This is a genomic window from Algoriphagus sp. NBT04N3 (assembly GCF_019443765.1).
GTDB classification, from domain to species: Bacteria; Bacteroidota; Bacteroidia; order Cytophagales; family Cyclobacteriaceae; genus Algoriphagus; species Algoriphagus ornithinivorans.
Genome location: NZ_CP048415.1, coordinates 2,971,729 through 3,177,500, shown reverse-complemented (window position 1 = coordinate 3,177,500; position 205,772 = coordinate 2,971,729). Strand labels below are relative to the sequence as shown.

The 205,772-nt window shown below is 39.8% G+C and carries 185 protein-coding genes, 2 tRNA genes, 2 rRNA genes and 1 other RNA gene (2 of these 190 only partly in view); 96 read left to right on the top strand and 94 right to left on the bottom strand.

Annotated features, from left to right (window positions below):
• The 7 genes from GYM62_RS13770 to GYM62_RS13740 all read left to right on the top strand — a co-directional run.
• Window positions 1-1,120 (top strand): 23S ribosomal RNA (locus GYM62_RS13770); it begins 1,752 nt to the left of the window's first position.
• Window positions 1,121-1,266: 146 nt separating this feature from the next.
• A 5S ribosomal RNA gene (gene rrf / locus GYM62_RS13765) occupies window positions 1,267-1,378 on the top strand.
• An 854-nt stretch (window positions 1,379-2,232) separates the two neighbouring features.
• Window positions 2,233-3,471, top strand: a complete 1,239-nt coding sequence (locus tag GYM62_RS13760; protein WP_219956851.1) for a dihydroorotase — start codon at window positions 2,233-2,235, stop codon at window positions 3,469-3,471.
• Window positions 3,464-3,976 (top strand): DUF4199 domain-containing protein, encoded by a 513-nt coding sequence (locus tag GYM62_RS13755; RefSeq protein WP_091648515.1) that lies wholly within the window; start codon window positions 3,464-3,466, stop codon window positions 3,974-3,976. The genes GYM62_RS13760 and GYM62_RS13755 overlap by 8 nt, the downstream gene beginning before the upstream one ends.
• Window positions 3,977-3,982: 6 nt before the next feature.
• Window positions 3,983-4,531, top strand: a complete 549-nt coding sequence (locus tag GYM62_RS13750) for a DUF4199 domain-containing protein (protein WP_219956850.1) — start codon at window positions 3,983-3,985, stop codon at window positions 4,529-4,531.
• Between the two features lies 1 nt (window position 4,532).
• Window positions 4,533-5,495 carry a glycosyltransferase family 2 protein gene (locus tag GYM62_RS13745; protein WP_219956849.1) on the top strand — a complete coding sequence of 321 codons (963 nt, stop codon included), beginning with the start codon at window positions 4,533-4,535 and terminating at the stop codon, window positions 5,493-5,495.
• On the top strand, window positions 5,495-6,451 hold the full coding sequence (locus tag GYM62_RS13740) for a glycosyltransferase (RefSeq protein WP_219956848.1): 957 nt from the start codon (window positions 5,495-5,497) through the stop codon (window positions 6,449-6,451). Before GYM62_RS13745 ends, GYM62_RS13740 begins: the two co-directional genes overlap by 1 nt.
• Here the strand turns inward: GYM62_RS13740 and GYM62_RS13735 are convergent.
• Window positions 6,448-7,212 carry a class I SAM-dependent methyltransferase gene (locus GYM62_RS13735; protein WP_219956847.1) on the bottom strand — a complete coding sequence of 255 codons (765 nt, stop codon included), beginning with the start codon at window positions 7,210-7,212 and terminating at the stop codon, window positions 6,448-6,450. The genes GYM62_RS13740 and GYM62_RS13735 overlap by 4 nt on opposite strands.
• A 162-nt stretch (window positions 7,213-7,374) precedes the next feature.
• Here GYM62_RS13735 and GYM62_RS13730 point away from each other — a divergent pair, with 162 nt between their 5' ends.
• On the top strand, window positions 7,375-8,853 hold the full coding sequence (locus tag GYM62_RS13730) for a TolC family protein (protein WP_219956846.1): 1,479 nt from the start codon (window positions 7,375-7,377) through the stop codon (window positions 8,851-8,853).
• A gap of 14 nt (window positions 8,854-8,867) precedes the next feature.
• On the opposite strand, the gene GYM62_RS13725 is transcribed toward GYM62_RS13730, so the two are convergent.
• From GYM62_RS13725 to GYM62_RS13685, 9 genes are all read right to left on the bottom strand, one after another.
• Window positions 8,868-9,239: a hypothetical protein gene (locus tag GYM62_RS13725; RefSeq protein WP_219956845.1), complete on the bottom strand. Its 372-nt coding sequence runs from the start codon at window positions 9,237-9,239 to the stop codon at window positions 8,868-8,870.
• Between the two features lie 77 nt (window positions 9,240-9,316).
• Window positions 9,317-9,475 carry an Arc family DNA-binding protein gene (locus GYM62_RS13720; RefSeq protein WP_091648538.1) on the bottom strand — a complete coding sequence of 53 codons (159 nt, stop codon included), beginning with the start codon at window positions 9,473-9,475 and terminating at the stop codon, window positions 9,317-9,319.
• Between the two features lie 3 nt (window positions 9,476-9,478).
• Window positions 9,479-9,970 carry a hypothetical protein gene (locus GYM62_RS13715; RefSeq protein ID WP_219956844.1) on the bottom strand — a complete coding sequence of 164 codons (492 nt, stop codon included), beginning with the start codon at window positions 9,968-9,970 and terminating at the stop codon, window positions 9,479-9,481.
• Window position 9,971: 1 nt separating this feature from the next.
• Window positions 9,972-10,820 carry an SPFH domain-containing protein gene (locus GYM62_RS13710; protein ID WP_219956843.1) on the bottom strand — a complete coding sequence of 283 codons (849 nt, stop codon included), beginning with the start codon at window positions 10,818-10,820 and terminating at the stop codon, window positions 9,972-9,974.
• A 118-nt stretch (window positions 10,821-10,938) separates the two neighbouring features.
• Window positions 10,939-11,895, bottom strand: coding sequence for a signal recognition particle-docking protein FtsY (ftsY, locus tag GYM62_RS13705; RefSeq protein WP_091648546.1), 957 nt, complete (start codon window positions 11,893-11,895; stop codon window positions 10,939-10,941).
• A 91-nt stretch (window positions 11,896-11,986) separates the two neighbouring features.
• A complete protein-coding gene (locus GYM62_RS13700; RefSeq protein ID WP_091648549.1) occupies window positions 11,987-12,139 on the bottom strand; it encodes a DUF4295 domain-containing protein in 153 nt (50 codons plus the stop codon).
• A gap of 37 nt (window positions 12,140-12,176) precedes the next feature.
• Window positions 12,177-12,359, bottom strand: coding sequence for a 50S ribosomal protein L33 (gene rpmG / locus GYM62_RS13695; protein ID WP_009036148.1), 183 nt, complete (start codon window positions 12,357-12,359; stop codon window positions 12,177-12,179).
• A 32-nt stretch (window positions 12,360-12,391) separates the two neighbouring features.
• The gene (rpmB, locus tag GYM62_RS13690) at window positions 12,392-12,634 is read right to left on the bottom strand and encodes a 50S ribosomal protein L28 (protein WP_091648551.1); all 243 of its coding nucleotides are present in this window, start codon (window positions 12,632-12,634) and stop codon (window positions 12,392-12,394) included.
• A 103-nt stretch (window positions 12,635-12,737) separates the two neighbouring features.
• Window positions 12,738-12,896, bottom strand: coding sequence for a DUF5522 domain-containing protein (locus tag GYM62_RS13685; RefSeq protein ID WP_175557828.1), 159 nt, complete (start codon window positions 12,894-12,896; stop codon window positions 12,738-12,740).
• A 71-nt stretch (window positions 12,897-12,967) separates the two neighbouring features.
• On the opposite strand from GYM62_RS13685, the gene rocD reads away from it, so the two are divergent.
• The 6 genes from rocD to GYM62_RS13655 all read left to right on the top strand — a co-directional run bounded on the left by rocD (window position 12,968) and on the right by GYM62_RS13655 (window position 19,729).
• A complete protein-coding gene (gene rocD / locus GYM62_RS13680) occupies window positions 12,968-14,239 on the top strand; it encodes an ornithine--oxo-acid transaminase (protein ID WP_219956842.1) in 1,272 nt (423 codons plus the stop codon).
• A 66-nt stretch (window positions 14,240-14,305) separates the two neighbouring features.
• Window positions 14,306-14,962 (top strand): HAD family phosphatase, encoded by a 657-nt coding sequence (locus GYM62_RS13675; protein WP_219956841.1) that lies wholly within the window; start codon window positions 14,306-14,308, stop codon window positions 14,960-14,962.
• Window positions 14,963-15,015: 53 nt separating this feature from the next.
• The gene (hemB, locus tag GYM62_RS13670; protein WP_219956840.1) at window positions 15,016-15,984 is read left to right on the top strand and encodes a porphobilinogen synthase; all 969 of its coding nucleotides are present in this window, start codon (window positions 15,016-15,018) and stop codon (window positions 15,982-15,984) included.
• Between the two features lie 518 nt (window positions 15,985-16,502).
• On the top strand, window positions 16,503-17,798 hold the full coding sequence (locus GYM62_RS13665; protein ID WP_144603874.1) for an ammonium transporter: 1,296 nt from the start codon (window positions 16,503-16,505) through the stop codon (window positions 17,796-17,798).
• A 107-nt stretch (window positions 17,799-17,905) separates the two neighbouring features.
• A complete protein-coding gene (locus GYM62_RS13660; RefSeq protein WP_144603873.1) occupies window positions 17,906-19,078 on the top strand; it encodes a porin in 1,173 nt (390 codons plus the stop codon).
• 288 nt (window positions 19,079-19,366) lie between these two features.
• Window positions 19,367-19,729, top strand: coding sequence for a hypothetical protein (locus GYM62_RS13655; RefSeq protein WP_219956839.1), 363 nt, complete (start codon window positions 19,367-19,369; stop codon window positions 19,727-19,729).
• A 37-nt stretch (window positions 19,730-19,766) separates the two neighbouring features.
• Here the strand turns inward: GYM62_RS13655 and GYM62_RS13650 are convergent, their stop codons facing one another.
• Together GYM62_RS13650 and dnaK are read right to left on the bottom strand one after the other, a co-directional pair.
• The gene (locus GYM62_RS13650; RefSeq protein WP_219956838.1) at window positions 19,767-20,141 is read right to left on the bottom strand and encodes a co-chaperone GroES family protein; all 375 of its coding nucleotides are present in this window, start codon (window positions 20,139-20,141) and stop codon (window positions 19,767-19,769) included.
• 115 nt (window positions 20,142-20,256) lie between these two features.
• Window positions 20,257-22,176, bottom strand: a complete 1,920-nt coding sequence (gene dnaK, locus GYM62_RS13645; protein ID WP_219956837.1) for a molecular chaperone DnaK — start codon at window positions 22,174-22,176, stop codon at window positions 20,257-20,259.
• 541 nt (window positions 22,177-22,717) lie between these two features.
• Between dnaK and GYM62_RS13640 the strand changes: the two genes are divergently transcribed.
• Window positions 22,718-23,530 (top strand): MOSC domain-containing protein, encoded by an 813-nt coding sequence (locus GYM62_RS13640; protein WP_255590383.1) that lies wholly within the window; start codon window positions 22,718-22,720, stop codon window positions 23,528-23,530.
• Between the two features lie 162 nt (window positions 23,531-23,692).
• On the opposite strand, the gene GYM62_RS13635 is transcribed toward GYM62_RS13640, so the two are convergent.
• The 7 genes from GYM62_RS13635 to truA form a co-directional block, all read right to left on the bottom strand.
• Entirely contained in the window at window positions 23,693-24,433 is a 741-nt protein-coding gene (locus GYM62_RS13635; protein ID WP_219956836.1) for a DUF6733 family protein, read from the bottom strand.
• 294 nt (window positions 24,434-24,727) lie between these two features.
• Entirely contained in the window at window positions 24,728-25,753 is a 1,026-nt protein-coding gene (gene hemE / locus GYM62_RS13630; protein ID WP_219956835.1) for a uroporphyrinogen decarboxylase, read from the bottom strand.
• A gap of 106 nt (window positions 25,754-25,859) precedes the next feature.
• Window positions 25,860-26,387, bottom strand: a complete 528-nt coding sequence (locus GYM62_RS13625) for a hypothetical protein (protein WP_219956834.1) — start codon at window positions 26,385-26,387, stop codon at window positions 25,860-25,862.
• 169 nt (window positions 26,388-26,556) lie between these two features.
• Window positions 26,557-27,075 carry a hypothetical protein gene (locus GYM62_RS13620; protein WP_219956833.1) on the bottom strand — a complete coding sequence of 173 codons (519 nt, stop codon included), beginning with the start codon at window positions 27,073-27,075 and terminating at the stop codon, window positions 26,557-26,559.
• Between the two features lie 2 nt (window positions 27,076-27,077).
• Window positions 27,078-27,668 carry a hypothetical protein gene (locus GYM62_RS13615; protein WP_219956832.1) on the bottom strand — a complete coding sequence of 197 codons (591 nt, stop codon included), beginning with the start codon at window positions 27,666-27,668 and terminating at the stop codon, window positions 27,078-27,080.
• Window positions 27,669-27,707: 39 nt separating this feature from the next.
• The gene (locus GYM62_RS13610) at window positions 27,708-29,480 is read right to left on the bottom strand and encodes an ABC transporter ATP-binding protein (RefSeq protein WP_219956831.1); all 1,773 of its coding nucleotides are present in this window, start codon (window positions 29,478-29,480) and stop codon (window positions 27,708-27,710) included.
• 6 nt (window positions 29,481-29,486) lie between these two features.
• Window positions 29,487-30,245 carry a tRNA pseudouridine(38-40) synthase TruA gene (gene truA / locus GYM62_RS13605; RefSeq protein WP_219956830.1) on the bottom strand — a complete coding sequence of 253 codons (759 nt, stop codon included), beginning with the start codon at window positions 30,243-30,245 and terminating at the stop codon, window positions 29,487-29,489.
• A 102-nt stretch (window positions 30,246-30,347) separates the two neighbouring features.
• Here truA and GYM62_RS13600 point away from each other — a divergent pair, with 102 nt between their 5' ends.
• Entirely contained in the window at window positions 30,348-30,830 is a 483-nt protein-coding gene (locus GYM62_RS13600; protein WP_219956829.1) for a DUF4293 domain-containing protein, read from the top strand.
• 37 nt (window positions 30,831-30,867) lie between these two features.
• Here the strand turns inward: GYM62_RS13600 and GYM62_RS13595 are convergent, their stop codons facing one another.
• The 3 genes from GYM62_RS13595 to GYM62_RS13585 are packed head-to-tail and all read right to left on the bottom strand — an operon-like array spanning window position 30,868 to window position 32,845.
• Window positions 30,868-31,626 carry a hypothetical protein gene (locus GYM62_RS13595; protein ID WP_219956828.1) on the bottom strand — a complete coding sequence of 253 codons (759 nt, stop codon included), beginning with the start codon at window positions 31,624-31,626 and terminating at the stop codon, window positions 30,868-30,870.
• The gene (locus tag GYM62_RS13590; protein ID WP_219956827.1) at window positions 31,623-32,318 is read right to left on the bottom strand and encodes a hypothetical protein; all 696 of its coding nucleotides are present in this window, start codon (window positions 32,316-32,318) and stop codon (window positions 31,623-31,625) included. Before GYM62_RS13590 ends, GYM62_RS13595 begins: the two co-directional genes overlap by 4 nt.
• Entirely contained in the window at window positions 32,315-32,845 is a 531-nt protein-coding gene (locus GYM62_RS13585; protein WP_219956826.1) for an RNA polymerase sigma factor, read from the bottom strand. The genes GYM62_RS13590 and GYM62_RS13585 overlap by 4 nt, the downstream gene beginning before the upstream one ends.
• A gap of 138 nt (window positions 32,846-32,983) precedes the next feature.
• On the opposite strand from GYM62_RS13585, the gene GYM62_RS13580 reads away from it, so the two are divergent.
• Window positions 32,984-34,090 (top strand): PLP-dependent aspartate aminotransferase family protein, encoded by a 1,107-nt coding sequence (locus GYM62_RS13580; protein WP_219956825.1) that lies wholly within the window; start codon window positions 32,984-32,986, stop codon window positions 34,088-34,090.
• On the opposite strand, the gene GYM62_RS13575 is transcribed toward GYM62_RS13580, so the two are convergent.
• The gene (locus tag GYM62_RS13575) at window positions 34,091-34,498 is read right to left on the bottom strand and encodes a rhodanese-like domain-containing protein (protein ID WP_219956824.1); all 408 of its coding nucleotides are present in this window, start codon (window positions 34,496-34,498) and stop codon (window positions 34,091-34,093) included. It abuts the gene before it with no gap.
• Window positions 34,499-34,634: 136 nt separating this feature from the next.
• Between GYM62_RS13575 and GYM62_RS13570 the strand changes: the two genes are divergently transcribed.
• From GYM62_RS13570 to GYM62_RS13560, 3 genes are all read left to right on the top strand, one after another.
• Entirely contained in the window at window positions 34,635-35,084 is a 450-nt protein-coding gene (locus GYM62_RS13570) for a hypothetical protein (protein WP_219956823.1), read from the top strand.
• A gap of 92 nt (window positions 35,085-35,176) precedes the next feature.
• Window positions 35,177-35,572, top strand: coding sequence for a PAS domain-containing protein (locus GYM62_RS13565; protein WP_219956822.1), 396 nt, complete (start codon window positions 35,177-35,179; stop codon window positions 35,570-35,572).
• Window positions 35,569-36,402 carry an MBL fold metallo-hydrolase gene (locus tag GYM62_RS13560; protein ID WP_219956821.1) on the top strand — a complete coding sequence of 278 codons (834 nt, stop codon included), beginning with the start codon at window positions 35,569-35,571 and terminating at the stop codon, window positions 36,400-36,402. Before GYM62_RS13565 ends, GYM62_RS13560 begins: the two co-directional genes overlap by 4 nt.
• A gap of 21 nt (window positions 36,403-36,423) precedes the next feature.
• Here GYM62_RS13560 and GYM62_RS13555 read toward each other — a convergent pair whose 3' ends face one another.
• On the bottom strand, window positions 36,424-37,164 hold the full coding sequence (locus GYM62_RS13555; RefSeq protein WP_219956820.1) for an MBL fold metallo-hydrolase: 741 nt from the start codon (window positions 37,162-37,164) through the stop codon (window positions 36,424-36,426).
• 110 nt (window positions 37,165-37,274) lie between these two features.
• Here GYM62_RS13555 and GYM62_RS13550 point away from each other — a divergent pair, with 110 nt between their 5' ends.
• Window positions 37,275-38,366, top strand: coding sequence for a 6-phosphofructokinase (locus GYM62_RS13550; protein WP_219956819.1), 1,092 nt, complete (start codon window positions 37,275-37,277; stop codon window positions 38,364-38,366).
• A 3-nt stretch (window positions 38,367-38,369) separates the two neighbouring features.
• Here GYM62_RS13550 and GYM62_RS13545 read toward each other — a convergent pair whose 3' ends face one another.
• The 5 genes from GYM62_RS13545 to GYM62_RS13525 all read right to left on the bottom strand — a co-directional run bounded on the left by GYM62_RS13545 (window position 38,370) and on the right by GYM62_RS13525 (window position 44,558).
• Entirely contained in the window at window positions 38,370-38,807 is a 438-nt protein-coding gene (locus GYM62_RS13545; RefSeq protein WP_219956818.1) for a DUF2214 family protein, read from the bottom strand.
• 171 nt (window positions 38,808-38,978) lie between these two features.
• On the bottom strand, window positions 38,979-40,517 hold the full coding sequence (locus tag GYM62_RS13540; protein ID WP_091648630.1) for a YifB family Mg chelatase-like AAA ATPase: 1,539 nt from the start codon (window positions 40,515-40,517) through the stop codon (window positions 38,979-38,981).
• A gap of 58 nt (window positions 40,518-40,575) precedes the next feature.
• Window positions 40,576-40,944: a hypothetical protein gene (locus GYM62_RS13535; protein ID WP_219956817.1), complete on the bottom strand. Its 369-nt coding sequence runs from the start codon at window positions 40,942-40,944 to the stop codon at window positions 40,576-40,578.
• A 29-nt stretch (window positions 40,945-40,973) separates the two neighbouring features.
• A complete protein-coding gene (locus GYM62_RS13530; protein WP_219956816.1) occupies window positions 40,974-42,806 on the bottom strand; it encodes an ABC transporter ATP-binding protein in 1,833 nt (610 codons plus the stop codon).
• Window positions 42,807-42,857: 51 nt separating this feature from the next.
• Window positions 42,858-44,558, bottom strand: coding sequence for a hypothetical protein (locus tag GYM62_RS13525; protein ID WP_370627631.1), 1,701 nt, complete (start codon window positions 44,556-44,558; stop codon window positions 42,858-42,860).
• Between the two features lie 168 nt (window positions 44,559-44,726).
• On the opposite strand from GYM62_RS13525, the gene GYM62_RS13520 reads away from it, so the two are divergent.
• From GYM62_RS13520 to GYM62_RS13465, 12 genes are all read left to right on the top strand, one after another.
• Complete coding sequence (locus GYM62_RS13520) at window positions 44,727-45,404, top strand: OmpA family protein (RefSeq protein WP_219956815.1); 678 nt, start codon at window positions 44,727-44,729, stop codon at window positions 45,402-45,404.
• Between the two features lie 184 nt (window positions 45,405-45,588).
• On the top strand, window positions 45,589-45,834 hold the full coding sequence (locus GYM62_RS13515) for a type B 50S ribosomal protein L31 (protein WP_026956569.1): 246 nt from the start codon (window positions 45,589-45,591) through the stop codon (window positions 45,832-45,834).
• 69 nt (window positions 45,835-45,903) lie between these two features.
• Complete coding sequence (locus GYM62_RS13510; protein WP_219956814.1) at window positions 45,904-47,100, top strand: GlmU family protein; 1,197 nt, start codon at window positions 45,904-45,906, stop codon at window positions 47,098-47,100.
• A gap of 10 nt (window positions 47,101-47,110) precedes the next feature.
• Window positions 47,111-48,253 (top strand): ATP-binding protein, encoded by a 1,143-nt coding sequence (locus tag GYM62_RS13505; protein WP_219956813.1) that lies wholly within the window; start codon window positions 47,111-47,113, stop codon window positions 48,251-48,253.
• 1 nt (window position 48,254) lies between these two features.
• On the top strand, window positions 48,255-48,692 hold the full coding sequence (locus GYM62_RS13500) for a RimK/LysX family protein (protein ID WP_219956812.1): 438 nt from the start codon (window positions 48,255-48,257) through the stop codon (window positions 48,690-48,692).
• Between the two features lie 2 nt (window positions 48,693-48,694).
• Window positions 48,695-49,606, top strand: a complete 912-nt coding sequence (rimK, locus tag GYM62_RS13495) for a 30S ribosomal protein S6--L-glutamate ligase (RefSeq protein WP_091648646.1) — start codon at window positions 48,695-48,697, stop codon at window positions 49,604-49,606.
• On the top strand, window positions 49,603-50,538 hold the full coding sequence (gene hemC, locus GYM62_RS13490) for a hydroxymethylbilane synthase (RefSeq protein ID WP_219956811.1): 936 nt from the start codon (window positions 49,603-49,605) through the stop codon (window positions 50,536-50,538). Before rimK ends, hemC begins: the two co-directional genes overlap by 4 nt.
• Window positions 50,535-51,380: a peptidylprolyl isomerase gene (locus GYM62_RS13485; RefSeq protein ID WP_219956810.1), complete on the top strand. Its 846-nt coding sequence runs from the start codon at window positions 50,535-50,537 to the stop codon at window positions 51,378-51,380. The genes hemC and GYM62_RS13485 overlap by 4 nt, the downstream gene beginning before the upstream one ends.
• Entirely contained in the window at window positions 51,370-52,287 is a 918-nt protein-coding gene (locus GYM62_RS13480; protein WP_219956809.1) for an SDR family oxidoreductase, read from the top strand. Before GYM62_RS13485 ends, GYM62_RS13480 begins: the two co-directional genes overlap by 11 nt.
• Window positions 52,288-52,327: 40 nt before the next feature.
• Window positions 52,328-53,713 carry a sodium-dependent transporter gene (locus GYM62_RS13475; RefSeq protein WP_091648659.1) on the top strand — a complete coding sequence of 462 codons (1,386 nt, stop codon included), beginning with the start codon at window positions 52,328-52,330 and terminating at the stop codon, window positions 53,711-53,713.
• A gap of 116 nt (window positions 53,714-53,829) precedes the next feature.
• Window positions 53,830-54,201 carry a PleD family two-component system response regulator gene (locus tag GYM62_RS13470; RefSeq protein WP_091648662.1) on the top strand — a complete coding sequence of 124 codons (372 nt, stop codon included), beginning with the start codon at window positions 53,830-53,832 and terminating at the stop codon, window positions 54,199-54,201.
• A 76-nt stretch (window positions 54,202-54,277) separates the two neighbouring features.
• Window positions 54,278-54,874, top strand: coding sequence for a porin family protein (locus tag GYM62_RS13465; protein WP_219956808.1), 597 nt, complete (start codon window positions 54,278-54,280; stop codon window positions 54,872-54,874).
• A 52-nt stretch (window positions 54,875-54,926) separates the two neighbouring features.
• Here the strand turns inward: GYM62_RS13465 and GYM62_RS13460 are convergent, their stop codons facing one another.
• From GYM62_RS13460 to GYM62_RS13435, 6 genes are all read right to left on the bottom strand, one after another.
• Complete coding sequence (locus tag GYM62_RS13460; protein WP_219956807.1) at window positions 54,927-57,428, bottom strand: glycosyl hydrolase; 2,502 nt, start codon at window positions 57,426-57,428, stop codon at window positions 54,927-54,929.
• A 92-nt stretch (window positions 57,429-57,520) separates the two neighbouring features.
• A complete protein-coding gene (locus tag GYM62_RS13455; RefSeq protein ID WP_219956806.1) occupies window positions 57,521-58,687 on the bottom strand; it encodes a DUF4221 family protein in 1,167 nt (388 codons plus the stop codon).
• Window positions 58,684-59,814, bottom strand: a complete 1,131-nt coding sequence (locus tag GYM62_RS13450) for a hypothetical protein (protein WP_219956805.1) — start codon at window positions 59,812-59,814, stop codon at window positions 58,684-58,686. Before GYM62_RS13450 ends, GYM62_RS13455 begins: the two co-directional genes overlap by 4 nt.
• A gap of 326 nt (window positions 59,815-60,140) precedes the next feature.
• Window positions 60,141-61,208 carry a DUF6340 family protein gene (locus GYM62_RS13445; RefSeq protein WP_219956804.1) on the bottom strand — a complete coding sequence of 356 codons (1,068 nt, stop codon included), beginning with the start codon at window positions 61,206-61,208 and terminating at the stop codon, window positions 60,141-60,143.
• A gap of 70 nt (window positions 61,209-61,278) precedes the next feature.
• Window positions 61,279-61,986 (bottom strand): gluconate 2-dehydrogenase subunit 3 family protein, encoded by a 708-nt coding sequence (locus GYM62_RS13440; protein WP_219956803.1) that lies wholly within the window; start codon window positions 61,984-61,986, stop codon window positions 61,279-61,281.
• Window positions 61,987-61,989: 3 nt separating this feature from the next.
• Window positions 61,990-63,732, bottom strand: coding sequence for a GMC family oxidoreductase (locus GYM62_RS13435; RefSeq protein WP_219956802.1), 1,743 nt, complete (start codon window positions 63,730-63,732; stop codon window positions 61,990-61,992).
• 403 nt (window positions 63,733-64,135) lie between these two features.
• Here GYM62_RS13435 and GYM62_RS13430 point away from each other — a divergent pair, with 403 nt between their 5' ends.
• The 3 genes from GYM62_RS13430 to GYM62_RS13420 are packed head-to-tail and all read left to right on the top strand — an operon-like array spanning window position 64,136 to window position 66,547.
• Entirely contained in the window at window positions 64,136-64,999 is an 864-nt protein-coding gene (locus tag GYM62_RS13430) for a 3-keto-5-aminohexanoate cleavage protein (RefSeq protein ID WP_219956801.1), read from the top strand.
• 6 nt (window positions 65,000-65,005) lie between these two features.
• Complete coding sequence (locus tag GYM62_RS13425; RefSeq protein ID WP_219956800.1) at window positions 65,006-65,854, top strand: glycosyltransferase family 2 protein; 849 nt, start codon at window positions 65,006-65,008, stop codon at window positions 65,852-65,854.
• Between the two features lie 33 nt (window positions 65,855-65,887).
• Window positions 65,888-66,547: a hypothetical protein gene (locus GYM62_RS13420; RefSeq protein WP_219956799.1), complete on the top strand. Its 660-nt coding sequence runs from the start codon at window positions 65,888-65,890 to the stop codon at window positions 66,545-66,547.
• 27 nt (window positions 66,548-66,574) lie between these two features.
• On the opposite strand, the gene GYM62_RS13415 is transcribed toward GYM62_RS13420, so the two are convergent.
• Window positions 66,575-67,261 (bottom strand): arylesterase, encoded by a 687-nt coding sequence (locus GYM62_RS13415; protein ID WP_219956798.1) that lies wholly within the window; start codon window positions 67,259-67,261, stop codon window positions 66,575-66,577.
• 254 nt (window positions 67,262-67,515) lie between these two features.
• Between GYM62_RS13415 and GYM62_RS13410 the strand changes: the two genes are divergently transcribed.
• Both GYM62_RS13410 and GYM62_RS13405 read left to right on the top strand, forming a co-directional pair.
• Window positions 67,516-68,193, top strand: a complete 678-nt coding sequence (locus GYM62_RS13410; protein ID WP_091648694.1) for an ABC transporter ATP-binding protein — start codon at window positions 67,516-67,518, stop codon at window positions 68,191-68,193.
• Window positions 68,186-70,711 carry an ABC transporter permease gene (locus GYM62_RS13405; protein WP_219959468.1) on the top strand — a complete coding sequence of 842 codons (2,526 nt, stop codon included), beginning with the start codon at window positions 68,186-68,188 and terminating at the stop codon, window positions 70,709-70,711. Before GYM62_RS13410 ends, GYM62_RS13405 begins: the two co-directional genes overlap by 8 nt.
• Window positions 70,712-70,762: 51 nt before the next feature.
• Here the strand turns inward: GYM62_RS13405 and ssrA are convergent.
• Window positions 70,763-71,165: a transfer-messenger RNA gene (gene ssrA / locus GYM62_RS13400) on the bottom strand.
• Between the two features lie 187 nt (window positions 71,166-71,352).
• On the opposite strand from ssrA, the gene GYM62_RS13395 reads away from it, so the two are divergent.
• From GYM62_RS13395 to GYM62_RS13380, 4 genes are all read left to right on the top strand, one after another.
• A complete protein-coding gene (locus tag GYM62_RS13395; protein ID WP_219956550.1) occupies window positions 71,353-71,739 on the top strand; it encodes a hypothetical protein in 387 nt (128 codons plus the stop codon).
• Window positions 71,736-72,071, top strand: coding sequence for a hypothetical protein (locus GYM62_RS13390; RefSeq protein ID WP_219956797.1), 336 nt, complete (start codon window positions 71,736-71,738; stop codon window positions 72,069-72,071). Before GYM62_RS13395 ends, GYM62_RS13390 begins: the two co-directional genes overlap by 4 nt.
• Window positions 72,068-72,673 (top strand): DDE-type integrase/transposase/recombinase, encoded by a 606-nt coding sequence (locus GYM62_RS13385; protein ID WP_219956796.1) that lies wholly within the window; start codon window positions 72,068-72,070, stop codon window positions 72,671-72,673. The genes GYM62_RS13390 and GYM62_RS13385 overlap by 4 nt, the downstream gene beginning before the upstream one ends.
• A gap of 207 nt (window positions 72,674-72,880) precedes the next feature.
• Window positions 72,881-74,608, top strand: a complete 1,728-nt coding sequence (locus GYM62_RS13380) for a DNA polymerase III subunit gamma/tau (RefSeq protein ID WP_219956795.1) — start codon at window positions 72,881-72,883, stop codon at window positions 74,606-74,608.
• Here GYM62_RS13380 and GYM62_RS13375 read toward each other — a convergent pair.
• From GYM62_RS13375 to GYM62_RS13360, 4 genes are read right to left on the bottom strand one after another with little or no spacing between them, the layout of a single operon-like run.
• A complete protein-coding gene (locus GYM62_RS13375) occupies window positions 74,605-75,597 on the bottom strand; it encodes a DUF3078 domain-containing protein (protein WP_219956794.1) in 993 nt (330 codons plus the stop codon). The genes GYM62_RS13380 and GYM62_RS13375 overlap by 4 nt on opposite strands.
• 14 nt (window positions 75,598-75,611) lie before the next feature.
• A complete protein-coding gene (locus GYM62_RS13370) occupies window positions 75,612-77,222 on the bottom strand; it encodes a LysM peptidoglycan-binding domain-containing protein (protein WP_219956793.1) in 1,611 nt (536 codons plus the stop codon).
• Window positions 77,223-77,281: 59 nt separating this feature from the next.
• Window positions 77,282-77,926, bottom strand: coding sequence for an O-methyltransferase (locus GYM62_RS13365; RefSeq protein WP_219956792.1), 645 nt, complete (start codon window positions 77,924-77,926; stop codon window positions 77,282-77,284).
• 1 nt (window position 77,927) lies between these two features.
• Entirely contained in the window at window positions 77,928-79,154 is a 1,227-nt protein-coding gene (locus GYM62_RS13360) for a pitrilysin family protein (protein WP_219956791.1), read from the bottom strand.
• Window positions 79,155-79,305: 151 nt separating this feature from the next.
• Here GYM62_RS13360 and GYM62_RS13355 point away from each other — a divergent pair, with 151 nt between their 5' ends.
• Entirely contained in the window at window positions 79,306-80,595 is a 1,290-nt protein-coding gene (locus GYM62_RS13355; protein WP_219956790.1) for an aminopeptidase P family protein, read from the top strand.
• A gap of 64 nt (window positions 80,596-80,659) precedes the next feature.
• Here the strand turns inward: GYM62_RS13355 and GYM62_RS13350 are convergent, their stop codons facing one another.
• On the bottom strand, window positions 80,660-81,508 hold the full coding sequence (locus GYM62_RS13350; protein ID WP_219956789.1) for an endonuclease/exonuclease/phosphatase family protein: 849 nt from the start codon (window positions 81,506-81,508) through the stop codon (window positions 80,660-80,662).
• 62 nt (window positions 81,509-81,570) lie between these two features.
• On the opposite strand from GYM62_RS13350, the gene GYM62_RS13345 reads away from it, so the two are divergent.
• Window positions 81,571-82,464 carry a flavin reductase family protein gene (locus GYM62_RS13345; RefSeq protein WP_219956788.1) on the top strand — a complete coding sequence of 298 codons (894 nt, stop codon included), beginning with the start codon at window positions 81,571-81,573 and terminating at the stop codon, window positions 82,462-82,464.
• A 44-nt stretch (window positions 82,465-82,508) separates the two neighbouring features.
• On the opposite strand, the gene sppA is transcribed toward GYM62_RS13345, so the two are convergent.
• Window positions 82,509-84,275, bottom strand: coding sequence for a signal peptide peptidase SppA (gene sppA, locus GYM62_RS13340; RefSeq protein ID WP_219956787.1), 1,767 nt, complete (start codon window positions 84,273-84,275; stop codon window positions 82,509-82,511).
• 69 nt (window positions 84,276-84,344) lie between these two features.
• On the opposite strand from sppA, the gene folK reads away from it, so the two are divergent.
• Window positions 84,345-84,830 carry a 2-amino-4-hydroxy-6-hydroxymethyldihydropteridine diphosphokinase gene (gene folK / locus GYM62_RS13335; RefSeq protein WP_219956786.1) on the top strand — a complete coding sequence of 162 codons (486 nt, stop codon included), beginning with the start codon at window positions 84,345-84,347 and terminating at the stop codon, window positions 84,828-84,830.
• A 36-nt stretch (window positions 84,831-84,866) separates the two neighbouring features.
• Here folK and fabD read toward each other — a convergent pair whose 3' ends face one another.
• Entirely contained in the window at window positions 84,867-85,742 is an 876-nt protein-coding gene (gene fabD / locus GYM62_RS13330; protein WP_144603806.1) for an ACP S-malonyltransferase, read from the bottom strand.
• Window positions 85,743-85,795: 53 nt separating this feature from the next.
• Window positions 85,796-86,725 carry a LysR family transcriptional regulator gene (locus tag GYM62_RS13325; protein WP_219956785.1) on the bottom strand — a complete coding sequence of 310 codons (930 nt, stop codon included), beginning with the start codon at window positions 86,723-86,725 and terminating at the stop codon, window positions 85,796-85,798.
• A gap of 86 nt (window positions 86,726-86,811) precedes the next feature.
• Between GYM62_RS13325 and GYM62_RS13320 the strand changes: the two genes are divergently transcribed.
• The gene (locus GYM62_RS13320) at window positions 86,812-87,771 is read left to right on the top strand and encodes a sodium-dependent bicarbonate transport family permease (protein WP_219956784.1); all 960 of its coding nucleotides are present in this window, start codon (window positions 86,812-86,814) and stop codon (window positions 87,769-87,771) included.
• On the opposite strand, the gene GYM62_RS13315 is transcribed toward GYM62_RS13320, so the two are convergent.
• Window positions 87,768-88,190, bottom strand: a complete 423-nt coding sequence (locus GYM62_RS13315) for a thiol-disulfide oxidoreductase DCC family protein (RefSeq protein ID WP_219956783.1) — start codon at window positions 88,188-88,190, stop codon at window positions 87,768-87,770. The genes GYM62_RS13320 and GYM62_RS13315 overlap by 4 nt on opposite strands.
• Window positions 88,187-90,961: a gliding motility-associated C-terminal domain-containing protein gene (locus GYM62_RS13310; protein ID WP_219956782.1), complete on the bottom strand. Its 2,775-nt coding sequence runs from the start codon at window positions 90,959-90,961 to the stop codon at window positions 88,187-88,189. Before GYM62_RS13310 ends, GYM62_RS13315 begins: the two co-directional genes overlap by 4 nt.
• Before the next feature lie 320 nt (window positions 90,962-91,281).
• On the opposite strand from GYM62_RS13310, the gene GYM62_RS13305 reads away from it, so the two are divergent.
• The 7 genes from GYM62_RS13305 to GYM62_RS13275 all read left to right on the top strand — a co-directional run bounded on the left by GYM62_RS13305 (window position 91,282) and on the right by GYM62_RS13275 (window position 98,474).
• The gene (locus tag GYM62_RS13305; protein WP_219956781.1) at window positions 91,282-91,962 is read left to right on the top strand and encodes a succinate dehydrogenase cytochrome b subunit; all 681 of its coding nucleotides are present in this window, start codon (window positions 91,282-91,284) and stop codon (window positions 91,960-91,962) included.
• Window positions 91,963-91,976: 14 nt separating this feature from the next.
• Window positions 91,977-93,911 carry a fumarate reductase/succinate dehydrogenase flavoprotein subunit gene (locus GYM62_RS13300; protein WP_091648743.1) on the top strand — a complete coding sequence of 645 codons (1,935 nt, stop codon included), beginning with the start codon at window positions 91,977-91,979 and terminating at the stop codon, window positions 93,909-93,911.
• Window positions 93,912-93,934: 23 nt separating this feature from the next.
• Window positions 93,935-94,684 carry a succinate dehydrogenase/fumarate reductase iron-sulfur subunit gene (locus GYM62_RS13295; protein WP_091648745.1) on the top strand — a complete coding sequence of 250 codons (750 nt, stop codon included), beginning with the start codon at window positions 93,935-93,937 and terminating at the stop codon, window positions 94,682-94,684.
• 196 nt (window positions 94,685-94,880) lie between these two features.
• Window positions 94,881-96,311, top strand: a complete 1,431-nt coding sequence (locus GYM62_RS13290) for a sodium:solute symporter (RefSeq protein ID WP_219956780.1) — start codon at window positions 94,881-94,883, stop codon at window positions 96,309-96,311.
• A 1-nt stretch (window position 96,312) separates the two neighbouring features.
• The gene (locus GYM62_RS13285) at window positions 96,313-96,753 is read left to right on the top strand and encodes a GNAT family N-acetyltransferase (RefSeq protein WP_144603797.1); all 441 of its coding nucleotides are present in this window, start codon (window positions 96,313-96,315) and stop codon (window positions 96,751-96,753) included.
• Window position 96,754: 1 nt separating this feature from the next.
• Window positions 96,755-97,825 (top strand): alanine racemase, encoded by a 1,071-nt coding sequence (locus tag GYM62_RS13280; RefSeq protein ID WP_219956779.1) that lies wholly within the window; start codon window positions 96,755-96,757, stop codon window positions 97,823-97,825.
• Window positions 97,826-97,895: 70 nt separating this feature from the next.
• Window positions 97,896-98,474: a porin family protein gene (locus tag GYM62_RS13275; RefSeq protein WP_091648755.1), complete on the top strand. Its 579-nt coding sequence runs from the start codon at window positions 97,896-97,898 to the stop codon at window positions 98,472-98,474.
• 48 nt (window positions 98,475-98,522) lie between these two features.
• Here GYM62_RS13275 and GYM62_RS13270 read toward each other — a convergent pair whose 3' ends face one another.
• The 3 genes from GYM62_RS13270 to GYM62_RS13260 form a co-directional block, all read right to left on the bottom strand.
• The gene (locus tag GYM62_RS13270) at window positions 98,523-99,611 is read right to left on the bottom strand and encodes an SO2930 family diheme c-type cytochrome (protein ID WP_219956778.1); all 1,089 of its coding nucleotides are present in this window, start codon (window positions 99,609-99,611) and stop codon (window positions 98,523-98,525) included.
• A 2-nt stretch (window positions 99,612-99,613) separates the two neighbouring features.
• On the bottom strand, window positions 99,614-100,909 hold the full coding sequence (locus GYM62_RS13265) for a parallel beta-helix domain-containing protein (RefSeq protein WP_219956777.1): 1,296 nt from the start codon (window positions 100,907-100,909) through the stop codon (window positions 99,614-99,616).
• A 72-nt stretch (window positions 100,910-100,981) separates the two neighbouring features.
• Entirely contained in the window at window positions 100,982-101,545 is a 564-nt protein-coding gene (locus GYM62_RS13260) for a Crp/Fnr family transcriptional regulator (protein WP_091648766.1), read from the bottom strand.
• Window positions 101,546-101,629: 84 nt separating this feature from the next.
• Here GYM62_RS13260 and GYM62_RS13255 point away from each other — a divergent pair, with 84 nt between their 5' ends.
• Window positions 101,630-102,190: a porin family protein gene (locus GYM62_RS13255; protein ID WP_219956776.1), complete on the top strand. Its 561-nt coding sequence runs from the start codon at window positions 101,630-101,632 to the stop codon at window positions 102,188-102,190.
• 16 nt (window positions 102,191-102,206) lie between these two features.
• Here the strand turns inward: GYM62_RS13255 and ruvC are convergent, their stop codons facing one another.
• Window positions 102,207-102,782, bottom strand: a complete 576-nt coding sequence (gene ruvC, locus GYM62_RS13250) for a crossover junction endodeoxyribonuclease RuvC (protein WP_219956775.1) — start codon at window positions 102,780-102,782, stop codon at window positions 102,207-102,209.
• Window positions 102,783-102,803: 21 nt separating this feature from the next.
• Between ruvC and GYM62_RS13245 the strand changes: the two genes are divergently transcribed.
• From GYM62_RS13245 to GYM62_RS13195, 11 genes are all read left to right on the top strand, one after another.
• A complete protein-coding gene (locus GYM62_RS13245; protein ID WP_219956774.1) occupies window positions 102,804-103,925 on the top strand; it encodes a glycosyltransferase in 1,122 nt (373 codons plus the stop codon).
• 6 nt (window positions 103,926-103,931) lie between these two features.
• On the top strand, window positions 103,932-104,183 hold the full coding sequence (locus GYM62_RS13240; protein WP_144603790.1) for a hypothetical protein: 252 nt from the start codon (window positions 103,932-103,934) through the stop codon (window positions 104,181-104,183).
• Complete coding sequence (locus GYM62_RS13235) at window positions 104,173-105,396, top strand: PP2C family protein-serine/threonine phosphatase (RefSeq protein ID WP_255590381.1); 1,224 nt, start codon at window positions 104,173-104,175, stop codon at window positions 105,394-105,396. Before GYM62_RS13240 ends, GYM62_RS13235 begins: the two co-directional genes overlap by 11 nt.
• Window positions 105,396-106,019, top strand: a complete 624-nt coding sequence (locus GYM62_RS13230; RefSeq protein ID WP_219956773.1) for a polysaccharide deacetylase family protein — start codon at window positions 105,396-105,398, stop codon at window positions 106,017-106,019. The genes GYM62_RS13235 and GYM62_RS13230 overlap by 1 nt, the downstream gene beginning before the upstream one ends.
• A complete protein-coding gene (locus tag GYM62_RS13225; protein WP_219956772.1) occupies window positions 106,020-107,123 on the top strand; it encodes a glycosyltransferase in 1,104 nt (367 codons plus the stop codon). It abuts the gene before it with no gap.
• Complete coding sequence (locus GYM62_RS13220; protein WP_219959466.1) at window positions 107,120-107,902, top strand: TatD family hydrolase; 783 nt, start codon at window positions 107,120-107,122, stop codon at window positions 107,900-107,902. Before GYM62_RS13225 ends, GYM62_RS13220 begins: the two co-directional genes overlap by 4 nt.
• Window positions 107,892-108,959, top strand: a complete 1,068-nt coding sequence (locus tag GYM62_RS13215; RefSeq protein ID WP_091648789.1) for an asparaginase — start codon at window positions 107,892-107,894, stop codon at window positions 108,957-108,959. The genes GYM62_RS13220 and GYM62_RS13215 overlap by 11 nt, the downstream gene beginning before the upstream one ends.
• Before the next feature lie 95 nt (window positions 108,960-109,054).
• A tRNA-Ser gene (locus GYM62_RS13210) sits at window positions 109,055-109,142 on the top strand.
• Between the two features lie 288 nt (window positions 109,143-109,430).
• Entirely contained in the window at window positions 109,431-109,670 is a 240-nt protein-coding gene (locus tag GYM62_RS13205; RefSeq protein ID WP_219956771.1) for a helix-turn-helix transcriptional regulator, read from the top strand.
• Window positions 109,642-109,956, top strand: coding sequence for a HipA N-terminal domain-containing protein (locus GYM62_RS13200; RefSeq protein WP_219956770.1), 315 nt, complete (start codon window positions 109,642-109,644; stop codon window positions 109,954-109,956). Before GYM62_RS13205 ends, GYM62_RS13200 begins: the two co-directional genes overlap by 29 nt.
• The gene (locus GYM62_RS13195) at window positions 109,953-110,900 is read left to right on the top strand and encodes a HipA domain-containing protein (protein ID WP_219956769.1); all 948 of its coding nucleotides are present in this window, start codon (window positions 109,953-109,955) and stop codon (window positions 110,898-110,900) included. Before GYM62_RS13200 ends, GYM62_RS13195 begins: the two co-directional genes overlap by 4 nt.
• 35 nt (window positions 110,901-110,935) lie before the next feature.
• Here the strand turns inward: GYM62_RS13195 and GYM62_RS13190 are convergent, their stop codons facing one another.
• Window positions 110,936-113,152, bottom strand: a complete 2,217-nt coding sequence (locus GYM62_RS13190) for a carbohydrate binding family 9 domain-containing protein (RefSeq protein ID WP_219956768.1) — start codon at window positions 113,150-113,152, stop codon at window positions 110,936-110,938.
• 303 nt (window positions 113,153-113,455) lie between these two features.
• Here GYM62_RS13190 and GYM62_RS13185 point away from each other — a divergent pair, with 303 nt between their 5' ends.
• On the top strand, window positions 113,456-113,680 hold the full coding sequence (locus GYM62_RS13185) for a DUF3820 family protein (protein ID WP_091648804.1): 225 nt from the start codon (window positions 113,456-113,458) through the stop codon (window positions 113,678-113,680).
• 34 nt (window positions 113,681-113,714) lie between these two features.
• On the opposite strand, the gene GYM62_RS13180 is transcribed toward GYM62_RS13185, so the two are convergent.
• Genes GYM62_RS13180 through GYM62_RS13165 form a run of 4 tightly spaced genes read right to left on the bottom strand, consistent with a single transcriptional unit; the run spans window position 113,715 to window position 120,856 of the window.
• A complete protein-coding gene (locus GYM62_RS13180; RefSeq protein WP_219956767.1) occupies window positions 113,715-115,145 on the bottom strand; it encodes an MFS transporter in 1,431 nt (476 codons plus the stop codon).
• A gap of 47 nt (window positions 115,146-115,192) precedes the next feature.
• Window positions 115,193-116,197, bottom strand: coding sequence for a glycoside hydrolase family 2 TIM barrel-domain containing protein (locus GYM62_RS13175; RefSeq protein ID WP_219956766.1), 1,005 nt, complete (start codon window positions 116,195-116,197; stop codon window positions 115,193-115,195).
• Window positions 116,194-117,453, bottom strand: coding sequence for a glycosyl hydrolase family 17 protein (locus tag GYM62_RS13170; RefSeq protein ID WP_219956765.1), 1,260 nt, complete (start codon window positions 117,451-117,453; stop codon window positions 116,194-116,196). Before GYM62_RS13170 ends, GYM62_RS13175 begins: the two co-directional genes overlap by 4 nt.
• 4 nt (window positions 117,454-117,457) lie before the next feature.
• A complete protein-coding gene (locus GYM62_RS13165; RefSeq protein ID WP_219956764.1) occupies window positions 117,458-120,856 on the bottom strand; it encodes a hypothetical protein in 3,399 nt (1,132 codons plus the stop codon).
• A 640-nt stretch (window positions 120,857-121,496) separates the two neighbouring features.
• Between GYM62_RS13165 and GYM62_RS13160 the strand changes: the two genes are divergently transcribed.
• The 8 genes from GYM62_RS13160 to GYM62_RS13125 all read left to right on the top strand — a co-directional run bounded on the left by GYM62_RS13160 (window position 121,497) and on the right by GYM62_RS13125 (window position 128,880).
• Window positions 121,497-122,303, top strand: coding sequence for a MotA/TolQ/ExbB proton channel family protein (locus tag GYM62_RS13160; protein WP_091648814.1), 807 nt, complete (start codon window positions 121,497-121,499; stop codon window positions 122,301-122,303).
• A 56-nt stretch (window positions 122,304-122,359) separates the two neighbouring features.
• Complete coding sequence (locus GYM62_RS13155; RefSeq protein WP_091648817.1) at window positions 122,360-122,689, top strand: hypothetical protein; 330 nt, start codon at window positions 122,360-122,362, stop codon at window positions 122,687-122,689.
• A gap of 2 nt (window positions 122,690-122,691) precedes the next feature.
• Window positions 122,692-123,321, top strand: a complete 630-nt coding sequence (locus GYM62_RS13150; protein ID WP_091648820.1) for a biopolymer transporter ExbD — start codon at window positions 122,692-122,694, stop codon at window positions 123,319-123,321.
• Window position 123,322: 1 nt separating this feature from the next.
• The gene (locus GYM62_RS13145; RefSeq protein WP_091648824.1) at window positions 123,323-123,787 is read left to right on the top strand and encodes a biopolymer transporter ExbD; all 465 of its coding nucleotides are present in this window, start codon (window positions 123,323-123,325) and stop codon (window positions 123,785-123,787) included.
• A gap of 143 nt (window positions 123,788-123,930) precedes the next feature.
• Window positions 123,931-125,244 carry an MFS transporter gene (locus GYM62_RS13140; protein ID WP_219956763.1) on the top strand — a complete coding sequence of 438 codons (1,314 nt, stop codon included), beginning with the start codon at window positions 123,931-123,933 and terminating at the stop codon, window positions 125,242-125,244.
• 3 nt (window positions 125,245-125,247) lie between these two features.
• Complete coding sequence (locus GYM62_RS13135) at window positions 125,248-126,720, top strand: NAD(P)H-hydrate dehydratase (protein WP_219956762.1); 1,473 nt, start codon at window positions 125,248-125,250, stop codon at window positions 126,718-126,720.
• A 61-nt stretch (window positions 126,721-126,781) separates the two neighbouring features.
• The gene (locus GYM62_RS13130) at window positions 126,782-127,969 is read left to right on the top strand and encodes an MFS transporter (protein WP_219956761.1); all 1,188 of its coding nucleotides are present in this window, start codon (window positions 126,782-126,784) and stop codon (window positions 127,967-127,969) included.
• 68 nt (window positions 127,970-128,037) lie between these two features.
• Window positions 128,038-128,880 (top strand): DUF3667 domain-containing protein, encoded by an 843-nt coding sequence (locus GYM62_RS13125; protein WP_219956760.1) that lies wholly within the window; start codon window positions 128,038-128,040, stop codon window positions 128,878-128,880.
• 66 nt (window positions 128,881-128,946) lie between these two features.
• On the opposite strand, the gene asnS is transcribed toward GYM62_RS13125, so the two are convergent.
• On the bottom strand, window positions 128,947-130,398 hold the full coding sequence (gene asnS / locus GYM62_RS13120) for an asparagine--tRNA ligase (protein WP_219956759.1): 1,452 nt from the start codon (window positions 130,396-130,398) through the stop codon (window positions 128,947-128,949).
• A gap of 175 nt (window positions 130,399-130,573) precedes the next feature.
• On the opposite strand from asnS, the gene rpoN reads away from it, so the two are divergent.
• Entirely contained in the window at window positions 130,574-132,028 is a 1,455-nt protein-coding gene (gene rpoN, locus GYM62_RS13115) for an RNA polymerase factor sigma-54 (RefSeq protein WP_219956758.1), read from the top strand.
• A gap of 71 nt (window positions 132,029-132,099) precedes the next feature.
• Window positions 132,100-132,648: a PA-phosphatase gene (locus tag GYM62_RS13110; protein ID WP_255590377.1), complete on the top strand. Its 549-nt coding sequence runs from the start codon at window positions 132,100-132,102 to the stop codon at window positions 132,646-132,648.
• Between the two features lie 49 nt (window positions 132,649-132,697).
• On the opposite strand, the gene GYM62_RS13105 is transcribed toward GYM62_RS13110, so the two are convergent.
• Entirely contained in the window at window positions 132,698-133,444 is a 747-nt protein-coding gene (locus GYM62_RS13105; RefSeq protein ID WP_219956756.1) for a porin family protein, read from the bottom strand.
• Window positions 133,445-133,715: 271 nt separating this feature from the next.
• On the opposite strand from GYM62_RS13105, the gene GYM62_RS13100 reads away from it, so the two are divergent.
• From GYM62_RS13100 to GYM62_RS13090, 3 genes are all read left to right on the top strand, one after another.
• A tRNA-Arg gene (locus GYM62_RS13100) sits at window positions 133,716-133,789 on the top strand.
• 344 nt (window positions 133,790-134,133) lie between these two features.
• Entirely contained in the window at window positions 134,134-134,391 is a 258-nt protein-coding gene (locus GYM62_RS13095; RefSeq protein WP_219956755.1) for a hypothetical protein, read from the top strand.
• A gap of 86 nt (window positions 134,392-134,477) precedes the next feature.
• The gene (locus GYM62_RS13090) at window positions 134,478-135,710 is read left to right on the top strand and encodes an IS110 family transposase (protein WP_219956754.1); all 1,233 of its coding nucleotides are present in this window, start codon (window positions 134,478-134,480) and stop codon (window positions 135,708-135,710) included.
• A gap of 264 nt (window positions 135,711-135,974) precedes the next feature.
• Here the strand turns inward: GYM62_RS13090 and GYM62_RS13085 are convergent, their stop codons facing one another.
• From GYM62_RS13085 to GYM62_RS13065, 5 genes are all read right to left on the bottom strand, one after another.
• Entirely contained in the window at window positions 135,975-137,207 is a 1,233-nt protein-coding gene (locus GYM62_RS13085) for a sugar MFS transporter (protein WP_219956753.1), read from the bottom strand.
• A gap of 107 nt (window positions 137,208-137,314) precedes the next feature.
• Entirely contained in the window at window positions 137,315-140,062 is a 2,748-nt protein-coding gene (locus GYM62_RS13080) for a hypothetical protein (RefSeq protein WP_219956752.1), read from the bottom strand.
• 179 nt (window positions 140,063-140,241) lie between these two features.
• Window positions 140,242-143,748 (bottom strand): gliding motility-associated C-terminal domain-containing protein, encoded by a 3,507-nt coding sequence (locus tag GYM62_RS13075; protein WP_219956751.1) that lies wholly within the window; start codon window positions 143,746-143,748, stop codon window positions 140,242-140,244.
• Window positions 143,749-143,853: 105 nt separating this feature from the next.
• Window positions 143,854-144,606: a peroxide stress protein YaaA gene (yaaA, locus tag GYM62_RS13070; protein ID WP_219956750.1), complete on the bottom strand. Its 753-nt coding sequence runs from the start codon at window positions 144,604-144,606 to the stop codon at window positions 143,854-143,856.
• On the bottom strand, window positions 144,606-150,125 hold the full coding sequence (locus GYM62_RS13065; protein WP_219956749.1) for a gliding motility-associated C-terminal domain-containing protein: 5,520 nt from the start codon (window positions 150,123-150,125) through the stop codon (window positions 144,606-144,608). Before GYM62_RS13065 ends, yaaA begins: the two co-directional genes overlap by 1 nt.
• A gap of 83 nt (window positions 150,126-150,208) precedes the next feature.
• Here GYM62_RS13065 and GYM62_RS13060 point away from each other — a divergent pair, with 83 nt between their 5' ends.
• The 5 genes from GYM62_RS13060 to GYM62_RS13040 all read left to right on the top strand — a co-directional run bounded on the left by GYM62_RS13060 (window position 150,209) and on the right by GYM62_RS13040 (window position 155,574).
• Entirely contained in the window at window positions 150,209-151,255 is a 1,047-nt protein-coding gene (locus GYM62_RS13060) for a type IX secretion system membrane protein PorP/SprF (protein WP_091648880.1), read from the top strand.
• Between the two features lie 9 nt (window positions 151,256-151,264).
• Window positions 151,265-152,497 (top strand): M48 family metallopeptidase, encoded by a 1,233-nt coding sequence (locus GYM62_RS13055; RefSeq protein ID WP_219956748.1) that lies wholly within the window; start codon window positions 151,265-151,267, stop codon window positions 152,495-152,497.
• A gap of 70 nt (window positions 152,498-152,567) precedes the next feature.
• Entirely contained in the window at window positions 152,568-153,446 is an 879-nt protein-coding gene (locus tag GYM62_RS13050; RefSeq protein WP_219956747.1) for a phytanoyl-CoA dioxygenase family protein, read from the top strand.
• A 251-nt stretch (window positions 153,447-153,697) separates the two neighbouring features.
• Entirely contained in the window at window positions 153,698-154,570 is an 873-nt protein-coding gene (locus tag GYM62_RS13045; protein ID WP_219956746.1) for a DUF808 domain-containing protein, read from the top strand.
• A 5-nt stretch (window positions 154,571-154,575) separates the two neighbouring features.
• Complete coding sequence (locus tag GYM62_RS13040; RefSeq protein WP_219956745.1) at window positions 154,576-155,574, top strand: ThuA domain-containing protein; 999 nt, start codon at window positions 154,576-154,578, stop codon at window positions 155,572-155,574.
• A gap of 38 nt (window positions 155,575-155,612) precedes the next feature.
• On the opposite strand, the gene GYM62_RS13035 is transcribed toward GYM62_RS13040, so the two are convergent.
• The 3 genes from GYM62_RS13035 to GYM62_RS13025 form a co-directional block, all read right to left on the bottom strand.
• The gene (locus GYM62_RS13035; protein WP_219956744.1) at window positions 155,613-156,176 is read right to left on the bottom strand and encodes a YdeI family protein; all 564 of its coding nucleotides are present in this window, start codon (window positions 156,174-156,176) and stop codon (window positions 155,613-155,615) included.
• 526 nt (window positions 156,177-156,702) lie between these two features.
• Entirely contained in the window at window positions 156,703-157,110 is a 408-nt protein-coding gene (locus tag GYM62_RS13030; RefSeq protein WP_219956743.1) for a hypothetical protein, read from the bottom strand.
• Window positions 157,111-157,140: 30 nt separating this feature from the next.
• Window positions 157,141-157,737: a hypothetical protein gene (locus GYM62_RS13025; RefSeq protein WP_219956742.1), complete on the bottom strand. Its 597-nt coding sequence runs from the start codon at window positions 157,735-157,737 to the stop codon at window positions 157,141-157,143.
• Window positions 157,738-158,033: 296 nt separating this feature from the next.
• Here GYM62_RS13025 and GYM62_RS13020 point away from each other — a divergent pair, with 296 nt between their 5' ends.
• A complete protein-coding gene (locus tag GYM62_RS13020; protein ID WP_219956741.1) occupies window positions 158,034-159,551 on the top strand; it encodes a DUF1593 domain-containing protein in 1,518 nt (505 codons plus the stop codon).
• A 152-nt stretch (window positions 159,552-159,703) separates the two neighbouring features.
• On the opposite strand, the gene GYM62_RS13015 is transcribed toward GYM62_RS13020, so the two are convergent.
• From GYM62_RS13015 to GYM62_RS12985, 7 genes are all read right to left on the bottom strand, one after another.
• On the bottom strand, window positions 159,704-160,033 hold the full coding sequence (locus GYM62_RS13015) for a HopJ type III effector protein (protein WP_219956740.1): 330 nt from the start codon (window positions 160,031-160,033) through the stop codon (window positions 159,704-159,706).
• Window positions 160,034-160,197: 164 nt separating this feature from the next.
• A complete protein-coding gene (locus tag GYM62_RS13010) occupies window positions 160,198-162,624 on the bottom strand; it encodes a TonB-dependent receptor (protein WP_219956739.1) in 2,427 nt (808 codons plus the stop codon).
• The gene (locus GYM62_RS13005) at window positions 162,621-163,958 is read right to left on the bottom strand and encodes an HTTM domain-containing protein (RefSeq protein ID WP_255590376.1); all 1,338 of its coding nucleotides are present in this window, start codon (window positions 163,956-163,958) and stop codon (window positions 162,621-162,623) included. The genes GYM62_RS13010 and GYM62_RS13005 overlap by 4 nt, the downstream gene beginning before the upstream one ends.
• The gene (locus GYM62_RS13000) at window positions 163,959-165,092 is read right to left on the bottom strand and encodes an imelysin family protein (protein WP_219956738.1); all 1,134 of its coding nucleotides are present in this window, start codon (window positions 165,090-165,092) and stop codon (window positions 163,959-163,961) included.
• On the bottom strand, window positions 165,082-166,221 hold the full coding sequence (locus GYM62_RS12995) for a DUF4856 domain-containing protein (protein ID WP_219956737.1): 1,140 nt from the start codon (window positions 166,219-166,221) through the stop codon (window positions 165,082-165,084). The genes GYM62_RS13000 and GYM62_RS12995 overlap by 11 nt, the downstream gene beginning before the upstream one ends.
• A gap of 193 nt (window positions 166,222-166,414) precedes the next feature.
• Window positions 166,415-167,140 carry an SDR family NAD(P)-dependent oxidoreductase gene (locus tag GYM62_RS12990; RefSeq protein ID WP_219956736.1) on the bottom strand — a complete coding sequence of 242 codons (726 nt, stop codon included), beginning with the start codon at window positions 167,138-167,140 and terminating at the stop codon, window positions 166,415-166,417.
• Window positions 167,141-167,149: 9 nt separating this feature from the next.
• Window positions 167,150-170,293, bottom strand: coding sequence for a PVC-type heme-binding CxxCH protein (locus GYM62_RS12985; RefSeq protein ID WP_219956735.1), 3,144 nt, complete (start codon window positions 170,291-170,293; stop codon window positions 167,150-167,152).
• A gap of 236 nt (window positions 170,294-170,529) precedes the next feature.
• On the opposite strand from GYM62_RS12985, the gene GYM62_RS12980 reads away from it, so the two are divergent.
• Window positions 170,530-173,208, top strand: coding sequence for a c-type cytochrome (locus tag GYM62_RS12980; protein WP_219956734.1), 2,679 nt, complete (start codon window positions 170,530-170,532; stop codon window positions 173,206-173,208).
• Between the two features lie 33 nt (window positions 173,209-173,241).
• Window positions 173,242-174,249, top strand: coding sequence for a proline iminopeptidase-family hydrolase (locus tag GYM62_RS12975; RefSeq protein ID WP_219956733.1), 1,008 nt, complete (start codon window positions 173,242-173,244; stop codon window positions 174,247-174,249).
• A gap of 8 nt (window positions 174,250-174,257) precedes the next feature.
• Here GYM62_RS12975 and GYM62_RS12970 read toward each other — a convergent pair whose 3' ends face one another.
• The 3 genes from GYM62_RS12970 to GYM62_RS12960 form a co-directional block, all read right to left on the bottom strand.
• Window positions 174,258-174,866 carry a hemolysin III family protein gene (locus GYM62_RS12970; protein WP_219956732.1) on the bottom strand — a complete coding sequence of 203 codons (609 nt, stop codon included), beginning with the start codon at window positions 174,864-174,866 and terminating at the stop codon, window positions 174,258-174,260.
• A 247-nt stretch (window positions 174,867-175,113) separates the two neighbouring features.
• On the bottom strand, window positions 175,114-175,710 hold the full coding sequence (locus tag GYM62_RS12965) for a DUF2911 domain-containing protein (protein WP_144606599.1): 597 nt from the start codon (window positions 175,708-175,710) through the stop codon (window positions 175,114-175,116).
• A 137-nt stretch (window positions 175,711-175,847) separates the two neighbouring features.
• Window positions 175,848-176,402 (bottom strand): GNAT family N-acetyltransferase, encoded by a 555-nt coding sequence (locus tag GYM62_RS12960; protein WP_219956731.1) that lies wholly within the window; start codon window positions 176,400-176,402, stop codon window positions 175,848-175,850.
• Window positions 176,403-176,625: 223 nt separating this feature from the next.
• Here GYM62_RS12960 and GYM62_RS12955 point away from each other — a divergent pair, with 223 nt between their 5' ends.
• Together GYM62_RS12955 and GYM62_RS12950 are read left to right on the top strand one after the other, a co-directional pair.
• Entirely contained in the window at window positions 176,626-176,925 is a 300-nt protein-coding gene (locus tag GYM62_RS12955) for a helix-turn-helix domain-containing protein (RefSeq protein WP_219956730.1), read from the top strand.
• A 10-nt stretch (window positions 176,926-176,935) separates the two neighbouring features.
• The gene (locus GYM62_RS12950; protein WP_219956729.1) at window positions 176,936-177,634 is read left to right on the top strand and encodes an IS30 family transposase; all 699 of its coding nucleotides are present in this window, start codon (window positions 176,936-176,938) and stop codon (window positions 177,632-177,634) included.
• 98 nt (window positions 177,635-177,732) lie between these two features.
• Here the strand turns inward: GYM62_RS12950 and GYM62_RS12945 are convergent, their stop codons facing one another.
• From GYM62_RS12945 to cysS, 6 genes are all read right to left on the bottom strand, one after another.
• A complete protein-coding gene (locus GYM62_RS12945; RefSeq protein WP_219956728.1) occupies window positions 177,733-178,170 on the bottom strand; it encodes a hypothetical protein in 438 nt (145 codons plus the stop codon).
• A gap of 103 nt (window positions 178,171-178,273) precedes the next feature.
• On the bottom strand, window positions 178,274-181,720 hold the full coding sequence (locus GYM62_RS12940) for a ThuA domain-containing protein (RefSeq protein ID WP_219956727.1): 3,447 nt from the start codon (window positions 181,718-181,720) through the stop codon (window positions 178,274-178,276).
• Between the two features lie 171 nt (window positions 181,721-181,891).
• Complete coding sequence (locus GYM62_RS12935; RefSeq protein WP_144606591.1) at window positions 181,892-182,917, bottom strand: LacI family DNA-binding transcriptional regulator; 1,026 nt, start codon at window positions 182,915-182,917, stop codon at window positions 181,892-181,894.
• A gap of 180 nt (window positions 182,918-183,097) precedes the next feature.
• On the bottom strand, window positions 183,098-184,108 hold the full coding sequence (locus GYM62_RS12930) for an IS30 family transposase (RefSeq protein WP_219956726.1): 1,011 nt from the start codon (window positions 184,106-184,108) through the stop codon (window positions 183,098-183,100).
• A gap of 116 nt (window positions 184,109-184,224) precedes the next feature.
• Window positions 184,225-185,205, bottom strand: coding sequence for a M28 family peptidase (locus tag GYM62_RS12925; RefSeq protein ID WP_219956725.1), 981 nt, complete (start codon window positions 185,203-185,205; stop codon window positions 184,225-184,227).
• On the bottom strand, window positions 185,195-186,688 hold the full coding sequence (gene cysS, locus GYM62_RS12920; RefSeq protein WP_219956724.1) for a cysteine--tRNA ligase: 1,494 nt from the start codon (window positions 186,686-186,688) through the stop codon (window positions 185,195-185,197). The genes GYM62_RS12925 and cysS overlap by 11 nt, the downstream gene beginning before the upstream one ends.
• Window positions 186,689-187,526: 838 nt before the next feature.
• On the opposite strand from cysS, the gene GYM62_RS12915 reads away from it, so the two are divergent.
• Entirely contained in the window at window positions 187,527-188,636 is a 1,110-nt protein-coding gene (locus tag GYM62_RS12915; protein ID WP_219956723.1) for a BF3164 family lipoprotein, read from the top strand.
• Between the two features lie 305 nt (window positions 188,637-188,941).
• Here GYM62_RS12915 and GYM62_RS12910 read toward each other — a convergent pair whose 3' ends face one another.
• The 7 genes from GYM62_RS12910 to GYM62_RS12880 all read right to left on the bottom strand — a co-directional run bounded on the left by GYM62_RS12910 (window position 188,942) and on the right by GYM62_RS12880 (window position 194,652).
• Window positions 188,942-189,712, bottom strand: a complete 771-nt coding sequence (locus GYM62_RS12910; protein WP_219956722.1) for a hypothetical protein — start codon at window positions 189,710-189,712, stop codon at window positions 188,942-188,944.
• A 193-nt stretch (window positions 189,713-189,905) separates the two neighbouring features.
• The gene (locus GYM62_RS12905) at window positions 189,906-190,124 is read right to left on the bottom strand and encodes a type II toxin-antitoxin system HicB family antitoxin (protein ID WP_219956721.1); all 219 of its coding nucleotides are present in this window, start codon (window positions 190,122-190,124) and stop codon (window positions 189,906-189,908) included.
• A complete protein-coding gene (locus tag GYM62_RS12900; protein ID WP_219956720.1) occupies window positions 190,114-190,377 on the bottom strand; it encodes a hypothetical protein in 264 nt (87 codons plus the stop codon). The genes GYM62_RS12905 and GYM62_RS12900 overlap by 11 nt, the downstream gene beginning before the upstream one ends.
• Window positions 190,378-190,526: 149 nt before the next feature.
• Window positions 190,527-192,053: a bifunctional phosphoribosylaminoimidazolecarboxamide formyltransferase/IMP cyclohydrolase gene (purH, locus tag GYM62_RS12895; protein WP_219956719.1), complete on the bottom strand. Its 1,527-nt coding sequence runs from the start codon at window positions 192,051-192,053 to the stop codon at window positions 190,527-190,529.
• Between the two features lie 91 nt (window positions 192,054-192,144).
• A complete protein-coding gene (gene purN, locus GYM62_RS12890) occupies window positions 192,145-192,702 on the bottom strand; it encodes a phosphoribosylglycinamide formyltransferase (RefSeq protein WP_219956718.1) in 558 nt (185 codons plus the stop codon).
• 79 nt (window positions 192,703-192,781) lie between these two features.
• A complete protein-coding gene (locus GYM62_RS12885; protein ID WP_219956717.1) occupies window positions 192,782-194,101 on the bottom strand; it encodes a S41 family peptidase in 1,320 nt (439 codons plus the stop codon).
• 158 nt (window positions 194,102-194,259) lie between these two features.
• The gene (locus GYM62_RS12880) at window positions 194,260-194,652 is read right to left on the bottom strand and encodes a Dabb family protein (protein WP_219956716.1); all 393 of its coding nucleotides are present in this window, start codon (window positions 194,650-194,652) and stop codon (window positions 194,260-194,262) included.
• A 200-nt stretch (window positions 194,653-194,852) separates the two neighbouring features.
• On the opposite strand from GYM62_RS12880, the gene GYM62_RS12875 reads away from it, so the two are divergent.
• Complete coding sequence (locus tag GYM62_RS12875) at window positions 194,853-195,833, top strand: aldo/keto reductase (RefSeq protein WP_144606576.1); 981 nt, start codon at window positions 194,853-194,855, stop codon at window positions 195,831-195,833.
• Between the two features lie 57 nt (window positions 195,834-195,890).
• Here the strand turns inward: GYM62_RS12875 and GYM62_RS12870 are convergent, their stop codons facing one another.
• Together GYM62_RS12870 and typA are read right to left on the bottom strand one after the other, a co-directional pair.
• The gene (locus GYM62_RS12870; protein ID WP_219956715.1) at window positions 195,891-196,769 is read right to left on the bottom strand and encodes a hypothetical protein; all 879 of its coding nucleotides are present in this window, start codon (window positions 196,767-196,769) and stop codon (window positions 195,891-195,893) included.
• A gap of 239 nt (window positions 196,770-197,008) precedes the next feature.
• Complete coding sequence (typA, locus tag GYM62_RS12865; RefSeq protein WP_219956714.1) at window positions 197,009-198,814, bottom strand: translational GTPase TypA; 1,806 nt, start codon at window positions 198,812-198,814, stop codon at window positions 197,009-197,011.
• A 313-nt stretch (window positions 198,815-199,127) separates the two neighbouring features.
• Between typA and GYM62_RS12860 the strand changes: the two genes are divergently transcribed.
• Window positions 199,128-200,042, top strand: a complete 915-nt coding sequence (locus GYM62_RS12860; protein WP_219956713.1) for a glutaminase — start codon at window positions 199,128-199,130, stop codon at window positions 200,040-200,042.
• 42 nt (window positions 200,043-200,084) lie between these two features.
• Here the strand turns inward: GYM62_RS12860 and GYM62_RS12855 are convergent, their stop codons facing one another.
• Both GYM62_RS12855 and GYM62_RS12850 read right to left on the bottom strand, forming a co-directional pair.
• The gene (locus GYM62_RS12855) at window positions 200,085-200,537 is read right to left on the bottom strand and encodes a YciI family protein (protein WP_219956712.1); all 453 of its coding nucleotides are present in this window, start codon (window positions 200,535-200,537) and stop codon (window positions 200,085-200,087) included.
• Window positions 200,538-200,549: 12 nt separating this feature from the next.
• Window positions 200,550-201,926, bottom strand: a complete 1,377-nt coding sequence (locus GYM62_RS12850; RefSeq protein WP_219956711.1) for a TIGR00341 family protein — start codon at window positions 201,924-201,926, stop codon at window positions 200,550-200,552.
• Window positions 201,927-202,297: 371 nt separating this feature from the next.
• On the opposite strand from GYM62_RS12850, the gene GYM62_RS12845 reads away from it, so the two are divergent.
• The 4 genes from GYM62_RS12845 to GYM62_RS12830 all read left to right on the top strand — a co-directional run bounded on the left by GYM62_RS12845 (window position 202,298) and on the right by GYM62_RS12830 (window position 205,345).
• Window positions 202,298-202,654: a response regulator gene (locus GYM62_RS12845; RefSeq protein WP_219956710.1), complete on the top strand. Its 357-nt coding sequence runs from the start codon at window positions 202,298-202,300 to the stop codon at window positions 202,652-202,654.
• Window positions 202,655-202,821: 167 nt separating this feature from the next.
• Complete coding sequence (locus tag GYM62_RS12840) at window positions 202,822-203,619, top strand: ABC transporter permease (RefSeq protein WP_091649002.1); 798 nt, start codon at window positions 202,822-202,824, stop codon at window positions 203,617-203,619.
• A 2-nt stretch (window positions 203,620-203,621) separates the two neighbouring features.
• Window positions 203,622-204,374: an ABC transporter ATP-binding protein gene (locus tag GYM62_RS12835; protein ID WP_219956709.1), complete on the top strand. Its 753-nt coding sequence runs from the start codon at window positions 203,622-203,624 to the stop codon at window positions 204,372-204,374.
• Entirely contained in the window at window positions 204,371-205,345 is a 975-nt protein-coding gene (locus GYM62_RS12830; protein ID WP_219956708.1) for an MlaD family protein, read from the top strand. The genes GYM62_RS12835 and GYM62_RS12830 overlap by 4 nt, the downstream gene beginning before the upstream one ends.
• A 163-nt stretch (window positions 205,346-205,508) precedes the next feature.
• On the opposite strand, the gene GYM62_RS12825 is transcribed toward GYM62_RS12830, so the two are convergent.
• On the bottom strand, window positions 205,509-205,772 hold the end of the coding sequence (locus tag GYM62_RS12825) for an endonuclease/exonuclease/phosphatase family protein (protein WP_219956707.1). It continues 777 nt past the right edge of the window; 264 of the gene's 1,041 nt are visible here — the last part of the coding sequence; its start codon lies beyond the right edge, outside the window — the gene reads right to left on this strand; the stop codon is at window positions 205,509-205,511.

The window sequence follows — 205,772 nt, the reverse complement described above, 5'->3', positions numbered from 1 at the left end:
CAGTGAAGAGGCCCAGGCGACTGTTTAACAAAAACACATGGCTTTGCGAAGTTTAAAGACGAAGTATAAGGCCTGACACCTGCCCGGTGCTGGAAGGTTAAGAGGGGATGTTATCGCAAGAGAAGCATTGAATCGAAGCCCCAGTAAACGGCGGCCGTAACTATAACGGTCCTAAGGTAGCGAAATTCCTTGTCGGGTAAGTTCCGACCTGCACGAATGGTGTAACGATCTGGGCGCTGTCTCAGCCATGAGCTCGGTGAAATTGTAGTCACGGTGAAGATGCCGTGTACCCGCAACGGGACGGAAAGACCCCATGCACCTTTACTGCAGCTTAGCATTGGTACTGGACAAATGATGTGTAGGATAGGTGGGAGACTATGAAGCGGGTTCGCCAGGATCTGTGGAGTCACTGTTGAAATACCACCCTTTGTTTGTTTGGTATCTAATCCCGGCTCGGGAGACATTGCTTGGTGGGTAGTTTGACTGGGGTGGTCGCCTCCAAAAGGATAACGGAGGCTTCCAAAGGTTCCCTCAGTACGCTTGGTAACCGTACGAGGAGTGCAATAGCATAAGGGAGCTTGACTGTAAGGCCGACAAGCCGAGCAGGGTGGAAACACGGGTATAGTGATCCGGCGGTTCTGAATGGAAGGGCCGTCGCTCAAAGGATAAAAGGTACGCTGGGGATAACAGGCTGATCTCCCCCAAGAGCTCATATCGACGGGGAGGTTTGGCACCTCGATGTCGGCTCGTCACATCCTGGGGCTGGAGAAGGTCCCAAGGGTTGGGCTGTTCGCCCATTAAAGTGGCACGCGAGCTGGGTTCAGAACGTCGTGAGACAGTTCGGTCCCTATCTGTTGCGGGCGTGGGAAGTTTGCGAGGACCTGACCTTAGTACGAGAGGACCGGGTTGGACTGACCGCTGGTGTACCATTGTGGTGCCAACTGCACTGCCGGGTAGCTACGTCGGGAAGAGATAAGCGCTGAAAGCATCTAAGTGCGAAACTCCCCTCAAGATGAGACTTCCAAATAGGGCCCTCAGAGACGATGAGGTTGATAGGCTGCAGGTGTAAAGGCAGTAATGTCATAGCTGAGCAGTACTAATTGCCCAAAAGCTTATTCTGGCTGTGTTACAGTTTCTACGATATATGTTAAAAAGAGTCAGCAGTCGGAAGACTGAAGACCGAAGAACAAAAAATATTAGATGCAGGGCATCGGATCGGAAAGCAGGAAACTGCCGACTGGAAACTGATCACTGCATACTTACAGATTAGGCGGCCTAGCGCAGGGGTCCCACCTCTTCCCATCCCGAACAGAGAAGTTAAGCCCTGCAGCGCCGATGGTACTGGGGTTACACCCGGGAGAGTAGGTCGCCGCCACATTATTCAAACCTCAGCCTAACCGCTGGGGTTTTTGTGTTTTAGTGCTACAGAGAAGCGAGAGACGAGAGGAAAGGCGGAATTCTCAAGTCAGAAAGCTGAAAGGACGGACGTCTAGTCGCTCTCAAATTGGAAGATTTCGACCAATTAAAAGTCGTTTCTATGCAATAATAGTAGGCAGTGTTGAGTAGGCAGTAGGGAAGTTTGGAGGTTTATCTCGTAAAGGAAGGCTCAAGTGAGAATGCTGAAAGGGCGGAATGGCATTGCAGCGCCGATGGTACTGGTACGCCGCGGCGCACGGGAGAGTAGGTCGCCGCCACATTATTCAAACCTCAGCCTAACCGCTGGGGTTTTTTTGTTTTAGTGCTACAGAGAAGCGAGAGGCTAGAAGCGAGAGACGAGAGGAAAGGCGGAATTCTCAAGTCAGAAAGCTGAAAGGGCGGAATTCTGGTTATTCTTTCCATTGAAGTTTATTCAGTTCAAGTATACTAGGCAGCATTGAGTAGGCTTGAAAAGATGAAAGCTTAAGTTAGAAAGCTGAAAGAACGGACCACTGGTTATTCGTCCCAATGAAGTTTATTCAGTGCAGGAATAGTACGCAGCATTGAGTAGGCAGTAGGCTTGAAACGATGAAGGCTTAAATGAGAAAGCTGAAATTATTAAGGCCTAGCTTTGAATTTTTTCCAAAAACCCGATAACAAATAACTCAATAACCAATAACTCAATCATTAATAACCCAATAACCAATAACCCAATTACTCCTCCTACGAAGGGTAATGAATAGATTTATCCCCTGACACTGAAGTTTATTTTTCATTTTTAGAATATTGTTGCAGTTTTGTAGCAAATCAGAAATAATGGCTGTACTATTCAGAGGTATCACCCTCATTGCTTCAGGAAAATCTACTCAAGGAGATTTTATTTTTGATCAAGGGAATTTCACTCCTTTTTCTCCATCCAAAGAATCACCCAATAATGAAATAAATGCATCAGGCTGGATTGCTAGTCCAGGCTGGACTGATCTTCGCGTTAAAGCCGGAGAACCTGGATTGGAATACAAGGAAACTATTGAAAGTTTATGCGAATCACTTCAAGTAAGTGGTTTTTCAAAGGCTGTTTTAATGCCGAATACAGATCCCGTCGTTCAATCCAAAAATGAGGTTGATTTCATCAAATCCAAGGCTGCTCAGTATTCTCCTAAATTGATTGTACAAGGTGCTGTAACGAAGAACACCGACGGAGAAGATCTGACCGAAATCTTGGATATGCATTACCAATCTGGTGTTAGAATTTTTGGAGAAGGTAATAAGCCCCTTTCTAATAGCGATCGCTATTTAAAAGTTATTCAGTATTTACAGAAGTTCGAGGGTATTCTGTTTGACCATGCATATGACCCTTTATTATCTATTTTCGGACAAATGCACGAAGGAGAGATGTCTACACATTTGGGTATGAAAGGGATGCCATCTTTGGCTGAAGAAGTGGCCATACACCGTAACCTGGAATTGATTCGCTACGCTGGTGGCAGAGTACATTTTCAAACAGTATCTACAGCAAAAGGGGTGGAATTAATTAGACAAGCTAAAAAAATAGGCTTGGCTGTTACTGCTGATGTATCCATCTATCAACTCTTGTTTTCAGACTCTGACTTAAAGGATTTTGATCCCAATTATAAAGTGATTCCACCTTTCAGAGGTGTTCCAGATCGAAAAGCCTTGATTAAAGGCCTCAAAGATGGAACTATAGATGCCTTGGTATCCAACCATCAGCCTCAGGATTTTGACTCCAAATTTATGGAGTTTGACCTCGCCTCTTTTGGGATGTCTGGCCTTCAAACATTTCTTCCTGCTATGGTAAAGCTTGAAAAAGATTTGGGCTGGGATCTTTTGATTGAAAAAATCACGGATGGGCCTACCAAAGTTTTATCCGATAACCAGGATAGTTCTTGGACGATTTTTGATCCAGCTGAAAAGTGGACCTATAACCGTAAATCCAATAAGTCTCTCTCAGCAAATCACCCTTGGTTTGGAACTGAGTTGACCGGTAAAGTGAAGTATGTGTTTCAAAAAGGGCAATTGATAAAAATTGATGAATAAATATTTTGGATCTGCGTATCAATTCGGAACCTTAGGTGGAATCTTAAGTGTCATAGCTTTCGGGATATTAGCTTGGATGGAACCGGATCCTACGAATCTTAATTTGATTTTCGGCTATGTCATCACTCCCATATCCATATTTTTGGCTTTGAAGTTTTTCAAAGATTATTCTAATAACGGCTTTATTTCTTTTGCCGAAGGGATGTCGGTTGGTTTCGTGACCTATTGCTTGATTGCCATTATCTCCGGCTTAGGTATTTGGATTATTTTGCTTTCATTTCCTGAATTATTTGAAGAAATCAAATCTTCCAAACTTGAAGTCTTGGGATCAAGTAAAGACACTATCATATCTCAAGTGGGAGAGGATTCTTATCAGAGTACTTTAAAAAATGTACAATCCATGGTTCCTTTTGACATTGGATTGAATGATGCTATATGGAAAATCATCCCCGGACTGTTTTTTACCATTATTATTTCTATTATTTTGAGGAAAAACCCTAATTGATCACTTATGGAAGAGCAACAAACTCCCTTTAAAGCCGCAGTCCAACCTGGTTTGACAATCGGCCTAGTTTCTTTGGCAATAACTTATATAGCGTATTTCATTGATTCTATTTTACTCGCTTCTGGTTGGTTTGGCTTAGTTGCAATCGTATTATTTTTTGTATTGATAATTTACTTTGGAAGGCAATACAGAGCCGAATTAGGTGGGTTCATGAGTTTTGGGACTGCCTTTAACTTTAGCTTTATAGCTATTATCATCTCAGGAATAATTAGCATTATAGGGCAAATCCTACTATTTCATGTGATAGACCCATCATTACCAGATGTACTCGCAGATGCATCAGTTCAGAATACTCTGGAAATTATGGAGAGTTTTGGTGCTAATCCTGATAATATGAGCACTGAGCAGCTGGATGAGATGAGGGAAGCTACCAGGAATAATTTTACGCTAGGAGGCCAAATCAAAAACTTTGGCTTTGGATTGATAGTATATGCAATCATTGCCTTAATTTTGGGGGCTATCCTTAAAAAAAGAGATAAGTCCCTAGATTATTAAAATGCTTCAAGTCTCAGCTGTAGTTCCAGTATTTAACGAGGAAGAATCTTTACCGGAATTGACCCAATGGATTAGCCGTGTCTGTAATGACCACGGCTTTTCTTATGAAATTATACTGGTCAATGATGGAAGTACCGATCAGTCTTGGGATGTAATCCAGCGCCTCGCCAAAGAAAACGGAAATATAAAAGGACTTAATTTCATTCGAAATTATGGCAAATCTGCAGCTCTCGATGCTGGATTTAAAAAGGCTGAAGGGCAAGTAGTGATTACTTTGGATGCTGATTTGCAAGACAGTCCCGACGAAATTCCGGGACTCTTTAAAATGATAACAGAAGAAGGGTATGATGTAGTGTCTGGCTGGAAAAAAGAACGGCATGACCCTATTTCCAAAACTATTCCTTCCCGATTTTTTAATGCAGTTACCCGATGGATATCAGGAATAAAACTTCATGATTTCAATTGCGGATTGAAAGCCTATAGGTCTAAAGTGGTTAAAAACATTCAAATCTATGGGGAGATGCATCGCTATATCCCCCTTTTGGCAAAATGGAATGGGTTTGCGAAAATCGGTGAAAAAGTCGTTCAGCATCAGGCCAGAAAATACGGATATTCCAAATTTGGGATCGAGCGTTTCCTGAATGGGTTTTTAGACCTGATTTCGGTTTCATTTGTGCATAGATATAAAAAGAAGCCTATGCATTTTTTCGGATTGTGGGGTACTCTTTCCTTCTTTTCAGGATTTATTATTACCTGCTGGCTGATTTTTCAAAAAGTTTATGGGCTAAGCCAGGGAAAACCAGTTCGGGAAATCGTAGACCAACCTTTATTCTTTTTGGCCTTGGTTGCCTTGATTATAGGAGTTCAGTTGTTTGTGACAGGTTTCATTGCAGAATTGATGACATCTAATCAATCTAAGGAAACTGAATACAAAATTGATGAAGAAATCAATTTTCACTTTTGATGAAATTTTCGGTAATCATACCGGTCTATAATCGTCCTCATGAAATTCGAGAACTTTTAGAAAGTCTACAAAATCAGAGCTATTCAGATTTTGAAGTTGTCATTGTTGAGGATGGGTCTTTTATCAAATCTGAAGAAATTGTGGCTTCATTTTCCTCAGACCTAGAGGTCCGGTATTTTTATCAGGAAAATTCAGGTCAGGGCTTTGCCCGAAATTTTGGGATGAAAAATGCTTCTGGTGACTTTTTTGTCATTCTAGACTCGGATGTAATTCTCCCACCAAATTTTCTGCAAGTCTTATCAGAGGAAATTCCGAAAAGGAAATTGGATGCATATGGAGGGCCAGATGCTGCAAAAGAAGAATTTACAGCTCTTCAGAAGGCAATGGATTTTGCCATGACCTCTTTCTGGACAACTGGAGGTATTAGAGGTAAATTAAAAGATCCCTCCAAGTATCAGGCAAGAGGCTTTAATATGGGAGTTTCCAGAGAAGTTTTCGAAAGCACTGGTGGATTTCTGGATCCAAATAGGGGAGAGGATATTGAATGGAGTATCCGAATAAAAAAGGCAGGATTTAAATTGGAGTTAATAGAAGATGCCTTTGTTTATCATAAGCGAAAAAATACACTTTTAAGCTTCACCAAACAGGCATTTTCTTTTGGGAGAAACAGAGTGAATGTGTCAAGGTTTCATCCAGGTGCAATCAAGTTGGTGCATTTGTTTCCTTCCCTTTTTCTCCTATTTCTACTTATTACTTTGATTGGTTGGCATCCTCTTACTATACAGTTTCAACGAGGATCGATCTGTCTATGGGCCTTCTTAATCCTAGTTTCTGCATCTCTTCAAACCAAGTCATTGCTCACAGGATTTTTGGCCTTAGTCTGCTCAGTTATACAACTTTCAGCCTATGGGAAAGGTCTGATTTATGAGTTGGTGGTAAAACTATTTAAAGGCTAATCCCCTTTTTTACAGACAAAAATGATTTCCTGAGAAGGTAAAGCAAAGTGAGATACTTTTTTTTCGGATAATTCCTTCACGAATTGATTTTCTTCAATGCGTAATCCTGAGCGTCTTAATCTTTCTGCGTAATCTTTACCGAATTTTCGAACATGGTCTCTTTGGCCAAAGAGTTTTTCTCTTTCAGCAGGGTCTGTAATGGAGGAGTCTTCCAGAGTTGTTTCTATAGGGTATACTGGAGACTGGAGAATACCCCATCCGCTTGGCTTCAGGACTCTATTAAACTCCTGACAAGCCCTTATATCGTCTTCTACGTGTTCCAAGACATGGTTGCAGAATACTACGTCAAAAGAATTTTCAGGAAAGGGAATATCATGAACGTCCATTTTAACTTTTGCCAAGGGAGACTCAATATCTGCTGTGACATACTCCAAATTTGGAAGGGCTTCAAATCGCTGGATGAAACAATGCTCTGGTGCAACATGCAAAACTCTCAATGGAGCTGTAAAAAAGTTGGTCTTTTCTTTCAGAAAAAGCCACATCAATCTGTGTCTTTCTAAGGAAAGGCAGTTGGGGCAAAGAGCATTTTCCCTTGCTATCCGGCCGTAAGGGAGGAATTTCTTGTATGATTTTTCACAAACGGGGCATTGAACTGCGCTGCCACGATTAGTGATGGCGAAAAATTTCATAGCCAAAGGACTCACTCTTTGTAAAAATGGTCTGGGAATATACCGGATGACAAAACTGATTATCTTCTTCATATCGCTTTTCAGGCTGCAAGATAATCAATCATTTTTGCCTGAAAGAATCATCAAATACATGGGATTTAGGATTTTTTAGGATTTGGGATTCTGCGCTTAATTTGTAATTCGTAGAACTATCATTATTTTAGTTCAAATTACCATTTTATGATTTAAAATCTGATGAAAAAAAGATACTTTATTGGCTTATTATTTTTTGCTCTGACCTATTTTCCAACCAATTTAAAAGCCCAAAATGAAGCTACTTATACGCTTCAGGAAATGGTTCAACGAGCTAAAGATAGATCTCCCGCAGCCCTAAGAGCATTGACCAGAAAGGAAAACAGGTATTGGCAATACAGGCTTTTCAAGTCCAATTACAACCCCCAACTTCGCCTTAATGGGACAATTCCCAGCTACTCTCAGGCTTTTAATAGTATCACTCAGCCAGATGGTAGCATTGAGTTTTTGCAGGTAAGGCAGAATTTCATGGACTTGGAGTTGGGGTTGCAGCAGGTGATTGCTCCTACAGGAGGTATTATTTCGGTGAATACCTCAACCAACCGCTTCGATAACTTTCTAGCTGGACCTAATGAGATTCAAACTCGCTGGTCGGGAGTTCCCGTGAATGTCAGGTTGCAACAGCCGCTTTTTGCTTATAATCAATTCAAATGGGATAAGAAGATTCAGCCTTTACTATTTGAAGAAAGCAAAAGAGAGTATGTACAGGAGATGGAAGAGGTTTCTTTGTTTGTGACTCAATTGTTTTTTGACTACCTGATAGCTCAGGTAAACTTGCAGGTCGCAACTCAAAATCTCGAGAATACAGAGGAGATTTTCTCTATTGAAAAGAAGCGTTACGAATTAGGAACTACTTTTGAAGATAGACTTTTGCAGGTTGAATTACAGGCCTTACAGGCAAGACAGGATTTAGCTCAGGCGAAATTAGATTTAGAGAGTTCGGCGCTTTCAGTCAACTCATTTATTGGATTGGATCCAAGCACCAAAATCAATTTGTTGTCTCCTGAAAACTTGCCTGATTTTGAAGTGAATGTGGAAGAAGCAATTCGATTGGCTTTTCAAAACCGGTCTGAAGCCTTAGGTTTTGATCGCAGGAAATTGGAGGCAGAAGCTCAGGTGGCAGAAGCCAAAGGTCAGAGAATAGGAATGCAACTGAATGCGAGTTACGGTTATAATAATGCAGCTTTTGCTTTTCCTGATATTTTCAACAACCCAAATACTCAAGCTTTGGTGAATTTAGGCGTGTCGGTGCCTATTTTGGATTGGGGAAGAAATAAGGCGAGAATGGCTCAGGCCGAAGCTAATCAGCAGCTCGTAAATTATACTGTGCAGCAGGATGTGATAAATTTTGAACAGGAAATATTTACCAAAGTCAAAAACTTCCTTATGATCAAGGAACGGCTGAATGTGACCAAAACTTCCGATGAAGTGGCTCAAAGAAGATACGAAATTGCTTTGAAACGATACCAGACAGGCAATGTCACGGTGACTGATCTGAATATTGCTCAAAATGAAAAAGACAGCAATAAGAGAGCTTATTTCGATGCATTGAAAGATTTTTGGGTCGCCTATTATGAATTAAGGGCTTTGACCTTGTATGACTTTGAAAAAGAGGAATTATTGTATAAACCTGAGATTTAAATGAAAAAAGACGGCTATATGCCGTCTTCATTTTCTCTAATATACTTCTCGAGTTTTTCAATGTCCTTTTTCAAGCCTTCAATACTTTTCTTTTGCTTGGAAATTTTCTTTGTGATTTTCTCGACATCATTTGGGGAAAGTTTCCCCGCTGCATTGTCTTTTTCAAATTTGGTTTGGGTTTTGACCAGCTTTGCTTCTTCTTTTTGAAGCTTTTCTAATTTTTTCCCCAAATCAATCTTCGCCTTGACTAGCTTTTCGGCCGATTTGATTTCTTTTTTTTCTTCTTTAGACATCTCCGACGTCTGAGCTGAAGCAAGATTTGGAATTGTAATCAATCCAAAAACTGCAATCAGGCTTAAAAGAAGTGTTTTCTTTATCGTGTTCATTTTAAAGTTCGTTTATCTAATTTACTCACTTAATATAAGGAAATGATTCTCTTTGGAGTTCAATTATTAGCCTTTGACTAAGAATTTTTCGGAAGCCTGCCTGCTTTTTTAAGCGCTTCTCTGATCACCCATTCTAATTGACCATTGGTACTACGAAATTCATCTGCAGCCCATTTTTCGATGGCCTTCATGGTTTCTTCATCGATACGAAGTGCAAATGCTTTCTTTTTTGACATAATCTAATCCTCCCTCCAATCATTGATAAAAACTCGTAACTCAGGCCCTTTTTGTGTTCCCAGCATTATCTTTTTAGACTCTCCAGTATCGATTAATAAGCCTTCATCCCCTACTATGCTATAAGCCTTGGTGGACTTGTTTCCTTTCAAACCCCATCCTCCATAATCGGTGATTGGACTGTAATGGATCACTTCTATAGAATTGATTTTTTCTCTTGGAATATGTCTCCATTTGTTGATGAATGGGAAAAACTTATAGGATATACCCTGATCATCAATTCTTGTTTGCAGTTGAATATTCATTATTAACAAGAATGTGCCAATGATGGCGATGGATGCAATAGTAAGGCCCACCAAGTTCTCTGTGACTTCTTTGTCAGAGTTTATCAAAACCACAGAAAGAAGTATGAGTATGGGCAGTTCTGTCATGAGCAAAAGGTACATGACCCAAGTTCCTCTATAGTTTTGATTTTCGTTGAAGACTCTATTAGCCATTTTATTGATGTAAGGTTCCTACATTCAACACCGGGCTAGCACTCTTATCTGAGCAAAGAACTACCATCAAGTTGGAAACCATGGTAGCTTTTTTCTCCTCATCAAACTCGATAATATCTTTCACTTTGAGGTCTTCTAAAGCCATTTCCACCATGCCAACAGCCCCTTCTACAATTTTCTGTCTTGCTGCTACGATTGCAGTGGCTTGCTGTCTTTGAAGCATGGCTGAGGCGATCTCTGAAGCATAGGCTAGGTGGGAAATTCTAGCTTCAATTACTTTAATCCCGGCATGATTAAGTCTTTCTACAATCTCCTCCTCTAAGGAATGATTTACTTCTTCCACACCTGAACGTAGAGTAACCTCGGCCTCTTCATCTTCAAAATTATCGTAAGGATAGGATCCGGCCATTTTTCGAACTGCCGCATCCGATTGAAGATGTACAAAGTTTTCATAATCGTCCACATCAAAAGTAGCCTTGAAAGTGTCTTCCACCTGCCAAACTACGATGGTACCAACCATGACCGGATTACCGATTTTGTCATTCACCTTCAATGGCTTGTTTTCAAAGTTTCTTACCCGAAGTGAAATTTTCTTCTTGGTCATAAAGGGGTTGACCCAGAAAAAACCATTTGCCTTCACTGTTCCCTTGTATTCTCCAAACAAAAGCAATACCATGGCTTTATTGGGTTCTACTATAAAGTAGCCCGGTATAAGTAGGACGAATGCAAGTATAGAGGCTACTCCCAGCACCGCTTGTTCATTTATTAATGAAAAGATGGCTGCTGGAATTAAGGCTAGATTCAATAAAAGAATCACATAGCCTGAGATGGGTTTGGTTATTTTTTCCATTTCAATATGATGTTAAAATGATATCATATTAAATTACGATAGAAAAAATTAAATGTTCAAATTTTTGCAAAAAAAAAGCTCCGGAAATTCCAGAGCTTCTTTGGTTTGTGGCTTTCTATTATTTCTTGGTGAAAAGAGAATCAACGAACTCCTTTCGATTGAAGATTTGTAGATCAGTCATTTTTTCCCCAACCCCTATGTATTTAACCGGGATTTTGAATTGGTCAGAAATACCAATAACTACTCCTCCTTTGGCTGTTCCGTCTAACTTGGTAATGGCCAAGGATGTGATTTCCGTTGCCTTGGTAAACTCTTTTGCTTGAATGAAGGCATTTTGTCCCGTAGAACCATCAAGTACGAGTAATATCTCATGAGGTGCGTCCGGGATAAACTTTTGCATTACCCGCTTGATCTTGCTCAACTCATTCATCAGATTAATTTTCGTATGAAGTCTACCTGCAGTATCTACAATTACAACGTCAGCTTTTTGGTCGACGCCTTGCTTAACCGCGTCAAATGCTACAGAAGCTGGATCAGTATTCATCCCGTGAGAAATTACAGGTACTCCGACACGATCGCCCCAGAGAATCAATTGGTCTACCGCGGCTGCTCTAAAAGTATCAGCAGCTCCTAAAATCACATTTTTACCGGCACTTTTAAAAAGGTTAGCGAGTTTTCCGATAGTAGTTGTTTTGCCAACTCCATTCACCCCAACAACCATTATGACATAAGGCTTTTTGTCTTCAGGTAAATCAAAGTCCAGAAAATCCTGAGAATTATTCTCTTCCAACAAAGCCGCTATTTCCTCTTTTAAGATAACATCCAGCTCCTCAGTATTCAGGTATTTGTCACGAGCTACTCTTTCCTCAATTCTTCGGATGACTTTAATGGTGGTGTCAACACCCACATCAGAGGTGATTAGGATCTCCTCCAGCTCATCCAATACATCTTCGTCTACCTTGGATTTCCCAACTACAGCTTTGCTGAGTTTGGAAAAGATATTGTCGCTGGACTTTTGAAGTCCTTGATCCAGACTTTCTTTTTTATCCTTTGAAAAGAAACCAAAGATTCCCATGATAGTATGATTTAAAAGTGGAATATAATGAAAAAGTCCCTGCTGACCGATGGACAGAGGGACTAGAAATCATTACGATGCTTTCGGCAAATTATTTCTTAAGGGTATCCTGAACCAATGTGGAAGGAACCATTTCTTCTCTGAAGGTGTATGCACCGGTCTTCTCAGACTTCACGGCTCTAATCACTTTGGCGTAAGACACGCCACCTTCTTTTTTTAGGGTTGCTACTACTTTCTTAGCCATATCTTTGTCGTTTTATCGGATTAAATCCGAGCTTAAATTACTTAATTTCTTTATGAACAGTAACTTTCTTAAGAATAGGGTTGAATTTTTTCAACTCCAATCTCTCAGTTGTATTCTTTCTGTTCTTGGTAGTGATGTATCTGGAAGTACCTGGCATGCCAGAGTTCTTGTGCTCTGTGCATTCCATTATCACTTGTACTCTATTTCCTTTCTTAGCCATCTTCTTATTCTTTTATTGCGTCGTGACTTTGATTATCTGATTACAATCATTCCTTTATCCTGAGCTTCTTTCAAAACTGCAGTGATACCTTTTTTGTTGATCGTCTTCAATGCTTTAGAGCACACTTTTAAAGTGATCCATGCATCCTCTTCAGGTACGTAGAATGTCTTCTTATGAAGATTTGGGTAAAATCTACGCTTCGTTTTGTTGTTTGCATGGGACACGTTGTTACCTACTCGAGGTCTTTTTCCGGTAATGTCACAAACTTTTGCCATGATTATGTATCGTAATTTGTATGCGTTTCTGTAATGAGTCTGCAAATATCGGAACTTTTTGGGAATTAACAACAAAGGCTTTTAAAAATATCCAGGAATATTTTCAGCCTTTGGGATAGGGACAGTGTTTGCAGCCACTGCCACAGCAATAACCACGTTTGAGGTGGTACTTTTCTGTGAAGACCATCAGGCCTTGCTCATTCAAATAATAATCTCCCGGCTCCAAGGCAGGTAATTTACCCTGCTTCTTTTCTGATTTCATAGTAGCCCTCTTCTGCATTTGTTATATTTGCATTAGAGGAATTAATTAAGAACTCAAATTTACGAAAAAACATGGAGACTATCACTTCGAGCAAGCAGGCAATCGCCTTGGAAGATAAATATGGAGCACATAATTACCATCCTTTGCCTGTGGTATTAAGCAAGGGTGAGGGGGTGTTCCTATGGGATGTGGAAGGAAAAAAATATTATGATTTCCTATCTGCGTATTCCGCGGTCAATCAAGGACATTGTCATCCTCGTATAAAAGATGCATTAATTGAGCAGGCTGGAACTCTTACTTTGACTTCCAGAGCTTTTTATAATGATGTGCTTGGGCCTTTTGAAAAATATATCACCGAGTATTTCGGCTTTGACAAAGTGCTACCGATGAATACTGGTGCGGAGGGTGTGGAAACTGCCATCAAAATCGCTAGGAAATGGGGTTATGAGAGAAAAGGAGTTGCTGAAAACAAGGCCAAAATCATAGTTGCTGAAAACAACTTCCACGGAAGAACCACTACTATCATTTCATTTTCCAATGATGCCAATGCTAGGAAAAATTTTGGTCCTTATACTGATGGATTCATTCGCATACCTTATAATGATATAACAGCATTAAAGGTCGCTTTGAAACAGGAAGATGTAGTTGCATTTTTGGTGGAGCCTATACAAGGTGAAGCTGGAGTGTATACACCGGCAGATGATTATATCAGACAAGCAAAGGCAGCCTGTCAGGAGCAAAATGTGTTGTTGATTGCTGATGAGATTCAAACAGGAATTGCAAGGACCGGGTCTTTATTGGCAGTTTGCGGCAACTGTACTTGCCAAGGTCATTGTGAAAAGCAGGAGACTTATACAAAACCGGATATGCTGATTTTGGGGAAGGCAATTTCAGGCGGCTTCTATCCGGTTTCTGCAGTTTTGGCAGATAAAGATATCATGGACGTGATCAAGCCAGGTCAGCATGGGTCTACTTTTGGAGGAAACCCTCTGGGGGTAAAAGTAGCTATGACAGCTTTAGAGGTTGTTCGAGATGAAAAATTAGCCCAAAATGCTAGAAAACTTGGACAACTTTTCAGGGATCGCATGCAGAAAATGGTGGACAAATTCCCTATTGCAAAATTGGTTCGTGGCAAAGGGTTGTTGAATGCTGTTGTCATTAATGACTCTGAAGATAGTTCTACAGCATGGGATATTTGTGTTAAACTCGCAGAAAATGGTCTCTTGGCTAAACCAACGCATGGGAATATTATCCGCTTTGCGCCACCTTTGGTGATGACCGAGGAGCAATTGCATGAGTGCTGCGATATTATAGAAAGAGTAATTGCTGAATTCAACCGATAATTTCTTGTCATTTCTATTAGTCGCTTTTCATTTGAATATGGAAAGCGACTCTTTTATTATATAACTATGAGTAAAGCAGTGATTTTTGATATGGACGGAGTGATCTGTCATACCAATCCATTTCATTCGATGGCATTCAAAGAGTTTTTTGCAAAAAGAAACTTATTTCCAACAGAAGAAGAATTTGCGGCCCATATGTATGGGAAAAGTAACTCATATATAATGAGTCATTTCTTTGGGAGAAAAATAGAAGGAGAGGAGCTATTGAGTTTGGAAGATGAAAAAGAAGGCTTGTTTCGTGAAATTTATCAGCACCATGTCAATCCAATTGATGGTTTCTTGGAATTTTTTCACGGTCTGAAAAGAAACAACCTAAAAACCGGAGTAGCGACATCAGCGCCAAAAGCAAATTTGGAATTAATTGCTGGGAAGCTGGATCTATTTCCGCATTTTGAATCCAGCATGGCAAGTGAGGATGTGAATAAACATAAGCCTGACCCGGAAGTTTATCTGAAGTCTGCTTCAAATCTTAAGGTAAAGCCGGAGAATTGTTTGGTGTTTGAGGATTCTTTTTCTGGGGTAACTGCGGGGTTGAATGCAGGGATGAAAGTTGTAGCGGTGTTATCCTCCCATAAAAAAGAAGAATTACCTTCAAGTAATTATTACATTCAGGATTACAGGGAGATAACTCCAGACTTAGTGCTGGAAATTTTAAATTCTTGATTTAGTATTCAAATAAGATAGGAGCATACCTTTGTGATTGAAATTTTCAAAAAATGAATAGAAGACCCAGAAGAAACAGAAAGTCAGAGGCTGTCAGAAACTTGGTAGAAGAGACTTCCTTATCTGTCAAGGATTTGATTTTTCCAATGTTTTTGGTGGAAGGGAGTGGAAAGAGAATTCCTGTAGACTCCATGCCTGGCATTTATAGATATTCTCTTGATACCTTACTAAGCGAGGTTGAATCCTGTATGAAGTTGGGGATTCGGGCAATTGATGTTTTTCCGGCATATCCTGAAAGTCTAAAGGATGCGATGGCTACTGAAAGCTATAATCCGGAGACATTTTATCTAAAAGCCTTGAGGGAAATAAAGAAAAACTTTCCTGAAATCTGTTTGATGTCTGATGTTGCTATGGATCCTTATAGCAGCGATGGTCATGATGGCGTAGTGAAAGGTGGAAAGATTTTGAATGATGAAACCTTGGAAGTATTGGGAAGAATGTCCTTGGCTCAGGCTGATGCCGGGGTTGATATCTTAGGGCCTTCTGATATGATGGATGGAAGAGTGGGCTATATCCGAGAATTATTGGATCAGAATGGGTTTTCGGATACTTCTATCATGTCATATACTGCAAAGTATGCAAGTGCATTTTATGGTCCTTTCCGGGATGCATTGGATTCAGCTCCGAAGTTTGGAGATAAAAAGACCTATCAAATGAACCCTGCAAATTCTCAGGAGGCACTAGTTGAGGCTGATCTGGATATGGAGGAAGGTGCAGATTTTTTAATGGTTAAGCCTGCCTTAGCTTATTTAGATATTATCAAGCTTTTAAAAGATAATTATCCCTTGCCTATTGCTGCTTATAATGTGTCTGGTGAGTATAGTATGCTGAAAGCTTCAGCAGAGAAAGGTTGGCTCGATAATGATCGTGCTATGATAGAAATGCTTACAAGTATCAAGAGATCAGGAGCTAAGATTATCCTAACTTATTTTGCAAAGGAGTTTGCTCTTCTTTCCAGGTAAATAGTTAGATTTATTTAAATCCTAAGGCCCGGTAATTATCGGGTTTTTTTATTTTTGTAGTTAAAAATTAACCCTCTATTTCGGTTAAAACTGATTTTTTTTCGAGGTTTGATTAAAAAAAATACTGATTTTTTAAAATTTATATATTTGATAATCCTGATACTTTAGTATTAAATTTAGTTTTTTTCTGTTTTTCAGAATAATAGTTCGAAAATAGGTTATTTAATTTTTATTTATTCTGATTTCAATTTCCCGCAACCGATTTCAAAAAATAATACTTACCTCTTCAAAATATTATTTTATCAATCAATTGGTCTGTAAAATGATCTATTTTAAATAATTTTTTGAAAAATCGTTAATATTTGGTTCAAAAAAACAATTGAAAATTCAAGTAAGTATGACTTTTTGTAAAAATGTGATTTGTTTTTTAATCAAAAATTAAATTACATTCGTTCAAAGCTTTTGCTTTCAAACCTATAGAAAATTTTGAAATAAGTTCAAATTTTAATCTCAAACCTATGAAGTATTTCGTAACCCTGTTGGCCAATGATGTGGCCGCGATGGATCTCTCTTTGGAGATATCCCAAAACATCCTCACGACAAACAATGTCTGGATGATGCTTTCCACTGCCTTGGTGTTTATTATGCACCTTGGATTTGCTGGAGTGGAAGCTGGATTTGGCCAAGCCAAAAACACGGTGAACATCCTGTTCAAAAACACCGTCACCCCAATTATCGGAATTATCTCCTATGCCGCCATTGGATTTTACCTAATGTACCCTGGTTTTGAAACTCCAGGATGGTTAAGTTTTGATTTTGCCGGTTGGAACATGTTCTGGTTTTCACCTGCCAGTGCTGATGTAAGTTCTGCATATGCAGATGGTGGCTATACCTATTGGACAGATTTCTTGTTCCAAGCCATGTTTGCTGCAACAGCAGCCACCATCGTATCTGGCGCGATAGCTGAGCGTGTGAAACTAGGTGCCTATTTGGTGTTTACTCTCTTCTTTGTTGGAATTGTTTATCCTTTGATAGGCAGCTGGAAATGGGGTGGAGGCGCGTTGGATGCCATGGGATTCTATGACTTTGCAGGAAGTACGCTGGTACACTCTGTAGGTGGATGGGGAGCCTTAGCCGGTGTGATCTTGGTTGGCCCTCGAATCGGTAAGTACGTAAACGGAAAAATTGTAGAAAAGCCTGGTGCTTCTGTGCCTTTGGCCGTAATCGGTGTATTCTTACTTTGGTTAGGCTGGTTTGGATTTAATGGTGGCTCAGTGCTATCTGCTGATCCTGGATTGGTTTCCTTTGTTTTGGTAACCACTTCTCTTGCAGCCTGTGCAGGAGGATTGGGTGGATTCCTTACAGCCTACTTTGCTTTCAAGAGATTAGACTTAGGGATGGTTTTGAACGGTATTCTGGCTGGTCTTGTAGCCATTACAGCTGGAGCCGATGTAATTAACCCAGGTTCCGCAGTGCTGGTTGGTTTAATCGGAGGCGTTTTGGTAGTGCTTTCTGCCATCCTTTTAGATAAATTTCACCTTGACGATGTAGTAGGAGCCGTGTCGGTTCACCTGACCTGTGGGGTTTGGGGAACATTGGCAGTGGGTATTTTTTCCACTAATCCTGAGCATACATTGCTAACTCAACTTATCGGTGTTGCAATCTGTGGCGTTACTGCCTTTACTGCAGCTTTTGTGATCTTCTTTGTTTTGAAGAAGACGGTTGGTATCCGTGTCTCAGAAGAGCACGAGCGTACAGGTCTTGATTCCCACGAACATGGAATCAGAGGTTACACTATCGTTTACGACGAATAGTATCAAAAAAATAAAGAACCCCGCCCGTAGAAAAAAATGCGACTCTCTTTCAAGCGGGCAGGGGTCCTATTGGTCAACTCTATCATTCACCAACACTCAAAATTAAAATGAAAAATACATTACTACTAATCCTATGCATAGTTGTTTCTTCCTTCCATGTATCTTTTGCTCAAGAAGAAACTGAAAAAGCTCCTCCCGCTTTGACACTTTCCGGTTCTGTTGATGCGTATTTCAGAACTAATCTCAATGCACCTAATAAAGGTGAAAACATCATGGCTCCGGCCACTTCTTTCGGAAATCTCCCTGGATTTTCATTGGGTATGGCAAATATTATAGCCACTTATGAGGGCGATAAGATTGGAGCTGTGGTTGATTTAGTATTCGGCCCAAGAGGCGAAGACGCCGTTTTTGGATCTCCACTTTATGCAGGAGGAATGGCTGGAAGCTCCCAGATTATCAATCAGATGTACGTCTATTGGAATGCGAGTGACAAAGTGACTTTCACTTTGGGGAACTTCAACACCTTCTTGGGATACGAAGTGATTTCTCCGACTGGAAATTTTAATTACTCGACTTCCTACATGTTTTCTTATGGACCTTTCTCTCATACAGGCTTGAAGGCTGATATCGCACTTTCTGATAAATTTTCTTTCATGGCCGCTGTGATGAATCCAACAGATATGACGGAGTTTAACCTAAATGGGACCTATACGCTAGGAGCTCAGTTGGGGTATTCAACTGATGCGGGAAGTACATTCTTGAATGTGGTGTACGGAGATCAGGACGGGAAACTAAGCAACGACGGATCATTAATGTCCGGGCAAACTTCCGGAGGAAATACCTTTCAGGTAGATTTGACTACGGGCTTTAATCTAACTGATGCCGTGTATTTAGGTGTAAATACCACCTATAACACCACTTCTTCTGGAGAGTTTTTCAGTGGTTCGGACGTGCAAGACTCCGAAGGTGATGGTTATGGTTTTTATGGATTTGCGGGCTACTTGCAAGCTACAACTTCTGAAAAATTTGCCTTGGGCTTACGAGGTGAGTACTTCAACGTATTCAACTCAGGGTTGGACGGTGTTGTAGGATTAGATAGTTCCGGTGATGGAAATGTATTTGCGGTGACTCTTTCAGGGAATGCAAAAATTGGCAAGAATTTGACCCTAATCCCTGAAATCCGATTGGATACCATGGGAAATGAATTCTTTATGAATAAAGATTTGGCTGCAACCAAAAATCTTTCTTCGTTTTTACTGGCTGCAGTATTTGCATTTTAAGCTAATAAACAGGGTCTATTGTTGTATGAAAGCCGGGGTGATTTTCGCCTCGGTTTTTTTTATTTCATAATTTCTTTAGGATTTTCGGATCAAATGGAATGATGAACCAACAATAATGCTGCGATTTTTCAATAATTAGGATGAAATTAAAACTGAACAGAAAATAAGTTTTTAAACATTTTTTAAAATTTAATTTCTAATGATCGGATTTTTTGAAGAAAAAATACTGAAAAGTGAAACAATTTCTTTTTTCTGCTGTATATCTTTGTACATCCCAAATATACAGATATGAAAAAGTTATTGCTCTTTCTATCAGCCTTTTGCATCCTAGGTTTCGCTCAAGCACAAAGCTTATCCAAAGGACCTAAAGCCAAAAATGCTAAAGTCTGGAAAACCCAAGATAAGTCGCTCAAAGTTGTTTTCCATTCTTCTCCTCAAACTCTAACCGGATCAGAAGCTAAAAATTTTAAGCAGTGGAATTCTGAGTCGGCAAAACTTCAGATTAGAACTAGATCGGAAATAAACAATCCTAAAGGTCTCGAAGCTAAAAACAGAAAGGTCTGGGAGAAAACTCAAAAAATTCAGGTTAATTCAAAGGCATCCTATATTGAGCCTAAATCCATGAGGAAGAAAAAACTCTGGTGGCATTAAAAAAGAAAACTCGGTTTATATACCGAGCTTTTTTTAATTATAGGTCTTGTTCTCTTTCCAGCATCAAGATGGATGCCTGTGAGACTATAAAGTATTTTTCTCCTTCATACATTACTTCGTGAGCCCCAGAAAGAAGGAATATGGCTAAGTCTCCTTCTTTTGCCTGTAGAGGGACATACTTTACTTTTTCTTCATTTTCCATCCAGGGTTCATGATCATCTGTAGGCATAGGAATGGGATATCCCGGGCCTGCCTTTATGATGTAGCCTTGTTGAACTTTTTCTTTTTCCTGAACTCCAGGAGGCAGATAAAGTCCGGTGCTTGTTTTTTCGTTGGGTTTTTTCAGGCGAATCAATACCCTATCCCCCACTACAATTAGCTTTTTCAATTTATTGTCTGCCGTGAGTTGCATAATCGAATGATTATTGATGAAAAAAGCCAAGAGTCGAGATACTATCATCTTGATCCTTGGCTCTTAAAAGGATTAGGCATCCGCCAATGACGGATGCCTAAGTTGGTTTAGTTTATTATTTCTTGTCTTCGTTTACTTCTTCGTAATCTACATCAGAAACTCCGTCACCGGAATTTTCTGCTCCAGATGAAGCTCCTGCATCAGCACCCGGCTGAGCTCCAGCTCCCTGAGTTGCATTGTAGATTTCTTGTGAAGCTGCTTCCCAAGCCTTATTCAAACCTTCCATGGCAGAATCAACTCCAGCCAAATCTTGAGACTGATGAGCGGCTTTCAAAGTGTCAAGTGCTCCTGAAATGGCAGTTTTGTTACCTTCAGAAAGTTTGTCACCATATTCTTTCAACTGCTTTTCAGTTTGGAAGATCAAGCTGTCAGCTTGGTTCAACTTGTCGATTTTTTCTTTCTCAGCTTTATCAGCAGCTGCATTTGCTTCTGCCTCTTTCTTCATTCTGTCGATTTCTTCCTGAGAAAGACCAGAAGAAGCTTCGATTTTAATCTTTTGCTCTTTGCCAGTTCCTTTGTCTTTAGCAGACACATTCAGGATACCATTCGCATCGATATCAAAAGTAACTTCAATTTGAGGTACCCCTCTTGGTGCTGGCGGAATATCCGTTAACTGGAATCTACCAATAGTTCTGTTATCCTTCGCCAATGGTCTCTCACCTTGTAGGACGTGAATATCTACTGCTGGCTGATTGTCAGCCGCTGTAGAGAAAACCTCTGATTTTTTGGTTGGAATAGTCGTATTTGCTTCAATCAATTTGGTCATTACTCCACCCATGGTTTCGATACCAAGAGAAAGAGGAGTTACATCCAATAGCAATACATCTTTCACTTCTCCAGTCAAGACACCACCTTGAATAGCAGCACCGATAGCTACTACCTCATCAGGATTAACGCCCTTAGAAGGTTTCTTGCCGAAGAATTTCTCTACTTCTTCTTGGATTTTTGGTATTCTGGTAGAACCACCTACCAAGATTACTTCATCTATGTCAGATGGAGACATTCCTGCATCTGCCAAAGCCTTTTTACATGGCTCCATAGATCTTTTAACCAAATCCTCAGAAAGTTGCTCGAACTTAGATCTGCTTAAGTTTCTTACCAAGTGCTTAGGGCCTGACTGAGTGGCAGTAATGTAAGGAAGGTTGATTTCTGTAGATGAAGAGCTGGATAATTCAATCTTTGCTTTTTCTGCTGCTTCTTTCAATCTCTGAAGAGCCATTGGATCTTTTCTCAAATCGATTTGCTCTTCAGCCTGGAATTCAGAAGCCAACCAGTTGATGATTACTTGGTCGAAGTCATCACCACCCAAGTGTACGTCACCGTTGGTAGACTTTACTTCAAATACGCCGTCACCCAATTCAAGAATTGAAATATCGAATGTACCACCACCAAGGTCATACACTGCGATTTTCATGTCTTGGTTTTTCTTATCCATACCATAAGCCAATGCAGCTGCAGTAGGCTCGTTGATGATACGCTTTACTTCCAAACCAGCGATTTGACCGGCTTCCTTCGTAGCTTGACGCTCTGCATCATTGAAGTAAGCTGGTACTGTGATTACCGCTTCTGTTACTTCCTGTCCCAAGAAGTCTTCTGCTGTACTCTTCATTTTTTGAAGAATCATCGCAGAAATTTCCTGAGGAGTATATGATCTGTCACCGATTTTTACGGCAACTGTATCGTTTGATCCTTGTTCTACTTTATAAGAAGCGTGTTTTTTCTCTTCTGATACTTCAGAGAACTTCTTACCCATAAATCTCTTTACGGAGGAAATGGTATTGCCCGGGTTGGTAATTGCCTGACGCTTTGCAGGATCACCCACCTTGCGCTCTCCATTTCCATTGTCAAGAAAAGCCACAATTGATGGAGTGGTTCTTCTTCCTTCACTGTTTTGGATGACTACAGGCTCGTTACCCTCCATTACAGCTACGCAGGAGTTGGTGGTACCCAAGTCAATGCCTATAATTTTTCCCATGATTATAAATTTTAATTTAGTTGCTGAATTAATACGTCTCCCTATCTTCAATGCTTATGCCAGCCCATATTTTTCTTTTATTCGTGTCACAATGGCAGAAAATAAGACAATTTTTTAGCTGGATTTTCAGTTTTTGTCAAGACAACTCGGAATTTGGCTGAGATTATGACAGGCAAAAAAAATATTGTGCCATGCAACTTTCATTCGCTACATAGCATCTTAAGATTATGAGAAAAGTAATTTTTAGATCCTTCAAATCGGAAAAAGCTAAGTGGATGTTTGTTTTGCTTCTAGGGTTCTCATTTTGGAGCATTAGGGAGTTGTTCCAGATGTATTTATGTAATTGGGAGACTTGGGAAAGCTGGATTCCTGATTATCATTTTTTAAACTTTAAACGAATATTGTTCACGGTTTTTAGCAAATAGTGCCTTTTTCCAAACACAGGCTGTTTTGATTTCAACTTTCGCTTTTAAAAAATGTAGGCTGGAGAAGAAGATTCTCAGCCAAACCTGTTTTATCTTAAAGGGTTAAAAAAACGTATATGAGTCAGGGTATTTTTCTACAGGATATTTATATATATCCCATCAAATCATTGGGAGGAATTCGAATGGAGGTCTGTCGGGTGGAGGAGAGAGGATTTGAATTTGACAGAAGATGGATGCTGATTGATCCTCAGGGAAGGTTTGTCACTCAGAGAGAATATCCCCGATTGGCCTTGTTGAAAGTACAGTTGGAATCTGATTTTCTGAAAGTATATTCTTCAGAAAGACCTGAGGATTACATTCAAATCCCTTTAATTTTAGAAGGATATGAGTCAGTGGAAGTAGTAGTATGGGATGATACCATGCTCGCCAAAAAATTAGATCCGAATATCGATAGATGGTTTTCCGAAAAATTGGGCATGGGGGTTCATTTGGTCAAAATGCCTGAAACCACACATAGACTTGTGAGTCCTAAGTACGCTGTCAAAAATGAGTCTGTCAGTTTTGCAGATGGCATGCCGTATTTGCTGATAGGACAAGAGTCCTTGGATGATCTCAACACCCGGCTGGAAAGGACGGTGCCGATGGATAGGTTTAGACCTAACTTGGTTTTCAGTGGAGCCAAAGCTTATGAGGAAGATTCTTGGAAGACGCTTAAGGTAGGCGAGGTCGATTTTCAAATAGTGAAACCTTGTGCCCGCTGTGTGATGACTACCATAGATCAGGAAAATGCAACAAAAAGTAAGGAACCTCTTAAAACTCTAGCAAGCTATAGAACTGTCAATAGCAAAGTTCTTTTCGGGCAAAATATGGTGGCATTATCTCATGGTATTCTCAAAATCGGTGATTCAGTTCAGGTAATTTCTTCCTGAGTATGTGGTTCCTTCAATTTTCCGACAAATAGAAAAGCCCCAATCAGTGAAATTGGGGCTTTTTTAAGCTAAGACTGTCTTTTTTGAAGGTTACAGATCCCAAGTGATTTAGGAAATGAAGTACCTAATGGGTTGTATTTCTATTTTCAAAAACTGCTTTTTTTAGAAAGAAAACCCAGTAGTAAGTTTGAAAAATGAATCATTACCTTCTACCAAGTCAGTTCCGAAAGAAAACCTCGCAAAAGGTCCGCCTTTTGGATCTGCAAACTGAATATAGGGACCAAGCCATTGATATACATCGGTAGATTCAGCGACATTGGATCCGCCTGAATTGATTAAGTGCTCGTAATGAGCTCCAAGGGATAGAAAGCTGTTTGCTTTAAAACCATAATTTACCCAGTAATGGATAAAAGACAAAGTGGTTCCATTTGCAAAGGTTTCATCTCTGAGAGGAGCGTAATACCCGAAGTATAATTGACCTTCAGTCTTAGCTTTGTTAAGATTTATAGTAAGGTTAGGTACTATCCCATCTCCAAAAACTGCTGGTCCATCGGCTCCCGAGCTTAATAAATTACCACCAAGAACACCTATTTGAGGGTTGATATTGATCCCCTCTGACACCGTAAAGTTGGCGCCAATGCCAAATTCCGTCCAGTTTCCCCATCCACCTCCAGTACCACCTGACCAAAGGATTCCATAAAAGGTAAAGCTCGCTTTATCCGAAAAACCATAAGAACCAGCGAAGGTTGGATAAAAGCCAAAAAACTGATCTGAGTTTAGGCTGGCACTAAAATTAAATTCTTTTTCTTCTTGAGCCTGAGCTTTGTTAATTCCAGACAGAAGAAGAATTGCTGCCATAGCAAGCCCAGCTATGGCTGACCTTAGAGAAAGTCTTCTTTTCATAAGTTTAAAGGTTTGTTTTAGTAAAAGTTTCAATTTGAACTGAAAATCATAGAAAAAGCAGAATGATTTCTAATTCAGGTTGAATTTAAAACCAAAAAAATAATAAATACAACTTTTTTTAAAAAATATGGTAAAAAAAATAACCATATATTATCAAATAATCATTATTTGTTCGATTTACTGTTTATTTCATAATTCAAAGGAGGATTATTTCAATACAAAATGAATAGATGGGAAAAAAAAGCCCCAAACTCAAGTTGAGTTGGGGCGATTATTCTGACTGAGTATATTTTTTTAAGAAAAACTTTTCACCGTTTGGATAAATACTTTAACCATTTCAGGGTCTATGTCTGGATATACTCCGTGTCCTAAATTTGCAATATGTCTGCCGCCTTTAAATTGCTCCATCATTTGTATAGTGGTGGCTCTTACCTGGTCTGGGTTGCCATATAGAGCAGCAGGATCCAGATTTCCTTGTAAGGTCTTATTTTCTCCAATCATCTTTCTGGATTCAGAAATCCCCATATTCCAATCTAAGCCTATGGTTTCACAGTTTAATTTCCCCATGGCTTCTCTTGCGAAAAAGGCTCCCTTTGCAAAAACTGTTTTAGGAACTTCATTTACTGCATCACAGATTTGTCGGATATATCGAAGGGAAAACTCTTCATATTGTTCTGGTCCTAATATTCCGGCCCAACTATCAAAAATCTGAACCAAGTCTGCACCTGCTTGAATTTGAGCTTTGAGATAGTTGACAGTACTGTCAGTAATCATCTGAAGCAATTGGTGCGATAATTTAGGCTCTGTATAGAGCATCGCTCTAGCTTTGGAGAAAGTTTTGCTGCCACTTCCTTCAACCATATAGGCAAAAATTGTCCACGGTGCTCCTGCAAATCCGATTAGAGGAACTCGTCCATTCAACTCTTTTTTGGTGATTTCTATGGCTTTGATAACATAACTCAAGTCATTTGCTCCATCGGCAACCCGAAGTTTTTGAAGATCAGAAGCCGAGCTCACCGTGTTTGGAAACCAAGGTCCTCTTTTCTCTACCATTTCATAAGGTAATCCCATCGCTTCCGGTATTACCAAAATGTCTGAAAAAATGATTGCTGCATCCACTCCCAAAAGATCAACAGGCTGAATGGTTACCTCAGCCGCTAGCTCTGGAGTTTGCGCTAATTCGATAAAACCGGAAACAGATTCTCTTACGGCTCTGTATTCAGGTAGAATTCTACCTGCCTGGCGCATGAGCCAAACAGGAGTTCTCTCCACTTTTTCACCTTTTGCTGCTCTCAGCAGCAGATCGTTTTGGATTTGCATGGTGCAAAGATAGGAAGCAAATAATATTTGGCAGATAATTCTTACTCATAAAAAAAGACCGGAATCAAGTTCCGGTCCTAATTTTCTTTAAAGTGCACAGTTGTTTTTAATTTCTAGGATAGGTTTTTATAAAATCCTCTTCTTCTATCCCATAATACTCCATAGTAGCTGAGTAATCCGAGTAGTCCATTCTAAAGTTGGCAGGATCTGCAGGAATTACAATTGCCCGGAAAATTTGATTTTGGGTGAAATCTGAACCTAAAGTGGAAGGATCAATTGCGCCATCTAAGAAGCAAATCACATCTCTTCGGGTAAAGTCAAAATTATAAACCAAAATACCATTGTCCAGATAATAAGTTTGAGGCATTAGTCTCCAAATATCTTCACCTTCAAACTCTCCCACTAATAAGTAAACCAAGACCTTATCACTTGCTAAATTGGCAGAAGGAAATGTGAATGAAATTTGGTAATCATTGGCGGATGTAAAATTACCCCCAAATTCAAAGGCTTTCCCTACAATAGTTACTCCATCTAAACCATCCAATCCTGGAGGTCCTGGAGGTCCCATTGGACCTTCACATGCCTGAAAAGCCAATAAGGCTATAAGGCTGAAAATTGCGCTAAGTCTTTTCATGTTTAATTATGGGTTAAGTGATTAAAAGAATTTAAACTAGATCGAAAACTTAGAGACGCAACTCTTGTTCAAAATAGTTTAGTTTATTAAAATATTATTTGGTAATTGATTTAATCTTTAACACGAAATTTTGGGATAGAAAGTTGGTTAAAAATCCTTAAGAGGAGATTTACTCCTTAACTGGAGCGATAACTCTTACCTCACTTTCGGAAATTATCTGGTCAATATATATTCCGGTCAAAGTCAGGTTGGCAGAGTCAGCATAAGTTTTTAATTCCTCCTTCACAGTTTCCGGTCCAGGCATCACCCATTTATTTCCCCTAATCGTAGCAAGTAAATAGCTTGATTCAGTAAAAATCCGGGTTTCATATTTCTCGCCTGTGAGCGATTGATTTAATCCGATGAATACTTTCATCGTGTCTAATTTACCTGCTGGCTCCACTTCATAGATGGTATGAAGGCTAGATCCTGGACGTAAGTTTTTTTGCCCTTCCATTTCCTTAAAGGCTTCTGCAAGCTTCTCATCTTGAGGTATGCCTACAAAATAGATTCCGCTGAGAGGTGGAGGCGTTTTTTGCTCCCAAGTAATTTCAATTGGATTTTTTCCTCCAAGATTTACAAAAACGTAATAGGCTGAAGCCCCTAGAAAAAGAAGAACCAATAGAATTACAAAAACCTTCTTTGCCATAATCAGAATAAGTATCGAACTCCAATCCCGCCTTGACCTTTGATATGGCCCACTCTATCCAACAGCTCCAAAAAGAATCCTACCTCTGCGAAAACTGAAATAGGGGCTTCACTGAAATAATATTCCGCTCCCCCGAATAACTCAGGCCCAAAATCAATATTGCTTCTTTCTTCTGTTCTTGGTACTAATCCGGGACCTCCGACCTGGCCTTGGCTGTAGGAGTAATTTACTCTTGTGGAGCGCAATTGGGCGCCTATCCCTGCATAACTTAAAAGATAGCCTTCAGTGATTTCAAACATATCTGTGATGTCTTCATGCAAAGCTATTCTTCCGTGGATTGATGCTCCTTTTTTGGCACTGTGACCAATATAAAAGGCATTGGATGCAGGAGGATTATTTTCAAAATCTCTCTGATAATAAGAGTTTCCATTGACTCCTCCGCTTCCGACCATCAGTTCCCAGGAAATGTAGTCATCAAAGAAGTCTTTGTAAGTCAAAGAAAATGGTTCTCCTAGGCGAACGCCTGCTCCTCTTTCCTGTGCCATAGCAAAAAAAGGCAACAGAAATAAAAGTGTTACTAATCTGTATTTCACGATAATAGTTGGTTTTTGAACTTCTAAGCAAAATTCGGGCTAAATAGCCATCGTTTTCAATTGCATTTGATGCAATTGGGTATAATAGCCACCTTGGTTCAGTAAAGAATCATGCGTTCCCTGCTCTACTATTTCACCTTTATGCAAGACAATAATTTTATCTGCCTTTTGAATAGTGGAAAGCCTGTGAGCAATGACAATGGAGGTTCTCCCTTTCATCATCCTCTCTATAGACTCCTGAATTAGTTCTTCTGTCTCGGTATCTACAGAAGATGTCGCCTCATCCAAGATGATGATTTCAGGATTATATACCATTGCTCGGACAAAGGATATCAGCTGACGCTGCCCAACTGACAAAGTCGCACCTCTTTCCATTACGTTGTAATCCAAACCTCCTGGAAGGCGCTCAATAAATTTCTTTGCACCAACCATTTCAGCTGCTTCCATTACTTGCTCTTTACTGATATTGGGATTGCCTAAAGTGATGTTGTAGTAAATGGTATTGGAAAAAAGGAACACGTCCTGTAATACAACCCCTATGTGTTTTCTTAAAGTGCTTAATTCAAATTCCCGAATATCTGTTCCGTCGATGGTAATGGAGCCTTTATTGATTTCATAAAAGCGGGAAAGCAAATTGATAATAGAAGATTTCCCAGCCCCTGTAGCTCCGACCAGTGCTACCGTTTGCCCTGGTTTTACTTCGAAATTGATATTTTTCAATACATAATCTTCATCAACATAAGCAAACCAAAGATCTTTGACTTGAATATCTCCTTTGACTTTTTCAGGGCTGAAATTCCCTTCATTAGCAATATGTTCCTTGCTATCCAGCAATTTGAAGATTCTGGAAGAACTCACCACACCCATTTGAAGTGTATTGAATCTATCAGCAATCATCCGAATTGGACGGAAAAAAAGCTGTAAATACATGATAAAGGAAATCAAAACGCCTATTTGGAGTTCCATGCCCAAAACTCCCACAGCTCCATACCATACCACTAATCCAATACCGATAGCTTGGATGATTTCAGCAACCGGAAAATAAATGGAATAGTATAGAACTGATCGAATATGCGCTCTTCTATGCTCGCGATTTATTTCTTTGAATTTTTCAAACTCTCTATCCTCCCGGTTGAAAATCTGTACAATATTCATCCCCGTGATGTGCTCCTGAAGGAATGAGTTGAGGTTAGAAACAGCATTCCTCACATCATTGAAAGTCACCTTAATTTTCTCTTTGAAAATGTAGGTCGAAATGATCATCAATGGCAGTGTACATAAACTGACTAATGTAAGCTTCCAGTCGATATAGAACATCACTCCTAAAATGGTTACTAACTGAAGAAGGTCACCAATAATAGCAGCAAGTCCCTCGCTGAATACATCGGCCAGCGTTTCTATATCGGAGATATTTCTAGTAACTAATCTACCGATAGGAGTATTGTCGAAAAATTTCAATTTTAATTTCAATAAGTGATTGTAGAGTCGAACTCTTAAATCTCGGATGATCACTTGACCGATCCAGCCTGAATAATAGGTGTGTGCCCACTGAACAATAGCCTGTAAAATCATCAGACCCACCAAAATGTAGATCATTCGAATCAGTCCCTGACTATCTCCAATTGCTACATAGTCATCGATGGCGACTTGAATAAAATAGGGTCTTGTTGGGGCCAAAAGGGCTAAAGCAATAGTCAAGAATACCAAAAAATAGAATTGGGCCTTATAAGGCTTTACGTATTGATAAAGCTGCCTCAGTACTTTGGTGTCGACTATTTCGCCGGATGATTCTTTTTCTTTCTGTAAGCTCAAGGTATGCTAATCTAAGTAAATATTTTCCGGATATACGATTTTGCTCAGGAATAGCCCCTTTGCCGGAGCAGCCTTTCCAGCTTTGTTTCGATCTTTGGATTGAATTATTTCATCCATTGATTCCACTGGCTTTTTTCCCAAACCTATATCCACTAAAGTTCCGACAATCGCCCGTACCATGCCACGTAAAAAACGATTAGCGGTTATATGGAATAACAATTCCCCGTCTTTTTGTTCCCAGTGGGCTTGTTTTATTTGACATCTGAAATGATTGACTTCAGTATGGACTTTACTGAAACATTCGAAGTCCTCATAATTCAGTAAAATTAAAGCTGCATCATTCATTTTCTGGAGATCAGGAGTGAAAAAAGAAGTCCACGCAAATTCATCTAAAAATGGGCTTTTTCTGAAAATCATCCTGTAAACATAAGATCTCTCTATCGCGTCGAATCGGGCATGTGCATCATCAGTAACTTTCCTAATCGAATGAATGGCAATTTCCTTAGGAAGAATTCCATTGAGTCCTTTGAGTAATTTTTCCCGGTCAAATCCATGAGGAATATCCACATGACAAACTTGCATGCTGGCATGAACACCGGTGTCAGTTCTTCCGCTTCCCATGATAGTCATGGGTGTTTTAAAATAGGTGCTCAGGGCAGACTCGATGGATTCCTGCACCGTAAAGGCGTTTTGTTGAATCTGCCAACCATGAAAAGGACCTCCATGGTAACTCAATTCCAGAAAATATCGCTGAATCCTGCTCATAAGGCGCAAAGATACAATTCCTGCCTGATTCCGATAGCTTCCATAAGGCTTTCCTTGTGAAAGCGGGGATTTGGGCTTTTCTTTGCCAAAAATTATAGAAAAATGATTCAGCGCGTTCAAACCATATTTCTTTTCTTGGTAGTCATCTGTATGGGAGTGACTATTGGTTCAACTCTTTGGGTACAAAACCAAACTGGCTCAGGTACTGCAGATTCCTGGGAGTTAACTGCCTTTGTGTTGAATAATTTAGACTCTACCGGAGAAGTGATTCAATCCTCTTCCAAGTGGTATATTGCCACATTAGCTTCATTTGCCGGTTTATTAGCTTTGATTTCAATTTTTCAATACAAGAATCGAACCCGTCAGATGATGTTTAACATGATCAATAGTTTGATTATGGTAGGCTTGGTTGTTGCCGTGTTTCTTACAACAAATGGAATCAACTCAGCAATCAATGCAGTAGAATCAGGCAGCTATCAGTTAGGTTTTTGGGTTATTTTGGCTGCAATGGTCTTTAATATGCTAGCCAATCGATTTATTAGAAAAGATGAGGCTCTAGTCAGGTCTGTTGATCGGATTAGATAAAAGAAAGCCCTGAAACTTAAATTTTTCAGGGCTTTTTTTACCAAAATCTGATTCCAAGGGTAGGGTAGAAGGTTTTAAAATTTTCCGTTGCGATCACACCCACCCGGATCGAAATATTGTCATTGAGTTTTCTCTTATAAAAAGCCTGCATCGTCCTGCCTGAAAAAAGCTGGCTAGATTCCTGATTTAGTAAATAACCCACTCCAAAGGTATTTCTTCTTTGTCTTTGTACTTTTCCAAATTCCCAGGAAAATTCTGCATAGGCAAACCAGTTGCCATTTACTCTTACATTCCCATTTTCTCTTTCTGGAAAATAAATGGTGTTGGTAATAGATCCTCCTACCGAAAATTGCCGGAGATTTAAGTGAGACCGAAATCCAACTATGGGAGTAAAATCCCCACCTGTAAAATCGAGGCCTACGGGAAAGGTTAATTCCAGGCTTTCCACGTAAGGGACATAGTTTGCCTCGATTTTATAAATGACTCCACTTACACTGGTTTGGTAGTAGTTTTCAGTAAGCCGATACGTTAGTTTGGTGAATTCTGGAAAATCAGTGGCCTTTTCTAAAAGTGGCTCAAAAGTAAGTTGCAAGGTCTCTTGTTCATACTCCTTGTGATTGTATAAAAGAAGAAGAGTTCCTTCATTGGGTAATTTAAAGGCCAATGTGTCCGTGACTGGATAATTTGCATCTGCCCAGATCAAATCATTTCCATTTAAAGGATTTTCAAATTTTTGTGCCGTTGTTACGTGGAAAAGTAGCAGGCTCAAAAGGAAGGTGAGGGTTAAATTTTTCATTTGATAATAATAGTTAGTGGTTTTTTGTCTGATTTTGTGAGAGACTTTGCAGTGGGAGTGGAGGCTTCGCCCCAATTTTCTCGAGGACCACTGCCTATCCGGATTTTCGGTTTTACTTGAAGACCCCAAGAAATTGCTACGCTGTGATAAGTCTCTTCTGCCGTCTCTGTGGGAGGGATGAACTTTCCACGTTTTTCCAGATCTATTCCCTTGACTGCAATTGAGGTTTTCAAGTCCAATAAGTCCTCTTTGTTGACTTGAGGAATGAATTCTGGAACTCGCTCAATTTTTTTGATTTCTCCCTCCTTTGTTGTTTGATTTGGCGATTCAGCTGTTTGCTTTTTCGGTGAGGTAATTTCAGGTCCTTCTTTCGCCACTAATTCTTGGCTGGAGTTTTCAGCTACCGATTCAATACTATTCTGCTTTATTTCTACATCCCTGTTTCCTTGACGTATTTGATAAATTCCCAATAGAAGCAATCCCGTGATAGATGCTGCAATCAAAAAAGGCTTCCATCCAATTCCAATTTTCTCATTATCAAGCTCTTTTTCGATTCGATTCCATGTCAAATCTGATGGAGAATAAGAGGGTAATTCATTTAGGTTTTTATCCAACTGAGCATCAAAATCTTGCTGCTGCATGATTTTATCCCAGCTATCGCTCTTTGGAGTATGTTGCGGAAGATTTTTCATGCCTGTAGCAAAGTTTGAATTCTGACCTTCAGTAATTTCTTGGCGTAGTTCAATTGAGACTTGGAGGTGCTTTCACTGATTCCCAAAAGTTTTGCAGCCTCTTGATGGGGGTATCCCTCTACAGCCACTAACATAAATACAGCTCTTGATCCAGGCGGAAGACTTCGAATTGCTTGATCCAATAATTCTCCGTCAAACCAAGCTTCAAATTGATCTTCTCCTTGTTCAGGATGAAGATCCAGTTTTTCAAATTTGAACTGTCTTTTTGCTTTTTTGATCGCTTTTCGGGCTGTGATCGTTTTCATCCAGGAGAGTAAAGCCTCCGGATATTTTAGATGACGGATTTGTTGGAAAATCTCTACATAGCTGTCTTGCAATACATCCTGCGCCAATTCCTCATCATCCAACATTCTAAAGGCAAGTGAATAGATCATGCGTTTGGTTAATTCGAAGAGTTGAAATTGAGCTTTTCGATCTTGAGCGATGACTTGCTCTATTAACTGCTGGTCGAGTGGAATTTGATTCATTTTTTCTGATTCTAATATGAAGAGCCGGCAAAAGCCAAAAAGGTTGGAATAGATCACAGAATATTTAAAAAAAGTTTATGTGATACTTCTCCTATTTCATTCCGATTTACTTTCTTAATTTTCCGAAAATGCAAAAAAATGAAATTCGAAACCCTAGCAATACATAAAGGAAATACCAATTCGGATAAAAATAATCCGGTTGTTCAACCTATCACACTGAGTACTACTTTCCATCACGGAGAGGGTGAAATGCTTTATACTAGAGCAAATAATCCCAATAGGCAGTCCTTGGAGCAAGTAATTGCAGTTTTGGAAAGGGGAGAAGATGCAGCTGCTTTTTCCTCAGGGAATGCTGCAGGAACAGCTGTTTTTCAGGCATTGGAACCGGGTTCTCACATTGTAGCTCCTGATGACATGTATCATGGACTTCATAATTCCATGACCATGTTATTCAAGGGAGTTCATGAGGTAAGCTTTGTAGACATGTCCAATCTTGAAGAAGTGAAAAAAGCAATTCGGCCTAACACTAAATTATTTTGGGTTGAGACTCCTTCCAATCCCTTGTTGAAAGTCACAGACATCAGGAAAATCTCCGAGCTTGCAAAAGCCCAAAAAGCGCTATTGGTTTGCGATAATACTTTTGCAACGCCAGTATTTCAAAATCCACTATTGCTTGGCGCAGACATGGTCATGCATAGCAGTACAAAGTATTTTGGAGGGCATAGCGATATCTTAGGTGGAGCCTTGGTTACTAAAAGTAAAAATGATTTTTGGGAGAAAATCAAAACCGTTCAGAAAGTAGGAGGAGCTGTTCCTTCTGCGATGGATTGTTATTGGTTGTGTCGCAGCATAAGGACTCTTGCCTATAGGATGAAAGGTCATGCTGAGCATGCCATGATTCTGGCGGAGTATTTAAGCGTTCACCCAAAAGTAGAAAAAGTACATTATCCAGGATTGAAATCTCATCCGGGACATGAGGTGGCAGCGGGTCAAATGAGCGGGTTTGGAGGAATTGTTTCTTTTCAAATTAAGGGAGATGCCCAAAGGGCAGATCAATTCATCTCTCATCTTCAACTTTTTGCAAATGCAACCAGTCTAGGAGGAGTGGAGAGTTTGATCGAAAGAAGAGCTGCTGTAGAAGGTCCAGAAACTAAAACTCCGCCAAATTTGATTCGAATTTCTGTAGGTTTAGAGCATACCGATGATTTGCTGGAGGATTTGGATCATGCTTTTTCCAAGGTTTAATCATTCAAAAGGGTATCCCTTTCTAATCCAGTTACCTAAACCACCTTCTAAATGGTATATTTTGCTATATCCATTTTTAGCCAAGAACTCAGAAGCTTGCAAGCTCCTGACTCCTGCGCTACAATAAATCAAGATTTCTTGGTCTTTAGGGAGTTTTAGAATTTCATCCTGAAAATCGGCTCGATAAAAATCGATGGAAATAGCACTGGGGATTTTGCCTGAAGCAATCTCCTCGGCTGTCCTAACATCTACCAAAAGTGCTTTTCCGGAGGAAAGCTTTTCAGAAAATTCTTTCTCGTCCAGCGAGACAACCGAATTTTTTACTACTTCAGAGGATTGATTTTCTCCTTTTGGAGTACAGGCCAATACGCTGGTTATGAAGAGAAGTAATAGAGCTAGGTTTTTCATACAGCAAAAAAAAGAAGGTTTCTTCTGATTTTTGGTGATTTTTTTCACATTTCTTCAATAGGATACAAACAAAAGCTGATACAAATCATAGAATTTTTAGAAAATTAGTTTTATACTTAGGGAAGCAAATGGCAAAATGATGAGAATTCCCAAGGCTCAAATATTCGAAGCGTGTAAACTCAAGCAAGAGCAGATTATTTCTGATTTTAAGACAGAAATATCCAATTTAAAAAGTGAAATCTATGATCGGGATGTTATTCCAAGTCAAGGTGACTCAAGCTCTTCAGAGCGTCACCAGGTCTTGCTCAGATATGAGCAGGAGCTTGAACATTTGGAACAGGAGTTAGGTGTTTTGGATTCTATTTCTGAGGGAAAGGTGAGTGAAAAAGTTGAACTTGGAGCGGTAGTAATTACTGATTCTCTCAGTTTTTTTGTTTCGATTTCTGCTGAAGAGTTGAAAGTAAATGGTGGTAAAATCTTCGGTATCTCCGTTCAGGCTCCACTGTATAAGGCCATGAAAGGAAAGAAAAAGGGGGATACTTTTTCTATCAATCAAAAGCAATATGAGATTTTGGATGTGTATTAATTTCCTTACAAATTGATTGTTTTTCAAGAATTTAGAGAATTATATTAGGATTTTTCTTAACTTTTTAGAGGGTTATCCAATAAAACACAACCATGCCAGCACAAGCCTTAGAATTAATCTTAGGTAGACAGTTTGTCGATAGTCTCAGTATGCCAGCGTTTTTGGTAGATACGGAAGGCAATTTATTATTTTACAATGAACCTGCTGAACAAATATTTGGGCTTAGATTTGGTGAGACTGGTGGGATGAGAGTAGAGGAATGGTCTACTATTTTTACACCTACAGATAAAAACGGAAAACCTCTTCCTCCAGAAGGACTACCACTCGTAAAGACCCTGACATCCAAAGAACCGGCGCATGGATCTTTTTATATAGATAATTTGAACGGAGAAAGGATTTTTATCACGGTGACGGCATTTCCAATTATTGGTAGGCCAGATCGGTATCTAGGAGCTATGGCTATGTTTTGGAAAAGCGAAATGCTATGAATATCAAAGTTTGGGGCTGTCGAGGATCCCTTCCTTCTCCAGGACCTGAAAATAATAAATACGGAGGGAATACATCCTGCGTCCAAGTCTACGATAAGGATACCTGTATTATTTTGGATGCTGGCTCTGGTATCCAAAGGCTTGGAAGGTTTTTGAGTCCGGAAATTAAGGAAATTCACATTTTGCTGACTCATCTTCACATAGATCACACTATGGGGCTTGGCTTTTTTATTCCACTTTACAATCCTACGGTGAAGGTGCATTTGTGGGGTCCCTCATCTAGTACAGATCCATTATTGCAAAGACTGAGAAAGTATTTTTCAGCTCCCTTATTTCCAGTAAGACTTGGAGATTTACCCAATCATCCGATCATTCATGAGTTAAGTATGACAGAATTTGAGCTCGGAAAATTCAAAATCAGGTCAGAATATGTTTGCCATCCGGGACCGACTTTAGCTTTCAGAGTTCAATACGGAGATTCAATCTTTGCCTACATTCCCGATCACGAATTAAGAATTGGGTCGGCTGATTTTCCTAATAATCCAGAATGGACAAGTGGCTTTGAAATCGCAAATAATGCCGACTTATTATTTCATGATGGATCATATACGATGAAAGAATATCCCCAAAAAATTGGTTGGGGACATAGCGCAGTAAAGGATGTTATTTCATTTGCCCAAATGTGCAAGGTCAAGAGGCTTGCTGTATTTCACCATGAACCCACCAATACCGATCAGCAACTAGATGAGATTCTTATGAATAATTTGAAGCATCAAGCATTTGATTTTCAAATTGAGATGTGTATGGAGGGAAATACTTATTCTTTTTAAGGCTATTAGAAACGTTGATTGTCAATTTTCCGGATACCAGTTTCTCAATCTAACTTCTATTTCTGGAGTAGATCCATTTACCAAGGTTTTAAATTTCTCTACATCACTCAATCCATTTCCTCCTCGGTAATGATAGGGATAAACTATTCCCGGTTTGAATGCTGACACTGCACTTGCAGCCTGTTCTACATCCATGGTGTAAGGAAGATTCATGCATACAAAAGCAACATCAATATTATTTAAGGATCTCATTTCAGGTATGTCTTCTGTATCTCCTGATAGGTAAAAGTTCTTTTCTCCCAGATTCAAAATATATCCATTCCCACGTCCTTTTGGATGTCTGGAATCAGATGTTTCGGGTAAATTGTACATGGGTATAGCCGAAATTTCTATTCCTAAGAGACTTTTCGTCTCTCCATTCCCCAAAACTTCCACACTCTTGTATGTGTTGGCTGGCAGTTTTTCAGCTACAGCCGAAGGTGCGATGATAATGGTTTGGCTAAGATCTAAGCCATCCAATGTTTCTTGATTATGGTGGTCTCCGTGAATATCAGTGATCAATACTATATCTGCCTTTTTTTGCTTGGAGAATCGCTCTGCACCACCGTAAGGATCGACATAAATTGTTATGTCCTCATATTCCAAAACCACTGTTCCATGCAGGATGGGAGTAACTTTTACAGGGCTTTTTTCGGTAGGAATTATATCTTGTGCAAATCCGATACTGGTAAAGAAGAGGAAAAGAATGGTGAGTTTTTTCATGGTGAATGTATTTGGAGTTTAACAAGAAAAGCCTAAATGCTGTTTGGATATTTGATTTAATATCGGGTATTTATCGATTATATTCTACAATATTTTACAAGATTCACATTATGAAGAAACTTTTAATATCGACTGGCGGAGGTGATTGTCCGGGGTTGAATGCAGTTATTAGGGGCATAACCAAAAGAGCTTTACAGGAAGGAGGATGGGAAGTTTGGGGAAGTTTTGAAGCATTTAATGGATTGATGGAAGAACCTTCCAGATTGATCAAATTAGATGAGAAAAATACGGCAGGAATTCATGTTTTGGGAGGGACTATACTAGGAACTACCAACAAGGGGAATCCTATCAGATTCTCCGAAAAGCAAGCTGATGGAAGCATCAAGATAGTTAACAAGATTCCAGATTTGGTGGCAAAATTAAAAGCTGAAGGCTTTGAAGCAGTAATCAATATTGGGGGTGATGGTTCACAGGAAATATCTCAGGCTATGTATGAAGCAGGATTACCAGTTGTTGGAGTACCTAAAACCATCGATAATGACTTGTCTTCCACTGATTTCACTTTTGGTTTCCAAACTGCCGTTCAGATAGCCACAGATTCATTTGATAGGTTAGTAACAACTGCAGCCAGTCACCATAGGGTGATGATCATGGAAGTGATGGGCAGAAATGCCGGTTGGATTGCGCTTTACACTGCCATTGCAGGAGGAGCTGAAATCTGCCTGATTCCTGAAATTCCCTATGACCTTGATGAAGTGGTCGAAAAAATCGAGTCCAGATATAATAAGGGGAGAGGATTTGTAAACATTGTCATTGCCGAAGGAGCACATGCCAAAGAAGGCTCAATTACTTCCAGCCAGGGAGAAGAAGGAAGAATTTCCGTTCGTCTGGGTGGAGTAGCTTACACTCTCAGTGAACAATTGAAGGCTGCTGGAATTGATGCAGATATCAGAGAGACAGTTCTGGGTCATACCCAGCGAGGAGGAACTCCGATTGCTTTTGATAGAGTGATAGCTTCTGTTTTTGGGGTAAAAGCTTTTGAGTTGGTTTTGGAGAAAAAATTTGGACAATTAATCGTCCTGTTGAATAATGAGTATACTTCAGTACCAATCAAGGAAGCAATTTCCGCATACAATTATGTAGATCCAAAGGGAACCTTGGTAGAGGCAGCGAAAGGATTAGGGATTAGTTTTGGAGACTGAAAGTTATAATATTCTAATTCCCTTGGCCATCAAACCAGCAAGAATTGGAATGATAATTAAAAGGATTAATTCAGTATAAACGGACCACCTGACCAACTTGGGGATATTGACAATTTGGTCGGGAAGTCCTTTCCCTTGTTTGATAAAGAAAACAGTAGGATAGATCGAAATTAGTCCAATTGCGATAAATAAACCTAGTTTCAAGTGAAAGGTAGGATTCTGGCTGTAAAACTCAGTGGGTTTTCCATATCCACCCAACCAGAGGGTTAAGCCGACAGCAAGGAGCGTTAGAGCCGAAATACCGTAAAGTCCATCGATTTTTCCAAGAACTTGAATTTGCTTTCTGTTTAATGATTTTTCTATCAAAAAAAACTCAGCGATTAATGTTCCTGCTAAAGCAAATACGGAAACAAAATGAAGGTAGCGTAACAAAATCTCCATAATAAAAATGATTGAACCTCAGGAAATATCGCTAATTATGAAATGAAATCAAATGGTTATTTATCAGTAATAAGGAGGGATTAGAAAGTCAGAATGACTAGATTATACAAAGGGGATAATTTCTTTTTTGGTGATTTTTCTCATTTCAAATTTTTTATTTCTGACTTTCTTTTACCCTGCCCATCCTTCTCTATCCAGGCTTCGGTATTGTATAGCTTCTGCTAGGTGTTCTACTTTAATATCGGCTGAATCCGCAATATCAGCAATGGTTCTGGCTACTTTCAGGATTCTGTCATAGGCTCTGGCTGATAAGCCAAGCCTTTCCATAGCAGTTTTGAGTAGAGCCTTGCCAGCTTCATTGATTTGGCAAACTTCCTTCACCATATGAGAAGGCATCATGGCATTACAATAGACTTCAGGATTGTTGGAGAAACGCTCTTTTTGCCTATCCCTTCCCTGAATTACACGTTCTCGAATAGCTTTGCTGGATTCACTCTTTCTGGTGGAGGTCATCTCATCAAATTTCACTGGAGTCACTTCCACATGTAAGTCTATTCGGTCTAGAAGAGGACCTGAAACTTTGTTTAGGTAGCGTTGAACTATGCCTGGGCCGCAAACACACTCTTTTTCCGGGTGATTGTAATACCCGCATGGGCAAGGGTTCATACTTGCGATCAGCATAAAATTCGCAGGATAGTCTACTGAAACTTTTGCTCTAGAAATGGTCACTTTCCGCTCTTCCAAAGGTTGTCGCATTACCTCTAGAACTGTTCTTTTGAACTCGGGTAATTCGTCTAAAAAAAGAACTCCATTATGAGCCAGGGAGATTTCTCCAGGTTGGGGATTACCTCCTCCACCGACTAAGGCTACATCTGAAATCGTATGATGGGGACTTCGAAATGGTCTATTGGCCAATAAAGAGGCATTCTTTCCTAATTTTCCCGCAACTGAATGTATTTTTGTAGCTTCCAGAGCTTCCTGTAAGGATAGTGGAGGCAATATCGAAGGCAGTCTTTTAGCCAGCATAGTTTTTCCTGCCCCGGGAGGTCCAATCATAATGACATTGTGTCCTCCAGCAGCAGCGATTTCCATAGCCCTTTTGATATTTTCCTGACCTTGTACATCTGCAAAATCAAACTCTATATCGTCCAGCGAGTGATAGAATATTTCCCTAGTATCAGTAATCAAAGGCTCTATGGCAAGGTCCCCCATCAAAAAATCGGCTGCTTGATTTAAGGTTTCTACTCCGATGATATCCAAACTATTGACGATAGAGGCTTCCTTGGCATTTTCCAAAGGAAGAATAAAGCCTTTAAAGCCTCTTTTTCTAGCTTCAATCGCAATAGGCAGTACTCCTTTGATCGGCCGAAGTTTACCATCTAATGCGAGTTCGCCCATGATGACGTATTTGTCTAGTTCCGGAAACTCTACCTGTTCAGATGCCTGTAAAATTCCCATAGCAATGGGCAGATCATAGGCAGATCCTTCTTTTCTGATATCAGCAGGTGCAAGGTTGATTACTACTTTTTGTCGGGGCATTCTAAACCCAAAATATTTCAAAGCTGACTCCACCCTTTGCTGAGATTCTTTCACAGCAGAATCTGGTAGGCCTACCATGTAAAAACTGGTGCCTTGTCCAACATTGACTTCTATTGTGATAAGATTTGCGTCTACTCCCGAGACTGCGCTTCCAAAAGTTTTTGCGACCATAATGAAAAAAGGAAACCGATTGGTTTCCTTAAATATACTATTAGTTAATAATTATTCCTTAATCCTTAGTGAAATTTTGTCGTGGAGGAAGTGTTCCAGATTCAGATTCAGAACTTTTCGTTGGAGCTGATTTAGGCTTTTCCGGTAAGTCAGGATGCTCAAAATCATAGATTTTAGCTTTCAGTTTATTGATCTCAATTTCCATTTTGTTGATTTTGGAATTTTGAGATGAGGAAACTGCTTTACCTATTCCCCAACTAATCAAGAACAAGACAAAACCAATCAAAAGGATAGTTACCATGGACTGAGAGGTGACTTCCTGCATTCCAAAAAGCTCTCCTAAGGTGTCAAAAGCCATAAAAAACACCAAATAAAGAAGGAAATAGACCAACAGGACAATCTGAAGTACTTGGTGAAACTTTTTCATAATTCTATCAATTAAATTTTTCGAATATACTAAACTGACTGAATACTGGAAAGCTTTTGATATAAGCCATCTCTTTGCATCAGCTCTGTATGTGTGCCTCTTTGAACGATCCTTCCCTTTTCAATCACGAGAATTTCATCTGCATGTTGGATGGTACTTAGCCGATGGGCAATTACCAAAGTGGTTCTATTTTTCATCAATTTGGTAAGGGCTTCCTGGACAAGTAGTTCAGATTCAGAGTCCAGTGCTGAAGTTGCCTCGTCCAAAATCAAAATTGGAGGGTTTTTTAGAACTGCTCTGGCAATACTCAGTCTTTGTCTTTGGCCTCCCGAAAGTAGAGAGCCTCGTTCTCCTATGCTACTTTGGTAGCCATCCTCCATCTTTATGATGAACTCATGAGCATTGGCAATTTTGGCAGCCTCTATTACTTGTTCTTCGATAATGTTTTCAAGGCCAAAAGCTATGTTATTGAAAACAGTGTCATTGAATAAAATGGATTCTTGGGTGACTATTCCCATGAGCCTTCTAAGACCTTCCATGTCAAACTTTCTCAGGTCTTTTCCATCTAACAGGATTTCCCCTTCCGTAGGATCATAAAATCTGGGGACTAAGTCTGCAAGCGTAGATTTCCCTCCCCCTGAAGGACCTACCAGTGCGATTGTCTTCCCTTTTTCCAAAGAAAAATTGATGTTCTGAAGCACCTTTTGATCTTGGTAAGCAAAGCTGACATTTTTGAATTCAATGCTTTGATTGAATCCTTCCGGAAATATGGGCCTTTCAGGATTTTTTATTTTCGAAGGAGTATCGACTACTTCGAAAATACGTTCAGCAGAGGCTATTCCTCTTTGAATACTGCTAACTGCTCTAGAGATTTCTTTGGCTGGATTGAGTACCTGCGTAAAGATGATAATGTAGGTGATAAAGTCTGATGCGCTTAAGTCTGAATTTCCACTTAATACCAAACTGCCACCATATACAAGAATCCCTGCAACTACAGTGACTCCCAAAAACTGGGAAATAGGAGAGGCTAACTCATTTTTACGGGCCATATTCACATTGACGGCTGCATAGTAATCAGTTTCCTGATCAAATTTACCAAACATGAATCGCTCAGCGTTGAAAGCTTTGATTACCCGCATTCCTCCTAAAGTCTCGTCTAGGATATTGACAATTCTACCCAAAGATTGCTGACTTTGAACAGCTCTTTTTTTCAAGCGACGGGTAATCCCTCCTATAATTGCTCCAGAAATAGGAATAATTAAAATGGTGAACAGAGTCAATTTGACAGACATGAAAAACAGCACGGCAAAATAGAGAATGATGGTCGCTGGCTCTCTGAAAACAACTCTCAATGACTGTACAATAGTGTTTTCAACTTCCTGAACATCATTTGTCATTTTTGACATCAGATCACCTTTTCGTTCATTGGAAAAATATCCAATGTGAAACCTAGTCACCTGACCGAATATATCGGAGCGCATATGCTTGATGACAACAGCGCGAACTTTGGCTAATACTACTCCCGAGAGATAGGTGAATAAGTTGGAAAGAAAAACGGAGCAAACAATAATGATACAGACGAATATCAGGGTTCCCACCTTTCCATAATCATCCTGAATATCAAGAAAATAATGATTGAATAAGCCCGTAAAGTATTCAATAGACAGAGAGAATTCAGGTAGAGCTCTGTATTGCTCCAAGGTCTGAGGGTCTACTTGCTCAAATATGACATCAAATAAGGGCTTTAATAAAGTGAAGTTTACTAAGCCGAAAATGATGGAAAAAAGCGTGTAGAGAATATATGTGGGAACGAATCTTCCAAAGGGTCTAGCGTAGGATAGAATTCGTAAATAAGTCTTCATGCAGGTTTATTCGGTAATCAAGGCGGCAAGTTACGCAAAATTGAATTCCGCCTAGAAATTGAAATCAGGACGGATAAAGTTCCATCGAATTCCCAATTGCAAAAACTGGCTATTTTCAGGAGCGTTTAAGTCTTGAGCTGTTCTTCTTCTGAAAGTATGGGAGGCATCAATGAAGAAATTATGTTTCAGCATATAGCTCGCCACCAGGTTAGATTGGACAACAGTATTTTCTATTCCCTGTCCTGTAGTATTTCCGAAAAGGCCGGTAGGACTACCATTTAATCTGTTTTTCAAGACATCACCACCCCAATTGGTATTCTGATCAGGATCGTCTCCATAAAGTTGATACATTCCCAATATGCTGATATTCAATTTTGGAATTGGTTGAAATCGGACTATCCCCAAAAACTCCTTGAAATTAGCACCCAAAGGATGGGTTAGGGGGGTTCTCCAATTAGAGAAGGATTGATAGTCAAACTTTTCCTGAAAGGTATAAGGTCTAGCAGAATTGAATTCCAGCTGCAAATCCAGATTAGAAACTTCGAAGGCATTGATGTATTTGTATCCGGCTTGAACTCCGTATTTGTTTCTTTTAGATCCTTTGCCATCTATGCCAAAAAACTCATTAAACACGAACTCATCTAAGGCAAATTGTCCGTACAATTGCATACCAGGATAAAAATTCCATTTACCATCCATTCCCAGCATGACTTTGTCCGGAGTTCCCAATTGCTGCTCCACCCAACGGAAGAACACAATAGGGTTAAAATAATTGAAGTTGACTTTGTCTGTCATGACTGATTCAAAGAATCCTAGATTCAATTTTTTGCCCACATTGAATCCCAGTCGGTGCATGGAAAAGTATTTTTGCGGATAGCGTCCGTCAGTTGGTCTTCCTCTGTTGTATAGAACGTCCGCAGTCATTTGGGTCCATAGGTTTGTCACCTGAAACTTCCAGACTTTGGTGTTCAATTTGACAAACATGTAGGGATTGGAAAAGTCGGAAAGTAAAAAGGAGCGGTAACCTTCTCCTACAAAATTTCTGTCATGCCCAACCTGCGCTTGAATACTTTTGGTCAAATGGAAATTGACATGTCCTCTTGCTGAAAAATAGCTATATCCATCAGCATTGTACTCTTTCCAGAATCCTTCTCCAGGAACAGCACCATTATATGCTGCGTAATTTTTAACCCAAGAAGGAAAGAAAACCTCAGAAGTAGTCATGTAGGTGAAAAAGCTCACTTTTTTGTCTATAGCGCCTCTAACGACAATCCCTCTGCTCAACTGAGCGGGGTTTTGATCATTATCAGTCTCCATACCACCTGAAATATAAAGTACCGGGCTAAGATGAATGTCAAAATCATCACTGTAATAATGCGCGAAGTCTCCCGGTCTTCTGTAGATCTTTTTGAGAAAAGGGTTTTTGGATTCTGGGGTTTCCTGAGTGACAAACTCCCAATTGTCTTGCGCTAAATACGCTAAGTTAAACCTATCAGAGGAACTCTGAATTACCGGATCGTTCACCAAACTGTCCAAGTATTTTGCTACAATATCCCTTCTGTAGGGTTTGAATCCAGTTTGAAAAAAGGGGTTGTTTTGTCCCTGCAAAATTTCGTAGCGCTCTATACGGTGATAATAATCTCTTTCGTAAGGAATATAGCTTCCTTGCGCAAAGGTTGATGTGTGAGATGTTAGGAACATTAAAAAAATCAAGTTGCCCCAAGCAAGGTAATGGCAGGTAAGTTTTTGCATTATTTAAAACTAGGAAAGAATTGAAAATTCGAAATAATTTTTCTTAAAAAGATATGGTTAAATGAATAATTTCATCTCAAAAAGTTTACGAAATTATGGATAGTGAACAAGAAGTGTGGAAATGAGTTGGAATGGGAATTGCCCATATATCTTTAAATAAATTTCCATATGAAAACTTCAAATCAAATTTTAATTGGCCTTGCATTAGGAGGGATATTACTTGGGACTCCCTCTTGTAAAACTAGTAATGCTGTCAAAGGAGCTGCAATCGGTGGTACCACTGGAGGAGTTTTGGGTGGAATTATTGCGGGTAAAAAAAATACCGCAACAGGTATTATTATTGGCTCGGCAATAGGAGGAACTGCTGGCGCTATCATTGGAAGGCAAATGGATAAGCAGGCAGAAGAGTTGAGAAGAGACCTCAAGGGTGCTAAGGTGGAAAGGGTTGGAGAAGGAATAAAAATCACTTTTGATTCAGGTTTATTGTTTGGTTTTGACCAATCAGCCTTGACTCCAGCTTCTAAATCAAACCTTCAGGATTTAGCTAAAACCCTGAATAAGTACCCAGATACAAACATTCTGATTGAGGGACATACAGATAATGTTGGGGAAGATGGCTACAATTTGACCCTATCTAAGCAACGGGCACAATCAGTGGACGCATTTTTGACAAACCTTGGGGTAAGTTCTCAAAGAATTACAAATAAAGGTTTAGGAGAAAATTATCCTGTAGCCTCCAATGATACTCCATCTGGAAGAGCCCAGAATAGAAGAGTCGAGGTGGCTATTTATGCCAATAAAAAAATGAAAAGGATGGCTAGACGAGGGCAATTAGGTAAACTTTGAAAGTTCAGAGTAGTCTGAATAGGAATGAAAGATTCTGGAGCTTTAAAACTCCTTGTAAATAATCCTTGCTGAGAAAACATTCAGGCAATGAGCTTCAATATTTTCCATAAAGATTTGGTGAGTTTTACGAAAAAGAATAACTTTGTGCCTCATTTGAAAAAGCTACTCCAAAAATACTAGTAATATGAAAGCTGATATTCATCCAAACTACAGAGACGTTGTGTTTTATGACACTTCTTCTGAGTTTAAATTCTTAACTAAATCAACTATCGAAACAGACGAAACTATCGTTTGGGAAGATGGTAAAGAATATCCTGTGTACAAGATCGAAGTGAGCTCTGAGTCTCACCCATTCTACACTGGTAAGAAAATGTTGCTCGATACAGCTGGTCGAGTGGAGAAATTCAACAGAAGATACGCAAAGAAGTAATTCTTATTTGCTTACAGCTAAAAAGTCTTCCGGAGCATGGATTCCGGGAGACTTTTTTATTTTTGCCCCATGGAAAATATACTTTTGTTTGATGACCCCTCCATCAGAGGTTCCTTGCTGCCATTTGCCTTTACAAGACCCATCGCTGACTTTCGGGTTGGCATTTTGAAAATATCTGAAAAATGGGAAAAGCGCAGTGGTAAATCTGTTTCTTTTCTGACTCAAGACTATTTGCAAAAGAAATTTCCCAGAGCAGAGGGGCATTTGTTGGGTATAAACGGTGCTTGGCTTCCGGATGAAAAATCAATTGAGGCTATTAAAAGCTTAAAGGATGATGAGTCTTTATTTTTTGGAAAAATACTTCTGGCGAGTAAAATCCAGCCAGGTGAATCCAATCTTAGTTACGCAGCTGAAAAGAAAGTAATCCAAATTCAAGGCGAGCCTACTTTGATCCAAAAGACTTGGAATATTTTCCAATATAATGGATCGGAGATCAAGAAAGACTTTGAGCTATTGACCAAGGGAAGGAAATCAAAAGAACTTACAGATCCTTTCACAAAAGTTTACAATCCTGAGCAGGTATTCATTGAAGAAGGGGCAATTATCAAAGCTGCAGTTTTGAATGCTGAAGGCGGGCCAATCTACATCGGTAAAAATACAGAGATCCAGGAAGGTTCTTTAATTCGGGGGCCATTTGCACTTTGTGATCATTCAACGGTAAATATGGGGGCCAAACTTAGGGGAGATACTACGGTAGGACCTCATAGTAAAGTTGGTGGAGAAATTTCCAACTCAGTCATTTTTGGCTATTCAAACAAAGGTCATGAAGGCTTTTTGGGCAATTCTGTGTTAGGGGAATGGTGCAATATGGGGGCTGATACCAATACTTCCAATCTGAAAAATAACTATGCACCGGTTAAGCTTTGGGATTATACCCGAGGAGGATTTGCAAATACGGGTCTTCAATTTTGTGGATTGATGATGGGAGACCATTCCAAATGTGGAATCAATACCATGTTTAATACGGGAACGGTAGTCGGTGTAGGGGCAAATATTTTTGGAGATGGATTTCCGAGAAACTTTATTCCTTCTTTTGCTTGGGGTGGAGCTGCAGGATTATCTACCTTTCAATTTCCTAAATTCGAAGAAACAGCCAAGGCAGTCATGGCCAGAAGAAAATTGGAGTGGACTGATACGGAAGCCGAGATCCTTCAAAAAGTTTTCGATTTGTCTAGAAACTATAGAATTTGGGAAAAGAACTCCTGATTAAGAAATCATGCAATTCGCCGATATTCCGGGACTTCCCGAAACCAAAGAACATCTGATCAATGCAGTCAAAAACAACCATTTGGCGCATGCACTTCTTTTTTACGGCCCCGAGGGTTCTGCCAATTTGACTATGCCTTTGGCATTGGCAACTTACTTATATTGCCAAAATCCAAGTGACTCAGACTCTTGCGGAACCTGCTCTTCCTGCCAGCGAATGGCTAAATTAGTCATGCCTGATTTGAACTTTGCCTTTCCGGTCATTTCTTCCAAAAAGGAAGAAAGCGGAGAAGAGGGGCAGGATAAAAAAGTGGATTACTTGGCTAATTGGCGGAAGTTTGTGCAAGAACAACCCTACGGCAATGTCCATGATTACATCTATTTCAATGGCTTTGAAAAGAAGCAACTGAATATTTCTGTAGGCGCAGCTCGACAGATCATCCAGACATTGTCGTTGGTTTCCTTTGAAGGTGGATACAAAATCATGATGATTTGGGGAGTGGAGTTTTTGAATCCACAAGCTGCGAATGCCTTGTTGAAAATTTTGGAAGAGCCTCAGCAGAAAACTATTTTCATGCTTATCACTACCCAGCCTGAGCAGCTTTTGACCACTATCCTTTCCAGAACTCAAAAAGTATCTATTAGAGCATTCAGGGATGAGGAAGTTCATCAATATCTAGTGAATTCCGGTCTATGTGATGATCAAACCGCCACTCAAATTTCCATGATTGCAGATGGAAATTTAAGAGAGGCTATGAGACTGGTCAATCAGGTGGAAGATCAGCAAGTTTCGTGGATCAGAAACTGGTTTAGAATGTGTCACAGTAAAAACTTCAAGGAGGTTTTCGCAATAGCTGATATATTTCACAAATTTGATAAGGAGGCTCAAAAATCCATTATTCAGGCTGGAATGAATGTTTTGAGAGAGATTCTGCTCAAAAATGCTGCAGTAGATTCACTTTTAAGGACTAAAGGTGAGGATAGGGATTTTATCGAAAAGATCAGTGGCAAGGTACTTCAGGAAGAGCATATACCAGGATTATACGAGCACTTCAATAATGCCTATTATCATTTAGAAAGAAATGGCAATGCTAAATTGATTTTTACTGATCTTTCTATGGAGATTGTGCTGCTAATGGCTAAAATAGACTAAGATGGAAAAGAAAATCATTGGCAGGAAAGAGAAAATATCATTGCCAGACTTGGGTTTAAAGCTAGTCTGGGCAAAAGTGGACACCGGGGCTTATACCAGTTCGGTTCATGCTGAAAATATTCGATTAGAAAACAGAGAAGGAAAAGAAGTACTGGTATTTGAAGCATTACTTCCTGGCCACAAAAAATTCACAGGAAAGGAAGTGGTTGTCGAAAATTTCCGTGAAAAGAAAGTGAAAAACTCTTTTGGTCATGCTGAAACCCGGTTTCTAATTATTACAAAAATGATTTTGGCAGGTGAAACCTTTGATGCTGAAGTGACACTTACCGATAGGTCCAGTATGAAAAACGCTATTTTACTGGGAAGAAAAATACTCCGAAACCGATTCTTGGTGGACGTGTCAGGCATGAATCTCGCAAAAGCCTACCGAAAAAAATAATTATGAAAATCGCAATCCTATCAAGGAACCCTAATTTATACTCTACCAAAAGGCTTTATCAGGCTATTCAAGCTGCTGGGCATGAAGCTATGATTGTCAATCACAGTATCTGTGATTTGATTATTGAGCAGGAAGGTCCCTCTATCATTTACAAGGGAGAAAAACTCACCGGCGTGGATGCTATCATCCCTCGAGTGGGAGCTTCTGTGACTTTTTATGGCACTGCAGTAGTTCGTCAATTTGAACTGATGGGTGCATTTTCGGCTGTCAATTCACAGGCAATTGTACGAAGTAGAGATAAACTGAGAAGCTTACAAATTCTTTCGAAAGCAGGCTTGGGCATGCCTAAAACAGCATTTACCAACTTTTCTAAAGGTGGAGAAAAGCAGTTGATAGAACATGTCGGTGGAGCTCCTCTGATCATCAAACTACTGGAAGGAACCCAGGGTCTAGGGGTAGTTTTGGCAGAAACCAAAAAAGCCGGACAATCAGTAATAGAAGCATTTCATGGTCTGAGAGCAAGAATCATTGTTCAGGAATTTATTAAAGAAGCCAAAGGAGCAGATATTCGGGCCTTTGTAGTCAATGGAAAGGTGGTAGGAGCAATGAAAAGGCAAGGGGCAGAAGGAGAGTTTAGATCCAATTTGCACCGGGGAGGAAAAGCTACCGTCATTAAACTGAGCAGAGCTGAAAAGCAGGCAGCATTGGGAGCGGCCAAAGCCTTAGGCCTTGACGTGGCTGGGGTCGATATGCTTCAGTCTGCCAGAGGCCCTTTGATCTTGGAAGTCAACAGTTCTCCTGGTTTGGAAGGAATTGAAAAGGCGACTGGGCTTGATATAGCAGCTGAGATTATCAAGTTTATAGAAGAAAGAGTAAACAAAAAGAATAGCCCAAAGAGGGTCAACGATCAATGAGAAAGATTAAAATCGGAACCAGAGGCAGCAAATTGGCATTGTGGCAGGCTTATCATGTAGAGGATTTGCTGAAAAAATCCGGATTGGAGTCTGAAATAGTGATTATCGATACCAAAGGGGATCAAATTTTAGATGTCTCCATTTCCAAAATTGGCAGTAAAGGAGTTTTTACCCAAGAATTGGAAGATCAACTATTGGATGGCCGAATCGATATAGCTGTGCACTCTGCGAAAGATATGCAGTCCAATCTTCCTGAAGGGTTTGAAATCATTGCTTTTACCGAAAGAGAAAAAGAAAACGATGTGCTGCTTTCTCACAAAAAAGGTATCAATTTGAAAGACGTATCTCAGCCTTTGGTTTTGGGTACTTCTTCCACCAGGAGAGTAGCGACATTAAAGCATTTTTATCCTCATGTGAAAACGGTTGAGGTAAGAGGTAATCTTCAAACCCGAATTCGAAAAATGGAGGAAGGTCTTTGCGATGCCTTATTACTTGCTTTTGCCGGGGTACATAGAATGGGTTACGACGATCAGATAGTTGAAGAGCTATCATTGGAGGAGTTTACGCCGGCAGTTGGGCAGGGTTCTGTAGCCATAGAAGTAGCTACTATTTTGGATTCTGAAATCAAAAATCAACTTATTCAAGCATGTAACCATCAAGAAACCTCACTCAAATTGAGGGCAGAACGTGCATATTTAAGGGTGTTGGAAGGAGGTTGTAGTATTCCGGTTTTTGCTTTGGCCCAGACAGAGCAAGATCGATTGGTTTTAAAGGGAGGGATTGTTAGTCTGGATGGAGCAGAGAGAATTACATTGGAAGTAAAAGGTAGTCTTGAAAATCCGGAGTCGATTGGCCAAGAACTCGCCGAAAAAGTATTTGCTGCCGGAGGCAAGAGAATCTTAGATCAAATCAAATCAACATTGAATTCATGATTAAGTATTGTGCTTTTTGGGGCATTTTAGCCCTAGGTCTTTTGATGTCTTGTGCAGGGCAGAAAGAACAAATTGTCAGAATTGACACCCGCCATGGGGAAATTGTTGCCATCTTATTTGATGATACACCTGCCCATAAAAATAATTTTCTGGACTTGGCCGAGTCAGGCAGATTTGATTCCACCGAGTTTCATAGAGTTTTGCCGGACTTTATGATTCAAGGAGGAGATGTTTTTACCAAAGAAGAAATGCCCGCCGAGGAGTGGCCTACTTTACCGGCAGAGATCTTACCCCATCATTTTCATAAAAAAGGGATGATTGCTGCGGCAAGGCAAGGCAATAATATCAATCCACAAAAGCGGTCAAGTGGTTCTCAGTTTTACATTGTTTTAGGCAAAGTCTACACACAAGACGAGCTCATTACAGACATGGCTAAATTGCAAGCTGCTTTTATGCAATATGTCCAGCTACAGAGTCAGGACAATCTTAGACAGGAATATACACGACTCTATGAGTTACAGGAGTTTGATTCATTGACTAATCTGATGATTTCCAAACGAAAAGAAATCGAACAGTCCTTGAATATGAAGCTTACCAAAGATATGTCTCCTGAAAGAATTGAAGCTTACACCACGGTAGGAGGGACTCCTCATTTGGATGATGAATACACTGTTTTTGGCGAGGTTATTTCAGGGATAGATGTAGCGGAAAAGATTGCTCAAGAACAGCGAGGAGCAAGGGATAAGCCTTTGAATCCGGTCTATTTGAAAATGTCAGTAGAGCCAATGTCTAAAGAAAAAATCACCAAAGAATTCGGCTATCAATTTCCCAATGGCAACTAAAAAGAAAATCCTAATCACAGGTGCTAATGGTCTTTTGGGCCAAAAGTTGGTAAATCAACTGGTTGAAGAGCAACAATTTCAAGTCATTGCTACTGGAAGAGGACCTTGCAGGTTACCCGGGGGAGGTTTTGAATACTTTCAATTGGATCTTGAAATTCAAGAGGAGGTGGCGAAAGTGCTATCAGAAACCCAGCCTGATGTAATTATTCATGGCGCGGCAATGACACAGGTGGACCAGTGTGAATTGAATCAGGAGGCTTGCTACAGGGCCAACGTGTTGGCTACCAAGTACTTGATAGATGAAGCTGAGAAACTGAAAGCCCATTTTATTTTTGTTTCCACTGATTTTATTTTTTCAGGTGAAGAGGGCCCACTTTCTGAGGAAGCGGCTCCTGCTCCTATAAATTATTACGGCGAGACCAAGCTAGAAGGTGAGCGACTAGTACAGGCAATGAAAAGTAAATGGGCAATTGCCAGAACGGTTTTGGTATTTGGTTTAGGACACGATATGAGCCGAAGCAATATCATTCTTTGGGTGAAAGAAAGCTTAGAGGCGGGGAAAGAGATTCAGGTAGTGGACGATCAATTCAGAACTCCTACTTTGGCAGAAGATCTTGCAGCGGGATGTATTCTTATTGCCAATCAGGGTGCAGATGGCATATTTAATATTTCCGGCCCTGACTTTTTAACTCCCTACCAGATGGCAGTTGAGACAGCTGAGTATTTCAAGCTAGATCAGAGTTTGATCAAGCGTACAGACTCAACACAATTTACTCAACCCGCAAAAAGGCCTTTGAAAACAGGCTTTAAAATTGAAAAAGCCCAAAAAGAGCTGGGATTTGAGCCCAAAAGTTTCCGAACGGCAATTGGTATTTTAGCAAAACAAATTATCTTAGCCCGCTCTTGAAAAGCAGTTTATACCCTTTAATTTAACTTTAGCATAATCTATGGCAGTAAGCGCAAATACCGAAGGCAGGGGCCAATGGGGATCTAGTCTCGGTTTTATCATGGCCGCAGCAGGCTCGGCAGTAGGCTTGGGAAATATTTGGAGATTTCCATATTTAACCGGTCAAAATGGAGGTGGTGCATTCGTTTTTGTTTACATCATCTGCGTCTTATTCATCGGAATACCTCTTTTATTTAATGAAATTGCTTTAGGAAGACGTTCCGGTAAAAATCCTATCGGAGCTATTCGTGATACAGGCGGAAATAAGTTCTGGCAACTAGCAGGTGTACTCTGCGTATTGGTCTGCTTTTTTGTGTTCAGTTATTATTCAGTGATCGCCGGCTGGACAGTTGGATATATTTTCACTGAAATTATCAATCTGCCAGTAGATTTTGAGGTGTTTGTTCAGACACCTATGTATGTCATTCCATTGACCTTCTTATTTATATTATTGACAATCCTTATCGTATTGGGAGGTGTCTCTGGAGGTATTGAAAAGGCAGCTAAATTTTTGATGCCGGTATTATTTATCATCATCATTTTTATTGCTGGTAGATCTGTGACTTTAGAAGGGGCAGAAGCAGGTATTCAGTATTACTTGAATCCAGATTTTTCTAAAATCAATGGAACAGTAATTCTGCAGGCCCTTGGTCAGGCTTTCTTCTCTATGTCAGTGGGATGGGGCTTGATGATCACATTCGGCTCATATTTGCCAAAAGAATCCAATATCATCCAATCTTCAGGTTGGATCGCAGGTATGGATACCATGGTCGCTCTATTGGGTGGTTTGATGGTTTTCCCTGCCTTGTTTGCTTTGTTGCCTGGAAAAGATCCAGCGGCAGGTCCTGCATTGGTGTTCGACGTATTGCCAAAAGTATTTGATGCCATGCCAGGCGGTAACATCATTGGCTCTTTGTTCTTCCTATTGCTTATGGTTGCGGCTTTGACCTCTACCATATCCATGTTGGAAGTGCCTGTAGCCTATTTGATTGATGATAGAAAGTGGAATCGTAAGAAAGCAACTTGGATTGTTGGTATTGCAGCGATGATCATGTCTGTTCCGTCTGCTTTGTCATCCATTGAAGGAAACTTCTTTAATACGATTAATTTCAATTTCCTCAGCAATCCTATCCAAGGTTTCTTTGGAGCTATGGACTTCATCTTCGGAACATTTGCGGTGGTTATAATTTGTTTGATGCTTTCACTTTATACCGGGTGGGGCCAGAAAATTGCAGACTATGCTGATGAATTGGCAAGCGGGGCTCCTGGTTTTAAAGGTATTTATAGAAAGGGCTGGATCTTCTTTATCAAATGGGTTTGTCCAGTTGTTATCATACTGCTTATCTTAAATATGATTGGTCTTTTTGGGGCACCTCAAGCTGCTTAACTGAATTATAATTGTAAATGAGGAGGCTATATGCCTCCTTTTTTTTTGAAAATATTTTCATAGAATAACGATTTTATTAAGTATTTGTGTATCTTATGTCAACAAAATTGTATTTCATGAGAGTACTAGTTGTCGACGATGATAATTTACATCTATTGATTCTTCGAAAAATCTTCGAAAAGTCTCAGGATACAGTGGTTGTAGCTCATAATGGTATAGAAGCTATAGAGGAGTTGAGGAAGGATCCTAATTTTAATGTGATACTGACAGATATCATGATGCCTGAAATGGATGGGCTTGAGTTACTGGGTAGGATAAAAGGTGATTTGAAAACCCAAAGTATTCCAGTGATAGGCTTTACGGCAGGAGATGTAGAATATTACAGAAGAAAATCTTTAATCCCATTTGATATTTTGGTTCCGAAGCCTATGGATTTCTGGGATTTACATCAATTAGCCAAGAAAAAGGCTGTCAGCAATTTGAATTGATTTTTTGAGATTTATCCTGCCAGGGAAATCTTTTTTGAAAATTGTCGTTTAAGGAATTAAACCAATTTTCACTACCATGAAAAAAATTTCAGCTCTTTTCACACTCTTTCTTATTTGTGCTATTCCAGCATTTTCTCAAAACTTTGGCCTTGGTATTAAGGCCGGTTTAAGTAGCACTGAAGTCGATTTTAAATCAGAAGAATTTATTCCTTCAGATTCCCAACTAGGTTATCACGTAGGTTTATTTGCAAGGTTTGGTGGGGCAGGATTTTTTGTGCAGCCAGAGTTTCTATTTACCCAAACCAGTGGTGAATTCATTTTCAGATCAAATCCACAGGCTCAGGGGGAAAAATTTGAAGCAAACTTTAACCGCTTGGATATTCCCGTTATGCTGGGCTTTAGGGTTCTGAAAGTATTACGCGTTCAGGCTGGGCCCATTGCAAGTTTGAACATTGATTCAAACTTAAAAGACTCTGCTGGAACGGTCAGAGATGCAGACTTTAATAGTGCTACTCTAGGCTACCAGGCAGGCTTAGGGGTGGATATTGGCAACTTGTCCATCGATGGAAAGTACGAAGGCGGATTGAGTAAATTCACCGACAATATTTCGAGTTTTCAAACTGACAACAGAATCAATCAATGGGTTCTTTCTGTTGGGTTCAGATTGTTTTAAATAGAAAAGGGCTGCAAAATAAATTGCAGCCCTCTCTTTTTTTAGCTTATACTTAATCCATTATTTTTTGATCTGGTTTAGCCAATTTATGGATAGGCTCCAGTTCAACGATGTATACGCTTCTACCATGGGTACCGATGACAAGATCATTTTCTCTTTCTTGAATAACCATATCATAGATCGCTACATTTGGAATTTCACCTTGGAATAGATTCCAATTATTTCCTCCGTCCATGGTAACATATAAGCCATGGTCGGTGCCCAAATACAGGATATTAGGGTTGGTATGATCTTCAACTATGATATTACTGGATTCTTCCGGCATATTTCCTTTGATAGAAACCCAGGTTTTTCCATAATCAGTGCTTTTGAATACATATGTATTGAACTCGTCAAATCTATATCCATTCAAGGTGATGTAGACTAAGCCCTCTTGATGTTTGGAAGGGGCTATGGAACTTACCCATCTGTCTTGAGGTAATCCTGCATTCAAAGATGACCAATTGCCTCCATTGTTGCGGGTGATCCAGACATTGCCGTCGTCAGAACCGGCATATAGAGTTCCAAACTCAAATGGAGACTCTTCAACTACTGTCAAGGTTGCAAATGGTACATTTCCACTTTTCTTGTTTTTAGTTAGGTCCGGTGAAATGGTAGTCCAAGTACTCCCTTGATCCAAGCTCTGATAAACATATTGCGAACCCATATAAATGATGTCCTGGTTATGATGGCTCAAACGAGCCGGAGTTCTCCAGTTCCATCTGTTTGGAGTATTTCCAATATCATGGCCCGGTGTGATTCTTTTTCTATCTCCAGAACTTTTGTCTATCCTGAAATAATTTCCAAATTGGAATCCCGTATAGACGATATTGTTATCTCTTGTATCCACGGCGACCACCATTCCGTCACCACCCATCAGAGATTCCCAAGGAGCTGAAGGGTCATTTTTTGAGCTTCCAAACCAGACTCCATTATCCTGCATACCTCCATAAACATTATATGGACGGGCATTATCTGTCATGATGGAATAAAATTGAGAAATAGGCATCTGCGTGTTGAGATGATCCCATCTCGCACCGCCACCATAACTCCTATATAAGCCTCCGTCATTTCCTAATAAGATATGTTTCCCATCTTTAGGATTAATCCACATGGACTGATGGTCTGAATGTGGTCTTCCTATGGAGTCTGTTCGGGAGAAGTTTTTGCCTCCGTCTCTAGATACCATCAAAGGCACACCTAATACGAACACCTCATTTTCATCCTGAGTATTTACCCGAATTTCTCCGAAATAATAACCGTAAGTATTGTACAGCCTTCTTAAATCTGATTCTGAAACTTTTGTCCAGGATTTACCTGCATCTGCAGATCTGTAAATTTCAGCGCCTTTGATTGGTGCATCAAATAATGCAGCGTTGGCATCATTGGAATCCCCATTGTAATTCGCTATTTGAGCCAAAGTGATTTTACCTGTTCGAAGCTGTCTTTTTACCTCTTCAGCCGTGTACTTACTGGCAAATTGATTTCTGCGTAAAAAAGAATTCAATCGCTTTTCTTCCAGACCCAAAGCTTCAGCCAGGTTCATTTGTTTGAAATCATCAAATTTCAAGGGATTTTCCTCTTCTTCTCTTCTTTGTCTAGGTTCCTCTTGGACCTGGTCAGATTTTGCCTGATTATCTAATAGCGCATAAACTACATCGGGATTGCTCTGTGCAAAATCAAACCCAATTCTTCCCACAAATTCATCTTGAGGAAAGCCAGCAACTGCCTTTTTCCAGGTGTTTCCTCCATCTTCAGATCTCCATATCGCAGAGCCTTTGCCTTGACCGACGAAGTCATGTGCTTGTCTGAATCGCTCCCAAGAAGCCGCTAATAATATATCAGGGTTAGAAGGATGAATTTTGATATCGATGATCCCTGTATTGTCATCTATGTATAATACTTTTTTCCAGCTCTTACCCCCATCAGTGGTTTTGAAAAGCCCTCGTTCCTTGTTTTTGGAATACAGACTTCCCATGGATCCCACCCATACAATATCAGGGTTAGTAGGGTGAATTTGAATCTGTCCTATATGCTGCGAATATGGAAGGCCCATGAATTCCCAGGTTTTTCCTGCATCTGTAGACTTGTAAATTCCTGCACCGGCATAAGTGGATCGGGAAGAATTATTTTCTCCAGTTCCTACCCATAAGATATTATTATTTGAAGGGGAAAGGGCCATATCTCCAATTCCCAAAGCTCCTTGATGGTCAAAAATAGGGGTGAAGGACTGTCCGTTATCCTCAGTTTTCCAAACTCCTCCTGAAGCGGCAGCTATATAGAATGTATTGGGGTTTTGCGCCACCTCGATATCTACAATTCTCCCTGACATGTTGGTAGGGCCGATATTTCGGGCTTTAAATGATTTCAATGGCGTAGAGCTAAACATCTGTTGATGTTTTTCCATAGACTCCTTGAATGCCTTTTCGCTGGTGGGTTTGATATCCTGAGCCTGCAGGCTGCTAAAGGTGAGGATTCCAGCAGCTAGAATCAGGTAAGTTGTGGTTTTTTTCATATGGTTTTCTCTGATTGAACAGGAATATAAGCATAAGCGGGCAAATCCGAATGGAAATGCCCGCAAGAGGAAAAGGTGGATGTTGAATGGTTTTATTTATTCACTAACCTAGTCTTGTAAATCACTGAGTAATCATTTTCAGCTTCAGAAAAATTCAAAGAAAACCAGATTTCTTCTCTAGAGTTGACTTTATTCAAGTTTCCAAGAATTTCAGGGATTTCAATGAGTTTGCTAATTGATTTCCCATCAAAAATCACCAAGCCTCCTTTGTTGAGTTTACCTGCTTCATCGAACATCTTATTAAAATCAGATCCAGCTTCTGAAATTATTTGATTTGCAGTTTCATCATCGAGGCCTGGTAGATAAGAAATCAAAAGTTCTTCCTGATTGAGGCTCAAGACGGAATTGATAGAACCTAGGAAAAAGTCCCTGGCATTGAAGCCTCCATTTGTTGGCTTTTTATCAGTATTTCTTCCTTGGAAATTTGGGATAGGGATGGGCTTTACCAATGGAGGATTTTCCAAGTTTTTGAGTGAGTAGCTGAAGATTTTCGCTTCATTACGGAAACTCAAATGAAGCGAATCTCCACTTACAGTAAAACTGCAATAAAAATCGAGGGCGCCGTACTCTTTGGTCTCGCTGTTAAACTTGGACTCTTGAGGAAAGGGGATGATTGCTTGATATTTTCCTGTATTCAAATCAACCATTTCCAATCTTTTTGATTTGAGCTGTAAATCGATTCCCTGTTGACCCAGATCGGAAAATCTACCGGGCATTTGAACAATTACTTGATTTCCCCAAACGTAATGAGATTGACTGGATGGAATCACCAAGCTGGATAATCCGGTGAATTCAGGTTTGAAGGAATCTGATCGTTTTCCATCCAGCGTGTAGGTTGTCAGTCCATTACTTCCAGGTACGAGGTATTTCTCATTATCCATAAATTTTGCTACTCCTAGACGATTACCCAAAATCTGATCAGGACCTTCTTGACTTAGGTTGTATTGGTGAAGAATGGTTCCTTTTTGATCCGTAACTAGGATATCCTCTGTGTTTTGATCAATTAATAAATAGCGATTTCCCGCAGGATTGATATCCATCAAAGTAAGATTTCCCAAATAATCCACAACTAAAGAGTCGTAGATTTCAAATTGCAATTCTTGCTCACTGAGGGGAGTGGTTGGTTTTTCGCTTTTCTCTTGACTACACCCAATCAAAAGAATAAAAGCAGATAGAAAAATCAGTAGTCGGTTTTTCATTTTCGCTTGAGTTGAAGTTTATAAAAGATTAGATAATCCTGCTCTTCGCCTAAGTATTCATCATGTCGTAGAGCATAAAAAGGCTTATTGAGTGACTCAATATTTAAGATAAAATCAATTGATGGAGGAAGAATTATCTCATTAGAAAGTCCACTTTCGGGATGATAGATTTTCAGAAATTGCTTTCTGAAATCTGGATACATGGGGTAGTTTTCTGGTTTTTTTAAGTCATACTGTTGAAAAATTTCTTCTGAAATTCCTCCATTGTAATACACTACTAAAGTATCTTCCATGGAATATAAACTTTCAATAGTAGCTTCATACATTGTATTGCCGGATACGTATCCAACTGGTTTCTTTTGTCCTTCAATGACATGAAATTCGCTCGGTTTAAATGGAATGCTTTCCAGCCATTTACCTTCCTCAGCCAAAGAGTAGCGATGTACTTGAGGGTCGTTGCCAAGAGCTAGATATAAATAATCACCGGAGATAGAAAACTGGATTGAAGGTGTATCAAAAAATAGGTCAGAATTAAACTTAGAGGTTGGCGCCAGCCGGATTAGAGAATCAGAGGTTTGTGAAGCTGGATCAAAGAGCTCTAAGAGTGGGTAATCTCTATAAAAGTGCTCGATATAAGGACTAATTCCATCCCTCCCAGGATACCAAAGAAGAATTTTATCCTTCCAGAAACCAATGTTTTTAGCATTTCTCCTTCCACCTCTGGACTCTGAAATAAATGGCATTTCATAGTTTTTTAAAAGGTTTAAATCCTTGTCAAAGTGGTGAATTACTTCCCTGTAAGTAGAGGCATATAATTCATCATTCTCAGATATTGCAGTACTTGAGAAAAAATAAACTGCAAAAGGACCTTGTTCAGGATAAGTTTTTTGGGAAATAATTTTTCCTAAAGTATCAAATTTCACCAAGCTATTAGTGCTGATGTCCTTAAGGTAGCCGTAACCATTTTTAAAATCAGCACTCCAAATTCTTCCCAAATAATCAACTTGAATCGAGTCTACAATTTCCAATTCCCATACATTAGACTCAGGAGTATTTTGTTCTATTTCAGTCTTACAGGCAAAAAGGCTGATTGAAAAAAGGCAGATGCCTAGAATATTATTCTTCATATTACAAAAAAGAAAGATGAACGCTAAAAATAGTCAAGGATGACCTAATTAAAAATTATTAGTTGTCTAATTATGAGGGTTATTATTATTTTGAAAATAATAAATCTGATTATCTGTAATCATGCCAGTTGCCTTATTTTCTTTGCTTGACAGGCTAGAAGACCGAAGACCGAAGCTTCAGGATTCTGATCCTTTTAGCAGACAATTAGCCGTATTTTTGTCAATACTTGTAAGAAAGCGGATATCCATAATAATAAATAATCAAAAAGTCTAGAAACTGTTAACGTGGAAGACTCTTCTAAAAAGGCTGAGTAAAGGTCTATCTTTTATTTACTCTCAACTCTCATTTGATTTTCCAAGAGTTCCTGATTTCGTATTTCAGCAGAAAGCATTTGGGCATAATTTCTACCCTTTTTTAAACCATATTGGGTGTATGCCTGAGATGCATAATCATGAGCCATGTGTAGGCTTCCTAATACTTCATAACCTACAGCAATATTATAAAGTAATTTTGCACTGGTCTTATAATCAGCTCCAACTATCCCTTCCTCCCATGTTTGGATGGCTTCTTCCCATTTTCCAACTTCTGCAAAGCGGTTTCCATTCTCCAGTGCTGGTTGAGTTTTGGACTTTCTGAAATAGTCTCGGCTAATACTAACAAACATCGGGGCGATTTTATAAGCATAACCGGAGCCGGCAAGCTCTCCAACTATCCTAGTGGCATCTGCTTTTGCAATCAGCATTGCGAGAGCTTGAGTTTTGGTCTCTGCTTCAGCAGTCCAAGTATTGGTTTTTTGAAATCGTTGCTGGTCAACAATCGTTTTGTTTTGAGGATCATACAGTCGAAATCCTGCTGAAACGTTAGCTACCCCTTCTAATCTCAATCCTTTGACTTCTACTGTTTGCGCATCTTTTCCTTCCCCAACTGTTTTTTTGATGATTGCTTCTTTTTCAGTGGTGATAAAATCAGAATTGAAATTTTCAAGAGCTAAAACGGCGTCAGCCTGATATTGCTCACATAGTCTTTCTATTGTAAACCAATCCAGAGGTTGGGGGAAAACCTGCCCAAACATTCCACCCGTGAGTCTTTGGTTAGCACGTTTGATTTGATAGCGCGGGCTTGTATTCAGCTGTTGCTGTAAAGTGGCCAAAGTAGCATCTATGCTGTTTCTTACTTCAAAGGGCATTTCTCCAGTAATCAGGCCTTCAATGACATTCACCATTTCATTTTGTGGCTTAGTTCTGTCCACAATAACAATGGTCTGAACAGATGAGGGTACATTGATAGGGGCTGGTGTCAATCTTGTGAGAGTTACGCTCTTGGAGCAACTCATTGAAACAATAGCGAGAGAAATCACTAAGAAAAAAGAGACTGGTTTGAAGCTTTTAAACATAGAGCTGGAATTTTCCGGAAAAATAGATCAAAAAAAATCCACAGAAAATAACCTGTGGATTTTATTGGGTTTAACCTATCAAATTGCCTTCATCATCCCACTGGGCGACTTTGGCTCTATCTTCAGGTTTAAGGTAGAGAGTGCTATATTTTTCCGGATTGGAAAGGCCATGCTTGTTCAGAACTTCTTCTGGTACTCCGTCCCATACATTTGGCTGGTTACCTTTGTAACCCATATATTTCCAGCCTGCCTCTGTGGTAAAATACCCAGTACAGGTAAGATTTCTCAATAGGTTAAACCATTTCACTCCTCCTTCATAGGCAGGATCTGCTTTATCAGGCCAAGCTACTAATTCTACAATTTCAAGAACCTGATCTTTAGATAGCTCATTAAAAGGTTTTCCGAATTTTTCATCCGCTTCAAAGTCCAGCCACATCAATCCACCTCTCATAGGCGTCTGATAGTTGGGTTGGTCGAGCATCATGAAATCCATAAAATCTGTCACTTTAAGCTCCGTCGCAGCAGGAGATTCATTGTCAGCTGGCATGATGATATCAATCAGCGTGTCAAGTTTTTTGCGCTCATCATTTGTGAAAAATTGATCAGCCAGTAATTTCGCATCCCTGATTTTTTCCTCTTCAGTTCTTCCTCCCGGAGTTCCTCCGGTCAATACAGGCTCATGAGCGATGCTGCTATCTTCAGGATCACAGCCTGTCATCAGCAAACCTGCCCCCAAAGATCCTGTAAAGAGTAATTTTAGGTTTTCTCTTCTGTTCATGGCTTAGATATTTTTCTTTTTCAACTGATCAACTATATAATCTGATGTTCTCCATGAAAGAGCCAAGATAGTCCAGGTTGGATTTTTGTCTGCCTGTGATACAAATGACCCAGCATCTACTACAAATAAGTTTTTGCAGTCATGTGCCTGACAATTGGAATTCAACACAGATGATTTAGGGTCATTTCCCATTCTGGTAGTTCCTACTTCATGGATAATTCTACCCGGAGCAGCCAAACCATACTTGCTTTCCGGCCCAGGTTTTTTGCCTAAAAGAATTGCTCCGGCATTGGTCAGGATTTCTTCAAAAGTATCCTGCATGTGTTTAGCTTGTTTGATTTCCTGATCTGTCCAATTGTAGTTGAATCTCAAAACAGGAATTCCATATTTATCCACCACATTGGGGTCTATTTCACAGTAATTGTCATAACGAGGAACGCTTTCACCCCGTCCTGACATGCCTAAGGTAGACCCGTATATTCTTCGAATGTCTTTTTTCAATCCTTCACCATAGCCTCCATTTGGACTAGGGTTTCCAAACTCATCTTTGATATACTGTCGCATACTATCCATACTCATGCCTGTGCCATAGGCTGGCTGACCCATGCCTCCCCAGTATTCGATATGGTAACCCCGGGCGAAGTCTAGTTTTTTGTTATCCAGCCACCATGGAGTATACATATGCATACCTCCAACGCCATCTTCATTATAGCGTTCACGATCGATCAAATCAGGCATGATACCCATTCGATCAGCTCCGGTAGAGTCATGGAGATACCTTCCTAATGCACCGGAATCAGCCCCAATCCCATTCGGATGGCTTTTGGATTTGGAGTTCATCATAATTCTTGCGGATTCGCAGGCCGAAGCTCCTAATACTACTACCCGAGACTTCAACTTGTATTCCTTCATATCCATTTTGGAAACAAAAGATACTCCAGTTGCCAAACCTTGGTCGTCTGTGGTAACCTTTCTCACCATGGAGTGAGTATAAAGGTCCACTTTTCCTTTTTTCATAGCTGGGTGCACCAAACAGGTTCCTGCTGAGAAATCCGCATATGCCTGACAAGCCCGATTACATTGAGCGCAAAAAAAGCAAACACCCCGCTCATTGTTGATAGGTCGGGTTAGCATGGAAAGTCTGGACGGAATCATCGGAATAGCAGCCTTGTCTGCTCCTTTTTTGATGAAAAGTTCATGTAGTCTAGGCTTGGGAGGGGGTAAGAAGAAACCATCAGGTTCATTATAAATGCCTTCTTTAGTTCCAAAAACTCCAATCAGCTTATCTACTTTGTCATAATATGGTTTGACATCTTCGTATCCAATCGGCCAATCATCTCCCAATCCATCAATGCTGGCTCTTTTGAAATCATTAGGTCCAAATCGCAAAGAAATTCTTCCCCAGTGATTGGTTCTCCCACCGACCATTCTTGATCTAAACCAATCGAATTGGGTGCCGTCTTTTCTGGTATAAGGTTCCCCTTCAATATCCCAGCCTCCAATTGCTTGGTCAAAGTCTCCGAAAGGTCGGATTCTTGTTCCAGCACCCCTTCTTGGCGATTCCCATGGCGGTCTAAGTTGTGTTCTGTCCTCGTCTTTGGCAGGGTCAAAATCTCCACCTGCTTCCACTACGGCAACGGATAATCCTGCTTCAGAGAGAACTTTGGATGCCATCCCGCCACCGGCTCCGGAACCTACGATGATCACGTCATAAGCTTGTCCGGATTCTTTGATTTGAAAACTCATTTTCAAAAATTTTTAATGAAGTTGAAAATATAGAGCAAAAATTTCGAGTATAAAAAGGAATTATCGGAGAATTTTGAATTTGATCTACATTGTAAAAAGCCTTTTTCAATTTGTATATTGCTTAGTGCTCAATCCCCAATTAGAAAGATTCGGAACATTATGGAAAAAAAATGCTTTTATTTAAAATAGATTTTTGTTTTTTGAGCTATAATTTAAATTCTACTCTGATTTTATTGCTTGCACCATATGTCGAAATGAAGGATATGGTTTTCTATTTCTTGGTAATTAAAGGAGTATGAATGCTTCCTTTAAAATCAGAACACTTTATAAGTGATTGGATTTCAGATAATTTCAATAAAATTATAATTTTGATTAACCATCAACTAAATAGCATTGTGTATTAATGAAGAATCAAATTCTAATTAATTTTTGTCCGACTGGAATGGTCCCACAAAAATCAATCACACCACATGTGCCAATTTCTCCCCAAGAAATAATAGAACAGACTCATGAAGCTTACGAGTTAGGTATTACTATTGCCCATTTGCATGCAAGGGATGAAGAGGGTACTCCTACTTATAAAAAGACAACTTATAGGGATATTTTTGAGGGGGTAAGAAAGCATTGTCCGAAACTTATAATTTGTGGCAGTAGTTCAGGCAGGAATTTCAGCGAGTTTGAAAAAAGGTCTGAGGTAATAGAGCTTCAGCCAGATATGTGTTCATTAACACTTTCTTCTTTAAATTTTTTGAAGCAAGCTTCAGTTAACGACCCAGATATGATAATTGCCTTAGCAGAAAAAATGGAAGATAATGGTGTTGTTCCTGAATTGGAGTGCTTTGACTTAGGGATGATCAATTATGGAAAATATTTAATAAAAAAAGGCATATTAAAAGGACCCTTTTATTGGAATTTGCTTTTTGGAAATATTGCTGGTTTTCAACCAAGTTTAATCCAAATTGGAACAGCGATTCAGGAAATCCCTGAGAGTCATATATTTTCTTTAGGAGGACTGGGAGAACACCAATTGGCGGTTAATTCTATAGCTATTGCTCAAGGCTACGGTGTTAGGATAGGATTAGAGGATAATATTTGGTGGGATGAAAAAAGAACACGCCACTGTACTAATTTAGAGCTGGTTAGGCGAATTCACGACTTAATCGTAATCCACGGAAGGGAACTTCTAACCTCAGAAACTTTGAGAAAAATAGGTTTTTTTAATAAAAAGAAATTGGAGAAAATTAATTTACCAGTTTCTTCCAATTAATTAATAGTGGAATATTTAGGAGAAGAAAAACAAATTAACCAACTAATCCCTCTTGTTTCGGTCTGTGTTCCTGCATTTCAGCATGAGCCTTTTATCGAAAAATGCCTTGAAAGTATCTTAAGACAGGAAACAAGTTTTGATTATGAGATTTTGGTAGGAGAAGATTGTAGCACAGATCGAACGCGTGAAATCTGTATTGCCTTAGCTGATCGGTACCCGAATAAAATTAGGTTGTTTCTTAGAGATGAGAAGGAAAAAGGCCGTAGGAAAGGAAAGTGGAAAGGAAAATACAATCATATGGCCCTTCACCGAGAAGCAAGAGGCAAATATATTTGTATTTGTGATGGAGATGACTTTTGGACGGATCCAAAGAAGCTACAAATGCAAGTAGAGGTTATGGAAAAGTATCCGGATGCCTCGATATGTATTACCAATACCTTAATTGAGGGGAATGAGAAAGATCATATAATGGATCTCCCCTCAAATTTCACGATTTTTACACCTTCGCAATTACGCAAAAAAAACTATTTGGGACATATAAGTAGTTGGATGATGAGGAATGAAATGGATATTTTGCATCAAAAGAAGGTTTTGGAAAAATCCTCCTATCTAGATATGCTCATTTTTACTTTTTACAAGCTTCGAGGAAATACCATCTTTATCCCAAAAGTTACTTCTTGCTATGTGAACAACCAAAGAGGGATTTTTAGGTCAGCATCAAAAAAGAAGAACCATTTGGAAATGTATAGGATTAATTGGCTTCTATTTTACTATTTGCATAAAGACCCTATTCATTTTCTCCGGTCTTTGTTATATCAATTAAGAAGATATTATGTCAACTTCATTAAATCTTGAAATGAATAATTTGATTTCTAAAGAAGGTTTGATATGAAACAGATGATTATACTTGGTCATAGTAATGGAGGGATCCCGATCTTGGTTGATCAAGCCAAAGAAGTATTAGGAGTTGAAAAGTTTATAGTAATTAAAAACCTCGATCTACCTGATATTGAATTAGAAAAATCCGGATTCTCAATAAGCTTTCTCTCAGAAAGGGATTTTGATTTCTCTAAAATAGGCGGCAGGTCAGTTCAATTTGGGGTTCATAATTGCCCTGCAAAAAAGATCCTTTTTGATCATTTCAACAGCAAATATGGGATTGATAAATCAAGCTATATTAGTCTAATCCATCCCACTTCCTATATGGCGCAATCTGCAAAAGTTGGAACGGGAGCATTTGTCGAACCATTGACTGTTATTTCTTCTTTGGTTCAGTTAAAATTCGGAGTGACAATCAAACGCTCTGCATCCATTGGACATCATTCTATCCTTCATGATTTTGTTTGCATTAACCCAGGTGCAGTTGTTTCTGGCTTTGTTGAGGTTGGGGAAGGAACAGTGATAGGTTCTGGTGCAGTGATTTCCAACAATATCAAAATAGGAAGTGGTAGCCTCATTGGCGCTGGAAGCGTAGTGACTAAAGATATTCCGGATGGAGTAATCGCCTTTGGAAATCCTTGCAAAGTAGTTCGAGAAAACCAAAACTGAAATTCGTTTTACTTCCAGTTAAAGTAATTAATCAATAATTGATTGAATAAAAGGCCATACTGTTTCAAATACTATTTGATGACCTTCCTCGGTAGGGTGAATTCCATCTGGAAGATTCAAGTCTGGATTTCCGGCTACTCCTTCCAATAGGAATGGAATAAGGGTTACATTTTTTTCTTTGGCAACCGCAGGATAGATTTCCTGAAATTCTTTAGTATACTCCTGACCCATATTAGGTGGAATCTGCATGCCAGCGAGGATGATTTTAGTTTGAGGATATTTTTCCCTGACCTTATCTATAATGGCATTTAAGTTACTTTTGGTCTCACTCAGTTGAATTCCTCTCAAACCGTCATTACCTCCAAGTTCCAAGATGAAGATATCAGGCTGATCTTCCAAAAACCAATCTAATCTGCTCAAGCCTCCTGCGGTAGTTTCTCCACTCAGCCCTCCATTGATTACTTTATAATTTAGATTGAGACTATCTATCCGTTTTTGTACCAATCCGGCGAATGCATCTTCCTGGTCTATACCATATCCAGCTGTCAGGCTGTTTCCAAAGAATAGAATGGTTTTTTTATCCTCTTGTTGCTGTTCTTTTTGAGATGATTCGATATCGTCCACCTTTTGAGTTTGTTTCGATTCCGAACAGGAGAAAAAGGCAAAGCTTCCAAAGATTATAAAACTCAGGAATAAGAAGTTTAATTTTTTCATAGATCAGTTTACTTGTTCTAATTAAGGCATTTCAAAGAAAAAAGTTCGCGCTAGCGAAGGAAAAACTACCCAAGGCTGATAATTAAGCAGATTTTAACAGTTCGGAACCAAATATTACCAATCAGCAGTTTATCTCAAGTATATCCCTGCTTTTATTTTAACTTAGAAATCACTCTGTTAAAATCCATTTTAATTTAACAAAGGATCTTTTAGGATCGTTTTACTAGTTTATACCCGTTTCATCATCCAACTCTATGACTATACTTTCAATTAAGAATTTGAGTAAAACCTATCAAAGCGGAAGTCGAAAGCTGACTGTTTTGGACCAGGTAAATTTTGATATCAATTCCGGAGAAACCATTGCCATAGTAGGGCCTTCCGGTAGTGGGAAAACCACCTTATTGGGGCTTTGTGCGGGTTTGGATTCCTCATCAACTGGATCTGTGGTTCTCAATGGAAAAGCTCTGGAAAGTCTTTCGGAGGATCAAAGAGCTGCTGTTAGAAGTCAAGACGTTGGTTTTATATTTCAGAATTTTCAACTGCTACCAACCCTGACTGCCTTGGAAAATGTAATGGTTCCTCTGGAGCTCAAAAAGCGAAAGGACGCCCGGGCTAAGGCAATGGAGTTATTAGAAAAAGTTGGCTTAAAAGATCGTGCAACTCATTATCCTACCCAGCTATCAGGTGGTGAGCAGCAGCGGGTTTCAATCGCTAGGGCATTTGCAAATGAACCTAAAATACTTTTCGCAGATGAGCCTACCGGAAACTTGGATACAGAAACCGGGGAGATGATTGAAAAGTTGATTTTTGATCTAAATACAGAAAAAGGCACCACTTTAGTACTAGTGACCCACGATTTGGAACTTGCCGGAAAAACGCAGCGAATCATTCATATTAAGGGTGGAAAGATACAGGAGGATGCAAATGCCTGATTTTGGATGGATAGTTAAGATGGCTTTCCGGGATTTTCGGAAAAACATCTCCCGATTACTCTTGTTCGTTTCCTCCATTGTAGTTGGAATAGCAGCCCTTGTGGCCATAAGTTCCTTTGGGGAAAATCTTACCCAGGATATTGACAATCAGGCCAAAGAGCTTTTGGGAGCTGATTTGGTTTTGGAAAATAGCAAGCCGATAGGTGACCAGCCAATTGATTCGATAGCAACCCAAACAGCTTCTGAAGTGAATTTTGCCTCCATGGTAGCCTTCCCTCAGACAGGTGCCAGTAGACTCACTCAGGTTAGAGCCTTGGAAGGAGCTTTCCCCTTTTATGGATTTCTAGAAACTATTCCCGCAGAAGGAGATGCCGATTTTCGCTCTGGAGGGAAGAAAGCTCTGGTTGAAAAAACGCTCATGGCGCAGTTCAACGCAGAAGTTGGCGACTTGATCAAAGTAGGAGAGGTAGAATTTGAGATTGCCGGCGAACTTCAAAAAGTACCCGGCCAAACTGGAATCACGGCTACCGTCGCTCCGGCTGTCTATATTCCTCTGAAGTATTTGGAAGAAACCGGATTGGTTCAATATGGAAGCCGGGTCCAGTATAACCGATATTTCCAATTCACTCAAGGGACGGATGTGGAGGCATTGATTGAGCCATATAATGAACAATGGGAAATAGATCGTGTGGATGCGGATACTGTGGAGGACCGAAAAAGATCCACCGGAAGGTCCTTTGGTAATCTTTCCAATTTCCTTTCTTTAGTGGCATTTATTGCTCTTTTGCTGGGCTGTGTAGGTGTGGCTTCAGCAGTCAATGTGTTTGTCAAAGAGAAACTAGCTTCAGTGGCAGTTTTGAGATGTCTGGGGGTTTCCTCCAGGGATGTACTTTATATCTATCTCTTTGAAATCAAAATCATGGGACTAGTAGGAGCAATTTTGGGTGCTTTTTTAGGCACACTGCTTCAATTTGTACTTCCCGCAGTTTTTGCTGATTTTCTTCCTGTAGAGGTCACGGTCGGAGTCTCTTGGCTTTCAGTAGGATTTGGGATAATCACGGGGCTTTTTGTTTCTGTGCTATTTGCCATGCTCCCTTTACTGAAAGTTCGAAATGTCTCCCCAATGGCAACATTAAGACCTGAAACTGCAGATTCCGGGTTGTTGAAAGATCCTTTGAGATGGTTAGTGATAATTGGAATTCTACTTTTCATCTGGGGTTTCAGTTTTTATCTGCTGAAGTCGGTACAATTAGCCTTTGGTTTCTCTGGTTTTGTGGTCTTTGCTTTTGGGATTCTCTGGGCTGTAGGACAATTGATCATGTGGGCAGTACGGAAATTTCTACCGATATCATTGAGATATACTTTAAGGCAAGCTTTAGCCAACCTTTATAGACCCAATAATCAGACTATATCCCTGATTGCTACTATAGGCTTGGGGACTGCTATGATTAGTACCTTGTTTTTCCTACAAAACCAACTGTTGGAGGAAGCCAAGTTTGCCGATAAAGAAGATCAGCCCAATATGCTGATGTTTGACATTCAAACCCCTCAATTGGAGAATGTGAAAAGCAAACTGACTGACAGGGGTTTGAGGATTCTGCAGGATGTACCAATTGTGACCATGCAGCTTAATGAAATTAATGGGATTGATAAGCAAGAAAACGAGGAATTGTCGGAGGAAGAAGATTATTCCAGATGGTTATACAATAGGGAGTTTAGAGTTACCTACAGGGATACCTTAATATCTTCTGAGACATTGGCGCAGGGGGAGTTGATCCCAACCGGAACTAGAGGAGATTCTATATTTGTGAGTTTCGCCAGAGATTTTGCAGAAGGAAATAATCTAAAAATCGGGGATGAGATAGAATTCAATGTACAAGGAAGGCCTATCAAAACCTATATTGGGAGTTTCCGGGATGTGAAATTCAATCAGGTTTCTACCAATTTTCTGGTATTATTCCCAACAGGAGTTCTGGAGCAAGCTCCCAAATTTCATGTCATTATTACCAAAACCAAAAATGATAGGGAGTCTGCGGATGTTCAAGCTGAGATTGTGAGAGAGTTTCCCAATATTTCAGTAGTGAATCTGGGTGCAATTGTAGAGACCTTGGAAGATATTCTCAATAAAATCAGTTTTGTGATTCAGTTCATGGCTTTCTTTAGTATTGCCACGGGCATTTTGGTCTTGATTAGTTCACTAATCATCAGTAAGTATCAGCGAATGAGGGAGAGTATTCTTTTGAGAACATTGGGAGCAAGTTCTTCCACTGTCCGAATAATCAATACGATGGAATATTTCTTTCTAGGTTCCTTAGCCTCTCTATCTGGGATTATTTTATCCTTTGTCGCTACTTGGCTTCTAAGCTCCTTTGTTTTTGAAATGAGTTTCCGTCCTGCTTGGGGAGCTGGTCTGGTGCTATATTTGGCAATTACTGGATTGACCATCATCCTAGGTTGGTTGAATGGTCGAAGAATAATTAATCAGCCTCCAATGGAAATATTAAGGGGGAATGGGTAATGGTTTTTGATCAAAAGAAAAGCCTCTCAGACAAAATCTGAGAGGCTTTTTTGGTGGAGCTGGCGAGATTCGAACTCGCGTCCAGATAAGGAAACACCGTACCGTCTACATGCTTAGTCACCGATTGGGTTTTCGACCAAACTATGCTGGGTGACACACCTGAGTTTGGCTTAGCGATTAGAACTTAAGCCTGCTTAATCGCATCGAAGGCCGCAGTCCAGTCAAGTCGACACCTCAATTCCATCCGGACCAGACAACGGATGGTGAGATGTGGCCGGGGAATCACTGTTTGTGACTCAACCCTTTAAGCGATCTATCCTAAAAGGTTAGATTAGGCAGCCATGGCGTAAGTATTTTCGCCATTTATGGTTCGTATGAATCTTTCAAGGCCGTACATACTCCAGCCTGCATGCAAGCCCGATCTTTACACTTACTGTCAAAACCGGTCAGCCCCATTTGCTAATGAGAAGACAAAAGTAATCTAAATTTGGTTCCGTTCAACGGGAACTAGGTATTATGTAAGAAGGGGGGAGCGAGAGATGAGAAATTAGAAGCGAGAGGCGAGAGGCGAGAGACGAGAGACGAGATGACAATGCCTGAAAAAAGTTGACACATTTTGTTGGGACGATAAACCAAATAAGATGACAAAAAGATTTCAACTTAAAGCTCAGCGGATTTTCAGTGAGGATTTGCGTAGGCAGATTGTAGGTCAGATAGAACGGAAAGAGTTAACAGTTCTCCAGGCTGTTCGTGAGTACGGAATAGGCGGAAAACAGACTGTATATACTTGGCTTTACAAATATTCGACTACCTTGAAGAAGGGGACAAGAATGGTTATGGAAAAAGACAGTCAGGACAACAGGGTTCAGGTATTAAAAGGTAGGATCAAGGAGCTGGAAGCTGCTTTGGGACGTAAATCATTGGAGGCAGATCTGTACCGGATCATAGTAGAGCAGGCATCAGATGAATTTCGTGTGGATTTAAAAAAAAGTTTTGGCGATCCAGCATCAAAGTCTCAGAAAAAATGATCCATCCGTATTCTTTTGAGATCAGCTCAGCCTGTAAGATATTGGGTTACAGCCGTCAGTCCTATTATAAAGTTGCCGCTGGTAAGCCAGAAATTGAAGATGAGGTCATTCGGCTGGCAGAATTGAACCTGCGTAAAGTCCGTAAAACTTGTCCCAGCCAAGGCTGCCGGAGTATGTATGAAGAGTTTGGTGATCAATTGCCCATAGGAAGGGACAAAAGTATAGCGTTATTTATGGAGTTGGGTTACCGTGTCAAATATCCCAAACGTTATGGGAGAGCCACACAATCAGGTACCGGGAGTTTTCTAACCTGCTGGTTCAGAAAGATGTGAATGGAGTAAATCAAGTCTGGCAGGCAGATATGGCCCATTATCTATACGGAGACACTAAGCTTTACACGATCTATATCACCGATGTGTACAACCAAGAAATCGTAGGCTATGGAGCTTATGATTCCAATCATGCACTTAATTATAGAGCAGTGATGCGAAAAGCAATCAGCAGAGCCGTGGGCAATGGAGTAAAACTCAAAGGGATGATTCATCATAGCGATGGAGGCAAGCAGTATGAGAGCGAGGTATACAAGAAGTTGTGTAATCGACACGGAATTCTTCAAAGTATGTGCATGTACTCTTACGAGAACCCCTATGCAGAGAAAACAAACGATCTGATAAATAGTGGATACTTGAATTACTGGAAGCCAAAGAAACTTGAAGAATTGAGAAAATGTCAGAAAAAAGCAGTCGCTGACCACAACAAGAAAAGAAGAAAGAAAGTACTCAATGGACTTTCTCCCCTCCAATATAAATCAATGTTGCAAACTCAACCTTCAATGGCATATACCTTGAAATTGAAGCCCAGAAATCCTGAACAACCAAGAAAAAGAGTACCTCAAAATATAAACAAATTAACAGTTCACAAGACGGAATTGTGACAACCAAAATCAGGCAAGGTCAAGAAGCAAGAGGTTAGACTATAGGGTAGGGAAACGAGATGCGAGAGGCCTAGCTACTTTATCTTCCAATTTTAATTTTAAAATCATTCAATAAGATATTCTTCAATCTCAGTCCTTTATATAAAATCTTCAATTTTGCTCAAATTTGAAGAAGGCTGAATACCGAGATTTTTATATCTTGCGGTGATGGAAAATTTCGTCGTTTCGGCAAGAAAATATAGACCGGCTAATTTTAAAAGTGTCGTGGGGCAACAGCATATCACCACTACACTACAAAATGCGATCAAGAATAATCACCTTGCTCAGGCTTTTCTTTTCTGTGGACCTAGAGGGGTTGGTAAAACTACCTGTGCACGAATACTTGCCAAAACAATCAACTGCGAAAATAGAGGGGAAGACCAAGAAGCTTGCGGAACCTGCGAATCCTGTGTTTCTTTCCAAAACAACTCATCCTTCAACATCTATGAGCTAGATGCAGCATCCAATAACTCAGTCGATGATATTCGAAATCTTGTAGATCAGGTTAGGTATGCTCCTCAAAAGGGCCAGTATAAAGTCTATATCATTGATGAGGTTCACATGCTCTCCAATCAGGCCTTCAATGCATTTTTGAAGACTTTGGAGGAACCTCCTAAGTATGCTATTTTCATTTTAGCAACTACAGAAAAGCATAAAATTATACCTACTATTCTTTCCCGCTGTCAGATTTTTGATTTCAATAGAATTCAAATCAAGCACATTGCGGATCATTTGAAGCATATCGCGGACAAAGAAAGTGTGAGCTATGAGGATGAAGCGCTTCGCCTGATCGCCACCAAAGCGGATGGGGCATTGAGAGATGCACTTTCCATATTTGACCTGATTGTGACCTATTCTGCAGGTCAAAAAGTAACTTACAAAGAGACCATTTCTAACCTTCACATTTTGGATTACGACTACTATTTCAAAGTAGTAGATGCCTTATTGGAAGGAGATATTTCCCAGTCTTTGTTGATTTTTGATGAAATTCTTAAAAAAGGCTTCGATGGGCATAATTTCATCGTTGGACTTTGCGAGCATTTCAGGGATTTGTTGGTAGTGAAAGATCCAGTGACTATAGATTTGATTGAAGTTTCCGAAAATGTCAAGGAGCGATACCTTCAACAAACCCAAGCAGCCAGTCAGTCTTTTTTACTTTCTGCTTTGAATGTTGCCAACCAATGTGACATTCATTATAAAACCAGTAAAAATCAGCGCCTTCATGTTGAGTTGGCTTTGATGAAAATGGCCAAATTACCTCAGGCATTGAACCTGGCTGCATTGGCAGTGGAGGAATCAAAAAAAAAAAGCCTGAATAACGGAAAAGCGGTAGAGGAAAAACCCTCCGAAATCCCGTTAAGTGCTGATTCTATTAAGGGGAAAACTACCCCTGTTCAGAAAACAATTTCGATTCCAACCAGTCTCTCCCAGACCAAAAAACTGGTCAAAGAGTTTGAACAAAAAAATACCCAGGCTGCAAAACAGGCAGAGGATTTGGTAGAGTTTGTTTCTACCGTGGAGACTACTAAGCCTTTGACTCAGGAACTCCTAGATCAGCATTTGCCTCAGGTCTTAGAACATTTCAAAAAGCAAGGGAAAAGTCTGGAATTAGCCATTCTCAATCAACCAATCAAGGTCAAGGAAAATGAAATGATCTTGGAAGTGATGGGTCATGTTCAGGAAGAAAGAGCTCATTCCATGCGTCAGGAGTTAATGACCCTGATAAGAAACTTAACTGGTGCAGGAAAATTCCAGCTATCCTTAGAAGTCAAGGAAGAAATCGAAACTGCCAAAAATAAACTTTATACGAGTTCGGATAAATTCAATTATTTGTTGGAAAAGCATCCAGCTTTAAATGAGTTCAGAAAGAAGTTTGGACTGGAGACTGATTTTTAAAAATCCAGAGAGATTCCAAAATTGATCAGGTTTTGCAACTGTATAGCCTGTTTGGATGTGCCATCATCCTGCTTGATAAATACCTCCTCATCGTAGATTAGGACCGTTTCAATCCTTGTGGAAATGTATTTATTGACTTTCATTCGGATGGTGGAATTAAAGTTGACCACCATGTTTCCGAATCTTTCATAATTGGAAAAGAGGTTAAGATCTGCCTTCCAATTGACATTCTCCATCAAGGAAATATCGGCGACTGAGGTGGCCAAAGACATCCCGGCTTCAGCTCTTACATTTTCTCCAGGCGTAACACCAAAGGCTCCTACATTACTGAGAGAGTCATTCATGACAATGGTAAATCGACCCGTGAAAGGTGAAAGGATGACCGATAGCTTGCCTTTGTTTGGATAGGTTTTTCTATAATTCAAACCTGTGGAGGACTGAATATAGCCTGGAGAAAGCAAGTCTGATATTTTGGTTCTCAAATCGTTTTCACTTCCAGCCGGCCTACTGTATTTGAAGCCTTCGAGCAACTGAGTTCGGGCATCAATCTGAGTGGATAAGTAGAGTTTTTCTGAAATCTCCCGTCCGTAATTGCTGACAAATATGAAGTTGTCATTGGTCTTTCTGGTTTGAAAAGCTCTATCATTCTGCCTGTTAAAACCTAGATTGATATTCAACTGCGTGTCCCAGACCTTTTTGTCTTTCTTGTAGTTGGCATAAAGGGAAACTCCTGTATTGAGAGCGAATGAACTGGTACCACCTGCTGCCCAGTTACTCAAAGTAGACTGGACAATATTAAGGTTGTAGTTACCTCCAGTTTTCCAGAAAACTTCCTTGACAGGTTCATCAATCAATAAGGAATCACCAAGCATCAACAGTGTATCCCCGTTGATCAGTACAGTATCGGGAATAATCTGTATATCTTGAGCTAAAATCTTTCCGCTCAGGAGGAAAACCAAAAGTCCTGCTAGGAGAAGTAATCTGGGCATGAAAAAGGTCGAAATCAGGGCTTGAAGATAGTTAATTTCTGTCCAACGCTGATAATGTTCTGGCTTCCGATTTGGTTCCAAGTTTTCAGCTGATCTACTGTAACGCCGTATTTTTTACTTATTGCATATAGCGTTTCTCCTGGAGATACGGTATGAGTCATTTTACTTGGCGTATTGCTATAGCTGGGCTCAGAATCTTGGGTAGAAGAATAATTGACAGGTGCAGTCTGATTTTGAGACTGAGGTTCCGGCTGAGATTGAGCTACTCTTACCGGAGTGGATGCAGGCACAGATACGATAGGAATTTCTTCCCCTCTTTTTCTGTGTTCCTGCAGGCTCAAGACCATTCCTGCCTTCAAATCTTCATCCCTTCTGATTCTGTTTTTTGCCTTCAAAGCTGAAAGCTTGATTCCATATTTTTGAGAAATACTCCAAAGAGTTTCTCCCGGCTGGACAATATGAGTTTCAATTTCCGCTTTAGACTTTTTCTTTTCAGTGTAATAATATTTTCCAGCTTCTACTTTTTCTTCCGGATCCAAGTCATTCAGTTTTCTGAATTTCTTCTCTTTAATTCCGATTTTATCGGCAAATTTTTCCAAGGAAGTCGTATTTGCCGCTAAAACACCATCCAACTCGTTGACAGTGATCTGATCAGGCTGAGTAGCCTTGGTGGTGTTTCCTGAAATTCTAGGGTAGGAGTTTGCCTGCTTATAAGCCGGATAATATTTTTCCTCAGCTTTACTTTTTTGACTTGGTTTGGTCTGGCTAGGCTGTGACTCGATCACAGCAGGTTTGTAGTCCAATTTTCCTTCTTGGATATAAACCAAAGAAAACCCTCTGCCGGCCGGAATTTTTCCGTTGACGGTCCATTTGTTCATTTCTTTTAGATGCTCTTCTGAGACTTGGTATTTTTTTGCAAGTTCCTTGAGCGAGGTGGGACCTTGTACCTGAACTTCAACCAAGCGCTGAGAGTTGCTGACCAGCATTCCACCGATTTGGTTTTCAAACGCGACTTTGTGAGCAAGGAATTTTTTAAAATACCAGTGAGAATTTCTATCAATATCAATGATTCGCTGACTATTATATCGGTTTCCAAAATAAGCTTTAGCACCGCCTAAGCCCATTTGATAAGAAACCAAGGCACACATCCAATTATCAAAAGTGTTGTTATGCTTTTTTAAATAAAGGGCTGCTCCACGAGTGGAGTTTACTATATTTTTTCTGTCATCAATTTGGCTATCCACTCTCAAAAAGACTTCCTCTGCGGTGCCTTGCTTAAACTGCCAAAAGCCTACCGCATTGGAGGTTGAGACTGCATCAGGGATCAAACCACTTTCCTGAATCACCAGGTATTTTAGATCCAAAGGAACTCCAACGCTTCTGAGCTCCCGTTCTACGATTGGCATGTAAAGATTTACCCGCCCAAGCTTTACTTTGAAGTAGCTCGGGTTTCGGTACAAGGCATCAACATCTAATTGAATTTCTCTTCTAGCCTGAGGATTGATTCGGATAATCATGTCTGCAAATTCCATCTCCGCAGGCACCTGTGGAATCTGTGCCAGAATAGGAGTGGAGGCTAAAATGAAGCAGGAAAAAATGAAAAATTGTAAACTTTTGAAATTCATGCTCGGTCGTCTTCTGATATCAGCCCTGCATGAGCAAAAATGATTCCCATTTTATGAAATCACAGTTTTCTTGCCATTAAGATTCCATCCCTGATGGGTAAAATACTGTTTTCTACTCGGGAATCTTGGTGAACCTTCCGATTGAACTCCAATATTGCCTCGGTGTCTTTGTCTAATTTTTTCCTTCCTTCTGGCAATACTTTTCCAGACCAAAGTACATTATCTGCCAAAATGATACTCCCTGAAGGCATTTTATCGATCACCAAGTCGTAATAGCTAGAATAATTGAATTTGTCAGCGTCTATAAAAACAAGATCAAAGGGGCCTTCCAGATTGGGAATAATATCCAATGCGTTGCCTAATCTGTAGTCTATTTGTGATGCAAGACCACTTTCTTCAAAAAATCCCCTAACCATGGTTTCCAACTCGTCATTGATATCGAGTGTAATTAGCTTTCCACCTTCAGCCAGTCCTCTTGCCATACAAATTCCTGAATAGCCAGTGTAGGTGCCGATTTCCAAAATCGTTTTCGGACGAAGCATTTTTACAAACAGCTCCAGGATTTTTCCCTGTAAATGCCCTGAAATCATTCTAGGCATCAGGACTTTGGCCTGAGTTTCCCGGACAATTTTTTTCAAAAGAGTATCCTCTTCTGAAGTATGGGATTCACAATAGGCTAATAATTCGGGATCTATAAACTCCATGTTAATTCGGTAAATAGGTGAGATAGCTGAGTTGCTCTGGATTGAAAATTTCCTCGGCTATTGCTAATACCTCTTCGGCTGTGGTGATTCTTATTTGCTCAAAGATACGTTCCAAAGGGTCTATTTTCCCATGATCGATCAGACTTTTGCCAAATACAAGCATCAAAGCAGCATAATTTTCTTCTGCCATTGCCATTTGTCCAATAGCCTGCTCCTTAGCCATATGAAGTTGCATGGTTCCCAATTTTTTGGTTCTGAGCTTATGCAATTCACGATGGACAATCTGAGTGGATTTTTTTAAGGTTTTTTCTTCTGTGCCAAAAAATATCCCAAAGAAGCCAGTGTCTGAAAATGGTTGATAACTAGACTCAATGCTATATACATAGCCATATTTTTCCCTTAAAGCCAGGTTGAGCCTGCTGTTCATGCTAGGCCCTCCCAAAATATTATTGAGAAGAAATAGCTTATATCTATTGGGGTCATGCTGTGAATAAGCAGGTCTGCCTAAGGCACAAAGGGATTGAGTAATGTCCCTGTTTATAGTTTTGACTTGAGGCGCATATGTATGAAATGCACTTCTTGCATAAAGTGTCCTTTTGGGTTGTATTTCTGACAAGGGGCCTTCAATTGCCTTTAATGCCTTAGAAAAGGAAATGTTTCCTACGATTGAAAAGACTACCTGTGAAGTGTCAAGCCTTGTGGATATAAAATCAAAAAAATCCTGCTGGCTGAATTTAGATACGGTTTCTTCAGTGCCAAGAATGTTTCTTCCCAAGGAGTGGTTTTCAAATACCAAAGCATCCAGTTCATCCTGAATGGAGTCATCAGGAGAATCTCTATACATGGACATTTCTTCCAGGATTACTTGGCGTTCTTTCTCTATTTCTTTGGTAGGAAAAGTACTGTTGAATGTGATGTCGAACAACAAGTCAGCTGCCTTGGAGTAATGCTCTTTGAGTACCGATGCGTAAAAACAAATTTTTTCTTTGGTGGTATAGGCATTCAACTCTCCTCCCAAAGACTCCAGGCGATTGATGATGTGGAAGGTTTTCCTTTTCTTGGTTCCTTTGAAAGCCATGTGCTCCCAAAAGTGGGCTAAACCTTCCTGTTCTTTGGTTTCATCCCTACTGCCTATATTTAAGACAAATCCGCAATGCACAAGTCGGGTATGTGTGACTTCCTGATGGACTATGCGGATACCGTTGGCTAGTTCTTTAATTTGATACATCTTAACTCTTTGAATTGAAGGTAGTAAAAATTCTACCTTTTAAACTCCCTACGAATAATGTTAAGTTTGTCTGTCGAAGTTCAATTTTGGTTCTTTTAAACAAGGAAATTCTAAAAGGGGTAATCCTTAAGAAATTAAATCTAGAGATTTTATGAAATATACACCTTTACCATCGGCTTTGTATGTAAAAAACAGGGCAAAGCTTGCAGCAAAAATGGCAAAAAATTCTGTTGCAGTTCTCAATTCCAATGACATCATGCCTACCAATGCGGATGGTACGATGAGATTTAGGCAAAACAATGATCTTTTTTATTTATCAGGGATTGATCAGGAGGAAAGTATCTTATTAATTGCCCCGGACTGCCCTAATCCCTCCATGAGAGAGGTGTTGTTTTTGCGAGAAACAAACGAGCATATAGCCATTTGGGAAGGACATAAGTACACGAAGGAAGAAGCTCAGGAAGCGTCTGGCATTGAGAATATCCAGTGGCTTGCAAATTTTGATCAGGTATTCAATACAGTGATGGCTTTATCAGAGCGGATTTATTTGAATACCAATGAACATCTGAGAGCAGGAGTAGTGGTTGAGACACGAGATGCCAGATTTATCAAAACCTGCAAGGAAAGATTTCCACTTCATGAATACGAAAGACTAGCGCCTATTATGCATGAGCTGAGAGGAGCTAAAGAACAGGCGGAAATAAATCAATTGCAGATTGCTTGTGATATCACAGAGAAGGGTTTTAGAAGAATACTCAATTTCGTTAAACCAGGTGTTACAGAATTTGAAATTGAAGCCGAATACTTACATGAATTTGTAAGAAATAGGAGTAAGGGCTTTGCCTATGAACCAATCATAGCATCTGGTGCATCTGCTTGTGTACTTCATTACATCGAAAACAACAAAGCTTGCCAAGATGGAGACTTGTTGCTTATGGATGTAGGGGCAGAGTATGGTAACTACAATGCAGATATGACGAGAACTATACCTGTTAGTGGCCGATTTTCAGAAAGGCAAAAGGCAGTGTACAATGCAGTATTAAGAGTGCAAAAGCAGGCGATGAATATGCTCAGACCTGGAGTGACTATTCAGGATTATCATAAGGAAGTTGGCTTGATCATGCAATCCGAATTGATAGGTTTGGGTTTGATTGATATGACGGATGTAAAAAATCAGGATCCGAATTGGCCTGCTTATAAAAAGTACTTCATGCATGGAACTTCCCATCATTTAGGGCTAGATGTGCATGATGTAGGTACTATGCACGGGCCTATCACTCCAGGGATGGTATTTACTGTTGAGCCTGGAATTTATATTAGGGAAGAAGGTATTGGTATTCGATTGGAAAATAATATTGTTATACAGAAAGATGGATATTTCGACCTGATGCGGAATATTCCAATCGAAGCCGATGAAATTGAGGAAATAATGAATTCTTAAAAAATCTTCTGAATTATGCCCCCACAACTTGAGACAAGTCTTGGGGGCATTTTTATTTCCTAACTTACTTCCATTGAATCTCTGCCATCACAGGAAAGTGATCGGAAGGATATTTCTTTCCATAATTGTCTGTTAATATTCCATGACGTATAACCTTAATCGGGCCATTGACGAAGATGTGGTCAATAATTCCGTCTGGCATTTTATTCCAGTCAAACCCGGTAAATGTTCCAGCAGGGCCGTACGCTGGAATTTCTGAGATTAACCGTGCATCTTTCCAGCCAGGAGCAGAAGTGATGGTGGTATAGGCTGGGTTGTCAGGAGTCACATTAAAATCCCCCATCCAAATAACCGGGAGTTTTTCCTGGTTGATAGCATTGATTTGTTTCAAAACCAATTTGCTGCTTTCCTCTCTGGCTTGCTGACCGATATGATCATAGTGAATATTGAAGACATAAAAGGTCTGGCCGGATTGGTCTTTAAATTTACCCCAAGTACAAACCCGATTGAGGGCTGCGTCCCAACCTTTGCTCGGGCGCTCAGGAGTAGGGGAAAGCCAAAAAGTCCCATGATCAAGTAATTTATAGCGCTGAGGGTCAAAAAGAATTGCTGAAAATTCTCCCTTATCTTCTCCGTCATCTCTTCCAACTCCTATGTAATCAAATTCCAAGTTGGACTCCAACTGTTTGACTTGATGAATCAAGCCTTCCTGAATGCCGACAATTCCGATTTGATGAAACTGGAGCAAAGAGACTACATGATGCTGCCTGTCCTTCCATAAATTTCCCTCGTCTCCTGGGTTATCCCAGCGAATATTGAAAGTCGCAATTTGATGTTTGTTGTTTTGAGCGATGCTGGCTGAAGCACTTACAAATGCGAGAAAAAGACAAAGAATGATTGATTTTAACTTCATTTTGGAGGAACTATATGGTCAGAAAAGGTTTATCTATTAAAATTGAATCATAAATTGAAGAAATGAAAACCATTTATCCCAAAGACCTAGCCACTCAGGAATTTCACGCACTTTTACAGGGTAGTATTGCACCACGGCCGATTGCTTTTGCTTCCACCATAGATAATGCGGGAAATGTAAATTTGAGTCCCTTTAGTTTTTTTAATCTATTCAGTACTAATCCGGCTATTTTGGTTTTTTCTCCTTCCAGAAGAGTGAGAGACAATACCACCAAGCATACTTTGGAGAATGTTAAAGAGGTTCCGGAAGTAGTCATCCACGTAGTTCACTATGGGATGGTAGAGCAAATGTCTTTGGCAAGTACTGAATATCCCAGAGAGGTAGATGAATTTGTCAAGGCTGGATTTACGGCAATTCCTTCCACCGAAGTTAAGCCGCCACGTATTAAAGAGGCGAAAGTTGCTTTTGAGTGCAAGGTGAATGAGGTGAAATCCTTAGGGGATCAAGGAGGGGCTGGTAATTTGGTAATTTGTGAGGTGATTGCAGTTCATGTAGATGAAGAGATTTTTGATCAAAATGGTGTAATTGACCCAAACAAAATTGATTTGGTAGCTAGACTTGGAGGAAATTGGTACTCCAGAACGAACGGAACCGCACTTTTTGAAATTCCAAAGCCCTTGAGGACTATGGGGATTGGTGTTGATCAAATTCCTGAAGAAATCAGAAATAGCCCAGTTTTGACTGGTAATAATTTAGGGAGGTTAGGAAATGTAGAGCAGCTTCCTAGTGCTGAGGAAATCAAGGTTTTTGGAGAGAGTCCCATTCTGGAAGAAATGAGGTTGAGATTTAAAAATGATTATGAAAGCTGGATCTATCATATCCATGAATTAGCAAAGCAATTATTGGAAAAGGGAGAAGTAGAAGCTGCCTGGAAAACATTGCTTCAAAAGCTTTAAAAATTCATAAAGCATAAAAAAAGCCTCCGTTTTGGAGGCTTTTCTTATTTAATGACTATATCCTGAGGCATTCTGACTTGAATTCCCTGATAATGTTTCAGCTTATTTACTTTTTGATAAAGTCCAAAGTGTTCTCCCAATTGCGCTTGAAGGATTTTTGTTTCTACGCTTTCGCCCAGATCTGACATAATCTGCTCAAACCAAGGTTTGATCGTTGGATAATAAATAACACGGTAATCATCTCCCGCCTCTATTTTGGCCACAGCAATTTCAATTGCTTTATCCAGTCCACCTAGTACATCCACTAAGCCTCTTTCCAAAGCTTGATTTCCAGTCCAAACTCTTCCTGAAGCAACTTCTTTCACTGCATCTGGACTCATTCCTCTTCCCTCAGCTACACGCTTGATAAAAGTGTCGTAACCATCTTCAATGGAGCTTTGTATGATTGATCTTTCTACTTCTGTCAGATCTCTTCCGGGATTCATGAAATCAGAAAGTTGACCCGTGTTGACCACATCTGTAGTGATACCCAACTTGTCATTGATTAGCTCTTGCACATTGAACCATAAGCCAAATATTCCAATAGAACCTGTAATGGTGTTAGGTTGAGCGACAATAGTATCTGCAGGTGCGGAAATATAATATCCGCCAGATGCTGCTACTTCGCCCATGGATACAATCACAGGCTTCACTTTTTTCGCTTCGGACATTTCTCTCCAAATTACCTCAGAAGCTACAATTGATCCTCCAGGAGAGTTTACCCTCAATACAATGGCTTTGATGTCATCATCTTTTCTTGCCTTTCGAATTTCTTTGGCAAATTTTTCTGAACTGATCACTCCATCAGCTTCACCAGAGACTATTTCCCCTTCGGCGATGATAACGGCGATTCTATTTTTGGAAGTAATATTCATGGATTTTGCTACCGAACCTAAATCCGTAGCATTGATACTTGGAATGTCCTCATCCTCTTCTAAGCCTAGCTTTTCCCGAAGTTTGGCATGTACCTGATCTTCGTAGAGTAGTTCATTGACCAACTGATATTTCACCGCATCTTCCGGCTTTCTGACTAGCATCAAATCATTGATCAAGGTCATGCTGTCTAATGCCACAGATCTGGAGTTTGCTACCGCTTGAACCATCTGGTCATTGATATCATCCAAGAAATATTGGGTTTGCAGGCGGTTTGCCTCACTCATTTTATCTAAAATAAATGGCTCAACGGCACTTTTGAATTCGCCTACTCTGAATACTTCCGGCTCTATACCCACTTTTTCGAAAAAGCCTTTTAGAAATATTACTTCAGATGCCAAACCGTTGAAATCAATTCCTCCCAAAGGATTCAGGTAAATCTCATCTGCAACAGATGCTAAATAATAGCCACCTTCTGAATAAGCTTCATCGTAGGCAATGATGAATTTTCCGGACTCCTTAAAGGCTTCCAGTTCTTCCCGCAACTCCAATAAATTAGCCTGTCCGGCTATAATCAATCCGGTATTCAAATAGATGCCTTTAACTTTTTCATTGGTTTTAGCTTCACGAATGGCTTTTTTCAAATTGACCAAACCTGCAGTCATAGGATTGCCAAAAGGATTGGCAAATTGGCCAAATGAAAGTTTATCATCACTGGTACGCTCCACCAATGTTCTGCCATTCAAATCCAGGTGTAAAATGGTATTTTCTTTAACTGTTACTTCCTTTTCTCCAGTGGAGGCAACTATTCCTATTAATCCCAATAGGAGCAAAAAGCTTAAAATACTGAATACAAAAAGCCCGATGATGACGGCTAATACGTTTCCTAAGAATTTCATAATGAATACATTTGAAGTAGCTAAAATAGGCTAATTTGACGAGTCAATAAAGATAATTTCCTTCAGATTATGAATAATGAGGTTGTATTGATTTTGGGAGGTAATTTAGGTGATACCTTGACCCTGATTGAAGAGGCGAAAAAGCAGCTTCTTAATCTTGGAGAACTAAGAGGTAAGTCCTCTATTTATCGAACGGAGGCTTGGGGAAATGTGGCTGATCAGGATTTTTTAAATCAGGTAGTAGTGATCTCTACAGCCTTGGAACCTTTGGAGTTTTTGAAGGAAATTCAAGGAATTGAAAAAGTATTGGGTAGAAAGAGGTTTGAAACTTGGGGGAATAGAACCATGGATATTGATATCCTGTATTGGAATCAAGAAGTAATTGACCATGAAAATTTAAAAGTGCCACACCCTTACTTGCAAAGAAGAAAGTTTGTGCTCATTCCTCTGGTCGAAATTTTACCGGATCAAATTCATCCAATATTAAATCAAACTAATTCCCAAATCTTGGAAGCTTGTCCAGATGAGTCTCTTGTTGAAATTTTGGAGCCATAAAAAAACTGCCTTTTATTAGGAGGCAGTTTTAGGTTCTTAAAGTCCTGAAACTTGAGCTTCGGGATGAATTTTTTTAACCAAGCCCTGCAATACTTTTCCTGGTCCACATTCCACAAAATCCACAGCGCCATCTTTTACCATGTTTTGTACAGATTGAGTCCATTTCACAGGAGCAGTTAGCTGAGCAATCAAATTGGCTTTAATTTCAGATACATTGCTGACCGCAGTAGTACTTACATTTTGGTAAACTGGGCAGATTGGCTCGCTAAATGTAGTTTCTTCTATGGCTTTCTGTAATTTTTCTCGTGCAGGCTCCATTAAAGGAGAATGAAATGCTCCTCCAACAGGTAGGGGCAATGCTCTTTTGGCACCTGCTTCTTTCATTTTTTCACAGGCGATTTCAATTCCTTTGTTTGATCCGGAGATGACTAATTGGCCTGGACAGTTATAGTTGGCAGGAACGACCACTTCCTCAGTAATCTGGGCACAGATTTCCTCTACTTTTTCATCTGCCAATCCCAAAATTGCAGCCATGGTAGAAGGATTGATTTCACAAGCCTCTTGCATAGCCATAGCTCGCTGATAAACTAATTTCAAGCCATCTTCAAAGGCCAAAGTGCCATTGGCAACCAAAGCAGAAAATTCACCTAAAGAATGACCTGCAACCATATCAGGATTGAAGTCGGGGGTGGTTTTTGCCAAAATCACAGAATGAAGAAAAATTGCCGGTTGTGTCACTCTGGTTTGCTTCAACTCCTCATCAGTTCCGTCAAACATGATATCGGTGATCCTGAATCCCAAGATTTCATTCGCTTTTTCAAAAAGCGCTTTTGCTTCTGGGTTTTCTTCGTAAAGTGCTTTTCCCATTCCGGGAAACTGGGCGCCTTGGCCTGGAAAAACAAATGCCTTCATGCGTTTTTATTTGTTGAGAGGGCAAATATAAGATTTTTCCTTTTGGTGGATGGTTAGTCCAATTCGTTCAACTGCTCAAAGTGATCTTGGAAAATTTTCCGCTTATTTTCACTTACCCAGCGGATAAAAGCCTTCACTGCAGGGGCATGCTTTTTTTGCTTCAACCAAACCAATTTCCAGTCAGCTACGATAGGAAGTCCCTCGAATTTCAGAATATGGATGCGTTTTTCTTTGATTTCGTTGACCATGGAGTAGGAGGAAAGAATGGAAGCACCCAACCCAGCCATGATGGCTTGTTTCACTGCCTCGTTGGTAGCTAATTCCATTTTACTGTTGGTATTGATATCCCTGTCATGAAAAAATTTCTCCATCATCACTCTTGTTCCAGATCCGCTTTCTCTTAAAATAAAGGGAATTTTATCCCATTTATTTTCACTGATTAATTGTTGGTATTCTTCGGCTTTTTTTGGCGAGCAGGCTAAATACCATTTATTTTCCGCGATGACGATGCTTTCAAGGTTCATTTCATCCGGAGCAATCGATACTAGTGCCAAGTCAGTGCTGTTCTCTTCCAAATGAGCCAACACTTTAAAGCGATTTGATACCTCCAGATTGATTTCAACGTGAGGATGGATTTTCATGAAATCAGCCATCAGATAGGGGATAATGTATTTCCCTGTTGATACAGCGGAGATTCTGATTTTTCCGGCCAATAAGCCTTTTAATTCCATCATTCGCTGTTCGATCTGATCCATTTCAGCGAAAATCCGCTCCGACATATCGACTAATTCCTGACCAAATTCTGTGATGTGGATTTTCTTGCCAATGATTTCAGTGAGCGGTACATCAAAATTCTCCTGTAAGTTTTTCAGCTGTACCGAAACAGCCGGCTGAGTCATATTCAAAGCCTTTGCTGCCTTGGTAATGCTTTGGAAGTGAGCAATGCTACTTAATGCTTTCAGCTGATTCAGAGAGATGTTCATAATCAAGATTAATACAAAAGTAATAAACGATAAAAAAATATTATGTTTTTGTTTTTTTTAATCTTTCTCTTTGGAATCTTTGTAGCATGGATTTCCAGATATTGATTAATAATCTCACCAACCCGAGCCTTTTGTTCTTCGTGTTGGGAATTTTAGCGGTCCGATTCAAGAGTGATCTGGAGATACCCGCAAACTCTGCCAAGTTCATTGCGCTATACCTGATGTTGTCCATCGGCTTCAAAGGAGGGCAGGAATTATCCCACAGTGAATTTGATATATCAATTGTTTGGGCCCTTTTATTTGGTCTGACACTTTCAGCGGGAGTTCCTTTTTATACCTTTTTTATTTTGAGAAAAAGATTGGGAACACCCAATGCTGCGGCAATCTCAGCAGCTTATGGCTCAATTTCAGCCGTAACATTTGTCGCCGCAGTTGCATTCTTGGATATACAAGGCACTTCTTTTGGAGGACATATGGTTGCCGTAATGGCCTTAATGGAGGCTCCTGCAATTATTTCAGGTGTAATTTTATTGAGGAAATACTCTGATTCCAAGCCGGAAGGAGGGATGAGACAAATTGTGAAGCATGCTTTGACCAATGCTTCAGTACTCCTGATTTTAGGAAGTTTGGTAATTGGTTTTATAGCGGATGAAAAGCAGGCAGAAGGAATTAAGCCCTTTGTGACAGATATTTTCAAAGGCTTCTTGGCTGTCTTTTTATTGGATATGGGGATAAGCAGTGGTAGGAAGCTGAAATCCTTTTTTAAATACGGTTACTTCTCTACTGTATTTGCTATTGTAGTTCCTCTAATCAATGGTTGTATCGTGGCCTTTATCAGTCATTGGATTGCCCCTGAATCTGGTGATAGATTCATCTTCTCAATTTTGGCTGCTTCGGCATCCTACATTGCGGTTCCTGCTGCGATGAAATTAGCAAACCCCGAAGCCGATGAAGGACTTTATATCCCAATGGCATTGGCAATCACATTCCCATTCAATATCACCTTTGGAATGCCAGTTTACTGGATGATTATACAGTATTTCTAAATCGGGCTATTTTCCGGAGATAGAAACTTTGCCCTTTCTTCCGGTTTGGGTAATCGGCAAGTGTTCTTTTTCCCAAACCATTTATACCTGTTTTTCCCAATCCAATCATAAACTGGGTCTCTTAACCATTTGGGTAAAATAAGTAAGGGATAAAAAATTGGCCAAAGTCCAGCGAGATGTTTGGAGATTTTTAAGGCAGCTGTACTTCGGTAGAAAACTTTTGAGTCCTGGATCAGCACCAAAGAGTCTAGGTAATCTTCTTTAACATCAAATTTTGAAAGAATTTTTTTACTAAAATCATCCTGCAATGCTCCCACTAGAAACTGATCATTTTTATCATTTCTGATTATAAAATCAATGGAAGCATTGCAGAGATTGCAGACTCCATCAAAAAAGATGATGGATTTACTTTGGCTCATCGAAGGATTTGAATGGTTCCTTTGAGTGTTCGCTCTCTTAAGCTCGGGTCTAATACATCGAAGAATACTTTGCCGGAATAGAAGTAAGTACCAGCCGGTAAATCATTTCCGTTCTTGTCTCTTCCATTCCAGCGAATGAAAATGTCATTCTCGTTGGACTCCAGACTATTGTAAGTAAATACTTCAGCTCCCCAACGATTGACAATCATAATCTCTACCCCAGTCACAAATCGTGGACATTGAGAGAATGGATTGTCAAAAGCAGAGAAGGTATCGTTCAAGCCATCACCATTAGGTGTAAATGCATTTGGTAAGACATAATTAGGACAATTATCCACACAAACTATATTACTTGGCTCACTTTCATTGCCGGATCTATCAATCGCAGTAATGTAGTAGCAACCTCTGTAATTTGGCAGATTGTTAATTCTCGTGGAAAGCTGGATAGCAGATAGTTGGGCTACTAATTCAAACTGGCCTTCTTCACCATCTGGTGTGAAGTAAAGTCTATATCCTGCCAACTCGTCATCGCACTCTCCTGAGAAATCAGGCTCCCAACTTAAGTCATGGAAATAGGTGTTGGAATTGCACGGTTGCTCCGCCACGTAAGCACTACATTCCGGCCCTTCAAATGTCAAAACAGGTGGACAAGGCAACCTATTGTCATCCGGTTCTGCACAGATGATTTGAGACTTGTTCTCCAAGGGATACTCCAGTCCCTCAACATTATATGCCCCCTTGGTGATGACATAGTAGCAGTATTCCAATTCTTTTTCCAAAGGGACTCCATTGAAGCTTCCATCATCCAGGAAAGTAAAGCCCGAAGTAGTGACATCAACTTCAGCAATCAGTTCAAAGGTATCTGTATCCTGTGCATCTGCATCAGTTCTATTTCGGTACACCTCATGTTTAAATTCGCTGACAGAATTATTCCAGGGAACAGTAAAGCTCCAATTCAGCTCAATAGCTTCGTTGATTATGGTAGGTTCTAGCCTCACTGAAGATGCAGAGGAGGATGTATCAATTTTGGTGTTATTGTCAAGTAATACTACTCGATAATTATATACCAGATCCTCGGTATTCAGTCCTGTATCAGTAAATAAAGTATCAGAGGTAATGCCCAAACTGGTTCGGTTTTGATTTCCTGTAAAGCCTTCACTTCTCAGCAATTCGTAGGAATAAGGTCCGGGGAATTGAGTCTGATCTATATCATAAGGGGGAGTCCATTTGATAAATATTTCCCCATCTTGAGTATCTGTTGCCTCTACGCTTACATTGGTAATAATAGGAACGTCCACGTCAATCGTGATACAAATTTCATCAGATACTATGCTTTCCCCTGATCTAGGGGCAGGGAATCCGGCTACCAATCTGTAGCAATATGTATTGCCTGGAGCTAAGCCTTCACCACCGTTCAAATCGGTAAAGCTGAATGTCTGCATGTCGGTAGTACCAATCAACTCATACCCTGGTCGAATACCTGTTTCGCAACTATCAGGCTCATAGGGGTCAGAATTAATTCTTCTCCATATCTGCATTTCTGAAGCAGAATTGGCACAAGCATAAGGATTCCAATTCAATTCTACAGACCTTCCCTGAAGTTGTTCCAATTCATCCCAAACAGGAGGTGGTCCAATCACTTTAATTCTCCAAGTCTTGACATCTACCAATGCCGGTCCGGACCTTGGCTGATCTGTGATTCGAACTCTCACATCATACTCTCTTGCCCGAACGTGATTACAGACCGTTTGCCAATTGAAATTGACTATTCCAGGGCTTGGTTGGAAGGTGGAGACAGGGGCATAATTTGCTGGATTGGATATTTCTAGGGGCTCCCCGAATACTTCTATTTTGATAGGATCTCCATCAGGGTCTTGACCTTGAATTATTTCTTGAATATTGGTTCCTGCTACTACGCAAAGATCCGGTGGTAAAATTAATTCTGGTCTTCGATTATTGGAGTTTTCAATAATGATCTGCATGTCCCGGACTACATATCCAATGCGGGTCCATTTGCCGTCCAGTTTTCGCCATTCTACTATCCTAAAGGCGACATTGAACTGACCAGCAGTACCTGGAGCATCCCAGATAAGATCTCCAAAAATAGGATCCAATCTTAGGAAAGCAGGAGTAGCACCATTTTCTTGGCTGAAGCTAAATTCACTGCTTGCAGGGCTTCTGTAATTATTTACCGGTCTTTGAAAAGCTTGCTTTGGTATGTCTAATTCATATGATAAGCTATCACCATCTGGATCAAAAGCTCCTGGGTTATGAATGTATCTAACATTCACAGCACCATTATCTACCGGAGGAATGGTTAGTACCGGGGAATTATTAACTCCAATAAATGGGTCTATGGTAATCTGAGTTTCTACATAAAAAGGAGTGTCAACCGAATTATCCATATTGAGGGTTAGATCGTTTCTATTGAACTCCTGAAATCTGATTGTGTAAACTCCAGGTCCCTGAAAAGTATGCGAGATAACAAACGTGTATTTTTCGATCTGATTTCCCAAACTTTCTACTAAAAAAAAGTCACTTTGGGTATTGAGCTGTTCTACTCTTCCATCACCAAAGTTGATTGTTCCCGGACCGATTACCACATTGGATCGGGTATCAGTATATCCGACTACCGTAATCCTGTAAGTTAAAGTCTGAACGGAAGTTCTTTCGGCGATGATTTCTCCTGCACGAATATGAGTAGCCCAAACAGTAGCAAGGCCTAAAATGAAGTAGACGAATAAAAATCCGAGAGAAAGTTTAAGCTTCATGGTATTCCCGATTGATCCAATTTTATTTTAAAAACACTAGAAGAGACGAAAAGTTGACTCCTCGTGTTCAATTCTTCGAAATATACTTACGAAATAAAGGGAAGTAAGTAGAAATTCTCCGTAAAATCAAACAATAAAATCAAACAGCCTGTTGAATGAACTCATAGACTGGCTATTTAAAACGATTAAACAAGGATTTTATTTAGAACCTTTTAAAATAAGATCGGAGATTATGAATGGATTGTTTACTAGCTGTTCCACATGTAAATTTGGAGCAGTTATTATAAGACATTCGTTTTAAACTAATTCAAAAAAATTGTATGAGCTGGGTTACCAAAACCTTAAGTAGCACACTGGGAAGAAAATTGATCATGGGATTGACCGGTTTATTCCTCATCCTGTTTTTGACAGGGCACGTATCAGGAAATTTATTGCTTTTCAAAGGCGATGATGGTCAGGCATTTAATATTTATGCCAAATTTATGACTACCAATCCGGCAGTAAAGATCCTCTCTTATTTAACCTACATTTCTATCATTGGACACGTAGTTTGGTCTATCTGGCTAACTAGACAGAATAAAGCAGCCAGACCAGTAGGTTACGCCGTGTCCAAAGCTTCTACTAATTCAACCTGGTCCTCCAGAAATATGGGGATTTTGGGTACTATCATTTTGATTTTCTTGGTAGTCCATTTACAGGGCTTTTGGTATGAGATGCATTGGGGAAATGTACCAACTGTTACCTATGAAGGGGAAGAGTACAAAGACCTTTTCAGTATAGTAACCTTCGCATTTCAGAATGAATTATTGGTTGCAGGATACGTTATAGCAATGGGTTTCCTTGGCTTTCACTTATCGCATGGATTTGCAAGCGCATTCCAGACTTTAGGTTTAAGTCACAAAAAATATTCTCCTGCAATAGAAACTGTAGGTAAGATTTATTGTGTGGTGGTTCCTGCGGTATTTGCCAGCATGCCACTTTATATCTATTTCACTAGCTAATTTAATAGTCCCGTATGATACTAGATTCCAAAATACCTGCTGGTCCTTTAGCAGAAAAATGGACTAAGCACAAGTTTAACAGCAAGCTGGTCAATCCGGCAAACAAGAGAAAGTACGAGGTCATCGTAGTGGGTACAGGTTTAGCAGGAGCTTCTGCGGCAGCTTCTCTGGCAGAGTTGGGTTACAATGTCAAGGCTTTTTGTTTCCAGGATAGTCCAAGAAGAGCGCACTCTATTGCGGCTCAGGGCGGAATCAATGCTGCTAAAAACTATCAAAACGACGGCGACTCAGTATTCAGATTATTTTATGACACCGTAAAAGGTGGAGACTACCGTGCCAGAGAGGCAAACGTGTACCGCCTAGCGGAGGTATCAGTTAATATTATTGACCAATGCGTAGCACAAGGTGTACCTTTCGCACGTGAATACGGAGGTCTTTTGGCCAACCGTTCCTTCGGAGGAGCGCAGGTTTCAAGAACCTTCTACGCCCGTGGTCAAACCGGACAGCAATTGTTATTGGGAGCTTATTCAGCTTTGAGTAGACAAGTTGCCAACGGAAAAGTAAAATTATATCCTCGTACCGAGATGATGGACGTGGTGGTGATCGATGGTCAGGCCAAAGGTATTGTGACCAGAAATCTTATTACCGGCGCCATTGAAACACATGCTGCCCATGCAGTATTGCTTTGTACAGGAGGATATGGAAACGTGTTCTTCCTATCAACCAATGCAATGGGTTCCAATGTAACAGCGGCTTGGAGAGCTCACAAGCGCGGTGCTTATTTTGCGAACCCTTGCTATACTCAGATTCACCCTACCTGTATTCCAGTTTCTGGAGATCATCAGTCTAAATTGACTTTGATGTCAGAATCTTTGAGAAATGATGGTAGAGTATGGGTGCCTGCCTCCAAAGAAATGGCTGAAAAGCTGAGAAAAGGTGAGATTAAAGCAAATGATATTCCTGAGAATGAAAGGGATTATTATTTGGAGAGAAAATATCCTTCTTTCGGTAACCTTGTGCCAAGAGATGTGGCTTCAAGAAATGCAAAATATGTTTGCGACGAAGGAAGAGGTGTGAATGAAACTGGTGAAGCGGTTTTCTTGGATTTCAGAGATGCAATCAAAAGAGATACAGAAGAGGTGATCAGAGCAAAATATGGTAACCTTTTCGATATGTATCAGCAAATCACCGGTGAAAACCCATACAAAGTACCTATGATGATTTATCCAGCTGTTCACTACACAATGGGTGGGCTTTGGGTAGATTACAATTTGATGACAACTGTGCCTGGTTTGTATGCATTGGGAGAGGCAAACTTCTCTGACCATGGTGCGAATAGATTAGGAGCATCTGCTTTGATGCAAGGTTTGGCCGATGGTTATTTCGTAATCCCTTACACTGTGGGAGACTACCTAGCTCAAATCGGACCAAAGCCAGTGGATACCAATCATCCGGAGTTCGAAAAGACCGCGAAAGAAGTGAAGGAGAGAATCCAAAAGCTTTTGAGCATTAAAGGGTCAAAAACCGTAGATTATTTCCATAAGAAACTTGGTAAAATCATGTGGAATGAATGCGGAATGGCTAGAACGGCTGAAGGTTTGTCAAAAGCTAAAGCTGAAATCAAAGCATTGAGAGCAGAATTCTGGAAAGACGTGAAAGTCCTCGGTGATAATGAAGAGCTTAATCAGTCTTTGGAAAAAGCGCATAGAGTAGCTGACTTCCTTGAATTGGGAGAATTGATGATCGATGATGCTTTGAATAGAAATGAGTCCTGTGGAGGACACTTCAGAGAGGAATATCAAACTCCGGAAGGAGAGGCTTTGAGAGATGATGAAAACTTCGCTTACGTTGCTGCCTGGAAATACACAGGTGACAATCAGGAGGAAGAACTCTACAAAGAGCCATTGGAGTTTGAAAACGTGAAGTTGACCCAGCGCTCATATAAATAATCAAGACAAAAATTCATAGTAGTATGAAATTGACATTAAAAGTTTGGAGACAGAAAAACAATGCCGATCAAGGCAAGTTTGTCTCCTACCCTGTAGAGGGAATATCCAAAGACATGTCCTTCTTGGAAATGATGGACGTGCTCAACGAACAATTGACTGAAAAAGGAGAAGATCCTGTACATTTTGATCATGACTGCAGGGAAGGTATCTGTGGGATGTGCTCCATGTATATCAATGGTAAGCCGCATGGTCCTCAGCAAACTACTACCTGTCAGTTGCACATGAGATCTTTCAACGACGGTGAGACCATCACCATTGAACCTTGGAGAGCGAAGGCTTTCCCAGTGGTAAAAGATTTAGTGGTAGACAGATCTTCATTTGACAGAATTATTCAAGCCGGGGGTTATGTATCCGTAAACACAGGTGGTGTTCCTGATGCAAACGAAATTCCTATCCCAAAGAAAATTGCAGATGAAGCGTTTGATGCGGCAACCTGTATCGGTTGTGGTGCTTGCGTAGCAGCTTGTAAAAATGCCTCAGCAATGCTTTTCACTTCGGCAAAGATCTCTCAATTGTCCATGTTGCCACAAGGGCAGGTAGAAAGAAAAGAAAGAGCAGAAAAGATGATTGCTCAAATGGATGCCGAGGGATTCGGAGCTTGTACCAATACAGGTGCTTGCGCAGCGGAGTGCCCTAAAGGTATTTCCCTAACCAATATTGCGAGAATGAATAGAGAGTATTTCTCCGCAGTAGTGAGTAGCGAAAACGTCTAAAATCCATATTAACGAAAAGAGCCAGGTCCGCCTGGCTTTTTTGTTTCTATACATTCAATTTGTGTTTTTTAAAGTGGAAATAGGATTGAAAAGTTATTTTTAACATTAAAACCCAATAAAATTTCAAATTAGAGGCTTTTTTGCTAACTTTGAAAAATTATATTTTAAAATCAATTGATACAAATCCAAAAACATAATGCATTCCATAGATCTCTTGATCTTCCTGATATACATGATCGCCATGCTAGGTGTGGGCTATTTTTTCATGAGAAAAAACACAGGACAGGAGGACTATTATGTTGGAGGCAGGAGTATAGGTAGTCTTCATATTGGATTATCAGTTGTAGCAACTGATGTAGGTGGAGGATTTTCAATTGGACTAGGAGGCTTAGGTTTCGCAATGGGGCTTTCAGGTTCCTGGATGCTTTTTACAGGATTATTGGGAGCTTGGCTTGCAGCAGTTATTTTAATTCCTAGAGTAAAGTCCGACCCGGCATTTGCCAAATTTTTCACCTTTCCTCAGATAGTAGGATATCTCTATAATTCCACCACTGCAAGAGTGGCAGCTTTGATCTGTTTTTTTGGATATTTAGGATTTACCTCTTCTCAATTATTAGCCGGTGCAAAATTGGCTTCAGGTACTTTTGAGGCTTTGGATTTGCAAACAGCTTTATTGATCATGGGTGTGATAGCAGTTGTTTACACCGTGATGGGAGGGCTTAAAGCTGTTATCTACACAGATACTATCCAATGGATTATTTTAATGCTGGGCTTGATGTTTATCGGTATACCCATGTCCTTTCATTATGTAGGTGGATGGCAGGGTATTCAGTCCACCTTACCAGCTGAATTCTTCTCCTTTTCCAATTTAACCTGGCAGGATTTATTCAATTGGGGAATTACTATTATCCCAATTTGGTTTGTAGGAATGACGCTCTATCAAAGGATTTTCGCAGCCAGAGATGTCAAAACAGCCAAAAGAGCATGGTTTATTGCCGGACTGTTTGAATGGCCAATCATGGCGCTGATGGGAGTTTCTTTGGGTTTACTTTCAAGAGTCGCGGTCGAGCAGGGTGCTTTAGAAGGTTTTACTACTGCCATGGATCCAGAGATGGGACTACCTGTTTTGCTAAGCCAGATTTTGCCGGCTGGGATATTGGGGCTGATGATGTCTGCATATTTTTCTGCAGTCCTTTCTACTGCTGATTCATGCTTGATGGCTGCATCCGGGAATTTGACTACAGATTTGTTAGGCAAATATTTAAAAGGAAAGTCCCATAAGTTGGAAATGAGAGTGTCTCAGTTGTTGACACTGTTAATTGGAATAGTAGCTATTGTCATAGCTTGGCAAATGACAGAAGTTCTCAGCTTGATGCTTTATTCCTATGCCTTTATGGTGTCTGGTTTACTTGTACCAGTTGTGGCTGGGCTATTCTTTAAAAAGGATAATTCAAAAGCTGCAGTGGCTGCAATGATAATAGGAGGGGGCTTGACAGCTACCCTTACCTTCTTGGAAGTTGGGCTTCCATTTGGTTTGGATGCCAACTTATTTGGCTTAACTGCCTCTTTATTTACTTATATTAGTATTTATAAAATTGATCAAATCTTTATCCCTAGTAATAAATAATATGATAAAATTAGAAACTCTCTCCGCAATTGATAATGCAACTTTCCTTCAGAAAAATGAAATAGCAGATTTTCTGTTTGAGCATTTGGGGAAATATGGAGACCCTAAAGATGATATTATGAAGTGCTTGGATTATGCACTTGATCAGGGACTTCATGCAGGTGGCTTTGTTGTCATTGCCCGTGAAAATGGGAAAATTGTAGGAACGTTGGTAATGAATAAGACTGGTATGTCTGGTTATATACCTGAAAATATCCTGGTTTATATCGCTGTAGATGCTTCTCAAAGAGGAAAAGGGATTGGCGGAAAAATCATGGATATGGCTATCAAAATGGCAAATGGAGCAATTGCATTGCACGTAGAACCAGATAATCCGGCGAAAAAATTGTATGAAAGACTAGGATTTACAAACAAATACCTCGAAATGAGATTGAATAAGTAAGATGGCTTATCTCACATTAAATAAATCCAAGCTCAAAGACAACTTTGAGTTCCTTAAAAAGAAATTTAACGAAAGCGGCGTCGCATGGGGAGTAGTCTCCAAGCTACTATGCGGTAATAGACTTTTTTTGCAGGAATTGATCAACCTTGGCGTTGATGAAGTTCATGACAGCCGAATCAGCAATCTTGCGATGGTCAAGAAGCTGAATCCAGAAGTTCAGACTGTTTATATCAAGCCTGTTTCCAAAAGGAATGTGGGCAAAATGGTAGAATTTGCAGATGTCTCACTCAACAGTGAATTGGAGACAATTCATTGGATCAGTGAAGAAGCTGTGCTCCAAAATAAAAAGCATAAGATCATTATAATGGTTGAAACCGGTGATCTGCGGGAAGGAGTGATGGGAGAACAGTTGGTTGATTTCTATTCGGAAGTTTTTAAGCTCCCAAATATTGAAATCATAGGTTTGGGCACGAATCTCAATTGCCTCAACGGAGTAATGCCTTCAACTGATAAGTTGATACAGCTTTCTTTGTACAAGCAAATCATCGAACTGAAATTCAATAAAAAGATTCCTTGGGTTTCGGCAGGCACTTCTGTGACTATTCCTCTGATGCTGACTCATCAACTGCCAATGGGAATTAATCACTTTAGAGTAGGGGAGACCCTATTTTTTGGAGTGGATCTGTTTGAAGAAAAAATAATCGACGGGATGCATGGTGATGTATTTGAGCTGCATGCAGAGATCATCGAAATGCAGGAAAAACCTTTACTTCCAGTTGGAAATCTTGCAGCCAATCCTCAGGGAGAGGTGGCAGAAATTGATGAAAGCCTCTACGGACAGACCTCATATAGGGCAATTGTAGATGTAGGACTTCTTGACGTTGACCCTAAGTATCTATTGCCAAAGGATTCCAGCATAGAAATATTAGGCGCTAGTTCAGATATGATTATCATTAATTTGGGAGAAAACCCGAATAAGTATCACGTAGGCGATGAATTGACATTTGACCTCAAATACATGGGGGCTTTGGGTATTTTGAATTCTAATTACGTGGATAAAACCGTCATATAAATAGAAAGCTGGTTAGGCCATTTGGCATCAATTTTGGACTTTCGTCCGCTTACCAACTATTTTATTTATCATGAAAAAATACCTATTGATTTTAGGGTTTGGCTTATTGATGATAAGCAATGTCCAAGCTCAGTCTGGCATCGGTTTCAGAGGAGGTGTTAACTTCTTCAACTTCGGAGGAAGTGATGTTTCAGAAAATGATTACACCAATAGAGCAGGATTCCATGCAGGGATTTATGCCAATTTCTTACCGGATAGCCCTGTAAGCTTGGAGCCAGGTGTATTTTACTCTGTGAAGGGTACGCAAAATAATGATGCATTGAACAGCAGAGCAATTTTGAATTATGTAGATGTACCGGTGCTATTACGTTTAAAGGCCGGAGATAGCTTCAATATATTTGCAGGACCTCAAGTCTCATTTTTACTGGATTCCAAATTTGAAGGGGATTTCGGGAGTTCTACGGTTTCCCTTCAGACTTCCAATGTTAGAGATTTAGATACTGGATTGGTTTTTGGAATTGGTTTCAACCCTGCCTCGGGCTTAAACCTTCAAGGTTCTTATGATTTTGGGATGACTCCGGTTTTTAAGGACAGTGATGCAGATGTTTACAATAGAGGATTTAAAATTTCCTTGGGAATATCTCTTTAAAAACAATAGATGGCAAAACCCCTCAGTCTTACGGAAGATTGAGGGGTTTTACTTTAAAGACAAAATCCACTCCCTAATCAGCTGAATTCCTTCCTCATGGACTGTAGTTCTTCCAATTTCAGGCATTGCAACTCCCACCTCAGTACTCTTCATCCTGTGTAAAAGAATGGATTCATCTGGTTTCCCCGGTAAAATATCATAAGTGAATTTTCCCGCTCCTTTTCCTGCCGCTACTGGAGTTTTATTCAGCCCCAATTTTAAAGGGTCTGTTTCTTCATAATCTAAAAATAACCCTGAAGTACTGGCTGGTCCTTCTGCATTGTGACAATGAGCGCAGTTAATATCCAAATAAGCTCTTGCCCTCAGGTTAAGGGTTTGATTTTTATCCTCGTAATTAATCAGACTAGGATGGCTTAAGGGACTTTCAAATCCGTTTAATTTTCCTTTTTCCTGCCAAACAATTAATTGATTTTTAGGACTTGCTCCCTCAGTTTTTTCCCAATTGAGATGTTTAATTTGCGCTCCAATAGGAGCCATCTGCTCATTCTTATTATGACAGGATTTACACTGATTCTTATTGGGGATTAAATAGTCAATTACCTGTTCTTTCCCATCCAGATTTGTGAATTTTACCTTTGTTTGTCCACCAACCACCTTGAGCTGAGCATCTGTTTGGGCTTCATTCCAGATATAAGGATAAGCTTCCCAGCCCGAACTTCCCAAGATCAAAAGTCTAGTCTCAATAATTCTTTTTTTGTCCTCTGGTTTCCTGAAATCTTCCGGATAATAGAAGTTTTTGATGAATATGGTTCCCTCTGGAAAATTGATTTCTCCATCAATGATTTCAGCGATACTATCCTTAGGAATGGATACAAAACGAGACTTGAATGCATAATCAGTAAATAGGGAAGATGCAGGAGAGTACTCTAAAAGCTCTGAATTTTGGTGTAATTTGTTTAGCTCACCTTCAAAAAAGCTATAGGTAGATAACCACTTGTAAGGTAAATTTCCGTCCGCATTTTCTTCTTCAACGGGAAGTTTAGCTACTGCCTGCTCCGGTGTCTCTTTTTTGCAGGAAAAGATAGCCAATAGAAGAATTCCAAAAGTGATCCAAGAAGTGAACTTATTCAAGATCATGTTTATAAGCTTTGAATTACTGAAATATCAGTTGCAACAGAAACAGTGCAATTAGTAAATGGCTGGTAGTTTTTACTGGATTTTACTTCCTCTTTTCCTCCTGACAGGTCAAAAAGTGTGAAGAAAAGTTCAGACATTTTGGCTTCATCAATACAAATCTTCATGGGGTTGTTTTCTATAGTCTTGGAAAGGTTCTGATCCCAAAAACCATCGTAGATAATATCCTGAGTTTTAGCTTTACCGTGGGCATTATACAAACTGACCAATTGACCTAATTCCCTTGTCAAATCGGGGAATCCCTTACTTCTGTCATATTCATTGTCATGAACGTAAATATTGCTGGTATACGGAGACCAGTTGGGGGCATCTGTAGGAAAACCAGTAATTTGATAGCTGGCTATGGCTATTCCGGCGGTTTTGTTCCTAAGGATTTTATTACCAAAAACTTCCACATCCTTGGCGGCTAGCAACACAATGCCTGAACCAGGAGGGATCATGGTTACGGTATTTCCGTTTGGTCCTTCTCCTATAGGTGTAGCAAAGTTCTTATGATTATTCTCCAGAATTTGGTTGTTGTAAATTTTGGTTCCTTTTCCGTCCGATTTAGGTAGGCCAGGAAGATTGAAGACCAAAATGCCGCCAGAATTATTTCTGGCAACATTATTAAAAACCTCAGCATTATCAGAATTTTCAATTTCTATTCCAGCGACATTTCCGAAGGCCAAGGAGTTTTTGACAATAATATTTTCTGACTGACCAACATATATCCCTGCATCCTTGGAATGAGATGCGACGCAATCATCAATGACTACATTTTTACACTGCACTGGATAGATCCCATAAGTTCCATTTTTTGACTTATCCCCATTCGTCCATGTAACGTTGATTTTCCGAAATACTATGCCATCCGTGTGCTGTGCTTTAATCCCATCTCCGGGAGCATCTTCTATAGTTAAATCCTCTATTTTGATATTATTCCCAACAATTTTTACACCCTCTCCACCGGTTTTAAGGCCTCTAAAAGAAAGGACTGTTTTCATCATTCCGGCTCCCTTAATGGTGACATTGGATTTATTATCCAAGATTAGCTGGGTATTCAACTCATAAAAACCTTCTGGGATCTCAATCACAGAACTATCCTCAGCCATAATAAAAGCTTCAATAATATGCTCTACTTCTTCTATACTTTTTTTGGGAAGTTTGGAAGAATCAAAAAGTTGCTCATGGTTGGAATCCGAGCATCCAATCAGTAATAGAAAAAAAACTAATAGAGCTGGGGGAAAGGCAATTTTTCTCATGTGTAGGCTAATTCTGGGTTATATCAAAATTAACCTATCCCTGATTTTTAGACCTTGATAAAAGTCAAAATTTCAAATTCTGGCTCGTATTCTACTGAGTGTTTCAATAGTCATATCCAGAAAAGAGGCGATTTGCCCCACTGAAGCCTTCTGTATAATCTTAGGCTTTTTATCCATCAATTCCAGATATCGATCCTTCGCAGATTTAAATTTGGAGAAGATTAATTGCTCCTCAAGCGCGATGTAATATTTCTCTAATATGATCCTGTAAGCCCTTTCCATTTCCGGAAATTCAACAAAACATTGTTGTAAATTTTGATGTGAAATCCGGTACAGCAATGATTTTTCCAAAGTTTCAATGGTTTCGTAGCTGGGACTTCTCGTGATAAACGAGTGCATAGCAGTAACAAACTCTCCCTCCAAAGAGAAAGAAACCGTGATATCTCTGTTTTCACGGGTATAATAGCTTCTTGCAGAGCCTTCAGAAATATAATATAAATAGCCACTAACATGACCTTCTTGTTCCAGCTTAAAACCTTTTTCAGCTTTGATTTCTTCTAATTTTGAAATAAAACCTACTCTAGTCGCTTCACTGACAGTAGTAATATTTTCAAAAAGGCCCGTTGATTGTTTCATAGCACAAATTAAAAAAATCAACCGAAATACTTTTAAATAATGTGCTTCAGTTAGTTTTATGGAAATTTAAAACATAATGAACATATGAGAAAGATTTTAACGCTATTCTTTGTGGTTGGATTGATTTCAGCCTCCCATGCTCAATTTGGATTGAGAGCTGGTTTTTCATCTTCCAATTTTTCAGATACTAATTATAAAGCAAATCCAGGCTTTCATGGAGGGGTGTATTACACTTTAGGAACCGAGTCTTTAGCAATTGAGCCAGGAGTGCAATTTTCCCAAAGAGGCTTTGAAACTAATGCCATTCCCTCCGGAGCTGTTGTTACTGAAAGTTTGGATTATGTAGATTTCCCTTTGTTGGTAAGGCTTTACATATTCCCTGTTTTGAACGTCTTTGCGGGGCCACAGTACAGCAAATTAATCTCAAGAAAAAGAGAAGAGCCGGGAGATGTGCAAACTGACATGAATGTTTTGGAACAAAATGACTTTGCGGGAGTAGTAGGAATCAGCGCATCGCCAGTGCCCAAGTTGAATTTACAAATCAGTTACGATATGGGATTTTCTAATTTGAATTATTATGGTAGAAATGTTAAAAATCAGGTTTTGAAACTTTCTGTTTCATTTGACCTTTACAGTACCTACTGATTAATTTCCCTGCTGTCTATTTTTTAATCCTGTCAGGATTTTCTTCAATAAAGGACTTCCAACCGGAACTTCTGCCTCTTGTCTGAACCCGTCCTTCATGAAAATGATGGCATAAAGCCACGGCCAAAGCATCTGTGGCATCCAACATTTTCGGTAATTCTTCCAATTTAAAAAGGGTCTGTAGCATAGCTGCTACTTGTTCTTTGGAGGCATTACCATTTCCTGTAACCGATTGCTTGACTTTTTTCGGAGAATATTCTGTAATGGGAATTTCTCTAGCCAAAGCTGCCGCCATCGCCACTCCTTGCGCTCTGCCTAATTTGAGCATGGATTGAACGTTTGCTCCGTAAAAGGGGGCCTCTAGGGCGACAGTGTCGGGTAAAAACTCATCAATGATCCCTGTGATTCTTTCAAAAATCTTTTTAAGTTTCAACTCATGCGTTTCGTACTTTTTAAGATGGATCACGCCATACTGCAGGAGTTTATATTGCTTTCCTTCTGTGAGTATCAACCCATACCCCATGACATTGGTACCAGGGTCAATCCCCAAAATGATTTTTTCCTTTGATTCTTTTTTGCTTGCTTTACTCACATCCGCAAGTTAGCCCAAAAGATGCTAAGTTTTTATCTGCTTTTTGCTTGTTTCTATTTCCTGACGCTGCTGGGATTAAAGTTCTATTGGGAGCGACAAGCTCAGAACTATGCCGGACTTCATACAAAAAGCTTTTTAGTAAGCCTCTTAATTCCCTTCCGAAATGAAGTAGAAAATCTGCCTTCTCTGATATTTCAACTCAAAAAATTAAGTTATCCCGATCTGGAAATTCTAATGATTAATGATCATAGTGAGGATAATTCCTTTGAAATTCTGCTTGAGGCTTTCAGAGAAGATCATCGAGTTCAAGTGATAACTTCAAAAGGAGAAGGTAAAAAAGCGGCACTAAGTACCGGAATTCACTTGGCCCAGGGTGAATTGATTCTTACTACAGATGCGGATTGTGTTTTTCCTGAAAATTGGGTGGAAATCATCACTTCCGCTTTTTCAAGTCTCCAAACCCAACTCGTAGCAGGACCCGTTCAGGTGCTTGGTGGAAATAGTTTTTTGAATGAATTTCAGAAGTTGGATTGGGCAAGTATCGCTTTGCTGACTCATTATTCTTTTGAGACTCAAAACCCCTTGATGTGCAGTGCTGCAAACTTAGCTTTTAGAAAATCCGCCTTTTTAGCAGTGGATGGGTATGTGGGGAATGAAAATTACCTTTCCGGCGATGATGAGTTTTTGTTGAAAAAGATACATGGTAAGTTTGGGCCAGACTCCTGTATCTATTTGAAAAATCCTGAAAGCTTGGTTTCGACTAAAGCTGAGAAAAGCTGGGAAAAATTATTTAATCAAAGAGCCAGATGGGCCTCTAAATGGGATAAACATCAGTCTTTTTCTCACAGTGTAGCCAGTTTAATTCCTTTTATTATTCAGTTGGTATGGCTAAGCTCTTTGATTTTATTTGGTGAGGGCTGGACAGGGATTTTGTTAGTTCTTGGAGTCTGGACTATCAAATTTTTCACGGAATGGATGACTTTGGGAAAAGTCCTGAGTAGTTTTAAACTCCCAATTTCGAAAAGAGGGATACTTTTCACCACTTTTGCACATCCTTTTTATGTCTTATTAGTTGGAATGAAAAGTTTAAGGGGGAAGGGATACTGGAAAGGGAGAAAGATCATAAAGAAAAGTTTGGCTTGAATAATCATGAGCGAAGAGGAATTTGATTTGTTGGATGAGCTGTACTTTGTGCAGCCATTCAGTTATTTGCAGGAATCTACAGGTTGGGAGGATGAATTGATCCTAAAAACGCTTCAATCCTTGTATCAAAAGGGCTACATTAAGTGCTTATCCGCTCCGGATGAGGAACGATTTGATCAAGTAGATGTAGTGAAAGAAGGATCGGAATTGCTGTACTTGGCTACTAAAGAGGGCTTAATGGCCCATAATGCATTATAAATTGCTATCAGAAAATCATAAATATCAACGTAAAGAACTGGAGCTTAAAGCGCTCTTAGAAATCACTCAAGCGATCAATGAAAATCAGTCTGAGGCGGTTTTAGGAGATATATTTAAGTTTACCTGCTTGGTTCACCTGAATATAAAATCTCTCCTTCTCTATGTTTCGAAGGAAGATGGTTTTGAAAAAAAGATCGCACATGGAGTAAAAGGTAAAGTGCCAGCCTACATTCCGAGAGATCAGGTTAAAGATGAAAAAAAATCTGGTCAGCTGCGCTTAGAACTCAATGCTGAATTCTCTTTTGAAGAATTGGAAACCTACCTTCCGGTATATCATAAGGAAAAGATGCTGGCTATTCTTTTTCTGAGAAGAAAGGATAGGGAAGAGGAGCTGGATCTGAATTTTACCCAAGCACTGACCAATATTCTGGTGGTGGCTTTGGAAAATAAGCGTTTTGCAAGAAAGCAATTGCAGCAGGAAGTTCTTAATCGGGAGATTTCCATTGCATCTAAGGTTCAGCAAATGCTCTTTCCTTCAAAATTGCCCGATGAGGAAAGGTTAAAGGCAAAAGTGACCTATTTCCCTCACAGTATGGTGGGAGGCGACTATTATGATTTTATTCAGCAGTCTGAGGATATTTCCTATTTCTGTATCGCGGATGTATCGGGGAAAGGAATTGCAGCCGCTTTATTGATGTCTAATTTCCAGGCTGCCTTGCGAACTCTTCTAAGAAGTGATGCCAATTTGCCAACGATTGTCAAGCAGTTGAATTATACCCTCTTTGACAATACCCATGGGGAGCGATTTATCACTTTCTTTTTGGGGAAATTCAACCGTAAAACCCGAAAGTTGGAATATGTCAATGCAGGACACAATCCTCCGATTTTATGTAGGGAGGATGAAAATGAAATCGAATTACTGGAGGCTGGCACTACTATCTTAGGGGCTTTTGAGGAGCTGCCATTTTTGGAAATCGGCAATAGAGACTTGTCGGCTGACTTTACACTGCACCTCTATACAGATGGTTTGACAGAAACCTTGGACGAAGAAGAAAGAGAGTTTGGAGAAGATAGATTGTCGGGTTTTGTGAAGGATCATTTGTGCATTGATCCTGGAGATTTTCATGAAAAGTTTCTAGACGTTTTGAAGGCTTTTACCGGAGAAGTTCCATTGAGGGATGATTTGACATTGTTCAGTTTGCGTTTCAAATAATGCCTTGGTTTCACAAAACTCCCAAACTTGCTCCAATACTTTTTCCTAAAAGGATTTGGAAGAAGGATACTCCCCAAGTCTATTTGACTTTTGACGATGGACCAGTTCCCGGGGTTACGGATTTTGTGTTGAATGAGCTGGCAAAAAGAGGACAAAAAGCCACTTTTTTCGTGGTTGGAGATAATGTAAAAAAGCATACGGAGCTGGCAACTAATCTCATTCAGGAAGGACATGGGATAGGAAATCACACCTTTAATCATCTTTTTGGAATCAAATATACTTCTGAAACTTATCTGGAGAATGTTCAGAAATGCGATGAAATCTTGGAAAATCGCCTAGGGGTCAAGGTTGGTTTATTCAGGCCTCCGTATGGTTGGATGACTAATACCCAAGCCCGAAAAGTTTCTCAAACCCACCAAATCGTCATGTGGGATGTGCTTTCGGCTGATTATGATCCTAAGTTGAGTGCATCTCAAATTTTATCTATATCTAAAAAGCATACGGAACCGGGGTCTATCGTATTATTTCACGATCAAGAAAAAACTCAGCAAGTTTTGCCTGCTTTCCTTCCGGATTTTTTAGATTATGTGCTGGATCAAGGCTGGGAAACAGCCTCTCTCTAAATGCTCTTAGTTGCTGCCCTAATTTCCAGTTTTTTAATTCATCAATTTATAGTGGTGATCATTCGGATCAATCACTATTGGAAATCCTTTGGAGACATTCACAGGATAAAGGAATTTCCAAAAGTTTCTATTCTTGTTGCAGCACGAAATGAGGAACAGCATTTACCCCAATTATTAGCATCTTTTGATTTGTTGGATTATCCAGAAGACCGAGTTGAATTTTTATTTGCAGATGATCAGAGCATTGATCAGACGCCTCAGTTATTAGACTCTTGGTGTCAAAAAAAGAAAAATGCTTCCTTCTTCACCGTTCAAGAGGCAACATTTATTCAAACCAATCCAAAAGCTTTTGCACTTGGGCTTTTAGCCCAAAAAGCAGAAGGTGATTATTTTCTATTCACAGATGCTGACTGTAGGGTCAATCCCGAATGGATAAAGGGAATGATCTCTTCTTTTCAAGAAAAAACAGGAATAGCCCTAGGAATCACCCAAGTAGCTGGGGCTGGGATAGCTTCGTTTTTTCAGGAAATTGATTGGTGGAATACTCAGGGCTTTGTCAAAGTTGCCTCTGATATCAAATTATCCACCACTGGCCTGGGAAATAATATGGCTATCAAAGCTTCTGCCTACCAAGAAAGTGGAGGATTTTTGGAAATACCTTTCTCATTAACAGAAGATCTTGAAATCAGTAAGGCAGTCAGCAAGTTGGGCTATGAGGTGATTTCAGAGGTAAGTCCAAATACTTTGGCCTTTACCAAAGCGGAATCAAGTTTGGTGACGCTCTTAGCCCAAAGAAAGCGCTGGATGTCTGGAGTGATGACATTGCCGTGGTTTTGGAAAGTGATCCTGGGCTTACAGTTTTTTTATTTTCCTGCCATCATCTTTTTATACAGCTCCATAGGTTGGTGGATTTTGCTGGTTGCAGGCGCGAAATCCTTTTTCCAGGCCTTGTTTCACCATACTTTTGCAAAAAAAGCTGGACGTAAGCTTTCATTTTGGAAGCTATTAAGCTTTGATTTTTACTTTTTTCCTATCTCCCTCCTGACAATTCTTTATTACTTTTGGCCTTCTCCTGTAAAATGGAAATCAAGAAAATACCGATGAACCTGATTGATACTCACGCCCATATTTATTCTACCAAGTTTGATACTGACTTAGACGCTGTTATCGAAGAAATTCGAAATAATGGTGTGGAGAAAATCTATATGCCTAATGTGGATGTATCCACCATAGATAGAATGCTGGAATGCGAAAAGCGTTATCCCGGAATATGTATACCCATGATGGGTTTGCATCCCTGTGATGTCAAAGAAGATTTTTTGAGCCAATTGGAAGAGATGAAGAGATGGTTAGACAAAAGGCCATTTGCAGCGGTAGGAGAGATTGGATTGGATTTGTATTGGGACAAGACCTATTTCGAGCAGCAAAAAGAAGCGCTTCGAATTCAAATAGCCTGGGCTAAAGAAAAGGAGCTTCCTATAGTTTTGCATTGTAGAGAGTCAATGGATGAGACCATAGAGATTGTTCGGGAAGAACATGATGGGAAATTGAAAGGGATATTTCATTGCTTTACCGGGAACTTAGTACAGGCCAATCAGATTATCGAAATGGGTTTTTTGCTGGGAATAGGAGGAGTAAGTACCTATAAGAATGGAGGCTTGGATCAAGTTTTGCCTCATATCGCCATTGAAAATCTGGTTTTGGAAACGGATGCGCCTTACTTGGCTCCGGTTCCTTTTCGGGGAAAGAGAAATACACCTGCCTATTTGCCTTATATCGCAGAGCGAGTAGGGGATTTGTTGGAGCTTAGCAAGGAAGAAGTGGCATTAAAAACCAAACAGAATGCCCTTCGCTTATTTAAGGAATTTAGCTATGAATTATAAGATAGTTCGACTCAATACACGGATAAAGTCCAGTAGAACTTCCTCCGTCTTGATCATCTACACGGGTGGTACCTTGGGGATGGCTTATGATGAAAGTGGTTCGCTGGTGCCTTTTAATTTTGGTCAGATTCTGGAAAAAATCCCAATTCTTTCCAATATGGATATTGCCATCACGGTGATTTCTTTTCCGGAGCCCATTGATTCCTCCAATGTATCTATGCATCATTGGAAGGATATGGCTTATATCATTACAGAAAACTATGATAGCTACGATGGCTTTGTCGTATTGCACGGAACAGATACAATGGCCTATTCTGCATCTATGCTTAGCTATATGCTTCATGGACTGAACAAGCCTGTAATTTTTACCGGAGCTCAGTTGCCTATTTCAGCAATGCGGTCTGATGCAAGGGAAAACTTGATGACCAGTTTGGAAATTGCTACTGCCAAAATTGATGATTATCCTATCGTTCCTGAGGTTTGTATTTTCTTTAACCACATGCTTCTTAGGGGTAATAGAGCTAAGAAGGTTCAGAGTGTACACTTTGATGCCTTTGAGTCTGAAAATTATCCAAATTTAGCCGAATCCGGGATTGTCATCGATTATAATACGGCAGCGATTAGACCTTATGAGTCTCATCGAAAATTAGTGAATCTGAATGATTTGGATAACCGAGTGATGATCCTTAAGCTTTTTCCGGGAATCACAGAAAAAGTAATGGATGCATGCTTTGATATAGAAGGGCTGAAAGGTGTTGTTTTGGAAACCTATGGGTCTGGAAACAGTCCGAGTGAGGCTTGGTTTATGAAATCTTTAGAGCGGGCAATCAAAAAAGGCCTGATCATTTTAAATGTATCCCAATGCAATGGTGGTCGAGTCATTCAAGGGCGCTATGAGACATCGAAGGAGTTATTGAATGTGGGTGTAGTGAGTGGTGCAGATATGACTACCGAGGCTGCGATTACTAAATTGATGTTCTTATTGGGGCAGGAAAAATCCACTGAAGAAATTAGAAGGAAGTTGACCATCCCTTTGGCAGGGGAAATGACAGGCTGATAAAAATGCTGCAATTTTTAAGGTAAATTTGGAATCGGGGGGAATAATTTTTTTCTTTGCACTCCGATTCAGAAAAAGATCGGGATAATCAACCTAGAGAGGTGTCCGAGTGGTTGAAGGAGCACGCCTGGAAAGCGTGTATACCCCTAAAGGGTATCGAGGGTTCGAATCCCTTCCTCTCTGCAAGTTAAAGCCCTAACTATCAGAATTTTAGATGGTTAGGGTTTTTTAATTTAACCAGTTGCGAAGTCTTCCGTTTTTTTAAAAAGAGCCTCAGAATAAATTTTCCAGGATAGTACTCCATCTCATTTTGAAGGCAATGAGTAGAAACTATACTTAAATGGAGTAATAGAAAGTTGAATTAAAATTATACCCGTAAGGGTATTATAAGCGTTATTTTTGGATAATTATACCCTTTTAGGTGTAATTTGATATTATTTCTTTAAATTGTACCCATAAGGGTATAAATATATGACTTGGAATAGAAATAATGCCATATCAGAATTTGTTCGAAGGAGAAGAAAGGAAGCTGGGCTAACTCAATTGGAACTAGCTGATATTTCTGGTGTGGGAATACGGTTTATAAGAGAATTAGAACAAGGGAAACCAAATCTAATGGCGGATAAAATCAATCAGGTTTTATTGTTTTTTGGTCACACATTAACTCCAATTGAAATAAGTGATGAGACAAGGAGAAATTTGGGTAGCTAATCATTTGGCAGGAATTCTGGAAGAAGGTGAAGATGGGTATACATTTACCTATTCAGACAAGTACCTTAAATCAAATAACCCATTGCCAGTTTCGCTGACATTGCCATTGCAAACAGAATCATATAAATCAGAAACTTTATTTCCTTTTTTTGACGGACTGATTCCTGAAGGATGGTTATTGGATGTTGCACATCAAAATTGGAAATTGAATCCAAGAGATAGAATGGGTTTGTTATTAAAAACTTGCAGGGATTGTATTGGGAATATTAGTGTGATTGAAATATGAATTTTTGTCTTGCATGTAATCGGGCATTGAATGGAGAATCTCAATATCATCAAAAGTGCCTCAAAGATTTTTGGAAGGAAGATAAACCTGTTTTAAGTCTTAATCTGGACTTGGCAAATATTAAAGAACTTGCAAGAGAAAACATTTCTCAGAGGATAATTGTGACAGGAGTTCAGCCTAAACTATCACTGGGTTTTATCGAAGAAAAAAAAGAGAAGAGATTGACGATTGTTGGAGCCTTGAATGGAAAATACATATTAAAGCCTCCATTTGATCTTTATCCTCAAATGCCGGAAATCGAGGCTTTATCGATGCTGATGGCCAAAGAGGCTGGAATAGAAACAGTTCCCTTTTTGCTAATACCTCTGCTAGGTGGTGAATTAGCCTACCTCACAAAGCGAATAGATAGAAGTCCAACCAATAAGAAGTTTCCAATGGAGGATGCCTGTCAATTTACAGGAAGACTTACCGAACATAAATACAGGGGCTCCTATGAGCAGATTGCAAAAGCCATTATCAACTTTAGTCATAACCCATTATTGGAAGTAGTGAAATTTTATCAACAGGTTATCGTCTCATTTTTGATAGGAAATAATGACATGCACTTTAAGAATTTTTCTTTGATAGCATTTAAAAATGGTGAATATCAATTATCTCCAGCTTATGATATGATTTCCACGAGCTTATTGATAAAAGACGATCCGGAGGAGTTAGCATTGAATCTTAATGGTAAGAAGAGAAAACTATCCAGGGAGGATTTTAATAGTGCCATGTCAAAATCCAGCATTCCTGCCAAAGCAATCGAAAATCTTTGGGGCAGAGTCGAAAGTGGGATTCAAAGTTGGTCCGAGATAATCGACAAAAGTTTTTTGACCAAAAACACTAAGTTGGAATTCTCTTATTTAATTCAAGAAAGGGCGGGTCGACTGGGATTGAAATTATGATTTAAATGGCTAGCTTTTATTTTTTGCAGTTTGAATCAAAGATTCAACCAATAAGTCATTTTAAATACTAAGGCTCTTGACTTGGAGCTTCCAAACTGAATAAATCCATCAGGGTTCATTTCTGCCAAATAATTGTCCGTGTAAACCAAGAAAATATCCGACACGGGAGCAAAGCGCCATTGCAATCGGGAATTGATATTTACATTCTCGATTTGGCTGTTATATTGGACAAAAGTGGTCCAAAAAAGCTGCTTACTGAATGTAAAATCGAACCTTGGACCTATCAGGAAAAGATTGGAATCATTGTAGGGTTTGGGAAGTCTGATTCTGTTGAACTCGAAATCCAAACTGGTAAAGCCCAAAGGTTGATATCTCCACTGAACGCTCCCCTCCAAGTTGATTCTCGTTCCATTGAAATATTCGCCGGATCGAGTACCGAGATTGAAAGAAATGATTTTTCTTTCATCAGAACTGTACCGTGCAATGATCAAGTTATTGGTGTATTCGGTATTGGCCGGTAAAGCGAGCCCATCTGATCCACTGGGATCAAAGCCTCTGAAGAGATAGGTGTATTGTCTTCGCGCCCGCAATGAAAACCGCGCTGAGGATTTCCAATTGATGTCATATAATAAATTGACATCCCAGTCCAAAAATCCATAGGTCTTATTGCCGACTACATCAAAATCGAATCCTGGTCCGTGTCGCTGAACTCCTCCAGTAGAAGGGAAGAAGCTTCGGCGATAAGTCATAGCTAATTGTCGGATGTCCGTTCTCCGAACAAAACCTACCTCCGGTGCATAATTGGTGCCAACGGATTGAGATCGCATTTCCAAAGACCATTTTGGGACATTATATTCAAGTTCCACACCCATTGCGAAGGCACTGTCTTTTGCTACTTCATTGATATTCTGATGATAAAAGAACTTCCCGGTAATTCGGTTATCTGCTGAAGCTAAATTATAATCCACCCCAAAGGTCCTGTCATAGGCATTATACAAACTGTCAGCATATTTTTCGCGACTCTGGAAAGTTTGCTTATTGACAAGGAAGGCTGAGATATTGGATCTGGTAAATACCTTTTGCTGTAAAGAAACCATAGAATAATTATAGGATGGCAAGCTTGCAGCTTGATCATCAGAGACCTGCATGCTCAGAATTCCTACGCGGAGATTGTCATTGGCCTTTCCACTGATTCTGGCTCCAAAAGGAATGGGAGATTGAATGTTCTGTCCGGTGCTTTCATCTCTGGATACACCAATTCTTCTGCTAAAAAAAGGTCGGGTACCTCTATTTCCATAATTCGAAAATAAGTCTGCATTTTCCAGAAAAAACTGTCTTCTTTCAGGAAAGAAAATCTCGAATCTATCCAAATTGGTGACTTGCTGATCAACTTCAACCTGGGAGAAATCCGGGTTTACAGTTAAGTCAAGATTCAACCCGGGAGTGATGCCATATTTGATATCAAATCCTGCGTTGAAGCCCGTTACAGCATCAGTCTTATTTTCAAAATTCTTACTGGAGTTGCCTGATATATAGGGGATAAATGAAAGGTTTTTTCCTGATTTCTTGGTGGGTTCTTCCCATTGTGCAACACGCAATACTGCTAGATTAAAGAGCGTGAAGTTTCTGGAAATTGGTGCCCAAGTTGACCTTTCGGCACTTTCACTGTCAATTCGATAAAAATTTATATTCCACTCCTTCTGTCCCTCATTGAATCGTAGGGAATTCAGCGGAATTGCCATTTCCGCTACCCAATAGCCTCTATATTGTTTTGCTTCACCTTTCCATACATTATCCCAATCGAGTGAAAAAGAACTCTCACCAGTTCCTCCATTTGCGACTAAACCTTCCCTTCTTACGCCAAAAGGATTGATACCAAAAGTAAATGCATTGGTTCTATCTTGAAATGTGTCAAAAATGACTGTAAAATTATCATTTGCAGCTCCCCGAAAGTCTCGTCTTAAGGAAGGGGTGACATACTTTCTGTCCTGGTTGTTGCTGTAAAGTATTCCTAGTACATAGATATTTTTATCATCGAAAAGAACTTTGGCTACCGATTGATTAACCGCTAAAGAAGAGTCGAAAGGGAAATATTGCATCCAATTGTAAGCAGAGTCCGCTAGGATCCACGCCTCATCAATATCCCCGTCAATTTGTATAGGTTGTTCAACCCTTTTGAACACAATATTCTGAGCAGAAAGACCGTCTATACTCAAACTAAAAACTAAAATAAATAGAATTTTTCTTAGCATAGTGCAAAGTACGGCCGCTTATTTGGGGGGAGAATCTTATTTATATCAGCGGTACTTTCTTGTCTATAGCTTGGGTGTTATTGAATATTATTATTGACCAAACTTGGGACTGATATGTTATTTTTAAATCATAGCTGAAGTTTTAAACTTTAAAAAAGCAAGCTTATTCCAGCTGTGATTGAGTAGGGTATAAGCACAAACCTCATTTTCAAAGGGAATTTGACTTTAAAAAAAATGCATCAAGGAAGAAAATATTTACTTCTCATTTCCACCTATTCTCTTTCTTCCACTTAGTTTTATTGGATGAACCCAGAAATACTGATTGATTTAGTGACCAAGAGAATGCCTTTTGGAAAATATAAGGGCCGTCTTCTTTGTGATGTGCCAGAACATTACTTGGTCTGGATGCATGGACAGGGGTTTCCTGAGGGAAAATTGGGAATGTGGTTACATACCCTCTATGAAATCAGATTGAATGGGCTGGAGCAAATTTTAAGTGATCTAAAAAGGAAGTACCCTCAAAAATAAACCTGCCCAAAATATGGGCAGGTTTGATTGGGTTTTAAAGTCTTCCTCTTCTTTTGATAAGCTCGCTTCTTATTTCATTCGCTCGTTCTTCTGTGACATTGTAGTTCCACATCGTCACCACGGCTAGCAGGGCTGCAACTATGGGTACAATTACGTCTGCAATTCTGAGGTTAGTGAGTGTTTCCATAGTCTGGGTTGGCTGATTTTGATCCCAACCTACAAATGAAAGAATCATTCCGCTGAGAGTCAGAGCTATCGCAGATCCAATTTTTACCATCAGCCAATATACAGCTCCGAATGTACCCTCTTTCCGAGGCATTCCATTTCTCAATTCATCCAAATCACATAGATCGGCAGTCATACTCATCATTAAAGTGAATAAGCCCCCAATACCGAATGACATGAATGGTACTTGGATAAACATCAGCCAAGTGATCTCTGGATTGAAGCCCCACCATTTGATGCCATAGCCAATGATAGATATAAAGGTCGAAATAATGAATGCATTCTTCTTACCATACTTGGTAGCTAGTTTGGTGATAATAGGAATTACCAAAAACATGGTGGAGGCTGCTGCTAAAGTATTATACCAAGCAGGCCATTGACCAGCTACTCCATAATCTCCATTGAACATATAGTACACTATAATGAACAGCGAAAATTGAGCTACAATCTGAAAGCCATTAAATACTAAAAAAGTAGCTCCACATACTCTCAAAAATTGCTGATTGGTTAAAATCTCTTTCATCCCTTTGAATAGATTCAGCATGTTCTTTTTAAAGTCTTTAAGGGACAGATTAGATCGACCAGTTAGATTGGTTTGGTCTATTTCTTTACAAAAAATGGAAGGAAGTAAGGCGAGAATCAGGCAGGCAATACCAGTAACAATGGCTACTGTCCTGACCCCCTGAGTTTGGGTAGGGAAAATATTAGGCTGTGCGATAACCCACCAAATCCAAGGGGCTATCATCCAGGCTAATTGCCCTATGATTTGAGAAGATGCCATTAGGCGGGTTCGCTCATTATAATCGGAAGTCATTTCATACCCGAGCCCAATCAGAGGTGTGGCAAAAATGGTGTAACCGATATAGAATACAAATGATAAGGTCAGGATGTACCAAAAATGAAAGTTGGAAGAATCTTCTGGATTCAACTGCCACATCATGATAAAAGTGATCCCTGCAATGAAGGAGCCTAAAAAGATATAGGGTTTTCTACGTCCCCATTTGGAGCGAGTATTGTCCGTGACATAGCCCATAATGGGGTCTGTGATTGCATCCAAAAGGCGTGGTATGGATGAGAGCAGTGCAGCATCCAGTGGGTCCATTTTATAGGCAACTACCAAATAATACATAAATGCTCCCAGGGCGGCCGGGAACAACTGGTTAGCGAGGTTACCTGCGCCGAAGGCAAACTTCTGAACAAAAGGAACAATGTCCTCAGGGGCAGTTTTAAATTTTGACATGTTTTGGGTTGATGGTTAAAGGTTTTAGGGTTAATTCAGGCAATTTGCTATTGCTTATCTACAAAAGCTTTTTTAACTATTTCAAATACTTCTTTTTTGGATCGGTCTACTTTGACTATTCCCCAATACTCTTCATTGGGAGAGCCGTCATAAGGAACTCCACTGCTATTGGGAGCCCAGCCTCCAGTATCTTGTTGGTCGGGATTGCCTGCTTTCCACCATTCATCGGAAAAGGCAAATAGGGCAACCCCTGATCCAATTTCTTGGTTATCTAAGACGGCCTTTAATATATTCTTGGTAGCATCTGCCTGAGCTTTTTCATTACTCCCTGCCTGATACTGCTCTTTGGAAATCGTCATATAACTGTCAGCCCCAGCTTCAGAAAAATACATAGGTAAAGAACTGATTGCAGCCCATTCTTCATAAACAGTTTCTGGTTGATCCCATCGGTAAATATTCATGCCCCAAACATCAATTTCAGAGCCCATGGTCAATGCCAAGGAATCCGGTAGCTCTCCGTGGGCCGTAGTCACTGGATGATAAGGGTCAGTCTCATGAATTTTTTTAGCAGCCTCATTCATGGCTTTGTACCAGTTTTTCATATCCCCCTCAAACCACTCCGGGTGATAATTATATTCATTCCCCAGCTCCCAAAGGAGAATGGCCGGATGATCCTTAAATTTTTTTACATAGTCTAAAAAGCTTCCTGATAGAATATCAAACTTTCCATTTTGATTGTATCCAAAGCCTAAGATAACTTTCAATCCAGCTTCATGAATTTGGTCCAATACCTCTTTCTCCTCAATAGGAGAGTAGACCCGGATGGTATTGATCCCGGCTTCTTTCATCAAGGTGAGATCTTCCTGAAGTCTTTTAAAAGTTCGTTCGGTCTCTCCCTTTTCAACCGGGTTATAACAAATCCCTTTGATAAAATAGACCTCATTGTCGACAATGATTTTTCGATTTTCGGTTCTCACCTGCCCGTTTGTGCAGGCAGGAAATAAGATGACCAAACTTAGTAAGGTGTAGAAAATTCTGATACTAGACTTCATGGTTGAGATTCTTTCATTGTAGGAGGAACTAGCACATCTTTTAAAAGGGAATCCAAGCTACCGTTGTAGGTTTTTACAATGGGCTTCCCATTTCTTGTTAGACCTTCAAATTTTCCCTCATCCAAATCTTTCCAAAGTGCATATTTAGCCTGAGCATCCAAAGTGATCAGTCCGAAGTGATTTTCTGAACCCATAGGATTCTGAGCATCTTTCCATTGCTCATCGAATGCCTCAAAATAGAAACAGGAAATTCCCGAAGCCTCTGTCCACTGTCTCATTAAATCATGATACATGGCTTGTTTATACTCATCAGTTGCTTTGGAGCCTTCAGGGCCATAAAATCCATCAGAAACGGTTGCCCATCCAGTCTCTCCAATGTGAATAGGTTTATTCACTCCTATGCTTTTCATATAAGATGTGACAGAATCATATTGAGCTTTTGCAAAATTTCTGGCTCTAAGCATGGCTGCATCCACCCGCTCTAATTCTGATAGCTTAGACAAGCTGTTTGACTCCTTCCAAAAATCCGGGTTATAATGTGTGTTATGGTAAGGGTAAGTGTGCATGGAGATATAATCCACGGCCTGATAAAGCGCTTCCAAATCTTCAGTATGATAGGATGCATCGCCTCCTCCCCATGATGCGAAATCATCCGAACTTGTAATCCAAAGATTTGAGGGAAGTTCGCCTTTGGATTTTAAGTCTTGTAAATGGTTTACCCACTTAAGGATTACATTGGGTCGTACAAAATAGCTGGCAGCCCAATTGACCATTGCCTCATTTCCGACTGCAATTACTTTCACAATATCTGGATACTCCTGAGCCAATTTTACCGCACGAGCTATCTCTCCTGCATTATCCGGGCTTTCGGCTTCATGATTCGGGTTGTCCGTCCAGGCATTTTCGCAATCTATCCAAGCACCCAACATTACATACATTTCGAAGGATGAATCCTCATTTTTTAGCTCTGAAATTGCCTTTAATAAATTCGGGGCTTCCATTAGCTGAACATTGTAGGTCCGGAGAATTTTAATTCCCATTGCCTGAAGAATTTTCAAATCCTCCTTCAATTCAGCTATAGAAGGCTGTATATCTCTTGATTTTTCTCTGTAACCACCATAAGAAATAGCCCTGTATTCCGCATTTCCCAGAATGTCAGCAGCTGTTTTTTCCGGTATTTCCTGGGTTTGTGATTGGCAATTCATCATCCCCATTGCCATGACCAAACCCAAGATCGATAAAGCCCAGTTCTTCATCCTTTTAAGGTTTTTTGATATAAACATGGATTTCTGTGATTTCTCCTGTCCTCTGAAATAGCTTAGTGCTCAGTGATTCATCCAAAATGGTAGAAGGGATTTCTTTAACTTCCCCTTTTGAAAATTGCACTTTTATTTTTTCCTCTTCATGGATATGGTATACTATCGGTACCTGACAATAGGTGAAGGCTAGAGAGTTTGCGGGGATCTCCAGGGATTTTTCTTGATGATTAAGGTCGAAATAAGAAAAGCTTTGTGCTTGACTCAAAAATTCCTCTTTTCGGAGAATAGTAGTTTGGAAATAAATCTGTCCATCCTGAATCTTTACTCCTAGTTCTGTGAATCTTGTTAGAATATCTTCCTTCACCTGACCGGTCATTCCAGGTTGCTGAGCTCCTCTTCCTCCAGGAGTGTGTGAATAAGGGTCAGTTGGAAACGCTCCGTAAAGCTCTGGTGATTTATGGACTCCGATTCCCTCATTGATTTCAAAGTAATGTGCAATCAGTTTCCCAACAATTTCTTCGTTTTCTTGCTGTTCTATTGCTTGCACGCAGCATTCTTGGGCAGCAAGGGCTAGTTTGGAAACCATATGCCAATAAATTGAGCCCAAACCTTCGTATCCATAAAAAGTCCCGGATCTTCCCGTAAAGGCTTTATGGTTGAATACTGATTCAAAGGTATGTAGTAAGGATTTCTTTTCCTTTTCAACTAATTCCTGATAGCTTCCATCTAATTGAGAAAGGGCTTTTTTGAGGCTTTCGGCATTGTTGAAATTCCCGTTAAAATGATAATCGCCTAATACGTCCTGCTCAATAATCTGTGTCTTTCCTTCCTGTAAGAGTTTTTGAAGGAGTTTAGAATTTTTCACAGCTTCTTTCGGGACACGATTCCTATCTACAAACAGTGGACGCTGCTTATTCGGATAGAGTATATAGCTGTATTGATCCTCCCTGAATAATTCACTTTTCTTGAGTGAGTCTAAAACTTCCAAGCTCTCTTTCGGAGATAGGTACCCCGAACTCAAGACGGCTACCTGACCTTCAAGCATTTCACTCAGGTAGGAGATAGAAACCTCCTGATCATTTTCCAAAGTCATCAAGTTGTAAGCATGGTAAAGCCCATCCTTTCTTTTATTAGCTTTGATTGAATGATCTACAAATTGTAATGTAAGTTGTGTGAATTCCAGGAGCTGAGTTTTAGTCAAAGCTGCTTTTTGGGATGAAAATCCATTTTTATAAATCACATTCCTAAATCTGCTACCTGCTTCTCCAAGTCCATCCATCACTGTCTTTCTATCTTGATTGGAAATTTTCCCTTTCAAAAGTTGCTGATTGGATTTTAGAGTAGCTTCTATTTCATTGAAAAGCTTCACTAATTCTTCCGAAACGTAGGAGGATTCAAAATCTGAATTCTGAATTAGCTTTTCAAAAAAGGATAAGAATCTCCTGATATAATATAAGGTCACCATGGAAACTCCATTACCTACCAAGGCGTTATTGGCGTCATTCCACTCGGGTCTTTGGGTATTCATCCAAATCCCACCTTCTGGTATGAAATTAGAAATTTTTGAAAGCAGCGTAGCTAGGAGTTTTTCCAGAAAGTTTACCTTATAAATCTCCTGATTACCCGCACTTAAAAGTGCCGCATCTGCTCCAATTTGTTCCCTTTTTTCTCTGATTTGATGGTCCAGGTCAAAATCAAAATCAATGGTGTCTTTAGGATTATCCAGAATTTCCTGATAAGATTTGATCTTGTAGGGAACCTTGGCATAAACAAACACATCTGTATTGAAATTTGAGGATAATTTGTCGGCAAAGTGCTTTTCAGAAATTTCAAGGAATTTTAATAGGTAAATTATCTGGTGGTCGCCCCAATATCCAATGTAAGACCAGGGATCATCTGGCTCAATGGTTTCCCAGTCAAAACCATCTTTTGTAACCCGATAGGGATTATATCCATCGAAAGTGCTCGCATTTAAAAATTTGTGAATCATACTTTCAATGAATTCCGGGTAGGAGTAGGCTAAAGCCTCCCAGTTTTGAAAAATATCTCTCCAGTTTCCCTGATAATCCAAAACTTTGGAGCCATCAGATTCACTTTTTGTATTAATGGAAAATTTATTCCAAGGCCTACTTGGATCCCCGTGCCTTCTACTGAACTTGAGAGGTAAATACTCCAGGCAAAGTCTGCTAAAATCCTTGTCCTTGCTATTCTTTGCTAATTGTTGAAGTTCGGTCTGAGGGAATTGCTCAGGGAGCAGCTCTATTTGATGTTTGTTTGCAGCAAATACTTTTTTATTCGCCTTGGCTAAATATGGAACAAAGTCCTTTTTATCAATAGAATAGTTATAATCAAATATTCCTCCCCGCATAATGTTGAATAAAACATTAGCAAAATGGCGGGAATTTCTTCTTTGATCGGAGCTCAGTTGTAGTCCGTCGGCAGACGCTGTAAGTGCTCTAAGGTTTTTGGTGCCAAGGGCAATGTCAGCCTTAATTTCTACTTGGAGATCTCCTGCTTTCTTGATGTATTCTGATAAGTTAATTACTGCAGACGGGCCTTTGTTCACGTCTGCCAGAATCATCCAACTTTTCTCGTCTTTGGGCTGAAGTTCAAGCTTTTTATAAATTAGATAAGCTCCTTTTTCAGCCCGTATATCATTTTCAGCCCGAATTTCTTCTCCTTTTCTAAAGGCATTCAACTGAAGAGAGGAAAGCAAAATTTGGGTATTTTTCAATCCTACATTCCAAGCCACATTGGCTTTGAGGGCTTCACTAGGCTCCGCTTTATCTACGATGATGGCGCTAAGAGTGAAGAGGCCCAATTGGGAATCGGATATGATTTCAGTCTTTTTATAAGCGTCAACCAGATTACTTGCTGATTGCTGCAAATCTGGATTTACTCCGAAAGGCAGCACATTTTGAATGCCGTCAATCAACTCCAGAGAAACTGGATTTTGACTTTGATTGACCAATCTGCTGGTTTTTACAAAACCGAATTTATCGCTGAAATTCCAAGAGTAGCTAAAAAGAAGGTTGAGATCGTGATTGATTTCTTCGAAAATGATTTTGTTGCCAAACTCATTTTTGTAGAGGTTTCGGGTTAGTCGAAATACTCCTGTATATCTGTCAGAAAATGGCTCCCAGATTTTAAAAGAACCTCCCCCTTGGATTCTAAAAACGCTTTTATTGCCAGTAATTTCATAGTACTCGGTGATTTTATCATCAGTGTAATAGGGGAATAAAGCATAATTACTGTTTTTCCTACCTGCTGAAAGTCCTCCATTGCTTGAGATAAATAACCAGTGATCCGAATCACTGACCACACTCATGAAAAATGGTCTTAAATAATCAATATTTGGGATTTTATAATATCCTTCGTTTTCAAATTGGACGTAATCCATGTTTTATCTATAAAGGGTTTGTTTTGTCAATTGGGAAAAAGAAGGCAAAAATTCTTTGGCAAAACGCCATTTTCACTCTTTCTTCCTTCTATTTCAAATTTGAATATAATTTTTATTAGATGTGGATTGAAATTAATCAATAGATTGGCAAATGATACTTTTGAGATGTTATAGGACTTTCACAATTCTTTCACTTTTGAAAAAATAACCAATTTAATCGCTGAAAAAGGCAATATGAACGGGTATTAATGAGAAAGTGGATAGGAGGCTAATTATAAACTCTCGCTCTTTGAAAAAGCGAAGTAGGATAGGTGACCTGATATTTTGAAAGATATTTTAATAAAAACCAAAGAATTTATTGAATACCTTTTTTGGTACAATTCTTTCGTTGATTTGTTTTTTCTTTTGGCTAAAAATGTGAACCTTTCGCCGAGTTTAGAAGAATACGGCTCTTTTTGAAGAATCAAGAAAATTCCCCGCTCGTGTAAAAATTGGCTTAATCATGCTCTAAAAGCGGAATTTTTCGAAAAAATCTAAAAGAGTCCATTGTTTTTTGAATATAAAAAATGATAACTTTAAAACTCGATTTTAGTGTAGAAACCATTTAACCTTTATCAAAAGTCTATTTAAAAATCACATTATGAGAAAGTTAATCGCTTTGTTCATGCTTGCAGGTATCCTATTCGCGCCTGTTTTCGCTAACGCACAAGAAGCAGAATCAGATTCTGCAGCACAAGAAGAAACAACCCCTGTAGCAGAACCTGCTGCAACTCCGGCCATCGTAGACGATGAGATCGTAGAGGAGGAAGTAGGCTTTCACCAAGTAGTAAAAGAAAAATTTATCGAAGGTGATCCTCTTTACATGACTCCAGTATTGATCTGTTTGATCTTAGGTCTTGCAGTGGCATTGGAAAGAATCATCACTTTGAATCTTTCTACTACCAACACTAAAAAATTGTTGGCTAAAGTTGAAGACGCTCTTTCTTCCGGAGGAGTTGAAGCAGCTAAGGACGTTACTAAAAGCACTAAGGGTCCAGTTGCCTCTATCTTTACACAAGGTCTAATGAGATACTCTGAAGGTATCGAAATGGTAGAAAAATCTATCATCTCTTACGGATCTGTTGAAATGGGTCGTTTGGAAAAAGGTCTTGTTTGGATCTCCCTATTTATCTCCCTTGCTCCGATGTTGGGTTTCATGGGTACAGTAATTGGTATGATCGGTGCATTCGACTCTATCGAAGCAGCTGGTGATATCTCTCCATCCCTTGTAGCAGGTGGTATTAAAATCGCCCTTTTGACCACAGTAGCTGGTTTGATCGTAGCGATCATCCTACAGTTGTTCTACAACTACTGTGTGGCTAAAATTGACTCTTTGGTTAATGACATGGAGGATGCTTCTATCACATTGGTAGATATCCTAGTGAAGCACAAATTGACTGGTAAGTAATAACTACCGGCATTTGCTGAATTTCAATCAATTGTTAATCCCAAAGAAGACATATTATGGATACTTATGATATTTTACTTTACGGAAGCTATCTACTTATTGCGGTAGGAGCTGTCGTATCCATCCTGATGCCTTTGATCCAATCTTTGGACAATCCAAAAAGCTTGGCAAAGACAGCCGCTGGCATCATTGGAATCGTAGTGTTGTTCTTCATTGCTTATTCTATTTCTAGCAACGAAGTACTTCCAAAATTTGAAGCAGACCCTTTTAACTTGACCCCTGCTGGTTCTCAGTTTGTAGGTGGTATGCTGATCACAACTTATATTCTCGCAATCCTTGCTCTTGTGAGCATTGTGTTTACAGAATTCAATAAAGCTATTAAGTAATTATGGCCAGAAAGAAAAATAGAATGAGCCAGGAGGTTAATGCAGGTTCGATGGCAGACATCGCCTTCCTGCTCCTAATCTTCTTTCTCGTTACTACGACGATCGCTTCGGATAAAGGTATCTTAAACGTACTTCCTCCGAAACTCGATCCTAATAATCCTCCGCCAGAAATTGATAAAAACGAGCGTAATATCTTTACGATATTGATCAACGCAAATGATCAACTTTTGGTAGAAGGCGAATATGCTGAAGCAGACGGTTTGGATGAAAAGATTAAGCTTTTTGTCTTAAACTTTGGTCAGCCAAATGAAGAAGCTCAAGGTTTGTATAACTCTCTTCCAGCTTCTCTGAAAGCGATGTCTAGAAGAGACCCTGAATCATCTGATCATCCAGGAGAAGCGGTAGTATCTATTAAGACCAACCGTGGAACTAGCTATGATAGATATTTAGAGGTTTTTGACTTGGCAAAGAAAGCTTACTTCGAAATCTATGCTGAAAGGGTAAATCTAAGAACGGAAGAATATCGTGCCTTAACAGGTAAAGATGAAGCTGAGCAGTCTTTGATTGACCGAGGAAAAGAAGGAATCCCAATGGCGATTTCTATTGCAGAACCTGATAAAATTGGTAGTTGATATGGCAAAGTTTAGCAAAAAGACCAAGACTTCTGAGAATATCCCAACCTCTGCCTTACCAGATATTATTTTCATGCTTTTATTCTTCTTCATGGTAACAACCGTGTTGAGAGAGCAGGAAATTTTGGTAGAGCAGAAGATACCTCAGGCTACCCAGCTTCAGAAGCTGCAGAAGAAAACATTGATTTCTTACATCTATATTGGTAAGCCAAAAAATACAGGCCTTTATGGTTCTGAGCCTAGAGTTCAAGCCAATGATGCTTTGCTTACTCCTGCTGACATAGTTCAGTGGGTAAACCAAGAAAGAGATATGCTTCCAGAAGCTGATAGAAATATGATTACTATTTCTATGAAAATTGATAGAGATGTAAAAATGGGTCCGATTTCGGACGTTCAAACAGAACTAAGAGAGGCTGATGCCCGAAGGGTATTGTATGCTTCTGTGGGTAAAGTTCAAAAGGACTAAATTACCCAATATTTAAAAAAGCTGCTTCAATTATGAGGCAGCTTTTTTTTTGCCCTTTTGGTATTGCTCTTGTCTCCGATCACAAAAAATAGATTAGAATATCCTCTAATAAATTGTATTTTTCTAATTCATACCTGCGATCAATGCTAGCCAACCTGAAAAATAAAAAGAAAGTCCAAAATGCTTGGGCTATGTATGACTGGGCTAATTCTGTCTATAGTTTGGTCATTACTTCAACCATCTTTCCTGTTTATTACAATAGCGTTACCAAAGGATTGGATGATTCAGATATCGTATCTTTCTTTGGTTTTGAGATCATTAATACAGTCCTGTATTCTTATTCTATCTCTTTTTCTTTTTTGATCATTGCCATTATCTCCCCTTTACTTTCGGGTATGGCTGATTCAAGTGGAAAGAAACTTGAATTCATGAAGTTCTTTGCCTATTTAGGGTCAGCAGCTTGTGTTGGATTGTACTTTTTTGATGCAAGTAATGTGGAATGGGGAATCATCTGCAGTATCACTGCAAGTATTGGATATGCAGGAAGTATTGTGTTTTATAATGCCTATTTGCCTGAAATTTCTGAGGAGAAAGAATATGATTTACTGAGTGCCAAAGGCTTTGCCTTAGGGTATGTAGGTTCAGTAATACTTTTGGTCGTAAATCTTTTAATGATCCAAATGCCACATTTATTCGGGATCCCTGATGGAGGAGTAGCTGCAAGGTTATCTTTCTTAATCACGGGAATTTGGTGGGCCGGTTTTTCTCAAATACCGTTCAGAATTCTTCCAAAAAATCCATACAATAGGAAATTGAAAAAGGAATTGCTCCTTCATGGTTATCAGGAGATAAGGAAAGTGTTTTTTCAGATACGAGAAATTAAAGTCATGAATCGCTTCCTTGCTTCATTTTTTTTCTATTCCATGGGGGTACAAACGACTATGTATTTGGCAGCTACCTTTGGCGACAAGGAGTTGGGCTTGCCGGGAGATCAATTGATCATGACTGTTCTAATCATCCAATTTGTAGCCATAATAGGCAGTTATCTGTTTGCTTTTATATCCAAAAAATATGGGAATAAGGTTAGCTTGGTAATTATGGTATTGATCTGGACAGGGATCTGTGCTGCGGCTTATTACGTGTATACGGTTTATGAGTTTTTTGCCTTGGCTTTTGTCGTCGGGATGGTAATGGGAGGAATTCAGTCTTTATCCAGATCTACTTATTCTAAGCTTATTCCAAGAAATACCACTGATCACGCATCTTTTTTTAGCTTTTATGATGTGACAGAGAAAATGGCTATCGTTTTGGGTACTTTTTCTTACGGAGTCATTGAACAGCTGACTGGGAATATGAGGAACAGTGCCTTATCTTTAGGTATATTTTTCTTAGTAGGACTAGGGTTTTTGCTATTGGTTAGTATTCCAAAGCAGGAATTGTCTCAACCAAAAGTATAGATCATGATCAAAATTTTAGCAGGAGAAAGTGTTTCCAAACTGGATCAACTCCATTGTAAGAACGCTAATATTAGTTCTTACGAGTTGATGGAAAAAGCTGCGCAAGAATTTGAAAAGTGGTTTTACCAGCAAGAATTTTCAAAAGAATCTCCTATTCTGATATTCTGTGGATCGGGAAATAATGGAGGTGACGGTTTTGCGATAGCAAGATTATTATCTCAAAAGAATCATAAGATATTAGTAATCAAATGCTTTGGAGATAATTCAAAATTAAGTGCAGATTCCAGCAAAAATCTTGAAATGCTTCCCACTAAAGTTAAGGAAGTCTTTTTTAAGGAGTTTCAGGCACCTTCAGAGCCTTGCATTATCATTGATGCATTTCTAGGCGTTGGGTTGAGCGGTCCCTTACGTGATAGCGCAAAACCAATTATAGAAAGGATGAATTCTCTTCAGGGGAAAAAAATTGCTATAGATATTCCGTCGGGTCTTCCTTCGGAAGAGATGGGTTCAGAGCTTTCTTTTCAGTCAGATGTGACAGTAAGCTTTGCTTTTCCAAAACTTGCATTGATCCTTCCTGAAAATGCGGAAACGGTAGGGGATTTGGAAGTATGTGATATTGGTATTCCAGATACTACGTATGGGGAGTTTGAAGGAAGCCTCTATTTTATTCAAGCGAAAGATATACCTGCTTTGCATAAAAAATTCCATCGGTTTTCCCATAAAGGAGATTTTGGGAAAATCCTGTTGGTGGGAGGCGGACATGGAAAAATGGGAGCTATTATTTTGGCGGCAAAGAGTGCATTAAGGACAGGTTCAGGACTAGTCACTTGTCATATAGAAGAAAGCGAAAGACTCAGTATTCAGGCTGCTTTACCAGAGGCGATGTGTAATTGGGGGCTGATTCCCAATGCTGACTATTATGATGCTGTTGGAATAGGCCCGGGCTGGGGCATAGAAAGTAGAAAGAATCAATTGGAGGCTTTGCTGAAAGACTTTCATTTCCCAATCGTTTTGGATGCAGATGGGATCAATATTTTGGCAAAATTTCCGGAATTGATTCCTTTGGTGACCAAGAACTCAATTCTTACTCCGCATATAGGAGAGTTTCAAAGATTGGTTGGCCCAGCATCCAATCATCAGGAAAGAATGAATCAAGCAAAAGACTTTGCTATAAAGCATGAGTTGATCTTAATCCTAAAAGGTGCAAATACAGTGATTTCTATGCCTGATGGAAGGCAATTGATCAATAGCACAGGTACTCAGTTTATGGCTACAGGAGGAGCAGGTGATATTCTCACTGGAATGATTACTGCTTACTTGGGAATGGGATATAGTCCGGAATCAGCGGCAGTTTGCGGGGTTTTTCATCATGGATTGGCTGGTGAGTTGGCGGGAAAACGAAAAGGTAGAGGAACCATAGCAGGTGACATCATTGAGTCGATCCCGGAAACCTATTTTTATTTGGGTATTTCCTGATTTAACATAGTAAAAGCAAACTTAATTTTTTTTCTTGTGGTTCAAGGCTAAAGCAATTTTGATGAAGAAGGAAAAATTACTGCTTTGGACTTTGGCAGCTATCAATTTTATCCACATCGTGGATTTTATGATTTTGATGCCTTTAGGTCCGCAGTTGATGCGTGTGTTTGATATATCGCCTCGGGAATTTGGACTACTGGTATCTTCCTATACTTTTAGCGCAGGTATTTCCAGTTTTTTTGGAGCATTCTTTCTAGATCGTTTTGATAGAAAAAAGATTTTGCTTTGGGTTTATGTAGGATTCTCTGTTGCTACCCTTGGCTGCGCATTGTCACCAACTTACCCGATTTTATTATCCGCAAGAATTGTTTCGGGTCTCTTTGGAGGACTGACTTCCGCTCTGATTTTAGCAATTATTGGCGATGTTATCCCAGATGCAAGAAGGGGAAGAGCCATGGGATTGGTTATGGCTGCTTTTTCAGTTGCTTCTGTTTTAGGTGTTCCTTTAGGTTTGTTTTTAGCTAGTTTGTCGGACTGGCATACCCCATTTTATATCTTAACAGGCTTGTCTGTAATTAGCTTAGGAATGATTTTCCAATACGTTCCAAATATCACCGAGCATCTTGGAAAGGAAATTGTCAGGCCTCATCCCTTGGAAGTGGTTCGAAGAGTGACAAGCAATTCTAATCAAATGCGGGCAATCACTCTTTCTGTAATGATGATGTTTGGGCAGTTTATGATCATTCCTTTTTTGAGTCCGTATACAGTGGCTAATGTTGGCTTTACGGAAATGCAGTTAACCTATATCTACATGGCTGGTGGAGCCTTTACCATTTTTACCTCTCCTTGGGTTGGGAAGATGTCTGACAAGTATGGGAAACTTCGGATTTTCACGATTTTCATGAGCCTGAATGTGGTTCCAATTGCGATTATTACCAATTTGGGAGTAACGCCCATTCCTTATGTGTTATTGGTGTCGACTATGTTTTTTGTGACTTCCAATGGACGATATGTGCCCGCTGCAGCAATTATTACGGGCACCGCGCGGCCCGAAAATAGGGGGAGTTTTTTAAGCTTTAATTCAGCGATTCAACAATTGGCTACGGGTTTGGCATCTTTAATTGCAGGGCTCATTATTGGAGAAAATGCAGCAGGAGAATTGACTAATTTTAATTTGGTCGGATATATCGCTATTTTCTTCAGCCTACTGTGCATCCCTTTGGCCAGAAGAGTGAAGGTCGTGAGTTAGGAAAGCCATTGTTATTTGAATTCATGGAATAATTCGAGATATTGAAAGCTTGGGATGAATTCTATTCAATGGAAAAAGGAAAATCTTCTTGTGTCAATTGTGGAACAGAGCTTCAGGGTACTTTCTGCCATTCATGCGGAGAGAAGCAAATTGATCAAAAGGATAAAAGCTTAATTCATTTTTTGGAGGAATTTGTAGCCTCAGTTTTTTTTGCTGATGGAAAGTTTTTCAAAACGATCAAGCTTTCAATAACAAAGCCTGGTGAATTGACTCGTAGCTTTGTCGCCGGAATTCGGAAAAAATACCTTTCTCCTCTTCAGCTCTTTTTCTTCGCTAATTTGATTTATTTCATCTTTCCAGTCATCTCGACATTCAATACTACTCTGGATGTACAAATGTTCCAACTTCCCTATAGCTCATCAGTGAGACCGGTTGTGGAGCAGTATTTGGAAATTAGGCAAGTCGATCCTGATGTATTCAAAGTCGAGTATGAACGAGCCTCCAATGCCAATGGTAAATTACTCTTAATAGTCTTGGTAGTACTCCAAGGCCTTTTTTTAAAACTTCTTTTCTTAAGAAATAAAAAGCTTTACCTCATTGATTTTTTTGCCGGATCTGCATACTTCTATGGATTTTACACCTTATTTATTTTGGTGCTTTTTCCGACATTATTCAATTGGTTTTCGAGTTTATTCTCATTCGGTTTAGCATCAAGCATCAACGAATTGAGCTTATCAATAATTTTTATGCTGATCATCATAGGCTATATGTTTGCAATGCTTAAAAGGGCTTATGATACTTCCAAAAAAGGTGCATTGTGGAGAGGGATACTCTTGGGTATATTTATTATTCCAAGTTTTATAATTTATAGATATATATTGTTTTGGGTTACTTTTTGGACTGTTACCTAATCAAATATTAAAAAAAATCCCCGACATTTTTGCCGAGGATTTTTGTTGAAGGGTGTAGCTTTTGAATTAAAATTCTGCGTTCCCTGGAGTTCTTGGGAATGCTATCACGTCTCGGATATTTCCCATTCCTGTTACAAACTGGACCATTCTTTCAAAGCCCAATCCAAATCCTGCATGAGGTGTAGCTCCGAATCTTCTTGTATCTAAGAACCACCACATTTCCTCTTTTGGAATGTTCATTTCATCCATTCTTTGAAGGAGCACGTCTAGTCTTTCTTCTCTTTGGGAACCCCCGATGATTTCCCCTATTCCTGGGAATAGGATATCCATGGCAGCAACTGTCTTTCCATCATCATTTTGACGCATGTAGAATGACTTGATTTCTTTCGGATAGTCTGTCAGAATTACAGGTTTTTTGAAATGCTTTTCAACCAAATATCGCTCATGCTCTGATTGAAGGTCAGCTCCCCAGGATTCAATCAGATATTGGAATTTCTTCTTCTTATTAGGATTGGAGTTTCTTAGAATATCGATAGCCTCAGTATATGAAATACGAACAAATTCATTGTCTACTACAAATTTCAATTTTTCCAGCAAGCTCATTTCTGAACGCTGATCTTGCGGCTTAGACTTTTCTTCCTCCAATAATCTGGATTCCAAGAATTGTAAATCTTCCTGGCAATGATCCAAAGCATATCGGATCAAATATTTTAGGAAGTCTTCGGCTAAATCTGCGTTGTCTTCTGCATCATAAAAAGCCATTTCAGGCTCAATCATCCAGAATTCAGCTAAGTGGCGAGTTGTGTTGGAATTTTCCGCTCTGAAAGTAGGACCGAAAGTGTAGATTTCAGAAAGTGCCATGGCTGCCAGCTCTCCTTCCAATTGGCCAGATACAGTCAAATTAGCTTCTCTTTCAAAGAAGTCTTGCTTGAAATCCACTTTCCCTTCTTCGGTCTTTGGAGGATTTCCAATATCCAGAGTTGTTACTTTGAATGTTTCCCCTGCACCTTCTGCATCAGAAGCGGTGATGATAGGAGTATGGATATAGAAAAAACCCTTATCATTGAAATATTGGTGCACTGCAAATGCCAAAGCATGTCTTACTCTGAAAACTGCACCAAATGTATTTGTACGCATTCTCAAGTGAGCGATTTCACGCAAGAATTCAAGGGAGTGTTTTTTAGGCTGTAAAGGATACTTCTCTGGATCCGCCTCGCCCAAAACTTCTATGCTCTTCGCATTCAATTCTGAGGATTGCCCTGCACCTTGAGATTCAACCACTGTTCCTGTGATTTTGAGACAGGCTCCTGTTGTGCATTTTTTCAGAATATCTTCCGAAATGACATTTGGATCAGCCACCACTTGGTAATTGGTAATGATAGACCCGTCATTCATGGCAATAAAGGAAACATTCTTGTTGGATCGCTTGGTACGAACCCAGCCCATTAATGTGATTTCACTGCCTATTAGACCCTGCTCTAGGATGGTCTTGATTTTTACCCGCTTGTTGAATGCCATGATTTCGTTTTGGTTTCAAATAAGGCTGATAGCCGAATTTTTTATAGTCTGCAAAAAAACGATTAAATAAGCTTTTTATCAAAAATTTGCTTGTTTTTCCTAACTTTGAATTCAGGGCTTTTTTTCTGAAAAAGTCCTTTTTTGAACCCAAAATGCAGGTTTTACTCAATTTCCAATGCAAAAGCTAAATCTTAGCCAGTCACTTTCACAGAAGCTTTCTCCACAGCAGATACAGTTTATCAAGCTATTGCAGGTTCCTACAGCAGAATTGGATGCTAGAATTGAGGAGGAATTGGAGATTAACCCAGCACTGGAAGAAGGAAAGGAGGAGAAAGAGGATACTTCTCAAGATGAATATGAAGACTCCTATGAGGAGGACCTTGGATCTGATGACAGAGACCTTAACCTGGATGACTATCTAGACGATGAGTATGGCGGATACAAAATGCAGGGTGATGGAAATTATAATTCAGATGAAGAAGATCGTGAGATTCCTATTTCTTCTCAGGCTTCTTTGCACGAATTATTAATTCAGCAGCTCAATTTTTTAAAGTTGGATGAGAGACAAAAAATAATCGGGCAACAGCTTATTGGAAGTATTGAAAATGATGGATACATCCGAAGGGATCTTGAGGCCATTATCAATGATTTGGCTTTTAGCCAAAATATAGAGACGGATATAGATGAGTTAGAGGAAATTCTGCGAAAGATTCAAACTTTTGATCCTGCGGGAATTGCTTCAAGAAACCTTCAGGAATGCCTCATTCTGCAATTAGAAAGAAAAGAGCATCCTGAGGATCCCACAGTTCAGCATGCCTTACGAATCATGCATGATTGCTTTGAGGAATTTACCAAAAAGCATTACTCTAAAATCCAGCGGAAATGCGATTTGAATGAAGACGAGATCAAGGATGCCGTCAACTTGATTACTAAGTTAAATCCTAAGCCGGGAGGAGTTTCCGAAGGATTAGTTCGTACGCAATACATCATACCGGATTTTATTTTGACCAATAATTCAGGGAAATTGGAAATAAGTTTAAACTCCAAGAACGCTCCTGAGTTAAGAATATCCAGATCATATGCGGATATGTTTGATGCCTATGATAAATCTGATAAAAAGGACAAAAAACTGAAGGAGACAGTCACTTTTGTTAAGCAGAAATTAGATGCTGCTAAATGGTTTATCGATGCGATCAAACAACGTCAAAATACTTTATTGAGAACCATGGAGGCTATTTTACAATATCAAAAAGAATTCTTTTTGGATGGGGATGAAACGAACTTACGTCCGATGATTCTGAAAGATATAGCCGAAAAAATAGACATGGATATCTCAACTGTTTCCAGAGTTGCCAACAGTAAATCCATTCAAACAGAATTTGGCGTTTATCCTTTAAAGTATTTCTTTTCTGAAGGTATCGCTACTGATAGTGGGGAAGATGTCAGCAATAGGGAGGTGAAATCTGTATTGCAGGCTATGGTAGATGAAGAGGATAAAAAGAGACCGCTTTCAGATGATAAGCTTGTGAAAATGCTGAATAAAAAAGGATATAATATAGCCAGAAGAACTGTTGCCAAATACAGAGAGCAATTACAGATTCCAGTGGCGAGACTTAGAAAAGAACTGTAGTGGGGAGAAGTCTAGCGCTGATTATTTCGGTTATTTTCCAGCCATTGATTATACCAACACTGGTTTTTGGTATGATTCTTTTTGTGGTACCCGAGGCAAGTAGTGTTCCTTTTGAATTTAAAGTCAGGATCTTTTATTTGATCATGTTATCCACTTTAGCTATTCCAATGATTACGATACTTGGACTGAGACTTAGTGGTACAGTGAAGAGTCTTCATATGATCGATATCAAAGACCGACTGATTCCTTTTTGTGTGACTTCAGTATATTTTTTGATGACGGTCTATTTCATGTTTGAGATGTCTGAATTAGACCCCATATTATGGCAATCCTTGGCAGTAATTACTGCGGTTGTGGTGATCTTAACGATAGTCACCTTTTTTTGGAAGATGTCAGCTCATATGACTGGGGTAGGAGGGCTTTTAGCGTTGGTAGTTGTCTTAGGAATGAATTTTCCGAATTTCGCCATACTTTACCCTTTATTAGCTGCTTTATTGCTCGCTGGAGTAGTTGGTACTTCAAGATTGTTTTTGAATGCCCATAATCCCATGGAGGTTTATATTGGCTTTTTCTATGGTTTTTTTACCTGCTTTTGGGGATTTCTTTGGGTTTGGGGATAAAAAAAACCGGATTGAAAAACCCGGTTTCTTCTTACAATTTATTCAAAGCTTAGAATAGATTCACTGCAATTCCAAAACTAATTTGCTGTGATTGGTTAGCAGCCGGACCTTGTCCCTCTTGGAATAACCTGTTCAGTCCAAAATAGCTCCAAGCATAGAATCCTGGAGAACCTGCCTTTAGGGTTAGGCCATATCTCAATTTCTCTAAACCATAATTCTGAGAGTCTTTGATTTTTCTGGTCAAACCATCTTCATCTGTGTATTTGATTTTGGAATGGGCATTATAAAGGAAGCCAACTTTTCCACCTACACTTACCCGAAATCCTTTAGTATAATTATTTCTATTGATATGGTAAGTCAGGTCAAGAGGTACTTCGAAATAGTTCAGCGAGAAAACATTCTTGTCTACTGAGATATCATCCCCAAATACATCTGTCAACTCCAGGAAATCACTGGATTCGGGGCCTTTAGATGGATCATTGAAAAGATTCATCTCATCATTAAAAGCCAATTTGTCTGTACCAATACCAAATCCAGGATCTAAAGTGAAACCGGAATTAGCACCGAATACTGAAATCGGATATTGGTAGTAAATATTGAGCGTTCGGGATCCAAAAAAACCTGTACTCATATCTTCAGGTCGGTTGTTGAGCACATTGAATCCAAATTCTACAACCAGATCAGCGGGAATATTGGGTCTTCCGCCTACAGGAACTTTTGGTTTCTTTACTGTTTCTTGAGCAAGCGCGAATGGGCCAATTGAAAATGCTAAAAGGACTATAAATAATTTTTTCATGTATTGGTTAATGTTTTTCAATAGTCACATGTAATCTTGCATGGCGGGTAGTCTTGAATGATGGTTTGACTGCCTATGTGCCCAATTGAATTAAAAGAGTGCTTAATTACAATGTATTGCGGGCAAAAATAGAAAATCCCTGAGGAATTAACCTGTTTTTGCTCTTAATAATTCTTAAGTGTCGAAATGAGTTCCTCCTCTACCTTTGTAAAAAAGCTTCAGAGAGATATTTGGAAAAAATCGATTTATAAGTACCTTTGCAAACCATTTCGGCCTCGTAGCTCAACTGAATAGAGCACTTGATTACGGCTCAAGAGGTTTCAGGTTTGAATCCTGACGAGGTCACGATAAAGCTCAACCCATTAAGGTTGGGCTTTTTTATTTCAACCTGAAGCCTTTTTATCTGGTAGAATATTTTTGATTTTTAAAGGAGGAGGTTTCAAGTTTGAATTCCCGCTTTGCGGGACAGGCTCTGACGAGGTCACGATGAAGTTCAACCCATAAAGGTTGGGCTTTTTGTATTTAGCACTGATAAATTTTTCAGGTACCTGGAGCATCTTATTTTGGAAAGACGTGATGCGAAGCCAAGAATTTTTCAAAGTGGGCAGGTTTCATAAAGCCCTTCATTGAATAGGCTATTTTCTTTTTTTCAGATGTTCTACTTACTTTAGGAGTAGTTTAGTAAGTATATGCGCATAGCGAGAAATTTCATCATTCTTTTTATTCTCTTTTTTTCATCTTGCGACAGCTGGCTGCAAGATATCGGCTTAAAAGATATTAAGCGAATTGACGGACCATGTACCATTCTGTTGGTAGATGGCACTGTCATAGAAACCCCCTATAGTTTGGAAGTGACCATTCGAACTGAGGCAATAACTTATAGAGATGAAAATGGAAAGCTATGGTCTCTTTTTAGAGAAGAATACGAAAGTTATTCCTGTCAATAAAAACATTCATGAATTAGAGCTTCACAAACGGGAATGAAAGAGTTGACTTTTCGTATAAGTAGAATATTGAGATTTACTTATCAGTTATGTCGACACAAATTGAATTCGAGCAGGTGATTCACCGTGGCTGCGGCCTAGATGTACACCAAAAGACGATCGTATCTACTGTCAGTGGTATTGACGTTGCGACTGAGACCCGAACTTTCGGGACTTTTACCTCCCAAATTGAGGAGCTTAAAGTATGGCTAAACTCTCTTTCCATTACTCATATTGCCATGGAAAGTACCGGAGTTTATTGGAAACCTGTCTATAACATACTGGAAGAGGATTTTAAGATTATTCTGGTAAATGCCAGGCATATCAAGCATGTTCCCGGTCATAAGACAGATAAAAAAGACAGTGAATGGATTGCCAAGTTGCTGCTGAGCGGTCTGTTAAAAGGGAGTTTTGTTCCTGCCGAGTGGATACGGGAGCTGCGGGATCTATGCAGGTATAAACGTAAACTGATTGCACAGCGTGTCGCCCAACGCAACAGGGTGCATAAAATTCTGGAAGACGCCAATATCAAACTGGCCTCGGTGGCTTCAGACATCTTTGGAGTCACGGGTACACTGATCATCGATGCCTTGATCCAGAAACAGGAGGATGCTGAATACCTGGCCAACCTTGCCAAAGGCTCGTTGCGCAAAAAAATGGCAGACCTCAAACTTTCTCTTCAGGGAAGACTCACCGAGCACCACCGATTCATGCTATCTACGCTGCGTGATTCCATGGATTCGATCAACTCACAGATCGGGGACATCGAGGCTAGAATTGAGACTTATGCAGTCGAGGTTCAACAGGAAGTCGAGTTACTCCAGACCATTCCCGGAGTGGGAAAAGAAACCGCCATAAATATGCTGGCCGAGTCAGGCATTGACATGGAGGTTTTTCCTGATCACAAACACCTGGCATCCTGGGCAGGAGTTTCCCCGGGCAACAACGAAAGTGCAGGCAAGAAAAAGTCAACCCGAATCACACATGGGAACAAATACCTGAAAACTGCATTGGTTGAAGCTGCTTGGGCTGCATCACATACCAAGGACACCTATTTGAGCCGTAAATACGGAGCAATAGCTGCGCGAAGAGGATCCAAAAAGGCACTGATTGCAGTGGCCCACAAAATAGTGATTGCGCTATATTATATCCTCAAAAATAAAGAGCCCTACCTTGAGCCTGACGATACGGTTTATCAGCAAAAAAGAAAGCAGGCGCAGATTAAGAAATCTTTAGAGCGCCTGCGCGGGCTCGGGGTCCAAGTGGACATCCGTCCCAATTAAATTTAAGTAAAAGTTCGAGCTTTTATTGGTGATCTACAAGTCCCGGAATAAAAACTGAACTGAAAGGCCAAGAACAAACGGTTATTGCTTCGAGCATGTAGAAAAAATTTTACTCTCTTACTTGGCCTAACTTATTTAAACCATTTTACCACCTCTATGAGGGTAGAAAAAGTATGCCCTCCCAGTTCTGAAAATAGCTAAATAGGCCACTTTCTGGTTTTTCTCTTTCAGAAAAAAAAGCAGCCCGAAGGCTGCTTTTAACTTTTAGTGTGCTGCTGTGACCGAAGGAACGTTTTTGGAGTTCTTTTGCCAGATAAATAAGATAATGAATAGCACAATTAATATGGATGGGAAAATGGTAAGCTTGAGAAGAGTTTCCTGACCGGTTGCCAATTCTAATTCAGCACCACTAAGACCCGCTGCTAAATTGGAGGCTCTTGCAGAATCAATCCAGCTGCCGATGACAGGTTGCCAAATCGCAGTAGAGAACATTCCAACACCACCTATGATAGACATACCCAAGGCCCCACTCAGAGGTACTCTTTGGGCTACTGCACCCACCATTACAGGCCAGAAGTAACATACTCCAATAGCAAAGATAAATGCCGCAACGTAAGCCATTGGGCCAGTAACAATGCTAAACAAGTAAATACCAATAGTTGCGAAAATTGCTCCTCCTAGAAGTACTCCGGTTTGACCCAATTTACCTACCACTGGACCTGCGAAGAATCGACCTACAGCCATTACTCCGGTTGTAAGAGCTAGAATCAACATACCGCTTGCTCCAGAGCTATCCAGTACCACATTTGCCCATTGCTGGGTTCCAAATTCAGTAATAGCTGTCAAAGCCATGCAAATGAAAAGGAAGATGTAAAGAGGGCTGATCATTGCCTTTAAGTTACTGGTAACAGAAGTAACTCCTTCGACGGTTGGTTTAGGGAAGGCTTTTCCAAAGAATAGAACGGCATAGGCAACGGTAGGTACCATCATGACCCAAATTTGAGCTTCCCAGCCAAATCCTGCGTCGGTCATGAACTTTGAAATGAGAGAGCCAAGAACAATACCTCCAGGGAACCACATATGGAACCTATTCAGCATTTTATTCATAGTCACCCCTGTGTACATATCTGCAATCATTGGGTTACAAGCCGCTTCTGTACATCCATTACCGAATCCGATAAATAATGTAGAAATCAATAGAGTAGTATACCCATCAGCAAATATTGTCATCAGAATACCTATAGTGTGAGTTAAGAAGGCAATATTCATGATGATTTTTGGACCAACTGAGTGGTAAAATAGACCTCCAAGAATCATTGAAATTGGGAAGCCTAAGAACCACATGGAGTTGATGAAACCAAGTTGCTCGGCACTAAGCCCAAATTCCTCTCCGAGTTGCGGAAGAATTCCAGCACGGATTGCAAAGGTAAAGGCCGTGGTAATCAGCGCGAGACAGCTTGCATTGAAGAGCGCGTTACGGTTAATAGCTTGAGTCATAGAATAGGTTTTTTGGATTTAGGATTGATATGCATTCGATTGAAACGTTTGAAAATAGGAAAAATATTGCAATCGGGCTTTTCCGCCAATAAAAATTTTAATCCTACCTATTCGATTACAAAAAGTGAGCTGGTTATTTTTTCCTCAAAACCATAAATTTTATTTCTCAAAGCAAGTACAACCGCATAGGTCCCTAACGGAACTTTATTCCCTTGCAGAGTTCTTCCATCCCAGTTAAGAATAGGTTTTTCTATTGGTATTTCATTAATGAAAGAATGAAAAATCAATTCTCCCGTTCGGTTGTAAATAAAAACCTCTGCTTCTGTTACCCCTTGGGATACCAATACCCTGAAGTCTTTATTGGAATCATTCAGCACCATTGCATTCGGGAATACCACTTTAAAGTTACATGCGTCATAAGTCGTGAAGGTGGAGAAAAATTCACAGCCATCAACCGTGGTAACAATTAAGGAATAAGTCCCTACTTGGTCTGGTTTGTAAATCCTATTTGTTGAAACTAAATCTTCTTCAAAATACCACTCGTAGCTTGCAAAATCTCCGGGATCTATACCGGGAAGATTATTTTTCTTGGAGCAAACTGTATAGACCTCTTCCAGATTTGGAGTTGTTAAAAGGGTGCTTTTTTCAACTTGAATGAAATTTCTTCCAATCTCGCAGCCTATTTTATTGAAAGCGACGGCTTCGTAGCTACCTTCTCTAGTGACTTCTATTTCAAATTGATTCTGAAATTGGGGTAAATCTTCTCTATTGTCATTGATGTCAAAGTAAATCCACTCTAGGCGGTTTACAGCACTTTTTGTTGTGCTAAGAGTAATAGTTGATGTGCCCGGCTCAGGACAGATCTTAGATGCACTCAAATCCATTGGAACAGATAGGACAGGAGGTTCTATTTCGAATGCTATCGGTTCATTTGGACAACTTCCAGTTTCTAATGGTTGAACATTTAAAGTAAATTTTCCATTGGAGGTAGGGTAAAATAATTCACCTCTTCCCACTATATCTCCCGATTCGTTGAGCCAGCGGATAGATGTTTGTTCGGGTTTTAAACCTGTGATTTCGGTTTTATAGATCCTGTTCCCAAAGCAATCTTCTTCTAAAAGGATAAGATCGAAATTGATTTTAGGGATCACATTGACCTCAAAAGTAGTTCTTTTTGGACAGCCTCCAGTGGAGTTATCTGCAGCTTTCCCCAAAAGTGAATAACTCCCACCTTTTGTCAGGATAAATGGCTCTCCCGAGTTTTTTGTGATCTCATTGCCTGAAGGGTCTGTCAGGGTAAGGATTAAATCTTCTGAAGTTTCTGGAATCAATTCAAAGCTCTCGCAGATATTGATTTTTTTAGGAACGCTGAAGTTTACAAGATTTTTTGACTCGATGATTATTTCTTGGGTAGGGTAGGCACAGCCGTCAATATTTAATTCTAAAAAATATGTCCCCCCTGCTAATGTCTGTTCTACAACTTGCTGATTTTGGATAAATCCTTTTACTATGGTACCAATTCCATTAGACATTACTCTATATTCACCGTCCACATTTCCTTGGTTGAATGTCAGTTTTAACTTTCCTGGGTTAACTCCAATTGCACCGCAGGTTTCAGGCTCAACTTCAATAGTTGGTTCATTGATATCAGGAACATCACCTGTGTTAATAGGGGGCTCTTTAGGAGCTAAGTCCAGTAGAGTAGTTAATTTGCAACCATTGGAGTAGGCTGAAATAGTATAGATCTGAGCTTCAAGGTTTGAAAGCGAAACTGCTTGATTTTCCGGCACATTAGACTGGAAGAAACCAATCTCTACCACTATCAATGAGTCTAAATCTGTTGAAGCATTAATGGTAAATGCACCATTATTTACTACACAGTTATCAGGCCTGTTTTGAATTGTAAAGTTTAGATTCGGTGATTCATTTACCGTAAATATTTTCCTTCTTTCTGATCTACAACCAGGGTAATTTGGGTCAATAGCACTAAAAATTATTGTATACTCTCCTGGACTTGAAATGTCGGTGTTGCTTAAAGGGATTTCAAAAGCCGACCCTAAATCTGTTTTATCGTTTGAGCCAGGTTTGATAATGCTCCAATCACCAGGATAAGGCGTATCTAACCCAGCAGATAGGGCTTCGCCTTGACAAATGGAACTATTACTTAGTTGAATCTCAAAGTCGAGCGATGGTCCTACATAGGTAGTTCCGGTGATTAAACATTCTGCCGCTCCAGAGGTGTTATTTGTCAAAAATAATTCGACTTGATAAAAGCCTTCATCAAGAACAGTGACTGTGTTTTGGTCTCCAATTACTTTTCCATTAAAATCTTTCCAGATAAAAGTATAATCTGAAATAGTAGAAGTATTTGGATCAATTGCAGTTAGCTGAACAGGGGTATAGCTACAAATCAAATAATCAGGCAAAAGAACTAATTCTGGCCCTTTCTTGACATTTACAGTCAAATCATCTTGGTAGATGATAGATGTAGCTCTTCTAACGCTAAGCTCTACCTTGTAAAGTCCTATCTCATTGAACGCTACCTTAACGGTTTCAAACTGAGGGCCTCCACCGGTTCGGTCAAAAATCACATTTCCTTGTGGATCTGTAACCTCCCAGGAATAAACATCCTGAGGATCACCTCCTCCACTGAAAGTACCGATAACTCCACCGAAAATAATACATAGATTTTCAGGGCCTACCAAGTTGGGGTCAGCTTGATAAGCATGATTTGAAGAGTTAGGTTGAATTGCTTCAGTTATGACTTTTTTTGCGGCAAGGCCGCCTGTCATAACCAAAAACAGAATAAACAATACCCCAATCTTCCACTTAGGAAATTGAGCATTTGTTTTCACGGATTCCTTTCGTTGGGTGATATCTAATTTACTTGATTTTGAGGAAATAAGCTTAGCTTAATTCATCATTCAAAGATCAAAAATCCAACCAAAATCAGGAATACGGTTAATTGTTTCTTAAATATAAAAATCTGGATGAGGTACTTGCCATCCTTAAAAAGATGGTAATTTGGTTGGATTTATTCAACAACCAGCAGGGAGCCTATTGTCGTTTGATTTATATTCCTCTCTGTATTTGAATAATTTATCCGGATGGTATATGCTCCATTTGGAATCTTCCTTCCTTGGTAGGTCCCATCCCATGGACAAGTTGACTCCTCGGAAATAAGATTTTTATTTTCACAATGAAAAATCAATTCTCCCCATTGATTAAAAATCCAAACATCTAATTCGTCAATCAGATAATTGGTGTAAATCAAAAATTGCTTATCTGGGTTACTTGGCGTAAGTGCTGTAGGGAAACTTACTCTTAATTCACATTCTTCTTCTGTTGTAAAGGAAGTGGAATAGGAGCAGCCTTCTAGGCTCGTAACTGTCAGTGAATAATTTCCAATCAGATTAGGCTTGTATGTTGGGCTGGTAGAGACTAATTGTTCTCCAAAGTACCACTCGTAGGAAGCAAAGTTTCCAGGATTTAAGACAGGAGCTATTTCATATCTTGGGCATATTAGATAATTCTCCTCTAAAGCAGGTCTGACTACATCCTGACTTTTCAGAATCAAAACACTTTCCGTACCTAAAAGGCATGGGATTGAGTTGAATATTCTTGCTTCGTAGCTTCCTTCGTTGGTTACTGAAATCTCTCTAAGATTGGTAAAGTTGCTGAGTTGAGTTGCTGTTCCATTAATATCTGTAAACCACCACTCAATTCTTGAAACCTCATCAAAATCTGTATCTAGCCTAATGTTTGTTAAGCTTGCATCTGGACAATAAGGGTCAGATTCAAGAGCCAGAGGCAAAGAAAGAATCGGAGGCTCAAACTCGAAAGAAATTGGTTCAATTTGGCAAGTGGTCGAATTCGCAGGCTGAACCTCTAAGCTGTAGATTCCAGGATTGGACAACTGCAGAAATTCATCTCCTCCAACAATTGTCCCATTTGCGTCTCGCCAGAAAATATCCACCTCGTTGGCTTGATAATTTGATAAGGAGGCTTGATAAATTCGGCTTCCGGAACAATCTTCCTCAAATAATATGGGCTCAAAAACTACTGGCTCTACAATACTTACTTCAATTTCTTTTTGCTCTGGACAAAATGGAGTAGGGCTATCACTGTCAAATGCCAAGAATGTATAAATGCCAGGCTCGATAAGTTCAAAAGTGTCCCCTGAATTTCCTTCTAGCTCTTCACCCGAAGGCGTGGTTACGAAAAATATCAGATTTTGATTTGTGGTTGGGATAAGATTGTAGCTTTCACATATTGTAATTTCCTGAGGAATGTCGAAAAGAACTTTTTCCGGAGTAAGATCTAGTTCAACAGAGGATCTTCCAAGTTCGCAATTTTTGTTTATATCAGGAATAATGCTGAACACTGAAGCTTCATAAGTTCCCCCGACTCGAGTAGTAATTTCAGTTTGATTTTTTAACTCAGGTAGCTCAATAATATCTCCATTTTCATCAAATCGCCTCCATTCAATATCTGTTATAGCTTCAGGAAAAGTAGTTTCCAAAGTGATGATGGCTTCAGGGCCGAATTCACAAAGCTTGGTAGTAGTTAGTGTAACATCTACCGACAAAACAGGATCTTCTATTTCAAATTCTTTGGGTGGAATAGGGCAAGCGGAGCTATTGGCAGGTTGAACTTCTAGCTTGAATGTACCGGTGCTTGTCGGATTTAGAAACTGGTTATTCCCTACCACCTCGTCATTTTCATTGTACCAAGTAAATATTACAGAGGTAGAGTCCCTATCATAAATCTCAGCTTTATAGGTTCTATTTCCTAAACAGTCTTCTTCGTTAAGTACCACCTCAAATTCAACAGGATCTACCAAAGTGACTTGGAAAGTTTGGGAAACAGGACATAAATCATCCTGATTTGGAAGCCGCCCTATAATCTTATAAGTTCCTTCTTCTGTTATAGTGAATGGCTGGTTTACGTTCCTGAACTCTGAATTATTGGAGGGACTGATTAACTCAAATTCTAGTGCTTGGGTAGTTTGAGGAGTGAGTTCAAAAGATTGACAGATAAAAAGATCACCTGGGATGGAGTAATTAACAAGCTCTTTTCCGGGGATTTCAACAAACTCTTTTTTGGGTAGTGAGCAGGAATCTTGATTATAAAGTTCGAAGACAAATTTTCCTCCCGGAACATCTATCAATAAATCCGATTTATCTGAAAAGGATTCATTTTTATAAATAGCTCCTTTCTCACCTAAAACTCGATAAAAACCATCTATAGGCCCATTGAGAAAGTTGACCTTGAAGCTACCATTAAGTTTTCCATCAAGTGTACATGTTTCCCCCTTTTCATCTGTTATTTGGAAATTTAGTTCGGTTGGAGGATTATCTAATGGGACAACTGAGGCATAAGAATTCCCACAATTTCCTAAAAAGCTTATCAAATTATATGCCCCTGACTCTAATCCAGATAAAGTATATATATCCCCCGGCTCAAGGGATGGAGACACGACAGAAGTTCCTTCTACAATGATATAATCGATCTTCGTATTTGCCCTAATTTGAACTCCTCCATCGGGTATGTTACAACCACTCGATCCAATTGAGCCTATGATTGTAAAGTCTGGGATTGGATTAAATGTGAATGTGTTTTGGATTAATATTTCACAATCTACTGCATCAGGATTGATAACCTCATAGGTGACTTCGTAATCTCCAAAACCATCATTAAGTTGGTTTTGAAAAATAAAGAGAGATTCACTTGTGGTTAAAAATGTTCTTGAGCTTTCCCCAGCTTTGTTTAAATACCAGTTTCCAACGCTACTTGGATTAGTTGAAAAAGTAATTCCTTGATCTTCACAAATAGAACTTAAACTTTGTTCAACTTTTATATCAGATGAGTTGCTAACTTCGGTCGAAAGGTTAGTGACACATTCAGATTTTCCAGAACTATTTGGGACGAATACAGTAACAAAATATTTACCTGAATTAACGACAGTTAAGTTATTCGCATTCCCAATTTCATTTCCCGATCCATCTCTCCAAATAAACTCATAAGAGGCAAAGTTTGGGGATGAAGGATTAATGGCTGTAAGATTTAATGGGTCTGTTCCACAAAGAGAATACTTAGCTTTTAAGGCAGGAGTGGGTCTGTCTTGAACTAATACATTGAGAGTTTGAAGAGGAAAGACCAAGACGCCTCTTCTCACAGAAAGTTCTACCCGATGAACTCCTCGAATTGAAAAGGTGTAATTAATTGTTTGTAGAAGAGCACCCCCAGAAATAGATAGTAATAGAGAATTGTTTGGGCCAAATATTTTCCAAGAATAAACATCAGCAGCCGGTATACCTCCCCCAGAAAAAGTTCCAATTACACTTTCTCCGCCCAGTGGAAAACATAGCGTTTCAGGACCTTGAAGATCGGGTTGATTTACTAATGGAAAATCAAATTCATCTTCTGAAAAATTAGCGCTGCTAGGTGTGAGTATAATTGAAAAAAAAAACACTCCTAACAAGAGCAAAATTGTTGCTCTATAGTTGGAGTGTAAGTCTTTCAATTTATTCAAATGCATTTTTATTGGAGTCAACCACTATTTTGGAACGTAAATCTACCAAATTCCCTGACTACCAAAAAATTAAGCCTCGATTAACTTTGAATTTAAGGTTTATTCATTTCACTATCTAACAAATACCCAATCGCTATGATCACTCAAAGGCTCTGAGAACTCATAGCCTTCTACATTAAAGGTTTTGAGATCTTCAGGATATGTAATTCTATTTTTTATGGCAAAGTCAGTCATCAAACCTCTTGCCTGCTTTGCAAACAAGCCAATTACCTGGTATTTTCCGTCTCGATGTTCCTTGAAATGAATATTGATTACAGGCGATTTCAAAGTCTTTAAATCAACTGCCTTGAAATATTCCTGAGAGGCCAAGTTAACAACCGGTTTTCCGGCCGCTACTTGATTGATTGCTTTCGCAATTTTAGTATCCCAATATTCGTAAAGATTTTTTCCTTTTTTAGTTTCCAGTCGAGTACCCATTTCCAGTCTATAAGGCTGAATTAAGTCTAGAGGTTTTAATAGCCCGTATAATCCTGAAAGAATTCTTAAATGATTTTGAGCGAATTCGAATTCCTCTTCACTGTAATTGTCAACATCAATTTTGGTGTAAACATCTCCTTTGAATGCTAAAAGCGCTTGCTTGGAATTGTCAGGAGTAAACTCCTTTTGAAAGGTTTTAAATCTCTCTTCATTCAAGTTCGCCAAGCTATCACTTACTTTCATTAGGTCTGCGATGTCCTTCGAACTTTTCTTTTTCATTACTGATACCAAAGATTTGATATCAGAAGTGAATTCTGGTTGGCTGTATTCTTGGAAATTTGGAGTGCTGTAGTCTAAAGTTTTTGCAGGAGAAATTAAAATTAACATTACTGTATAATCGTTATTGCTTTGGTTATTTGTTCGGTTTTGTTCTGATCTACACTAGTAAACCTTACAACTATGGCATATGTTCCGTTTGGAACGAATTTTCCATTTACAACACCATCCCAAGGACAGAACGGCTGAGCGGGCTCAAGATTTTGATGCTCACAATAGAAAATAAGCTCTCCCCATCGATTGAATACAAATACTTCCGCTTCATCAATATATTCATTGGCATAAAGAATGAAGTTTCTGGATGGATCGTTTAAAACAACACCTGTTGGGAAAGAAACCTTCAAAGAACAGTCTTCTAAAACCTCAAAGGTTTCGACGTAAAAGCAACCCAAATTATCAGATACTATTAATTCGTATATGCCTGGTAGAGTAGGTGTGAAAATTGCATCCTGAGAAACCTCTTCTCCATTCAATACCCAAGAATAGTTGTCGTAATCTCCCGGATTGATACTTTGGGTTACTCCTTCAATGGCGCAAATAGTAAACTCAGTAGGGACCACAGGTGGGATAATAATGGACTTTGCAACCTGAGCAGCTGCTCTGCCAAGATCACATCCCGCGGCACTTCTTAATAAAACCTCGTAGGTTCCTTCTAAGCTGGTTTCAATAATTGGCAGGTCGTCAAACTGGAACAACCTTGTTCTAGTCCCACCTTGAACAGAATACCATTCAATGTTTGCAACATCACTTAGATCAGCTACAACTGTTAGGTTGGTAGATGCCTGATCTATACAGAAAGGAGTTACATCCAATTCCACATCTACAGTAAGCTCTCGAAATTCAGCTGTGAAATTAATTGGAGGTGTGGTACATAAACCTCCACTCCTAGGCTGTACTTCTAAGCTATAGTCTCCATCTCTCGGTGGAGCAAAACTTTGTTGCCTTCCTACAATCACTCCCCCGGCATCTTTCCATAAAAAGATGACATCAGCTGGAACCGCGTTATTCAATTGTGCTTCATATCTAATGCCCACCTGACAATCGTCAATCGGACCTACCAATTCAAAGTCAATGGGCTGAGTTATGGTAGCATTGATGTTTATCTCCCTAGGACAATCTTCTCCACTTGGATCTTGGCCAAGAAGGGTGTAAGTGCCTGTTTGAGTGATAGTGAAAGACCCATCTGTATCTGGTTGTAGGGTATTGCCTCCAGGGGCAGTTAAGGTGAAAGTAAGCCCATCGGATGGGGTAGGGCTGAAGGTATAGCTTTCACACGCTGTAAAATTGCTTGGTGCTGAGAACTGTACCAAGAATTTTTGTTCAATCGTATACAACTGAGGATCTGGAATTGCACAGTTACTAAGGTCTATAATTTCAACCGCATACTCCCCGTATGGAACAGGAATGTCCACAGAATTCACATTAGCTAAAGTTCCGGAAAAGACTTGACCATTTCCCTGTCGGGTAATTTGATAACTACCATTTACAGGAGACCCGCCAGTAAAGGTGATTGAAATTAAGCCCGGCTCAACTCCATTAGGGCCACATGTTTCATCGGTTGAGGTCACTGAAAATTCATATCCTGCTGGAGGGTTACTGTTTTCAATGCTCACAGTGGCAATGTAAAAACAGCCGAAGACATTTTCTGCCTCAATGGTGTATACATCCGGTAATAAATTATTTACTGCGATCACATCACCAGCATTGACATTGGTGAAAACTTCCCCGGTTTCCTGGACAGTGACTGTAGCAGCATTTGCCTGCATGGTAATTTCAAAGGACCCATCAGCAGTTGTACAATCAGTTGCTGGAGTCGTTTGAACTACCGTAAATAGCGGAAGCTCGTTAACTATTAGATCAACTTTTTTCTCAACCTGACATCCTTCTAAAATCGGGTCTTCAGTAATAAAAATGATTTCATAATTTCCAGGACCAGGAAGAGTATTAACAAATAATTCCAATTCAAAAAACTCACCTAAAAGAACTCTATTTCCATCCTGATCTCTTTCATAATACCATTCTCCGCTGATTGGTGTGTCAGGTGTAAAGTTGACAAGCACATCTTCAAAGCAAACCTCTTGGGCATCCTGATTGATATCAAATTCAAAGGCAGGACCAACAAACACCTCAGCCGTGGCAGGGCATGTTTCATAAAGGGCGATTTCATCATCACTTAATCCGTCAGGAATTCTATAGCTTACTACTACTGTGTAGATACTTTCCTCATCAACCGTAATTGTATTGGAATTTTGATCTCCAAATACCTGACCTGCTGCATTGGTCCACTGAAAATCATACAATCCTTCAGCTGGATCATAACCATCAATTGCTGTTAAAACTACTGGAGTTCCAGAACATAAAGTGGCATCAGATTCCAATGTTAAAGTTGGTGGAGCATCCACTTGAATTTGTAAGCTATCTACAAAGTAATTCTCTGTCGCACATCTGGTTACATTCAACTCTACTGTATACAAACCAGGCTCATCGAATAGTTGATCCAAATTCTGAAACTGATCTCCAGGGCCACCGAAATTATCCAAAATCACTGTGCCGTCATCTCTGGTAATCGTCCAGAAATAGGAATCAATGTCAGGTTCTCCGCCACCCTCAATCAATGCTCCAGCTCCATTCACAGGGTCTAGACATAATCTCTCTGGTGCGAGTAAGGAAGGTTCAGGAATTGAGCTTCCGCTATTTTGGACAAAGGAAGGAAGTCCCAAATTTGCAGTCCCTGGCATGGGCTCAACTGAATTCTGGTTGAATGTACTACTGGAATTACAACCTGCGCCAACTGCAATTTGTCCAATTTGATTGCTTCCTACTACAGCAACATAGATGTTGCCATCAGGACCGATTTGTAGGGCTCCCAAGTTGAGCCCGGAAGTGCCCCCTATTTGGTTTCGAGTGGAAAGAATACAAGCTTCTCTTTGAGGGCGCGTATTTGCATTACCAAAACAGGATGGACATGTGGCAGCATTAGGATCATCATTATCCACAGGTTGAATGGTAAATTCTTCCACTCCAGGTCCTCCATTTCTGTAAGACACAAAGACTTTTTCCCCGCTGTCTGAGAATTCCAAGCCATACACATCTCCATTACAGCCCAAATCGATTCGGGCATATTCTGTCATTCTGCCTGTACTAGCATTGAAATCAAAAATTTCTAATTTATTACAGCCTCCCTCTGAGATTGTGACAGCTACTTTACTTCCATCAGGGCTGAATTTCATGGCGCCGACCCCTGAGTTGAATCCATGATTACTTCCTACCGAACTGAGCACAGGTTGTCCTATTCCCTGTGAGGATACAGGATAAGCTCTAAAGGTGTTGTTCCCCAATTCATGGAAAAGTACCCAAGTAGTATCCCCGTTGTTAAAAGCTGCAGAATGCTCGGTGGAGGGACTGAATAGGAAATTGTCCTTTGTAACCACATTACCCACTCCTGTTGGGTTATCTGATTTGATATCTACCAAGGAGAATTTTACCTGGTTACTTCCATTTGCACTTCTTTGAGTAGTAAAGAGATAAAATAAAGTTTGTTCGTCTGGAACAGGAACGGCTATGACACCCTGGCTAGATCCATTATCTCCACCAATGGCATCTCCATTAGCCATTAAGTCTCCGTTTAAATCCCAGACAGACTCCCCGTCTGTATAAAACAATACCTGACCGGCTTCATCTGAAATGGTGGTTGTACCTGCCGGAATATTTTGAGGGTGCCTTTGGGCGATGGGTCTCGGAACAGGTGCATTCGGATCATTTGGATCCGGATTAAAGTCTATCCCTGCTCCATCTCCAAAATACCAGATATTATTGCTTTGATCTTGCAGGTCCCAGACCTTGACTCGGATTTCGGCATAGGCATAGCATTCCGAACCTGGCTCTCTCACCAAAACCCAGTATAGCCCTGGAAGACATACTTCATTCTCCTGCCTTGTACCCCAGCCTTCATCCCGGTAATTTGACCAGAAATATTCGTATTGATCACCTCCGCCCGGAGGTGCTTCCCCGTCCTGTTGACCAGCCGAGTTTTGAGCCTCAAGAAGTGCTGCAATATCCACACATTGACCCTCGCAGATGGTGGTGTCTTGCGGCGTAAAGTTTGCCTCTAGGTTATTTTCTGTCAATGGTATATCCTTGGTAACAGTCTGACTTTCCCCATCTGCAAATGTTACCGTAAGTGTCACTGACACACTTTGTCCTTGAGCAGCATCCGCTGGAATCAAAAAGTGCTCTTGCGCATAATCTGCAGGTAAAGGATTGCCGTCAGAATCAGTTAGAGGAGGATTGAATTCCCAACTGAAAGAAACAGGTCTGTAATTTTCCGGCGTAATTTCGCTGGTCAGCTGAACAGGATTGTTGGCACAAGGCATATCTGGATCCCAGTCAAAGTCCACCGTTGCATCAATATCTGCGTTAGGAGCAAAAGTTGGAAAGATAGTACCACAAAAGTCAGCACCGGCGAAAGGATCAATTTCTACATTGATGTCATCAATCTCCTCTTCATTTGGATTGGTAACTTTCCCTATGAGTTGTGGTCCTCCAGTGGTTTCTTCATAAATAAAATAGAGTTCTCCATCAGGCCCAACTTTCAAATCATAAACTGTTGAAGGTTGAGGATCTAAAGGAATTTCCTCTGGAGTTGCCGTGAGATCATTGCTTGGAACTCTGAAAAGTTGACTTCCTCTGGAGAAATAAATGAAATTACCATCTGGAGAAAAGGTCGCTCCTTCAATAGAGTCAGTCCCTCCGGATTGGCTGATAGGTGTTGGATTGCTGAAGTTTCCAGATGAAGTATCAAAATCCATTACAATAATGTCGTCTCCCGGATTTTCTGGAATCAAAATCAATTTTCCACTGTCCTCATCAAATACTATGGCTTTTGGAGTGAAAGGTAGGGGCTGCGTATCCGTTTGGGTAAAGTTGCCCGCTGTTCCTTCAATTCTCCTAGAAATTAAATTTCCTCCATTAAAGCTGATCAGGTAGGAAGGGGATGATGGCGATTTGACTACTAAAATTGCTCCCTGAGCATTCCCGATTGTTTGATCTTGCTCAATGATTTCTCCCAATGGACGCTCATTTCCTGTGGCCTGCCCTGGAGCGTTCATATCAATCAAGGTGTAGAGCAATTGTCCCCCAGGGGATACATAGAATAAATAAAAGAGCTTATTTCCATCCGGCTCATATTCCAAAAAGCCAGAAGCCACTTGCTGTCTGGTATCAATTGGACCATTTAGATTTCCAACTTGGCCTTGAATGGGAGCTCCACTATAATCATAAACGATAGAGCCATTTGAATAAAATAATGGCTGCCCAGTGATGGGGTCAATCGTAACTGAGTTACTGAATTTATCCAGGATGATAGAACCGGGAAGACTTTGAACAGTCGGGCTTTGTCCTTTTCCGAAGGATAAATAATTATTTGGAGTGCCAGAACCGCAATATCCAAATATCCATTCATTGTCATTAAAACCCTGAGCAAGGGATACAGATGTATTTCCAGCCCAGAAAAATGCGCTTAAAAAGGTGAAAAAAAGGATAATATGTATGGAATGCGGTTTGCTTTTCATATTTTTCGAACTGCTATCTAAAACAACCTAGAGGAAGAAACGTTTTAGATGCTGACTGAATATTCAAATAAACGAACAAATCCTTGTTACGGTCTTCGCTGCTTATAGTTTTTTTCGGAATATTGGCTTTTGGCCTAAGCATGCCTTTGCATGCGCAGGATCCGCAATATAGCCAATATTATGCAGCGCCTTTGTATCTCAATCCAGCCATGGCAGGCGGAGAGCTTACAGGAAGGGTAGGTTTTAATTACAGAAACCAATGGCCAAGCATTGATGCTCAGTTTACTACTTTCTCAGCCTTTTACGATACTTACCTTCCTGATTACAATGCAGGAGTGGGTTTTCATGTAATGCAGGATACAGAAGGAGCAGCCAAACTTCGGTCTACAACCATTTCCGGTATTTTTTCTTATGAATTAAAACTGGGGGATAATTCCTATTTCCGGCCCGGTTTTCAGGCAAGCTACATTCGAAGAGAAATCGGATTTTATGAAAATTTAATATTTGCTAATCAAATCAATCCTAGTGATCCTTTCGGACCTACACTTCCTGGGTCTGATATTCCGGGTCTTGGTGATCCTGTAAGTATGCTTTCTCTTTCATTGGGAGGGATGTTTTTTACAGAAAACTTCTGGATTGGACTGGCTGCTCACCATGTTAATGAGCCAAATCAATCTTTTATCGATGGCTTAAGTCCCTTGCCAGCCAAATTTTCCCTACACGGGGGATATAGAATTGCATTGGGAGAGGGTAGTTTCCGTGGGGATTTTACTCATATCAGAAAGCAGCGATATTTGACACCAACCTTTAACTACAAAAGACAAGGGCCATTTGAGCAGTTGGATGTAGGAGCATACTTTTATGTGGAACCCTTGGTTTTTGGGCTTTGGTACAGAGGGCTTCCTTATAAGCCGATTAATAACCAAAGCAACCGTGATGCAGTTGTCATGATGGTGGGAGTGAATTTACTGAGCGGTTTGAATATCGGTTACAGCTTCGATTATACTGTGTCCCAGCTTGGAATACAGTCTGGAGGAGCTCACGAATTAAGCCTTTCTTGGACACTTCCGAATAATTACCAAGGCAAGCCCTCCAGAAGGGATACTATCTTGCCTTGTCCTAAATTCTAAACATTTTACATGAGTCCTGAGACTTTAAAATACCTCTTGATAGGAGTGGTGAGTTTTGGCTTTTTGCTTGAGAAAATTTTAAGCTACCTGAATATCCAAAGACCTGTACCCAAAGTACCGGAAACTCTGGGGCAGTATCTCAGTTCAGAAAAGTTATTGGAAGCCAAAGCGTATCAGCGTGAAAATTACAACTTTGGCCTGGTCACGGGTATTTTTTCTTTCGCTTTGACAATCCTGTTTATCTATATGGGTTGGTTTGGCTGGATTGATGATTGGATTGGCAACTATATCAGTAATCCTCTTTTTCATTCTGTAGCCTTTTTTGCCCTAATATTTATTGGATCTGATTTGATCAGCTTGCCCTTTGATTATTACAGTACCTTCGTTATTGAAGAAAAATACGGTTTTAATAAAACCAGTTTAGGCACTTTTTTCTCAGATAAGCTCAAAGGATATATTCTTTCATTGATTGTTGGCGGTAGCTTATTATTAGTTTTCCTATGGTTAATCCATCAGATGGGTCCTCATTTTTGGTGGATTTTCTGGGCAGTGGCAGCTGTGTTCATGGTATTGGTCAATTTATTTTATACTGCTTGGATACTTCCCCTTTTCAATAAATTAACTCCTTTAGAAGATGGAGAATTGAAGCAAAAAATCATTCATTATGCCCAATCAGTTTCTTTTCCTCTGGAAAATATTCTGGTGATGGATGGAAGTAAAAGATCAGCCAAAGCCAATGCCTTTTTCTCAGGCTTTGGCAAGAGAAAAAAAGTAGTCCTGTATGACACATTATTAGAACAGCATCCACCAGATGAATTGGTCGCTGTTTTGGCTCATGAAGTTGGGCATTACAAGAAAAAGCATATCATTTTGGGCATGTTAGCCTCTGTATTGCAGGTTGGCATACTGTTGTTTTTGCTGTCTCAGTTTATTTTTTCAGAAAATATGAGCCTGGCATTAGGTGGGTCTGGGTGGTCTGCCCAATTGAATATCATAGGATTTACCATGTTATTTTCACCCATATCTATGATAATTGGGATCGGAATGAATTGGCTCAGTAGAAAAAATGAATTTGAGGCAGATGCATTTGCTAAAGAAACTTTTGAAGGCAAGCCTTTGGCGGAAGCATTGAAAACTCTTTCAGTAAAAACGCTAAGCAATATCAATCCTCATCCTTGGTACGTGTTTGTGAATTATTCCCATCCGCCTTTACTGCAGCGATTAGAAAAACTGGAAAATTGAGGGGGTAGGCTAAGAAGATAGAAATCGATACATTTTTTTTATCTTCAAATCTGCTTGAAGCCTAAAACCCATGAAAGACCTAGCCGATTTTCATTATCCACTTTCTGATCTTTTCTCACAGCCCAAATCCCATCAGGACTGGGACCAATACAGACTAAGTAAGGAACAAATTGAATTTTTTCACGAAAATGGATTTATCGCTGGGATCAAACTGCTTGATGAGAAACAAATTGAGGCTCTAAAAAAGGCCTTGGATGAGGTCATGGATCCTCAGCATCCCTTACATAATTTATTCCATGAGTTTCATAGCAATGAGTCTGGAGATCCGAATAAGGTACTTTTTCATTCTTTAGGCCATTGGCGAATCGCTGAAGCCTTTCATGATGTAATCTGGAATCCTGCCTTTAGAATGGTTGCGAGTCAATTACTCGGAGATCGTGCAGTCCGATTTTGGCATGACCAACTCTTTTGTAAGCCCGCTCATCACGGGGGAAATGTGGCCTGGCATCAAGATTATAGCTACTGGACCCGAACTATCGAAATGCAACATTTGACTTGTTGGTGCGGACTGGATGATGCCACAGAAGAAAATGGCTGCTTGCAATATGTTCCCGGCTCGCATCGCTGGGGTTTATTGGAAAAGCCTGCACTTGCGGGAGAGATGGACGGTTTGAAGCAAATGATGACAGCTGAGCAGATAGCAGAGTTCAAGCCTGTAGCTATTCCATTGAAAGCAGGATATGCGGCATTTCATCATCCTTTGTTAGTGCACGGAAGCTTTGCCAATTACTCTGATCGCTCCAGGAAGGCTTTTGTTCTGAATGTATTTGCGGACGGAACCATTTCAAATTCAGATGAACCGCTTTTGGAGGGAGTGCCTGTAATTCCAAAAGGGCAAAAAATGGAAGGGAAATTTTTCCCGCTGATTTTTGATCCAGCGAATATTTAAAGACTGATTTTTTATAATTTTTTCTTAAAAGCAGTGCTTAGCTAATATTATGATTTAAAAAAACCGAATCTTAGGCAAATAGATTTCTAAAGATCGAATAAATCCAATAAAGTATTTTGATTTTTAGGGAGTCAGACCGGGTGGAAAGTTTAACTTAGCTGATTAAAATCTGAATAAGTCTACCAATAATCCGAGATTATTGTTGCTTGCGATATTTCAGACTTCAAATTTTATCTTTCAAAATCTTAACAATGGCTTCAGGATTATTTGCCCTTCTCGATGATGTAGCTACACTAATGGATGATGTCGCCAGTATGACCAAAGTGGCTGCTAAGAAAACAGCAGGAATTTTAGGGGATGATTTGGCGGTAAATGCGGAAAAAGCTTCCGGTTTTGTGTCCAATAGAGAGCTACCTGTACTCTGGGCAATTACCAAAGGCTCCCTTTTGAATAAAATCATCATTCTTCCATTAGCTTTTTTACTGAGTGCTTTTTTACCGGTTTCTATTACAATCATTTTAATCATCGGAGGTATTTATCTTGCTTATGAAGGTGCCTTGAAAGTAATGGAGTGGATCCTTCCAGAAAAAAACAAGGAAAAAGCAAAGCTCCGACCCGAATTGAGCAAAGAGCAAATTCTCGCGCTAGAGAAAAAGAAAATTAAGTCTGCAATTACCACAGACTTTATCCTATCCGTTGAAATCATCATTATCACTTTGGGAGCGGTAGAGGGAGAGCCGTTTTTGAATCAAATTTTGGTGGTCACCTTGATCTCATTAATCGCCACAGTGGGGGTTTATGGATTAGTGGCAGTAATTGTCCGTATGGATGAAATGGGGCAGAAGTTGATCAATTGGAATGAGGAGGACGACACCCTGTCTGATAAGGTTGGAATGGCCATGGTAGTGGGGCTTCCTTACTTAGTAAGATTCATCAGTATTGTTGGTACCATAGCTTTATTCTTGGTCGCAGGAGGTATTTTTACCCATAAAATCGACTTCTTCCATCATCTTCTCACAGGATTACCAACTATCTTAAGGGACTTTTTAATCGGTTTCATAATCGGTATTTTAGTGTGGATTCCTATCCATTTGATAAAAACCAAGGTTTCAAAGAAAAACTAATTCCCATGAAAAGATTCCTTCCCTTGATACTCTGTGCATTTTTGATTTCTTGCGGGCTTAGCGCACAGCAATACCTACAATTTGAAGGAAAAGATGGACCCGGAAAGGGAAAACACATCGTTTTGGTAGCAGGAGATGATGAGTATCGCTCAGAGGAAAGCATGCCTATGTTGGCAAAAATTCTTTCAGAGCATCATGGTTTTAAAACTACCGTATTATTCCCTATCCACCCTGAGACAGGTGATATAGTTCCAAACTATCAAAACAATATACCGGGCTTGGAGCAGCTCGCAACAGCAGATTTGATGATTATGTTGATCCGTTTTAGGGAATTGCCGGACGAGCAGGCACAGTATATTGAGGGCTTTTTGAAAGCCGGAAAACCTATCATAGGATTGCGCACCTCCACCCATGCCTTTGCTTATCAAAAGAATAAAGATTCTCGCTTCTCCAAATGGCATTGGATGAGTAAAGTGGAAGGTTGGGAAAGAGGTTTTGGTCAGCGGATTTTTGGAGAAACCTGGGTAAACCACCATGGAAATCATGGAAAAGAAGGAACAAGAGGATTGATAGATGGGGTAAAGCAAGCCAATGATCATCCTGTACTTCGCGGAGTGACTGATATATGGGGTCCTTCAGATGTGTATGGAATCAAACACTTGCCAGACGATGCCGAGATATTGGTATATGGACAGAGCACTGCAGAGCTCGATCCCAATTCTTCCTTGGTTTGGGAAAAATCCCTCATGCCTATAGCTTGGACCAAACCTTACCAAATCGAAAATGGAAAGCCCGGAATGGCTTTCGCTTCAACAATGGGAGCTTCTTTGGATTTCCAGAGTGAAGATTTAAGACGCTTGATTTTGAATGCTAGTTTTTGGCTACTGGGAATGGAAGATGACATCAAACCTGATCTATCGGTTGTTTTGGTAGGAAAATACGAACCTACTATGTTTGGTTTTGATACTTTTAGAAAAGGGATGAGAGTTTCTGATTTTAAGTAAAGTAAGCCTTAATGAATCAATAGCTAATAAGTATGATCTTATTTGTACCGATCATTCAGCCCTTTTCCTTCCAGGATCATGGGGATGATTTTCTCCAAGCGCGAAACTTGAGTTGCTTCCCGCTTGGCTTCTGTAATGTATTCTGCATACTCTTTTTGTTTATAGGGAGTCAGGAGTTCAAAGGCTTTTTTCAATTTTGAATCAGCCTTCAGTTTTTCTTTTAATATTCCGGGCAACTCCAACTCTTTTGATTTTTCCGGTTTCCAAACCAGTCCTTTCTGTTCGTTGGAAATAGCCTCCTGAACCAGCTCTAAAAATACTTTTTCATCCAAATCCTCCTCAGATTCCATTCTCCATTGGCGCATGGCTTTGGTTTTTCCTTCCTGAGCATTGATCAAGACTTGATGCTGATCTTTTAAAAATACCCCATTATAAAACCAAACAGCGAAATGATGCTTCATTCCTGCAAAACCCAAGACGTTTTTTCCATCAAGGGTAAACACCGGCATTCCCCATTTTACAGTTTCAGTCAGTTCCGTAGCAGACTCTATTAAATTTCTGAGTCGGTTTTCCAGTTCTATCCATTGAGGGTTTTTGGGCATAGTAATGTGATTTTAGAGATAAGATGGTGGAAAATAATGAAATTGTTGAAACTCGCATTTATCGTTTTGCGGCTTTGCGTGCGGGAGATTTTCAGTGCCTGCCTACCGCAGGTACTAAAATATTTATCTGAAATGCATTTGAATAAATGCGCATATCTCCTAGTTTAACTAGCCTACCTCGTGAAGAACGAAACGGAATCATCACGCCTGAGGCAAGACTCGTGATATAGCCAGTGCTACTTTCTGTTTTCAAAGTATTTGTCGTCTTTTAAGTGTTACAAAGAGTCCGTGTGTAAATCCAATTATTATGTGTCCAATGATAAATAAAATTCCGAGTCCAAGTTGTCCAAGTCCGTATTCATCGTGTCCTGTCAATAGCTTGGAATAGGTAACCACAAATGTCATGTATGCAATTAGCACCAATGTGTGAACAGCAAATATTTTCCAAAATGACTTCCGTTTTGCTAACATTAAATATGTCGCAAGTAGCAGCAATGGAGAGGCTAAAAGTAATATGAGAAATACGCTATACATTTATTTTGCTGGTCTGTACATTGATAGATTTATTAAGGTTTAAGAGCTGGTCGATAAGAATTTTGTTTGTCACCCAAAGCAGTCCACCAAGAACGTAAGCAGCAATTTTCCAGTTTTCACCATGATAGATGAAGGAGTCGTGAAAAGTCTTTTCTATAACTACTTGCTCAAATGTCCACAGAATGAAATTCACAATAAAGCTTATAGCTGTCCAGCCAAATTTGTAGTTGGTTGTCAGGTAATAAAAAGTGATTTGCAAAACGAAAATTGTCAGGTAGATAACCGTCATAAAATACCAACCAATGTCAGGAAGCACAGCAAGCGTCCCTTCGACAATTAGTATAGTTAAAAGTGCCAGTCCAAGCCCTAGAAAGTAATGTATGGTCGTCTTTTTTAGCATTGGCTATACACTTTGTAAGCAGTATGTGCTTTATTCTATAATCATTTTATTGATTTTTGGTTGAACAATCCATATTCCAATTGGATAGAACCAAAATAGGAAAAATTCTCCTGCAAAGTCCGAAAAGTTAACTTCTCGTTGTAGTTCAACTGTTTTAAATGTCTTTGCTACAAAGTATAAAGAGTAAAATATGCAAAACATGGAGAATAAATGTAAAGGAACGATTACAGCAACTAAAACACCTATCAGGCCAACGCTTGGTTCTGTTCCATTTGTCATTAAACCGTTCAATTGGACTCCCATAAACAGAGTAACGAAAAGCAAGTAAACCATTGGTATAAAAAAGAAAATCTTAAATTTCTTTACTTTCATTTTTACATCTTCCGGTACTTTAATTTGAAGTCCAACTGCCACAGACCAAAACCAACCAAAAAATACTCCCGTGAAAATTATCATCATGATTGGGAAGAATTTCATATAGTTAAAAATAAAAGTTGGGTCAGGATTGTTTCCGGTTCCAACGTTTGTGAATATAGTTCCTACCATAAGGAATTGTAACATCATTGGAATTCCGAATGTCAATAAGAATAATTGCCAATGTTTAGCCTTTAAAAATTTTTCAGTCATTTTTATCTTACTCTAGTTTTTCTGTATAACTGTCAACTTATTTATTGTTAATATTTTTTAGTGACTATGCGCCCAGTTTGGATAGGTTTGCACGACTTTATATCTTTTTTTAGTCAATAGATTTTTACCTAATTCTGTCTTTTCAGACTCCTTGTCACTAAAAAGTTATGAAAAATAAGGAAGTCGTTAATCACTTGCAAGAGAGGTTTAGTCTATTAAGCAGAATTTGTTAGTTTTTTTCAAATTCAATTTTTCCAGTCTCTTTCCTTATTTTAATTCTCTCAAACCCAAAACCTATGAAAAATCTCCTGTCTCTTCTTGCTTTGGCTTTTCTTTTCTCCTGTCAGCAACCCCAAAATTCTACAGAAGTCAATATCTCCGAAATTCAGAAACCCCGAACCATCGTAACCACCGATGGAGAAATTGACGATGTGGATTCTTTTATCCGAATGTTGCTGTATGCCAATGAATTCAGAATTGAAGGCTTGATCTATTCTTCCTCCATGTGGCATTACAAAGGGGATGGGAAAGGAACTTCCTTTGTCTCCGAAATGGAGATGACCAAAAATATGTACGGAGCTCAGACAGATCTCCGATGGCCGGGAACCACTTGGATGAACCCGCTTTTGGATGCCTATGAAGAGGTTTATCCTAAGCTCAGTCAACATGCAGATGGTTTTCCCACAGCAGACTATCTGCGTTCAGTAGTCAGAGTAGGAAATATAGATTTTGAGGGAGAAATGGAAAAGGATACTCCAGGCTCTGACTTTATAAAAGCCAAATTGCTGGATGAGAATATGGAACCTATCTATTTGCAGGTTTGGGGTGGTACAAACACCATCGCACGGGCTTTAAAATCCATAGAGGATGAATTTAAATCGAGTCCGGAATGGGAGAAAATTTATCAAAAGGTCATAGATAAAGCTATCATTTATGCCATTTTGGATCAGGATGCTACCTATAGAAAATACATTGAACCTAACTGGCCGGATTTGAAGATTTATTACAACTCCAGTCAATTTTGGTGCTTTGCTTATCCCTGGAAAGAGGCAGTTCCTGAGTCACAGCATTATCTATTCGAAGGGGAATTTATGGGAAATGAGATTATCAATGACCACGGTCCTTTGCTTAAGCAATATTATAGCTATGGAGACGGGCAAAAGCAGGAGGGAGATGATGAGCATATTCATGGAGATCCTACTCAACTTGAAAATGCACAATGGGGATCTTTTGGGATTTTTGATTTTATCTCGGAGGGAGATTCTCCTGCCTTTTTGCACCTCATAGACGTGGGCTTGGATAATCTGAACCATCCTGAATGGGGTGGCTGGGGTGGTCGGCTGGTTCAGTCCTCCACCCAACCCAATCGCTGGGAAGATGGAGCAGCGGCACTAGATTATAGTCCTTTTAAGGATACCTTGGATCCCACTTATCCTCAAATCCGATGGATAGAGGCTATTCAGCAGGATTTTGCAGCCAGAGCAGATTGGTGCGTGAAGGATTACCCAAACGCCAATCATGCCCCTTTAGTTAAAGTAATAGGGACCGCCAGACCAAAAGCTAAAGCTGGTGCTAAACTCAATCTGGCAGTGGAAACTTCTGATCCGGATGGAGATGAGGTAGAAACCAAATTTTGGATCTATCAAGAAGTTGGAACTTACACCGGTAAGGCCAGCTTGAATGCTTCAGGGAATCAGGTAGAAGTTCAATTGGGTCCAAGCGCAACTGGTCAGCTTCATATAATCGCCGAAGTCAAAGACAATGGAATTCATCCCATGACTCGATATGCAAGGTTTGTAGTGGATGTAGAGTAGAGGCTAGAGATTAGATGCGAGAATATAGAAACTAGATGCGAGAGATTAGATGCAAGAAGCTAGAAATGAGATTCGAGAGACTAGAAGCGTGAAATACTGCCTACTGTAAACTGTTTGCTGCCTACTGCAAACTGCTCACCGCCTACTGAAAACTACTTTTCCTCCAATGCCTCCCCATCAAACTGCACCCCTTCCCAACCGGAATTCATGAAGTTTCTGATGTTTTGATGGTCTTTTCCATTGGGGTTCAGCAGCACGTCTTTTCTGTAATAATCTCCAAAAAGTTGAAGGGCTTCTTCCTTGGATAATCCCTTCATTTTGGCAAAAGAAAGGATTTTACAACTCCCGTTATTCTGCCCTGCTTCGTTGACTTCATTTCCATTAATAAAACGCGTTGGGGTAAAAGTATAGTGCTTTTCGATAAACTCAATAACCTCGGAAAACTGGATTTTATCTGGAGCACTTTTCAGTTGGTCTAGCATATTAAGGATTGATTTTTTCGCAAGTTGCAGTTTTTCTGATCATCAGGAAATCAAAAATTGATTGGTGGAAACAGGTTTTCAGGCGAGGTCATTCGGTCTTCTGTCTTCCAACCAATTAGCCTAAGAAAATCCAGCAACTGGTATGATTGCCGATAATCAGAATTTTAAAAAACATATTCTAGACCCACAAAAAAGGATCTTCCATCGGCTGGGATAATGCCCGGACCAGGATAACCTGCTGCTCTCCTCGTAAAATATCGTTCATCACTTAGGTTATTCACTGAGGTTTCGATTTTCAGACGTTTGATTTGGTATTGAAAAGTTAAATCCATCACCTGATAGGAGGGGATGATGCCTTCCACCGCAGAAGGAGTTTTCACAGCATTAGTTGCGTCTGTGAAATGTTGCTGAACATAATTGTATTGAAAACTCATCCTGAATTTCTCCCTGCTAAATGAAAAGCCTGGCTTGATCATAACCGGAGGAACCAACTCCAATTGATTCCCTTCCACTCCTGACTCACCTGAGTTGATATACCTTGCCTGAATCAGGGAAATATTAGAAAATACAGAAAGCTTATACTTTTTATCATAGCCCAAAGCCTTGATCAAATTAACTTCTCCAAATGCCTCCATTCCTGCGCTGTAGGCATCTGCTACATTGGTTCGAAATCTGAAAATCCTGAAATTCTCTGAATCAGTCTTCAATACTGCACCGATTCTGTCATTGTACCGGAGATAAAATAAGCTGACATCATAATTGAATAGATCGGCTTTATTCCCACGAATACCTAAATCAAAGTTGTACCCGCTTTCGTCTTGAATATTTTCATCCACCACCAAATTGGGATTGTTTACCCGGATATCATTGAAATTGATAGATCTGTAGTTTTGGGAGAAATTCGCATAAATCTCCTGATTGGGTATGCCTTTGTAGCTGAGTCCTATCCCACCAAATAAAAAGGATCGGTCTCTGATTCTGGATTCATTTACCTGAAAAGTGGAGTCTACCGCAAAACCTGTTTGGGGATCCAGCTCCTTGGTAGTTTGGGTATAATAACCTTCTGCTTGGGTTCGTATCATCTCATATCTCAGCCCAGGGGTGATGCTGAAATTTGGGCCAACATTGAATACGTTTTCTGCAAATAGCGCCACATTTCTTCCCGGAAATTCATAGTCAGAATCTTCCAGATCGCCGGGATTCAAAAATCTGAAATCGGCCTCTTTTCCTGCCTGTCCCAATCCTTGTTTTCTAAGAGTTAGTCCCTGATAATACCTTGTTCCGATCAGTAATGCCTGTTCTTGCTTTCCAATTTGGTAGTTGTAGATCAGTCTAGCCTCAGAACCGAAATTCTTAAAATCATCTACAAATAAGTTTCTCTCATCATCCGTATCTACCCGGTCAATCCTCCCCAAATTTCCCAAGGCATCCCTTCCTCCGATCAATCCGAAATTTCTCCAGTTGAATCGAAGTTTTGCAGAGAGCTTGTAATCTACAAGTAGGGAAAAAAGGTTCCAATTGACCTGAAACCAGTTTCTTTCCCGAATGGACTGTCTTGCATTTTCTTCAAAAAGCGCATCTGTCAAGCCTCCAGGCTGCTGAGCCAGATAGTCCATATAGGTATATTGGCCCGTAATGCTTAGGTTTTCATTGGCTTCGAAAGTCAATGAGGTATAAGCCACTTTGGAATCAAATCCGCTATTGGGCCTCCAGCCATTTCCTCTTTTATACTGGAAAAAAGTATAATGATTGAACTTACCGACTTGTCCCCCAAGGCTGGAAAAGGTATTGAAAAAACCAAATGAGCCCACAGTATTCCGTAGAGTGACTTCTGCCTTTTTCTCTGGGTTCCCTTTTTTCATCTGGAAGTTCAGTAAACCGCCAAACTGAGTTCCATACTGCAAGGAGGCTGCTCCTCTTACCACTTCTATGCGTTCTACGCCTTCAAGTGATGGTGTGTAATAGCTTTCAGGATAACCTAAGGCATCGGCGCTGATATCATAGCCATTTTGTCTTACATTGAAATGGGAAGTTCTATTTGGGTCCAAGCCTCTTGCTCCAATGCCCAACTGTAATCCCGCCCCATCGTTTTCGTAGATATTCAGTCCCGGTACTTTGTTATAAGTCTGCCGGCTGTTGTTAGTTGCGAGATTGAGAGCCAGATCCTTCAGTTCTATTACCTCATTTTTCTTTCCTTCGAAAATATTACTTCCTTCAATAGCATTGAGCCTTCGAACACCAAAGGTATTGACGCGCTCATCTTGGATCGTCACATTTTCCAGTTCCTGGCTCAGTTCTTCCAGTTGAAAATCTTTTTTCAAAATTGCTTGATCAGCTCTTACTTCTATTTCTTCCTGAATGGTGCCAAAGCCCGTGAAAAAGACGACCATCCTATAATTTCCTGCCGGAACCCCAACCATTTCATAATTTCCCCTAGCATTTGTAATCGCTTGATAGTTGGTCTCTTTGAGATAAACCAAGGCTCCGGGCATCCCTTCCTTGCCACTTTTTACCGATCCTCTGATGATTACCTGGCTTATGGCGAGGTGACAGCATAGGATAAGAACTAAACTTAGGATGACTTTTTTCATTGATTTGAAAGTGGTAAAATCCAGTTTTTGGGAGCGAAACTATCTTTGATCTGGGTCAGGTCCTTATTAGGGTCCAAAAACAGCTGACTGCCTCTTCCATTTAGAGAGACATACACCTCAGCTCTAATTTCAGGCTTGGATATTCCTTGCTTTTTCAGGCTGTCCTCCAGAAAGTGAGCAAACTGAAGAATCATATCCGGTTGAGTGGACATCTGCTTTTCTTGCATGGGACTTAAATAGTCCTTTGGGTAGAGTTCCCAGCTTCTTCCTGTATCTGGATCTGTCACATGGAAGATGGCATAGCCGGCTTTTTCCATCAACATGACCCTCCAGGAAAATCTATAACCTTGCTCTGTCCAAAAAAGATTTCCGGGATAGAGCAAATACCTGAAAGGGAAAAGAATCTGAAAGCTGAAAAACAGAAAAAATAAACCTGTCAATAGACTCAAATTCTGAGGTTTATATAGTATTTGCTCCTGTATAACAACTTTTTCTTTCTTGAAGAAAGCTTGAATTTTTTCATGCGTATCAGCACTAAAAAATACAGTAGTCAAGCCTATCATAATGAAAGGAAACATGCCGATCGGGAAAAGAATCCAGGTGGTAATATGAAAGACAACAACAGCCAAAAATGCCAAGCTTCTGTATTTCTTGGAGAATAAAAAGAAGGGGATGCTTAAATCATAAATGGCACCAAACCAACTGAAAAGGTATGCTACCCAGAGTTCATCTAAGAAAGGCCCAATCAATGGGAGGGAAGTATGAGGAGCTAACCATATTTTCAATGGAAGCGCTTCTATAAGCCATTCATGATTGAGCTTGGCTACACCTGCATAGAAATAAACAATCGCCAACAATAGCTTGACACTGAATATAAATCCATTGGGAATGTGAGTGGCTAGCTTATTTTTATTTCTCAGAAGGTCGATGGAGAAACTTTTATGAGCAGGCAAAAAAATCATCACAAAAGCCAATAAGCTGACAAAATAATAGTGATTCAAGTAATTGGTTAGGTCAATCAGCTCCACATAGGTAAAGGAAAGAAAGAAAATCACAGCGGAGATTCTGTAAAATAAACCGAGCATGATGCCTATGCTGGATAGAATCATCAGTCCAAAAAGTACATACATCCAAGTAGGGCCCGGATAGCTCACCCATTCGAAACCAAAATAGGAAAAATGGAAAATCGGCTCATTGTATTGGGTTTCTATCCAACCATACAATACAAATCGAAGAGTACTCCAAAGCATTAAAAAGCCAAAAAGCACCCTTAAATTACTTAAGGGTGCAATGCTACTTGGTTTGTTAAGAAATGCCAGGAATCTGTTGAGCACTTAATCTCCGTCGTTATCTTGATAGGAAATGAGAATACCTAAAGCGGAAGCCAAATCAACTTTGACAAGCACAACTGTTTTTTGAAGTTCCAAATAAGCCTCATTTGCAATGGTAGCTTGAGCTTCAATGGATCTACTGTATGGGTCAGAAATTTGATTCAGCTTGCTTAAGCTGTTCTGAAACTGTTGCTCCAAAGCGCTTGAAAGGCTTCCTCCTTTATACTGAGCATTCAGTTGATTGAGATATGCCAAAAGGCTTTGGGAGTTAGCTCCTTCTGAGGTTCTGGATCCTTTGAATACATCTAGGTATCCCTGCACATTGGATCTTGCCAAAAGCATACTATTTCCACTGTAATAAGCTTCTGCATTTTTAGGAATTAAAATTCCTTGAGATCTTTTTCCCAAAGGAATTCCCACCTTGGCATCTCTGGTAAATACCTCCAAAGACTGGGAAAGTGAATTGATCAATTGTCCTAAAGATGAACCTACATCAGTTCCTGTACGCTCCACAAAAGTAGAACGGTAATTTCCTTCTCCTGAATTCCAAGCCACGGATACTCTAGAAACCAAGGTTTGCATATCCTCAATGCTTGCTCTCAAATACTCTTTTCGGGTGGAGGCATTTGCATTGGTTGTGAAATCAGCAATGATATCAGCATCTGACTTATTATCTCCATAAAGCAAATAATCGATAGCCGGGAACCCTTTTTTGTTGTTATTGCTTAGAGATTGCAATTGGATATTACCTGTAGCGATGGCATTGTCAATTGCAAAATTATCTGTTGGAAAAGTGTTGACCTGTGCGCGTAGGGTCTGATCAAAAGCAGGCCCGAAGTCAAAGAATTCAACTTTTTGCCAGGCTACATAAGCTTTTATAAAGGTAGATCTAGCATTTCCCAAGGTAGCAGGGCTAGGATCATTCAAAAATGCCGTAATACTGGAATTCATGCCAGTCACCTCAGTATCCAACTGAGTATAAGCTGGTATAATAACTTGGTCTGCCAAGTTTTCCAGAAGAGGTTTTCTGTCAATTTGAACCTTTGTTTCTTCAGTTGAGTCAACGCAAGAAAACAGCATGACCAAAAGGCCTGCTGTTAACATAGAAAGTTCTTTAATATTGATTTTAAAGGACATCTTTGATTGGGTTTAGTTCAGGATAAGCATTGCTTAATCTTTCTTTTGCTCTATTTAGACCTTCCATAGTTACTTTCCAGAAGTTGCCTCCTTCACCGAAATCTTTGGTAAGGATGTCATTGATTTCCTGGTTAGTCAATTTCTTCATTGGGCTATATTGGATAGCTTTCACAAAACCATAGGTTTCAGAAAGTAAGTGAAGCATATTGCCGATATCGCCAGTACTCAGGGAGTTCATGGTTCTGTTGATATAGTGAACCGTAGTTGCGGCGGTTACTAATTCATGCAGTTCGATGATTCTTTGCTTTTGGGTGTCTCTCAAAGCATAGTCTTTTGCGACAATTGCAGCACGTCCGGTGATGTAGGCTTTCATTAATGGCTCATTTACATTCAGAGCTGCGTCTCTGCCATTGGTATACTTGGCCCAGAAGATGTTTTCGCTATCCTGCAAAACGGGATCCCCTGAGGGGAAATCTCTTGGTACACCCCAGTATCCAAACGCTTCATCCCAGTGATGCTCCATTGCTGTGTAGTTTTTACCTTCTACTAAAAGGGTATTCTCCACATTGTTGCCAATTTTAGATTCAGAAAGGTAGACATTCATGATTTGGTCATAGAATATCGAGCCCATCACGCCTTTTTCAAACATCTCCTTGAATTCCCATCCTTTTTCATTCACCAAGATGAAATTTCCGGAATTGCCTCTTTCAATCAAACCTGCTACTCCGTCTGAAGCTGTAGTTCTATTTTGAGCCATTTTGGCACTTGTAGAAGCTGCCTCACTCAATACAGACTTGATGAAATTAACCTCAGCAGGGTTGGTTTTATCTTCTAGTTTCTTGCTTGAGGCATTCAGTTCACTGCTTTCAAAAGGGCTGTTGTTATTTGAATACATGTTCAACAGCTTCGTAAGCGAGATTTCAGAACCATCATTAGCAGAAGAGATGTAGTTCTTGATTTCAGTAGTCATGTTCAAACGATCAGTTTGACCTTGATAACTCACTGTAGAAGAGCCGTTGCGCTCAAAGCTGTATGTATTAGGGATAAGGATACTTGGCTCTTCATTCGTGCTTTCACATGCGAAAAATGGAGCCAAAAGGGAAACAAATAGTAATTTTTTGAATTTCATACTAGTTGGTGATGCTACCTTTTATTTAGACTGATTTTAATTACCCGACAAAAGTAGGGGCTCGAAATAAAAAATCAAAGGTTAATTAGATTAATTTTAAATAAGAATAAGATAGGTAAAAACACAAGAGGGTTGAGTCACTCAAAACTATTTGAGCTCTAATAAATTACAGGCAATTAAAAGTGTTTCTGGTCTATTTAAATTTTATTCCCGTAACGCTTTCACAAAGGCCTAACAATCGCTCTTGGTAAATGGAATCGTTTACAGCCTCATGACAAGGTTTTATTCGTTTATGAAAAAAATAATGCCCCGATGTCATTGCTTCTTTTTCCTGGCTCTCTGCCAACCAAACCTGGGTCTCCATTCCTTTTTGAAGGTCGTCAGTAGCATTTTTACCGCCCATTTTGGTTGGAACCCAGCCGGGATCAACAGAATTAGCTAAGAGATTTGGATAGCGCTTTGCCAATGCAGCTGCCATAGTGCTCACCATCAATTTAGTATCGGAGTAATTGATAGAAGATAGAACTTCTTTTCTATAAATAGGTCTGCCACCTAGATGCATTCCTGAACTGAGATATATGAGCCTTTTTGGGAGTTTAACGAGTGCGGTAAGTGTATAAGGAGCTAAAACATTTACCTGAAAAAGTGTTGGCGAATCGGCAGAGTAAACTCCGGCGTTATAAATGATTGCATCCATTTTTCCATATGCGTTGACTTGATCAGCAAGACTTTTTACTTCCTCCATCTTTGATAAATCACCAACCAGAATATCAGCTGCCTCCGTAATTTGTCCGGCAAGAACTTCTTTCTTCTCGGTATTTCTGGCATGAAGAAAGACAGTATGCCCTGATTGAATCAATTTTTCAGCGGCTAGTTTACCCAAGCCATCGGAGGATCCTGTTATAAATATCTTAGCCATAACATTTCTTTATTTCTCCATGGGATGCATTCGCAGTAATTCTTCTGCATTCCAAAACCCTTTCTTATCCTGAACTTCCTGCCTTACTTTCTTTACCAACTCAGGGGATATAGGGGAAGCTTGATTTCCGAATGAATTTCTCACATAGGTTAATACCGCAGCAACCTCTGTATCATCCAACATTCCCTCATAAGGTGTCATAGGAACCTGACCTGGATATTGTCTTCCCGCTACCTCAATAGGGCCCATAATCCCTTTCAAAACGATTTTGATTAGACGCTCCTCACTTCCGGTTACCCATGGGGTTCCTTTGAGTGGAGGAAACTGTGATGCTGTCAATCCATTGCCATCCATTTGATGACAAGTAGCACAAAATCCCTCTCTAGCATAGATTTCCTTTCCCAAAACAAATAATTCCCGATCTGAACCTGTCAAAGAGGACTTGATGTCTTCTTCTTTCTTTTGAGCAACAGAGAGTCCATTGATATGTGCCACGGCAGTTTCCAAAGTTCTCGGAATCCAGGTATTATCCTTGGGTTGATTTTCTGCCACAGCTAAAATCGGTAAGCCTTTTTCCCTCGGTAACCAGGAAGCTGCAGCTACTGCTTCCATTCTTACCCTACCATGTGGGTCTTTCACAGCCTGCATCAATAAATCAGCTTGATTTTCCACCTGATGCCCGGTATACCGAAGCACCCTGGTGGCAGCAGCTCTTACCTTATGGTCTTCAGACTTTAATAAATCATTTAATAAGGATTGATTCACCTGATTTATTCCCCAAGTTACCCACAGCGCTTCCAATCTATGATGCTCAAAATTTGGGTCATTTTTATCCAAATTTTTGACCCATTCAGCAACAGCCTCACTGACTTTCTTTGGATCCCTTCCCCTCAACTCTCTACGGGTTCTGTAGCGGGTTCTGTATTCAGGCAATTTTAAATTTTCCAAAAGTTCAGGAATTTCTGCTCCGTCTATTTTTGCGGGAGTAACCAAGGGTCTGGAAGGGTAGGTAACCCGATAAATTCTACCATGCACATGGTCTCTTAGTGGGTCACGGGCATTATGCTGCATATGTCCAATCAGAATATTATGCCAATCCACAATGTATAGGGATCCATCCGGAGCAAATTCCAGATCGACTGGCCTGAAATTTCTATCTGTGGAACTGATCAGATCCTGCCGGTATTCGGCATGAAAACCCACCGAATCCTCTACAATTTGATGCTGCTTGGTTCCCAAAAATCCTATGGTATTATTTAATAAAATATCTCCCTGAACCTCATCCGGAAAATGCCTACTGGAAACAAATTCCAATCCTGAGGTAGGTCTGACCATTTGCTCCTGCTCAATCAGATTTGGTCCCTTGAAGTTATTATTGCCATAGCGGGGAAGCGTAGACCCGGGAAGCATCCAGTTGAGGTTGGGGCCCGAAGTTTCTAGATAAAAATTTTGTCCCCAATCATCAAAGGCTATTCCCCAAGGATTGGGAATGGGAACCTGGTTCACTCTTTCAAGTTTATGTCTTTTGGGTTCGTAGCGATAAAAACCTCCATTGGTTCCTCTTACAGGCCCATAAGAAGTTTCTACATTGGTGTGTAAAAATACACCCTCGGCCATGTAAATAGCGCCTGATTCATCAGTAGTATAGGCTGAAATCGCATGATGGGTGTCATGATCATCAAATCCTGAAAGTAGAATGGTTTTTTTATCAGCTTGATCATCTCCATTAGTGTCTTGCAATAAAACTAAATTTGGAAGCTGGGACACATAGACCCCTTCCGCAGCCAATTCAAACCCCACAGGTAAGTGTAGATCTTCAGCGAAGACGGTTTGTTTATCAGCTTTACCATCTCCGTCAGTATCTTCCAAAATGATAAGCTTATCCTTTGGCTTGGGATCGCCAGGTTTATAGTGGGGATAACTTGGCATCGTGGCTACCCAAAGTCTACCTTTATTGTCAAATGAAATTTGGACAGGGTTGGCTAAGTCCGGGAAATCCTCTTCTGAAGCAAATAATTCGATTTTATACCCTTCAGCGACTTGTAAACTTTTTAGCGCCTCTTCACCATATTTATACTCCAAACTCCCATTGGCCTGAGGATTGTAATTGGTTTCCACCTCGGGAAGAGAGCGGGTTCTTGCATCTGCTGCTGCCAGATCATAGTTTTTTCCTAGGTTGGCTTCCCAAATTGCGGAGTCGCGATTAGCAGTCATTTGCCTGATTTTCTCCAGTTCATAGGGATAATTATCCGGGCCAAAAGGGTCATAACGACGTCCGAATACGTGAACCCCATTAGGTATTTTATAGTCATTGTGCCATAACCAATTTTTCTCCATTACTGCTATATGAATTTCAGCGAGATGTTGTTCAGCCTTTCTTTTTTCTTTTCCGAAAAGTTCATCTGCCAAAAAACCAGCAAATAGCTTGTAGCCCTTTTCATTGAGTTGGGATCCATCGATAGTTAAATCCTCCTTTTCAGAGTTATACCATTTTTTACTGGCGGAAAAAGCGTCAACAAACACGATTTCATGTTTTTTGGCCACTTCTTCCATGCCTTGGACATATGCTTCAATGAGTTCATTTTGGGATTTTCCGTCTGGGACATCTAAATGATCGCTGAGATCTTCGATAGCTATAGGAGACACAAGGGCCAGTTGAGGGGCAGTCTTCCCATTGTACTGTTGAGCTTTGGAATGAGTAATCCAGGCTTCTAATTCTTCTTTGAAAATGGGGAGTTTTTCCAAGCCCTGAAAGGACTCATTGAATCCAAAGAATCCCACCACAATATCTGTTTGAAGCCTAGTCAACCATTGATCTGGCTTTTCTAAAAATCCCTCACTGTTGGAATAGGTGGCATACTCATCTTGAAAAACCTCTGCACCAGGAAACGCCCAGGGGTCATTGGTTCCGGATCTTGGTCTAAAGCCGGGAGTATCCCCTGGATCGCATAGATTTCTGATAAATAGCGTGCTATCTGGGTAACGAACATGCATTTCTGTTTCAAACCATCCATATTCCATCATTCTTGAGCCAAGGTTATTTCCCACCAAAGCTATATGTGCGTTCTGATGTAGCTGGACTGTCATTTTCTCCTTACAGGAAGAAAAAAAAGCTGTGAGCAGTAATAAACAGATGATTGAAAATTGCTTCATGGGTTGAGGTTATTTAGGCTGAAAGGATCCAGATTTTTTAGGCTTTTGAAAAATCTACTCTTTCTGAATTGATATCTCTAAAATATCTCCTTTCTGTCAAAACAGTCGAATTATTCTGAAAATACTCCTGAAATAAGGATAAAGTAAGTTGAAATTTTATGTAAACGGTAGATTGATTTGCAAGAATTTAAAAGATAAAAAAACTAAATTCAGGCTTGTACTAGCCCAATCAACCTATGAAAACCTTTCAGAATATATTTTTCATAATTCTTCTTGCCGGGATCAGCTTTTCATGTGCCAAAAAAGAAGAATCAAGCCGGCAATTGACCGGAATCCCAAAAATTGACAAACTGAAACTTCCTGAAGGATTTGTTGCCGAATTACTGTATAGTCCCGGAGAAATGGATCAGGGTTCCTGGGTAGCGATGACATTTGATGATAAGGGCAGAATGATTGCTTCGGATCAGTATGGGTTTTTATATCGGTTGGAGCTGCCTCCGATCGGTTCGGATACTTCCGTCAAACCAAAAGTTGAAAAATTGATCATCGGAGATATTGCAGAGCCTCAGGTGGGGATGGGGTATGCACAAGGGCTACTTTATGCCTTTAATTCACTCTATGTCATGGTCAATCATCATTCGAATGAGACTTTTGCAAAGAGTACTGGATTGTACAGAATTCAGGATTTGGATGGGGATGATCAATATGAAACTGTTTCCACTATCCGACTTTTGGAGGGTGAACCGGGAGAACATGGGCCCCATTCCATGAAGCTTTCTCCAGATGGTCAATCCATAGTTTTGGCAGCAGGAAATCATGTGGATGTTCCTGAAATGGATCACTACAGGCTTCCTCGTGTTTGGAGGGAGGATAACCTTTTTCCATTGATCAAAGATCCTCGGGGACATGCCAATAACCGAGAGGCACCAGGAGGATGGATTGCTAAAATTGATCCGGAAGGAAAAAATTGGGAATTGATTGCAGCCGGTTTCAGAAATGAATTTGACATAGCATACAATGAAGTAGGGGATCTTTTTACCTATGACTCAGACATGGAATGGGACTTTGGGATGCCTTGGTACAGACCTACCCGAATTCTGCATGTCACCAGTGGAGCTGAGTTTGGCTGGCGAACAGGAAACTCGAAGTGGTCTCCTGAATTTCCGGATAACTTACCTGCCGTATTGAATATTGGACAAGGTTCCCCAACCAATGTGATGTTTGGAACAGAGGCCAAATTTCCGGCTCAATACAAAAAGGCCCTATTCGCTTTCGACTGGAGTTTTGGGATTATTTATGCTATTCATTTGACCCCTTCTGGAGCAAGCTATGAAGCTACTGCAGAAGAGTTTATTTCGGGCTCCCCTTTACCCTTGACAGATGGTACCATTGGGCCGGATGGGGCTATGTATTTTGCCACAGGAGGCAGAAGGTTGGAGTCGGATTTATATAGAGTTTATTACAAAGGCGAATCTGATGCTGCAGAACCAATGGAAGTAGCTGACTTACCTGATGCTGCAAAGACTAGAAGAGAGCTGGAACAATACCATTCGAAAAATGCAAGCTCAGAAGGATTGGAATTGGCATGGGCAAATCTGGCTCACGCTGACCGCTTTGTTCAATATGCTGCCAGGTTAGTTTTGGAGCATCAACCTATTGAGCTATGGAAATCCAACGCATTGAATGAATCAGATCCTGTGAAAAAGACTCAGGCCATTTTGGCTTTGGCTAGACATGGAAAGGATACAGATGCGGTGCCTATGGTTCGATCATTAATGGAGATTGACTATTCAAGCCTATCAGAGAAGGCAAAAGGAGACTTATTGAGAACTTTTGAAGTCATTTTATATCGTTATGATCAGGCGGCTTCACCAATCAAGGCAGACTTGGCGGCTTATCTTAACCCTAATTTTCCAGCAAAGGATAATCTGTTGAACCGATCACTTGCTGTTTTATTGACTCATTTGGATGCTCCTGATGCAGTGGAGAAGACTCTTGCTTCATTAAAAAGTGCTGAGGACGATGAGGAATATCAGAAAACTGTCACTTCTTCCTCGGAATTGATTTTCCGGAATCCTCAATATGGTTTGGATATAGCTAATATGTTGGCCAATGTTCCTCCTGCTCAGCAAACCTATTTTGCGACTGTTTTGGGAGGTGCTAATTCAGGCTGGACCGAAGATACCAGGAAGGAGTATTTCTCTTGGATTAAGAATGCTTTGACCAATTACAAGGGAGGAAGGAGCTATGTTGGTTTTTTGGACCGGGCTAGAAAGATGGCTTTGGCTAAAGTTGCGAAAGAGGACTTTGACAGATTTGATGAGCTATCAGGAGGAAAATTGTTGACAAGCAGTGGGAATGATTTGGCTGGGGAGGGGATTCAGCCTGAAGGTCCAGGGAGAAGGTGGACCGTGGAGGAAGCTTTGCCTTTGGTAGACAGCCTTCAAGCTAGAGATTTTGTAAGAGGCAAAGCCATGTATGCCGCAACCCTTTGTCAATCCTGTCACAGTATGCAGGGTGAGGGCGGAGTGATTGGTCCGGATTTGACCCAATTGGAATCTAGGTTCTCTAAAAAGGATATTTTAGAAGCTACGATTAATCCTAGTCAGACTATTTCAGAGCAGTATCATGCCACGGTTTTTGAATTGAAAGAAGGTGGGTCTATAGTCGGAAGATTGACCGATGAAGATGGAGCCAATTATTATGTTTCTCAAAACCCATTTGCTCCGGACCAATTGAGAAAGATTCCTAAAAATACGGTTGCTTTCACTAAAAATTCCGAGGTTTCAATCATGCTTCCAGGTTTGATAAACAGATTGAATGAGGAGGAGTTGAAGGACTTAATGGCTTACCTGATTTCCGGTGGAAATGAAAATCATCCGGTATTTCAAAATAAGGCCACAGCTCAAAAATAATATAAGGCACAATCATCATTCATTCTGAGAAATATGAAAAATATAATTTTCTATCTGGTTTTAATTGTCGGGTTAATTGGGTGTAAGAATGAATCTTCTGATTCTTCAGAAACCGGAAAAGAAGTGGAGACTGTACAAGTGATTCCGATCCAAACTCCTAAGGGAGAATTTAAAGTTTGGACCAAAAGGGTAGGAGACAATCCTACTATGAAAGTATTATTGCTTCATGGAGGGCCCGGAATGACTCATGAACAGTACGGTAATTTTGATGAGTATTTACCTCAGGAAGGAATAGAGTTTATTTGGTATGATCAATTGGGCTCTGCGCATTCAGATCAGCCCGAAGATTCTTCTCTATGGACAATTGAGCGCTTTGTGGATGAAGTGGAGCAAGTGAGAAAAGCCCTAGGTCTAAACAAGGATAATTTTTATTTACTCGGTCAATCATGGGGTGGTATGCTGGGGATGGAGTATGCATTCAGACATCAGGAAAACCTGAAAGGTCTTATTATCTGTAATATGATGTCAAGCTTGGATGAGTATGAAAAATACGCCAAAGAAGTGCTAGGGCCTCAGATGCCAGCAGAAGTGTTTGCTGAAATAATGGAGATCGAAAAAAATATGGACTTTGAGAATCCGAGATACATGGAATTACTGGAAGTTCACCATTACCCTCAGCATGTATTAAGAATGCCAGCAGGTCAGTGGCCTGAGGAAATTAACCGTATGATGACTCAGGTAAACCCTGATGTATACATTTATATGCAAGGATATAGTGAGTTTGGAATTACTCCTGGTGCAAGTTTAGAAGGTTGGGATGTAAGAGAAAAGCTAAAGACTATCACTGTTCCAACTCTAGTGGTTGGAGGATCCCATGATACTATGGATCCTAAGCATATGGAGTGGATGTCCAAACAAATGGGAAATGGAAGATTTTTACTTTGCCCAAATGGTAGTCATCTAAGTCAATATGATGATCCTTCCCACTTTTTTCCCGGAATAATCAAATTTATCAAAGATGTAGATTCTGGAAGTTTTTAAAGCTTCAATCACAAAACCTGATACACCACAATAAAGTGGGAGAGTGTACCTAAAAGTACGAATACGTGCCAAACCGTGTGAAAGTAGCGTCTATTGCTCATGATGTAAAAAATCACCCCTAAGGTGTAGCTCAAACCTCCTGCAGCCAGCCAGAAAATATTTTCAGTACTTAAGTTCTGGATGATGGAATCATAAATAAACACTGAGATCCAGCCCATCAGTAGGTATAAACCCACTGACACAAATTTGAAACGGCCGGTGAAGAAGATTTTGAAGAGAGTTCCGACAAGAACAAAACTCCAGATCAATCCTAAAAAAGGCAACGCTTCTTCTTTGGGCAACACAGCCAAAACCATGGGTGTGTATGTTCCTGCAATCAGGAAATAGATGGAAATATGATCGCTCTTTTGAAGTAGAGCTTTCCATTTTTGATTGGAAACAGCATGATAAAGCGTAGAGCTTGCGTAAACCATCAGCATTCCCAAACTAAAAGCAATAGCGGAAGCAAAAGTCCAAGAATCATTGCTTTCAAAGGCTTTCCATAATAAAAAAGGAATTCCGATTAAGGCTAGCAGAACACCAATCCCATGAGAAATTGTATTTGCAATTTCTTCCATTTTGGTTTGGGGCCGTTTTGATTTTTTGCTTGCCATACTTAAATCGAAGAAAAATCAGGCCAAAATAGTTCGGGGAATAAAAAAATGAGGCTGTCTCATATATCGGTCTAATGTCAGCCTGAGCGCCTGCCTGACTTCAGGCAGGGAGTCGAAGGCTATTTCTATTGTTTTAAGCACATTTCGACTTCGCTCAATGTGACAAGTTTCACCTTTGAGACAGCCTCATTAAGAAGTAATACTTTTTTATTTAGAACTGACTTTTAAACTGTTCCATTTTTTGATCCACCATGGTATCAACAGGGAAAGAAACCATAACGCCTTCCCAAGCCATTGTCACGGTTGCTACCTTATTATCTCCTGCGGAAATATGATATTGCAATCTTTCGGTATTTCCACCTCTCGTGGTGGAGGCTTTGAATGCAACAGCATCATCTTTTGCAACAGCCTCTTCATCTATTTTACCGTCTTTCATGTAGGCAAAAACGGAAGCTGCCTTACTGTTTAGATGCACTGTCCAGTCGCCTGACTCAGTTGGAGTCATGAAAATAGAGTATTTACCTGCTCTAAGTGTTTTGCCGCCCACACTTACCGCTGTACTGAATTCAATCACGGTTTGAGCATTAGCGCCTGCTCTCCACGTTACCCCATACTTTTCTAATTCTCCAAAGATTTTTCTTCCTTTCACGGCAGGAGAGGAGTAATCAATGCTGATTTTAGTGAATCCTACAACCTGCGAAACTGAAGCTGCAGGGCTTAATGCCGGACTTTGCAACTGAGCAAAGGCTGAAAAAGAGGTTGCCACTAGTAGGGCAAACGCTAAAAAAAGAGATTTTGAATTTTTCATATCTGTTTGGTTTTGGGTTTTGTTTGGAAAGCTAACAAAATTTCAACTCGGATGTTTCAATTTAAGGGTATTTCGAAAATTTCGGCACAGGGTTAATTAGATTTAGTATAATCGCGCACAAGAATAGTTTAGCTTAATTATTTCCAATCCCATAATACGATATCCCATTCCTCATATTCATCCTGAAAAGTGTGGATGGTTTGAAAGCCAATCTTTTTATGAGCGCTTAAGGAACGTAAGTTTTTCTTTGAGATTTCGGTAATAGCAAAGTCATATTCCTTGCTGAATAATTCTCTGTAAGCAGCATATGCATTTGCAAATAGTCCTTGTGATCTGAATTCTTTAGCCACGCAAATTTGCCCTATCGCCAGATAACTATAGCTTGATACTTTCTTGCCTTTCCAGTTTATGTGATCAAACTGCTCAAACATGGGTAAGAGCATTGGAATAGAAGTTCTTGAAGCAGGCGGCATGGCCAAAATATAAGCGATCACTTCTTTGTCTTGGATGGCGATGAGTTGCTTTTCAAACTCATTCAACTTTGTTAAATCTTCCAAACTGTGACATACCCGAACGAAGCCTTCTTTTTGAATAGTTTCAAGACTTAAATTTTGCAAAAGATTGGCTTGCTGTAAAGCTATTATTCCCCTGAAATCCTCACTGTTTTGTGCTGTTCTGAAGTGATAGTCCATAATACTTAAAAATGGAAGTCTTTGTTAATGAATAAGATAGGATTGATTAATTCAGGGTTTCTGGCCGTATCTATCTTGAAAATTGAAGATAAATTGAAAATAAATTAGTTCGAAAGAAACAGGAAAAATAAACCCAGATTCAAGTAATAAGTGCAACACTAAAGGTTTAAGGAAGGAAGCCTAGGCTTCCTTCCTTAGGCTGAAGAATTAAATTAGTGTTGTCATGCAGAAATTCAATCATCTCAGCCCAGAGCAAAGGTACCAAATCGAAATTTTAATCAAACAAGGGGTGACTCAGACCGGTATTGCCCGAGCTTTAGGAGTTCATAAAAGCACCATTTGTCGGGAGCTTCGTCGGAACACGGGTCTACGCGGGCGCAATGCGGGTGAATATGTCGCTCGTGTCGCTCAAAACAGAACCGATGAACGGCATAAGCTTAAACCCAAGAATATCCGTTTCAAGGCTGAGCTAAAGGAACAAGCTCGAGTTTGGCTCAAGGAGGAAAAACTGAGTCCGAATTGATTGCTGCCAAATGGGAATTGGATGGAAACCGGGCGTGTCCCATGAAACCATTTATCAATGGATTTGGAAAGCCAAGAAAAGTAAGCATTGGTCATTGACCAGAGATCGGGAGCTTTATAAATGCCTCCGCCATGGGAAAAGAAAGCGAAAAAGAGGCAATTACAGAGATTCCAGAGGAATCATAAAGGAAAGAGTGCCTATTGAACAACGACCTGCTGTTGTAGCCCTAAGGGAGCGAATAGGCGATATAGAAGTCGATCTGATGATGGGTAAGAACCACCAGTCTGCTCTTCTGGTCTTGGTAGATAGGGCTACCCTGATTACCACTATGGAGAAATTATCCGGTAAGAATGCTGATGCTATTGAACAGAAATTAGCTAAGCGAATCCAAAGGATTGGGCCTTCCTTTTTCAAATCGATCACCTTTGATAATGACATGGCTTTTGCAAACCATCACTTGATTCGAGACAAATACAATATCCCAACCTACTTTACTCGGCCGTATACTTCGCAGGATAAAGGAACTGTCGAAAACAGAATAGGATTGATTAGAGCTTTCTTACCTAAAAAAACTGACCTCAATGAAATCTCAACAGAACAAATACAAGCAATCGAGGCTAAAATCAATAACAGACCCGTTAGAAAGTTTAATTACCTTAGTCCAATACAAAAACTCAAACAAAAATTAGGTGTTGCACTTATAAGTTGAACACGGCAAATATTGAAGTAGGTATGAAAAAGAAAAACATATAGGTGTCTAAAAGCCTTATTTCATTGTCAAGAATAAGAAGATCGATCAAAAATCAATTAATCTCCTTCACTAAGAGAAAAACTTCCGTCTCCCTTAAAAGAAGTTAGCGTGATAGTGACTTGCCATATCCCCGGGGACCCAGAGGCTGTCACACCGGAGAAAGAGTCTGGCTCAGTTCCTCCTCTAAGGGATCTATTTAATACAACATTACCATTGGAATCCTTAACCTCCATGTTGAATGTTCCAGAACTGGTGGAGGTTATGTCGGCATTGTAATCAGCAGTTCTTAAATTGTTTCTCCATAAAAAAGTTTTACTGCCACTGCCTCCATTACCTGTAAAGTTCCCATCCACGTCTCCATTAAAATCATCTCCATCTTCGAAAAGCACCTGTCCATTAATTGAAATCCTAATATCCATGGATGTATCCTCTTCTGAGGTACATCCAACCAATGATATTGCCAAAAGAAGAGTGACTATTTTCAAATATTTCATAGGAATAAAGAGCTTAATTTTGGACAATGATACATATATTCTAATACAAAAAGAAAGCCAATCTTTTTATAGACTGGCTTTCTTTAATCAAGTAGTAGTTCAATTACTTAGCATTGAATGTAATATTTGCTAAAATAAATGTTCCAATTTCAGCTCCACCTTGAGGCTCACTGACAATGTAGAGTTTGCGTTTTTTTCCATCTGTTTGGCCCGTGACAGGAATAGTTACCTGATCATAGATTACTGGCATTCCAGGCGCCTTTTGTTGATTTTTCTGAACAAATGTACCTTTAGCCAAAACTTCTCCAGTTGGGCTATCTAATCTGATTTCGAAATCTACTCCTATTTTCAAGGGCTCTACAGAAGCGGTAGTCAAGGTAACAGACCCAACCCCCGTCATGTCAGTGGCAGGTAAAGAAAAATGACCTTTTTGACCTGGCACCATCATCAAGTTATTGCCATCGAAGGACATTGAAGTATATCCTTCCATATCCCCTGATCTTCCTAAATCAATGGTATTGGCAGTCAAAACTATCGAGCTACTGCCTGACAAGGGTTTGATGTTTTCTCCACCTGCGTCGGTGTAGGATGCATTGATTATTAAGGCTCCTTTTGGTGAAGGGGTTTTGCCTAATGTTGGATCTAAACTGCCTTTAGAAGCTAAGCTAGGTTTTTGTTCACCTTTTAAAGAAAGTACATAGGTCACCAAAGCTTTCAAGTCTGATTCTTTCAAATCTGGATTTGCTGGCATTACTGTTTCGCCCCAGACTCCTCCGCCACCATTTTTGATTTTCTCCATCAAATAGGCTGCATCTCTATTTCTATACTTTTTGGCTACTTCTGTATAGGCAGGGCCAACGGAAGCTTCGTTTTCTTTGTGGCAGGTTTTACAGGTAAGCGACTGTACCAGTGCTTTTCCTGTCATAGCCTCACTCATGACTTTATGGCCCATATCTGCCTCTGCTTGATCCAGCCCTTCGATGTAATCAGCTGCTACATATAAGTTGTTTAAATCATTGGAGGCTTCTGGATGATTTTGGTCGGTTACCGTGATTTGGTAGTTTACTTTTTTACCGGGAAAATAGAAGGATTGATTACCCTCTACCTTTATACTCACTTCAGGAGCTACATTTCCCACATATACATTTGCTTTGGGCCCTTTTCCTTCCATCCCTGCCGGATCAGAAGCCATGACCGTCACTTCATACTCACCAACTGAATCAAAAGTGGTGGTAAGTTTAGGCTCTGTGGTTTTTTCTGTTTTTCCATTTCCCAGGTCCCAAACATAGGTGATTGGGTCTTTTTCAGGATCTGAGGCTTGGGCAGTAAAGGTAACTGACAATGGTGCCAACCCGGAGGATTTATCTGCTGTTACAGATTCAACCACAGGAGGTCTATTTCCTCCGTTAAAATCTATTCTTGAAAGTCCGGCGTCAGGATTTTTGGTAAACCATCCATTTCCATATTCCAAAATATAAATTTTGCCATCAGGACCCATTTCCATATCTATCAAGGAGTTGAATTTGGTATTGGGCATGAAAGGCTCCATTTTGGAGAAATCACCGTTTTCTTCCATAGTAACTACTTTAACCCAACCTCTAATCCAATCATAGATGAAGAGTTTGCCATCGAAATAATCAGGCATTTTGCCTTCACTTTGATATAAATCAGAATAGTAAACAGGTCCTGCCATCGCATTTCTACCTCCTGTTCCTACTTGTGGGAAGTCGGTTGATGCTGCATATGGATACCAAATGAATGCCGCTTGGGTGGCAGGTAATTCTTTGAGACCTGTATTATGAGGTGAATTATTAACTGGCTTTGCAGGATCGAACTTCAATCCGGATTTTCCAGCGGCGTAATCATACTCAAAATAGGTGTAGTTATTTCCAATAGCATAAGGCCATCCAAAATTACCGGCTGTTCTTGCTTGATTGACTTCGTCATAGCCTCTCGGGCCCTTGCTGTCTAATGAATCATTGCTGGCATCGGGACCTACTTCACCCCAGTATAGAAAACCTGTTTTTTGGTCTACGGCAATTCTGTATGGGTTTCTATTTCCTTGAACATATATTTCAGGTCTGGTATTAGCAGTGCCTTCGGGATAAAGATTGCCTGCAGGGATAGTGTAAGAACCGTCATCTTGGACTTTGATTCTAAGGATTTTTCCTCTTAGGTCGTTGGAGTTTCCGGAGCTTCTTCTGGCATCCCATTGCTTTCTTCCCTCTCTTCCGTCCAAAGGAGCAAAGCCACTCAAGACATATTGGGAATCATTTTGATTGAACGGGGTAGAGTTGTCACCAGTCGATAAATAAAGATTTCCATCCTTATCAAATGCGATGGAACCACCAGTATGACAACAAATATTTCTATCTGAAGCGACGTCTAAGATTACTTTTTCTGAACTCATATCCCAAACACCGTCTTTGAAGACAAATCGGGAAAGTCTGTTTATCTCCGCATCACCTGCTGGAGAATAGTAAACAAAGACAAAATTATTGGAAGCATAGTTGGGGTCTTTCTGGATTCCCATCAATCCCTCTTCAGCATTTACTCCGGGTACTTCAGATTTCCAATAAACATTCAGTTTGGCTACTTCTTCTAGCTTCTCGGTTTCATTATTAAAATAAAGAATTTCACCTCTTCTTTGAGCCACCAAAATATCCAGGTTGGGTAAAATGGTCATTTCTGTAGGCTCGGTAAACTCACCCATGGAAAGGTAAGTCTTGGTAAAGCGATTTTCCTCTGGAGCCCTCTTACTTGTGGCTGCGGTATAATCCAATTCCAGATTTTCGCCGATTGCATATTGAATCCCCGCCAATAAATGTTTGAGAAAGTCTTCTTCCTGATAGGACTCCTTGGTATGGCCACCACCGGTATAAAATGCTCTTCCTCCATCAAAGTCATGATACCATGCGATTGGGTGATCTCCCATATCCAGTCCTCCTTGGTAAGAAGACTCGTCTAGCATCAAAAGTTTTTTGGTATCGGGGTTTACCTTTTTATAGCTGTACCACTCGTCTGTTCTTTCCCATGATTCAGGAAGAAAATTGACGGAAGGGTGTTTTTCAGCAGTTCGTGTTACGATTCCCTTCTGAACATTTGGATGAGGGTCATTGATACCTGGGTGATCTGCGAAATATCCGCCAACCAATTTCCCGTACCAGCCCCATTCGTATTCCGTGTCAGCCGCTGCGTGAATTCCCACATAGCCACCGCCTGATTGAATATATCTTTCGAAATCAGCTTCCTGATAGTGATCCAAGACATCTCCGGTAGTGCTAAGCCAGATTACCGCAGCATATTTGGCCAAGTTTTCCTCATTGATATCTTCTGCATTCTGGGTTTGATCCACATCAAAGCCATTTTCAGCTCCCAACTTCTGAATTGCTGCTATTCCATCCGGGATAGATTCATGAACAAATCCAGCTGTTTTACTGAAAATAAGGACTTTAGGGTTTCCTTCTCTTTTGTTTTTACAGGCAGAAAATGCCAGCATTACTACCAAAAAAAGGATAAATAGGTTTTTAAGGGTTTTTGAGAAATTCATTACTGTATAATTTTAAGCAAAATAGGGAATTCTAAAATTCCGCCTGCTAAGTAATTGAATTTCGGTGATTTTCGAAGATGAATAGCTCTATTTTTTCAAATTGAGACAATAAAAAATTAAAATCTGACAAGCATAGGTTTATCAGATTAGTAAGAAAGTCTTTTATGAGGCTTAAGCTTGTCTATTGGATGACTTCCTTGGTACCAAGGTGGTTTCCAAAACAATGGAAATAGGATCGTCTGAAGCTAGGCCATCCAATTGATCTAAAAGATGGCTTACTGCCAATTTTCCCATTTCATAGCCGGGTTGAGATACTGTAGTCAAAGGCGGTTCTACTACCGCCGATGTAGGGTTGTTTGTAAATCCTGCAAGGGCGATTTCCTCTGGAACTTTAAGTCCAATAGATTTCCAGTAGGTCAAGACATCTACCGCAACCGGATCTATCATACAAAAAACTGCATCAGGACGAGATTTCATCGCTGCAATTTCTTTGGCTACTTCTATATTTCCCTCTAAGGTCAAATCGGTAACTTTAATAAAGTCAGAGTTTTCCTTAATTCCGTACTCATTAAGGGCTTTTAGATAGCCTTCTTTTCTCTTTTTAGAAATATATAGGTCTTCAGGTCCGGAAACGAATACAATATTTCTACATCCCATTTCCAAAAGGTGATGAGTCACCTGATACGCGCCGCCTGCATCATTGAAAGTCACTTTGGACACAGGGATGTCCTCCTGAACACGATCAAAAAGGACAAAAGGGATTTCTCGGCTATAGAGCTCGTAGAGATGCTCATAATGATTGGTTTCTCTACTTAATGAAATCAAAAGTGCATCTACTTGAGAGGCGACTAAGGTTCTGATATTGGCAATTTCCTGATCAATGGATTCATTGGATTGACAAATCATCACATTATATCCTCTTTTATTGGCGTGATCCTGAATGCCGCTAATACAGGATGCAAAGAAGTGGGAGGTAATTTCAGGTACAATCACTCCAAGGGTTTTGGTTCGGCTGATTCTAAGACTCTGCGCCAAGAGATTGGGTTGATAGTTCATCTCCTTTGCCATCTCCACAATCTTCCGCTTGGTTTCTGGATGTAACTCAGGAGAATCTTTCAATGCACGAGAAATGGTGGAAACGGATACCCCCAGTTTCTTCGCAATTTCCTTCATGGTAACCTGATGCCCTTTTTTCATGTGTTTAAAATCGTTTCTCAGAAGTCACATGGAATCTCGCATAAATTAAAATCGTCCGGGTATGTGTCGGATCCGATATGCTCGATTTCATCTGTCTCTAAATTGTCTATTTCAGTTTCAGCAAAACTTAATTTCCAAATTTATAATTGCAATCGTCAACAATTGTTTGAATTGCCGTGTTCAACTTATAAGTGCAACACCTAATTTTTGTTTGAGTTTTTGTATTGGACTAAGGTAATTAAACTTTCTAACGGGTCTGTTATTGATTTTAGCCTCGATTGCTTGTATTTGTTCTGTTGAGATTTCATTGAGGTCAGTTTTTTTAGGTAAGAAAGCTCTAATCAATCCTATTCTGTTTTCGACAGTTCCTTTATCCTGCGAAGTATACGGCCGAGTAAAGTAGGTTGGGATATTGTATTTGTCTCGAATCAAGTGATGGTTTGCAAAAGCCATGTCATTATCAAAGGTGATCGATTTGAAAAAGGAAGGCCCAATCCTTTGGATTCGCTTAGCTAATTTCTGTTCAATAGCATCAGCATTCTTACCGGATAATTTCTCCATAGTGGTAATCAGGGTAGCCCTATCTACCAAGACCAGAAGAGCAGACTGGTGGTTCTTACCCATCATCAGATCGACTTCTATATCGCCTATTCGCTCCCTTAGGGCTACAACAGCAGGTCGTTGTTCAATAGGCACTCTTTCCTTTATGATTCCTCTGGAATCTCTGTAATTGCCTCTTTTTCGCTTTCTTTTCCCATGGCGGAGGCATTTATAAAGCTCCCGATCTCTGGTCAATGACCAATGCTTACTTTTCTTGGCTTTCCAAATCCATTGATAAATGGTTTCATGGGACACGCCCGGGTTTCCATCCAATTCCCATTTGGCAGCAATCAATTCCGGACTCAGTTTTTCCTCCTTGAGCCAAACTCGAGCTTGTTCCTTTAGCTCAGCCTTGAAACGGATATTCTTGGGTTTAAGCTTATGCCGTTCATCGGTTCTGTTTTGAGCGACACGAGCGACATATTCACCCGCATTGCGCCCGCGTAGACCCGTGTTCCGACGAAGCTCCCGACAAATGGTGCTTTTATGAACTCCTAAAGCTCGGGCAATACCGGTCTGAGTCACCCCTTGTTTGATTAAAATTTCGATTTGGTACCTTTGCTCTGGGCTGAGATGATTGAATTTCTGCATGACAACACTAATTTAATTCTTCAGCCTAAGGAAGGAAGCCTAGGCTTCCTTCCTTAAACCTTTAGTGTTGCACTTATTACTTGAATCTGGGATTGCAATAAAATCAGTTGAAAATTTTATTCCTGATAAACTGTAAATAAAACAGTTTCTCCGACAGCTTGCAAGGATCTTGCATCAATCAGTTCCATATTATCCTGATGAGTATGGTGATATAGGCCAAAACCGTAGTCTGGAGAGAACTCAATGATGTCAATCATCGGAATTCCAGCATCCTCATTCACAAATACATGGTCGTCCAAGATCTCTGGGGCATTTCTGTTGACAAAAAAGGCTGAATGTCCAATTTTAGCGGCATTGTCCCAGACTTTCTTTAAAATCCCTGAGGCATATTGTCTTGAGTATCCTTCTTTAAAAAATCTGGCACCCTTGGCACCAACCAAGTCCACTAAAATGCCATAATAAGCGGTGTAGTTTTCCTGATGCTTGTTTTTTGACCAATACTGCGAGCCTAAACACCACCAAATCTGTGAATTATTTCTCGCTCTGGAAGTTTCAGGCTCCCCATCATCTTCTCCGTCAAACAGGATGATATCTATTCCTACATCTGGTTTTAACCCCTGAGCTTGAATTACCCGGGCAATTTCCAATAAAACTCCAACTCCTGAACCTCCATCGTTGGCTCCATCAATTGGTTCATCTATCCTGTCAGTATCTTTATCAGCGATTCTTCGGGTATCCCAATGGGCAGCAAGCAAAATTCTCTTTTCTGCTTCTGGTTTGAAAGAAGCGATGATATTGGTGAGGTTCCAATTGAGACCATCATAAGTTTTTGCCTGAAAATCCTGAGTTTGCACAGACCAGCCCCAATTTTCAAACTGGGAGATCAACCACTTTTTGGTGTTTTCATGCGGTTCAGTTCCCGGTACTCTCGGCCCAAAATCCACTTGTTTTTGCACAAAGGCAAAAGCAGAATCTGCATTGAAGCTTGGATAAGGCTTTACAGGTTCCTCGCTGGTATTGGATTGTTGAGTACTTTTTTCTCCTGAGCAAGCTCCAAAAAGAATTAATAGTAAGAGAATCCAGATTTTATTCTTCATATGCCCAGTCAATTTTGTCTTTCATATCTTTTACTACAAATCCCATGGACTTCAAGCCTGCCCTGATTTCATCCACCTTGGCATAATCTCTAGCTTTCTTAGCTTCTCCGTACAATTGCAGCAATAAGTCAAGCATATTTTCCTGAACATCGCTTTTTTCTTCAACCAAGCCTAATATTTCAGTCACAAAAGTGATGAAGGTATCTTTTAACTGATCAAATACCTCTTTCCCTAAGGAGGCGGATTTCAGCTGGCCTGTAAAGATGGAGTTGATCTTTTTAAGCAAATTAAATAAATGTCCAATCGCCTGAGCAGTATTGAAATCATCGTCCATGGCCCTGTAGGCATTGGAGATACTGGACTCAATCTGCTTGATTTGATTCTCATCCAGAGCAATACCTTCCTCTGATTGATATTCTAAATTTCTGGCAATTCTCAATCCATTGATGATTTTCTTATAGCCTTTTTGAGCAGCCTGAAGAGCTTCATTGGAGAAATCCAAGGTAGATCGGTAGTGGGCAGTCAATATAAAATAGCGAATGGTCATCGGGCTGTATGCCTGTTCCAATAAGTCATGCTTCCCAGTAAACAATTCCTGAAGGGTAATGAAATTTCCCAAGGATTTGCCCATTTTCTGACCATTGATGGTAATCATGTTATTATGCATCCAGTAACGGGCCGGATCTCTGTGATTGCAGGCATTTCCCTGTGCTATTTCACATTCGTGATGAGGAAACATCAAGTCCATACCGCCTCCATGTATATCAAATTGACTTCCCAGGTATTTGGAGCTCATCGCTGTACACTCTAAATGCCAACCAGGAAAGCCCAATCCCCAAGGAGACTCCCACTTCATTAGATGCTCAGGTGCAGCGTTCTTCCATAATGCAAAATCTACCGCATTTCGTTTCTCACCCTGTCCATCCAAATCCCTACTTCCGCTCATTAACTCTTCCAGTACTCTTCCGGAAAGCTTCCCGTACTTATAGGTCTTATTGTATTTCAATACATCGAAATAAACTGAACCATTTACTTCATAGGCCAAACCTTCTTTTAGAATCGCCTCAACCAAAGCGATCTGTTCTGGAATATGGCCTGTGGCACGAGGTTCAATGTTGGGTTTCAGAGTATTCAACAAAGCCATATCTCTATGATAAGTATCCGTGTATTGCTGGGCTACTTCCATAGGTTCCAACTGCTCTAGTTTGGCTTTTTTGGCAATCTTATCTTCTCCTTCATCCGCATCACCCTGCAAGTGACCTACATCGGTAATGTTTCTGACATAGCGAACTTTATATCCTAAATGAGTCAAATATCTATTGACTGTATCAAAAGTGATTGCAGGCCTGCCATGCCCTAAGTGCGCATCGCCGTATACGGTCGGACCACAAACATACATTCCCACAAATGGAGGATTGATTGGTTGGAATTCTTCTTTATCCCTGGAAAGGGTATTGTAGAGTTTGAGTTGGTGCGATTTCATAAGTCTTCAAAAGTACGAATTACGGATGACGAAATACGATGAGAGAGTGGTGTGTTTTCAACGGTTTCGCAAAATAGGAAATTTGGAAGTTGAAATGAAAACTATGATTGGTCCAAGATTAAAGGACCTGGCCTCTCTAATTATCATTAAAGTGTAAGGTCTATTCAAATATTTTTTTCTGAAAATTGGTTTTTTCAGTTTTTTTTTTTTTTTTGAGATGAGTTTTAACAATTACCATAAATATTATGAAAAAAATAATCCGAGTTATTGCGTCAATTTTTATCATTGGTTTTGGCATTTTATCAATTTCAGAGTCACAAAGTCAGAGCATTGCAGGAGCTACATGTAATGATAGTTGTGAATCGGCAGATAACAATGATTGTTGGATCACTGGTGGTTTAGATGAAAATGGGAATTCGATAACAGTAATATGTCATGACATGAGAAAATATTACTGATCAATTCAATATTTAATTTATTTCAGATTGGCTTTCCTCTTATTTGGAGATATAACCTTGCGTTTTTAAAACATCCTTCAGAAATGTTCAAGTTTATTCAATTTAATTATTGGCAAACTTACCCTGCAGGGTATAAATAATTAAATTTTCTAATTATCCGGAATCATGCCAGTTGCCTTATTTTCTTTGCTTGACTGATTGGATACTTCGACTTCGCTCATCACGGGCGACCGAAGACCGAAGCTTTCGGATTCTGATCCTTTCAGCAGACAATAATCCGTCTTTTTGTCAATATTGGTAAGAAAGCGGATATCCATAAAATTTAATAAGAAATTGTGTTTTTTCAATCTCTGAACATAGATATACCGATCTTGAAAAATATGGAAATTGATTATTTGAAGAAAATTGTTAAACATTATAATTTTATGAAAGGTGATAAGATATTTTTTCTTTACTTTTCTTTTGTTACTCTTTTGACGGGTTTAATTTTTTCTTGCGATGAATCTAGAGATCGTCAATTAGACATCACAACTTCAGTTGTGGAAAGAAAGGATTTCAGTAAGTCTGTTGAACTAAATGGAATTAGTCAAAAAATTGATTCAGTTTTTCTTCCTGCGTCGATTTTAATCCATGACAACTATTTGGTTCTTACAGATAAGGCAGGAAGTAAATCTATTCATATTTATGAAATCGAAAGGAATAAATTATTATATAAAGGTGGATATATTGGTAAAGGTGGAGGGCCTGAAGAGCTTATTCTTCCCTGGAAAATCTTTAACGCGGATGATCGTAATATTGGAGTTTATGATCCTGAATTGAAAAAAATCTTAAAAATCGATATCGACTCTTTGGTACGTTTTAAAAATGGAATAACATCCTTATCATTTAATCCAATCACTTATGGTGTTTCTATTTATGGGTCTGATTTGGTCTATTTCAACCCCATTGATCCGACTGCTCGACTGTTCAGAAGTACAATTGGCAAATCAGAAACCATAAAGTATGGAAAGCTTTCTACTCCGGGAAAGTCTTGGGGTAAGCTTGATAGTGACTTTGAGACAAATTATAAATTCCATTATGCACGTTTAGAATCCTTCAGTGATGTATTTTTAGTTTCCTATTACAGAATTCCCTTTTTTGAAATCTATGATTTAAGAAAAGGAACAAGAATTTCATTGGAGATATTTGACGACCTGCCTCCTATTGAGCGGTTCAATAGGGGAACTTATATTTCATCCTCACAAGTCACGGAAAATTTCATTTATATTCTTTATATGAATGGTCTGACTGATGCTAAACCAAGAAATAATGAAATTTTTGTGTTCGATCACAAGGGTAACCCTGTCAACAAGCTGGTCTTAGATCAAGACATTTTTGAGTTTCGAGTTTTTGAAGAAAAGGAACTTTTTGTCCTTGCTTCTGAAATTAACGGGAAGGATTTTGATTTGATTCGATATAAATTAGAGAACTCTTTAAAGAGTTCATTTTAAATAAATTATTCCTCATTCTTTTTTGAAAGAAAATTAGTTATCAAATTTTAAAAATATAACTCTTGGTTTAAGAGTTGTAAAAAATTGGCAATTTTATCTTAGGTCACATCGTGCTCCTATTACCTACGAATAATGTCCTAAAGGTTTCATAATTATCCAATGTATTAAAATGAGAATAGCGGTTTCTTTCATTTTCTCTTTGGAATTAGAACTCAAATCTGCAATTGACTAATTTTTTTTCGACGTGGTTGTATAAAATTGGTCTAATTTATCACCTAATTTTACAATATTGAGTCAGTATCTTTTCATTCTTGATAATGGTAAATAGTCCAGTAATGCTCTTGAAACCCATATTCAGGATATCTTTCCAATTCCTTTATTAATCTACCTTGGTTATCGTAAGTATATTCAAACATTGGAGTCAATTCTCCAACTGGAGAAGTGGGGATGGATTTGGCTATTAGTTTTGCATTCTGATCATAGACATAGTGCCAATCTCTAATGGGGGAATTTGGCTGGGTGAAAACCATCCACACTTGGCGCTGGATCCGGTTTTGATCATCATAATAGAATTGATAGCCTTCCTGGTGAGAAATCTGCGGACCGAAAATTATTTTTTCCAATTGATCCTTGTCATTGTATTCGTATTTGAGATATATCATACTGCCTCGATCTTCTTGAAGTAATTTTTCTGAAGAGTCATAGCGATAGGTAAATACTTCTCCAAAAACATATTTTTCTCCATCAAATGGGAATATCTCTTTTTTGACTAAGAGATTATTTTTGTAGGAATAAAGCACAAGGCTGGAGGTGTCATAGCTTGGATTATTTAGGTATATATCAAATAAATCTCTGCCTAAAGAATCGTAATATTTGTCATGTATGGAATAAAGACTATTTAATTGATATCTATGAATGCGGCTTGGTTTGTTATTGAAATCGAAAGCTAATCTTTGGAGTTGGGCAACAGAGATCTCGGGAAGAGTTTCTAAGAGGTCTTGCTGGCCATCTTCCTGTATGATTGAACAGGAACAAAACACAAGTAAAAATAGAAGAATTAGCAATTGAAATTTCATCCTAAGTACCTGATAATTTGATAATAATAAAGTTAATAGAAATTAGTTAAAAAAACGACGGCTTGACTGAAATTGTTTCTTTGAAATTCAATGTGGCCGGATAAACCAGTTTTTTTAATCAAAAAATGAAAAACCTCCAATTCGATTCGAGTTGGAGGTTTTGGAATTAGGTACTAAAATCTTGATACAGCTTTTAGGCAAACATCAATTTACCTTTAGGCTTTGGGATTTCCCTACCCAATTCTTCTGCTGTTTCAATCCATTCTTGAATTACAATTTCAACATTTTGAAGAGCTTCTAAATAACTAGCCCCATCGGCAGCACAGCCAGCAAGTTCTGGAACTTCTGCAATGAATGCTTCGTCAGCCTCGCTCCAGTAAATAATAATTTCGTATCGTAGATCAGTCTTCACTTTTTTTTACACTTAATTGATATTTCAATATAATTAATCTTACTTGTTTTACCTGATAAGGTTTTGCCTTACTATTTTTTTCTTGAAGATTCAGGATCTCTTCAACACCTTCTTTGCTAAATATATAGTGACTGCCTCTAATTCTTTCTGAAAAACCAAAAATTAAAATCAACTTCCTTAATTCTGTAAAAGTAATGTTAGCGTCTGAACTTCCTGAAAGGATTTTGGCTATAAGTTTTTCATACTTACCCATAGTTAAATTTAATCTATTTATTTGAATTTCTAGTTTAGTTTCTGGGTAAATTTTACCAACAAAAAAACCTCCGAATCCAATTGAACCGGAGGTCTTTGAAATTTTGAAAGAAGACCTTCGAGGTTTTCAAAACCTCATAGGTCAACCTATTAGTGCTTAAAGTGTCTGACTCCAGTCATCACCATGCTCATGCCGTGGGCATCGCAGAAGGCAATACTGTCTTGGTCTTTGATAGATCCCCCAGGTTGAACAACCGCTGTGATTCCTGCTTCATGTGCAATTTCCACACAATCTGGGAATGGGAAGAAAGCATCGGAGGCCATCACAGCACCTTTCAAGTCAAAACCAAATTCATTGGCTTTAATGATTGCTTGCTTCAAAGCGTCTACTCGGGAAGTTTGACCTACACCGGAAGCAAAGAGTTGATTATCATTGCTCAACACGATGGTGTTGGATTTGGTGTGCTTACAAACTTTTGCAGCAAAGACCAAGGCATCCATTTCCTTATCAGAAGGAGCTTTTTGTGTGGCTACTTTAAAGTCTGTCTTGCTTTCAGTTGCCAAATCCTTGTCTTGCTCGATTACTCCATTCAGCAAGGTTTTGATCATTTTGGTACCAGGCAAAGCCATCTTTTGGCGAAGTAAGATTCTGTTTTTCTTGCCCTTCAAAATTTCCAAAGCTTCCTCCGTAAATTCTGGTGCAATTAATACTTCGAAAAACAAAGAATGCATTTCTTCAGCCGCAGCCTTGTCTACAGTCTGGTTGGTCACCAAAACTCCTCCGAATGCAGAGAGCGTGTCAGCAGCAAATGCTTTTTGATAGGCTTCTTTTACTGTAGAGGCCGTAGCACAGCCGCAGGCATTAGTATGTTTTAAGATCGCAAAGGCTGTTTGATCAGGAAACTCAGCGATAAGGTTTACTGCAGCGTCTACGTCTACTAGATTATTGTAGGAAAGCTCCTTGCCGTTGAGCTGATCGAAGAGATTTTCCAAATCTCCGTAGAAATGAGCAGCCTGATGTGGGTTTTCACCATATCTAAGAGCTTTGGCTTTGCTTTCAGAGACTTTTAAAGCGGGAATATTTTCGCTTTGGTTGAAGTAGTTGAAAATATGGGTGTCATAATTGGATGAAACCTGAAATGCCTGAGCAGCAAAATATCTTCTATCTTCCAAGGTAGTTCCACCGTCTTGCTCAGTCAATTTTGCCTCTAATTCAGCATATTGATTCTTTGAGGCTATGATAGTGACATCTTTGAAGTTTTTGGCAGCTGCACGAATCAAAGAAATACCACCAATGTCGATTTTTTCAATGATATCTGCCTCGAAAGCACCAGAAGCTACTGTTTCCTCAAAAGGATACAAGTCCACAATCACCAAGTCAATAGCGGGAATTTCGAATTCGGCTGCCTGTGAAAGGTCTCCTTCATTTTCTCTTCTGTAAAGAATACCTCCAAATACTTTTGGGTGAAGGGTTTTCACTCTTCCTCCAAAGATAGAAGGATAGGAGGTTAGCTCTTCAACAGGGATAACCTCAGCCCCTTGATCTTCGATGAATTTCTGGGTGCCACCGGTAGAGTAAATTGTTACTCCATGTTTTTTCAATAGGGCAATAATAGGTTCGAGATTGTCTTTATAAAAGACTGATATAAGGGCAGATTGAATTTTTTTGACAGCCATTTTTGGAATGGGTTGGGATGAATTTCAATGAAGCTGCAAAGGTAGGAAAAAAGGAGGGAAGAGAGGAGTTTTTAGGGGTATAGAATAAAAACTAGAGTAAACTTTCAATAACCTCTGGGAAATATCGATGTTCTAAGGCATGAACTTTTTGAGCGATAGTTTCTGGGCTATCCTCTTTGGAGACTGGGGTTGCGGCTTGAAAAATTATTTTTCCTTCGTCGTAGTGTTCATTGACCAAGTGAATGGTAATTCCTGTCTGCTGGTCACCATTAGCCTTCACTGCTTCATGCACATGCATGCCATACATACCCTTTCCACCATAATTTGGCAGCAAGGCAGGGTGAATGTTAACCATCCTCTCTGGGAAAGCTCGAATTAACTCATCCGGGATTTTCAATAAAAAGCCTGCTAAAATGACCCAATCGATTTGTTCTTCCTGTAGCTTTTTTAAAAGCACCCCTGCTTCCATTTCTTTTTTGGAAAAGGTAAATGTGGGAACATCAAACTTCTTTGCTCTTTCTAAAACAAAGGCCTCGGATTTGTTAGATGCAATTAGTACTACCTTTCCTTTGGTAGATTTTTGAAAATGCTCCATGATTTTTTCAGCATTGGAGCCGCTACCGGAAGCAAGGATTGCAAGTCTTTTCACAGGTTGAATATTCTATTGAAAAGTAAAAATAAAAAAGGCTTCCCGATTACCAAGAAGCCTTTCTTTTCAATGAGTTTATTTAATAAGCGGGAAACTCCTGCTGAAGGCCTTTGAAGGCATCAATCATTTCCCAACTTGGTCTATAGAAGGTATTTATCATTCTTCCGCTGACAGTACCATTCTGGATATATTGCAGCGCTGCCGCTAATCTTAAGTCTTTGGTGTCTCCCCAAGGAACCTGCGGGCTATCTCCCACAGAGAAATTAGCTGGAAATCCGTCAAAATAATCTGCTTTCCCCTCTGAGTTGGCAGTCGCAAAGGTGATTGGGACAAGTTCAACGTTGTTCTCCGCTAGGGTTCTGTTGAATCGGGAAAGTGGAAATGAACCTACAGGCTTACCGAAAGTATTATCGCCAATAAGTATCAATTCCATATAGGGATTTAATGAATTAATAACTAATTCAGAAGCTGAAGCAGAACCTCTACTGGTGATAAAGATTATTCGGTTTAAAGCTAGATTTCCTTTTTTAGAGAAGTTTTCAGAATCGTTCAGACTACTTTTCAGGCTGTTTAACTTGTTGGTATACATCAACTTGTTGCTATTGGATGCCTGGATCAAGTAATTATTGATCTGCTCTGCAACAGCTACCGAACCTCCCCCATTATACCTTAAGTCGATAATTAATTCATTGATGTTTTGCTCCATAAAGAAATTCATGGAGTTTTCTACCTCTTGACTTCGGGTAGGTGTTAAGCCTGATGTGGCCTTGAAACTCTGATAAACCCAATAGCCAACCTTCTTAGCATCTACATCATATACATTTTGAAACAATACAGAGTTGGACTGGTATTCTGCCTTGACATTGGTTCGCGTTGTGGTGGTTCCGTCAGGCAGTCTGAACTTGAATGTGTTGGAGATTCCGGGGTCAGGAGGACCTAATTTAAAATCATATCCACCACTAGATGTCTTGTAATCCACCAAAGGCTTCCCATTGATTTCAAGGATTTCCCAACCTCTTTTCCAACCGTCCTTTCCTGCTGGTGCCTCATTAAATACAAATGTAAGATATAGCCTTTCTTCTGCGTCGAAAGCAAAACCAAAGCCATGCCCCGCATTTCTTCCGACAAAGGCATTATTGAAAGCTTCTTGGGTAGTTAGGTAGGAAAATCTGTCTAAAGGTTTAAATAGGAGAGCATCCAGAAATTCTTCATTGCTGGAGAAATCTAAAGTGTTTACAGTTCCCGGAAGTTCTTGGTTCCAATAATACCATTCCTTCATGGTTTCAAATATAGCCCCTCGCACTGCATCTGCCTGGGGACTGGGATTGGGATCATCCTTAGGCTCACAGGCCCAAAATCCCAACACAAGCAGAGCAAAAATCCACTTCACATTTTTCATAGTTACTTATTTAGAATGGCAATAATAAAGTCAGAACTGTCTTAGTATGCTGATTTTTGTGTAGCCTTTAAACTTTAAATTCTTTGGCTGAGATCTAATTCTTCAGGATAAATTGACAAGTCTTGAATTAAGTACGGTAAAATAAAGAAAATGGATGTTTAAATTGCTATGTCATAAACTTTTACAGTGCTCCACATAGAAGAGTATTTTTCAATAAACTCTAGGTGTAATGGGTCTTTTTGGTAAACCAATTGATCCTCCAAACTATCAAAAAACAGAGTGCAGGAAACCTGCCAGGAATGATCAACCACATCTCTTTTCTCAGTATCAGCAGGCGTACCGGCTATGAATTTTCCGACGGTCTTGCATCTTCCCAACATAGGAACAGCTTGGGTTAAAAATTCCTTTGTATTGGCTGTGTCATGTAGCCAAAAATAAACTTGGTGAATCATGGGTTGTTTTGCCATTTCTTTTGCGATTGTTTGAATAGGTAAGACAGCGGCAGCACTTGCTACGCTGAGATGTTTGAGAAAGGTTCTTCTAGATTTCATATGAGAAATAAGTAAAGCGAGCTAAATATAAGGATTTATAAAATCTAGACTGGAGAAGTCCTTAGCAAATTGATCTAGAGCAGAGGATTCTTTTAGGGGTACAAAACCTCGATTGAACCTTTTTTCTTATCCCTCATTTAAGTAAATTTTGATAATTTAGTACTCTAGTTTGATCACCTAACACATAGCTATTTACTTTTATGAATTTCAGAAAACTTGGAAAAACCGGTTGGGAAGTATCAGAAATAAGTTTGGGAACATGGCAAGTTGGAGGAGGATGGGGAGGTCCTTTTGATCCTAAAATTGCAGAGCAAATACTGCATACGGCATTCGATCGAGGGATCAATTTTGTAGATACTGCAGATGTTTATGATGGTGGTCTCAGCGAGGCGGCAGTAGGTAAAGTGGTTCGGGAGCGATCTGAAAAAATATATGTCGCCACTAAGTGCGGCAGGAGAATTCAGCCTCATGCTAATGAGGGCTATACTCCAGAAAGGCTCAGAAAATTTGTGGAAGACAGCTTGAGTAATACAGGACTGGAGCGTTTGGATCTTATCCAACTGCATTGCCCTCCCAGTCAGGTTTATCATCGAGATGAGATTTTCGGTCTTTTTGAAGATTTGAAAAAGGAAGGTAAAATAGCGGCTATGGGAGTGAGCGTGGAAAAAATCAATGAAGCCATGACCGCAATGAAGTATGATATTGTATCTACTGTTCAGATTATTTTCAACATGTTTCGTCAAAGACCCTCTGAAGTCTTTTTCAAACATGCCCGAGTTAATGAAGTAGGAGTGATAGTCAGGGTTCCTTTAGCCAGTGGCCTACTTACTGGAAAAATCAGTCAGGAAACCAGTTTTTCAAAAGATGATCACAGGCATTTTAATAGAGAGGGAAAAGCCTTTGATAAAGGAGAGACTTTTTCAGGGGTTCCTTTGGAGGTAGCTTTTCCAGCGGTGGAAAAACTGAAAGAGGTATTTGGGGAAAACCTGGCTAAAGCTGCCTTGCAATGGGTTTTGATGTTTGGGGAGGTGAGTACAGTTATCCCTGGTGCCAGTAAAATGGAGCAAGTGATTCAAAACTTAGAAGCAGGTCAGGCTAAACCATTAAGTACCCATCAGATGAAAGTAGTGGAGGAGGTATACGAGGAGTTTATCAAAAAAGAGGTACATCATCTTTGGTGAAAAAAATAAGGGTTGCTTTCAAGTGTGCAACCCTTATTTACTCCAAAGTAGAGAATCTTAGTTTATTCTATTTTTTACAAACTGATGATTTTCGGTAAGCATTTGGTAATTAGTGATTCCATTTCCGTCTCTTTCCATGAGAACTATGGAGTTGTCGTCATATTTTACAACTTTCAGCTGGTTTGATTTTGTTCTCAAATCCCGGATAGTAACATAGATTCCATCTTCTTCCCGAGTGATTTTATCTATGTTGACGAATTCTCTCAGACCCTTTTCATTAATAACAGAGATAGTGCTTACATTTGGAGACCATCCATTTCTTTTTAAGGTAATTTTTTGAAAAGGAGTTATCTTTTGATTGATCAAAACTTGCTCTATTTCATCCAAATCCAAACTTTCATTAGAAAAAGCCATTCCGGAATAGGAGGTTTGGGTACTATTCCCTGGAGCGTACTCATTTCCATATTGATTTCCCCTTTGATATTGATTGCCTATATAGATTGCATTGGCACCTAGCATGGCAGCTTCGTATTTCAATTTGGTCAATGCCCGATTATTGACATTGTTGATGCTGGAAAGAGTGGTTACTCCTGTTGCTTTTGAAAAGAGACTTCCCAAATTATGAAGTCCTAGCATTTCGTCCGGGTTGAATGTGATATACACATTCTCCACATCCAAAATATTTTTTATCGGTTTAAGGGGGGAGTTGAATTTTTCTACTCTTCCACTTTCAAATTCAACTTTAGTAACCAAAAATTTATTGATGGTGTAGATTACCTCTTCTCCAGGGTGCGTGTATTTAATATTTGACTGTCCGATTTCTTTGACATTGACCTCTTTGGTTCCATCGCTGAGGTAGATAATATCATTCTTAGATTGTGATATTCCTTTACTAATTGTAAAAAAAGCTAGGAAAACTAGTGATAGATAGCGCATAGTAATTAAAATTGAAATTTAAAGAATACACGATTAGGATGCTCTAAAAGTTTAATTCTTGTGTGAGAATTTTGTAAAAAATTGATTGCGAGGCGGAAAACTTCTGGATTGAAAGATTATCTTATTGGCTAACAGTGATTGTAGATTGGAATAAAGTAGTGAAAGGAATCACTGGAAATAAAAAGACCCCGGGATTACCGAGGTCTTAGGTCTAAACTCTTAAAGTCTAGCTTCTAACTTTAGGCTTCTTTTTTAGCCATTCTGTTTCGCTCGTTTTCATCCAAATAGATTTTTCTCATTCGGATATTCTTTGGAGTGATTTCCAAGTATTCATCTTTTTGGATGTATTCCATAGCTTCTTCCAAAGAGAATCTTTTTGGAGGAGCAATTCTCACATTGTCATCAGAACCGGAAGCACGCATGTTGGTTAGTTTTTTGCCTTTCTGCACATTTACCACCAAGTCATTGTCTCTGGAATGCTCACCAATTACCTGTCCAGTGTAAAGCTCATCTCCAGGCTCGATAAAGAATACACCTCTATCCTGCAATTTATCAATAGCATAGGCAGTACACTGACCACCTTCCATAGAAATCAAAGAACCGTTGATTCTTCCAGGGATTGTGCCTTTAAAAGGCTCGTAAGCTGAGAATCGGTGATTCATGATCGCTTCACCCTGAGTAGCTGTCAAAACGTTATTTCTCAAGCCAATCAAACCTCTGGATGGGATTTTGAATTCCAGGTGCTGCAAGTCGCCTTTTGGCTCCATGATCAATAATTCACCTTTTCTTTGAGTAGCCAATTCGATTACCTTACCCGAACTCTCCTGTGGTACATCTACAACCAATGTTTCGATTGGTTCGCATTGTTCTCCATCGATTTCTTTGAAAATAACCTGAGGCTGTCCTACCTGCAATTCATAACCCTCTCTTCTCATAGTTTCGATCAACACTGACAAGTGAAGGATACCACGTCCATAGACTAGGAATCTATCTTCAGAATCAGTTGGCTCAACGCGTAGGGCCAGGTTTTTCTCTGTTTCCTTCATTAAACGATCTCTCAAGTGACGGGAAGTCACAAATTTTCCTTCTTTTCCAAAGAATGGAGAGTTATTGATTGTAAAGAGCATATTCATAGTAGGCTCATCGATAGAGATTCTTGGAAGTGGTTCCGGATTCTCTACGTCAGCTACTGTATCTCCAATTTCGAAGTCTTCCAAACCTGTAATGGCACAGATATCACCTGCCTGAACGGTTTGAACTTTATTTTTACCAAGACCTTCGAAAGTATGAAGTTCCTTCACACGCATTTTCTTAAGGCTTCCATCAGCCTTGCAAAGTGCAATCTGCTGGTTTTCGGAAACAGTGCCTCTTTTTACTCTACCGATGGCGATACGGCCTACGAAGTTGGAGTAATCCAAAGAGGTAATCTGCATTTGAAGTGTTCCTTCATCAATTTTAGGTGCTGGGATATGTTCCAAAATAGCATCCAACAAAGGAAGAATAGAATCAGTTGGGTTTTTCCAATCCGGTCCCATCCAGTTTTGCTTGGCAGAACCATATAAAGTATGGAATTCCAATTGCTCTTCTGTAGCGTCCAAGTTGAACATCAACTCAAATACGGCTTCATGCACCTCATCTGGTCTACAGTTTTCCTTATCCACCTTATTGACCACTACAATAGGAGTAAGTCCTAGAGATAGTGCTTTACCCAATACAAATCGGGTTTGAGGCATAGGTCCTTCGAAAGCATCCACTAGTAGGATCACTCCGTCAGCCATTTTCAAAACTCGTTCAACCTCTCCTCCAAAGTCGGCGTGACCAGGAGTGTCAATGATATTGATTTTGGTGTCTTTGTATCGTACTGATACGTTTTTGGAAAGAATGGTAATACCTCTTTCACGCTCCAAATCATTGTTGTCTAGAATCAAGTCGTCAAACTGCTGATTCTCTCTGAAGATTTTGGAGGCATGGATGATTTTGTCCACGAGGGTAGTTTTCCCGTGGTCAACGTGTGCGATAATCGCGATATTTCTGATATTCTGCATGATCTGCGTTTTTCAAGCCGCAAAGGTAGGGAAAAATAATGGGATCAAGGTTATGGGTGGATGAAGTTAAATGAGATAGGAGAGAATAGAGGGGAGAAGTGAGATATTAGAAGCGTGAGGCTAGAGTTTAGAAGCGAAAAGCTAGAGGGCAGAAGAGGGGAAATATGTACTAGAAGTGAGAGATTAGGAGCTCTAAACTAGATGAGAAACCAAGGGGTTTGGGTTAAAAAAATATTCTTGGTGAACTTTTAACCTGGAATTTCAATAACATACTAGTATTGTCACCTTTTTCATTTTAAACTATTTTCATCAAATGGATTACCAAGAACTCATAGAAGAAGTTTACCAAGAAGTACAGGAAGAGAATCTCAGAGGAAAAGTTGCGAATTATATCCCGGAACTGGCCACTGTGGATCCTCATCAATTTGGGATTGCTCTGGTCGACCTCAAAGGCAATGTCTATGGTGTAGGTGATTTTCAACAGTCTTTTTCAATTCAAAGTATCAGCAAGGTGCACACCTTGACCATGGTTTTCCCAAAATTTGATACGCAGCTTTGGTCTCGAGTTAATGTGGAACCCAGCGGTAACCCATTCAACTCCATTGCTCAGCTGGAATATGAAAAGGGTATCCCTCGAAACCCATTTATAAATGCAGGTGCTTTGGTAATCACGGATGCGCTTTGCAGTAAATTTGAAAAGCCTGTCTCGCAGATATCTGATTTCATCAATGAATTAGCAGGTGAAAACTGTGTTGAGATCAATCAGGCTGTCATGAAATCTGAAAAGAATCATGCCGCAAGAAATACTGCTCTTGCCTATTTCCTCAAATCCTACAAAAACTTTGATAATTCAATTGATGAAGTATTGGACGTTTATTTTTCTCACTGTGCTATCGCGATGAACTGTGTGGATTTAGCCAAATCCTTCTCATTTCTAGCTAACGATGGGTATTCTATTTTTGCCAATAAAGAGATTTTGACTGAGAGTCATGCCCGTAGAGTCAATGCGATCATGTTGACCTGTGGATTCTACGATGAGGCAGGAGAGTTTGCCTATAGAGTGGGATTACCCGGAAAAAGTGGGGTAGGAGGTGGAGTAGCTGCAGTAATGCCGCATAAGTTCAGCATTGCAGTCTGGAGTCCTGAATTGAACGAAAAGGGAAACTCTGTTAAGGCGATTCGAGCATTGGAATTGTTGACCAATAAATTATCCTTCTCGCTATTTTAAATTCGAAGCCAGAATTTCTATTCAAAAAGTCCTTAAAGTATACTAGATATCTTCTTTCGCGATTTTTGAATGCAGGTCAAAAAGTAAAGGTAAGGCAGCAGAGCCATACCATTCTTTCAGTACCATTTTCAATACCCCAGCCTTGATAGAAGGGTCGGATTCCGTTAATGCCTGTGCCTCTTCTATACTCTGCACATCAAAAAAGAAGAGCCCTCTCAAATCCTCATTTCCGAAGAATGGGCCTGCTAAAACCATTTTACCTTCTTCAGCCAATCTAGAAATATTGGCCATGTGTCCTTTTTGCAGCTCATCTCTTTCTTCAGCGCTATATTCATTGACCCGATCTCCCCGATATAGGAAAGCTATGACATATTTCTTCATACCATAGGGGTCAGCTCCTACTTTGTCTGCCAGCTCCTGATCAAATTTCTCCTGAGCCTGGCTCAATCCGCTGATACCAAATAAAAGAGCCAAGGTGATGATGATATTTTTCATAGCGAGGTTTTTTTAATAAAGAATCAAAGCAACGGTATCTGATTTGGTCCTGAGCTTTAGCCATTCGATAAATTTATCCCTTTCAGCTCTTGGAGGCTTGGGAACAAATTCAGCATAGGCAACCAATAAGGTGTCTGCTTTCTTTTTTTCCAGATCGGTTACTAAGGATCGGTTCAAAGTGAATTTACGCAAATTCGGATGATTGATTTTTGCCTCCTGAGCAATTTCTCCTCCGAGTGCTCTTACTTGCGCATAATTGGCAACTTCATTTTCCAGAATAGCGATACGCTGGTCCTTGTCTTGGATGACTTGTTCATTTCGCTCGTAAAGATCTTTAAGGATATCTGATCGAAGTACATTGAGATCTGTTCCACCATTTCCACTTTGATGGATGACTACCTCCGTCTGATCCAAACCATACTCTTTAGCTTTTTCCTTGGTGATCTCTATCAGGTCAGAGTCCAGTTCCTCTCCAATCAGATTCACCTGAATTCTTCTGGGCTCAGTGGAGTAATCATAGTCCGAATTCAATATCTGAGTCCTCGGAAAAACCATTTCAATTTTGACATACCTCTTAGCTTGCTCTTCCCAAATCGAACGAAGTACAATGCCATAAGCCAAGTAAATAGAAGGTACTATAGTGATGATGGTAAAGATGGTGATGTAGGTCTGAACCTGCTTCTCTTTTTTATGATCCAAGAATTCTTTCTTGGGGTATTTCATAAATCGAACGATCAGATAAGTTGAAAGACTGATGAAAACTGAGTTGATAAAAAAGAGGTAAAATGCTCCGAAGAAATAATAGAAATTGAAGGTCGCTAAACCATAGCCGGCAGTACACAAAGGAGGCATCAAAGCGGTAGCAATGGCCACCCCTGGAATGGCATTACTTTTCTCTTTTCGGGAGCCTGCCACAATCCCGGCGAGACCTCCAAACAGAGCGATCAACACATCCCAAACGGTGGGTTCTGTACGAGCCAAAAGTTCGGACTGAGGACCATCAAGAGGGGAGAAGTAAAAGTAAATTGTAGAGGTTAAAATGGAGATGAAAACTGCTACTCCAAGATTCCTCAAAGAGCGTTTCAAAAGTTCAAAATCATTGATGCCCGCTGCCATCCCAATACCCATGATCGGACCCATCAAAGGAGAGATCAACATGGCTCCAATGATGACCGCGGTAGAGTTGACATTCAGACCTACAGAGGCCACGAAAATGGCGAAGATTAGAATCCATAAATTGGCTCCTTTGAAGTCGACATTTTTGCGAACATACTCGATGGTTTCTAGCTCGTCTTCTTTCCCTTCATGTAGATCAAATCGATCTTTCAAGTAGAGCAAGAATCGGATAAACTGATTCCGTTTTCTTGGCTTAGGAGGGGTTGATGTCATACAGTTGAATTGAAAATCAATGGCCCAAAATAAGTATTAAAAGGCTATTTATTGATCCATAGGTCAAAAATATAGCTGGCTCGATCCTTGAGTAGTGTATTACGGATAGAAAAGATTCTGGATATCTTATCACAAAAAATTAATTAAACCTTTGCTTATTATTTAAGCAATTAAATAATTGATTTATAATTAAATATAGGATATTTAGCCCAAACAAAATTAAGTTAGTCTAAACTATTTAGATTTGACTAAAAATATGAAAACATCAATTGTTAACGTTTTTTGATGAATTAGCTATAATTTTAGGAATTGATTTTGGTTCTTGGAGTCCACGACATGGCAAGCTTAGATTTAGAAAGTAAAAATTATTCATGGCATCAATTATTTATTTAGACGACGATTTGATTCAGCACATGCTGATGAAAAAACTTTTAAAAATACATATCCCCGGGAGTAGTACGGAATTCTTTCACGAGCCTGAAAAATTGAAAATCTGGCTTCAGGAAAACAAGGCAGATTTGATCCTTTCTGATCTGAATCTGGAGGGGGAATCCGGATGGGATTTGGTGGAAGATTTCATGAAAATTTCCGATGCGCCAATTGTGTTTATCACCGGCCACGCCTCCCCCGATGACAAGAAAAAAGCGAAGAATTTTCCCCAGGTAAAACAGCTTTTGGAGAAACCTTTGGAGAAGGAAGATTGGGAAAAAATCGCGAGTTTGATTTGATAATTTTCAAGCCAAATTTCCCTTCGGGTTATGATTTTTTATATCCAAAATCTGAACCCATTTACATCACCGTAAATTACCTTTCAAACCTACTAAATGGAGAAGAAAAAGTTAGAAGAAATCCCTTTGGAATATTTTGACTAATTTCGGGCATTCGAAGAGAAATTATGGCTGAAAAATCAGATGAAAGAAAGCCTTTGCTTTCGAAGAAAATAGATAAGTTTTTTACGGGTCTGGCAGACGCCTGGAATTTCGTTAGACGATTTTTTCAGGAGGTGTTTTTGCCACCCTATGAATTCAAAGAGGTAGTCCACCAATGTTACAGAATTGGCGTGGAATCTTTGCCTTTGATCTCCTTGACTGGATTTATAGTTGGGATTGTTTTTACTAACCAATCCCGTCCATCTCTGTCAGAATTTGGAGCTTCTTCCTGGTTGCCTTCCTTGATTTCCATCGCAGTGGTGAGAGCGATGGGACCTTTAGTTACAGCTTTGATTGCTGCGGGTAAAGTTGGTTCCAGTATTGGTGCTGAGATTGGTTCCATGAAAGTAACCGAGCAGATAGATGCGATGGAAGTTTCTGCAACCAACCCTTTCAAATTTTTGGTTGTCACAAGGGTATTAGCGACTACATTCATGATTCCTATACTTGTCATGTACACAGATTTTGTGGCTTTGATGGGGTCATTTCTGAATGTAAATTCCAACGAATTGGTTAGCCTTTCTACCTTCTTTGTTCAGGTATTTGAATCCATTTCATTCTTGGATATCTGGTCCTCTGTTCTCAAATCACTACTCTTTGGATTTACCATTGGGATAGTGGGATGCTACAAAGGTTACAATTCATCGAAAGGAACAGAAGGTGTGGGTAGGGCTGCGAACTCAGCGGTGGTTATCTCTATGTTCCTGATCTTTATTGAAGAGCTATTGGTTCTCCAAGTCGTCAACGCAATTAGAGGAATGTAATCATGGCAGAAAAAGTTGTTGAAATAAGAGGGTTAAAAAAGTCTTTTGGAGATCTGAAAGTACTTCAGGGAGTTGACTTGGACCTATTCAAGGAAGAAAACTTGGTGGTTTTGGGTAAATCAGGCTCCGGAAAATCTGTTTTGATCAAAATCATGGTAGGCTTGCTCAAGCAGGATGCAGGTACTATGCATGTATTTGGCAAAGAGGTTTCCCGATTAAACTCCAAGCAGTTAAATGAATTAAGGCTGAAAATTGGCTTTTCTTTTCAAAATTCGGCCTTGTACGACAGTATGACCGTGAAGGAAAACCTAGAGTTTCCTTTGGTTAGAAATGTCAAAAACCTCACCAAAGGGGAAATACAAAAGAAAATTGAGGGTTTGTTGGATTCTGTAGGATTGCCGCAGACAATCAATCAAATGCCTTCAGAGTTGTCCGGAGGTCAAAAGAAGCGGATTGGAGTGGCACGTACTCTGATATTGGATCCAGAAATCATGCTTTATGATGAGCCTACGGCAGGCTTGGATCCTATTACCTGTATGGATATCAATAATCTGATCAATGAGGTTAGAGAACAATTTAAAACCACATCCATTGTCATTACGCACGATTTGACCTGTGCTAAAGTAACCGGTGATAGAATGGCCGTATTATTGGACGGTCAGTTTAAGGCTGTAGGTACTTTCAATGAAGTGTTTGCTGATGCAGACGACCAACGAGTGAAATCATTCTACGATTATAATTTTATAGAATCATGAGAGGTGAAAACAAGAGATCAGTCATTGTAGGCATTTTTGTCTTTTTGGGGATCGCCATATTGGTAGCCGGTGTATTGACATTGGGTGGCCAGCAAAAGAAATTTGTTAAAGCAATTCATCTGAAGGCTGTTTTTGATGATATCGGAGGTCTTCAGACTGGAAATAATATCTGGTTTTCGGGGGTGAAGATTGGAACAGTCCGCAAAATCAATTTCTACGGAGATTCTCAGGTGGAGATTGAGATGAATGTGGAAAAATCAGTAGCTGAGTTTATCCGAAAGGATTCTAAAGCCACCATTAGTTCAGATGGTTTAATCGGTAACAAAATCATCGTGATCTACGGTGGAACCACCCTAGCACCTCCGGTAGAGGACGGAGATAGATTAGAGGCCGTTATGCCTCTGGATACTGATAAAATGATGGAAACCCTTCAGGAAAACAATAAAAACCTGGTAGATATCACTAATGATCTCAAATTGCTCACCGGAAAATTAGCTAATGGTGAAGGCATAGTAGGAGCGGTGATGACTGATTCTGTTTTGGCTGATAATTTCCGTTCCATCTTGAATAACTTAAATAGAGCCTCTATCAATAGCAATAAAATGTTGACAGACTTGACGAAGTTTTCTTCCAAATTGAATGCCGAAGGAAGTTTATTCAATGATTTGGCTACAGATACTACCATGGTGACCGATTTGAAGGCAACTTTGGAAAGCTTCCGTTCCTCTGCTAACAATACCGAGGCTCTGACTGCTAAACTGAATGAAATTTCTGCAAAGCTGGATGATCCAAACAATTCCTTGGGGCTATTGCTGAATGATCCGGAGTTTGCTCAAACCTTGAAAAGTACGCTGGAGAATACGGATTCTGCGACCTATAATTTGAATAGAGGGCTAGAAGCACTGGAATATACCTGGCCATTCCGAAAAGGCTTTAAGCGAAAAGCTAAGGCCGAAGAAGGAGGAAATTAATCATTTTGGATATCCGCTTTCTTACCAGTATTGACAAAAATACGGCTTATTGTCTGCTAAAAAGATCAGAATCCGGAAGCTTCGGTCTTCGGTCATCGGTCTTCCAACCAGTCAAGCAAAGAAAATAAGGCAACTGGCAGGATTGCGGATAATCAGATTAATCTTAATCGAGCCCGTTGGAAATTTTCTGACGGGCTTCTTTTTTTTCTTCTCCGTTTGCCTGCAGGGTGTCGGTTGTATTTCTTTTTGTCAAGACCGCCTTCAAACTGATCGGAAAATGATCTGAGCCTATGCCTGGCAAGACTTTAAGCTCAGAAAGTCCAAATTCCTTAGATAAAAAGAAGTGGTCAAGAGGCCACCTAAAAATGGGTATTTTCGCATGAAAAGTATTAAAGGTACCACGCCCCCTTCTGGGATCAGCCATTTC

Excerpts from the sequence above, each read along its gene's own strand:
- GYM62_RS13510 (WP_219956814.1), top strand. The coding sequence starts at position 45,904 with ATGGAAAATATACTTTTGTTTGATGACCCCTCCATCAGAGGTTCCTTG.
- hemC (WP_219956811.1), top strand. The coding sequence starts at position 49,603 with ATGAGAAAGATTAAAATCGGAACCAGAGGCAGCAAATTGGCATTGTGG.
- GYM62_RS13215 (WP_091648789.1), top strand. The coding sequence starts at position 107,892 with ATGAATTATAAGATAGTTCGACTCAATACACGGATAAAGTCCAGTAGA.
- GYM62_RS12850 (WP_219956711.1), bottom strand. The coding sequence starts at position 201,926 with ATGACATCAACCCCTCCTAAGCCAAGAAAACGGAATCAGTTTATCCGA.
- GYM62_RS12875 (WP_144606576.1), top strand. The coding sequence starts at position 194,853 with ATGAATTTCAGAAAACTTGGAAAAACCGGTTGGGAAGTATCAGAAATA.
- GYM62_RS13370 (WP_219956793.1), bottom strand. The coding sequence starts at position 77,222 with ATGAATTTCAAAAGTTTACAATTTTTCATTTTTTCCTGCTTCATTTTA.
- GYM62_RS12985 (WP_219956735.1), bottom strand. The coding sequence starts at position 170,293 with ATGAAGCAATTTTCAATCATCTGTTTATTACTGCTCACAGCTTTTTTT.
- GYM62_RS13235 (WP_255590381.1), top strand. The coding sequence starts at position 104,173 with ATGCATTATAAATTGCTATCAGAAAATCATAAATATCAACGTAAAGAA.
- GYM62_RS13295 (WP_091648745.1), top strand. The coding sequence starts at position 93,935 with ATGAAATTGACATTAAAAGTTTGGAGACAGAAAAACAATGCCGATCAA.
- GYM62_RS13620 (WP_219956833.1), bottom strand. The coding sequence starts at position 27,075 with ATGGCAAAGAAGGTTTTTGTAATTCTATTGGTTCTTCTTTTTCTAGGG.
- GYM62_RS13320 (WP_219956784.1), top strand. The coding sequence starts at position 86,812 with ATGGATTTCCAGATATTGATTAATAATCTCACCAACCCGAGCCTTTTG.
- GYM62_RS12885 (WP_219956717.1), bottom strand. The coding sequence starts at position 194,101 with ATGAAAAATGTGAAGTGGATTTTTGCTCTGCTTGTGTTGGGATTTTGG.
- GYM62_RS13715 (WP_219956844.1), bottom strand. The coding sequence starts at position 9,970 with ATGGCTAATAGAGTCTTCAACGAAAATCAAAACTATAGAGGAACTTGG.
- GYM62_RS12960 (WP_219956731.1), bottom strand. The coding sequence starts at position 176,402 with ATGGACTATCACTTCAGAACAGCACAAAACAGTGAGGATTTCAGGGGA.
- GYM62_RS13420 (WP_219956799.1), top strand. The coding sequence starts at position 65,888 with ATGAAACAGATGATTATACTTGGTCATAGTAATGGAGGGATCCCGATC.
- GYM62_RS13085 (WP_219956753.1), bottom strand. The coding sequence starts at position 137,207 with ATGACTCAAGCTATTAACCGTAACGCGCTCTTCAATGCAAGCTGTCTC.
- GYM62_RS13545 (WP_219956818.1), bottom strand. The coding sequence starts at position 38,807 with ATGGAGATTTTGTTACGCTACCTTCATTTTGTTTCCGTATTTGCTTTA.
- GYM62_RS12970 (WP_219956732.1), bottom strand. The coding sequence starts at position 174,866 with ATGGAAGAAATTGCAAATACAATTTCTCATGGGATTGGTGTTCTGCTA.
- GYM62_RS12975 (WP_219956733.1), top strand. The coding sequence starts at position 173,242 with ATGAAAAATATAATTTTCTATCTGGTTTTAATTGTCGGGTTAATTGGG.
- GYM62_RS12915 (WP_219956723.1), top strand. The coding sequence starts at position 187,527 with ATGGAAATTGATTATTTGAAGAAAATTGTTAAACATTATAATTTTATG.
- GYM62_RS13650 (WP_219956838.1), bottom strand. The coding sequence starts at position 20,141 with ATGCAACTCACGGCAGACAATAAATTGAAAAAGCTAATTGTAGTGGGG.
- GYM62_RS13270 (WP_219956778.1), bottom strand. The coding sequence starts at position 99,611 with ATGATCTTGAATAAGTTCACTTCTTGGATCACTTTTGGAATTCTTCTA.
- GYM62_RS13105 (WP_219956756.1), bottom strand. The coding sequence starts at position 133,444 with ATGAAAAAATTATTTATAGTCCTTTTAGCATTTTCAATTGGCCCATTC.
- GYM62_RS13530 (WP_219956816.1), bottom strand. The coding sequence starts at position 42,806 with ATGAAGACTTATTTACGAATTCTATCCTACGCTAGACCCTTTGGAAGA.
- rimK (WP_091648646.1), top strand. The coding sequence starts at position 48,695 with ATGAAAATCGCAATCCTATCAAGGAACCCTAATTTATACTCTACCAAA.
- GYM62_RS12980 (WP_219956734.1), top strand. The coding sequence starts at position 170,530 with ATGAAAACCTTTCAGAATATATTTTTCATAATTCTTCTTGCCGGGATC.
- GYM62_RS13125 (WP_219956760.1), top strand. The coding sequence starts at position 128,038 with ATGGAAAAAGGAAAATCTTCTTGTGTCAATTGTGGAACAGAGCTTCAG.
- GYM62_RS13030 (WP_219956743.1), bottom strand. The coding sequence starts at position 157,110 with ATGCTAAAAAAGACGACCATACATTACTTTCTAGGGCTTGGACTGGCA.
- GYM62_RS13465 (WP_219956808.1), top strand. The coding sequence starts at position 54,278 with ATGAAAAAAATTTCAGCTCTTTTCACACTCTTTCTTATTTGTGCTATT.
- GYM62_RS13200 (WP_219956770.1), top strand. The coding sequence starts at position 109,642 with ATGAGACAAGGAGAAATTTGGGTAGCTAATCATTTGGCAGGAATTCTG.
- GYM62_RS12900 (WP_219956720.1), bottom strand. The coding sequence starts at position 190,377 with ATGGGTAAGTATGAAAAACTTATAGCCAAAATCCTTTCAGGAAGTTCA.
- GYM62_RS13375 (WP_219956794.1), bottom strand. The coding sequence starts at position 75,597 with ATGCCCAGATTACTTCTCCTAGCAGGACTTTTGGTTTTCCTCCTGAGC.
- folK (WP_219956786.1), top strand. The coding sequence starts at position 84,345 with ATGAATAATGAGGTTGTATTGATTTTGGGAGGTAATTTAGGTGATACC.
- GYM62_RS13635 (WP_219956836.1), bottom strand. The coding sequence starts at position 24,433 with ATGAAAAGAAGACTTTCTCTAAGGTCAGCCATAGCTGGGCTTGCTATG.
- GYM62_RS13660 (WP_144603873.1), top strand. The coding sequence starts at position 17,906 with ATGAAAAATACATTACTACTAATCCTATGCATAGTTGTTTCTTCCTTC.
- GYM62_RS13405 (WP_219959468.1), top strand. The coding sequence starts at position 68,186 with ATGCCTGATTTTGGATGGATAGTTAAGATGGCTTTCCGGGATTTTCGG.
- GYM62_RS13410 (WP_091648694.1), top strand. The coding sequence starts at position 67,516 with ATGACTATACTTTCAATTAAGAATTTGAGTAAAACCTATCAAAGCGGA.
- hemB (WP_219956840.1), top strand. The coding sequence starts at position 15,016 with ATGAATAGAAGACCCAGAAGAAACAGAAAGTCAGAGGCTGTCAGAAAC.
- GYM62_RS13460 (WP_219956807.1), bottom strand. The coding sequence starts at position 57,428 with ATGAAAAAAACCACAACTTACCTGATTCTAGCTGCTGGAATCCTCACC.
- GYM62_RS13540 (WP_091648630.1), bottom strand. The coding sequence starts at position 40,517 with ATGGTCGCAAAAACTTTTGGAAGCGCAGTCTCGGGAGTAGACGCAAAT.
- GYM62_RS13535 (WP_219956817.1), bottom strand. The coding sequence starts at position 40,944 with ATGAAAAAGTTTCACCAAGTACTTCAGATTGTCCTGTTGGTCTATTTC.
- GYM62_RS13325 (WP_219956785.1), bottom strand. The coding sequence starts at position 86,725 with ATGAACATCTCTCTGAATCAGCTGAAAGCATTAAGTAGCATTGCTCAC.
- GYM62_RS13195 (WP_219956769.1), top strand. The coding sequence starts at position 109,953 with ATGAATTTTTGTCTTGCATGTAATCGGGCATTGAATGGAGAATCTCAA.
- GYM62_RS12910 (WP_219956722.1), bottom strand. The coding sequence starts at position 189,712 with ATGAAATTTCAATTGCTAATTCTTCTATTTTTACTTGTGTTTTGTTCC.
- GYM62_RS13380 (WP_219956795.1), top strand. The coding sequence starts at position 72,881 with ATGGAAAATTTCGTCGTTTCGGCAAGAAAATATAGACCGGCTAATTTT.
- GYM62_RS13470 (WP_091648662.1), top strand. The coding sequence starts at position 53,830 with ATGAGAGTACTAGTTGTCGACGATGATAATTTACATCTATTGATTCTT.
- GYM62_RS12995 (WP_219956737.1), bottom strand. The coding sequence starts at position 166,221 with ATGAAATTCAAAAAATTACTATTTGTTTCCCTTTTGGCTCCATTTTTC.
- GYM62_RS13455 (WP_219956806.1), bottom strand. The coding sequence starts at position 58,687 with ATGAAAAACCGACTACTGATTTTTCTATCTGCTTTTATTCTTTTGATT.
- GYM62_RS13065 (WP_219956749.1), bottom strand. The coding sequence starts at position 150,125 with ATGAAAAGCAAACCGCATTCCATACATATTATCCTTTTTTTCACCTTT.
- cysS (WP_219956724.1), bottom strand. The coding sequence starts at position 186,688 with ATGAAATCGCACCAACTCAAACTCTACAATACCCTTTCCAGGGATAAA.
- GYM62_RS13640 (WP_255590383.1), top strand. The coding sequence starts at position 22,718 with ATGAGTCAGGGTATTTTTCTACAGGATATTTATATATATCCCATCAAA.
- GYM62_RS12860 (WP_219956713.1), top strand. The coding sequence starts at position 199,128 with ATGGATTACCAAGAACTCATAGAAGAAGTTTACCAAGAAGTACAGGAA.
- GYM62_RS13655 (WP_219956839.1), top strand. The coding sequence starts at position 19,367 with ATGAAAAAGTTATTGCTCTTTCTATCAGCCTTTTGCATCCTAGGTTTC.
- GYM62_RS13190 (WP_219956768.1), bottom strand. The coding sequence starts at position 113,152 with ATGCTAAGAAAAATTCTATTTATTTTAGTTTTTAGTTTGAGTATAGAC.
- GYM62_RS12870 (WP_219956715.1), bottom strand. The coding sequence starts at position 196,769 with ATGCGCTATCTATCACTAGTTTTCCTAGCTTTTTTTACAATTAGTAAA.
- dnaK (WP_219956837.1), bottom strand. The coding sequence starts at position 22,176 with ATGGGAAAAATTATAGGCATTGACTTGGGTACCACCAACTCCTGCGTA.
- GYM62_RS13570 (WP_219956823.1), top strand. The coding sequence starts at position 34,635 with ATGATGAGAATTCCCAAGGCTCAAATATTCGAAGCGTGTAAACTCAAG.
- GYM62_RS13225 (WP_219956772.1), top strand. The coding sequence starts at position 106,020 with ATGCTCTTAGTTGCTGCCCTAATTTCCAGTTTTTTAATTCATCAATTT.
- GYM62_RS12925 (WP_219956725.1), bottom strand. The coding sequence starts at position 185,205 with ATGAAGAATAAAATCTGGATTCTCTTACTATTAATTCTTTTTGGAGCT.
- GYM62_RS12950 (WP_219956729.1), top strand. The coding sequence starts at position 176,936 with ATGGGAATTGGATGGAAACCGGGCGTGTCCCATGAAACCATTTATCAA.
- GYM62_RS13360 (WP_219956791.1), bottom strand. The coding sequence starts at position 79,154 with ATGTATCAAATTAAAGAACTAGCCAACGGTATCCGCATAGTCCATCAG.
- GYM62_RS13015 (WP_219956740.1), bottom strand. The coding sequence starts at position 160,033 with ATGCTAGACCAACTGAAAAGTGCTCCAGATAAAATCCAGTTTTCCGAG.
- GYM62_RS13240 (WP_144603790.1), top strand. The coding sequence starts at position 103,932 with ATGAGCGAAGAGGAATTTGATTTGTTGGATGAGCTGTACTTTGTGCAG.
- hemE (WP_219956835.1), bottom strand. The coding sequence starts at position 25,753 with ATGCAAATCCAAAACGATCTGCTGCTGAGAGCAGCAAAAGGTGAAAAA.
- GYM62_RS13735 (WP_219956847.1), bottom strand. The coding sequence starts at position 7,212 with ATGAAGAAGATAATCAGTTTTGTCATCCGGTATATTCCCAGACCATTT.
- GYM62_RS13170 (WP_219956765.1), bottom strand. The coding sequence starts at position 117,453 with ATGAAGAACTGGGCTTTATCGATCTTGGGTTTGGTCATGGCAATGGGG.
- GYM62_RS13515 (WP_026956569.1), top strand. The coding sequence starts at position 45,589 with ATGAAAGCTGATATTCATCCAAACTACAGAGACGTTGTGTTTTATGAC.
- GYM62_RS13740 (WP_219956848.1), top strand. The coding sequence starts at position 5,495 with ATGAAATTTTCGGTAATCATACCGGTCTATAATCGTCCTCATGAAATT.
- yaaA (WP_219956750.1), bottom strand. The coding sequence starts at position 144,606 with ATGTTAATTTTAATTTCTCCTGCAAAAACTTTAGACTACAGCACTCCA.
- truA (WP_219956830.1), bottom strand. The coding sequence starts at position 30,245 with ATGAGCAGGATTCAGCGATATTTTCTGGAATTGAGTTACCATGGAGGT.
- rpmB (WP_091648551.1), bottom strand. The coding sequence starts at position 12,634 with ATGGCAAAAGTTTGTGACATTACCGGAAAAAGACCTCGAGTAGGTAAC.
- GYM62_RS13590 (WP_219956827.1), bottom strand. The coding sequence starts at position 32,318 with ATGAAAAATCTTCCGCAACATACTCCAAAGAGCGATAGCTGGGATAAA.
- GYM62_RS13095 (WP_219956755.1), top strand. The coding sequence starts at position 134,134 with ATGCGCATAGCGAGAAATTTCATCATTCTTTTTATTCTCTTTTTTTCA.
- GYM62_RS13600 (WP_219956829.1), top strand. The coding sequence starts at position 30,348 with ATGATTCAGCGCGTTCAAACCATATTTCTTTTCTTGGTAGTCATCTGT.
- GYM62_RS13580 (WP_219956825.1), top strand. The coding sequence starts at position 32,984 with ATGAAATTCGAAACCCTAGCAATACATAAAGGAAATACCAATTCGGAT.
- GYM62_RS12930 (WP_219956726.1), bottom strand. The coding sequence starts at position 184,108 with ATGCAGAAATTCAATCATCTCAGCCCAGAGCAAAGGTACCAAATCGAA.
- GYM62_RS13475 (WP_091648659.1), top strand. The coding sequence starts at position 52,328 with ATGGCAGTAAGCGCAAATACCGAAGGCAGGGGCCAATGGGGATCTAGT.
- GYM62_RS13520 (WP_219956815.1), top strand. The coding sequence starts at position 44,727 with ATGAAAACTTCAAATCAAATTTTAATTGGCCTTGCATTAGGAGGGATA.
- GYM62_RS12935 (WP_144606591.1), bottom strand. The coding sequence starts at position 182,917 with ATGAAAAAAGGGCATCAGGTTACCATGAAGGAAATTGCGAAGAAACTG.
- rpmG (WP_009036148.1), bottom strand. The coding sequence starts at position 12,359 with ATGGCTAAGAAAGGAAATAGAGTACAAGTGATAATGGAATGCACAGAG.
- GYM62_RS13745 (WP_219956849.1), top strand. The coding sequence starts at position 4,533 with ATGCTTCAAGTCTCAGCTGTAGTTCCAGTATTTAACGAGGAAGAATCT.
- GYM62_RS12940 (WP_219956727.1), bottom strand. The coding sequence starts at position 181,720 with ATGAATTTCTCAAAAACCCTTAAAAACCTATTTATCCTTTTTTTGGTA.
- purH (WP_219956719.1), bottom strand. The coding sequence starts at position 192,053 with ATGGCTGTCAAAAAAATTCAATCTGCCCTTATATCAGTCTTTTATAAA.
- GYM62_RS13050 (WP_219956747.1), top strand. The coding sequence starts at position 152,568 with ATGAAAGACCTAGCCGATTTTCATTATCCACTTTCTGATCTTTTCTCA.
- GYM62_RS13315 (WP_219956783.1), bottom strand. The coding sequence starts at position 88,190 with ATGAGCCAAAGTAAATCCATCATCTTTTTTGATGGAGTCTGCAATCTC.
- GYM62_RS12840 (WP_091649002.1), top strand. The coding sequence starts at position 202,822 with ATGGCTGAAAAATCAGATGAAAGAAAGCCTTTGCTTTCGAAGAAAATA.
- GYM62_RS13750 (WP_219956850.1), top strand. The coding sequence starts at position 3,983 with ATGGAAGAGCAACAAACTCCCTTTAAAGCCGCAGTCCAACCTGGTTTG.
- GYM62_RS13595 (WP_219956828.1), bottom strand. The coding sequence starts at position 31,626 with ATGAAAAATTTAACCCTCACCTTCCTTTTGAGCCTGCTACTTTTCCAC.
- GYM62_RS13075 (WP_219956751.1), bottom strand. The coding sequence starts at position 143,748 with ATGCATTTGAATAAATTGAAAGACTTACACTCCAACTATAGAGCAACA.
- GYM62_RS12990 (WP_219956736.1), bottom strand. The coding sequence starts at position 167,140 with ATGGCTAAGATATTTATAACAGGATCCTCCGATGGCTTGGGTAAACTA.
- GYM62_RS13205 (WP_219956771.1), top strand. The coding sequence starts at position 109,431 with ATGACTTGGAATAGAAATAATGCCATATCAGAATTTGTTCGAAGGAGA.
- GYM62_RS13000 (WP_219956738.1), bottom strand. The coding sequence starts at position 165,092 with ATGTCCTTTAAAATCAATATTAAAGAACTTTCTATGTTAACAGCAGGC.
- GYM62_RS13760 (WP_219956851.1), top strand. The coding sequence starts at position 2,233 with ATGGCTGTACTATTCAGAGGTATCACCCTCATTGCTTCAGGAAAATCT.
- GYM62_RS13245 (WP_219956774.1), top strand. The coding sequence starts at position 102,804 with ATGCTAAGTTTTTATCTGCTTTTTGCTTGTTTCTATTTCCTGACGCTG.
- GYM62_RS13555 (WP_219956820.1), bottom strand. The coding sequence starts at position 37,164 with ATGAAAAAACTCACCATTCTTTTCCTCTTCTTTACCAGTATCGGATTT.
- GYM62_RS13505 (WP_219956813.1), top strand. The coding sequence starts at position 47,111 with ATGCAATTCGCCGATATTCCGGGACTTCCCGAAACCAAAGAACATCTG.
- GYM62_RS13700 (WP_091648549.1), bottom strand. The coding sequence starts at position 12,139 with ATGGCTAAGAAAGTAGTAGCAACCCTAAAAAAAGAAGGTGGCGTGTCT.
- GYM62_RS13260 (WP_091648766.1), bottom strand. The coding sequence starts at position 101,545 with ATGAAACAATCAACGGGCCTTTTTGAAAATATTACTACTGTCAGTGAA.
- rocD (WP_219956842.1), top strand. The coding sequence starts at position 12,968 with ATGGAGACTATCACTTCGAGCAAGCAGGCAATCGCCTTGGAAGATAAA.
- GYM62_RS13020 (WP_219956741.1), top strand. The coding sequence starts at position 158,034 with ATGAAAAATCTCCTGTCTCTTCTTGCTTTGGCTTTTCTTTTCTCCTGT.
- GYM62_RS13040 (WP_219956745.1), top strand. The coding sequence starts at position 154,576 with ATGAAAAGATTCCTTCCCTTGATACTCTGTGCATTTTTGATTTCTTGC.
- GYM62_RS13710 (WP_219956843.1), bottom strand. The coding sequence starts at position 10,820 with ATGGAAAAAATAACCAAACCCATCTCAGGCTATGTGATTCTTTTATTG.
- GYM62_RS13150 (WP_091648820.1), top strand. The coding sequence starts at position 122,692 with ATGGCCAGAAAGAAAAATAGAATGAGCCAGGAGGTTAATGCAGGTTCG.
- GYM62_RS12855 (WP_219956712.1), bottom strand. The coding sequence starts at position 200,537 with ATGAAAAATATCATCATCACCTTGGCTCTTTTATTTGGTATCAGCGGA.
- fabD (WP_144603806.1), bottom strand. The coding sequence starts at position 85,742 with ATGAAGGCATTTGTTTTTCCAGGCCAAGGCGCCCAGTTTCCCGGAATG.
- GYM62_RS13135 (WP_219956762.1), top strand. The coding sequence starts at position 125,248 with ATGATCAAAATTTTAGCAGGAGAAAGTGTTTCCAAACTGGATCAACTC.
- GYM62_RS13130 (WP_219956761.1), top strand. The coding sequence starts at position 126,782 with ATGAAGAAGGAAAAATTACTGCTTTGGACTTTGGCAGCTATCAATTTT.
- GYM62_RS13275 (WP_091648755.1), top strand. The coding sequence starts at position 97,896 with ATGAAAAAATACCTATTGATTTTAGGGTTTGGCTTATTGATGATAAGC.
- GYM62_RS13550 (WP_219956819.1), top strand. The coding sequence starts at position 37,275 with ATGAAGAAACTTTTAATATCGACTGGCGGAGGTGATTGTCCGGGGTTG.
- GYM62_RS13560 (WP_219956821.1), top strand. The coding sequence starts at position 35,569 with ATGAATATCAAAGTTTGGGGCTGTCGAGGATCCCTTCCTTCTCCAGGA.
- GYM62_RS13090 (WP_219956754.1), top strand. The coding sequence starts at position 134,478 with ATGTCGACACAAATTGAATTCGAGCAGGTGATTCACCGTGGCTGCGGC.
- GYM62_RS13025 (WP_219956742.1), bottom strand. The coding sequence starts at position 157,737 with ATGACTGAAAAATTTTTAAAGGCTAAACATTGGCAATTATTCTTATTG.
- GYM62_RS12880 (WP_219956716.1), bottom strand. The coding sequence starts at position 194,652 with ATGAAATCTAGAAGAACCTTTCTCAAACATCTCAGCGTAGCAAGTGCT.
- GYM62_RS12830 (WP_219956708.1), top strand. The coding sequence starts at position 204,371 with ATGAGAGGTGAAAACAAGAGATCAGTCATTGTAGGCATTTTTGTCTTT.
- GYM62_RS13625 (WP_219956834.1), bottom strand. The coding sequence starts at position 26,387 with ATGAAAAGACTTAGCGCAATTTTCAGCCTTATAGCCTTATTGGCTTTT.
- GYM62_RS13305 (WP_219956781.1), top strand. The coding sequence starts at position 91,282 with ATGAGCTGGGTTACCAAAACCTTAAGTAGCACACTGGGAAGAAAATTG.
- GYM62_RS13585 (WP_219956826.1), bottom strand. The coding sequence starts at position 32,845 with ATGAATCAAATTCCACTCGACCAGCAGTTAATAGAGCAAGTCATCGCT.
- GYM62_RS13280 (WP_219956779.1), top strand. The coding sequence starts at position 96,755 with ATGGCTTATCTCACATTAAATAAATCCAAGCTCAAAGACAACTTTGAG.
- GYM62_RS13720 (WP_091648538.1), bottom strand. The coding sequence starts at position 9,475 with ATGTCAAAAAAGAAAGCATTTGCACTTCGTATCGATGAAGAAACCATG.
- typA (WP_219956714.1), bottom strand. The coding sequence starts at position 198,814 with ATGCAGAATATCAGAAATATCGCGATTATCGCACACGTTGACCACGGG.
- GYM62_RS13415 (WP_219956798.1), bottom strand. The coding sequence starts at position 67,261 with ATGAAAAAATTAAACTTCTTATTCCTGAGTTTTATAATCTTTGGAAGC.
- GYM62_RS13290 (WP_219956780.1), top strand. The coding sequence starts at position 94,881 with ATGCATTCCATAGATCTCTTGATCTTCCTGATATACATGATCGCCATG.
- GYM62_RS13350 (WP_219956789.1), bottom strand. The coding sequence starts at position 81,508 with ATGAAGTTAAAATCAATCATTCTTTGTCTTTTTCTCGCATTTGTAAGT.
- GYM62_RS13725 (WP_219956845.1), bottom strand. The coding sequence starts at position 9,239 with ATGAACACGATAAAGAAAACACTTCTTTTAAGCCTGATTGCAGTTTTT.
- GYM62_RS13140 (WP_219956763.1), top strand. The coding sequence starts at position 123,931 with ATGCTAGCCAACCTGAAAAATAAAAAGAAAGTCCAAAATGCTTGGGCT.
- GYM62_RS13165 (WP_219956764.1), bottom strand. The coding sequence starts at position 120,856 with ATGGATTACGTCCAATTTGAAAACGAAGGATATTATAAAATCCCAAAT.
- GYM62_RS13185 (WP_091648804.1), top strand. The coding sequence starts at position 113,456 with ATGAACCCAGAAATACTGATTGATTTAGTGACCAAGAGAATGCCTTTT.
- asnS (WP_219956759.1), bottom strand. The coding sequence starts at position 130,398 with ATGGCATTCAACAAGCGGGTAAAAATCAAGACCATCCTAGAGCAGGGT.
- GYM62_RS13435 (WP_219956802.1), bottom strand. The coding sequence starts at position 63,732 with ATGAGTTTTCAAATCAAAGAATCCGGACAAGCTTATGACGTGATCATC.
- GYM62_RS13575 (WP_219956824.1), bottom strand. The coding sequence starts at position 34,498 with ATGAAAAACCTAGCTCTATTACTTCTCTTCATAACCAGCGTATTGGCC.
- GYM62_RS13445 (WP_219956804.1), bottom strand. The coding sequence starts at position 61,208 with ATGTTTAAAAGCTTCAAACCAGTCTCTTTTTTCTTAGTGATTTCTCTC.
- GYM62_RS13300 (WP_091648743.1), top strand. The coding sequence starts at position 91,977 with ATGATACTAGATTCCAAAATACCTGCTGGTCCTTTAGCAGAAAAATGG.
- GYM62_RS12965 (WP_144606599.1), bottom strand. The coding sequence starts at position 175,710 with ATGAAAAATTCAAAATCTCTTTTTTTAGCGTTTGCCCTACTAGTGGCA.
- GYM62_RS12945 (WP_219956728.1), bottom strand. The coding sequence starts at position 178,170 with ATGAAATATTTGAAAATAGTCACTCTTCTTTTGGCAATATCATTGGTT.
- sppA (WP_219956787.1), bottom strand. The coding sequence starts at position 84,275 with ATGAAATTCTTAGGAAACGTATTAGCCGTCATCATCGGGCTTTTTGTA.
- GYM62_RS13155 (WP_091648817.1), top strand. The coding sequence starts at position 122,360 with ATGGATACTTATGATATTTTACTTTACGGAAGCTATCTACTTATTGCG.
- GYM62_RS13230 (WP_219956773.1), top strand. The coding sequence starts at position 105,396 with ATGCCTTGGTTTCACAAAACTCCCAAACTTGCTCCAATACTTTTTCCT.
- rpoN (WP_219956758.1), top strand. The coding sequence starts at position 130,574 with ATGCAAAAGCTAAATCTTAGCCAGTCACTTTCACAGAAGCTTTCTCCA.
- GYM62_RS13265 (WP_219956777.1), bottom strand. The coding sequence starts at position 100,909 with ATGAGAAAAATTGCCTTTCCCCCAGCTCTATTAGTTTTTTTTCTATTA.
- GYM62_RS13480 (WP_219956809.1), top strand. The coding sequence starts at position 51,370 with ATGGCAACTAAAAAGAAAATCCTAATCACAGGTGCTAATGGTCTTTTG.
- GYM62_RS13755 (WP_091648515.1), top strand. The coding sequence starts at position 3,464 with ATGAATAAATATTTTGGATCTGCGTATCAATTCGGAACCTTAGGTGGA.
- GYM62_RS13310 (WP_219956782.1), bottom strand. The coding sequence starts at position 90,961 with ATGAAGCTTAAACTTTCTCTCGGATTTTTATTCGTCTACTTCATTTTA.
- ftsY (WP_091648546.1), bottom strand. The coding sequence starts at position 11,895 with ATGGGAATCTTTGGTTTCTTTTCAAAGGATAAAAAAGAAAGTCTGGAT.
- GYM62_RS13440 (WP_219956803.1), bottom strand. The coding sequence starts at position 61,986 with ATGAACAGAAGAGAAAACCTAAAATTACTCTTTACAGGATCTTTGGGG.
- GYM62_RS13285 (WP_144603797.1), top strand. The coding sequence starts at position 96,313 with ATGATAAAATTAGAAACTCTCTCCGCAATTGATAATGCAACTTTCCTT.
- GYM62_RS13500 (WP_219956812.1), top strand. The coding sequence starts at position 48,255 with ATGGAAAAGAAAATCATTGGCAGGAAAGAGAAAATATCATTGCCAGAC.
- GYM62_RS13055 (WP_219956748.1), top strand. The coding sequence starts at position 151,265 with ATGAGTCCTGAGACTTTAAAATACCTCTTGATAGGAGTGGTGAGTTTT.
- GYM62_RS13395 (WP_219956550.1), top strand. The coding sequence starts at position 71,353 with ATGACAAAAAGATTTCAACTTAAAGCTCAGCGGATTTTCAGTGAGGAT.
- GYM62_RS13160 (WP_091648814.1), top strand. The coding sequence starts at position 121,497 with ATGAGAAAGTTAATCGCTTTGTTCATGCTTGCAGGTATCCTATTCGCG.
- GYM62_RS13255 (WP_219956776.1), top strand. The coding sequence starts at position 101,630 with ATGAGAAAGATTTTAACGCTATTCTTTGTGGTTGGATTGATTTCAGCC.
- GYM62_RS13035 (WP_219956744.1), bottom strand. The coding sequence starts at position 156,176 with ATGCCCAAAAACCCTCAATGGATAGAACTGGAAAACCGACTCAGAAAT.
- GYM62_RS13685 (WP_175557828.1), bottom strand. The coding sequence starts at position 12,896 with ATGAAATCAGAAAAGAAGCAGGGTAAATTACCTGCCTTGGAGCCGGGA.
- GYM62_RS13390 (WP_219956797.1), top strand. The coding sequence starts at position 71,736 with ATGATCCATCCGTATTCTTTTGAGATCAGCTCAGCCTGTAAGATATTG.
- GYM62_RS13175 (WP_219956766.1), bottom strand. The coding sequence starts at position 116,197 with ATGAAGTCTAGTATCAGAATTTTCTACACCTTACTAAGTTTGGTCATC.
- GYM62_RS13045 (WP_219956746.1), top strand. The coding sequence starts at position 153,698 with ATGGCTTCAGGATTATTTGCCCTTCTCGATGATGTAGCTACACTAATG.
- GYM62_RS13430 (WP_219956801.1), top strand. The coding sequence starts at position 64,136 with ATGAAGAATCAAATTCTAATTAATTTTTGTCCGACTGGAATGGTCCCA.
- GYM62_RS12845 (WP_219956710.1), top strand. The coding sequence starts at position 202,298 with ATGGCATCAATTATTTATTTAGACGACGATTTGATTCAGCACATGCTG.
- GYM62_RS13180 (WP_219956767.1), bottom strand. The coding sequence starts at position 115,145 with ATGTCAAAATTTAAAACTGCCCCTGAGGACATTGTTCCTTTTGTTCAG.
- GYM62_RS13485 (WP_219956810.1), top strand. The coding sequence starts at position 50,535 with ATGATTAAGTATTGTGCTTTTTGGGGCATTTTAGCCCTAGGTCTTTTG.
- GYM62_RS13525 (WP_370627631.1), bottom strand. The coding sequence starts at position 44,558 with ATGCAAAAACTTACCTGCCATTACCTTGCTTGGGGCAACTTGATTTTT.
- GYM62_RS13565 (WP_219956822.1), top strand. The coding sequence starts at position 35,177 with ATGCCAGCACAAGCCTTAGAATTAATCTTAGGTAGACAGTTTGTCGAT.
- GYM62_RS13145 (WP_091648824.1), top strand. The coding sequence starts at position 123,323 with ATGGCAAAGTTTAGCAAAAAGACCAAGACTTCTGAGAATATCCCAACC.
- GYM62_RS13665 (WP_144603874.1), top strand. The coding sequence starts at position 16,503 with ATGAAGTATTTCGTAACCCTGTTGGCCAATGATGTGGCCGCGATGGAT.
- GYM62_RS13675 (WP_219956841.1), top strand. The coding sequence starts at position 14,306 with ATGAGTAAAGCAGTGATTTTTGATATGGACGGAGTGATCTGTCATACC.
- GYM62_RS13355 (WP_219956790.1), top strand. The coding sequence starts at position 79,306 with ATGAAATATACACCTTTACCATCGGCTTTGTATGTAAAAAACAGGGCA.
- GYM62_RS13365 (WP_219956792.1), bottom strand. The coding sequence starts at position 77,926 with ATGGAGTTTATAGATCCCGAATTATTAGCCTATTGTGAATCCCATACT.
- GYM62_RS13345 (WP_219956788.1), top strand. The coding sequence starts at position 81,571 with ATGAAAACCATTTATCCCAAAGACCTAGCCACTCAGGAATTTCACGCA.
- GYM62_RS13450 (WP_219956805.1), bottom strand. The coding sequence starts at position 59,814 with ATGAAGAATAATATTCTAGGCATCTGCCTTTTTTCAATCAGCCTTTTT.
- GYM62_RS13110 (WP_255590377.1), top strand. The coding sequence starts at position 132,100 with ATGATTCTTTTTGTGGTACCCGAGGCAAGTAGTGTTCCTTTTGAATTT.
- GYM62_RS13730 (WP_219956846.1), top strand. The coding sequence starts at position 7,375 with ATGAAAAAAAGATACTTTATTGGCTTATTATTTTTTGCTCTGACCTAT.
- GYM62_RS13220 (WP_219959466.1), top strand. The coding sequence starts at position 107,120 with ATGAACCTGATTGATACTCACGCCCATATTTATTCTACCAAGTTTGAT.
- GYM62_RS13010 (WP_219956739.1), bottom strand. The coding sequence starts at position 162,624 with ATGAAAAAAGTCATCCTAAGTTTAGTTCTTATCCTATGCTGTCACCTC.
- GYM62_RS12955 (WP_219956730.1), top strand. The coding sequence starts at position 176,626 with ATGCAGAAATTCAATCATCTCAGCCCAGAGCAAAGGTACCAAATCGAA.
- GYM62_RS12835 (WP_219956709.1), top strand. The coding sequence starts at position 203,622 with ATGGCAGAAAAAGTTGTTGAAATAAGAGGGTTAAAAAAGTCTTTTGGA.